General features: G+C 42.3%; 232 protein-coding genes, 3 tRNA genes and 2 CRISPR repeat arrays (2 of these 237 running past the window's edge). Of the genes, 149 read left to right on the top strand and 86 right to left on the bottom strand.

Annotation, left to right across the window (positions count from 1 at the left end; translation table 11 throughout):
- Positions 1-1,761: a CRISPR direct-repeat array (repeat unit 28 nt; unit sequence GTTCACTGCCGCATAGGCAGCTTAGAAA); it reaches 487 nt to the left of the window's first position.
- A gap of 68 nt (positions 1,762-1,829) precedes the next feature.
- From B9T20_RS02185 to B9T20_RS02145, 12 genes are all read right to left on the bottom strand, one after another.
- Positions 1,830-2,111 (bottom strand): AlpA family transcriptional regulator, encoded by a 282-nt coding sequence (locus tag B9T20_RS02185; protein WP_094489611.1) that lies wholly within the window; start codon positions 2,109-2,111, stop codon positions 1,830-1,832.
- A gap of 21 nt (positions 2,112-2,132) precedes the next feature.
- The gene (locus B9T20_RS02180; protein WP_094489610.1) at positions 2,133-2,582 is read right to left on the bottom strand and encodes a hypothetical protein; all 450 of its coding nucleotides are present in this window, start codon (positions 2,580-2,582) and stop codon (positions 2,133-2,135) included.
- 13 nt (positions 2,583-2,595) lie between these two features.
- Positions 2,596-3,084, bottom strand: coding sequence for a single-stranded DNA-binding protein (gene ssb / locus B9T20_RS02175; RefSeq protein WP_094489609.1), 489 nt, complete (start codon positions 3,082-3,084; stop codon positions 2,596-2,598).
- A gap of 143 nt (positions 3,085-3,227) precedes the next feature.
- Positions 3,228-3,920 (bottom strand): MBL fold metallo-hydrolase, encoded by a 693-nt coding sequence (locus B9T20_RS02170; protein WP_094489608.1) that lies wholly within the window; start codon positions 3,918-3,920, stop codon positions 3,228-3,230.
- Positions 3,910-4,740, bottom strand: a complete 831-nt coding sequence (locus tag B9T20_RS02165; protein WP_094489607.1) for a RecT family recombinase — start codon at positions 4,738-4,740, stop codon at positions 3,910-3,912. Before B9T20_RS02165 ends, B9T20_RS02170 begins: the two co-directional genes overlap by 11 nt.
- Positions 4,733-5,542, bottom strand: coding sequence for a DUF1351 domain-containing protein (locus B9T20_RS02160; protein ID WP_094489606.1), 810 nt, complete (start codon positions 5,540-5,542; stop codon positions 4,733-4,735). The genes B9T20_RS02165 and B9T20_RS02160 overlap by 8 nt, the downstream gene beginning before the upstream one ends.
- 2 nt (positions 5,543-5,544) lie before the next feature.
- Entirely contained in the window at positions 5,545-5,718 is a 174-nt protein-coding gene (locus B9T20_RS10125; protein ID WP_158520520.1) for a hypothetical protein, read from the bottom strand.
- Positions 5,719-5,720: 2 nt separating this feature from the next.
- Positions 5,721-5,873, bottom strand: coding sequence for a hypothetical protein (locus B9T20_RS10120; RefSeq protein ID WP_158520518.1), 153 nt, complete (start codon positions 5,871-5,873; stop codon positions 5,721-5,723).
- Between the two features lie 168 nt (positions 5,874-6,041).
- A complete protein-coding gene (locus B9T20_RS10115; protein WP_063454798.1) occupies positions 6,042-6,245 on the bottom strand; it encodes a hypothetical protein in 204 nt (67 codons plus the stop codon).
- Between the two features lie 216 nt (positions 6,246-6,461).
- Entirely contained in the window at positions 6,462-7,283 is an 822-nt protein-coding gene (locus B9T20_RS02150; RefSeq protein ID WP_094489605.1) for a hypothetical protein, read from the bottom strand.
- Entirely contained in the window at positions 7,243-7,437 is a 195-nt protein-coding gene (locus B9T20_RS10070) for a hypothetical protein (RefSeq protein WP_094537107.1), read from the bottom strand. The genes B9T20_RS02150 and B9T20_RS10070 overlap by 41 nt, the downstream gene beginning before the upstream one ends.
- Positions 7,438-7,517: 80 nt before the next feature.
- The gene (locus B9T20_RS02145) at positions 7,518-8,171 is read right to left on the bottom strand and encodes a LexA family transcriptional regulator (RefSeq protein ID WP_094489604.1); all 654 of its coding nucleotides are present in this window, start codon (positions 8,169-8,171) and stop codon (positions 7,518-7,520) included.
- 156 nt (positions 8,172-8,327) lie between these two features.
- On the opposite strand from B9T20_RS02145, the gene B9T20_RS02140 reads away from it, so the two are divergent.
- From B9T20_RS02140 to B9T20_RS01975, 36 genes are all read left to right on the top strand, one after another.
- Positions 8,328-8,555 (top strand): YdaS family helix-turn-helix protein, encoded by a 228-nt coding sequence (locus B9T20_RS02140; RefSeq protein WP_158520516.1) that lies wholly within the window; start codon positions 8,328-8,330, stop codon positions 8,553-8,555.
- 6 nt (positions 8,556-8,561) lie between these two features.
- On the top strand, positions 8,562-8,840 hold the full coding sequence (locus B9T20_RS02135) for a hypothetical protein (RefSeq protein ID WP_094489602.1): 279 nt from the start codon (positions 8,562-8,564) through the stop codon (positions 8,838-8,840).
- Positions 8,837-9,760 carry a hypothetical protein gene (locus tag B9T20_RS10170; protein ID WP_199415210.1) on the top strand — a complete coding sequence of 308 codons (924 nt, stop codon included), beginning with the start codon at positions 8,837-8,839 and terminating at the stop codon, positions 9,758-9,760. The genes B9T20_RS02135 and B9T20_RS10170 overlap by 4 nt, the downstream gene beginning before the upstream one ends.
- Positions 9,741-10,244: a hypothetical protein gene (locus B9T20_RS02125; protein ID WP_148138445.1), complete on the top strand. Its 504-nt coding sequence runs from the start codon at positions 9,741-9,743 to the stop codon at positions 10,242-10,244. The genes B9T20_RS10170 and B9T20_RS02125 overlap by 20 nt, the downstream gene beginning before the upstream one ends.
- A gap of 34 nt (positions 10,245-10,278) precedes the next feature.
- Positions 10,279-10,548, top strand: coding sequence for a hypothetical protein (locus B9T20_RS02120; protein ID WP_094489600.1), 270 nt, complete (start codon positions 10,279-10,281; stop codon positions 10,546-10,548).
- Positions 10,541-11,011, top strand: a complete 471-nt coding sequence (locus B9T20_RS02115) for a recombination protein NinB (RefSeq protein ID WP_094489599.1) — start codon at positions 10,541-10,543, stop codon at positions 11,009-11,011. The genes B9T20_RS02120 and B9T20_RS02115 overlap by 8 nt, the downstream gene beginning before the upstream one ends.
- Positions 11,012-11,027: 16 nt before the next feature.
- The gene (locus B9T20_RS02110; protein ID WP_094489598.1) at positions 11,028-11,324 is read left to right on the top strand and encodes a Ref family recombination enhancement nuclease; all 297 of its coding nucleotides are present in this window, start codon (positions 11,028-11,030) and stop codon (positions 11,322-11,324) included.
- The gene (locus tag B9T20_RS02105; RefSeq protein WP_094489597.1) at positions 11,321-11,752 is read left to right on the top strand and encodes a hypothetical protein; all 432 of its coding nucleotides are present in this window, start codon (positions 11,321-11,323) and stop codon (positions 11,750-11,752) included. The genes B9T20_RS02110 and B9T20_RS02105 overlap by 4 nt, the downstream gene beginning before the upstream one ends.
- Positions 11,753-12,229 carry a hypothetical protein gene (locus B9T20_RS02100; protein WP_094489596.1) on the top strand — a complete coding sequence of 159 codons (477 nt, stop codon included), beginning with the start codon at positions 11,753-11,755 and terminating at the stop codon, positions 12,227-12,229.
- A gap of 142 nt (positions 12,230-12,371) precedes the next feature.
- Positions 12,372-12,737, top strand: a complete 366-nt coding sequence (locus B9T20_RS02095) for a helix-turn-helix transcriptional regulator (RefSeq protein WP_094489595.1) — start codon at positions 12,372-12,374, stop codon at positions 12,735-12,737.
- A 2-nt stretch (positions 12,738-12,739) separates the two neighbouring features.
- Positions 12,740-13,255 (top strand): ImmA/IrrE family metallo-endopeptidase, encoded by a 516-nt coding sequence (locus B9T20_RS02090; RefSeq protein WP_094489594.1) that lies wholly within the window; start codon positions 12,740-12,742, stop codon positions 13,253-13,255.
- 508 nt (positions 13,256-13,763) lie between these two features.
- Positions 13,764-15,665 (top strand): site-specific DNA-methyltransferase, encoded by a 1,902-nt coding sequence (locus B9T20_RS02085; protein ID WP_094489593.1) that lies wholly within the window; start codon positions 13,764-13,766, stop codon positions 15,663-15,665.
- A gap of 2 nt (positions 15,666-15,667) precedes the next feature.
- Complete coding sequence (locus tag B9T20_RS02080; RefSeq protein WP_094489592.1) at positions 15,668-18,292, top strand: DEAD/DEAH box helicase family protein; 2,625 nt, start codon at positions 15,668-15,670, stop codon at positions 18,290-18,292.
- A gap of 404 nt (positions 18,293-18,696) precedes the next feature.
- Positions 18,697-18,773 (top strand) — tRNA-Ile (locus tag B9T20_RS02075).
- Between the two features lie 74 nt (positions 18,774-18,847).
- A complete protein-coding gene (locus tag B9T20_RS10165) occupies positions 18,848-19,021 on the top strand; it encodes a hypothetical protein (protein WP_199415209.1) in 174 nt (57 codons plus the stop codon).
- A gap of 73 nt (positions 19,022-19,094) precedes the next feature.
- The gene (locus B9T20_RS10110) at positions 19,095-19,253 is read left to right on the top strand and encodes a hypothetical protein (protein ID WP_158520514.1); all 159 of its coding nucleotides are present in this window, start codon (positions 19,095-19,097) and stop codon (positions 19,251-19,253) included.
- Between the two features lie 67 nt (positions 19,254-19,320).
- Positions 19,321-19,815, top strand: a complete 495-nt coding sequence (locus B9T20_RS02070) for a M15 family metallopeptidase (protein WP_094489591.1) — start codon at positions 19,321-19,323, stop codon at positions 19,813-19,815.
- Between the two features lie 460 nt (positions 19,816-20,275).
- Positions 20,276-20,407, top strand: a complete 132-nt coding sequence (locus B9T20_RS10305) for a Com family DNA-binding transcriptional regulator (RefSeq protein WP_094488350.1) — start codon at positions 20,276-20,278, stop codon at positions 20,405-20,407.
- A 54-nt stretch (positions 20,408-20,461) separates the two neighbouring features.
- Positions 20,462-21,253 carry a DNA adenine methylase gene (locus tag B9T20_RS02060; protein WP_094489590.1) on the top strand — a complete coding sequence of 264 codons (792 nt, stop codon included), beginning with the start codon at positions 20,462-20,464 and terminating at the stop codon, positions 21,251-21,253.
- Between the two features lie 66 nt (positions 21,254-21,319).
- Complete coding sequence (locus B9T20_RS02055) at positions 21,320-21,541, top strand: DUF2644 domain-containing protein (RefSeq protein WP_094489589.1); 222 nt, start codon at positions 21,320-21,322, stop codon at positions 21,539-21,541.
- A complete protein-coding gene (locus B9T20_RS02050; RefSeq protein WP_094489588.1) occupies positions 21,534-21,788 on the top strand; it encodes a hypothetical protein in 255 nt (84 codons plus the stop codon). Before B9T20_RS02055 ends, B9T20_RS02050 begins: the two co-directional genes overlap by 8 nt.
- Positions 21,789-21,939: 151 nt before the next feature.
- Positions 21,940-22,281 (top strand): hypothetical protein, encoded by a 342-nt coding sequence (locus B9T20_RS02045; protein WP_094489587.1) that lies wholly within the window; start codon positions 21,940-21,942, stop codon positions 22,279-22,281.
- 9 nt (positions 22,282-22,290) lie between these two features.
- The gene (locus tag B9T20_RS02040) at positions 22,291-22,764 is read left to right on the top strand and encodes a hypothetical protein (RefSeq protein ID WP_094489586.1); all 474 of its coding nucleotides are present in this window, start codon (positions 22,291-22,293) and stop codon (positions 22,762-22,764) included.
- Complete coding sequence (locus B9T20_RS02035) at positions 22,730-24,019, top strand: terminase large subunit domain-containing protein (RefSeq protein WP_094489585.1); 1,290 nt, start codon at positions 22,730-22,732, stop codon at positions 24,017-24,019. The genes B9T20_RS02040 and B9T20_RS02035 overlap by 35 nt, the downstream gene beginning before the upstream one ends.
- An 8-nt stretch (positions 24,020-24,027) precedes the next feature.
- Positions 24,028-25,380 (top strand): DUF4055 domain-containing protein, encoded by a 1,353-nt coding sequence (locus B9T20_RS02030; RefSeq protein ID WP_094489584.1) that lies wholly within the window; start codon positions 24,028-24,030, stop codon positions 25,378-25,380.
- Positions 25,381-25,385: 5 nt separating this feature from the next.
- Positions 25,386-26,390: a phage minor head protein gene (locus B9T20_RS02025; RefSeq protein ID WP_158520512.1), complete on the top strand. Its 1,005-nt coding sequence runs from the start codon at positions 25,386-25,388 to the stop codon at positions 26,388-26,390.
- An 85-nt stretch (positions 26,391-26,475) separates the two neighbouring features.
- Positions 26,476-27,234: a DUF6651 domain-containing protein gene (locus B9T20_RS02020; protein ID WP_094489582.1), complete on the top strand. Its 759-nt coding sequence runs from the start codon at positions 26,476-26,478 to the stop codon at positions 27,232-27,234.
- 9 nt (positions 27,235-27,243) lie between these two features.
- Positions 27,244-28,218, top strand: coding sequence for a major capsid protein (locus B9T20_RS02015; protein WP_094489581.1), 975 nt, complete (start codon positions 27,244-27,246; stop codon positions 28,216-28,218).
- 50 nt (positions 28,219-28,268) lie between these two features.
- Positions 28,269-28,655, top strand: coding sequence for a DnaT-like ssDNA-binding protein (locus tag B9T20_RS02010; RefSeq protein WP_094489580.1), 387 nt, complete (start codon positions 28,269-28,271; stop codon positions 28,653-28,655).
- The gene (locus tag B9T20_RS02005) at positions 28,652-29,002 is read left to right on the top strand and encodes a hypothetical protein (protein WP_094489579.1); all 351 of its coding nucleotides are present in this window, start codon (positions 28,652-28,654) and stop codon (positions 29,000-29,002) included. The genes B9T20_RS02010 and B9T20_RS02005 overlap by 4 nt, the downstream gene beginning before the upstream one ends.
- Before the next feature lie 201 nt (positions 29,003-29,203).
- Positions 29,204-29,539: an HK97 gp10 family phage protein gene (locus tag B9T20_RS10160; RefSeq protein WP_094489578.1), complete on the top strand. Its 336-nt coding sequence runs from the start codon at positions 29,204-29,206 to the stop codon at positions 29,537-29,539.
- Positions 29,526-29,918, top strand: coding sequence for a hypothetical protein (locus tag B9T20_RS01995; RefSeq protein WP_094489577.1), 393 nt, complete (start codon positions 29,526-29,528; stop codon positions 29,916-29,918). Before B9T20_RS10160 ends, B9T20_RS01995 begins: the two co-directional genes overlap by 14 nt.
- 8 nt (positions 29,919-29,926) lie before the next feature.
- The gene (locus tag B9T20_RS01990; protein WP_094489576.1) at positions 29,927-30,370 is read left to right on the top strand and encodes a phage tail tube protein; all 444 of its coding nucleotides are present in this window, start codon (positions 29,927-29,929) and stop codon (positions 30,368-30,370) included.
- A gap of 18 nt (positions 30,371-30,388) precedes the next feature.
- Positions 30,389-30,790, top strand: a complete 402-nt coding sequence (locus tag B9T20_RS01985; protein ID WP_094489575.1) for a hypothetical protein — start codon at positions 30,389-30,391, stop codon at positions 30,788-30,790.
- Positions 30,791-30,873: 83 nt separating this feature from the next.
- On the top strand, positions 30,874-31,122 hold the full coding sequence (locus B9T20_RS01980) for a hypothetical protein (RefSeq protein ID WP_094489574.1): 249 nt from the start codon (positions 30,874-30,876) through the stop codon (positions 31,120-31,122).
- Between the two features lie 204 nt (positions 31,123-31,326).
- The gene (locus tag B9T20_RS01975) at positions 31,327-34,257 is read left to right on the top strand and encodes a tape measure protein (RefSeq protein ID WP_158520510.1); all 2,931 of its coding nucleotides are present in this window, start codon (positions 31,327-31,329) and stop codon (positions 34,255-34,257) included.
- Positions 34,258-34,290: 33 nt separating this feature from the next.
- Here the strand turns inward: B9T20_RS01975 and B9T20_RS01970 are convergent, their stop codons facing one another.
- Positions 34,291-34,869: a hypothetical protein gene (locus B9T20_RS01970; protein WP_094489572.1), complete on the bottom strand. Its 579-nt coding sequence runs from the start codon at positions 34,867-34,869 to the stop codon at positions 34,291-34,293.
- A gap of 196 nt (positions 34,870-35,065) precedes the next feature.
- Here B9T20_RS01970 and yecR point away from each other — a divergent pair, with 196 nt between their 5' ends.
- The 18 genes from yecR (at position 35,066) to B9T20_RS01880 (ending at position 51,866) form a co-directional block, all read left to right on the top strand.
- Entirely contained in the window at positions 35,066-35,386 is a 321-nt protein-coding gene (gene yecR, locus B9T20_RS01965) for a YecR family lipoprotein (protein ID WP_158520508.1), read from the top strand.
- A 255-nt stretch (positions 35,387-35,641) separates the two neighbouring features.
- Positions 35,642-35,977 (top strand): phage tail protein, encoded by a 336-nt coding sequence (locus B9T20_RS01960; protein ID WP_094489570.1) that lies wholly within the window; start codon positions 35,642-35,644, stop codon positions 35,975-35,977.
- On the top strand, positions 35,974-36,690 hold the full coding sequence (locus B9T20_RS01955; RefSeq protein WP_094489569.1) for a phage minor tail protein L: 717 nt from the start codon (positions 35,974-35,976) through the stop codon (positions 36,688-36,690). The genes B9T20_RS01960 and B9T20_RS01955 overlap by 4 nt, the downstream gene beginning before the upstream one ends.
- A 161-nt stretch (positions 36,691-36,851) precedes the next feature.
- Positions 36,852-37,559: an NlpC/P60 family protein gene (locus B9T20_RS01950; protein ID WP_094489568.1), complete on the top strand. Its 708-nt coding sequence runs from the start codon at positions 36,852-36,854 to the stop codon at positions 37,557-37,559.
- Complete coding sequence (locus B9T20_RS01945) at positions 37,540-38,256, top strand: tail assembly protein (protein WP_094489567.1); 717 nt, start codon at positions 37,540-37,542, stop codon at positions 38,254-38,256. The genes B9T20_RS01950 and B9T20_RS01945 overlap by 20 nt, the downstream gene beginning before the upstream one ends.
- A gap of 2 nt (positions 38,257-38,258) precedes the next feature.
- Positions 38,259-41,576: a host specificity protein J gene (locus B9T20_RS01940; protein WP_094489566.1), complete on the top strand. Its 3,318-nt coding sequence runs from the start codon at positions 38,259-38,261 to the stop codon at positions 41,574-41,576.
- A 26-nt stretch (positions 41,577-41,602) separates the two neighbouring features.
- The gene (locus B9T20_RS01935; protein WP_094489565.1) at positions 41,603-41,866 is read left to right on the top strand and encodes a hypothetical protein; all 264 of its coding nucleotides are present in this window, start codon (positions 41,603-41,605) and stop codon (positions 41,864-41,866) included.
- Positions 41,866-42,543, top strand: coding sequence for a hypothetical protein (locus B9T20_RS01930; RefSeq protein WP_094489564.1), 678 nt, complete (start codon positions 41,866-41,868; stop codon positions 42,541-42,543). Before B9T20_RS01935 ends, B9T20_RS01930 begins: the two co-directional genes overlap by 1 nt.
- Positions 42,544-42,553: 10 nt before the next feature.
- Entirely contained in the window at positions 42,554-43,333 is a 780-nt protein-coding gene (locus B9T20_RS01925) for a carboxypeptidase-like regulatory domain-containing protein (RefSeq protein WP_094489563.1), read from the top strand.
- Positions 43,330-43,707: a hypothetical protein gene (locus B9T20_RS01920; protein ID WP_094489562.1), complete on the top strand. Its 378-nt coding sequence runs from the start codon at positions 43,330-43,332 to the stop codon at positions 43,705-43,707. Before B9T20_RS01925 ends, B9T20_RS01920 begins: the two co-directional genes overlap by 4 nt.
- Before the next feature lie 40 nt (positions 43,708-43,747).
- Positions 43,748-44,005, top strand: coding sequence for a hypothetical protein (locus B9T20_RS01915; RefSeq protein ID WP_094489561.1), 258 nt, complete (start codon positions 43,748-43,750; stop codon positions 44,003-44,005).
- 102 nt (positions 44,006-44,107) lie between these two features.
- Positions 44,108-45,013, top strand: a complete 906-nt coding sequence (locus B9T20_RS01910; RefSeq protein ID WP_148138872.1) for an endonuclease — start codon at positions 44,108-44,110, stop codon at positions 45,011-45,013.
- Positions 45,014-45,096: 83 nt separating this feature from the next.
- Positions 45,097-45,321: a hypothetical protein gene (locus tag B9T20_RS01905; protein WP_094489560.1), complete on the top strand. Its 225-nt coding sequence runs from the start codon at positions 45,097-45,099 to the stop codon at positions 45,319-45,321.
- Between the two features lie 15 nt (positions 45,322-45,336).
- Positions 45,337-46,335 carry a hypothetical protein gene (locus B9T20_RS01900; protein WP_094489559.1) on the top strand — a complete coding sequence of 333 codons (999 nt, stop codon included), beginning with the start codon at positions 45,337-45,339 and terminating at the stop codon, positions 46,333-46,335.
- Positions 46,336-46,354: 19 nt separating this feature from the next.
- Positions 46,355-46,795: a hypothetical protein gene (locus B9T20_RS01895; RefSeq protein WP_094489558.1), complete on the top strand. Its 441-nt coding sequence runs from the start codon at positions 46,355-46,357 to the stop codon at positions 46,793-46,795.
- A gap of 3 nt (positions 46,796-46,798) precedes the next feature.
- Positions 46,799-49,996, top strand: a complete 3,198-nt coding sequence (locus tag B9T20_RS01890) for a tetratricopeptide repeat protein (RefSeq protein WP_094489557.1) — start codon at positions 46,799-46,801, stop codon at positions 49,994-49,996.
- A 414-nt stretch (positions 49,997-50,410) separates the two neighbouring features.
- On the top strand, positions 50,411-51,139 hold the full coding sequence (locus B9T20_RS01885; RefSeq protein WP_094489802.1) for a CPBP family intramembrane glutamic endopeptidase: 729 nt from the start codon (positions 50,411-50,413) through the stop codon (positions 51,137-51,139).
- A gap of 250 nt (positions 51,140-51,389) precedes the next feature.
- The gene (locus B9T20_RS01880) at positions 51,390-51,866 is read left to right on the top strand and encodes a hypothetical protein (RefSeq protein ID WP_063454805.1); all 477 of its coding nucleotides are present in this window, start codon (positions 51,390-51,392) and stop codon (positions 51,864-51,866) included.
- A 64-nt stretch (positions 51,867-51,930) separates the two neighbouring features.
- On the opposite strand, the gene B9T20_RS01875 is transcribed toward B9T20_RS01880, so the two are convergent.
- A complete protein-coding gene (locus tag B9T20_RS01875; protein WP_063454804.1) occupies positions 51,931-52,749 on the bottom strand; it encodes a site-specific integrase in 819 nt (272 codons plus the stop codon).
- Entirely contained in the window at positions 52,746-53,135 is a 390-nt protein-coding gene (locus B9T20_RS01870) for an Arm DNA-binding domain-containing protein (protein WP_094489556.1), read from the bottom strand. Before B9T20_RS01870 ends, B9T20_RS01875 begins: the two co-directional genes overlap by 4 nt.
- Before the next feature lie 133 nt (positions 53,136-53,268).
- Positions 53,269-54,077: direct repeats of the CRISPR family, unit length 28 nt; unit sequence GTTCACTGCCGCACAGGCAGCTTAGAAA.
- Positions 54,078-54,207: 130 nt separating this feature from the next.
- Here B9T20_RS01870 and B9T20_RS01865 point away from each other — a divergent pair.
- Entirely contained in the window at positions 54,208-54,681 is a 474-nt protein-coding gene (locus tag B9T20_RS01865; protein ID WP_094489555.1) for a hypothetical protein, read from the top strand.
- Here B9T20_RS01865 and B9T20_RS01860 read toward each other — a convergent pair.
- From B9T20_RS01860 to B9T20_RS01845, 4 genes are all read right to left on the bottom strand, one after another.
- Positions 54,678-55,127, bottom strand: a complete 450-nt coding sequence (locus B9T20_RS01860; protein ID WP_018122272.1) for a YaiI/YqxD family protein — start codon at positions 55,125-55,127, stop codon at positions 54,678-54,680. The genes B9T20_RS01865 and B9T20_RS01860 overlap by 4 nt on opposite strands.
- 81 nt (positions 55,128-55,208) lie before the next feature.
- On the bottom strand, positions 55,209-59,105 hold the full coding sequence (locus B9T20_RS01855; protein WP_094489801.1) for an autotransporter outer membrane beta-barrel domain-containing protein: 3,897 nt from the start codon (positions 59,103-59,105) through the stop codon (positions 55,209-55,211).
- A 297-nt stretch (positions 59,106-59,402) separates the two neighbouring features.
- Positions 59,403-59,478 (bottom strand) — tRNA-Gly (locus B9T20_RS01850).
- 65 nt (positions 59,479-59,543) lie between these two features.
- Positions 59,544-59,619, bottom strand: a tRNA-Gly gene (locus B9T20_RS01845).
- A gap of 162 nt (positions 59,620-59,781) precedes the next feature.
- Here B9T20_RS01845 and proC point away from each other — a divergent pair.
- Genes proC through B9T20_RS01820 form a run of 5 tightly spaced genes read left to right on the top strand, consistent with a single transcriptional unit; the run spans position 59,782 to position 65,703 of the window.
- A complete protein-coding gene (proC, locus tag B9T20_RS01840; protein WP_094489554.1) occupies positions 59,782-60,618 on the top strand; it encodes a pyrroline-5-carboxylate reductase in 837 nt (278 codons plus the stop codon).
- Entirely contained in the window at positions 60,618-61,178 is a 561-nt protein-coding gene (locus tag B9T20_RS01835) for a YggT family protein (RefSeq protein WP_094489553.1), read from the top strand. Before proC ends, B9T20_RS01835 begins: the two co-directional genes overlap by 1 nt.
- Complete coding sequence (gene tadA / locus B9T20_RS01830; protein ID WP_094489552.1) at positions 61,179-61,673, top strand: tRNA adenosine(34) deaminase TadA; 495 nt, start codon at positions 61,179-61,181, stop codon at positions 61,671-61,673. It begins immediately after the preceding gene.
- Positions 61,673-62,797: a cell division protein ZapE gene (zapE, locus tag B9T20_RS01825; protein ID WP_094489551.1), complete on the top strand. Its 1,125-nt coding sequence runs from the start codon at positions 61,673-61,675 to the stop codon at positions 62,795-62,797. The genes tadA and zapE overlap by 1 nt, the downstream gene beginning before the upstream one ends.
- A gap of 11 nt (positions 62,798-62,808) precedes the next feature.
- Positions 62,809-65,703 carry an FAD-binding and (Fe-S)-binding domain-containing protein gene (locus B9T20_RS01820; RefSeq protein ID WP_094489550.1) on the top strand — a complete coding sequence of 965 codons (2,895 nt, stop codon included), beginning with the start codon at positions 62,809-62,811 and terminating at the stop codon, positions 65,701-65,703.
- A 72-nt stretch (positions 65,704-65,775) separates the two neighbouring features.
- On the opposite strand, the gene B9T20_RS01815 is transcribed toward B9T20_RS01820, so the two are convergent.
- Entirely contained in the window at positions 65,776-67,401 is a 1,626-nt protein-coding gene (locus tag B9T20_RS01815; RefSeq protein WP_094489549.1) for an FMN-binding glutamate synthase family protein, read from the bottom strand.
- A gap of 92 nt (positions 67,402-67,493) precedes the next feature.
- Between B9T20_RS01815 and B9T20_RS01810 the strand changes: the two genes are divergently transcribed.
- From B9T20_RS01810 to brnQ, 21 genes are all read left to right on the top strand, one after another.
- Positions 67,494-68,069 carry a hypothetical protein gene (locus B9T20_RS01810; protein ID WP_094489548.1) on the top strand — a complete coding sequence of 192 codons (576 nt, stop codon included), beginning with the start codon at positions 67,494-67,496 and terminating at the stop codon, positions 68,067-68,069.
- Positions 68,066-68,467: a regulatory protein RecX gene (locus tag B9T20_RS01805; protein WP_094489547.1), complete on the top strand. Its 402-nt coding sequence runs from the start codon at positions 68,066-68,068 to the stop codon at positions 68,465-68,467. The genes B9T20_RS01810 and B9T20_RS01805 overlap by 4 nt, the downstream gene beginning before the upstream one ends.
- A complete protein-coding gene (gene lpxK, locus B9T20_RS01800) occupies positions 68,467-69,477 on the top strand; it encodes a tetraacyldisaccharide 4'-kinase (RefSeq protein WP_094489546.1) in 1,011 nt (336 codons plus the stop codon). Before B9T20_RS01805 ends, lpxK begins: the two co-directional genes overlap by 1 nt.
- Positions 69,470-71,893: a ribonuclease R gene (gene rnr / locus B9T20_RS01795; RefSeq protein WP_094489545.1), complete on the top strand. Its 2,424-nt coding sequence runs from the start codon at positions 69,470-69,472 to the stop codon at positions 71,891-71,893. The genes lpxK and rnr overlap by 8 nt, the downstream gene beginning before the upstream one ends.
- A gap of 87 nt (positions 71,894-71,980) precedes the next feature.
- On the top strand, positions 71,981-72,700 hold the full coding sequence (pyrH, locus tag B9T20_RS01790) for a UMP kinase (RefSeq protein WP_094489544.1): 720 nt from the start codon (positions 71,981-71,983) through the stop codon (positions 72,698-72,700).
- Positions 72,701-72,749: 49 nt separating this feature from the next.
- Positions 72,750-73,295 carry a ribosome recycling factor gene (gene frr, locus B9T20_RS01785; RefSeq protein ID WP_094489543.1) on the top strand — a complete coding sequence of 182 codons (546 nt, stop codon included), beginning with the start codon at positions 72,750-72,752 and terminating at the stop codon, positions 73,293-73,295.
- A gap of 6 nt (positions 73,296-73,301) precedes the next feature.
- Positions 73,302-74,021, top strand: a complete 720-nt coding sequence (locus B9T20_RS01780; RefSeq protein ID WP_233491494.1) for an isoprenyl transferase — start codon at positions 73,302-73,304, stop codon at positions 74,019-74,021.
- 10 nt (positions 74,022-74,031) lie between these two features.
- Positions 74,032-74,871, top strand: coding sequence for a phosphatidate cytidylyltransferase (locus B9T20_RS01775; RefSeq protein WP_094489541.1), 840 nt, complete (start codon positions 74,032-74,034; stop codon positions 74,869-74,871).
- Positions 74,868-76,043: a 1-deoxy-D-xylulose-5-phosphate reductoisomerase gene (gene dxr / locus B9T20_RS01770; RefSeq protein ID WP_094489540.1), complete on the top strand. Its 1,176-nt coding sequence runs from the start codon at positions 74,868-74,870 to the stop codon at positions 76,041-76,043. The genes B9T20_RS01775 and dxr overlap by 4 nt, the downstream gene beginning before the upstream one ends.
- Before the next feature lie 3 nt (positions 76,044-76,046).
- On the top strand, positions 76,047-77,396 hold the full coding sequence (gene rseP, locus B9T20_RS01765; RefSeq protein WP_094489539.1) for an RIP metalloprotease RseP: 1,350 nt from the start codon (positions 76,047-76,049) through the stop codon (positions 77,394-77,396).
- An 89-nt stretch (positions 77,397-77,485) separates the two neighbouring features.
- A complete protein-coding gene (gene bamA, locus B9T20_RS01760; RefSeq protein ID WP_094489538.1) occupies positions 77,486-79,876 on the top strand; it encodes an outer membrane protein assembly factor BamA in 2,391 nt (796 codons plus the stop codon).
- Entirely contained in the window at positions 79,876-80,385 is a 510-nt protein-coding gene (locus B9T20_RS01755; protein ID WP_233491492.1) for an OmpH family outer membrane protein, read from the top strand. The genes bamA and B9T20_RS01755 overlap by 1 nt, the downstream gene beginning before the upstream one ends.
- Position 80,386: 1 nt before the next feature.
- Positions 80,387-81,421, top strand: a complete 1,035-nt coding sequence (gene lpxD, locus B9T20_RS01750; RefSeq protein WP_094489537.1) for a UDP-3-O-(3-hydroxymyristoyl)glucosamine N-acyltransferase — start codon at positions 80,387-80,389, stop codon at positions 81,419-81,421.
- A 29-nt stretch (positions 81,422-81,450) separates the two neighbouring features.
- A complete protein-coding gene (gene fabZ, locus B9T20_RS01745) occupies positions 81,451-81,891 on the top strand; it encodes a 3-hydroxyacyl-ACP dehydratase FabZ (RefSeq protein WP_018122254.1) in 441 nt (146 codons plus the stop codon).
- Positions 81,892-81,914: 23 nt separating this feature from the next.
- The gene (lpxA, locus tag B9T20_RS01740) at positions 81,915-82,703 is read left to right on the top strand and encodes an acyl-ACP--UDP-N-acetylglucosamine O-acyltransferase (protein ID WP_094489536.1); all 789 of its coding nucleotides are present in this window, start codon (positions 81,915-81,917) and stop codon (positions 82,701-82,703) included.
- A gap of 20 nt (positions 82,704-82,723) precedes the next feature.
- Positions 82,724-83,887: a lipid-A-disaccharide synthase gene (lpxB, locus tag B9T20_RS01735; protein ID WP_233491490.1), complete on the top strand. Its 1,164-nt coding sequence runs from the start codon at positions 82,724-82,726 to the stop codon at positions 83,885-83,887.
- Positions 83,887-84,534: a ribonuclease HII gene (gene rnhB / locus B9T20_RS01730; RefSeq protein ID WP_094489534.1), complete on the top strand. Its 648-nt coding sequence runs from the start codon at positions 83,887-83,889 to the stop codon at positions 84,532-84,534. The genes lpxB and rnhB overlap by 1 nt, the downstream gene beginning before the upstream one ends.
- Positions 84,535-84,562: 28 nt before the next feature.
- The gene (gene mlaD, locus B9T20_RS01725; protein ID WP_094489533.1) at positions 84,563-85,018 is read left to right on the top strand and encodes an outer membrane lipid asymmetry maintenance protein MlaD; all 456 of its coding nucleotides are present in this window, start codon (positions 84,563-84,565) and stop codon (positions 85,016-85,018) included.
- Positions 85,019-85,023: 5 nt separating this feature from the next.
- Entirely contained in the window at positions 85,024-85,770 is a 747-nt protein-coding gene (gene recO / locus B9T20_RS01720) for a DNA repair protein RecO (RefSeq protein WP_233491487.1), read from the top strand.
- The gene (locus B9T20_RS01715) at positions 85,767-86,783 is read left to right on the top strand and encodes a quinone-dependent dihydroorotate dehydrogenase (protein WP_094489531.1); all 1,017 of its coding nucleotides are present in this window, start codon (positions 85,767-85,769) and stop codon (positions 86,781-86,783) included. Before recO ends, B9T20_RS01715 begins: the two co-directional genes overlap by 4 nt.
- A gap of 157 nt (positions 86,784-86,940) precedes the next feature.
- Positions 86,941-88,383, top strand: coding sequence for a branched-chain amino acid transport system II carrier protein (gene brnQ, locus B9T20_RS01710; protein WP_094489530.1), 1,443 nt, complete (start codon positions 86,941-86,943; stop codon positions 88,381-88,383).
- 54 nt (positions 88,384-88,437) lie between these two features.
- On the opposite strand, the gene B9T20_RS01705 is transcribed toward brnQ, so the two are convergent.
- Positions 88,438-89,970 carry a B12-binding domain-containing radical SAM protein gene (locus B9T20_RS01705; protein WP_094489529.1) on the bottom strand — a complete coding sequence of 511 codons (1,533 nt, stop codon included), beginning with the start codon at positions 89,968-89,970 and terminating at the stop codon, positions 88,438-88,440.
- 1 nt (position 89,971) lies between these two features.
- Positions 89,972-90,772, bottom strand: a complete 801-nt coding sequence (gene dapB / locus B9T20_RS01700) for a 4-hydroxy-tetrahydrodipicolinate reductase (RefSeq protein ID WP_094489528.1) — start codon at positions 90,770-90,772, stop codon at positions 89,972-89,974.
- A 203-nt stretch (positions 90,773-90,975) separates the two neighbouring features.
- Here dapB and B9T20_RS01695 point away from each other — a divergent pair, with 203 nt between their 5' ends.
- From B9T20_RS01695 to purU, 4 genes are all read left to right on the top strand, one after another.
- The gene (locus tag B9T20_RS01695) at positions 90,976-91,665 is read left to right on the top strand and encodes an energy transducer TonB (RefSeq protein ID WP_094489527.1); all 690 of its coding nucleotides are present in this window, start codon (positions 90,976-90,978) and stop codon (positions 91,663-91,665) included.
- A gap of 22 nt (positions 91,666-91,687) precedes the next feature.
- Entirely contained in the window at positions 91,688-92,371 is a 684-nt protein-coding gene (locus B9T20_RS01690; RefSeq protein ID WP_094489526.1) for a MotA/TolQ/ExbB proton channel family protein, read from the top strand.
- Positions 92,371-92,793 (top strand): biopolymer transporter ExbD, encoded by a 423-nt coding sequence (locus B9T20_RS01685; RefSeq protein WP_094489525.1) that lies wholly within the window; start codon positions 92,371-92,373, stop codon positions 92,791-92,793. The genes B9T20_RS01690 and B9T20_RS01685 overlap by 1 nt, the downstream gene beginning before the upstream one ends.
- A gap of 151 nt (positions 92,794-92,944) precedes the next feature.
- On the top strand, positions 92,945-93,793 hold the full coding sequence (purU, locus tag B9T20_RS01680) for a formyltetrahydrofolate deformylase (RefSeq protein WP_094489524.1): 849 nt from the start codon (positions 92,945-92,947) through the stop codon (positions 93,791-93,793).
- Between the two features lie 55 nt (positions 93,794-93,848).
- On the opposite strand, the gene B9T20_RS01675 is transcribed toward purU, so the two are convergent.
- Positions 93,849-95,945 carry a BCCT family transporter gene (locus B9T20_RS01675; protein WP_094489523.1) on the bottom strand — a complete coding sequence of 699 codons (2,097 nt, stop codon included), beginning with the start codon at positions 95,943-95,945 and terminating at the stop codon, positions 93,849-93,851.
- A 181-nt stretch (positions 95,946-96,126) separates the two neighbouring features.
- Between B9T20_RS01675 and B9T20_RS01670 the strand changes: the two genes are divergently transcribed.
- The 6 genes from B9T20_RS01670 (at position 96,127) to B9T20_RS01645 (ending at position 100,313) form a co-directional block, all read left to right on the top strand.
- Positions 96,127-96,612 carry a hypothetical protein gene (locus B9T20_RS01670; RefSeq protein ID WP_233491484.1) on the top strand — a complete coding sequence of 162 codons (486 nt, stop codon included), beginning with the start codon at positions 96,127-96,129 and terminating at the stop codon, positions 96,610-96,612.
- The gene (gene yihA, locus B9T20_RS01665; RefSeq protein WP_094489521.1) at positions 96,605-97,216 is read left to right on the top strand and encodes a ribosome biogenesis GTP-binding protein YihA/YsxC; all 612 of its coding nucleotides are present in this window, start codon (positions 96,605-96,607) and stop codon (positions 97,214-97,216) included. The genes B9T20_RS01670 and yihA overlap by 8 nt, the downstream gene beginning before the upstream one ends.
- Positions 97,209-98,171, top strand: coding sequence for a glucokinase (locus B9T20_RS01660; protein ID WP_094489520.1), 963 nt, complete (start codon positions 97,209-97,211; stop codon positions 98,169-98,171). Before yihA ends, B9T20_RS01660 begins: the two co-directional genes overlap by 8 nt.
- Positions 98,164-99,030: a MurR/RpiR family transcriptional regulator gene (locus B9T20_RS01655; RefSeq protein ID WP_018122237.1), complete on the top strand. Its 867-nt coding sequence runs from the start codon at positions 98,164-98,166 to the stop codon at positions 99,028-99,030. Before B9T20_RS01660 ends, B9T20_RS01655 begins: the two co-directional genes overlap by 8 nt.
- Positions 99,023-99,769, top strand: coding sequence for a tRNA pseudouridine(38-40) synthase TruA (gene truA, locus B9T20_RS01650; RefSeq protein WP_094489519.1), 747 nt, complete (start codon positions 99,023-99,025; stop codon positions 99,767-99,769). The genes B9T20_RS01655 and truA overlap by 8 nt, the downstream gene beginning before the upstream one ends.
- A gap of 103 nt (positions 99,770-99,872) precedes the next feature.
- Entirely contained in the window at positions 99,873-100,313 is a 441-nt protein-coding gene (locus B9T20_RS01645) for a hypothetical protein (RefSeq protein ID WP_094489518.1), read from the top strand.
- 14 nt (positions 100,314-100,327) lie between these two features.
- Here B9T20_RS01645 and mnmA read toward each other — a convergent pair whose 3' ends face one another.
- Complete coding sequence (mnmA, locus tag B9T20_RS01640) at positions 100,328-101,425, bottom strand: tRNA 2-thiouridine(34) synthase MnmA (RefSeq protein ID WP_094489517.1); 1,098 nt, start codon at positions 101,423-101,425, stop codon at positions 100,328-100,330.
- A 5-nt stretch (positions 101,426-101,430) separates the two neighbouring features.
- Positions 101,431-101,793: a hypothetical protein gene (locus tag B9T20_RS01635; protein WP_008314464.1), complete on the bottom strand. Its 363-nt coding sequence runs from the start codon at positions 101,791-101,793 to the stop codon at positions 101,431-101,433.
- A gap of 105 nt (positions 101,794-101,898) precedes the next feature.
- On the opposite strand from B9T20_RS01635, the gene B9T20_RS01630 reads away from it, so the two are divergent.
- Positions 101,899-102,330 (top strand): PaaI family thioesterase, encoded by a 432-nt coding sequence (locus tag B9T20_RS01630; RefSeq protein WP_094489516.1) that lies wholly within the window; start codon positions 101,899-101,901, stop codon positions 102,328-102,330.
- Between the two features lie 45 nt (positions 102,331-102,375).
- Here the strand turns inward: B9T20_RS01630 and efeB are convergent, their stop codons facing one another.
- The 6 genes from efeB to B9T20_RS01600 all read right to left on the bottom strand — a co-directional run bounded on the left by efeB (position 102,376) and on the right by B9T20_RS01600 (position 107,719).
- The gene (gene efeB, locus B9T20_RS01625; protein ID WP_094489515.1) at positions 102,376-103,635 is read right to left on the bottom strand and encodes an iron uptake transporter deferrochelatase/peroxidase subunit; all 1,260 of its coding nucleotides are present in this window, start codon (positions 103,633-103,635) and stop codon (positions 102,376-102,378) included.
- Positions 103,635-104,531, bottom strand: coding sequence for an EfeM/EfeO family lipoprotein (locus B9T20_RS01620; RefSeq protein ID WP_094489514.1), 897 nt, complete (start codon positions 104,529-104,531; stop codon positions 103,635-103,637). The genes efeB and B9T20_RS01620 overlap by 1 nt, the downstream gene beginning before the upstream one ends.
- Positions 104,512-105,354, bottom strand: coding sequence for an FTR1 family protein (locus B9T20_RS01615; protein ID WP_094489513.1), 843 nt, complete (start codon positions 105,352-105,354; stop codon positions 104,512-104,514). Before B9T20_RS01615 ends, B9T20_RS01620 begins: the two co-directional genes overlap by 20 nt.
- A 12-nt stretch (positions 105,355-105,366) precedes the next feature.
- The gene (locus tag B9T20_RS01610) at positions 105,367-105,684 is read right to left on the bottom strand and encodes a cupredoxin domain-containing protein (RefSeq protein WP_369907430.1); all 318 of its coding nucleotides are present in this window, start codon (positions 105,682-105,684) and stop codon (positions 105,367-105,369) included.
- A gap of 72 nt (positions 105,685-105,756) precedes the next feature.
- Entirely contained in the window at positions 105,757-106,317 is a 561-nt protein-coding gene (locus B9T20_RS01605; protein WP_094489511.1) for an iron transporter, read from the bottom strand.
- Between the two features lie 139 nt (positions 106,318-106,456).
- The gene (locus tag B9T20_RS01600) at positions 106,457-107,719 is read right to left on the bottom strand and encodes a uracil-xanthine permease family protein (RefSeq protein WP_094489510.1); all 1,263 of its coding nucleotides are present in this window, start codon (positions 107,717-107,719) and stop codon (positions 106,457-106,459) included.
- A gap of 144 nt (positions 107,720-107,863) precedes the next feature.
- On the opposite strand from B9T20_RS01600, the gene B9T20_RS01595 reads away from it, so the two are divergent.
- The 6 genes from B9T20_RS01595 to B9T20_RS01570 all read left to right on the top strand — a co-directional run bounded on the left by B9T20_RS01595 (position 107,864) and on the right by B9T20_RS01570 (position 113,376).
- Positions 107,864-108,643: a phosphatase PAP2 family protein gene (locus tag B9T20_RS01595; protein WP_094489509.1), complete on the top strand. Its 780-nt coding sequence runs from the start codon at positions 107,864-107,866 to the stop codon at positions 108,641-108,643.
- A gap of 16 nt (positions 108,644-108,659) precedes the next feature.
- Complete coding sequence (yaaA, locus tag B9T20_RS01590) at positions 108,660-109,430, top strand: peroxide stress protein YaaA (RefSeq protein WP_199415214.1); 771 nt, start codon at positions 108,660-108,662, stop codon at positions 109,428-109,430.
- A gap of 3 nt (positions 109,431-109,433) precedes the next feature.
- On the top strand, positions 109,434-110,816 hold the full coding sequence (gene ppnN / locus B9T20_RS01585) for a nucleotide 5'-monophosphate nucleosidase PpnN (RefSeq protein WP_094489507.1): 1,383 nt from the start codon (positions 109,434-109,436) through the stop codon (positions 110,814-110,816).
- 81 nt (positions 110,817-110,897) lie between these two features.
- A complete protein-coding gene (locus tag B9T20_RS01580) occupies positions 110,898-112,187 on the top strand; it encodes a dicarboxylate/amino acid:cation symporter (RefSeq protein ID WP_094489506.1) in 1,290 nt (429 codons plus the stop codon).
- Positions 112,188-112,284: 97 nt separating this feature from the next.
- Positions 112,285-112,752 (top strand): glycine zipper 2TM domain-containing protein, encoded by a 468-nt coding sequence (locus B9T20_RS01575; protein WP_094489505.1) that lies wholly within the window; start codon positions 112,285-112,287, stop codon positions 112,750-112,752.
- Between the two features lie 69 nt (positions 112,753-112,821).
- Positions 112,822-113,376 carry a class I SAM-dependent methyltransferase gene (locus tag B9T20_RS01570; protein ID WP_094489504.1) on the top strand — a complete coding sequence of 185 codons (555 nt, stop codon included), beginning with the start codon at positions 112,822-112,824 and terminating at the stop codon, positions 113,374-113,376.
- Here B9T20_RS01570 and B9T20_RS01565 read toward each other — a convergent pair.
- The 8 genes from B9T20_RS01565 to clpP all read right to left on the bottom strand — a co-directional run bounded on the left by B9T20_RS01565 (position 113,349) and on the right by clpP (position 124,078).
- Positions 113,349-116,405, bottom strand: coding sequence for an efflux RND transporter permease subunit (locus tag B9T20_RS01565; protein ID WP_094489503.1), 3,057 nt, complete (start codon positions 116,403-116,405; stop codon positions 113,349-113,351). The genes B9T20_RS01570 and B9T20_RS01565 overlap by 28 nt on opposite strands.
- Positions 116,392-117,402, bottom strand: a complete 1,011-nt coding sequence (locus tag B9T20_RS01560) for an efflux RND transporter periplasmic adaptor subunit (RefSeq protein WP_094489502.1) — start codon at positions 117,400-117,402, stop codon at positions 116,392-116,394. The genes B9T20_RS01565 and B9T20_RS01560 overlap by 14 nt, the downstream gene beginning before the upstream one ends.
- Positions 117,403-117,553: 151 nt before the next feature.
- On the bottom strand, positions 117,554-118,867 hold the full coding sequence (locus B9T20_RS01555; RefSeq protein ID WP_094489501.1) for an NCS2 family permease: 1,314 nt from the start codon (positions 118,865-118,867) through the stop codon (positions 117,554-117,556).
- Positions 118,868-118,940: 73 nt separating this feature from the next.
- Entirely contained in the window at positions 118,941-119,921 is a 981-nt protein-coding gene (locus B9T20_RS01550; protein WP_094489500.1) for a TerC family protein, read from the bottom strand.
- 15 nt (positions 119,922-119,936) lie between these two features.
- Positions 119,937-121,499 carry a glutamate--cysteine ligase gene (gene gshA, locus B9T20_RS01545; RefSeq protein WP_094489499.1) on the bottom strand — a complete coding sequence of 521 codons (1,563 nt, stop codon included), beginning with the start codon at positions 121,497-121,499 and terminating at the stop codon, positions 119,937-119,939.
- Positions 121,500-121,510: 11 nt separating this feature from the next.
- The gene (gene rnt / locus B9T20_RS01540) at positions 121,511-122,155 is read right to left on the bottom strand and encodes a ribonuclease T (protein WP_008314498.1); all 645 of its coding nucleotides are present in this window, start codon (positions 122,153-122,155) and stop codon (positions 121,511-121,513) included.
- On the bottom strand, positions 122,152-123,450 hold the full coding sequence (clpX, locus tag B9T20_RS01535) for an ATP-dependent Clp protease ATP-binding subunit ClpX (protein WP_094489498.1): 1,299 nt from the start codon (positions 123,448-123,450) through the stop codon (positions 122,152-122,154). The genes rnt and clpX overlap by 4 nt, the downstream gene beginning before the upstream one ends.
- A gap of 19 nt (positions 123,451-123,469) precedes the next feature.
- Positions 123,470-124,078 carry an ATP-dependent Clp endopeptidase proteolytic subunit ClpP gene (gene clpP / locus B9T20_RS01530; RefSeq protein WP_094489497.1) on the bottom strand — a complete coding sequence of 203 codons (609 nt, stop codon included), beginning with the start codon at positions 124,076-124,078 and terminating at the stop codon, positions 123,470-123,472.
- A 184-nt stretch (positions 124,079-124,262) separates the two neighbouring features.
- On the opposite strand from clpP, the gene serC reads away from it, so the two are divergent.
- Positions 124,263-125,345, top strand: coding sequence for a 3-phosphoserine/phosphohydroxythreonine transaminase (gene serC / locus B9T20_RS01525; RefSeq protein WP_094489496.1), 1,083 nt, complete (start codon positions 124,263-124,265; stop codon positions 125,343-125,345).
- A gap of 40 nt (positions 125,346-125,385) precedes the next feature.
- Positions 125,386-127,515, top strand: coding sequence for a carboxy terminal-processing peptidase (locus B9T20_RS01520; protein WP_094489495.1), 2,130 nt, complete (start codon positions 125,386-125,388; stop codon positions 127,513-127,515).
- On the opposite strand, the gene B9T20_RS01515 is transcribed toward B9T20_RS01520, so the two are convergent.
- Together B9T20_RS01515 and B9T20_RS01510 are read right to left on the bottom strand one after the other, a co-directional pair.
- On the bottom strand, positions 127,516-128,403 hold the full coding sequence (locus tag B9T20_RS01515) for a LysR family transcriptional regulator (protein WP_094489494.1): 888 nt from the start codon (positions 128,401-128,403) through the stop codon (positions 127,516-127,518).
- 104 nt (positions 128,404-128,507) lie between these two features.
- Positions 128,508-130,013, bottom strand: a complete 1,506-nt coding sequence (locus B9T20_RS01510; RefSeq protein WP_094489493.1) for a carbon starvation protein A — start codon at positions 130,011-130,013, stop codon at positions 128,508-128,510.
- Between the two features lie 177 nt (positions 130,014-130,190).
- On the opposite strand from B9T20_RS01510, the gene B9T20_RS01505 reads away from it, so the two are divergent.
- The 3 genes from B9T20_RS01505 to smc all read left to right on the top strand — a co-directional run bounded on the left by B9T20_RS01505 (position 130,191) and on the right by smc (position 135,426).
- The gene (locus tag B9T20_RS01505) at positions 130,191-131,492 is read left to right on the top strand and encodes a serine dehydratase subunit alpha family protein (RefSeq protein WP_094489492.1); all 1,302 of its coding nucleotides are present in this window, start codon (positions 130,191-130,193) and stop codon (positions 131,490-131,492) included.
- Positions 131,493-131,524: 32 nt separating this feature from the next.
- Positions 131,525-131,863: a hypothetical protein gene (locus B9T20_RS01500; RefSeq protein WP_094489491.1), complete on the top strand. Its 339-nt coding sequence runs from the start codon at positions 131,525-131,527 to the stop codon at positions 131,861-131,863.
- A 140-nt stretch (positions 131,864-132,003) separates the two neighbouring features.
- Positions 132,004-135,426 carry a chromosome segregation protein SMC gene (gene smc / locus B9T20_RS01495; RefSeq protein WP_094489490.1) on the top strand — a complete coding sequence of 1,141 codons (3,423 nt, stop codon included), beginning with the start codon at positions 132,004-132,006 and terminating at the stop codon, positions 135,424-135,426.
- A gap of 1 nt (position 135,427) precedes the next feature.
- On the opposite strand, the gene B9T20_RS01490 is transcribed toward smc, so the two are convergent.
- Positions 135,428-135,859, bottom strand: coding sequence for a DNA polymerase III subunit chi (locus B9T20_RS01490; RefSeq protein ID WP_094489489.1), 432 nt, complete (start codon positions 135,857-135,859; stop codon positions 135,428-135,430).
- Between the two features lie 112 nt (positions 135,860-135,971).
- On the opposite strand from B9T20_RS01490, the gene tgt reads away from it, so the two are divergent.
- The 3 genes from tgt to lptG are packed head-to-tail and all read left to right on the top strand — an operon-like array spanning position 135,972 to position 139,208.
- Positions 135,972-137,084 carry a tRNA guanosine(34) transglycosylase Tgt gene (tgt, locus tag B9T20_RS01485; RefSeq protein ID WP_094489488.1) on the top strand — a complete coding sequence of 371 codons (1,113 nt, stop codon included), beginning with the start codon at positions 135,972-135,974 and terminating at the stop codon, positions 137,082-137,084.
- Positions 137,085-138,152 carry an LPS export ABC transporter permease LptF gene (lptF, locus tag B9T20_RS01480; RefSeq protein WP_094489487.1) on the top strand — a complete coding sequence of 356 codons (1,068 nt, stop codon included), beginning with the start codon at positions 137,085-137,087 and terminating at the stop codon, positions 138,150-138,152.
- Positions 138,153-139,208, top strand: coding sequence for an LPS export ABC transporter permease LptG (lptG, locus tag B9T20_RS01475; protein ID WP_094489486.1), 1,056 nt, complete (start codon positions 138,153-138,155; stop codon positions 139,206-139,208).
- Between the two features lie 59 nt (positions 139,209-139,267).
- Here the strand turns inward: lptG and B9T20_RS01470 are convergent, their stop codons facing one another.
- Positions 139,268-140,980 carry a hypothetical protein gene (locus B9T20_RS01470; RefSeq protein WP_094489485.1) on the bottom strand — a complete coding sequence of 571 codons (1,713 nt, stop codon included), beginning with the start codon at positions 140,978-140,980 and terminating at the stop codon, positions 139,268-139,270.
- 169 nt (positions 140,981-141,149) lie between these two features.
- On the opposite strand from B9T20_RS01470, the gene B9T20_RS01465 reads away from it, so the two are divergent.
- Positions 141,150-142,598 (top strand): aminoacyl-histidine dipeptidase, encoded by a 1,449-nt coding sequence (locus B9T20_RS01465; RefSeq protein WP_094489484.1) that lies wholly within the window; start codon positions 141,150-141,152, stop codon positions 142,596-142,598.
- 39 nt (positions 142,599-142,637) lie between these two features.
- Here the strand turns inward: B9T20_RS01465 and B9T20_RS01460 are convergent, their stop codons facing one another.
- The 6 genes from B9T20_RS01460 to B9T20_RS01435 are packed head-to-tail and all read right to left on the bottom strand — an operon-like array spanning position 142,638 to position 147,271.
- The gene (locus B9T20_RS01460) at positions 142,638-144,005 is read right to left on the bottom strand and encodes a GTPase/DUF3482 domain-containing protein (RefSeq protein WP_094489483.1); all 1,368 of its coding nucleotides are present in this window, start codon (positions 144,003-144,005) and stop codon (positions 142,638-142,640) included.
- Positions 143,992-145,056 carry a DUF2868 domain-containing protein gene (locus tag B9T20_RS01455; RefSeq protein ID WP_094489799.1) on the bottom strand — a complete coding sequence of 355 codons (1,065 nt, stop codon included), beginning with the start codon at positions 145,054-145,056 and terminating at the stop codon, positions 143,992-143,994. Before B9T20_RS01455 ends, B9T20_RS01460 begins: the two co-directional genes overlap by 14 nt.
- Positions 145,056-145,499 (bottom strand): NfeD family protein, encoded by a 444-nt coding sequence (locus B9T20_RS01450; RefSeq protein WP_094489482.1) that lies wholly within the window; start codon positions 145,497-145,499, stop codon positions 145,056-145,058. Before B9T20_RS01450 ends, B9T20_RS01455 begins: the two co-directional genes overlap by 1 nt.
- 8 nt (positions 145,500-145,507) lie before the next feature.
- A complete protein-coding gene (locus B9T20_RS01445) occupies positions 145,508-146,428 on the bottom strand; it encodes an SPFH domain-containing protein (protein WP_094489481.1) in 921 nt (306 codons plus the stop codon).
- Between the two features lie 26 nt (positions 146,429-146,454).
- Positions 146,455-146,790, bottom strand: a complete 336-nt coding sequence (gene erpA, locus B9T20_RS01440) for an iron-sulfur cluster insertion protein ErpA (RefSeq protein WP_094489480.1) — start codon at positions 146,788-146,790, stop codon at positions 146,455-146,457.
- A 46-nt stretch (positions 146,791-146,836) separates the two neighbouring features.
- A complete protein-coding gene (locus B9T20_RS01435) occupies positions 146,837-147,271 on the bottom strand; it encodes an NUDIX domain-containing protein (protein WP_094489479.1) in 435 nt (144 codons plus the stop codon).
- A 134-nt stretch (positions 147,272-147,405) separates the two neighbouring features.
- Here B9T20_RS01435 and B9T20_RS01430 point away from each other — a divergent pair, with 134 nt between their 5' ends.
- The 6 genes from B9T20_RS01430 (at position 147,406) to B9T20_RS01405 (ending at position 154,504) form a co-directional block, all read left to right on the top strand.
- Complete coding sequence (locus B9T20_RS01430) at positions 147,406-148,125, top strand: SDR family NAD(P)-dependent oxidoreductase (RefSeq protein WP_094489478.1); 720 nt, start codon at positions 147,406-147,408, stop codon at positions 148,123-148,125.
- Positions 148,126-148,233: 108 nt separating this feature from the next.
- Positions 148,234-149,466, top strand: a complete 1,233-nt coding sequence (locus B9T20_RS01425; protein WP_094489477.1) for an aspartate kinase — start codon at positions 148,234-148,236, stop codon at positions 149,464-149,466.
- Between the two features lie 68 nt (positions 149,467-149,534).
- Positions 149,535-150,830 (top strand): dicarboxylate/amino acid:cation symporter, encoded by a 1,296-nt coding sequence (locus B9T20_RS01420; RefSeq protein WP_094489476.1) that lies wholly within the window; start codon positions 149,535-149,537, stop codon positions 150,828-150,830.
- 19 nt (positions 150,831-150,849) lie between these two features.
- Positions 150,850-151,917 (top strand): chorismate synthase, encoded by a 1,068-nt coding sequence (aroC, locus tag B9T20_RS01415; protein WP_094489475.1) that lies wholly within the window; start codon positions 150,850-150,852, stop codon positions 151,915-151,917.
- A 9-nt stretch (positions 151,918-151,926) separates the two neighbouring features.
- Positions 151,927-152,931, top strand: a complete 1,005-nt coding sequence (gene hemB, locus B9T20_RS01410; protein ID WP_094489474.1) for a porphobilinogen synthase — start codon at positions 151,927-151,929, stop codon at positions 152,929-152,931.
- Between the two features lie 187 nt (positions 152,932-153,118).
- Entirely contained in the window at positions 153,119-154,504 is a 1,386-nt protein-coding gene (locus B9T20_RS01405; RefSeq protein WP_094489473.1) for a DASS family sodium-coupled anion symporter, read from the top strand.
- A gap of 64 nt (positions 154,505-154,568) precedes the next feature.
- Here B9T20_RS01405 and B9T20_RS01400 read toward each other — a convergent pair whose 3' ends face one another.
- The gene (locus tag B9T20_RS01400) at positions 154,569-157,967 is read right to left on the bottom strand and encodes an FAD-dependent oxidoreductase (RefSeq protein WP_094489472.1); all 3,399 of its coding nucleotides are present in this window, start codon (positions 157,965-157,967) and stop codon (positions 154,569-154,571) included.
- Positions 157,968-158,148: 181 nt separating this feature from the next.
- Here B9T20_RS01400 and fumC point away from each other — a divergent pair, with 181 nt between their 5' ends.
- The 3 genes from fumC to B9T20_RS01385 all read left to right on the top strand — a co-directional run bounded on the left by fumC (position 158,149) and on the right by B9T20_RS01385 (position 162,050).
- Entirely contained in the window at positions 158,149-159,543 is a 1,395-nt protein-coding gene (gene fumC, locus B9T20_RS01395; RefSeq protein ID WP_094489471.1) for a class II fumarate hydratase, read from the top strand.
- 125 nt (positions 159,544-159,668) lie between these two features.
- Positions 159,669-160,718, top strand: coding sequence for a 2,3-butanediol dehydrogenase (locus B9T20_RS01390; RefSeq protein WP_094489470.1), 1,050 nt, complete (start codon positions 159,669-159,671; stop codon positions 160,716-160,718).
- Positions 160,719-160,820: 102 nt separating this feature from the next.
- Positions 160,821-162,050, top strand: a complete 1,230-nt coding sequence (locus B9T20_RS01385) for a sugar transporter (RefSeq protein ID WP_094489469.1) — start codon at positions 160,821-160,823, stop codon at positions 162,048-162,050.
- A 1-nt stretch (position 162,051) separates the two neighbouring features.
- On the opposite strand, the gene yccS is transcribed toward B9T20_RS01385, so the two are convergent.
- Complete coding sequence (gene yccS, locus B9T20_RS01380) at positions 162,052-164,175, bottom strand: YccS family putative transporter (RefSeq protein WP_094489468.1); 2,124 nt, start codon at positions 164,173-164,175, stop codon at positions 162,052-162,054.
- Between the two features lie 112 nt (positions 164,176-164,287).
- On the opposite strand from yccS, the gene B9T20_RS01375 reads away from it, so the two are divergent.
- The gene (locus B9T20_RS01375; protein WP_233491478.1) at positions 164,288-165,430 is read left to right on the top strand and encodes a hypothetical protein; all 1,143 of its coding nucleotides are present in this window, start codon (positions 164,288-164,290) and stop codon (positions 165,428-165,430) included.
- Here B9T20_RS01375 and B9T20_RS01370 read toward each other — a convergent pair.
- A complete protein-coding gene (locus B9T20_RS01370) occupies positions 165,424-166,443 on the bottom strand; it encodes an FUSC family protein (RefSeq protein ID WP_094489466.1) in 1,020 nt (339 codons plus the stop codon). The genes B9T20_RS01375 and B9T20_RS01370 overlap by 7 nt on opposite strands.
- A 52-nt stretch (positions 166,444-166,495) precedes the next feature.
- Here B9T20_RS01370 and B9T20_RS01365 point away from each other — a divergent pair, with 52 nt between their 5' ends.
- Positions 166,496-168,367, top strand: a complete 1,872-nt coding sequence (locus B9T20_RS01365; protein WP_094489465.1) for a Na/Pi cotransporter family protein — start codon at positions 166,496-166,498, stop codon at positions 168,365-168,367.
- Positions 168,360-169,823, top strand: coding sequence for a hypothetical protein (locus tag B9T20_RS01360; protein WP_094489464.1), 1,464 nt, complete (start codon positions 168,360-168,362; stop codon positions 169,821-169,823). Before B9T20_RS01365 ends, B9T20_RS01360 begins: the two co-directional genes overlap by 8 nt.
- Here B9T20_RS01360 and B9T20_RS01355 read toward each other — a convergent pair whose 3' ends face one another.
- From B9T20_RS01355 to hemC, 8 genes are all read right to left on the bottom strand, one after another.
- Positions 169,824-170,939, bottom strand: coding sequence for a hypothetical protein (locus B9T20_RS01355; RefSeq protein WP_094489463.1), 1,116 nt, complete (start codon positions 170,937-170,939; stop codon positions 169,824-169,826).
- A 15-nt stretch (positions 170,940-170,954) separates the two neighbouring features.
- Complete coding sequence (locus tag B9T20_RS01350; RefSeq protein WP_094489462.1) at positions 170,955-172,055, bottom strand: toxic anion resistance protein; 1,101 nt, start codon at positions 172,053-172,055, stop codon at positions 170,955-170,957.
- A 9-nt stretch (positions 172,056-172,064) separates the two neighbouring features.
- Positions 172,065-172,466, bottom strand: coding sequence for a hypothetical protein (locus tag B9T20_RS01345; protein ID WP_094489461.1), 402 nt, complete (start codon positions 172,464-172,466; stop codon positions 172,065-172,067).
- An 8-nt stretch (positions 172,467-172,474) separates the two neighbouring features.
- Positions 172,475-174,379, bottom strand: a complete 1,905-nt coding sequence (locus B9T20_RS01340; RefSeq protein WP_094489460.1) for an ABC-F family ATP-binding cassette domain-containing protein — start codon at positions 174,377-174,379, stop codon at positions 172,475-172,477.
- 10 nt (positions 174,380-174,389) lie between these two features.
- Positions 174,390-175,217, bottom strand: coding sequence for a dihydropteroate synthase (folP, locus tag B9T20_RS01335; protein ID WP_094489459.1), 828 nt, complete (start codon positions 175,215-175,217; stop codon positions 174,390-174,392).
- 64 nt (positions 175,218-175,281) lie between these two features.
- The gene (locus B9T20_RS01330; protein WP_094489458.1) at positions 175,282-176,610 is read right to left on the bottom strand and encodes a heme biosynthesis HemY N-terminal domain-containing protein; all 1,329 of its coding nucleotides are present in this window, start codon (positions 176,608-176,610) and stop codon (positions 175,282-175,284) included.
- Positions 176,607-178,883: a uroporphyrinogen-III C-methyltransferase gene (locus B9T20_RS01325; protein ID WP_094489457.1), complete on the bottom strand. Its 2,277-nt coding sequence runs from the start codon at positions 178,881-178,883 to the stop codon at positions 176,607-176,609. The genes B9T20_RS01330 and B9T20_RS01325 overlap by 4 nt, the downstream gene beginning before the upstream one ends.
- Positions 178,867-179,808, bottom strand: a complete 942-nt coding sequence (gene hemC, locus B9T20_RS01320; RefSeq protein WP_094489456.1) for a hydroxymethylbilane synthase — start codon at positions 179,806-179,808, stop codon at positions 178,867-178,869. Before hemC ends, B9T20_RS01325 begins: the two co-directional genes overlap by 17 nt.
- A gap of 122 nt (positions 179,809-179,930) precedes the next feature.
- Between hemC and B9T20_RS10155 the strand changes: the two genes are divergently transcribed.
- The 9 genes from B9T20_RS10155 (at position 179,931) to B9T20_RS01280 (ending at position 188,192) form a co-directional block, all read left to right on the top strand.
- Positions 179,931-180,089 carry a hypothetical protein gene (locus B9T20_RS10155; RefSeq protein ID WP_199415208.1) on the top strand — a complete coding sequence of 53 codons (159 nt, stop codon included), beginning with the start codon at positions 179,931-179,933 and terminating at the stop codon, positions 180,087-180,089.
- A 23-nt stretch (positions 180,090-180,112) separates the two neighbouring features.
- Positions 180,113-180,790, top strand: coding sequence for a (d)CMP kinase (cmk, locus tag B9T20_RS01315; RefSeq protein ID WP_094489455.1), 678 nt, complete (start codon positions 180,113-180,115; stop codon positions 180,788-180,790).
- 119 nt (positions 180,791-180,909) lie between these two features.
- Positions 180,910-182,577, top strand: coding sequence for a 30S ribosomal protein S1 (gene rpsA / locus B9T20_RS01310; protein ID WP_199415213.1), 1,668 nt, complete (start codon positions 180,910-180,912; stop codon positions 182,575-182,577).
- 247 nt (positions 182,578-182,824) lie between these two features.
- A complete protein-coding gene (ihfB, locus tag B9T20_RS01305) occupies positions 182,825-183,127 on the top strand; it encodes an integration host factor subunit beta (RefSeq protein ID WP_008314552.1) in 303 nt (100 codons plus the stop codon).
- Between the two features lie 143 nt (positions 183,128-183,270).
- A complete protein-coding gene (locus B9T20_RS01300) occupies positions 183,271-183,531 on the top strand; it encodes an FmdB family zinc ribbon protein (RefSeq protein ID WP_094489453.1) in 261 nt (86 codons plus the stop codon).
- 33 nt (positions 183,532-183,564) lie between these two features.
- Entirely contained in the window at positions 183,565-185,361 is a 1,797-nt protein-coding gene (gene aspS, locus B9T20_RS01295) for an aspartate--tRNA ligase (protein WP_094489452.1), read from the top strand.
- Positions 185,362-185,512: 151 nt separating this feature from the next.
- Positions 185,513-186,475: a ferrochelatase gene (hemH, locus tag B9T20_RS01290; protein WP_094489451.1), complete on the top strand. Its 963-nt coding sequence runs from the start codon at positions 185,513-185,515 to the stop codon at positions 186,473-186,475.
- 23 nt (positions 186,476-186,498) lie between these two features.
- Positions 186,499-187,395, top strand: a complete 897-nt coding sequence (locus B9T20_RS01285) for a diaminopimelate dehydrogenase (RefSeq protein ID WP_094489450.1) — start codon at positions 186,499-186,501, stop codon at positions 187,393-187,395.
- Positions 187,395-188,192 (top strand): penicillin-insensitive murein endopeptidase, encoded by a 798-nt coding sequence (locus B9T20_RS01280; RefSeq protein WP_094489449.1) that lies wholly within the window; start codon positions 187,395-187,397, stop codon positions 188,190-188,192. The genes B9T20_RS01285 and B9T20_RS01280 overlap by 1 nt, the downstream gene beginning before the upstream one ends.
- Here B9T20_RS01280 and eda read toward each other — a convergent pair.
- Complete coding sequence (gene eda / locus B9T20_RS01275; RefSeq protein ID WP_094489448.1) at positions 188,178-188,822, bottom strand: bifunctional 4-hydroxy-2-oxoglutarate aldolase/2-dehydro-3-deoxy-phosphogluconate aldolase; 645 nt, start codon at positions 188,820-188,822, stop codon at positions 188,178-188,180. The two genes, B9T20_RS01280 and eda, sit on opposite strands and share 15 nt — an antisense overlap.
- A 391-nt stretch (positions 188,823-189,213) precedes the next feature.
- On the opposite strand from eda, the gene kdsB reads away from it, so the two are divergent.
- From kdsB to rplI, 5 genes are all read left to right on the top strand, one after another.
- Positions 189,214-189,984 carry a 3-deoxy-manno-octulosonate cytidylyltransferase gene (gene kdsB / locus B9T20_RS01270; RefSeq protein ID WP_094489447.1) on the top strand — a complete coding sequence of 257 codons (771 nt, stop codon included), beginning with the start codon at positions 189,214-189,216 and terminating at the stop codon, positions 189,982-189,984.
- 1 nt (position 189,985) lies between these two features.
- Positions 189,986-190,825: an archaetidylserine decarboxylase gene (gene asd, locus B9T20_RS01265; protein WP_094489446.1), complete on the top strand. Its 840-nt coding sequence runs from the start codon at positions 189,986-189,988 to the stop codon at positions 190,823-190,825.
- A 97-nt stretch (positions 190,826-190,922) separates the two neighbouring features.
- Positions 190,923-191,285, top strand: coding sequence for a 30S ribosomal protein S6 (gene rpsF / locus B9T20_RS01260; protein WP_008314572.1), 363 nt, complete (start codon positions 190,923-190,925; stop codon positions 191,283-191,285).
- A gap of 28 nt (positions 191,286-191,313) precedes the next feature.
- The gene (gene rpsR, locus B9T20_RS01255) at positions 191,314-191,538 is read left to right on the top strand and encodes a 30S ribosomal protein S18 (protein ID WP_008314575.1); all 225 of its coding nucleotides are present in this window, start codon (positions 191,314-191,316) and stop codon (positions 191,536-191,538) included.
- A 15-nt stretch (positions 191,539-191,553) separates the two neighbouring features.
- On the top strand, positions 191,554-192,000 hold the full coding sequence (gene rplI / locus B9T20_RS01250; protein ID WP_008314578.1) for a 50S ribosomal protein L9: 447 nt from the start codon (positions 191,554-191,556) through the stop codon (positions 191,998-192,000).
- Between the two features lie 54 nt (positions 192,001-192,054).
- Here rplI and pnuC read toward each other — a convergent pair whose 3' ends face one another.
- From pnuC to B9T20_RS01230, 4 genes are all read right to left on the bottom strand, one after another.
- A complete protein-coding gene (gene pnuC / locus B9T20_RS01245) occupies positions 192,055-192,741 on the bottom strand; it encodes a nicotinamide riboside transporter PnuC (protein WP_094489445.1) in 687 nt (228 codons plus the stop codon).
- Between the two features lie 9 nt (positions 192,742-192,750).
- Positions 192,751-193,983: a multifunctional transcriptional regulator/nicotinamide-nucleotide adenylyltransferase/ribosylnicotinamide kinase NadR gene (gene nadR, locus B9T20_RS01240; RefSeq protein WP_094489444.1), complete on the bottom strand. Its 1,233-nt coding sequence runs from the start codon at positions 193,981-193,983 to the stop codon at positions 192,751-192,753.
- Between the two features lie 61 nt (positions 193,984-194,044).
- Entirely contained in the window at positions 194,045-194,470 is a 426-nt protein-coding gene (locus tag B9T20_RS01235; protein ID WP_094489443.1) for an Rrf2 family transcriptional regulator, read from the bottom strand.
- A gap of 72 nt (positions 194,471-194,542) precedes the next feature.
- Positions 194,543-195,193 carry a ZapG family protein gene (locus B9T20_RS01230; protein ID WP_094489442.1) on the bottom strand — a complete coding sequence of 217 codons (651 nt, stop codon included), beginning with the start codon at positions 195,191-195,193 and terminating at the stop codon, positions 194,543-194,545.
- Positions 195,194-195,374: 181 nt separating this feature from the next.
- Here B9T20_RS01230 and trkA point away from each other — a divergent pair, with 181 nt between their 5' ends.
- Positions 195,375-196,763, top strand: coding sequence for a Trk system potassium transporter TrkA (trkA, locus tag B9T20_RS01225; RefSeq protein ID WP_094489441.1), 1,389 nt, complete (start codon positions 195,375-195,377; stop codon positions 196,761-196,763).
- Positions 196,764-196,780: 17 nt separating this feature from the next.
- On the top strand, positions 196,781-197,995 hold the full coding sequence (locus tag B9T20_RS01220; protein WP_094489440.1) for an argininosuccinate synthase: 1,215 nt from the start codon (positions 196,781-196,783) through the stop codon (positions 197,993-197,995).
- A 58-nt stretch (positions 197,996-198,053) separates the two neighbouring features.
- On the opposite strand, the gene cysE is transcribed toward B9T20_RS01220, so the two are convergent.
- From cysE to B9T20_RS01185, 7 genes are all read right to left on the bottom strand, one after another.
- Positions 198,054-198,824 (bottom strand): serine O-acetyltransferase, encoded by a 771-nt coding sequence (gene cysE / locus B9T20_RS01215; protein WP_094489439.1) that lies wholly within the window; start codon positions 198,822-198,824, stop codon positions 198,054-198,056.
- Positions 198,825-198,826: 2 nt separating this feature from the next.
- Entirely contained in the window at positions 198,827-199,591 is a 765-nt protein-coding gene (locus B9T20_RS01210) for an RNA methyltransferase (protein WP_094489438.1), read from the bottom strand.
- Between the two features lie 12 nt (positions 199,592-199,603).
- Positions 199,604-199,990 carry a fluoride efflux transporter CrcB gene (gene crcB, locus B9T20_RS01205; RefSeq protein ID WP_094489437.1) on the bottom strand — a complete coding sequence of 129 codons (387 nt, stop codon included), beginning with the start codon at positions 199,988-199,990 and terminating at the stop codon, positions 199,604-199,606.
- Positions 199,991-200,057: 67 nt separating this feature from the next.
- Entirely contained in the window at positions 200,058-200,729 is a 672-nt protein-coding gene (locus B9T20_RS01200) for an ATP-binding cassette domain-containing protein (protein ID WP_094489436.1), read from the bottom strand.
- A gap of 7 nt (positions 200,730-200,736) precedes the next feature.
- Entirely contained in the window at positions 200,737-201,405 is a 669-nt protein-coding gene (modB, locus tag B9T20_RS01195) for a molybdate ABC transporter permease subunit (RefSeq protein ID WP_094489435.1), read from the bottom strand.
- Positions 201,402-202,145 (bottom strand): molybdate ABC transporter substrate-binding protein, encoded by a 744-nt coding sequence (modA, locus tag B9T20_RS01190; RefSeq protein WP_094489434.1) that lies wholly within the window; start codon positions 202,143-202,145, stop codon positions 201,402-201,404. The genes modB and modA overlap by 4 nt, the downstream gene beginning before the upstream one ends.
- An 80-nt stretch (positions 202,146-202,225) precedes the next feature.
- Entirely contained in the window at positions 202,226-202,849 is a 624-nt protein-coding gene (locus B9T20_RS01185; protein WP_094489433.1) for a thiamine diphosphokinase, read from the bottom strand.
- Between the two features lie 86 nt (positions 202,850-202,935).
- On the opposite strand from B9T20_RS01185, the gene ppa reads away from it, so the two are divergent.
- Positions 202,936-203,472: an inorganic diphosphatase gene (ppa, locus tag B9T20_RS01180; RefSeq protein WP_094489432.1), complete on the top strand. Its 537-nt coding sequence runs from the start codon at positions 202,936-202,938 to the stop codon at positions 203,470-203,472.
- A gap of 64 nt (positions 203,473-203,536) precedes the next feature.
- Here the strand turns inward: ppa and B9T20_RS01175 are convergent, their stop codons facing one another.
- The 7 genes from B9T20_RS01175 to B9T20_RS01145 all read right to left on the bottom strand — a co-directional run bounded on the left by B9T20_RS01175 (position 203,537) and on the right by B9T20_RS01145 (position 209,128).
- Positions 203,537-204,004: a ClpXP protease specificity-enhancing factor gene (locus tag B9T20_RS01175; RefSeq protein ID WP_094489431.1), complete on the bottom strand. Its 468-nt coding sequence runs from the start codon at positions 204,002-204,004 to the stop codon at positions 203,537-203,539.
- A gap of 6 nt (positions 204,005-204,010) precedes the next feature.
- Complete coding sequence (locus tag B9T20_RS01170; protein ID WP_008314601.1) at positions 204,011-204,610, bottom strand: glutathione binding-like protein; 600 nt, start codon at positions 204,608-204,610, stop codon at positions 204,011-204,013.
- Between the two features lie 67 nt (positions 204,611-204,677).
- A complete protein-coding gene (locus B9T20_RS01165; RefSeq protein ID WP_094489430.1) occupies positions 204,678-205,505 on the bottom strand; it encodes a cytochrome c1 in 828 nt (275 codons plus the stop codon).
- Positions 205,502-206,776, bottom strand: a complete 1,275-nt coding sequence (locus B9T20_RS01160) for a cytochrome bc complex cytochrome b subunit (RefSeq protein ID WP_008314603.1) — start codon at positions 206,774-206,776, stop codon at positions 205,502-205,504. The genes B9T20_RS01165 and B9T20_RS01160 overlap by 4 nt, the downstream gene beginning before the upstream one ends.
- A complete protein-coding gene (gene petA / locus B9T20_RS01155) occupies positions 206,776-207,366 on the bottom strand; it encodes a ubiquinol-cytochrome c reductase iron-sulfur subunit (RefSeq protein WP_026165685.1) in 591 nt (196 codons plus the stop codon). The genes B9T20_RS01160 and petA overlap by 1 nt, the downstream gene beginning before the upstream one ends.
- A 42-nt stretch (positions 207,367-207,408) precedes the next feature.
- Positions 207,409-207,975, bottom strand: coding sequence for an elongation factor P (gene efp, locus B9T20_RS01150; protein WP_094489429.1), 567 nt, complete (start codon positions 207,973-207,975; stop codon positions 207,409-207,411).
- Between the two features lie 103 nt (positions 207,976-208,078).
- Complete coding sequence (locus B9T20_RS01145) at positions 208,079-209,128, bottom strand: class 1 fructose-bisphosphatase (protein ID WP_094489428.1); 1,050 nt, start codon at positions 209,126-209,128, stop codon at positions 208,079-208,081.
- Positions 209,129-209,305: 177 nt separating this feature from the next.
- Here B9T20_RS01145 and fur point away from each other — a divergent pair, with 177 nt between their 5' ends.
- The 8 genes from fur (at position 209,306) to B9T20_RS01105 (ending at position 219,064) form a co-directional block, all read left to right on the top strand.
- Complete coding sequence (gene fur, locus B9T20_RS01140; protein WP_008314607.1) at positions 209,306-209,716, top strand: ferric iron uptake transcriptional regulator; 411 nt, start codon at positions 209,306-209,308, stop codon at positions 209,714-209,716.
- A gap of 9 nt (positions 209,717-209,725) precedes the next feature.
- Positions 209,726-211,321, top strand: coding sequence for a glycosyltransferase family 39 protein (locus tag B9T20_RS01135; protein ID WP_094489427.1), 1,596 nt, complete (start codon positions 209,726-209,728; stop codon positions 211,319-211,321).
- Positions 211,321-213,912, top strand: coding sequence for a DUF349 domain-containing protein (locus tag B9T20_RS01130; protein ID WP_094489426.1), 2,592 nt, complete (start codon positions 211,321-211,323; stop codon positions 213,910-213,912). The genes B9T20_RS01135 and B9T20_RS01130 overlap by 1 nt, the downstream gene beginning before the upstream one ends.
- Positions 213,913-213,994: 82 nt before the next feature.
- A complete protein-coding gene (locus B9T20_RS01125) occupies positions 213,995-215,896 on the top strand; it encodes a SurA N-terminal domain-containing protein (protein WP_094489425.1) in 1,902 nt (633 codons plus the stop codon).
- A 1-nt stretch (position 215,897) separates the two neighbouring features.
- Positions 215,898-217,109 carry an SEL1-like repeat protein gene (locus B9T20_RS01120; RefSeq protein ID WP_094489424.1) on the top strand — a complete coding sequence of 404 codons (1,212 nt, stop codon included), beginning with the start codon at positions 215,898-215,900 and terminating at the stop codon, positions 217,107-217,109.
- Between the two features lie 5 nt (positions 217,110-217,114).
- On the top strand, positions 217,115-218,113 hold the full coding sequence (gene murB, locus B9T20_RS01115) for a UDP-N-acetylmuramate dehydrogenase (RefSeq protein ID WP_094489423.1): 999 nt from the start codon (positions 217,115-217,117) through the stop codon (positions 218,111-218,113).
- A gap of 54 nt (positions 218,114-218,167) precedes the next feature.
- Positions 218,168-218,773 (top strand): phospholipid-binding protein MlaC, encoded by a 606-nt coding sequence (locus B9T20_RS01110; RefSeq protein WP_008314613.1) that lies wholly within the window; start codon positions 218,168-218,170, stop codon positions 218,771-218,773.
- Between the two features lie 9 nt (positions 218,774-218,782).
- Complete coding sequence (locus tag B9T20_RS01105; protein ID WP_094489422.1) at positions 218,783-219,064, top strand: lipid asymmetry maintenance protein MlaB; 282 nt, start codon at positions 218,783-218,785, stop codon at positions 219,062-219,064.
- Between the two features lie 256 nt (positions 219,065-219,320).
- Here B9T20_RS01105 and B9T20_RS01100 read toward each other — a convergent pair whose 3' ends face one another.
- Positions 219,321-219,731, bottom strand: a complete 411-nt coding sequence (locus B9T20_RS01100; RefSeq protein ID WP_094489421.1) for a Spy/CpxP family protein refolding chaperone — start codon at positions 219,729-219,731, stop codon at positions 219,321-219,323.
- Positions 219,732-219,872: 141 nt separating this feature from the next.
- On the opposite strand from B9T20_RS01100, the gene B9T20_RS01095 reads away from it, so the two are divergent.
- Entirely contained in the window at positions 219,873-220,559 is a 687-nt protein-coding gene (locus B9T20_RS01095; RefSeq protein ID WP_008314617.1) for a response regulator, read from the top strand.
- An 11-nt stretch (positions 220,560-220,570) separates the two neighbouring features.
- Positions 220,571-221,899 (top strand): ATP-binding protein, encoded by a 1,329-nt coding sequence (locus tag B9T20_RS01090; protein WP_094489420.1) that lies wholly within the window; start codon positions 220,571-220,573, stop codon positions 221,897-221,899.
- Here the strand turns inward: B9T20_RS01090 and B9T20_RS01085 are convergent.
- The 5 genes from B9T20_RS01085 to rsmI are packed head-to-tail and all read right to left on the bottom strand — an operon-like array spanning position 221,865 to position 226,290.
- Complete coding sequence (locus tag B9T20_RS01085; protein ID WP_094489798.1) at positions 221,865-222,599, bottom strand: phosphodiester glycosidase family protein; 735 nt, start codon at positions 222,597-222,599, stop codon at positions 221,865-221,867. The genes B9T20_RS01090 and B9T20_RS01085 overlap by 35 nt on opposite strands.
- Positions 222,600-222,649: 50 nt before the next feature.
- A complete protein-coding gene (locus tag B9T20_RS01080; protein ID WP_094489419.1) occupies positions 222,650-223,429 on the bottom strand; it encodes an inositol monophosphatase family protein in 780 nt (259 codons plus the stop codon).
- Positions 223,430-223,450: 21 nt separating this feature from the next.
- Positions 223,451-224,191: a deoxyribose-phosphate aldolase gene (locus B9T20_RS01075; protein WP_094489418.1), complete on the bottom strand. Its 741-nt coding sequence runs from the start codon at positions 224,189-224,191 to the stop codon at positions 223,451-223,453.
- A complete protein-coding gene (locus B9T20_RS01070; protein WP_094489417.1) occupies positions 224,191-225,420 on the bottom strand; it encodes an MFS transporter in 1,230 nt (409 codons plus the stop codon). The genes B9T20_RS01075 and B9T20_RS01070 overlap by 1 nt, the downstream gene beginning before the upstream one ends.
- A gap of 30 nt (positions 225,421-225,450) precedes the next feature.
- Positions 225,451-226,290, bottom strand: a complete 840-nt coding sequence (gene rsmI, locus B9T20_RS01065) for a 16S rRNA (cytidine(1402)-2'-O)-methyltransferase (RefSeq protein WP_094489416.1) — start codon at positions 226,288-226,290, stop codon at positions 225,451-225,453.
- A gap of 54 nt (positions 226,291-226,344) precedes the next feature.
- On the opposite strand from rsmI, the gene B9T20_RS01060 reads away from it, so the two are divergent.
- Positions 226,345-226,695 carry a YraN family protein gene (locus tag B9T20_RS01060; RefSeq protein WP_094489415.1) on the top strand — a complete coding sequence of 117 codons (351 nt, stop codon included), beginning with the start codon at positions 226,345-226,347 and terminating at the stop codon, positions 226,693-226,695.
- A 1-nt stretch (position 226,696) separates the two neighbouring features.
- Here the strand turns inward: B9T20_RS01060 and B9T20_RS01055 are convergent, their stop codons facing one another.
- The gene (locus tag B9T20_RS01055) at positions 226,697-228,121 is read right to left on the bottom strand and encodes a sodium:proton antiporter (RefSeq protein WP_094489414.1); all 1,425 of its coding nucleotides are present in this window, start codon (positions 228,119-228,121) and stop codon (positions 226,697-226,699) included.
- A 372-nt stretch (positions 228,122-228,493) separates the two neighbouring features.
- On the opposite strand from B9T20_RS01055, the gene B9T20_RS01050 reads away from it, so the two are divergent.
- Complete coding sequence (locus tag B9T20_RS01050) at positions 228,494-229,714, top strand: hypothetical protein (RefSeq protein WP_233491474.1); 1,221 nt, start codon at positions 228,494-228,496, stop codon at positions 229,712-229,714.
- Between the two features lie 87 nt (positions 229,715-229,801).
- A protein-coding gene (gene lepA, locus B9T20_RS01045) for a translation elongation factor 4 (RefSeq protein ID WP_094489412.1) crosses the window boundary here: on the top strand, positions 229,802-230,686 show its start. It continues 906 nt past the right edge of the window; 885 of the gene's 1,791 nt are visible here — the first part of the coding sequence; it begins with the start codon at positions 229,802-229,804; its stop codon lies beyond the right edge, outside the window.

Raw genomic sequence — 230,686 nt, 5'->3', positions numbered from 1 at the left:
GCCGCATAGGCAGCTTAGAAAATGCATTAGCCTCTCTTTTTGTGTCAAAAGTTGTTCACTGCCGCATAGGCAGCTTAGAAATGCGTATAGCGTTCTGCCTTTAACGCAGTTGAGTTCACTGCCGCATAGGCAGCTTAGAAATGCTGACTGAATCACTCAAAAACGCTGGTAAAGTTCACTGCCGCATAGGCAGCTTAGAAAATCTTTGCGGACTAAAAATAATTGCCCATCAAGTTCACTGCCGCATAGGCAGCTTAGAAAGATTACGCCTGCCTTCAAGCCGCGCGTTACTTGTTCACTGCCGCATAGGCAGCTTAGAAACGTCTGCAATGAACTCATGACGTTGCTCTGAAGTTCACTGCCGCATAGGCAGCTTAGAAAGAGCATCTTCGAGAATTGAGGGAGGAATATGAGTTCACTGCCGCATAGGCAGCTTAGAAAATTGAATATCATACACCTAGTGAGATGCGCAAGTTCACTGCCGCATAGGCAGCTTAGAAAGCCGAGGTCAGAAACTTTAAAAACAATAAATCGTTCACTGCCGCATAGGCAGCTTAGAAAAACCGTCTTGAGCATACCAATCCGCCTCACCCGTTCACTGCCGCATAGGCAGCTTAGAAAGAATGCCAAAGTTGAGCGCACAGACGGGCAGCGTTCACTGCCGCATAGGCAGCTTAGAAAGTAGAAGGATGGGTAATGATGGAAGGAAAAAAGTTCACTGCCGCATAGGCAGCTTAGAAATGCTTGTACTCCGCTATGCGTATGACCCGAGCGTTCACTGCCGCATAGGCAGCTTAGAAAAATCAGCAATCCTTTGTTAATATCAAACTCTTGTTCACTGCCGCATAGGCAGCTTAGAAATGCGACTGCTTGCATCATCGCGCCTGTATCGAGTTCACTGCCGCATAGGCAGCTTAGAAAAATAAGAGAAACGCTAAGTAAAGCCCATGTCAGTTCACTGCCGCATAGGCAGCTTAGAAATATTACGCCAGTCGCGCGTAAAGTCGAATTAGGTTCACTGCCGCATAGGCAGCTTAGAAAACCCAATGCAGCCATTCCAAGCACAACGCTACGTTCACTGCCGCATAGGCAGCTTAGAAAGTTGGGTACTAAATAATGTTTGCATGTTCAAAGTTCACTGCCGCATAGGCAGCTTAGAAATCTTCGGCGTGTTGGATGGTTGCAGCGAATATGTTCACTGCCGCATAGGCAGCTTAGAAAACCTTTAAATATTCAATATGACGAATCGACGGGTTCACTGCCGCATAGGCAGCTTAGAAAACAAAAACGCGCGCCGTATCCATAGCGATTCGGTTCACTGCCGCATAGGCAGCTTAGAAATAAACCAAAATCCAATTGAACGCGAACTTGTGGTTCACTGCCGCATAGGCAGCTTAGAAAAATGGAATGATTCAGCTCAAAAATTTAGGTGTGTTCACTGCCGCATAGGCAGCTTAGAAATTTGGTGGCAATCGTTTCAACCAAACCCGTGGGTTCACTGCCGCATAGGCAGCTTAGAAAACCCAATGCAGCCATTCCAAGCACAACGCTACGTTCACTGCCGCATAGGCAGCTTAGAAAGCGTGCGCGCATGATAGAGCTGACAAATCGCTGTTCACTGCCGCATAGGCAGCTTAGAAAGAACTCATGAACAGCTAGTAATTCAGCATTTGGTTCACTGCCGCACAGGCAGCTTAGAAATGTTTTGACGCCGACATCTATTCCAATATTAAGTTCACTGCCGCACAGGAAGTTTTGGTATTAAATTAAGCTATTGATTTTTATCTAAAAAATAAGGGTATATTTTTAATATACCCTTATATGTACCTTTATTTCTGAGAATCAACCCATTTTTTTATATCAGACAATCTCCAGCGTGAAGATGTACCAAATTTTATTGGGGCAGGGAATCGCCCCTTTTGAATGGCTTCATAGATCCATTTCTTATTAAACCCTATGATATTTGATACATCTGAGATTCTTAAAAATCGGTCTGTCTCCAAAGGCTCATCTTCAGAATTTAATTGATAGATGATATTTTGTACCATTGCTTCAATGTTTTCAATTCTCTTTGAGGCATTTGGATCGAGTTGTACTTGAATCGTTGTCATATACTCTCCAATCAATAATTTTTAGGCAAACAGCTCAATTTGTGATTGTTTGAGCAATTTTTCTTGTTGTTCTTTAGCAGATATTTCTGCTAATCGTTTTGCTTGGTTACCACTTACAACATCAACAAGGTGAGCAAAGTTTACAGAGGTCAATGGGTAAATTTTAGCGTTCCACTTTTTCATTATTTCTTGTTTTAAATCTTCAGATAAAGAAAAATAAATACGTCGTGCAGCTCTCCAACGCTTAGCATGACGATCTCTTAATTTTTGATCGTATTCAATATGAGCTAAAATACGTCTTTTCTTTTCATCATCTAGAGAAAGAACATTTTTTGAGATCTCTAATACTGGTGCCAATAAAGGCATTTTTTTTAGATCTTTTTTAAAGTCACGTGTTGGTTTATTCAAAAAAGATCTTTCTTTGCCTGCTGTCCATTCATATTGATGTCTTAAACGTTTTTCAAAGATCATAACTACTCTAATCCTAAAATGGTATGTCATCATCAAACTGATCAAAGGCGTTATTCATAACATTTTGCATGTCATATTCATTTAAGCCGTTGGTGGATTGCGCATTGGAATATGTACGTGAATTGCTGTTATGTTGTTCGCTGCCATTACCGTTATTTTTACGGTCTAACATTTGTAATGTTCCCGTAATGTTCACAACGACTTCTGTGGTATAGCGGTCTTGGCCATTGTGGTCAGTCCATTTACGCGTTTGCAATTGTCCTTCGATGTATACCAAAGATCCTTTGCGTAAATATTGTTGTGCCACTTCCGCTAATCTGCCAAAAACGACAACTCTATGCCATTCAGTTCGTGTTTGCTGTTGATTGGTTTGTCGATCCTTCCAGCTCTCAGAGGTTGCAATTGTCATGTTTGCAACGGGATTGCCGTTTGGCATGTATTTGAGTTCTGGATCATTTCCTAAATGACCCAGGAGAATGACTTTATTGATACCTCTAGCCATTTGTGACCTCTTTGCTTAATTCGTGTAACTCATGTTCAACTCTTTTAATATCTTTAATCAGCGCTGCGTATGCTGGTGATCCGACCATGTGCATCATTTTGTTACGGCGTTGATAAAGTTTGTGTCGTAAGATCTCTAATTCTTTAATGGATTTCATTTTTAAGAGCCTCCTCTTCAATATTCACTTTGTTTCTGATCTGATTAAGCGCGTACATAACTTGATCCTTTGTGGATATGCCAATATGAATGGGTGTCATATTTTTGATGTCATTTTCTAAAATGAATTCAATAGCTTTCTGTACGCTTAAGTGTGTATTCATTGCTCTAGTCATGTGGGTAAACTCGCCATTCTGTCTAGCTGTTTCTATCAGCTGCAATGCTGCAATTTCACAATGATTGCACTCAATGCTTGCGCTGGTATAGTTTCGTGCCGTAATGCCTTCTAGTGTGACTGTGTCAGTAATGTGAAAATGCTTAATGCTTTTGTACATGATTCGATAACCAACATTCTCAACATCGTGATAAGCCATAACAGGACTAACCTTGTATTCCCCAATCTGATAAACCTTGCCGACTTCAATAGGCACAAAATTATCAATACCAATCGTTTGAAGTCTTTCGCACAAATAAGGCAGGGCATAGAACGTCACATCATGATTAGTTGAGAGCTTTCTAATAGTGCTATTGTTGAAATGATCGCCGTGACAGTGAGTCAATAGCACGTTTGGCTTTACATGGTCTTTGATTTTTGAATATGGCAATCCGCAATCGATCATGAGCTCCCCAAAGAGGAAGCAGTTGCCGCTGCTTCCCGTTTCAATCACTTTAAATGTCATTGAAATTAACCTCTTTGGCTTCTGACTCAACTACATTTTCAAAGGCATCATTTTGCGCTTTGATTTGCGGTAGGGTTGGTGGTGTACTACTGAAATCAACGTCTGTATCAGTATCCCCATAAGCACGCGCTGCTTCACTGCTACCAAAGTCTAACGAGATATTTTTCATTGCTTTTCTGATTGCAGTTTTTCGCCACATTTCATCTTCCCATCGGTTCCATGGTGAATTTGGGTATCCGGCAGACTTCGAAACGCTTTTGATCTTGTTGATTTCTTCAACGTTCACAAATTCGGTTTGTTGCACACCGCTTTTGTAAACGACTGTGCAATATGCCCCCTTTTTGGCACCACGATCCACATCAAATGGATCAAAGGTGTGTACAAAGTGACCCAACTCATTGAAGTGATATTCATCATTCTCATACACAACTCGCGCGAAAATCTCACGAATTGGATCAACGCTATATTTACGGGCTAATTTAATTTCACCTCTGTAATCCTTTAATATCGTTAGCTCAATCTGCTGATCAGCGCGTCCTCTGTTTTTAATGAAAGGAACGATGTAGCACTCGCGATTAAGCATATCCAAACCAAGCGCAATAAAGTTATAGACAATTTGAGCGATTCTGACAGGTTCAATTTTCGCAATCTCCAACAATGATGGATTGCGCTCTATGTGAACCAAGGCATTTATTTTTAATAACTCTGCGTTCACACCTTCAGGAAATACGGAAATACTTTTTTTAATCATTCCGCTTAAAACGCCTTTTAATCTCTCTTCACCTTGTACCTCTGGTGTGTTTTGCACTTGATTACTCATATCTAATACCTCTTTCTTCCATGAATTGTTTTAAATCTCTAATCTGTTGTTTTGTTGCAATGATTTTGAATGAAGTCTTATAAAGCTCAGTATCTGCAACGACTTCGGTAGCTTCTTTAGGTTCTTCAATTGCTGGTGGTGCTTCTTGCTGAATGACTTCCTTTTCTTTTTCAGCTGCCTCAATCTGATTTTCTCGCTCAATTGCAATGTTTACTGAAGAGATGGCAGCGTTTAAATCTAAGCTCATTTGATATTGAGCTAATACACGCTCTTTGTGCTGTAATGTCTTAATTGTCTCAATATCAGAGCTAATTTGATTGATGCGAGCGCCAATTTGCTCTTTGATTGATTTATCGCTTGCTGATCTGGTGATTTTCAATCCAAGTTGCTCAAAATTCACAAAATCAAATGGATTATTCTCAGAAAAGAACGCTTTTAAGCCATCGATTTTCTCGTTTAAAATGCCTGACTCAACTGTTGTGATCTTGCTCTTCAATTGGTCGTCAGCATTTTTGAAGTTAATAGTGATGAATGATTTATATTGCGCTTCAAAATCTTCATACGGCTTCAAAACAGTGTCTTTGATAAACTTGCGACGATCTTCAAAGTCTTTGAATTGATTATTTAATGCCGCCCTCATTGATTTCAAAACAGATAGATTAGCCTCTGTTGCTTCGATGCTATCAATGCCAATGCTAGCAATTTTTTCTTTAACTAATTCACCAATACATTCAAGTTTTGAGTACTCAATAATTGGCTTCTGCGCAATTGTGGGCAAGTTTTGACTTAATGCTTCATTCATAACTAATCCCCTAATAAAGCTTCTAAATCTTCGATAACATCGCCAAGGGTGTCAGCGATCGTTGTTAAATATGTTTTCGCACAGTTGTCAGTTGCTTGTTCTGCCATCTCTTTGTGCTCTTTTTGCGTAGTTTTATACGTTTCAATGATGTTTTTAATTGAGCCCTTATCAATCATGATTAGTACCCCAATGCCTTCAGAATTGAACGCTCAGTTCTAAAAACTTTGTAGAGCGTATCCGTTGATTGATAGACCTCTTTGCCATTAATAACTTTGTAGATATCAAATGTTGTTGTTTTACCGTCGTTTGTGATGTTTTTGATTTTGATCATGATATTTCCTTGATTACTCATAAAGTTTTTTACACTCTGAGCAAAGGCATCTTTCTATATAGCCTTCCTCGTCAATCTCGGCTCTGTACTCTGGTACATCTGCGCCACACTCAACGCATTGTGGGATGTCATAGTACGGGTCACCATAATTCGGATGTATTTCAAAATTCATTGCTTCACCTCACAATTTTTTGCGTATCCATTGCGAAACCACCAAATTCCATCTGAGAAACCAGTTACCATTTCTGGGGCAACATGCTTGCCATTGCAGATCAGTAGTTTTTTGCCTGTTTGGATGTCCTTTAATAGGGCATCATCAAAGGCAAAGTGAAAAGCTATGGCAGTAAGGGCTGGAATTATTAGGTACTTCATAATTCACCTCGTTGTTTCTTATTACAAGATAAATTATTACTTATGTAACATTGTGTGTCAATACTTATGTAACAATTTAATGTAATTATTTTGAGTTTTAGTGCGTTTATGTAACAAAAATAATTACTTATGAGGTAGGTTTTTTATAGAGTAATTGTTATTTTATGTATTTTGGGTAATAAAAAACCACCCGAAGGTGGTTGTGTTTCATATCTATTATTCAAGCATTCGCCATATGGCTATTGGCGTAATTCCGAATTCACTTTCCTTTCTTCCCATAAAAGTTCTTACAGCGACGCCCATTACATTGAGGGCGGATAACATGTCATTGTCATCATCAGGATAATCTCCAATGTCTTCATTATCATTATATGGTTTAGCATCAAGTATTCCGAGTACATTCCATTTGCCACGCAACGCAGCACCATGTTTAAGAGCATATCCGAAGGAATGGCCAATTAAATGCTGTTTTTCCAAAGCAGCCCACACAGTATTGCCATTTTCGTCTTTAATCTTAAAACTCATTAAAGGAGGCATTGTTTCGAGCATATTAACAATCATTTTACCTTCATCAGATAAATCTTTCTTTTTTGGCTTTATTCCCTTAGATATGTTGGTATTTTTTTCATGCATCTTCATGAGATTTTCCCATGAAGAGGCTAGCATTGACAGGTCATACATCTTGGCATTTCCTGAAATGTAGATGATTTGCCCATAATTAGTGTTTTCAATATCAAGGCTAATTAGATTTTTAGCGTTCATCATTTCAATAGTTCTAAATGGCAATGATTCCATGTGATCAAAAGTATGCGTTAAGCTGCCATTTTTTGTTGTTTTGCTTTCACTTGATAGGTCTGCGAAAGGATTCTTTCCCGTTCCAAATTTTTGAGTCTTATTGGTTGCTGTCGTTTCAGAAGTTGTAATGGCATTTAAAAGACCAAGATCGTCAAGTTGAGAGCAATATGATTTTAATTTGCCAAGATCAACATACATGAAATCATAAAGGGAGTCTTTTTCGTGCTGGTCGTTTTCTTGCATTTTCTATATCCTTTTCAACTTTTTTAAATTTTTTATCATGAGCTGCATTTTGTTCATCAATTTGAGAAATAAAACAGGACATAGCTGATTTTCCACTGAATTTAGAAGGAACTAAAGATTTAAAGAGCTTTGATAAGCTTTTATTTTCTTTCATTTTCAACCTCTTTAAATATCAATAGACAATGTGGCTATTATACTGACATATATCTCAATGTTCAAAATATAAGCAAATATTTACATGTCCACCCATTTGCCAATTACTACTCCACAAATCGTAGCATTCCCATTTACTTTAATGATTTTGTCAGGCCAGTTTGGATTTAGTGGCTGTAGATATTTTTCACCATTTTCAATAATTAATTGTTTGAAGGTCGCGGTAATATCATCATCTAAACGAACAACAACGCAAGATTTATTCTCTGCTGATTTTTCAGGATCAACAAAAATAATATCACCATCTTCAAAGCTAGGTTTGCCATTAGGATTATACATACTGATACCAGATACACGTAATGCGTATGTGTTTTTACTATGACCTACAGGACATGGCAACCAACGAATAGCATCATCTGGTAATAGTGATTCTATATTGCACCAACTTCCAGCAGCGACCCAAGATATAACAGGGATCATACCTTTTATATCTGGAGCCTCAGATAAGGAAGAGTCTAGTTTCGGTGTGGCTGTCACATCTTTGACATTTTCACCTTTGAGCCATTCAGCTGAGACATCTAGTGCATTGGCGATCTCAACTAAAAACTTAGAGCTTTCATTACGACCGTTTTCTAAGAATGTAATAGTCGACGTGGAAACCCCCGCCTTTTCTGCTAGGGCTTCTCTAGAATATCTTTTTGCTTTTCTAGCTTGGTATAAACGATCTTTTAACATAATAAATCTCCTTGTATTAATATGTAATTTAGTTACTTTTGTAACACAAGGCAATATACAAAAGTAACGAATAATATTACATAAGTATTGACAAAATTAATTACATAAGTAACAATTTTACTGTTTTAAATATGTGTGAGATTGCATATGAGCGACATGATAGATTTGATTATTAAAAAGGCTGGTGGAGCCACAGAGTTGGCTAAAAAACTAGACATTACTCGACCAGCAGTACTTCATTGGAAAGCTAGGGGATATAAAGTTCCACCTATAAAACACGCTTTCAAAATTGAAAATATTACAGGCATTCCAAAAGAAGAAATTTGGACTGATTATTTCAATTCAAAACCACAGAACATTACCAATGATGGTTTAGAGGGGTGATTTCTAATGGCTACGAATTTAGATTACATCTGGTTGCATCTATTCAACGGTAACAGATTAAGTGATCGCCAAGCAATGGTTCAATTTGCTTATGGCGCATTTCGTTCTCGCGTATCTGAAAAACGTTATGAATATCACATTCAAGACGAGTTTGTAACGATTCATCCACAGGGTTCTGTTGTTCGATACAAGGAATACTGGATCTGTCCGAAATTCTTGCGTACTAAGCAAGCTCAACGTATCAGAGAAGAGTTGATGAAAAAAACTCATGGGAGAAGATCATGAGACTAATTTCTTATATCAATAATCAAAAATGCCTTGAGTGGGGGTTAAATCTTCAACAAGGGGCACTTTTTGATTTATTAAATCAGTCATCCAGTTGGGCAGATCCCATTTACATTGATGGCAAAGTTTTTTATTGGGTGTCCAAAAATAAAATTTGTTCAGAGATTCCACTCGCATACTCGAAGAAAGATACCGTCTATAGAGCATTAAAAGTGTTAGTAGAGAAGGGCTTGATCTTGTATGTGAAGCATGAAGGGAAGGATTGTATTGTTTTAACTAGCAAGGGTAAAGAGTGGAATTCTGAATTGAATCCAACGCTCGGAAATAAATCCGAGTCTAGTGGAAATGATTCGGAAATAAATCCGAAAAACCTCGGAAATAAATCCGACACTCGGAAAAATATCCGAGAAAACTCGGAAATAAATCCGACATATAATAATACTAATATAAATACTAGTAGTAGTGGTAGTAGTAATAACCTACCAGAAAATGCTCATCAGCAAATCATCGACAAATGGAACGCTTCTGGCTTTGTTCAAATCAAAGCTATTGTTTCAGGCAGTCAACGCGAAAAGTTATTAAAAGCTCGCATTAAAGAATTTTCACTTGAGCAAGTTCTCGAGGCGATTGATATCGCCAATCAATCAGAATTTTTAAAAGGCGGTGGATCTAAGGGCTGGGTAATGGATTTCACTTGGTTTTTACGTCCAAATAATTTCATCAAAGTTTATGAAAACAAATATGCCAATCGTCCAGTAGCAGAAGGAGTTAATCATGCAACCCATTCAAGCAATCCAAACCGTAAATTGTCAGCCGTTGAACGAGTACGAATTGCAAATGAGAGAGCAAGAGCGCAAAGAGCAGCGCAGAATTCAGGCGCTCGAGCAAATCTGGGAGTTTATGAGCCAAATGTACGGTGAGCTTTGGACTAACTCATTTGGTGAGATTGCTAGCGAAAATATGGCATGGAAAGCAGGATTATCAGGTTTAACGGCTAAACAGGTGATGATGGGATTAGAAAAAGTGGCACAAAGTGGCAAAACATTTCCGCCAACGTTACCCGAGTTTTTAGCGTACTGCAAAGATGAACGTTTTGATTTTGATGTGATGTATCAAACGTGTGTTTATTGGTCATCGGAATCCGTATTGAAGCAATTGGGGCTCAAACGAAGTAGAGAAGCATTATTCATCATGAGCATGATTGGTGGTGAGATCCAAAGCGCTACACAAGCTAAGGCTGAAATGCTTGTGCGAAAAGGCATTGCTGCACTAGAGAAGCATTTGAATGCTGGTGGTCAATTGCCAGAATTTGCTGTTGAGATTGAACACAAGCCGTTGCCAAAGCAGGGCTTTAGCTTAACTGAATTTATGCGCATTGCAGAAAATACCCCAATAACGAATTAATAATTGATTTTGAAAAACGTATGTAGAGGCAAAAATGATAGAGGTAACAAGCTTACAGCAATTATCAGACATCAAAGATGCAATCATCATATTCACAAACGATTCTGATAGTTCGGATGTATTGAAAGATAAATTGGACGGTATAGATGGGGTCTTTAACGTCGATATAACGCACGAAATAGGCTCAAAATTAAAAGAAATCTATGGCGTTGGACATATCCCAAGCGCCGTGTTTTATAAGGATGAAAAAGCGTCAAATTTGTTTAATGGTATCGCAGCAATTATGAGGAGAGTACATGGCTAGATTTTACGTGAAAAACAATGCGATTTTGCAACGTGTGATTGCTTATATCCGCGATATTCAGTCTAAGGATGGTGTTCCTATGGTTAATATTTCAAATCGCAAAGAAGATCGCAGCCATGCGCAAAATCGCTTAATGCATAAGTGGTTTAAGGATATTCATAATATGACTCAAGCTGGCATTGAATATGAGGCAGGGCGTTGTAAATACGCATATTTCTTACCCATTATGGCCACTAGCGATAATGAAGATGCCGTTGAAACTTATGAATTGATCAAGGAAATAGAGAAATTGCGTGGGTATGAATACACGTGTAAAGCACTTGGTCAAAGTCTTTTACCTTCGAGTCGACTGTTAAGCACTAAAGAATTTGCCCAAGCTTTAACTGAGATGCAGCAAGGGGAATGGGAACATTGTTTAACTGATCCAAGCTTATACGGGTTGAATTTAAGAGATGGATTATAAGCGGTGAGGAAGATGGATGACTAAAGAAGAAAAAAGACATTTAGCAAAAGTCGCCGCTTTAGGTTGTATTGTCTGTCGTAATGAAGGTTTTGGAAGAACAGCAGCAGAAATTCATCATGTCAGAAACGGACAGGGAATGTCGCAAAGAGCCAGTAACTTTGAAGTGATTCCATTATGCCATGCTCACCATCGAACAGGTGGGCATGGCATTGCTTTTCATGCGGGCAAACAGGCTTTTGAGAGTAAATATGGTACTGAGCGTGAATTGTTAGCACAGATCAACCAACTGCTTAATCAGGATAACTCAAGATGAAAGTAATGATTGGAATTGATGTGGGTAAAAAAACAGGTTTTGCTTTATCACTGGGTGGCAAGTTATCAGAGGTTAAGTCATATAGGTTTTGGGATGCGGTGATGGCTGTAAAGAGCTTGTTTGAACGTTATAAGCAAGATAATCAAATTGACTTCAAAGTTTATGTGGAAGATCCAAGATTGCGTACATGGTTTGGTTCAGATGAGAAGAAAGTGCAAGCTGCTCGTATGGGTGTCGGCAGTGTTAAACGAGATGCTGAATTGTGGGAAGAATTTTTGCAACGTGAGCAAATTCCCTATGAATTGATCGCACCTAAATATAACCGCACAAAATTATCACACGAACAATTTATCAGATTGACAGGTTGGACTAATAGAACAAATGAACATGGCCGTGATGCCGCAATGCTAATTTATGGGAGACAATAAGTGATTGAGCATGGAGTGATTAAAAAAGGTGGAGAGGTTGTTGGGTATCGCACGCCAAAGAGTGAATTATTTATTGAACAGCAACGTCAAAAGGTTGAAGAAAGAAAATCTAATAGAGAAATGTTAAAGCTTGCTGATCATGCTTTGGAGGCATGGGCAAGGTGGCGATTAACGAGTATAGGCTATGGAAATTCTCCATTAGCTAGTCAGGATATGCCAAAAATGCCAGCAGGATCTATGCCGCCGATTGGGTGTAGAGAAGCGCCTGAAATTGTATTGGCTGTTATCAGGGCATTTGAGAAAATGAAGAGCACTCATATTGGTAAACGATATGTTTATGTATTGAGCGAATCATATTTAAAACGCCAGAGCAAAGAAAGTATGACATCAGTAATTATGCGTTTAAAGCTAGGAGTGAGTATAAGATATATTCGTCAAGGAAAAATATTTTTCATAAAACATCTAATTTTACAGTAAGTTGTGCTATGATTACTTTGTCAACACTGTTGAATATTTTTATTGCCGTGTTGACGATTTTGGTTTTCCTTGCTAGTATTACGATTACTCAAGGTAGAGGTTTTTAACCTAGAGACATTTTAATTCAAGGAGATTTTAAGTTATGAGTGGTGTTACAAGTTTTGGAAAATTGCTCCGAAAACTCAGAGTAGACCACGGATCGACATTAAGAAAGATGGCGGAAGATCTGGGTATTAGCTCAGGGTACTTGTCGGCAATCGAATTAGGAAAGCGTGCTGTTCCAAGTGATATGATCTATAAATTGCAAAATTGTTATGATCTCACTACTGAAGCATTAGAAGAAATGAGGCAATTAGTTGAGACAGAAGCAAAGTCTATACAGGTTAACTTAGAGGATGCTAATAACAAGCAGAAGGAAGTTTTTTTGGCGTTTGCGCGACAATTTGATGATTTAGATGAGTCAGCGTTAGACGATGTATTAAATGTATTAAAATCGCGGGGTAATTAAATATGCAAAGAGAGCTGTCTATCCGTGTCAGTCCAATGTCGGCGGCAAAGATTGGAGAGCTTGCGAAGAGTGTTAGAAAGGTGTTTAAAATAAATAAGCCCTTTGTAGATTTAGAAGACTTAATGGAAAAATTCATTTGTAATGATATGTTGGAAATTTGTCTGCCTGATGACATTCGTTTAAAGGGTAAGTATGCTTTAACTTACCCTGATCGCAACAAAATTTTATTAAGTGAATCTACCTATAACGCCGCATGCTTTGGAGATGGTAGAGCACGATTTACAGTGGCACATGAGATAGGGCATTTGGTGATGCATAAAGAACAGAGTGCTTTTGCAAGATCATCAGGGAATCACAAAATATATGAAGATGCTGAATGGCAAGCAGATACCTTTGCATCATCATTTTTAATGGATGTGGATTATTGTAATTCCGAAACTCAAATAGGGGAGGTAAGAGACATGTTCGGCGTAAGTTGGCAAGCAGCATCAATTTGGCACAAGAAGCATATAAAATAACCTGGTTCTTATGATTCGCACTCATAAGAACCATTATATAAGATGATGATACTAAGAGGCATCATCGGTCTTTCTAAATATTACGGGCTTAGTATTGTAATAGATACGAGTAGTTTAGACAAGACTTAAAATTTCTCTTAGAAAGGAGGTGTTTTATGTATGAGTTTAAAAGCTATCAATTCGAAACCAGCACCTAAGGGATACCGTTGGGTATGTTGTAGAACCAGAAAGGTACGCGGCAATTCAGGTAAAATCCTTGACGCTAGAGATTATGGATATCAAGCGTGGTGTTTCTTAGTTCGCTGTTAGTAATGTGATATATGATGATTTGAATGCCACAATATTTTATATATTGTGGCTGTGTTGTATGTTTCTCAGATATTGCAAGTTTCTGATAGATCAACACATGTATGAAAGCTTTATATAAGTTACTTTATAGTTTATAAACGCCAACATAGTTAGTATCATAATCGTCATTTTTACATGCATGTATAGCTCTAGGACGAAAATGGATACAGAATTAATTAAAGCACTCAATGGAGTTTTGAAGGAATTTCCTCAATTTTGGGATGGCGAAAAATTACATCGTTCAATGGTAGTAGATGCCATTAATCAAAAAGAGCCTAATCTTATTAAGGCATTAATTAGCAATAATAAAATTAAGTCGCTTTACAGTACAGAAATTGATGATGTTCTTTTGTTTGATTTTGAGAAACTCACAAGCCTTTTAAAATATAAAGAGTTTTGGAATGATAGCTTCACCAAATACCGAAATATGGTAGGTTTAACTAGTGAAGGCAAATACCTCAATTATAATAGCGATGTGGTTTTAGACTTTCCTTTTAAAGATTGCGTTCTTGAAGGTGGCATGACCAAAGAAGATCAAGGTAAAGATGAAATCTATTACAACGAAGTCATTGCCCGCGACGAGATTGATCGTCTTTTTGCTCCCAAAGTACTGACCAAGACAAAGCGCTATACCAAAGATGGCATTGAAGAGAATATTACCGATTTTAGTGATGAAGATAATCTCATTATTAAAGGTAATAATCTCATTGCACTTCATTCTTTAAAAGAACGCTATGCAGGTAAAGTAAAGCTTATCTACATTGATCCACCTTATAATACGGGTAATGATAGCTTTAAATATAACGATCGTTTTAATCGTTCTACGTGGCTGACTTTTATGAAAAATCGTCTTGAAGTTGCGAGAGATTTATTAAGCGATGATGGTAGTATTTGGATTACATTAGATGATATAGAAATAAGCTATTTAAAAGTGTTAGCAGACTCTATTTTTGGTGAATCATGTTTTCTAAATATGATTGCTTGGCAACATTCTGATAATAGCAATAATAATGCTTTAACTTTTTCAGAGGACTTTAATCATATTCTTGTTTATTCAAAAAAGGCTGATTGGAAGCCTATATTTTTAAATGATCTTGAAAAAAGAACACATTTTAAAAATCCTGATAATGACCCTAGAGGACCATGGTTTGATGGTAATCCAATTAATAACCCGGGACTAAGAACTAATTTACAATTTGATATTACAGCACCGAATGGGAACATTATTAAACATCCTGCAAATGGTTGGCGGTGGTCTAAAGCTACTATGGATGAGAAATTTGCAACTGGAGAATTACGATTTTCTGATGATCAAACTCGAGTAATTAGAAGAACATATTTGAATGACATGGAAGGGCTCCCACCCTCAAATTTATGGACTTGTTTAGAAAAAACAGGACATACTCGAAAAGCTAAATATGAGTTAAAAAAACTTTTTCCAGATATACCTGTTACGAGCTTGTTTTCTACACCTAAGCCTGAGCTACTGATTAATCATATAATTAATTTGGCCACTAATGATACTAATGATCTTGTACTGGATTTTTTTATAGGCAGTGGAACAACGGCAGCAGTCGCGCATAAAATGGGGCGTAGATATATTGGTATTGAACAGATGGATTATATCAATGAAATCACTGTACCAAGATTACAAAAAGTGATTGAAGGCGAACAGGGTGGTATTTCTAAAAATGTTGAGTGGCAAGGTGGCGGGAGTTTTGTGTATGTTGAAATGATGGAACTTAACTATCAATTCATTCATAAAATTGAAAATGCCAATGATTATGAAGCGCTAACGGCTATTTTTGAAGAGATGAAGAATAATGCTCATCTTAACTATCAGGCTGATTTAAATAAAGTATTAAAAGCATCTTATGAAATGGATGGAATGCCGAGATTGGTAGGCTTTGATGAGTTAGAGCTTCATGAACAAAAGAAATTACTCATTGAATTGCTCGATAAAAATCAATTGTATGTTAGCTATTCTGAAATTAAAGATAGAACATTGAATGTTTCAGAAACAGATCAAGCCTTTAATCATAGCTTTTATGAGAAGGATTAATCATGGCTAAGAAACCTATAAACAAAGAACTGCTTTTTAATCAGTTTAAGCAAGCTGATAATTTAGGGCTTTTTTCAGAAAACTATGAAGTCCCGAATTATATTAAGGATAATTTAAAAGATCAGTTGCGACCTTATCAAGATGAAGCATTGCGTTATTTGCACTATGCACAAAGCAATAAAGAAGCGGATGTACGCTATAAGCATTTGCTGTTTAATATGGCAACAGGTGCAGGCAAAACGATGGTGATGGCGGGTGCTATTCTCTATATGTTTAAAGAATACAGCTATCAGAACTTTATCTTTTTTGTTCATACGGACGCAATTATCCAAAAGACGAAAGAGAATTTATTAAATACTTTGTCATCCAAATACCTATTTAGCCAACATATAGAGATTGATGGTGAAAAGATCACCATTGAAGCGGTGGAAACTTTTCCAACGCTACCTAATAAAAATACGATCTATCTGAAGCTTTCAACCATTCATAAAATACATGATGAATTGAATAGTCCAAAAGAAAACAGCGTAACTTTTGATGAATTGAAAGAACAAAAATTAGTATTGCTAGGCGATGAAGCTCATCATTTTAATGCTGAAACCAAGGCGAAAGGTAAAGCTAAGAATACGGCAGAATATGAGGAACTAACGTGGGAAAAAACCATAGATTCTATTCTTGCGTTACAAGCCAAAAATCGCTTATTGGAATTTACGGCAACGATTAATTTAGATAACAAAGATATTTATCAGAAATACAAGGATAAGATTGTTTATCAATATGATTTGAAACAATTCATGATGGATGGTTATTCTAAAAAAGTCATGCTATTAGAAGCCAACCAAGAAGATAATGACAAAATGCTAGATGCTGTATTGCTAAGCCAATATCGTAAAATGGTGGCATTAGATCATGGTATTCATGGTTTTAAACCGATTATTTTATTTAAATCTAATCAGATTGCTGTGTCAAAGGCAAAACAAGATGATTTTATACAGATCATCGAATCTTTAACCCCCGAAATAGTTAAATCCCATCTAGCACAGAAAAAAACACAAGTAAGCTCATCTACTAGTATTTGGCATAAAGTTATAGAGCGTTATGCTCAAGATGATTTAATCACTATTATAGGGGCGATTAAGGATGACTTTAATGAAATGAATCTTTTAAATGTCAATAAAAGCGACTTATTAGAGGAATATCCTATTTTATTGAATACTTTAGAAGAAATTGATAACCCTATTCGAGCTATTTTTGCAGTTGCGAAAGTCAATGAGGGTTGGGATGTATTAAACCTTTATGACATTGTAAGAATTAGCGAAAAAGCATCTAATACTAAAACAAGTACTGATAGTGAAGCCCAATTAATTGGGCGTGGTGCGAGATATTATCCATTTAAATATCAAAATGATCAAAGTTATACACGCCGTTTTGATACTAGCATTAGTGATTTGGCAGTATTAGAGCAACTTCATTATCATACGATTAATGAACCCGCATATATTAAGACACTCCATAATTCACTAGATAATGCGGATATTATGGCGCATCTGGATGGATTGGGGAAAGTTGAACATGCCAGATTAAAAGAGGACTTTAAAAAATCTAATGTTTATCAACATGGGAAACTGTTCTATAACGAAGTGGTTGAAGTGGATAACAGTACTAGAACATGGGCGTCTTATTCACTAGAAACTCATTTCGAGGTAAGTTATAAAGCGGCACAGGAAATTTCTTTAGATCATATAGAAGATTATGTAGAGCAACGTACTCATATTGAAACATTAAAATTGGATCAAAGATATTATTTCAAAGCGTTGCAGAAGCTTAATTTTTTCACTTTTGAAAATTTGAAAATTTATTTTCCAATGCTTAGCAGTATTAAAGAGTTTATCACCAGTACAGATTATTTAGGGGATTTAGTCATTAATGTCACTTTACCATATAGTGTCACATTAGATGACCTAACGGCTAAAGAAAAATTGCAATTATTAGAAACTGTATTGGCACGAATTGCAGATAATATTCGTCGTAATTTCAATAGAGTGATGGGTACATACCGCTTTATAAGTAGGCCACTTAAAGATTTTATTTGTGATTACAGCACATACATAGATATGAATCCTGCAACATACGTGAATCAACGAATTGATGCACAACCAACTATTGGTAAGAAATGGTATGTATTTGATCAAGCTATTTTAAATCAGCTTGAACATAAATTAGTAAAATTGATGGGGCGTTTTATTGATAAGCTTAAAGATAAATATGAAGACATTTATCTTATACGCAATGATGAACAATCTACGGGCTTTAAATTAAGAGAATTTAATGGTGTTCGTGGCTTTATGCCAGATTTTATCTTAATCATGACTGGTAAAGCAGACAATGCATATTATCAAGTATTTTTAGAGCCCAAAGGCGATGATCGCTTATTAGATGATGCTTGGAAAGAAAGAATGCTAGAAACCATTAATAATCAGGATTTAATCATTTTAGATGAAAATGAAGATATTCGATTAGTAGGTATTAAATTCTTTGCTGATAGTAAGCGCCAAGATTTTATTAAAGACTTTGAAGATAAGCTTTATGATGGAAAACCTTTAGAGGAACAATCATTATTGTTGTAATTATACTTAACTTTATTAAGAAGCCTCTTCAATAGATATTGGAGAGGTTTTGTTAATATCTAGGTTTTATAACTTTTTGCAAATAGGCACTTTTATGTTAATATAACACTATGGTCAAAAATTGTATCTATCAGATTTTGATCGAAATAAATTCTTAGAAAGATCGCCGTGGCGGTCTTTTTTTATGCCTGAAATAAAGTATAAATATCAGAGACACATACGACTGCGACCATAGTAGTCCATGAATCTGAAAGAGCCAGCTGGCGGTGCTACTCAGAGCTCTAATACATGGCAAATAAACACCAGCAATATTGCATGAATTCCTCCGATAATACTTCAGGGCAATATCCTTGCATCAGGTGACGATGCGCAATTGCTTATCGTTGAGCATATCAACGAACATAGTGCCTTTAGCTCAGTTGGTTAGAGCGCTCGACTCATAATCGAGCGGCCGTTGGTTCGAGTCCAACAAGGCACACCAAATTTGCCCAGGATGCTTCTGCATTTATGTAAGCCCTGGCTATCTCTATTGATTACATTGTGGGGCGATTGATTATGAGAAAATGCAATACATGTAAAAAAGAGTTATTAGAATCATTCTTCAATGATCAATCAGGTGATGATTGTGTGTTATGCGCTTCAAAGCGAGTTGAAGTAGCTAAAGTTGAAAAACAGCCTTATGAAGAAGTTGAGGACAATAGCTGTGCAGGTGGCGCTTGTACTTTATGATTTGCTAATAATAAAAGTCACGGCTATATTGCTCCTGCCTACAATTTGATAGGCGTAAAATAAGGAGTTCATCATGTGTGATGAAGAAATTGGCGAAGCTCTACAGTGTGAGAAGTGTAATGGTACAAATATTGTAGATTTTGAAAGAACATGGGCAATAAAAGAAGAGTACACGGATTCTTTCACTTGCAGCGACTGCAAACATGTAACTTATATTGATAAAACATTATAAGTAGTTTTCATTTCAAATTGATTAATTTATATAAGCTCCTTAATTGGGGCTTTTTTGTGGGTGAAATATGGGGTTTAAGTTAGGGAAAAAATCAAAGAATAATTTAATCGGGGTTCATCCTGATTTAGTTGCAATTGTAGAACGAGCCATTGAGATCACTCAGCAAGATTTCACAGTCTTTGAAGGTGTTCGATCAATCACGAAACAAAAAGCCTATTATGCCAAAGGTACATCGACCACATTGCATGGTTCCCGTCATTTAATAGGCAAAGATGGCTATGCTCATGCTGTGGATTTAGTGCCGCTGATTCGTGGCCAACTTCGCTGGGATTGGGATGGATGCTATGCAATTGCGGAAGCTGTACGCCAAGCATCGATTGAATTAAAGATTCCTGTGCGTTGGGGTGGCGTTTGGGATAAGTTGCTTTCTGATATTCAGGGCATGACAACAAAGCAAGCGCAGCAGGCTTATGTTGATCAGCGCATTCGTAATGGCCAACGAGCATTTGCGGATGGTCCGCATTTTGAGTTACCATTGTCACCACAATATCCACAGTTTTAGATTAGCTGCCCTAAGTGTATAGCATCAGCATGAATAAATTTAAAATAGTATTTACCACTATTGGAATGATTATTGTATTGATATCAATCTTACATCAGTCTTATTGGATGTGTTCGATGGATCTTAATGACTACAATAAAAGATTTCCTATCACATGCAAGACACTGAGCCCATTTGGATTTCTGTTTGGTGCTCAGTAGTTGTTCGAATAGCCCCTTAATTGGGGCTTTTTTGTGGACTAAACAGTCAGCACAAAAAGTTATCTAGATACGCATTTAACATCAGAACAAATAATTTTAGATCAAGTGAATAAGGTGGGCAAAGCAGTAGAAGCCTGCTAAGACGGCACTGTAAGAAATGCGCCAACACTTCTTACAGTAGTCAACTGAGAGACCAGTTAACCCATTGCGCAAGCACGCAAGGCCGCCCCCTGCAGGGGCAGTAATTTTATCAGGTTAATATGGAAAGAAAAAAGAAAGTTTTAACAGAAGTGAGATGTGCAAATTGTAATAAGAAGTTATGTGATGCTGAATACAGCGTATTAAAAATAAAATGTCCTAGATGTAAATCTATGAATATTTTAAAGAAGTGAGTGCCTAGAGCGCCTAATGTTGAATGCCTCGAGCATCAAAACAATGAGGTGTTCATGAAGAAATATACAAAAGCTCCATTACCATTTTTAGGCCAAAAGAGAAATTGGCTGCGTTTGATTAACGAAATCAATTTTGATCATATGACTGTGATTGATCTATTCGGTGGCAGTGGCATATTGTCGCATGAGATCAAAAGAAATAACCCGAATGCCCGTGTGATTTGGAATGATTTTGATAACTATCAGGGGCGATTGAATCAAATTGAACAAACTGAAGCTTTGCGTCAAAAGATTGCCAAGGCGTGTAGCGTCTTTGAGAAAGGTACGAAATTAAGTGGGGCAGCCAAAGATGGCATACTCAAATTGATTAAAGAATCTGGTACAACAGATTTTATTACCGTGTCGAGTTGGCTTCTATTCTCAGGCAATTATTGCCACTCTTTTGATTCATTGGCCAACAAAACATGGTACATCAGCCCGCCTAAAAATCCGCTGAATGCCGAGGATTACTTATCCAATGTAGAACGTGTCAGGATGGATTATAAAGAGCTTTTGAGTTTATACCCTGGTCATGAAAATACGGTTTTTATTGCAGATCCGCCGTATATCATGACTAACCAAACGGGATATTCAGTCAAGAATGATGCAAGGTTTAAACTTGTTGATGCCATTCATTTATTCAAAGAATTGGGATCTAGAAAGGCGGTTCTATTTTCTAGTACTAAATCAGAGTCTGATGAGTTATTGGACTTAATGGGTATCAATGTGACAGAGCGCCATTCGTTGATTGTGAGCCCAATCCCTGATCGAAAATACGAAGATTTATGCTACAGAATTAATTTCTAAGATCAGTCATGCCGCGGTTAGATGCTGCTAATTGTGGCATGCGCCTGAGCTTATATGGAGATTTAGATGGAAATAAAGCAGTTATTCACAAATGACAATGGGCGATTGAGTACGACAAATACTATTCAGATGATGAGTGCGATTACGTTATGTGGTGGATTCTTTGCTGCAATGTTTTTTGATCTGAATGTGCCAAGTGAGCTTGCATTGATTATTGCCAGTATGGCGACTTTAACGGCTACATCAAAAGGCTTTGTTGCCATGAAAAGAGATAAAGATCATGCGTAAACTTAGATTGTATCTGCTGATCGCATGGGGCGTTTTAACCGCCTTTTTTTATGCCTTACTCAAAAGTAAGAACCAAAAGATCGAAAAACAAAAAGAGCAAATCAAGCAGCATAAAAGCAAACATGAGGAGCTGCAATTCATCAACGATCAAGAGAAGAAAACGAAAGATGATAAAAACAGTATCAATACTAGCAGTGAGTCTGATGTTGATAAGCTGCTCGAGCGCCACAAGGCATATAGAGATTGATTATGCGGCGATTAACTGTGCGGGATGGGAACGAGGGTCAATCAGTCGCAAAGATCAATTAACATTAGAAACAAAGAGATGGATTCTATCGCACATCATTAAATACGATAGAGATTGTAAACGTCCTACGGCATAGATAAGGAAGCCGATAATGGATAATAAAGTCAATTTTGAAACATGGTTACATAACAAAACAACTGTTGTTGCTGGCTTTCTAGGCAGTGCATTATTGAGCTTTGCAATTTGGGTATTTAGCCAAGTTTACGGGCAAAGTGTTAAACATCTTGAGAGCATTGATAATAAGTTTGACATGCTGACCAAAGATATTATTGCGATCAAGCTTCAAGACAGTGCGAACACAATCACAATCAATACACTTAAAAATGATGTACTTGATCTCAAGACCGTGAATAAAGAAGTGTTAGGGCGTTTGGGATCACTTGAAAAGTCTAGCGCACAGCACGAGCAACAACTAAGGCAGTTAAGTAAATAAGGATTAATTATGGCGGCTGAAAATAAAGTTGGTCGTCCAACTAAGTACAAGCATGAGTATTGTGAGCTCGCTTTTAATTATTGTTTGTTGGGTGCAACAGATGCAGATTTAGCACGCTTCTTTAATGTTGATGAATCAACCATCAACAGATGGAAACTTGAACATGAAGAATTTTGCGAGTCCATAAAAAAAGGGAAGATTGATGCGGATGCGTTGGTTGCCAAATCTCTTTTTCAAAGAGCTATTGGATATCAATATATCGAAACCAAGAATGAAATGTCTGAACAAGGCATGAAAAAGTCTGTAACGACTAAAGAAGCGATGCCAGATACTACGGCACAGATATTTTGGCTCAAGAATAGACAGCCCGATAAATGGCGAGATAAACCTGTGGCTGTAAGTGAAGAGTTAGATGCCACACCCGTTAAAATTGTTGTAAATGTTCAAGATGCAAGAAAGCAAGACGATAAGCCCGAAACTTAATGTGCCACAAGCCAAGTTTATTGCGTTAGATAAAAAGTTTAAAGCATTTGTCGCTGGCTTTGGTAGTGGTAAAACGTGGGTAGGTTGCGCGGGCATTGCAAAGCATATGTGGGAATACCCGAAAATTAATGCGGGTTATTTCGCGCCAACATTCCCTCAAATTAGAGACATCTTTTATCAAACGATGGAGGAAGTCGCATTTCATTGGGGTTTATCTGTAGATATTAAAACATCGGACAAGGAGGTTCATTTTTATAATGGGGCTACTTATCGCGGTGTTTGTATATGTCGATCAATGGATAATCCATCTTCAATTGTTGGATTTAAAATTGGCCATGCGATGGTTGATGAAATCGACATTTTGAAACAAGATAAAGCCACTTTAGCATGGCGTAAGATCATCGCACGTATGAGATATAAAGTGGAAGGTTTGCGCAATGGTATTGATGTCACAACGACACCTGAAGGCTTCAATTTTGTATATGAGCAATTTGTTAAGTCTGTGCGAGAGAATCCAAAGCTAGAGGCATTATATGGATTGGTGCAAGCCAGTACATATGACAATGAAAAGAATCTACCTGATGGATATATAGAATCGCTTTATGAGTCATATCCAAAGCAGCTAATCGAAGCTTATTTAAATGGCCGCTTTGTCAATCTAACGAGTGGCACGATTTATAGCAATTTTGACCGTAAATTAAATCATTCTGATGCAGAGTTAAAATCAGGTGAGCCATTGCATATTGGTATGGACTTTAACGTTTTACAAATGGCTGCGGTTGTATATGTGATACGTGATGGAAATCCAATAGCGATTGATGAATTAACAGAAGTTAGAGATACACCGACGATGGCGTATTTGCTTAAAGAGCGTTATCCCAATCGCGCCATTCGAATTTATCCTGATGCCAGTGGCCACAACACCAGTTCTAAAAATGCCAGTGACTCTGATCTAAGCATTTTAAAAGAAGCGGGTTTTACTTTAGTGGTTGATACGACGAACCCAAGGGTCAAAGACAGAATTATGGCGATGCAAGCAATGTTATTGAATGGTGAAGGTAAACGCCGCCTGTTAGTGAATACACATCGATGTCCAAAATTTACAGAAGGATTAGAACAGCAAGTCTATGACAAGTATGGAGAGCCTGATAAAAGCTCAGGTGTGGATCATGTGAATGATGCAGGTACATACCCAATCATCAAATTATTTCCTATTGTTAAACGTCAATTAAGACACTCTTCAATGCCATTCTAGAGGTAGTAATGAAAATAGATAGCATTTCCAATGAAATGAAAGAGTTTCATGAGAAAATTAAGCCGATTCAGGCTTTATTGGGCGGTACTGAAGCAATGAGAGCCGCTAAGCAAACATATTTGCCAAAGTTCAAGTCGGAAACAACACAAGATTATAATGCGAGATTAGCTGTCGCAACATTGACACCATATTTTGAAGATACGATTAAATCTATGGCAGGACGTGTCTTCTATCGGCAATTTGCATTAGATGATGTTCATGATGATGTGCGCGCATTTGTAGAAGATTTTAATGGCTCTGGCAAAAGTATGAGTGGCATCTTTGAATCAGTCTTTTTTGAGTCATTGGGATACTCTAGATCGTATGTAGTGATTGATTACACATTGACAGAACAAGCGAAAACACGTGAAGAAGAGAAGAATTTAAATGCGCGCCCATATGCGTTTAAAGTCAGTCCTGATCAAGTGTTAGATATTCGCAAATCTAATGGCGGTATTGTGTTATTTAAGTACATTCATGCTGTGATTGATGAAGAACAGACCAATGATTTTGAGATTAAGTATCAGGATGAAATTGTTCTCATGACACCAGCACGCACTAGATTTTATAGAAAGCTTTCTGGTAATGATTGGACATTGGTTAAAGATGTCGAGATCAGAGTGGGTAATAAAGCTTATGACCATGTATTTGTAGAAGAACTGAAACTTGCTAAGAAACCACCACTTTCTAACTTAGCAGAGTTGAATATTAAACATTGGCAATCACAATCAGAGCAAGACAATATTCTCAGTAAAGCAAGAATGCCCATTTTGAAAATGGTGGGTGTTGATCAGCCAACCTCCGAGGATGAACTCATTATTGCAGGCGCACTATTTTTACCATTAGGCGGCGATGCTAGTTACATTGAGCATTCAGGTGCGGCGATTAAAGCGGGGCAAGAAGCATTGAATAAGCTAGAGGAGCAAATGGCTGTTGCGGGTTCAAAATTGCTCATGCGAACCAAGATGGCATTGACTGATAGCCAAACTAAGAATGAAAGTAAAAAAGAGGTCAGTGAGTTGATGTTATATAGCTTAAAGCTCAATGATTTTATGAATCATGTCTTAGATAAATTTGGATTGTGGCTAGGTTTAGACGATGCAGGTTCGATAGATATCACTGATAACTTACAGAAAACGATTGAATCAGAAATATCTATTAGCGAGCTCATTCAATCTGTGAATCATGCAATTATCTCTAAGAAGTCAGTCTTTGAAGCAATGGTGGCGTGGAATGCCATTACAGATAATCGTACCTTTGAAGAAGAACAAGAACAGATTGCATTAGAACAAATTAGTGAAATCGCCGCTCCAATGGCTTAATGATTATGAAAGAGTTTAGTTATTCAGAGCTCACAATGATGCTGTGTGAGTTTAATATCAATATTTTTCGTTATGATGCTTATGTTCGTTCAGTCGTTTTTAAGCATTTAGATCAGGTTCAAAAAGATCTCATTACTCGTATGATGATTGATGATCTAGGATCTATCTCTAAGCGAGATATTCAACGATTAGTCAGAGATATTAAAACGATCATTACGGATGAATATGAACGTATTCTTGTGTATTTATCCGAAACGAATCAGCAATTTTATATTGCGTCTCATCATATTGAAGCGCAAATATACAATACATGGCTAGGTGCGAAAGTCTTTAGTTATTTGCCTAACTATAAATTAGATGCCATTCGATATGCGCCTTTGTTTGAAGGTAGAGATATCAAAGATTGGTGGATCAAACAGTCTGAAGACCTAAAATTCAAGGTGGAATCAATCATTAGAAATGGCAATGTATTGGCTGAAACACCACAAGCCATATCTAGACAGATTCGTGATCAAATCAATATTGTAAAACGCCATGCTGATTCGATTGTGAGAACTGCGAATGCGGCGATTGCTAATGATGCTTTAGAACGTCTCATTGACCACAATACAGATTTAATCTCTGCTAAGCAGCATATCAGTACATTAGATGGTAATACGAGCGATGTGTGTAAGGCGCGAGATCTAAAAAAATGGACAGTAGACAATCGCCCAATTGGCCATAAGATGCCATTTAGAAAGCCGCCATTGCATTTTAGATGTCGCTCTATTATTCGGCTTTTATTACAAGATCAGGTGGCATCGACAAGAGCTTCACAATTTGGGCAGGTGAATGAGCACATAGATTATTCATCATGGCTAAAGACTCAAACTCAAGAGTATCAAATATCAGTACTGGGGGAACAAAAAGCAAAATGGTTTAGAGAAGGGAAATTGACGATTGGAATGATGCTTGATCAGAATGATCGACCTTTAACGATCAAGCAATTAAAAAAGATATATAACTTATAGTTATACAAGCTCACGCAAGTGGGCTTTTTTATTGGATAAATTTTATTAACAGAGCGAGATGCTCCATTGATGCGAGAAGCAAATTATGTGGAAAACAGATGAAAACGGCAATTTAGTTGTAGTGGATGGTAATCCTGTGGTGATCACAGCAGATGGTAAGGAAGAGCCTTTCTCTTTGGAATCAAATAAGCAATACATCGAAAGTTTAAAAGCTGAAGCAATCAGTCATCGTCAAAAGGGTAATGGTTATAAAGAGCAGTTAAAAGCCTTCGAGGGTATTGATCCTAACAAAGCGCGTGAAGCCCTTGAGAAAGTGAAGGCATTTAGTGAAAAAGATCTCATTGATGTGGGGAAGGTTGAAGAAATCAAAGCAGAGATGAAGCGAGTACATGATGCTCAGTTGAATGAAGCGATTTCTAAAGCTGAACAGTATAAGCAACAGATGCAGTCATATATCATTGGACAAAAGTTTAGTGAGTCACAATTTATTGCTGACAAACTGAATATTCCATCAGATATGGCACGCGAATTCTTTGGTAAGCACTTTACCGTTGATGAACGCAACAACGTCATTGCATTACATGATCCTTCAAACCTTGACAGTATTGTGTATTCAGAAGCCAATGCGGGTGAACCAGCATCTTTTGATGAGGCATTAGCAAAGTTTATCAATGCGTATCAATACAAAGATAAGATCCTAAAAAGTAACGGTAATCAGGGCTCTAATACATCAAATACGGGTAAAGCTCCAAATGGTATTAAACGTTCAGATATGACGCCTTTAGAGCGAGCCAAATACATTCAAGAACACGGATCTGAAAATTATTTAAAACTTCAAAAATAGAGGTAGTTTATGGCAACAACAGTCAACAAAGATATGATTATCTATAATGAAACAGCACAGACCTCATTCTTAGAGCGACGTCAAGATAATATCGATGTCTTTAACAACTCTTCGAATGGTGCAATTATCTTAGAAAATGAGATCATTCAAGGTGATTTTTCACAGTCTGCTTTTTATACGGTGGGCGGTGAAATGAAGCATCGTGATGTGAACTCAACCGATAAAGTCACCGCCAATAAAATTGGAATGAGTGAGCAAGTGGGTGTGAAAGTGCCATATAAGTATGGTCCTTATGCCTCTACAGAAGAAGCATTTAAGCGCCGCGCTCGTAGTCCTGAAGAGTTCGCCTATCTCATTGGCCAAGATTTAGCGGATGCAACAAGTGCGGGGCATTTAGAATATGCTTTAGGTGCATTAACAGGGGCGATTCTCAGCAATTCTGATATGAATGTTAATGGCAATATTGCAGTTGATGGTCGTAAAGCATTAACGCGAGCAATGCGAACTTTTGGTGATAAATTTTCGCGTGTCGCTTTGTGGGTCATGAACTCAGATACCTACTTTGACATCATTGATGATGCTTTAACGAATCAAATTTACTCCGAAAGTGGGGTAGTGATTTACGGTGGTGTCCCTGGAACACTTGGTAAACCAGTTTTAGTCACGGACACGATTGATCCTAAATTGTCATTTGGTTTACAACGTGGTGCAGTACGAATTCGTGAGTCACAATTACCAAGTTTCCGCCTATATGACATTAATGATGAAGAGAATATGGCAATGGGTGCGCGTGCTGAAGGTGCATTTAATATTGATATTCTTGGTTATTCATACAATAAAACAAAAGGCGAAAATCCAAACCTTGAAAAACTCAAAGCAGCGCCAAGTTGGAAGAAATATGTGGCCAGCAATAAATTAACAGCGGGTGTACTCATTAATCTCAGTAAGGATGAAAAAAGTAAACCTGATGGTATCGGTGGTTAAGCATATTAACTAAGGCGGCGATTGTGCCGCCTTTTTCTTGAGAAGTAAAAATGGAATATGTCACAACACAGTATGCGGATGCTTATCACTCAAAACGTATGACAGCTGAACGATGGAATATGTATTCAGAAGATGAAAAAGCTAAGCGTTTAGTTTCAGCCATTGATTTTATCGAGGCAAATTTTCGTTTTCAGCATGAAATATGGAAACAAGTAGAAATACCCGAGCAACTCAAAAAAGCAATTTGTGAAGTTGCAGTATCCGATGAATTGATCATTGCACGATCACGAACACAAAACAGCATTAAAATTGATGTGATTCAAGTAGAGTACAAAATTGACTCATCCGCATATCAGATTGAATTTGATCGTATTAAAATTATGCTGAAAGGCTTATTGATGCCTGAACAACGTTTATTCATGAGAGTATCACGATGAATTATCAGGAAATTCAAAATATTGTTAATGAGTTATTACCCGAGTTTGGTATTGAATGTACAGCGACAATTAGAATTGCGGGTAAATATGATCCTAAGACAGGGCTGTCAGGCACTGAAAAGACCACGAATGGACAAGCAATCATCACAAATATTGATATGAGATATAGTGGGCAAAATAATTTGATAGAAGTTGGGGATCAGTGGTTATTAGCAACGGCATCGCTAGATCTACAAGTGGGATCAGTTGTTCATATTGATGGCAAAAAATATCAAGTGATTGCCCCTAATCCAATTAAGATGGCCAAACATACAATTTTATATAAAGCACATATCAGAAAAGTTTAAGCCCTATTTTCATAGGGCTTTATATTGTTCTGCCTCTCGGCAGTACTTGGGTTCAGTGTATAAGTTTTATGCCTATAGGCAATGGGATTATGCATATACCAACTTCAGTTGGTGAAAATATTCTACTAATCGTAAAAATAAAATCAAGATCACAATATTGATTCTAATCAATATGATACTTTTATTTCTTAGAGTGAAATCATGAGTATTAAAGATAAAATTGCTCAAAGAAAAAATGAGCTATTTTTGGAAATTAAGGGAAATATTAGAAACGCCGCATATACGGCATTTACAAAAATACAGACAAAAACGCCCGTTGATACAGGAGAAACTAGACGAGCATGGGCAATCGCAAAAGAATCAGATCAACATTATGTGATCACCAATCCTTTGCCGCATATTAATGTTCTTGAATATGGTTTATATCCTAATCCACCCAAAAAAGGCAGCGGTAAAACGATCAATGGCTATTCAACTCAAGCGCCTACGGGATTCGTGCGTATCTCATTAGAAGAGGTCAAAAATGAGTTTAGTTGATCTTAAACGTGAGCTTGAAACCTATGTGATGAATTTTGCTGAACGTCACAAAATGAATTGCAGTTTTGAAAACTCACATACGGAAAACAAGGGCGATTATTTAGAGTGTTTCTTTTTGCCTATATCGCCATTTATTTCGACGTTTGAACACGCATCTTATCAGTATATTTTTCAGGTTAATTTTTATGTTGATCAAGGAGTGGGTGCAGTTAATTTACATGTTCTTATAGAGGAGTTTCTTCAACCTTTTGAAGTTGGTTATTCAATCAATGATCACGCGATTGTATATAAACCAAACTCAATGTCACAAGGCATTAAAAGTGAGGGCAAATATATGATTGCTGTTTCAATCTATCTACAATTTTTTAAAGCTATTTAGGAGTATTTATGGCGACATTATCCGCTAAATCAAAAATTCAGATGAGTAAAACTAAGTGTGACAAATTGTCTGATAAAACTGAAGAAATTGAATTAATTAATATTGCATGTGATGCATCTTCTTTTTCTGTTGAAGTCGGTGAGTCTACGTCAATTGACTCAACAACATTAGACGATGATGCACCGCAATCTGAAGTCGCATTTCCTGGTGATTCTACAGCAAGTGCAACAATGTTTTATAGCTCTAAAGCCGATAGCGCATATACCGCGGTACGTGCGGCACATGAAAGTGCAGAGAAGCGATATTTTTGTTTAGTGTTTCCTGATGGTGGCAAAGAAGAATTTATTGCTAACGTCACGTCTCATAGTATTGCATTGCAGACTAAAGAGGCAATCAGCGCAAATGTATCATTTAAGATCAGTGGCAAAGTTAAGAAAACAAACGCAGGTTAATTATTGAGAGGATGACATATGAATTTGGCAGATTTTAGCAATCAAAAGTTAGACAAAGCAAAACCTTTTAACCTAGTATTTCCTGATGGCAGTGTTTCAGATGCGAAGATTTATATTAAATCACTTAAATCAAAAGATGTAATCCGCGAAACAGATGCGATTGCCAAAAGAGCAAATCAAGCCGTGGCAAAAGGTTTAGATTATGCGATTAAGTCTGACATTGAGATGTGTTGTGCAATTATTGAAACAATAGAAGGTTTCACCATTCAAGAGGCAGATAATGTATTTGGCTTTGAAACGGATGGTGATCGCATTGTGTCCACTAAAGAGAATATTAGATTATTGATGGAAAACTTCCATTTTGCACGCCAACAAGTGGCCGCTCAAGCTAATGATGATAGTTTTTTTTATCTGAATTAGAAGAAAGTGCGCGGGACTGTATTCGTTTTTATTTAAAGCCAGAGAAAAATTCTCGTAAAACACGTCACCAAATGTTGTTAGAAATGTCTGAAAACTTAGGAGAGTTAGAGGAGTTGAAGCAAGCGCCTTTAATCACTCAGTATTATCAGCACGTTTGGGATTGGTTTCTATCATTAAATCAAACACGGAATACGGTTATGGGAAGGACACCCATCAGTTATACAGAAATCGCCGCTTTTTCATCATTAATGTCAATTGAAATGGATAGAGATGATGTAGAGGCTTTAAGGCTCATTGATTCGATTTATCTAGATGAAATGCGCGATATTTAGAGTTTAAAAAATAGCCCTGCTTTTTGACAGGGCTAAAATTAAATTATGCAACTTCATGGCAATTTTCAAGGAGACTATTGCAATGAATATCTATATTTTAGTACAAAAAATTAATTTGTGAAGATGGATTATGCTTTAAAAGCATATGGTTGTATTAGAAAGCCCTTATTAATTTAGGGCTTTTTTATGGATGAGGAAAAGGTTATGGCTGATTTAGGAATGCTCATTGATATCAGAGCAAATGGCGCGGATCAGGCATCTCGTGATATTGATCGTGTGTCTAGATCTGCTGAACAACTCGAAAATAAAGCAAAAAGCTTAGGTTACTTTTTTGATCAGCAGGGGCGATTGAGAGAAGCCAATGGTCGATTTGCAAGATCAAATGATAGTGTGGCTAATTCATTGCGTAGAATGCGTCAAGATGCTGATACAGCCTCAACAGGTATCCGTAATATTGGGGCATCAGCATCACAATCCATTGTGCCAATGAATCTATTAAGCAAGGCATTGGCAGGTTTATTAACCGTACAAGCTGCAACACATGTACTGAGTTTGGCTGACACAATGACAAACCTAAATTCACAAATTAGATTTGTTACAGCCAGTCAACAAGAAGCAGAAGCTGTACAAAAACGCTTATTGGGCTTAGCAAATAGCACGCGTGCGAGCTTGGAAGCAACAGCAACGCTCTACACACGTACAGCAAGAGCAATGAAGGATTATGGTAAAACACAAACAGAAATTTTAAGATTTACAGAAGCTATCAATAATGCAATGCGTGTGGGTGGTGTTAGTGCGCAAGAGCAGGCAAGTGCCTTATTACAGTTATCACAAGCTTTAGGATCAGGTGTTTTACAGGGGGATGAGTTTAGATCGATTGCTGAAGCTGCCCCCATTCTTTTAGACATTTTAGCAAAAAATACAGGTGTTGCGCGTGGTGAACTGAAAAAACTGGGTTCTGAAGGTAAATTAACTGCTGAATTGCTATTTAATGCCATTTCTCAATCATATGATGAACTGAAAAAACAGGCAGCGGAAATGCCAGCCACAATTGAATCATCAATGACCGTTGTGCGTAATAATATTATGCAATTTAGCCAAGACATGTTGAATCAAACGGGTATCACACAGGGTATATCATCGACACTGTTATATGTTGCAAATAATTTGCATGTGGTTTTTGTCCCTGCTGTTTTGTTGGCTTCAGTCATGATTGGAAAAATGACAGGTGCGGTTATATCGTCAGGTGTTGCATTTGGGCAATCGTCTTTTGCCGCTGCTAAATATCAATTTTCTTTAATTAAAGCTGCGGGTGCTTCTAATACACTAGCGGCGGCATCTACAGCAGGAGCAATGGCTGTTAATGGTATGTCTCGAGCATTACAATTGGTTGGTGGCCCAGCCGGTTTAATTGGTATTGTTGCATCAGGTTTATTATTGTTTGCGACTAATTCAGATAAAGCTAAGAAAAGCGTGGGTGATTTAGAACTTGAACTTCAAGGGTTAGAAACACGTTTGAAATCAATGAATAAATCACAAAGAGAAGCTTTAGTCATTTCGTATACGGATAACCTAAAGAATTTGAAAAATGATCTTTGGCGTTTGAAAACCGATATTGCTCATGAAGAGCGTAAGCTCAAGACAATGCAAGGTGGCGGCTGGTTTGGCGGCAATGCTTCCAAATTTGATATTCAAGAGCAAAAGAAGAAGATTAAGAAAATGGAAGGTGCAGCTTCGGATTTGGCAGATGCGATCGTTAAGGTTTCAGAGGGTATTTTAAAAATTGAAAATTATTCTGAAGAATCAGCGAATGGAATGAATGAGCTGCAAAAATCGGGTATAGGCGTAGCTGAAACACTCAAAGAGATTGAAGAGAGATATCGCCAGCTTGGTATGACAGCATCACAAGTGACATTGGCTAATTTAGTCGATATGGGCGCATCTTTAGCTGATTTTGCAAGAGCAAAGGCAATGTTAGATGAAATTGATCAAAATAATGCATCTAAGCGTACTGTAAAACGTGGCGGAGGTACGGATCATTTTGGTGAAAAGCTAAAAGCGTTATCTGATGAATTAGCAAAAGTACAAGCTTTGAATGTAGAGATTGCTACTTTTGGACGTGAAAGCCTCTATACTTCAGCAAGAGAATTAACATTAGAGTTTGCTAATCAATCGAATGCGTTATCAAAGGTATCTGAAGCACAAAAGCAAATATTGATGAATCAGGCAATGACATTAGATAGCCAAAAGCAAATGAATGAAATTTTAAACTTTAGTCTTGATTATTCGAAACGCTTTGAGGATCTACAGTTTGAACTAGAGTTGATTGGTAAGACGAAGGAAGAAGTAGAGCGTTTAAAATTTGAACGAGAATTAGAGAATCGGGCTAAAGAAATTTCTATTGGCATGAGCCCACAAAATCTTGCGTATCTTGAGGCCGAAATTCAAAAAATTAGAGAGTTACGCGATGCATATGCGAATCGACAGTCGCATCATGATCATGATATTACTGGTGGCATTAAAGATAGTTTTACAAAAACAACCAACTCTATGAAAACAGTTAGAGAGCAATTTACATCAGCCACAGATTCTATGTTTAATGGTTTGACAGATGCCATTGCTGGGTATGCCTCTGGTGCTGAACAAAGTTTCTCTGATATGACGCGTTCAGTTTTGCAAAACATTTCGAAGATGTTAATTCAGATGGCTTTATTAAATGCTGTACAAATGGCTTTTGGTGGATTCTCTGAGGGTGGTGTTGTTGGTGGGCGAGTAAAAGAATATGCTAATGGTGGCTATACGGGCGCTGGTGGAAAATATCAGCCCGCGGGCATTGTTCACAAAGGTGAAGTAGTCTTTTCACAACGAGATGTTGCTCGATTTGGCGGGGTAGCAGCAGTTGAAAGAATGAGGCTACGAGGTTATGCCAATGGCGGTATTGTGGGTGGTCGAACTATGATTGGACACGCAAACGTACACCAGCCTCAACCGATCACAATTATTGTCAATGTTGCTGAAGATGGATCTACAGAAGTGATTGATAAAAGTGTAGGTAAAGCAATGGAAAAACACATTGAAGTGATTGTAAATAAAGTGATTGCTAGAGAGAAACGTATTGGTGGATCTTTGGCTTAGACATATGGCCTTATACATACGTATAAGGCTCGTCTAAAAAGATCTAAATTCTTTACGCGCAGTACTTTCTTCTGTTTCATTATTGATGTAATCAACGGATTTATATTCTAATCCTAGCACTGTTTTAATCGCTTCTTTGTCTTCAAAAAGTCCATATGATTTATATGAGATATCTATACTAGCTAAAATTGCATCAGGCTGCATTAATAAGGATGTATATTCTAGGCTTTTATATTGCCCACTAGTCATAATCGCTTCTAGGACACTATCACTGCCTTTAATAGTGCTAGGGTGCCATTTCTTTGCCAATGCTGTAACTAACTCTATAAAGTCTTGGGCGATATTTAGTTTTTGTTCTGCTTGTTTAGATATATCGAGTGTATAACGTTTTTTAAATGTAATTGCTCCAACTCTATCATTGACTAAAGTCACATGGGCAGTATCAAAGAATGCGACTTCTTTTGTAATGAATCCTGTTTCTGATTTTGTAAAATTTATATCTTGAAACTCCATAGGGCAATTAACTTTAATCCCTCCTATAGATACATAGTCCATATCACAGGCATGGGAAAGAGAAAATACAAGAGGAATTGCTAGTAATGACTTTTTCATGAACACCCCATTTTCTAGTTTCAATATTCTTTTAAAGTGTCTATTTAATGAAACTTTTAGGCACTAATTATCAGTATATATGATGTGATTACAGAGTGAAATTTTAAGTGTTGAGTTGGTTACAAAGAGTAGCTTGTAAATATCTTTAATGATAAGATTCTGATCCCTACAATAAAAAAAATTTATGAGGAGAACTATGAAAAAGATCTTATATATGATTGCTATTGCGACCGTAGTCGTCGGTTGTGCTACCGCAGTTAAAAAACAATGGGGCGTTGTGAGTGGCAGTAAAGCAGATGGCACAGTTAAACTTGCTTATGAATATACTGAGATGGAAAAGCCCATCGTGGATATGACACAAGCAGAAACGATTGCCACGAAACGTTGTGCAGCATGGGGATATAAAAAAGCAGAACCTTTTGATGCAGCAATGACTAGTTGTGTATATGGACCAGGTGCTTGGGGTGGATGTGCTCAATATAGAGTATCTATGGATTATCAATGTACTAATAAATAAAATGTATCGATTCATAAAGCCCCTTCATTGGGGTTTTTTAATGTCTAATAGATGAAAAAAAAGCGTTGAATCATTAAAACTCAACGCTGAAACACCTCAATTCTAATTAAAGAAAGGTGTGCCCAACAAAATTATATTTAAAATTTAATTGTATGTCTATCATTAGAAATCTATATAAAATGCAAGAAAATATTTTTTTAAAATAGAATTGAAAGATAACATTTATTTGAAATTTCTCTTATTTAGGTTATTGATATGGGTTATAGAGTATTTAGATGGTGTCCACGTATTGATGCGGTACAAGAAGTTGAACCATTGCTTAATATTATTCAATTCGGAGATGGCATAGAGCAGCGGCAGCTCAAGGGATTGAGGTTACACCGAACTATATTTCCTGACTTAAAGTTTGTTGCTAAGAAAGAAGAAATCAATGAGATCACTGATTTTTTGCTGCTACATATTACAAAGCCATTTTGGTTTTCCTTTCAAGGAAAACAGTATCTAGTGAGAAAAGATGGACCCTATAAGCTGGTTCATAAAAGTAAGGATATTTGTGAATTAACAGTAAGATTTGTTGAGGTCATGAAATGATTAGTGATTCAGTGAAAGCTCAACTAGATGAATTAGAACAACAAGCATGGATTGATTTATATGTACTAGATATTAGCCGTATTAATGATGCAGGTGGTTCTAATTATTTTTATTTCTGTAATGAATTGAATGAAAAGGGTGAGCAAGTTGTTTGGCGTGGTCAGAAATATTTAGCGATACCAATACAAATTGATGGCGTTGAAAGAAAAGGCAATGGACCAAGTAATAGACCGACGCTAAACATTGCCAATTTAAATGGATATATGACAGGGGCGATTCATCAATATGATGGATTGATTGGGGCAAAAATAACACGTTACCGAGTGCCGTCACAATTCTTAGATGCTGTAAACTTTCATGATGGCAATGATAAAGCGAATCCTGATGAGTATTTAGCTCAATCCTATATTGTCAATTCTGCAAAATATAACAGTCAATATGCTGAATTCACATTAGCTTTGCCGTCTGAAACAGATGGGGCGACGCTTCCTAAGCGCACAATTTATGCTTCGGTATGTCCGTTTTTATATCGAGGTGAGTATTGTGGATATGATGGCCATGCTATTGCTGATGAAAACGATCATGCTTTAGAACCACATGAAATGAATAAGGATAAATGCAGCAAGAGACTTAGTGGATGTATTGCGCGATTTGGCGTTAATGGTCAGCTGCCTTTTGGTGGATTTCCTGTTGCTGATAAATTTTCAAGCTAGATAAAAAAAGGCTCTGAATATATGTATAAACAGAACCTACAATCAATAAATCTACAGGAAAATATATGTAGAACTAAATTCTAGCATAAACGTTTTAATTTTTGTCAATTCCATTGAGCCCTTTATTGGGCTTTTATTTTGTCTTTTAGAAAAGGATTATTATGGAAAACAGTATCTTGTCTTATTGTGCTGATGCCAATGAAGAACGAGGTGGAATTGTTATTGATAATGAATTTATAGCAGTCAAAAACATTGCCAAAGATAAGGTGAATCATTTCGAATTTAATCTTGATAAATATAACTATGATCGTATAGATGCCATTGTTCATAGTCATATAGGTGACCATCCATTTTTATCAAGTTTAGATCGCTTATCTCAAATACAAACGCAAAAATCATGGTGGATCGTGGCCAATAACCAAATCCATAAATACAAATGCGTTGATTTATTACGCGGACGAGAATTTAAATATGGTCAATTCGATTGTGCCACATTAATTGAAGATGCCTATGCAATTTGTGGCATTAATCTTCATCACTATCAACGTAAAACCATGGAAGCTGATGAAGCGAATAACGTGATTATTAAGAGATTACCAAAGCTTGGTTTTTATCAAGTGTCAGACATTGTAACAGGTGATGTCATCGTGACTAGTATGGGCGGCAATCCTAATCATTTAGGATTAATTTTAGATGGTGAAAGGGTATTGCATCATGTAGAGGGGCAATACTCAAGAGTCGTCGCATATGGATCGGTATTCAGAAAAAGAACTCATTCTATTTGGCGGCATAAGGATTGGCAGCCACGCATGCTTGAAGCAATTCATTATGATTTAAAGGCAAGTGAGTATGAAGAAAATTACATTTAAATTCTATGGTGCATTAAGAAAGTATGGCAAAGAAATTAGCTTATATGGCAATACAGTCAATGAGTGTATGCGTTCTTTATGTATTCAATTAGATGGGTTTAAAAAACACGTTAAATATAAACAGTACGCATTAAAAATAGGGCGGCGATATGTTGGTCAAGATGAATATTTAACGGGTATCAATGCCAGTAAGCCGTTAATTATTAGAGTGATCCCAATTGTAAAAGGGTCGGGTCCATTGGCTCTCGTTGCTGGAGCTGCATTCGCTGCAATGGGTGTTATGGGCGTTGGTGGTGCAATGGTTGCTACAGTTTTATTGCAAATGGGCGTCGGATTGATGTTAGCAGGTGCAGCAGCTTTATTAACTAAACAGCCAAAATTCAATCAAGATTATAAAGGTGTAGAAGATTCAAAGTCTTCAGCGTTTAGCAATCTATCTAATATGGCGGGTCAAGGCAAACAGATCTTACGTGTATATGGTGAAATGTTGGTCGGTGGCTATGTCATTTCACAAGGTTTAGCAAGTCGACGTATTGAATCAAGTATAGATATTAATAATGTTCAAACAGCTAAATATTCTCGTCAAACAGTTGAGTTGATTGCAGCTCAAGATCCAAATGGTAAAACGTACAATATTGATAGAAATTGTGATTCTGTACGTAATGCTGCTATTAACATTAGGGTTCAGTGGAGTTAAATATGGGTGGTAAATCAGGAGGTGGTGCAAGATCACCACGCATTGAAAAAAATACATTACATTCTGCGCAAAAACTCAAAGTCATAGATTTAATCAGTAGCGGGGAAATCGCAGGTTTTATTAATGGTAATGATCATCCATTAAAGTCTGTTTATCTGAATGATACAGCTGTACAGAATATTGATGGATCTATGAACCATGCCGATGTTCAATTTGAATTTAACCGTGGAACGTTAGAACAAGATTATTTGCCTAGTGCCATGTCTGTAGATACTTCTTACACTGTGGGGGCTCAGGTTGAAAAGAAAAACCCTATTACGCGTACGGTAACTAATAAACAAGTAACCAGTGTGCGTGTAACGGTTGGTGTAGATGCTTTGATGCGTTCTACAACAGAAGGAGATCAGCTAGCAACGTCTGTTGATATGAGTATTCAAATCATTAAAAATGGTCAGGTACATGCCGCACAACACATGCATTTAAACGAGAAGGGCAATCAACCTTTTCGCGTTGATTATGTGTTCTCAGACTTGCCCATAGCCCCATTTGATATCAAATGTATTCGTTTAACTGCTGATTCTAAGGATGATATGTTGAGAAATAAGACGTATTTCTTTAGCTATGTGGAATCAATAGATGTCAAAGTAAGGATGCCAGGATCTGCCGTAGCATTTTTACAAATCGATTCTCAGCAATTTGGCAATAACAATCCGACGAGAACATATGGCATCAAAGGCTGTATTGTACAAGTTCCATCTAACTATGATCCTGTAACGCGTACTTATTCAGGATTGTGGGATCGATTGTTTAAACCAGCATATACGAACAATCCTGCATGGGTTTTGTACGATGTCCTAACAAATGATGAGTGTTTTGGTGAGAAGTTTACAGACTATCAAATAGATATTGATAAGTTATATGAGTTATCTAAGTATTGTGATGCGTTGGTAGATGACGGCAATGGTGGAAAAGAACCTCGTTTTGTCTGTAATGCCATTTTGTTTGGTGAGGATGCTAAAACAGTATTAGATAATTTATGTTCAGTTTTCCGTGGCACATATTCAGATGCTAATAACTATTTTACTGTGTATTTCGATAGTAAAAGTGATGTTATTGCAGTATATGAAAATTCTAGCGTAGTTGATGGAGAATTTAACTATTCATTTGTGCCTGCAACAGAGCTCTATAATCAAATTCAAGTACAGTACATTGATCAAGAGGACGGTTATCGTACAAAAATAGATGAAGTATCAGATGAGAAGAATATCGCTAGATATGGTCTTAGATCCACATCTATTACAGCTTTTGGATGTACGAAACGATCACAAGCACTACGTTGTGCAAAGTGGAATTTGATTACCTCTTTAACAGAAAATGAACATGTTCAGTTTAAGTTAGGTGCTGCGGGTATTCGACATGAGCAACACGATATTGTAGGGATAGCAGATAGTAATTATGCTGGGCAACAAGTTGGCGGTCGTATTGTGGATATTGCTAATGATGTGATCACTATTGATCGTGATATCAAAGGAGTGACATCTTTCTTGATTAATGTTGAAGGTAAGGTGAAAACCTTCAAGGTTAAACGAGCGATTAGTGCAACTCAATATAAACTTGATGCACCAGTGAATGCAGTTGAACATGTACAATTTGCGGCGATTGTTGGGAAATTACAGCCTAGATTATTTAGATGCATACACATTGAAGAAGATCGAGAGACGAATACATATACAGTAACGGCCATTAAACACAATCCACAAAAAGAAGCGATTGTTGATCGTGGTGCCTCATACATACAAGGTCATCATTCATCACTAAATACTATTCCGCATTTGAGTAATGGCATTGTAGAAAATGAGGGTAAAAGCCTTGTACTACGTTGGGATAGCATTGAAACATTAGGCGGGAAAGTTAAGTATATTATCCATCTGTATGATGGTAAAAAATTACTGCGTCGTCTTGAAACATTTGAAACGTTCACTAAACTCACAAATCTTCCTCAGGGCAACTATACAGCACGTATTCGAGCGCTTAATGAATATGGCCAATACAGTGCAGAATTATCTATTTCATTTAGCACCACTTATGAAATAACAGGTTTAAGATATTTGCCCATCGTTTTTGGCTTAAATCTATATTGGGAAGTGCCATCGCTTTTAACAACAGAAGCATATACAGAAATATGGTGGTCACAAAGTGAAGATAGAAGTAAAGCAACTTTAGCGGCCAAAATGCCATATCCACAGAATACTTATACAGTTAGTAATCTAGGGATTAAAGATGGCCGTTATTTCTGGTTTCGCTTAGTCGATTTAGATGGTAATCAAGGTGAATTTACGCGTGCGTTCTATGCTGAATCATCTAATGACTCAACGAGCATTATTGAGATGATTCGCGGGAAAGTAACGCTTAAAGAGTTATCTGATGATGTTGCAACACATATCATTGAAGATGCTTTAAAAGAAGCACGTCAAGACATGCAAACATTGATTGATCAATCAACAGTAATGAAAGCAATTCAGAAAAAGGCTGATCAAGCCTTGGCTGAAGCTAAGCTGTTAGAGTTTTCTAAAGCGACAGAGAGTCAGGCCATTCTTGCGGAAACTACGATTAATCGTTCTATCGTTGAGGCTAATCAGGCAGAAATTAATACTTTTAAAAAGACCACAACTGATCAGTTATCAGCACAGTCGCTGATCATTGAGAGTTTAAAATCAGAAGTTGATAATAGTATTAAGGCATCAATCGATGAGATTCAGAAAACTTCAACAACTCAATTAGAAGCGCAGGCTGAATCGATTAAAACGCTAAAGACAGAAATTGATCAAAATATAAATGCCTCAATTGAAAATGTGGAGCAAACAATAGCCTATGTAGATGGAAAAGTTAAATCGCAATATACTTTAAGAACAGTCGCTATGAGTGGCGGTAAAAAAGTGATTTCTGGCTTTACGAGTTTGAATGATGGGAAAACGTCAGAGTTTATTATACAAGCGAATAAATTTGCCATAGTAAATCCAACGAATGGGACATCTAAAATGCCATTTGTTTTATGGGAAAACAAGTTAGCCCTAGATGGTGACTTAATTGCAAGCGGAACAATTAAAGGTGAGTCACTGGTTGCAGGTGCAAAATTGAAAGCACCCGTGATAGAAGGAGGGACATTAAACATTAATAAAAAATTCATAGTATCTAGTGATGGAAATGTCACGATTAGTAGTAATCCAAATCAAAACGTTGGTTTAAGAATTACGAGTGATCATATTCTTGTATACGATGATAATGGTATTGAAAGAATTAGAATTGGAAAATTAAATTAATAAAATGATGAAGATTGGTGGATAACATGTTTGATATTCAAATAAAAAATAAAAGTGGCCAAGTCATTAATAAAATTGGTGATGTTGTTACTTTTAATAAAGCAATTGAACTTAAAAAAGGTCAAAGCATGGGTATAGATATTAGCGTTGAAAAGGGAGAGTTTGTCTTTACTTCAGTGAGAGACGTTGGCGCATCAGACTTTTGGAAGGAGCGAGTGTCCGTTAATGGTAGCCTTGTAACAATTACAGCTGTTTCCGATCATTTAACTGTAATGAAGGGGAGTTTCTAATGTATGGCGTTCAATTTAGTAGAGAAAATGGTTTAAGAACATTAAATGATGGTGGTGTGGTTTTTGAATATTATAAAGTGCCATTAAAATATACATGGGTTAGATATGGCACGAATGCTCCAGGTATGCATAAATCCGTGTTGACAGAGTATCATATCCCAAGGGCTATATTGAAAAATTCAGTGGTTGCAATTGAAGAGGGTAGTATCATTTCATGGAACCATAGAGATGCTAATACTAGCTTATTACGCATAGCAACTTTAGATATTTCTAAGCCTGCAAAAGCGCATCTTTTTAAACCATACGACGGCGATGCGAATAAAGATATGTATGGCGTTAATATTTATAATTCACAACAAAAATTAATTTACAACTCATCACTAAAGACAGCAAAAGTGATTGGATATATTAGTAAATTCAATCCGCAGCCTGTGTGGTATAGATCAATTAATCAGGTGACAAAATTAGCTTTTGTACAAGTCGGAAATGATTTATCTCGTAGGCATGTTGCAGGAGCTTTTGAGTATAGCAAAGCATCGGTTATAGAGTGTGTAGGGACTCATGTATCTGTTAGGCCCAATGTATTTTTAGCACCACCTGACAGAAGCGAGTCCAATAATTATTGGCGCTCTAATTATGATATTTTATGGTTTATCTTAGATATTAGTGATTTATGAGGTTTGAAGTATGCAAACGGGTATTCTTAAAATTACTAAAAATAATCAAAAGGGCTCACAAATTGTTGAGCCCTTAATTAATACGTTTCTTTATTTTTCGCAAGATGGCATCAGAAAGGTGACGACTAAAACTGATGCTCAAGGGCAATATTCTTTTGAGTTACCCATTGGATCTTATCAGGTTAGTATCAGTACTGGTGCTGATGGAAATGTTTTTCCATTACTAGGAGGGCGATTATTTGAGATGAAACAAGATAGTCCTACTAATACATTTGAAGAATGGCTTTATAATAAGCCCACTACTCTTAATAGCGATCTTTCAAATATCTTTCAAAACATTGAATCTAACTTACAATCTATGATTGAGGATGCTAGATCTAAGGGCCAGGCTATTTTGGCATCATGTAAAGAGATTGAAAGAAATATTAGTGCTAAGTTAGATATCGAGGCCAGTAATAATATTAATGCAGATTACACATTAGTTGATTTTGGCACGATGATGCGTAATGAACGTAAAGTTCTACCTAACCCATTTGGTGATAACGTCCCTGTTTTAACTGTAGTGGAAATCTACTCTGAGAAGCTTGATAAGTGGGGGAGAACCGGGGAAGGTGCGGGTGGTGGTTTCGTTACAGGCGGTATGATTTTAGGTGAAGGGATTTACGTTCAGACAGGTGCAGGTACTGTAGGTGTGAACAATCCCGCCGTATCCGGCGGTGTTTTTGTACCTGATAATCCTGGTATGGCTCCAGTGCGTATGCATGTATGGAAAATAGGGGGTTCTAAATGATTATTTATGTTAATAAGGCTGATATGAGGTCATATTCTTATACGCCTGATGTTGTATGGGAAACAATAGCAGTTGAAGTGCCAAATGGCTTTGTGGGCGGTGCTAAAACTTATGATCTTTCCACTAACACATGGGTTGATGATCCTGCAATACCATTGCCAACTAAAGAAGAATTAAAGGCATATGAAAAAGAACAAATGCTACATGATTTGCAGGTAAAACATCATGAATTACAAACGACAATGAATATGCATTTACTTTTAGACGAGCAGATTGAAGCTGCTGAGATTGCGAGACAACTCAAATCTGTAAAATTACAGATTAAAACATTACAATATGAAAACCCTTATGAGGTGTCTTATGGTTTTTATTAAAACTTAAAATTTTATATCCGATGTAGTCGTAGGAGAAATGATGAAAAAAATAGTTTTTTATATTTTATTCTTTTCTTTTATATGTTCAGGCATTGTAAATGCTAAGACACAATCAAATGGCTCTGAACAATCAACATGCTCAGATGGTTTATTTGTGATTATTGCTGGAAATAAACCATGTGCCGAAAACAATAGTTTTATTCGTAGAGGTAAACCAACATTTGATGAAGGAGAAGCGAGTGGGATCACATCTAAGCTTACACATGAATCTAGCCCATCAGGTATTAAATCAAATTAAGATAGGTGCGCTTCGCTTTAATTAGCGCACTTTTTTTATTGTCTAATTTTTTGGTATAGCATATAGGGACAGAATTCTGGATTTTATAGGTGGGGGAGGATAATGAAAAAACTATTTGCTTATATGCTAATGGTACTTGGATGGATTTCGGGCGCTAATGCCTATGTTACATCTGATGCTTCTGATCCAAATGTAAAATCTCTTTGTAGAGATGGTATGTATTCTACATCAGTGGGTAGAGGTACTTGCTCTGGACATGGTGGAGTTGCGGGGAGAGTTGATCCGATACAACAAATAGAACCATCTAATAATTTTGAGGTAAAAAGGGTCACTGATGTACAATTAGTATCTATTAAACCACCTGAAAATTTCCGCAAAGCTAAAGCGGCAGCAGTCAAAAGTATTTATTTTGATACATCAAAAGAACTATATTGCGATTGTCCTATTACATGGCAGGGAAACAAAGGTAGTGGGGTGATTGATATCGCAAGTTGTGGCTATAAAGTCAGAAAAAATGCTACGAGAGCAAATCGAGTAGAGTGGGAACATGTTTTACCTATTTCTATCGTAGGCAAACAGTATCAGTGTTGGAAAAATGGTGGTCGAAAAAACTGCCAAAAGGTTTCAGAAGAGTTTAATAAAGCCGAAGCAGATCTTCATAACTTTTTACCTGTGATTGGTGAAGTTAATGGTGATCGATCAGATTTTATGTATGGCATGTTAAATGAATCGCCCCATCAATATGGATCATGTCAAACCGTGATTGATTTTAAGGCTCGTAAAATGATGCCTAGAGAAGAAATACGTGGCATCGTAGCGCGTATTACTCTCTATATGTATGATCGCTATGGCATGAGATTGTCAAAGCAAGATCAGCAGCTATTTAATGCGTGGAATAAGATGTATCCAGTAACAGAATGGGAAAAAGAACGTAACCAAAGAACAGCATGTGTTATGGGATGGGGGAATAACTATATTTCCGATATTGATCTGAATAAATGTAAGTAACTTTAACTTTTTCAACTAATAGGCATCTGAAAGTGGTGAACATCTTTATGACTTAATCTTGAGAGTTGAATGGTTATCACCAAATGGATATAGAAGGTGAGGCTTATAAAGTTAAGTGTGTACATCTCATTAACTTGGCTAAAAACTCAGGATTGGATGCAAAGAAAAGTGAAGCAGTTATTGATACTATGATTGACGTTATTAAAAGCCGATTGGGCGAATTGTCAGGTGGTCAGTATGCTGCTTCAAAAGCTACTGCTGCGATGATTAAGGATAAGATTGGTGGGAATATTAGTTTATTAATTTAATTTGGGTGAAGAAATATGATTACAAAACAGGATAATCAAATGATAGGATTTGATTTTGGTATTAAACCCAACTTTATGGTTGTCGGAGATATTAAGTTTTCAGAATTATTCAAACAAGCCGAATGTCTGGGGTTGGCTTATGTATTTGAGCAAATAAATGATAATATTCGTCCTGTACAGATAGTATTTCAATTCAAGAATAAAGAGCCAGCTGATAAAGTTATGGCTACATTTATGGATTGGGTTTCTAGATCAAATGATGATGGAGATGCTGTTGACCTTACTTTTATAGAGAAGAAAGATGGTTCTTATGGATTTTCTATTGGTCCTGAGCTAAATAGATTAATAGAAAGAATAGTTCCTAGAGATTTGTTAAAAAAAATTAATCCATTAGTCTATGTGAATACGTATTTTAAGCATATGACAGTACAAAGTGATAATTATATTAATTTCAAAGAAAATATTAAAAATACTGAAGAGATTGTTATTCGATCTGTTGTTGGAGACCCGAATCTGGAAGGGAATTGGGGAAAAGATTTTTTTAAGAAGAAAGTATTTAGTTTTGTTAAAGAAGGTGAAATACCTCAGGATTCTAATGTAATAACTTATGGGATGAAAGATACCAAAGTAGACAAGAAAAAAATGCTTCCTAGATATTCTAAAGAACAAATATCTGAAAGAAGAATAAGTGAACTAAGAACACTGATGCCTATAACCTTTCATAAAATACAAAATTTATGGCTATCTAGCTTAGTAGATGAGTTAATTGGGACGTATGACGAAATATTGATTAAACAAGCAATTTGTAACTTAACAGTTGAAGAACGAATGAAAAAAGATTGTACTTCTGATAGCTCATTTTTAATCAGTGAAATTAATAGATTGCAATATTTGGTATCCACATATGAGTCATTTGTTAGTTACTATCCTGATGATGATTTTTATACTATAGAGAAAATTAAAGAGCAAATTAGCAACGACCAAAAAGTTTTAGAAGATTATTTGAAAAATTAATTTATAAGGAATTATTTATATGACAACAATTTTTGCAGCATTGTGTGGGGTAATATTAGCAGAATCTGGAAATGTCGTTACAGGTGTAATTGCTAGTGCAACCTATGATGGGTTAAAGAAGGCTATTGATTTGTCATCATTAGGTAAGAAAGTAAAAAGGTTTTTTAATTCAGATGAGGAGGCGAATAGATATATTGAAGATCTATGTACAAAACCATCTGTTAATCCTACAAAACCTTTTAGGGATATTGAGGATCATTATGAAGAACTAACAGGTAATAGCTATGATGATGAATTGTTTTTTACAATAAAAGACTGGGTTCAAGAGCATTCTCAACAGATAATAACTGCGTCCCAAATGACATTTACAAATACTAAAGGTTTTAATATTGGCCAGCAACATGCTGGCCAAGATATTATTAATGTTCAAGGTGATTTTTACAAATCAAAAAAGGACTAATTTGTGGTTGAAATTCAAAGTCAGCATGCTGAAAAAATTTATAATGTAAATGGAAATCTCTATCTTCAGGACTCTTCTGAGGTTCAAGAATTCTTAAGAATTGAGAAACAGAAAGAATTGGCAGAACGTAATTCATTAGATTATTTCAGAATGCTTGTATCTGATTTTGATGCTAAAAAGCTAATCACTAGAGAAAGCCTAGTAGAGGATATTAATAGGTTTTTAGAAGAAAGTGGTCAAGTGATTTTATATGGAGAACCAGGTATTGGTAAAAGTACATTGGCATATCAAATTTCTAATACTACAGATAAAGTTATTTATATCTCTTTAAAGAATAAATCATCTCTGAGTGTTTTATTGTATTTGATTAATAAAGTTAGAGGTATTAATAATGATAGTTTATTAGAAATCACAAATTTGGAGGAAGCACTTGAATGGATGCAAGTTTGTTTGCTTGAAATTCAGTCTAAAATTCATTTTATTATTGATGATTGTGACCAAAGTAAAGAGTTAGCAGAGAAATTGATGTGTTTTGAAAAAGGCCAAAATAGTTTCCTTTTTTTAGTAAGAAATAATAAGTTATTTGAGCATCTTCCAATTACTTCTTATGCTTGTAATTCTTTTACAAAAGATGAAATTAGGCAATATTTATTGAGTCACGATATTTTTATTGGTGAATTAGATTTAAATAATTTAATAAGTTCATCTCAAGGGAATCCATTATATCTCTTTTATTACTCTCATTTTAATAGAGATTCTATTCCGCCAGATTTGCAAGCATTTCAAAATGAAATTTGGAATAATTTGTCGGAGATTCAGCAAGAAAAATTAATATTTATTGCTATTTCATATTCTTATGTGAATATAAAAGAATTGATTCAAATCTCTGGTAGAACTCCAATACAGGTTGCAAAAGATCTTCAGGAAATTCATCAGTTGGTTAAAAACAATGATGGGCATTTAGAGATATTTCATCCTTCACTTGAAGAGTTCATTCATGAGAAGTTAGAAAAGAATGGAATTCTATCGGTCTATCAAAAGCAGTTAGGAGAATACTATTTATCAGAAAAAAAAATAATTCATGCTACTTATCTGTTAAGAAAGAACCAGCCTGAGAAAATTGAAAAATATGCCTTTGCAGTTGTTCCTTACTTAGTAGAGTCTGGAGATTTATTATTTGCATTAGAGCTTTTGGAAATTAAAAAAGAGTATGCTGAATCAAGTTTTGAAGAGGGATACTTATATTATTGTTTTTTTCATATTCACCATTTGCTAGGAAATAAAAATGAATCTACACAATTTGTAGATAAGGCACTAGATTTATTAAATCATGAGAACCACGAGCTATATGTATCAGCTCTAACATTCAAAGCAATTAATTATGTAGAAATAGGTTGTATTTCAGAGGCATTAAAAATAGTTGATCGTATTTTTGATGATTTAGATACATATTCTAAAGAGATAAAACCTCTTGTTCTGAGCAATATATCTAAAATATATACGGATCTTTCAGAATTTCGTAAAGGAGCAGAGACAGCTAAAAAGGCTTATGAATTATTTGTAGAACTGGGTGAACAACAAGGCATAATTATGAGTTGTTCAAACTTTGTTTCCTGTCTATCTCAAATAAAGGGGAAATTAGATTTAGCAGAAGAGTATGGATTAAAACTATTAGAGTATCTAGATAAATCACCAAATGTTTTGCTCGTTAGAACAGTAACATTAAGTACTTTAGCGCATATATATAGAGAGAAAGAAGATTTTGATAAAGCTAGAATGTTCAGTGAGCAAGCAATAGCATTCTGTCAGAAATATGGGTTAAGCGACAAGGTTGTACTTAATTTAATTAATTATGGAAATATAATTAGAGATTCTGGTGATAAAGAAAAAGCTATAAACATATATGAAGAAGCTCTTAGTAAAGCTTTAGAGGCTAATTTACTAAAAGAGGTTGGACGAATATATTGGATTCTATCGGCTGAGAAAAGATTGGAAGGTGATTATGCACTAAGCTTAGAATTTTCTGATAAATCATACAAAAAATGTCAGGAGTCAGAATTTCGTTATGGAATGGCAAAAGCTTTAGAACATAAAGCAGAAACCTTATTATTGTTAGGAAGATCAAAAGATTCTGCAGAAAGTTTTATTATGAGCGCAACTCATTACGCTGAGATAGATATGTTTGCACATGCATATCAAAAAATGATTTCAGAGGCTATTAAGATTTATCATACAGAAAATGATCAAGTTAAAGTAAAAGATCTTATAAATAATCAATTGATTTTTTGTGAGAGGATTAATTTAGATGTTTCATACTGCATGGAAATAATTATTTCTTATGCAGAGGAAGTATCCATCAGAGAATATACTGTTAATTTATTTACAAGATATCTTTCTCAAGAAGGCATTAGTGAGCAAAATGCAGTTGATGCGATATCTCAGTTAGTAAATTATTGCAATAGAGTAGAAAGCAAAGCAGGAAAAGAGTTTTTCTTAGAAATTGTACAGTTAATGATAAATAAAGTTGGCGGTATAAAGTATTCTTATAGTTTATTGGGGATTATAATCGAACAGTCCAGGGAGCTGTTAGGGCAAGATGAGCTTGATATTATTTATGAAGAATTATCTCAAAAATTGAGTTTCTTTTCGTATCGAACAATAGATGAAGCAGTGATACTCACCACAGTAATATCTGAAAAAATTAATTTACAAATAACAGTCTATGAAGATGAATTGATATGTCAAAAACTAGCGATTGCTTTGATTCTTTTTATTAATGAAATATCAGACTTTATTACGACTAAACTTATTTTTTCAAATATTTCTTGCCCAATACAATTTTTTTTATATTCTCCACAATTGCAAGAATATTGTAAGGAGCAGATTCCCATTTTATATATAGCACTTTCTTTTGAAAAGGTTTCATCTATTCATATGGAGAAGAAGGAGATTGGCACTCCAGATATAATACTAATTAACAATCAATATGAATTTGAAAAGAATATGGAAGGAAAGGAGTTTCTTTACCTTATTCATCAGTCTATTTATGGTTTACGAAAGCATTTTTGTTTAGAAAATGTGGAAATTACTGATGATGAAAATTTAAAGAGTTTATTGCTAAATTACTTAGCTGACTTTTTTGGCTTTGTATCACCAAATGTTAAAGATGAAAAATATGATATTAGAATTTCATTACCATAGTATTTTAAAGGGTCATTTTGTACCAAAAGAGATCCAACCACATAAAGTTTTATGTTTTAGGGTAATTTAGTATGTTTTTGATAAACAAAGAATAAAGCAATTATTGATCGTTTTGTGGCGGTGTAATACTCCATCCGCTTCCGCCAGATATAAACATCACTTATGCTGATTTAGCTAAAAGGGTAGGTGTTGACATAACTGCCTTCCGAGTTTAGAAAAAGGGGATGGATTAACATTAAGCGTGTTATTCAGCAACATAAAGAAGAAATTCAAGCATTGGCATATAAACTATTTGTTTATATATTGCAGCCAAATTAGATTCAATATCTTGAAATCTCTTATGGTTATCAGTTATAAGTCTAAGATTTATGGGTATGTATTTAGATGGTTGTAAACTCTAAGCGAATTGATTCAATGAATGGTTCTAAATACTTCACAAATGCATATTTGAATATTTGGGATATTTTAGTATTAACGGTTATTTTCTTTGGCCAAGCGATCATCCAATCCACTATCAGCTTTTTAGATCTATCTAATGTAGGTGATCAAACGGGGCTTGATTTATCTTTCATTCAATCCAATCACTATTGGGATATAGCACTTGAATTGATGAGTTTATCAATCGCAGGTATATATTTGCTAGTGCGGCGATTCGACTTTAAACAGCTAAATTTTCGTGTCAATTATTACACTGTGCCACTAGCAATTTTATTTGCCTGTGCTTCAGATATGGCGACATACTTTTATGATTGGGGCGTACATTTATGGAATGCTCCTGATCTATTGGCACAATCAGTAGAAAATGCCGCTAGTAGTGATGTATTACACAATCATATTACGCCCAATTTAATAGTGTTTTCTTTGCTTAATGGCTTTTATGAAGAGATCTTCTTTTTAGGCTTATTATTTTGTATTCCTCGTCAATATTTTGGCTGGATGTATCTTTATAGTTTGGTGATTCGTTTTAGTTTTCATACATATCAAGGCATAAATAGTGCAATCGCCATCACCCTTTTAGGTGTTGTATTTCTTCTCATACGTCGTAGAACAAATTTATTAGTGCCATTTATGTTGGCTCATGCATTTTTTGATGTCTTTGGTTTGGGAGCTATTTATACTCAAGTTGTATTACTTTTTCAGTAGATGATGAAGATTTTTTGAATCAAGTGAATAAAAAATGAACACCGTGCTTTAAGTATAATTTTTGATATAAATCAATTTTTTATTGTATGAAAAGTTTGCATATTTTGTGTTTATCTTAAATTTACAGAACATTTCTTAAATAGATGAAAGCTAGTAAAAAAATATTTTTGTATTAAAATACGCCCCAGCTACAAAATGGCTATCTTTTATACAGAATGTAATTATATTTATTTAAGAAGTGGATAGAATTATGATCGCTACAGGAATAAAAAATAATATAGAAAGCCTACAGATTTTTTCGGATCTGTTAGAGCCAGACATTAAAAAGATTTGTTTAATACATCAGTGTATACAGGGGGTTACGAAAGATTTAGTAGAGAAGTATTACAAGGAATATTGGAGTGAACGATTAACCAATAAAGCTGAAGATATTGAGCCCAATGATGTGAAATATATTTTTGAATCTTGGTTTAATGTTATTTTTGCTTGTTCTCAAAATGTTGAAGAAAAGCATAACGCAATTTTTTGGGCTATTGGGAATTTAGAAGGTGAACATAAATTAGCTCCAGTTGTTATACAGCGGGGGATAAATTTCTTACGGCATGAGGCTCAAGTGTTGGTAGTCTGTGATGATGAAAATTTACCATTAACATTAAAGCTAGAACTAGTTGTTTCAATATTTAAGGTTTTAGATTTAAGCGAACTAATTTTAAATGAGTGTTTATGATATATACAATAGGTAACTGGAACCCGTCATAGTGAAAACTATGGCGGGTTTATTCATTTATAGGCTACCTATCAATAATGATGATGTTTTCGTCCTCTAGGGCTTTTAAGTTACTTTCTGCATCAATACATTTATCAATGAAATCATTCCAGAATTGCAGGGCATCTCTTTTAAGATGTAGGTATTGGGCATTGTTATAGGTTTCTCTGATCTTATCGCTATCAGTATGAGCTAGAATGGACTCTATAATATCCTTATCAAATCTCTTTGTTTCATTGAGGATGGTTGATGCTAGATGCCTTAAACCATGAATAGAAGTCTCAATCTTATTCGTATTTAGTGCCATGATTGGCGTTGTAGATCGTAAATGTGATTGATGAGACGCAAAAACATATTCACTTTGATTTTTTTGTATATCTAAAATATTTTGAATTTGTGGGGTAATAGGGATGTGATGTGGTTCTCTGGTCTTCATAATTGATGCTGGAATACTAATGATATTTTTTTGAGTATCTATATAGCTCCATTTTAATTGCACAACGTTTTGGATGCGGCAGCATGTTCTTAGGGTAAATTCTGTGGCCATACGTGTTGTTAAAGATGCTTTAGAATGACTTATAAATTCTCGTAATTTATAAATATCTTTAGGATTTAAGGTTCGATGTTGTTGTTCAACATGCTGTTTAAAAGATTCTAAACTAATTAGAGCAACTGGATTATTATTACAGAGCCCTTTTCCTGCGGCATGTTTGAATGTTTTGCTGATGGCAGTTTTTGCACGTTTAATTTGGCTTGTAGATCCAGCAGCTTCAATAGCTTTCAATGCATTGACGATATGAAGGGGTTTAATATCTTTTACGCTTAAATGACCCAAATATTTCATACAATAGGTATACATGAGGTTATATTGTTGCTTGGCATTTTTTTTATAACGGATTGGCTCCAAATTTTATGGAATTCGTTATAGATATGCTCAAATGAATCATTGTTATTTGTGTTTTTAGGATTTATCTTCTCAATAACAACTAATTTTCTGAGTTCATTATGTTTTGTACGTGCTTCAGCTAAAGAGATGAGTGGATATTGTCCAATAATGAATGTATCTTCTTTACCTGTATCTGGGTTAACGTATCTATATTCAAAAATTTTTGTGCCTGATGGAGTAACTTTTAAGCATAGTCCATAGCCATCATATAGGCGATATAACTTGTTTTTAGGTTTTGCATTTGCAATTTGTGTATTGGTTAATGGTTTTGAAATTCTAGCCATTTTTATACCCTTTTGAATACCCTCTAAAATTAGTGATTTATACACATTGATAGAAATGTAAGGAAACAATGTTATATTAAGAATAACGGTATATCAATTGGTGAAAGTCGTTAGGAAACGAGCGGAAACGGGTATTAGCTCCCGCACAGGCAGCTTAGAAATCAGCAAAGATTTTACGGGCTATTTCGTCCTTGTTCACTGCCGCACAGGCAGCTTAGAAATAATCTCTAGGTAGTTTCGTTTAAATTTGGCGGTTCACTGCCGCACAGGCAGCTTAGAAAATCAAGCATGGTTGAGAATCGTAGACGCGTCTGTTCACTGCCGCACAGGCAGCTTAGAAATCGGCTGGTCTCTGCAAGGTGATTGCAGAGGGTGTTCACTGCCGCACAGGCAGCTTAGAAACAACGCATTGGCATTTCTGATTCGTCGTGCTTGTTCACTGCCGCACAGGCAGCTTAGAAAATTACGATTGGAACGCTGATTTATTACGCAAAGTTCACTGCCGCACAGGCAGCTTAGAAAGGCCTAAAATATCAATTTGACTTGCTGCAAGTGTTCACTGCCGCACAGGCAGCTTAGAAAGGCCTAAAATATCAATTTGACTTGCTGCAAGTGTTCACTGCCGCATAGGCAGCTTAGAAATGATGTTTGTCGATGCAGTGGACGGCTACCACGTTCACTGCCGCATAGGCAGCTTAGAAAAACCCACATTGCAATTGACGCCGTAGACTTCAGTTCACTGCCGCATAGGCAGCTTAGAAAGAGAAGCGCGACGGGCAGCACTATCTCATTCAGTTCACTGCCGCATAGGCAGCTTAGAAACTTCATTATCTTTGAGTATGCAGCGCCTATTTGTTCACTGCCGCATAGGCAGCTTAGAAAAAAGCACAACAAGACAAAGCTAACACATGATCGTTCACTGCCGCATAGGCAGCTTAGAAAAAATTGCAGAAAAATTGATAAATGTTATAGTTTGCACGATTAGATGAAAGATAAGCATAAAAATATAATGTGCTAATAATCGTCATAACGATATCAAATAACTTAACGTATGAATACTAAGGAGAATATTATGCATATGCATTTGAATAATGAAGATCTCGATGGCTTAATTGCTGAGATTACAGCATCACAAGAATGGACAAGAATGGCGACGCACACCATTGGTCAGCAATATGATAAATCTGCACTCAATGACATTACCAAAAGCGTTAAAATGATCATCGGTCATTTTTTAAAAAGTGTTGGTACCACGTTTGTGTGTGTTGAGAATTCATTCATTACGTCATTGCCCGTTTTTGTCGATGCCAATAGCAATACAGGCGGTAGCACACAATGGAACAATTCTGTGAACATTAAGATGTCCATCGATATGTACGATAATGGCGTGATGGACATCGGGGTAAATGCAGAAATTGAAAATAAAAATGAAATCTCAGACACATTTAAACATTATTGTGGTTATGTGCTTGGGCGTTTATTCAGTGGTCAGTTGTATAAACGCGGCTGGGTGAATAATGAATATTTTGGGACAAGTGGCAGTTAAGACTGTTGCATTTGTAGCCATTGATCAAGCGCGTTGGCAAATTGTTGACGCTCTTTTTGTGATAAAGGCGGTGGGCCTGAAGTTTGTACGCCGCTTGAGCGTAATTCATCCATAAAGTTGCGTAAACTTAAACGTGAACCAATCGTCTCTTTCGTTAAAGGTTCGCCACGTGGTGTGATCACCAAAGCACCTTTTGCAATGGCATCGGCGGCAAGTGGAATGTCTGCCGTGATGAGCAATTCACCAGCATTGATGCGTGCGACAATTTCATGGTCAGCCACATCAAAGCCTTGAGGCACCGTCAAAGAGCGGATGAACGGGGAAGCGGGCACGGATAAGTTTTGGTTCGCCACTAAATAGAGCATGGTTGAGGTGCGTTTAGCCGCACGGTATAAAATCTCTTTGATCACTTTTGGACACGCATCGGCATCCACCCAAATGGTCATGGTTTGATCCTTACAATGGAAAGCTCAGATGATAGAGAATAAAAAGCCCTTCGTAAAGAAGGGCTGTGTGTTTTCAGGAATTTAGAAATTATAACGTAAATCTAAACGCACTTTTGTATCACGGTAGTCTTGTCTCTTTTTACCTTGCGCATAAGAAACGCCACCCGTTAAACGAAGATCTTTATTCAATTGACTGGTAAAGCCCACTTCAATTTGATAAATATCGCGTGCATTCTGTTGGCTAATGGTGGTCATGCCATTGCCATTTTGTACATTCACTTTAAATGGTTTGGTATTGTGGAAATAGTTGAGCTCCATATATGGCGTTGTTGAGCCATTGAAGAGCGTTTTATCTCCATAAACACGCGCACCCACACGAATTTGTACATTACCACTATTACTGGTCACAATATTGCCATTTGCTTCTTCATGGCGATCTGACTTCACGCCCATATAAGTCAATTGCACTTGTGGTTGGAAGTAAGAGTTTTCAGAAATATTAAAGGCATAACCTGCTTCAATCGAGGCCAATAAACCTTTTGAATTATATTTCTCTGAGGAAGATTTCTCTCCTGTCACTTTGTTGCGTAAATAAGCATATTGTACCCATGCATCAACATAGCGATGTTCTGTTGGCGTGTATGAACCATAAACACCCACGGCAAAACCATTGCTATCCATATCTGCTTTGATGCCATGACGATGATTGCGGCTTGTCCCCGATGCATGACCATAAGCTGCCATTACACCAAATTGATACAATTCGTTTTCCACCAAATCTTTACCAATATGAATGGTGTAGTAATCCATTTTGGCAGAAATATCTTGCGTTAAACTTGAACGCATTTTATTAAAACCTGCTTGTGCATGAACCCAAACGCCATTTTCACCCGGTAAATAGAGACGATCATGGAATTTTAAGTTAAACATGTGGTTAGCGGTTGCATGTTGTGACAAATAAGCAACCGTTTCTGGGCTATAAATGGGCTCAGGTTTTGGTTGTGCATCATTAGGTTGCGTTGGGGCAACAGGCGTTTCATCCTGCTGAGGTTCATCTTCTTCAGGGGTGGGTGCAGGTGCTGCACAAGTATCCGCACTTGAACGAGTATCACAAGGATCAACCGGCTTACTTGGTTCTTCAGGCTGTGGATCAACTGGCTTGCTCGGCTCTTCAGGCTGCGGGTCAACCGGCTTACTTGGTTCTTCAGGTTTCTCGATTGGATTTGCAGGTTCTAATGGTGTCCATGGAATGGAAGGCTTAAACTCAGTGCTGCCCACTAAATACCAATCATTGCCACGTTTTTCCAATGCTGTAAAGTCAGTCACGCCAGAACGTACACGGCGGCTGGGGTCTAATTGGAAAGCGGTTGCTTCACTGGTGCCTTGGACATTGATGAGTAAAATTCCTTGATCTGTAAATTGACCTTCAATTTTTTGTACGATCACATTCGTATTGCCAGATGCATCACCTGTGATGATCAATAAATCTTTATGCGTTGTATCAAAAGGATTAACCTCAGCGCCATCAGTTGTCGTATTGCGCTTGATGTTATCTGCATTGACTGCGCCAAATACCAATGTACCGCCATTACCAATGTAATTGCCATTAAACGTCACTTTACCACGGTCAGCAGTGCCATTGTCGTTCGCGCCAGCAAGTTGAATGATGCCATTGTTGGTGACATGACCAAATTCGCTGTTAGCGTAAGCATGGATGCTGCCATCGTTCAACGTTTGTCCCAATTTTGCACCGGAAAGGGCAGTGATCGTACCTTTGTTATTAAAACGAGCACTCTCTTTGGTTAAATCAGCGGCGCCATTGAATTGTAACGTTGCGCCATCAGCGACATTCAATGTGCCTAAAAATTCATACTGCTGACCATCAATGATGAGGTTTCCGGCAGTCAAATCAAATTGTTTACCTTCAGCAATGCCAAGCGTGCCATCTACTTGTGAGCCTTTGGCATCACTTAAAGTGATGTTGCCATCAATCGTGGCTAATTTAGCGCCTTTGGTAACAGCGAGTTGTTCACCGATGTTGATGTCACCTTTTGTTGCGGTAAATTCTGCTTGATCCAGCACGTTCATAGTGCTTTTGACTGTAACATCGCCAGCTGTTTTATAAATGGCTGCATTGCGCATATTGACATTGTTGGCTGTTAAAGATGCAGCGGCATCAACATCAATGGCAGCGGCGGCATCATCTTTTAAAAAGTTGATTAATTGATCATAGGTGAGCTCATATTTTTCAGGCGATTTAAGGCCAGGTGCATTGAATTTACGATCATCATTTGAGCCATCAAAATAGCTGGCATCATAAATTTGGGCGTGATTTGTCAATGTGAAATCACCTGCAATGTCCAAAGTATTGCCTAAGAATGCGCTTTTTTCGTTTTTATTTGCATTGTCAACAATGAAATCATTCGCCTGAATGGTGCTGTTGATGATGACCAATTCTGCATCATTTGCGGACAATGAAATAGTGTCCTTTACATTGAGTGCACCATGGATCATGGAGAAACTTAAGTTGTCATTATCTTTTGCAGTAAAATTACCATGCACATTCACATCACTGTTGATGACATTGAAAATGTTATCACCACTTGCAAGGGTGAAATCGGCTTTATGATTTGTTGTGCCCACATTGAGTGTGCTTTTTTTTGCATAACCTTCAGAGCGCTGGGGGAAACTTGTATTGATTTTATATAAGTATTCACCGGTCTCAGGATCTGTACCAATGTATTCTTGTACAAAGCTTAAGCCATCATTGATGGTGATGCTTTGATTATGGAACTCAATGCCGTGATCTGCGCTGATCGTGCTGCCTGTGGAAACAGTGTTATAGCCTTTATCTTTAGATGAGTCAGATCCACCTTTCCAAGTCTCTTTGGTGATGTGAATGTTTGATTCATCATTGGCATGTAAACCTGCACCATGACCATTAAAGTTGGCTGCACCTTCTAATGTACCTTTTGAACGACTGGCAAATAAACGTGAACCATTGGTAAAGTTGGTCTCTTTTTGAAAGGTAAAACGACTGCTGCTGGCATTAAAGTCAGCGCCAGCCCCTGGTGTTGAACCAGAAAATTCAACATTGTTCGTCACCGTTAAATTAGCCTTGTCACGGATATAAAAAGCACCGCCGCCTTCATCATAAATCGGATCATGTGGACGCATGCCATTGTTATAAGCATGATTAATGTCATAGCCTAATGCATCACCATTTGAACCATTGTATGAGTTGTCACAGCTTGCTGGTGTATTGGTGCCTTCACAACGTGTGTTCTCAATGCGCTTGGCAGAATCATTATTTTTAAATGTTAAGTTCTTTAAGGTTTCCGTTGAGTTGTCAATGGTGACAAGGGTATAGCCTTCAACGATCATGTCATTGTTTTGACCTAACAGATTTGTAGAGGCAGTTTGATGATCCCCGATGTAGAGATTCACGCCTGGCGTCACATAAATGTCGCCTTTAAAATCATTTTCTGCACCATTGTTAGACACTAAATGGATGTCACGACCATAACGATCGCCTTTACTGAATGGGCTCAAATAACCATTATGATCATATTTAGGTTCACCTGAGTGATCTGCATATGGATCATAACTGGGATCTTTAGCGCCTAAAATGGGCTTATATTGAATGTCTGTCGCGCCAAAGTATACATTTTTATCGCCACTGATTTTTTCATCATAACGAACGCCACTGGCAGGTTTGTAATGTTCAGAAGGCACATCCTGGGTTTGGTTATTGTTTAAAATCACCAAATCACCTTTTTGAGGTGCAGGTTTAAAGCCTTCAAAACCATTGATGCCTTTAGTTTCTGCGAATGCATTTGCACCCATCAATGCCACAACGCCAGCAACAGCCGCCTTCACAGTGGTTGATTTAGATTTTTGGTGTGATTTGCCCAATTCGGAAGTCACCACCCATTGATTGAGTGCCATGCTCCACACAATTTTAAATACTTTATTCATACTGTAGTTTACATTTATCCAAATATTGTTAATTAATTTTAAGTTAAATCGGCTCCATAGCTAGATTAGTATAGAAATGTAAATAATGATCTGTGTCAAATCGTATTGAATTATCGTATTTTTTATATCTATATGAAAATAAACAAAATATAATTTTTTCTTGTATAATAAATGCGCAAAATAAATGTTTTTTACTCAAAACAATGATGATGAATGTAAAGAAATATAGATAAGGAAAGAATGGAATGAGAAATTTTAGGCAATAAAAAAGCCCTTCGTAAAGAAGGGCTTAAAAATTGGAGCGGGAAACGAGACTCGAACTCGCGACCCCAACCTTGGCAAGGTTGTGCTCTACCAACTGAGCTATTCCCGCAAAAAGCGTTGTGGATAATGATGATTTGGTCTTCATCACATCACCTTATTTCTAAGGATTTAATTTGGAGCGGGAAACGAGACTCGAACTCGCGACCCCAACCTTGGCAAGGTTGTGCTCTACCAACTGAGCTATTCCCGCAGAAGAGGTGTGCATTATACAACTTTTTCAGGCCTTGTCTGCTCAAAGATTGCGCAAAGTGTAATTTTTTTTGATTTATGCACCATTTTTGATTGCCAACTACCAACTTTACGCGCTCTCTTGTAAAATCAAACCCCACATTCATTTATTAGAGGACAAGGCATGAAAATAGGATTCATCGGTGGTGGCAATATGGCTGAAGGCATCATTGCAGGCTTAGTGAAGGGATTTTTGCCCGCATCCATTTTTGTGGCCGATCCGAGTGTTGATCGTCAAATGCATCTTTCATCGACATATGGCATCAACACATTTGAGCATTACCGCTATTTTTTATCAGAAGTGGATTACATTGTCCTTGCCATTAAACCCCAAGGCTTTGCAGCCTTATTGCCAGAGATGGCGGGGCACATTCAGCCGCATCAAGTGGTGATCTCAATTGCCGCCGGCGTCACAGTGTCGTCCATTACACAATTATTGCCGATCGATGAATTACCCATTGTGCGCGCGATGCCAAACATGGCAGCAAAGGTTGGCCATGGCGTGACGGGCTTATATGCCAATGCTTACATGACGGCTGATCGCATTAACTGTGTCACAGAGATGTTCGAAGGATGCGGCATGGCAACATGGGTGAAGGAAGAATCCTTAATCAACGCGGTGATTGCAGTTGCCGGTTCAAGCCCTGCATATTTTTTCTATTTTGCACAAATCATCGGGCAAGTGGGTGCACAAATGGGTTTAAATCCAGAAGAAGCCACGCACATGGCCATTGAAACGATGCTCGGCAGCGCCAAATTGGCCGCTCAAGGTGATGTCTCTTTACCTGATTTAATTCAAAGCATTTGTTCACCAAAAGGCACCACAGAGCAAGCGATGGCCGTCTTTAAAGACAATGATGCATTATTCAAGGTGGTGACCGCTGCCATGACGGCAACCGTTGCACGCAGTGAAGCACTTGCTCAAGCTTTAGAAACAACCATTAAAGGTGAGGAACACTGATGACAGGATTATTAGAATTTATCATTAAGTTGGTGTTTAACTGCATCAGCTTTTTGGTGTTGCTGCGTTTTTTATTGCAATGTGTGAAGGTCAACTTCTTTCACCCGATGATTCAAGTATTGGTGCGTGTCACCAACCCAATTGTATTGCCGGTTCGTAGAATCACGCCGGTTTTTAGCAGTTGGGATTGGTCTTGCATGCTGGTGGTTGTGTTGGCAGGCATCATTAAATATGTGCTCATCATGCTGTTGATGCGTCTTGCGCTCTCGCCTTTGATTGTGCTTGGGCTCATTTTAATTGAAATTCTTCAAGATATTTTAACCATCTACTTTTATGCCATCATTGGTGTGTCGCTGTGCAGCTGGTTTAGAGAATCGCCAAATGCCCGCATTGTGCTCGATGTGTTGGGCCGTTTAACGGCGCCGTTGATGCGTCTATTTAATTTCACATTGCGTTATCGCAACATCGATTTTAAGCCATTGGCGGTGTTATTGGCCATCATGTTGGTGCAATCTGGCTTATACATCGTTAAATCCTTTTTGCTCAATTGGGGTTTGTAGATGATGGCAGAAAAAATGCAGCCGCAGGATGAAGCATTCATGCGTGAAGCGTTGGTGGAAGCGGCAAAGGCCGCCGCCATTGGTGAGATTCCCATTGGCGCTGTGATTGTCAAAGATGGGCAAATCATCGCCCGCGGCTTTAATGAATCGATCACCACCAATGATCCAACGGCACATGCTGAAATCGTCGCCATTCGTAGAGCAGGGCAAGCTTTAAATAATTATCGGCTCATTGATTGTGAACTTTATGTGACATTAGAGCCTTGCATGATGTGCGCTGGTAGCTTTGTGCACAGTCGCTTAAAACGCATCATCTTTGGGGCAGGGGATTCTCGCCATGGTGCGCTTGGTACACAATTGAACGTCAATGCCTTTGCTTCTTTTAATCACCGCGTTATGATAACGCAAGCGGTTTTGGCCGAAGAGTGTCGCTCATTAATACAGTCGTTTTTCAAAGAGAGACGACAACAACAAAAAAGCAGTAGGAGGGAGTAATGTCAACCATCAAGGAAGCCTATCTTAAGGAGATAGAAACACGCGGCTATAATGTCGATCCGATTCAATTGCGCGTGGCCGAAGAGTACGATCGCTTAAAAGCGAAAATTGAGAACGATGCACCGGTTGTGGATCAACGCAAATTATCATTTTTCCAAAAACTCACCAAAAAAGTACCCGATCAAGCCAAGCAATATACAGATCCGCGCGGTATTTATATTTATGGGCGCGTAGGGCGCGGCAAAACATTTTTGATGGATCTGTTTTATCACAACATCAATGTGCCAAAAATTCGCAATCACTATTACCATTTCATGCAAGATGTGCACAATGAGCTCAGAAGCTTTCAAGGGGAGAGTGATCCATTAAAATTGGTGGCCAAGCGCTATGCTGAAAAATGTAAAGTGCTGTGCATTGATGAATTCCACGTGATTGACATCACCGATGCCATGATTTTGTATCGCTTATTAGAATCTTTATTGGATGAAGGTATTTTCTTCATCACAACCTCAAACCGTGAACCAGATGAATTGTACAAAAATGGTTTGCAGCGCGATAAATTCTTGCCAGCCATTGAGATCATTAAAAAACGTTTGGTGTCTGTGCCTTTAGACAGTGATAAAGATTATCGCATGCGCCATTTAGAATCGGCGGATGTGTGGTTCACAGGCTCTGTGGATGCACAGATTGCGCATTTTGAACAAGCCTTTGATGAGCTTGCCGGCCACAGTCAAGGGCCGATCACCCGCGATGTCAATGGTCATGCCTTTGAGATGCTTAAAGTAGGCAATGATGCCACATGGTTCACGTTTAAAGAGGCGTGTGCAAAGCCGCGTGCCTCACAAGATTTCATTCAATTGGCCGCTGATTACAACACCGTATTTTTAAGTGGCGTGCCGATTTTAAATCGGGATCGTCAAAATGAGGCGCGCCGATTTGTGATTATGATCGATGAGTTTTATGATCAAGGTGTTAAAATCATCATCGGCGCTGAGACGAATCTTGCAGAGCTTTATGAAACCAAAGGCACCAATGCTTTAGATTTTGAGTTTGATCGCACCGTCAGTCGCCTCATTGAAATGCAGTCAGAAACCTATTTACATCAACCGAAACGCCAGGCATAAGGGAGAAAAAGATGAGTCCTTCTATTTCTGAACAAACCATAGAGCAGTACATTCACGCGTTGCGTCAAACGCCATTTCAAGGGGAAATAGAAGTCAGCGAAGCATCGCGCTTGGTGCATTCGGTGGATAACTCCATTTATGAGGTCAAGCCCGCTGCTGTACTGTATCCCAAAAACAGTGAAGATGTGGCGATTGTGACCGCGCTGTTGGCAAAGCCTGAACACAAAGATGTGAACATCACGGCAAAAGGTGGCGGCACAGGCACCAATGGACAATCTCTGAATACGGGGATCATTTTAGATCTCTCTCGTCACATGAATCAGATCTTAAGTTTTGATGCTGAAAAGCATCAAGTGACGGTACAAACAGGCGTGGTGAAAGATCAGCTCAATGCCTTTTTAAAACCCCATGGTTTTTTCTTTGCCCCTGAATTATCCACATCAAACCGCGCAACGATCGGCGGGATGATCAATACAGATGCATCGGGGCAAGGGAGTTTCACGTATGGGAAAACGCGCCATCATGTGATTGCCTTAAAAGGCTTTTTGCCAAATGGTACGCCGATTGACACAACTCAAAATAACCCATTGAGTGAGACGGTCGCCAATCTCATTGCCCCAAATGTGGAGAGCATGAATGCGCATTTCCCTGAGCTCAATCGCTCTATGACAGGATATGATGCCAAACATTTTTATGAAGATGACACCCACAATTTAAAACATCTTTTGTGTGGCGCAGAAGGCACATTGGGCATTTTGACAGAAGCAACGCTCAATGTTTTGCCGATCCCAAAATATCGCACGCTCGTGATTTTAAGCTATGATGATTTCATCGCCGCTTTAAGACATTCCAGTTATTTGATGAATGCACCCGTAACGCCCACTTCCATTGAAGTGTTGGATGATCGCGTGGTGGAACGCGCCCAAAACGATTATGTTTGGGAGGTGAATCAGCACCATTTTAAAGGCGTGGATTTTGATCGTTTAAAAGCCATTTTATTGGTGGAATTTAACAGTGATGATGAAGCTGAATTGGCAGATTCTGTGGCAAAATTTGCAACCTATATGCAAGAGAGTCAATACGGTGCATTGCTCTCCTCGAATGTGATTCAAGGGGAAGCGGCGATCAAAGATGTGTATGGTTTAAGAAAACGCGCTGTTGGTTTACTTGGCAATATTAAAGGTGAGCGCAGAACCATGGCATTTGTGGAAGATTGCGCAGTGCCGCCAGAAGCATTGGCAGATTTCATCACAGAATTTAAAGCCGTGTTAGATGCACAAAACCTCATGTACGGTATGTTTGGTCATGTGGATGCTGGCGTATTGCATGTGCGCCCGGCGCTTGATTTAAAAACGCCGGAAGATCGCGCGATGATTCGCTTGGTGAGTGATCAAGTGTATGATTTGTGCGTAAAATATAAAGGCGTATTGTGGGGTGAACACGGTAAAGGGGTGCGTTCTGAATATTGCGAACCGTTCTTTGGGGATTTTTATCCCGTGATTCGCGCCATTAAATCTGCCTTTGACCCGCACAATCAGATGAATCCTGGGAAAATTGCTGCGCCGTTAGAGATGACGGATGCCACCCTTAAAAAAATTGACTCAACCCCAATGCGCGGTGAGTTTGATGCATTGATCACCGAAGAGATGTGGAATGAGTATCGTCGCATTAACTTCTGTAATGGTAATGGCGCTTGTTTTAACTATGATGTCCATTCGCCGATGTGCCCAAGTTATAAAGCAACGCGTGATCGTGTGCAATCGCCTAAAGGGCGCGCGATGCTCATTAAAGAGTGGGAGCGCCGTCGTTGTACCGATAAAAATACACCGGAATTTGAAGAAGAGATTTTCAAAGCTTTAGAAACTTGTTTAAGTTGCGGCTCTTGTACCTCTGAATGCCCGGTGATGATCAATATTCCCAATGCCCGCTCACAGTTTATGGAAGTGTATTATCAAACCCGTAAACGACCATTGGTGCACACGATTTTAGCGCAGTCTGAAGAGCGTGCGCCGATGTTGTATCAGATGCGAAACCTCACCAACCCGCTTTTTAAATTGCCGATGACCAAAAGCATCATGCAAAAAATCGGCTTGGTGGATGCCACAATGCCCCAAGACAATGGTGTGGCGGCATTGGTGAAATCAGGAAAAGTGACGCAATGGACCATTGCCGATGTTGAGCGCTTAACACCTGCACAATTCGACCTTAAGCACAGCGTGATCATCGTGCCAGATGCATTGACGGAATATTTTGATGGCCATGTGCTCAAAGATTGCATTGAAGTGTTGCATCAATTGGGGCTTAAAGTCTTTTTGGCGCCGTATCAGAATTCTGGTAAAGCGTATCATGTGCTCGGCATGCGAGATCAGTTTAAGCGTTCAGCACAGCAGCAATATAAGATGTTGATGCAATTGTCAAAATTGGGTGTGCCGATGGTGGGCATTGAGCCGCCGATCACTGTGATGTATCGCAAAGATTATAAGCAGCTCTTTGGTGCGGATACCAATGTGCGCCTTGTGCAAGAGTTTTTGGCAGAATACTTGGCAAATGTTGAATCCTTACCGAAAGCCACAGCAGCGACCTATTATTTGATGAGTCACTGTATGGAAAAAACCTCTGTGCCGAATGCGCCCACATTGTGGCAGCAAGTGTTTAAAGGTTTAGGCTTAACGGTCGAAGTGGTGGCCACAGGTTGCTGCGGTATGAGCGGCGCATTTGGCCATTTAAGCGCACAAGCTGCGTTGTCTGAGAAGATTTATGATCAATCTTGGCGCGTGAAGATCGATGGCATTGAGGCGAAAGATCACATCATGGCGACCGGTTTTTCATGTCGGACACAAGTTGAACGTTTCTCAGGCGTCAATGCATTGCATCCTGTGAGCGTATTGCGTCGTGCACTGGCGTAATTCAGCTTAAAATAAAAGCCTCGTTTGTCTATTCAAACGAGGCTTTTTTAATGGCGTTAAAAAGATAGAGTCTTAACAGCAGCCCACACATTTTTTAGTGGGAGCGAAGCTTTCAGCTTGTGCTTCATTCCACACAGTTGAGTAGTATTGGCTGGCAATTTCATCTTTGAGTAACGCGCCGGGTTCTAAGTAATAATAAGTGTTAGAGAAGAGGCGCACCTCATTGTCTGTGGTTCTCAATACCAAATGATGCGGTTCTAACTCATGAACATTGGAAATACCGGCAGAACTCAACATTTCAGCAAGCGCATGGAGTGTATTGCGATGATAGTTATACACGCGGTTTTTCTTATTGGTGACATCGAGGCCTTTTTGACGCATCAAATCTTGCGTGGCAATGCCTGTTGGGCAGTTGTTTGTATGGCAGCTCAATGATTGAATGCAACCTAAGGCAAACATAAAGCCACGTGCGGAGTTCACCCAGTCTGCGCCAATGGCGATGGTGCGGGCAATGTCAAAGGCGCTGATGATTTTACCGCTTGCACCAATCTTGATTTGATCACGTAAGTTCGCGCCCACCAATGTATTGTGTACAAACAGTAAGCCTTCACGCAGCGGTGAGCCAATGTGATCGGCAAATTCAATCGGGGCAGAGCCTGTGCCGCCTTCTTTCCCATCAACCACGATAAAATCAGGTAAAATGCCGGTTTTGAGCATCGCTTTAACAATGGCCGCAAACTCCCAAGCATGTCCAATGCACAATTTAAAGCCAACGGGTTTGCCATCGCTCAGTTCACGCAGTTGTTGAATGAATTCCAATAACTCAATGGGCGTTGAGAAAGCAGAGTGCGTGGCCGGTGAAATACAATCGCGATCCATCGGCACGCCGCGTGTTTCGGCGATCTCTTTGGTGATTTTATCTTTCGGTAAAACGCCGCCGTGGCCAGGTTTAGCGCCTTGGCTGATTTTGACTTCAATCATTTTCACTTGTGGCAAACGGGCTTTTTCACGGAATTTTTCAGGGTCAAAATGGCCATCTTCAGTGCGACAGCCAAAGTAACCGCTGCCCAATTCCCAAATCAAATCGCCACCATTTTCTAAGTGGTAAGGGCTGATGCTGCCTTCGCCGGTATCGTGGGCAAAGTTACCCAATTTTGCGCCGCCATTTAACGCCAGCACTGCATTGGCACTCAATGCACCAAAGCTCATGGCTGAGATGTTAAAGATCGAAGCGCTGTAAGGCTGTTTACACTCACTGCCACCAATGGTGACGCGAAAGCCATTTGGATCAGGCATTGGTACAGGCGCCATGGAATGGTTGATGAATTGAAAGCCTTTTTCATATACATTTTGAATCGTCCCAAAGGCGCGATTTGAGTTGTGATTTTTTGAACGGTTGTATACCAATTCACGCTGTCCGTGGGTAAATGGCACCGCTTCAGAGTCAGATTCAATGAAGTATTGACGAATCTCAGGACGAAAATGTTTAAGAAGATAACGCAAGTTGCCCAAAATCGGGTAGTTGCGGCGCACCGCATAAGTCTTTTGCGAGATGTCCAAAATGCCGATGAAAATCAGCACGAGGGCAACCCCAAAAACCACTTTACCCAGTGGGAAATGGAAGATGATAGAAACGAAGGCAACGACAATTGCAAGTATGAAGAGGGAATAGCGCCCAATGTATGCAACGGCGGTCATGATATCTCCTTTGATAAATGGTGATAATGGCTTAGAATGATGGGCGCTATCATACGCTAAATTGTTTTAAATTATAAGGATTTGTAGTTAAAATGTTGTCAAAGAGTAAAAAGGCGGCACCCGAGAATGAATGGGACTATCAATCCATTCCGAGCATTCCTTTTAGTAATCATAGATATAGTGCAGACAGAGCTGTGGCTAAGCTCATTTATTCAAATGATTTAAATGATCAGGATTTGAAAATACAATTGCGAAGAGCCCGTCAGTTGGCCTATGTTGAGCCGTGGTTTCAGGAGTTTTTACCCAAAAAATTAAAGGGGCGATTGTTTGTGGCCTCGTTAGGCAAACGTTTTTGGATCATCGGGGCGCTTGATCCATTGTCCATGAATCATTTTAAGCTTTATCATCAAAAAGAGGTGCGTCAAACCCTTGAGAATCACTTAAATACCATCTCCACAAAAGCTTGGAAATTGCCTGAGTTTTATGTGCAAGTGATGCCTAAAAAGAGCGGCATCGAAGAGATGACGCCCATCCGTGATGAGCCGGTGCCGCAATTGCCGGTGCGTTCAAACAAAACTTTATTAACCAAGCCAAGCATTCAAAATCGCTCCATTGAAGAAATTTTAGCGAGCATGATGAAAAATGCAGAGAAGTACACCAAACCATGACAGAACATGATGATCCTGTAAAAGTGCTGCGTTACTGGCAAGAACGCGCCTTAAATTTATTGATGCGCCGTGAACACAGCATTGTGGAGTTGACACAAAAACTCACCACCAAAGGCTGCCCTGAGGATGTATTGCCAAAGGTGCTCGCTTTTTGTCATGAGCACAATTACGTGAGCCTTGAGCGCTTTGCTGAGATGTTTGCTCGCAACCAAGCCAATTTGGGCTATGGCCCGCATCGCATCACCATGCAATTGAAGCAACATCAAGTGCCAAGCGACTTAATCAACATTGCATTAGAGGCTGCTGATTTTAAAGCAGCTAAAGCCATTGCACTTCGTAAAATTGGGGCAAAACCTGAACTGAAAGTGAAGGCGGCGCTCTATCGCCGAGGTTTTTAATGCAAGCGCCCAAATTTTGGCAACACAAAGGTTTATTGGCGCATCTTTTTTTACCGCTCTCTTGGTTGTATCAAACGGTGGCGCGCCGCGTGATGCATAAAAAATTGGCAGCTGTCAAACGCTTGCCCGTGCCAGTCATTGTGGTGGGAAATATCAATGTTGGCGGCACCGGAAAAACGCCTGTGACGATTGCTTTAATTGCAGCTTTGCAAAAAAAAGGGTATTGTGTCGGCTTGATTTCACGTGGCTATGGTCGAACGAGTGAAGGATGCATCGTTGCAGATGCCGCATCATCACCTCATATGATGGGTGATGAACCCTATTTGATCCGTGAAAAAACAGGTGTGGCGGTGGCGGTGTGTGCCGATCGTCATCAAGCAGGTCTTGCATTATTGACAGCCCATCCGAATGTCGATGTCATCATCAGTGATGATGGTTTACAGCATTATGCACTTGCCCGAGATTTTGAGATTGCCGTCATTGGCGAACAAGGTGTTGGTAATGGTTATGTGATGCCGGCAGGCCCGCTTCGTGAACCGGTCCATCGTTTAGCTTCGGTTTCAGCGATTGTCTCAAAAGTGCCATGTGATGACTTAACCCCCTATATTGATCGATGTTATGATCTAAAACAAACCTTAGGTTTGCCATATCCATTACATCAGCCCACAATAACAACAAACTGGTGCAATTTAACCCATGCAAGCGCGGTGGCTGGCATTGCGCACCCCGATAATTTCTTTCGTGCTTTAAAGGCTCAAGGTGTTCACATCACCCCGTATCCCTTCAATGATCATCATGCATTTTGTGCACAAGATTTTGCCATGATGCGTGATCCGATTGTGATGACGGAAAAAGATGCCGTTAAATGCACACACATTTTAAAAGATCGTGCGGTCTTTGTGGTGCCGTTAGAGACGACACTGCCGGAAGCGCTGATCACACACATCACACACTGTATTCAAAAAGAGGTTGACTCAGTCAGCCTTAAAGAAAGGAGACTCAATGTCTAAATTAACACAAGAACAACGCGCATATTTTGGCGATTACGTACAAAATGATGCGAATTTTAAACAAGAACAAGAAAAATACACCCATGCCATTCCCAGTCGTGCATTCATTCAAGCGTTATTGACTGCGGCAGAAAAGGTGACATTTGATGAAATCGCAGCACTCTTTAATTTAACCGAGAATTGGCAGTTAGAAGCCTTGAGCAATCGTTTGTTCATCATGCAGCGAGCAGGGCAGCTCCATTGTAATCATCGTCAAGAGTTTTTACCGGTGACGGGCACGACAACAGTCATTGGCACGTTTGAAGGCTCAGTGGAAGGCCATGGTTATGTCACAGTCAAAGGTGAAGATACCATTTATGTCTCACCCAAAGATTGCCGCAATGTGATGCATCACGATGAAGTGGAAGTGCAAGTCACAGGTATTTTTCGCTCTAAATCCATGCGTCAAGGTCGCGTGATTCGCGTCATTCAACGCCATTTACATGAGATCATAGCCCGCATCTCTTTATACGATGGTTCAGCCCTTGCCATTCCTGAAAACCGTAAGATCACCCAACACTTTTTGGTGTTAGAGGATCAATTAAAAGGTGCAAAAAATCATGACCTTGTGAAAATTGAAATTGATCAAAAAGGGCTTGATCAAGGTAATTTTGCTGCAAAAGTGACAGAAGTGTTTGGCCGTAAAATGACCAAAGACATCGCCATTATTCAAGCGATTATGGAGCATCAATTGCCCCATGAGTTTTCAAAAGCCACTGATGCGCTTTTACAAACGATCGCCGATGAGGTTAAAGAAGAAGATAAAGTGGGGCGTAAAGATTATCGCCATTTACCATTGGTCACCATCGATGGCATTACCGCTCGTGACTTTGATGATGCCGTTTATGCTGAAAAAGTGGCAGATGGTAACTTTAAATTGTATGTTGCGATCGCCGATGTTGCCCATTATGTGCGTTTAGGCAATGCCATTGACAGCGATGCCATTACGCGTGGGACTTCGGTTTACTTTCCGGATCGCGTGATTCCGATGTTGCCTGAAAAATTATCCAACGGTTTGTGTTCATTAAATCCGGATGTGGATCGTTTGTGCATGGTGTGTGAATTGTTGATCTCGCCAACCGGTGAGATGATCAGCTTTGAATTTTTTGAAGGCGTGATGCGCTCTCATGCACGTTTAACATATGAGTTGGTGGCAGAATTGATCGGGGAAGACAGCCCGATTCAAGATGACTATGCGCAAATCATGCCGCACATCTTAAATCTTTATCAATTGTATAAAGTGTTGCGTAAAGCGCGTGATCAACGTGGCTCCATTGACTTTGAAACCAAAGAAACTGAGATTCTCTATAATGATGAAGGCTTGATTGATAAGATCGAATTCCGTGTGCGCAACGAAGCCCACATGATCATTGAAGAGTGCATGATTGCGGCGAACATTGCGGCGGCGACTTTCTTAGAAGGCAATGAAATTCCGACCTTGTATCGTGTGCATGCTAAACCCCCTGAAGAGCGTTTGACAAAATTGCGCCGCTTTTTGGTGGAATACAATTTAGGCGTCGAAGGTGGCGATGCGCCTGAACCGCGTGATTTTGCCCGTACATTGGCTGAAGCGGCCGATTTGCCTGAGTTTGACATCATTCAAACCATGATGTTACGCTCGATGGCCCAGGCGGTGTATCAACCAGCCAATGAAGGTCACTTTGGTCTATCTTTGACCCATTATGCGCACTTTACCTCACCGATTCGCCGTTATCCCGATTTAATTGTGCATCGTGGCATTAAATATTTGATCCACAAAGCGCAAGGTGAAGGCGTGAAATATCCATACAATGAAAAAATCATGACAGGATTGGGTGAAAGCTTATCGGAAATGGAACGTCGTGCGGATGATGCAGTGGCAGATGTGGTCTCTTGGCTTAAATGTGAATACATGCAGCAGTTCATTGGCAAAGTGTTAAATGGTCGCATCTCTGGCGTGACGAAGTTTGGCGTGTTTGTGGAGCTTGCGGAAATCTTCATTGAAGGCTTGGTGCACATGTCTAAATTACCGGGTGATTACTTCCATTTTGATGATGTGCGTTATCGTTTAATCGGCGAGAAAACCGGCACAGTGCTCAAACTCAATGATGAAGTGGTGGTGCGCGTGTTAGATGCTAATCCTGAAACCAAATTCATTGATTTTGACTTGATCTCATTGCCAAAAAATCCAAAACTCACCAAAAAAGAGCGTGAAAAGATCTTTACAGAGATTGCGGCCGCAAAACAATCGGATCGCGCGAATCGCAAGCAATCGTCTAAGCCAAAACGTGAAGAGAAACGCAAAGGCGGTAAAAAGAAGGTCACCGCCGTTAAGGTTGCCAAGCCCGGTCAACTCAAAAAGCGCGGCACTCGCAGAAAAGCGAAGAAGTCGTCTTAATATTGAGTCATTGCTATTAATTCACAATGAAATGTTTTAAAATGCCGAGTTATTTTGTGTCATCAACTAGTGTAAGGATTAAGGATTATGAATAAGCCCCCTAAGTATAAACGTATTTTACTTAAGTTAAGCGGTGAAGCGTTAATGGGATCAGGGAATTATGGTATTGAACCTGAAACAATCGGTCGAATTGCAGACGAGATTCAATCGCTTAACTCAATCGGCGTCGAAGTGGGCGTGGTGATTGGTGGTGGCAACATTTTCCGCGGCGCAGGTTTAGCGAGCAAAGGGATGGATCGCGTGACGGGTGATCACATGGGCATGCTTGCCACAGTGATGAACTCATTGGCTTTACAAGATGCATTGGAAAAACGCAATGTATACGTGCGTGTGATGAGTGCAATTCGCATCAATGAAGTGTGTGAAGAGTACATTCGTCGCCGTGCGGTGCGTCACTTAGAGAAAAAACGTGTGACGATTTTTGCAGCCGGTACCGGCAATCCATTTTTCACCACGGATTCTGCCGCGGCCCTTCGTGCGATTGAAGTGAATGCTGACATCATGCTTAAAGCCACAAAAGTCGATGGCGTATATTCTGCTGATCCAAATAAAGATCCAGATGCTGTGCGTTATGACCAAGTGAGCTATAAAGAAGCATTGGCTAAAGATTTAGGCGTCATGGATGCCACAGCCCTTGTGATGTGCCGCGAGAATAAATTACCGATTCGCGTCTTTAATATCTTCAATCCAGGTGACTTAGTGCGCACTGTGTGCGGCGAAGACATCGGTACATTGGTGACAGAATAATTCAATCCATTTGAGTATTTAATCTATTGCGTCAATAAGGAAGCAAAATATGATCAATGACATTAAAAAAGATGCTGAGCATCGCATGAGTCTCTCCATTGAAAGCTTGAAAAATGCATTGCAAAAGTTAAGAACAGGCCGTGCACACACAAGCTTGTTAGACCACATTGAAGTGGAGTTTTACGGAACGCCAACGCCTTTGAGTCAAGCGGCGAATGTCAGTGTTTTAGATGCACGTACATTGGGCGTAACGCCTTGGGATAAAAACATGGTGGGCCCAATTGAAAAGGCCATCATCATGAGCGATTTAGGCTTAAACCCATCCACCACAGGAACTTTGATCCGCATTCCATTGCCACCATTAACAGAAGAGCGTCGTCGCGATATGGTTAAAGTGGTAAAAGGTGAAGGCGAGGGCGCAAAAGTGGCCATTCGTAACATCCGCCGTGATGCGAATCAAAAATTGAAAGATGCAGAAATCTCTGAAGATGACGTGCGTCGTGGTGAAGATGCCATCCAAAAATTAACGGATGCGATGATCTCTGAAGTCGATGCGGTATTGGCATCAAAAGAAAAAGAGTTGATGGAGATCTAATTGCACATGGCAGCATCAGAATCGAATGCTTGTCGTCACGTTGCCATCATCATGGATGGCAACGGTCGCTGGGCTAAAAAACGTTTTTTGCCGCGCACTATGGGGCACAATGCTGGCGTTAAGTCAGTGAAACGGGTTGTGAAGGCTGCCATTGAGCATCGCGTTGAAGCCCTAACGCTGTATGCGTTTTCAACGGAAAATTGGTCAAGGCCCGATGAAGAGGTGAGCTTTTTAGTCAAGCTCTTCATCAAAACCCTTGATCGAGAATTACAGTCATTGAATGAGGCAGGGGTGGCCATTCATTTCATTGGGGACACCCATAAATTCCCACTGTTGCTGCAACAAAAGTTGCATCAAGCGGTGGAGCTGACGCGCAACAATCAACAATTAGATTTGATCATTGCACTCAATTATGGCTCACGTGCGGAGATTGTTTCTGCATGTAAAGCGATTGCTCAAGATGTGCAAAATAAATTCATCAGCTTAGATGAAGTCGATGAGGTGATGGTCAGTCAGCGTTTAGCATTGCATGATTTTCCGCCAGTGGATTTATTGATTCGCACGAGCGGTGAGCAGCGTTTGAGTAATTTTTTGTTGTGGCAGCTAGCATATGCCGAATTTTATTTCACAGAGTGTCTGTGGCCTGATTTCAATGAGAATGAGTTTAACAAAGCACTGATGTCGTTTGCAGAGCGCGAACGCCGTTTTGGTGCGGTAACGAAATGAGAATAATGATATGAAAGAACGCGTTGTTACAGGAATCATCATGGCGCTGGTGGCTTTATTTGCCATTCGCTTTTTACCCTCTTGGTTGTTTCAATTGGCGTTGCTTGTCGTTGTGATCATTGGTGTGGTGGAATGGGCACGAATGCTGCATGAAGATGTGCGTTTGCCATATTTGCTCATCAATACATTGTTATTGGTCATTGCGTACATTTTTTTAGTGACGCATTCTCACGATTTATTATTAACCGTCAATGCGTTTGCCACTTATCTGTGGCTCACGGTGCCGGTGGTATTGTATTTACAAGTCAAATATCCGCGTGATTGGATTGTTTCCACACGCTTAACAGCCTTTTGTTCATCGTTGATGTTGATGGGCTTTTTTGTCTCCATTGGCATGCTCCATCAATTGCCGGGCGGTTATGGTTTTGGTTTGGTGCTGTATGTCATTGCTTTGGTGGCATTGGCTGACAGCGGCGCTTACTTTGTTGGGCGCAAAATGGGCGTCAATAAATTGGCCCCAAGCATTAGCCCAGGCAAAACGATTGAAGGGGCGCTCGGTGGTTTAATCTTTTCAACAGTGTTTGCCATTTTAGTGGCCATCTCATTGCCGGAGAGCTTTACGGGCGGCCAAAAATTTGGCTTTATCTTAATTTCTATGATTGCCGCGATGCTCTCTGTCAGCGGTGATTTATATGAGAGCTTAATTAAGCGCCATGCCGGTTATAAAGACAGCGGCAATCTCTTTCCGGGACATGGTGGGGTGCTCGATCGCATCGATGGCTTAATTGCCGGTGCGACCTTCTTTGCTTTTGGTTTTTATCTTTTTAATATGAATGTCAGCACATTATGAAACGCGTTTCCATCTTAGGGGCCACAGGCTCCATCGGCACTTCGACATTAACGGTCATTCGCAATAATCCTAAGTTGTATCAGGTGCACTCATTAGTGGCCGATCGCAGTGTTGTGAAAATGTTCGCCATTTGCCAAGAGTTTTCACCGCAATATGTGGTGATGGCCAATGAAGTTGCCGCAGCTGAGCTTGAAGCGTTGTTTGTACAGCATCAAATGCACATCACGGTATGGCGCGGTGAAGCGGCCATCAGCGATTTAGTGAAGATGGATGAGATTGATGTTGTGGTGGCTGCCATTGTGGGGGCAAAAGGCTTTTTGTCTTCCCTCTCTGCAGTTAAAGCAGGCAAAACCATTTTGCTTGCCAATAAAGAGAGCTTGGTGATGGGCGGTGCGCTCTTTATGGATGCGGTGAAAACCCATCGCGCAACGCTTTTACCCATTGACAGTGAGCACAATGCATTGTTTCAGTGTTTGCCGAAAAATTCACAAGGGCAGAGCACATTATCAGGCGTTGACCAATTGGTATTAACGGCATCGGGCGGCCCTTTTCGCACTTTCACTTTAGAGCAAATGGCATTGATCCGTAAGGAAGATGCACTCAAACATCCGCGTTGGGACATGGGTGCAAAAGTGACAATTGATTCATCGACATTGATGAACAAAGGACTTGAGTTCATTGAAGCGCATTTTTTGTTTGATATGGACCCAGATCGCATTGATGTGGTGATTCATCCGCAAAGCATCATTCATTCATTGGTGGCGTATCAAGATGGCTCATTGCTTGCGCAATTAGGTGAACCGGACATGACGATTCCCATTGCGCATGCACTTGGTTATCCGGATCGCATTTTTTCTGGTAAAAAACCTGTTGATATGACGCAAATGATGGATCTAACGTTTGAAAAACCGGACTTAGAACGTTTTGCTTGTCTTCGCATTGCCAAAGAGTGCTTGCGTAAAGGCAATACCCATTTAGTGGCGATGAATGCCATCAATGAGTTGTTGGTGGAAGCCTTCTTGGCAGATAAAATCAGCTATTTGGACATTCCAAGAAAACTCGAAGCCTTTTTAGATCAATTGACCGATGGGCCGCTCACGTCGTTTGACGAGATCATTGAATATGATCGCATCATTCGTGCGCGCACCAAACTTGCCTTAAAGGATGTGTAAGCGATGTTTGAATGGTTAGAAACCTTTTTCCGCTCTGTGGGTGGATTCATTATTTTGATGGGGCTTTTGGTCACCATTCATGAATTTGGTCATTTTTATGTGGCGCGTAAACTGGGTTTTGCTGTTTCAAAGTTCAGCATTGGCTTTGGGAAAAACATTTGGTCCCGTAAAGGTAAAGATGGCATTGAATATGCCATTGGCCTCATTCCGCTTGGGGGTTATGTCGCATTTGTGGATGATGAAGGGCACACAGAGTCCTTCAGTGAAGGGATGAAGTTTAAAGAAGCACCCATTTGGAAACGTGCTTTTGTGGTGGCCGCAGGGCCATTGGCCAACATTGTATTGGCCATTGCGCTGCTTTGGGGTTTATTCATGTATGGCGTGCCCGCGTATAAACCGTATGTTGAAGTGACGGCAGAGCAGCCCTTTGCACAAGCGGGGCTTGAAAGTGGCGATCTGATTCGCACCATCGATGGCGAACAAGTGGACAGCTTTACGGACATGATGCAAAAGCTCATTGAATATTTAGACGATGGCAAAGCAGAGATTGTCTATGAACGCAATGGCAAAGTACGTTATACCACGCTCGACATTGGTGAGTCGTTAAAATTAGATGCCAAAACAGATTTATACAAAGAGCTTGGCGTGAATCTATATTTCCCGGCCTTAAAACCGATTGTCTCGGATGTGGTTGCCGGCAGTGCAGCTGCAACGGCTGGTTTAAGCAAAGGCGATAACATTGTTGAAATTGCAGGACAAAAAACGCCTGAATGGCAAGATGTGTTAACGGTGGTTGCCGGTTTAAAAGCAGGACAAGCGGTGGATGTGATCATTGAGCGACATGGACAAACAGAGACCAAAACTTTGATGCCACAAGCTGATGCCGATGGTCGCGTGCGTTTAGGTGTGATGATTGATGCCTCTGTGTATAAAAATTTAGTGACCAAAGATCGCTTAGGCCCGATTGATGCTTTGAGTGCTGCTGTGCATAAAACAGTGAGCGATGGTTTGATGGTGTTTAAATTCTTAGGCCGCATGATCACCGGAGATTTTCACATCAATACAATGGCAGGGCCGGTGAGCATTGCCAATATTGCCGGTCAAGCACTGGCTTCAGGGCTTGTTTACTTTGTGCAGCTTGCGGCGCTCTTTAGCATTAACATTGGGCTGCTGAACTTATTGCCCATTCCAGTGCTAGATGGTGGGCGCTTGGTGGGCCTTGGCATTGAAAAAATCATGGGCAAACATCAATTCCCTGATAGTATTAAGGTCAAAGTTTTGCAATTAGGTGCACTTGCCATGTTTATTTTTATGGCGGTGGTCATCAGTTATGATGTGGCTAAGTGGTTTTAGCTGTCTATTAAATGAGTGGTAATTACGCCTCAAATTCTGTATATTGTCGCCTAGTTTACCTTCAGATTTTATAGTGTTAGAGAATAATAATGGTCCTCAAGAATTGTCAAAAATCGATACTCGCAACGGCTTTGTTATTAGCAATGCCTCTCGTTTATGCACAAAACTATTCTGTGCGAGATGTTCGCGTTGAAGGTCTGCAAAGACTCAATGCCGGTACAGTCTTTTCACAATTAGGTGGTGATACAGCGACACTTAAAAAAGGTAACATCCAAGATACAATTGGTCGCTTATATGCCACAGAACTCTTTGATGATGTGCGTGTTTATCAACAAAATGGTGTTTTGGTCATTAATGTTGTGGAACGCCCCGTCATTGACCGCGTCACAATCACTGGTAATAAAGATGTGGGTTCTAAGCAGTTTAAAGAGATGCTTAAAATGGCCGGTTTGTCTGAAGGGAAAACCTACAGCGCCTCTAAAATGGCATCGATCAAAAATGATTTGCTCAAAGCTTATGAAGAGCGTGGCAAATACACCACAAAAATTGATGTCAATGTCATTGAATTGCCCCGTAATCGTGTGAATGTTGAATTGGCGGTCTCTGAAGGTAAAACCGCTGAATTGGCAGAAATCTCATTTACTGGCAATGAAAACTACGGTGATGGCAAACTTAAAAAGCAAATGAAGACCAAAGAATCTGGTTTTATGACGCTGTTGACCAAGTCAGATCGTTATAGCCCGCGCATCGTGGGTGAAGATGTGGAATCCATTGAAAAGTTCTATCAAGAACGCGGCTTTATGAAAGCGGAAGTGAATTCGTCACTGGCATCTGTCTCACCGGATCAAGAGCGTCTGTTTGTGGATGTTGATGTGCATGAAGGCAATCGCTATCGCATTACAGATTTTGAAGTGGTGGGCAATACGCATGTGCCGTTAGAAGAATTGACCGCACTTGTAGACATTGATAAAGGCAAATATTACAAAAAATCTAAAGTCGATGCTGCCGTTAAAGCGATTCAAGATCGCCTTGGGGATGATGGTTATGCGCTTGCCCGCGTCAATGCCATTCCGGACATTGATGAAGAGAACAAAACCGTTAAAATGATTTTCTCTGTGGACAATGGTGAGAAAATCTATGTGCGCCGCGTGAACATTGAAGGCAATGAGCGCACACAAGACAATGTGTTCCGTCGTGAGATTCGTCAGATGGAAGGCGGACAATTCATGTCCAGTGACGTTGAGCGCTCTAAAGTGCGTTTACAGCGCTTGCCGTATGTTGAAGATGTGGATGTGGTGACGCGCCAAGTGGATTCAGATCTTGTGGATTTGACCTATAAAGTCAAAGAGCGTAGTGCAGGTAGCATCACGTTTGGTTTAAGCTATGGCATGGAATCTAAATTTGGTTTTAACATCAGCTTTGATCAGCCAAACTTTATGGGAACGGGCAATCAATTGTATGTTTCTGCAGAAACGGATGATGAAACGCAATCCTTTAACATCTCTTACACCAATCCATACTTTACGGACAGCGGTGTAAGTGCAGGTGTTTCAGCACACTATACCAAACAGAAAAATAAAAACGATTACACCGCTGACTATTTGATGGATGGTTATGGTTTAAGCTTTAACTTTGGCTATCCATTGACTGAGTTTACATCCGTGGGTGCAAGTGTGGGGTATGACCGTTTGAACATCAAAACCACTCGTGAAACGCCGATGGAAATCGTTAAAGATTTGACCGGCACTGAGTGTAAAGAGTACGGCAATACAGGGTATTGTGAAGGTTACAATGGCGGCACTTGGAATCGTGTGACGAAGCAGAAAAACTTAATTCGTTTCAGTACCGGTATCTCTCGCGATACGCGTGATCGCACTGTGTTTGCCACAGAAGGTTCACTCAACTCATTGACGCTGTCAGGTACATTACCAGGTTCCACGGATGAATTCTACAAAGTGGCCTTTAAACACAGCAGTTTTTATCCATTGTTTGATGGTGATGATGTGGTGTTGAACTTGCGTGGCGACATTGCCAAAGGTTATGGCTACGGCAAAACTTCCGGCTTACCATTTTATGAGCGTTATTACTCAGGTGGTTTAAGAACAGTGCGTGGTTATCGTTCAGGTACATTAGGCCCGCGTTATGTGAATGATCAAGCTGCTGGTGGTGATTTACAAATGAACGCCACGGCTGAACTCATCATGCGCGTGCCAGGCTTTGCAGAGAGCAACAACTTAAGATGGTCTGTGTTCTTTGATGCCGGTCAAGTGTATGGTTTAGGCGATAACTTACGTGAAAACGTGCACAATAACGACAAATACAAAAGCTTTAAAACATCAAGCTTGCGTTATTCAGCGGGTGTGAGTGTGGCATGGTTCTCTCCGATTGGTCCATTGGTGTTCTCATACGCTAAGCCAATTAAGTCAGAATCTTATGACCGCACACAAAAATTCCAGTTCTCCATTGGTATTCCTTTCTAATGAAACGCTGGATACTTAAAGCCATTTTGCTCATCTCATGCAATTTGGCTTTCAATGCTGCCACAGCGCAATCACTGAAAGTGGGCGTTGTGGACATGCCACGTTTAGTGGAAGAGTATTCGCAAATTAAAGGTGTACAAAAAAGCCTGCAAGATGAATTTGCACAAAAAGATGAAATGCTCAGAAACTTAAGCCTTGAGATGAAAAGTTCACAAGATTCGATTGTGACCTCCGCTTTAGATGATTCAGAGCGCAAAGAGAATGAGCGCAGCTTGCTCAATTTAGAGCGCGAATATGCACGTTTAGCTTCAGAGTTTCGTCAAGATTACAATCTGCGCCGCAATGAAGAGCTGTATAAAATGCATAAAGAGATCACCGACACCATTTTAGAATATGCTGAGGATAATCAGTATGATCTCATCATGGAATCGGGCATGATCTTTTCCGCCGATCGCTTACAAGTGACTGATGCCATCTTAAATAAATTAAGAGAAAAACTAGAGAAATAACATGTTATTGTCAGAAATTTATGCTGATGTGGCACGCCACATCAATGATTTGGAATTGAAAGGTGATCAAAATTGTCAGATCACCGGTTTAGCCACCATCCAAAATGCCAAACAGGGCGAGATCGCTTTTATCAATAACGTGAAATATCGTCAGTTTTTAGAAACGACTGCGGCATCTGTAGTGATTTTAGCACCGGATTTAGCCGAACATTATCAAGGCAATGCCTTGGTGACTAAAAATCCTTATTTAGCGTGGGCATATGTTTCCCATCTATTTGATACACGTAAAACAAATTTAGTGCGCACCATTCATCCAACTGCGGTGATTGATGAGACGGCAACAATCGGCGACAATGTCTACATTGGTGCCAATGTAGTGATTGAGGCCGGCGTAACGATTGGTGATGATTCGATCATCAAAGCAGGCAGCGTGATTGAAGAGAATGTGGTGCTGGGTCAGGGCTGCTTTTTATACCCAAATGTCACCATCTGTTATGGTTGTATTTTAGGGGATCGTGTGACGCTCCATTCAGGCGTTGTGATTGGGGCTGAAGGCTTTGGCTTTGCGCCGGGGCCCACAGGATATGTGAAGATTGCACAAGTGGGTCGCGTCATTTTATCGGATGATGTGGACATTGGTGCAAACAGCTGTATTGATCGCGGTGCAATTGAAGATACCGTGATTGGCAAAGGCACAAAGATCGATAACCATGTGCAATTAGGGCACAATGGCATCGTGGGTGAACACACCGTTATTTCAGGATTTACGGGCATTGCCGGCTCTGCGACGATCGGTAATCGCGTCGTCATTGGTGGTGGTGTGGGTATCAACGGGCACATCAAGTTGCATGACGGTGTCATGGTGACGGGGGATACAATGGTCACTCATTCGTTGATTGAGCCTGGCGTGTATTCATCCGGAATGCCTGTGACAGATAATCGTAGCTGGCGCAAAAATGTGGTTCAGTTACAAAACATTGATAAACTCTATCGCCGTGTGAAGGCTTTAGAGAAGAAAATAGACTTTGAAGAATAAGGAAAGGTGAGACAGTGTCTGATTCTAAAATGATTGACATCAACGAAATTATGAAGTTTTTACCCCATCGCTATCCATTTTTGATGATCGATCGCGTTTTGGATTATGTAGAAGGTGAAACATTGTTAGCGCGCAAAAACGTGACATACAATGAGCCTTACTTTACAGGTCACTTTCCTGTGAAACCGATCATGCCAGGCGTATTGATTTTAGAAGCCATTGCGCAGGCAACGGGCATTTTAGCGTATAAAACGGCAGGACAAGATGCCACGCCAAACTCCATTTACTATTTTGTTGGTATTGATAAGGCGCGTTTTAGAAAACCTGTTGAACCAGGTGATACCATGGAAATTGAAGTGAAATTCTTAAAAGCACGTCGTGGTATTTGGTCATTCTCTGGCGTTGCACGCGTTGATGGCACTGTGGTGTGTGAAGCAGAAGTCATGTGTATGCGTCAGGAGGCATTTTAACTCTGTTAAAGGAGGTATTCATCATGCCAGAAAATTTAATCCATCCTACCGCCATCATTCATGAAACGGCAACCATTGCGGACGATGTGAGCATTGGCCCATTTTGCATCGTGGGTGAAAACAGTCGCATTGGCAGAGGGACAAAACTCATCTCCCATGTGGTCATTGGTGCAAACACCATCATCGGGGAAGACAATACGTTTTATCAATTTGCTTCCATCGGTGAAGTGCCGCAGGATAAAAAGTTCAAAGCGGACGATTTTACAGAGTTGCACATTGGTGATCGCAATACGTTTCGTGAATATGTGTCGATCAATCGCGGTACGGTGCAAGATGCGAGTCTCACCAAAATTGGTGATGACAACTGGATCATGGCAACGTGCCACATTGCCCATGACTGCATCGTCGGTTCGCGCACCATTTTTGCCAATGGTGCATCATTAGCTGGCCACGTCACCATTGAAGATGATGTGATTTTAGGCGGCTATTCTATGGTGTATCAGCGTTGTCGTGTGGGCACCGGCGCCATCACAGGTTTCTCATCCGGGATTCATCGTGATGTGCCACCATTCATTACGGCAGCCGGTTACCGTGCAGAACCTGCGGGCATTAATTCAGAGGGTCTGCGCCGTCACAACTACTCAAGTGATGCCATTTTAGCCACAAAACGCGCGTATAAGATTTTGTATCGTCAAAACTTGATGCTACAAGATGCCATCGATGAGATCAAAGAACTTGCCAAAGAGTTCCCACATTTGCAACAAATGGTGGACTTTTTAGAAGTGCCCACTCAACGTGGCATTGTGCGTTAAATCAAAAGAAGGTTAAACCTGTGAAAGAGATATCATCCTCGCCCACTTTTATGATTGTTGCCGGTGAATTATCGGGTGATATTTTAGGTGCAGGTTTAATCCGAGCATTGAAAGTGGAGTTCCCTCACGCTGAATTTTTTGGTGTGGGCGGCCCATTAATGATTGCAGAAGGCTTAGAGAGCTTAGCGCCGATTGAAACATTATCGGTGATGGGGCTCTTTGAAGTCTTGGTGCATTTGCCAAAGTTGCTGCGTTTAAAAGCACAATTGGTCAAAGCTGCCGAAGATCGCATGCCGATTGCCTTCATTGGCATCGATGCCCCAGATTTTAATTTGAAAGTGGCAGCCTCTGTCAAACAGATAGGCATCACCACCTTTCATTACGTCTCCCCATCGATTTGGGTGTGGCGTGAAAAACGTGTCTTTACCATCAAAAAATCGGTGGATAAGGTTTTGTGTCTCTTTCCATTTGAAGTGGCACTGTATCAAAAACATAAAATGGATGCCGCGTGCGTCGGTCATCGCTTGGCCGATGAAATTCCGTTGCAACCTGATGTAGCCTATGCTCGTCAAACCCTCAATTTGCCTGAACATGGCAAAGTGCTGGCATTATTGCCTGGTAGCCGCGTCAGTGAAGTCTCCCGTTTATTAGACATTTTCATGCAAACGACCGTTTTATTGATGGATGAGCATCCTGAGTTAAAAGTCTTGATTCCGGCTGCAACCGATCATCTTTACGAGGTGATTGACAGCACGGTGGCTAAACTCAGTCCTGAAACACGATCGCACATGGTGGTGTTAAAAGGGGATTCTCGTTTAGCGATGCAAGCTTCTGACGTTGTTTTGCTGGCCTCAGGCACGGCAACCCTTGAAGCATTGCTGCTTAAAAAGCCGATGGTGGTGGCCTATAAGTTTTCATCATTGACAGCCTACATTGCTAAAAAAGTGGTGCGCACGCCATATTTCTCTTTGCCGAACATTTTATCGGGCCAACCTTTGGTGCCAGAAGTTTTCCAAGCCGATGTGACGCCAGAGCGCTTAAAGCCGCTAGTGGAAGAGGCTTTTGAGAAAGCCGATGCCCATGTGCTCGATGCTGAATTTTTAAAAGTGCATGAATCACTGCGTTTAAATGCGGATCGCGCGGCTGCAAAAGCCATCATTGATAAATTGGTCAATTCCATCTAATGAATACACAACTCTCTTTGTTTGCTGAAATCAGTGAAAATGATGATCAACCATTTTTAATTGCCGGTGTTGATGAAGCAGGACGCGGCCCTTTATGCGGCGATGTCTTTGCCGCTGCGGTGATTTTAGATGCGGATCATGGCATTGAAGGTTTGACGGATTCCAAAAAAATCTCTGAAAAAAAACGTTACCTCATCGCCAAAGAGATCAAAGAGAAGGCCAAAGCTTGGTGCATTGCATCGGCTTCAGTGGAGGAGATTGACACGCTCAATATTCTACAGGCCACATTATTGGCCATGCGCCGCGCTGTGGCTGGTTTGAATGTCACGCCAAATTTGGTGCGCGTTGATGGCAATCAAAATCCGAAGTTTCCAGCGTACATTGCTTGTGAAACGGTGATCAAAGGGGATTTGTTGCATGAAGAGATCAGCGCAGCGAGCATATTAGCGAAAACGGCGCGTGACCTTTCCATGATTGCCTTAGATGAAATCCACCCTGAATATGGTTTTAAACAACATAAAGGCTATGGCACAGCGATGCATTTAGCAGCGCTGGCAACACACGGCCCATTGCCAACGCATCGCAGAAGCTTTGCCCCAATACAAAAAGTGCTGGCATGCACAAAAGATAAAAACATAGTAGAATGAAGCAAATTTTATTAAGAGTGAGAGCAGTATGAATACACGAGCAGTGAATTTTTCAGTCGGCTTATTTATGATTCTAGGCGTTGTGGCTTTGGTTTGGCTCGCATTGAGCGCAAGCACAACCGATGGCCGTTTTGGTAAACAGATCTCGGTGTCTGCACATTTTGATAATGTGGGCTCTTTAAAAGTCAAAGCACCTGTGATGATCGGCGGTGTACGCGTTGGTCGCGTGTCTAACATTGCGCTGGATCCGGATGATTTTCGTGCCGTTGTCACCATGAAATTAGATGATCAATTTGAGATCCCTAATGACACTTCCGCCATGATCTACACCGCAGGTTTAGTGGGCGAGCAGTACATTGCATTAGATCCCGGCGGTTCACCCATTCCATTGGAAAATGACAGCCAAATTAAGATGACACAATCAGCCATTGTCATCGAGCGCTTAATTGGTCAGTTCCTCACCTCTATGGGGAATAAAGATTAATCGTGGTGATAGAAACGCTCGGCGTTGTCCTTAAAAAAAGTGCTTATCAAGAAGATCGGGTTTTGCTCGATCTTTTTACTGAGCAGTATGGCAAAATTAAAGTGCTGGCAAGACGAAGTCGCAAAGCTCGTTACAGCGATCAAATTTTTGAGCTTGGCCATTGGCAATTGAAGGCGGGCAAGGTGTTCTACTTTGCCGAGGATTATGACAGCGTACAGCATGCCTTCATTAAGGGGCTCAATGTGTGGTCCGGTTACTATTTAAATGAGTTGTTGATGCGTTTAATGAGCGCACATCATCCCGATGCTGCACTGTTTACCCATTATTGGCGTGCATTGGCTGCCTTAGAACATGCCGATGCTGAGCTGCAAGAGTGGATGCTGCGCGCCTTTGAGAAAGCCTTGTTAGAAACATTGGGTGCAATGCCTGATTTAACGACAGACAGCGATGGCGATGAGATCGAGGCCAATCTCAACTATTATGTGGGCATTGAAGCAGGGCTCAGCAAACATCCTTTTAAAATGTCAACGCCGGTGATGCCAGGGGCGCACATTCTCACTTTACAGATGATCGAGCAAACCCATCAATATGAGCGGCTTGATCGCCCATTTTTACAATATTATAAGCGCATGATGCGCTTTTTATTGCAGCCACTGCTTGGCAACACACCTTTGCAATCTCGACTGTGGCTACAATCCTTACATGCCAAACAACAATCAACCCCATTATCAGACACAAGGAGCTCCTTATGATGGATTTTGCGCGCCGCTTTTTATTAACATTACCGGCTGAAATGGCGCATGACATCGCCATTGCCACATTGCCACTTTTACCCATCGCCACAGAAATGACGCGCGACCCGGTCACCATCATGGGCTTAACGTTTCCCAATCGTTTAGGCTTAGCGGCAGGTTTAGATAAAAATGGGGCGGCATTGTCTGCATGGGCAAAAATGGGCTTTGGTTTTGTGGAAATTGGTACCGTCACACCGCGCCCACAACCGGGTAATCCAAAGCCGCGCATGTTTCGCATTCCAGAAAAACAAGCCATCATCAATCGCATGGGTTTTAATAATAAAGGGATCGATCATTTATTGAAAAACTTAGCAGAATATCGCTTAAATCATGGGGCAAATGGTCCATTGATCGGCGTGAACATTGGTAAAAATGCAGTCACGCCCATTGAGCGCGCCACCGATGATTATCTGATTTGTTTACAAAAAGCTTATGCGCTTGCCGATTACATCACCATCAATATTTCATCCCCGAACACTAAAAATTTACGTTCTCTTCAAGGTAAAGATCATCTGATGCAACTGCTCTCAACCCTTAAAGCAGAGCAGGGCAGATTGTTCAGTGAAACGAAAAAATATACGCCGCTTGTGGTCAAATTAGCGCCCGATATGAGTGAAGAAGAATTGCTTGAATCCATTGAAGTGATTAAAGAAGTGGCATTAGATGGCGTGATTGCCACCAACACAACGTTAAGCCGTGAAGCGGTTGAAGGTTGCATCAATGCCAATGAAGCGGGTGGTTTAAGCGGTGGGCCATTGACGGAGAAAGCCACAGAAGTTGTGAAAATTCTCACAACGCATCTGTCTGAATCGATTCCGGTGATTGCTGCAGGTGGCATCATGACGGGCGAAGATGCCCTTGATAAAATCAAATCGGGCGCAAAATTGGTGCAAATTTACTCAGGCTTTATTTATGGTGGTACGGGCTTGGTGGCGGATATTCAACAAAAATTGAGTGATTATCAGTCATAATTTGACTTTATGACGCCCGCCACTTGAGTACTCTAAATTTTCATGCTATCTATTGAAGGAACCCAAAAGGTTTCCCCCATTGCGTTTACTGTGCGTAAACAGTGTCTTTATCCAAGACGATCTTACAAAATATATTGATGAAAATTTAGAGAGTATTATGACGGTTCGAAAAATCACAGCCATTGGGTTTATGTTGTTCGCCATTTTCTTTGGCGCTGGTAACTTGATCTTCCCACCAAATGCAGGTTGGCTCAGTGGTGGCAACTTTTTTCCTGCAATTATCGGTTTTGTCATTACAGGCGTGGGTTTACCGCTGCTTGGCATCATCGCTGGTTCCTTTTCTGAAGAAGGTTTCATCACAGAAACAAAACGCATTGGCGTGATTTTCTCTGTGGTTTTCATGGTGGCCATTTATCTGACCATCGGTCCATTTTTTGCCATCCCAAGAACGGCAACGGTTTCTTATGAAATGGCGCTTGTGCCTTTTATCCGTAACGAAGGCGGTATGTTGCACGGCTTATTCTTAAGCATTGCTGAAGGTTTAAAATCCATGTTCTATGCAGCCGATGCATCGGTTGTGGCAGCAGATTTAGTGGGCAAAGTGGGCCTGTTTTTCTACTCTGTTTTCTTCTTCATTGTGGTGTTTTGGTTGAGCTTTAACCCAACAAAGATCGTAGATCGCGTGGGTCAAATCTTAACGCCAGCGTTATTGATCACTATGCTTGTGTTGATTGTATTGGCAATTTTCCAACTTAATACACCGATTGAAGCTGTAGATCCTTCATATCAAGCCGCACCGTTTGCCAAAGGCTTTGTGGAAGGGTACCAAACGATGGATACCATCGCAGCGGTGGCATTTTCCATCATTGTGTTAAAAGCAGTGCGTGCATATGGCATCACCAATCAAAAAGATTTGTTTAAATACTCATCATATGCCGCGGTGATTGCTGGTCTGGCATTGGGCTTAATCTATATTGCATTAGGCTGGGTGGGTAACCATTTCCCGATTGATGAAGCGCAATTTGCGTTACAACAACAAGATCGTGGGACATACATCTTAACGCAAGTATCGCGCATGACTTTAGGTTTACCAGGTCAATTCTTATTGGGCATCATCGTCGGTTTGGCATGTTTGACCACAGCCATTGGTTTAATCGTTTCCATCAGCAGCTATTTCCATAGCTTAATGCCAAGATTGTCTTATAAGCAATATGCGATCATCTTCACGTTGATCAGCTTTGGATTGGCGAATCAAGGGCTCAGCAGCATCATCAAAGGGGCAATTCCTGTTCTATTGATCGTTTATCCTTTGACCATCACATTGATTGTGTTGATCTTTATTGATAAATTATTGGTGCCATTAGATAAAGTTGAACTACGCATCACAACGTATGTGGTGTTGTTCATCAGCGTTTCTTCTGTATTCTTCCCAACAGCAGGCTTTGTGCAAATGTTGCCATTGCATGACATCTCGATGGGATGGGTTGTGCCTGGCGTGATTGCATTCTTAATTGCGGTGCACATCAATAACAATATTTTGTTAAAGCGTGCCGTGCGCAATCAAAATAGAGAGCATAAAATTGCAGAAATTGTTGAATAATTGATTGGATTATCAAAAAAGCTCAGATTACTCTGAGCTTTTTTTATGGCACATTTAAAGATGTTGCTGCTGGCGTTTAGGCGCGGCCGTTTTGTGTTGATGTTTGCTGAGTCGCTCTGCAAAGTCAGCAGGTTTATCCCCTAAATATTTTGGCCAACCTTGTAAGCCAATGCGCATAAAATCTTCACTCATTGCGGCTTGTACAGTAATGATGGGCACTTTTTTAACCTGTACCAAATAATTGAAGACTTCACCAAAGAGCTTATCTAAAGGAATGCTGTGCGTGCGTTTAAAGCATTTGACCAAGTAATCAGACATTTGCCATAAGGTTTCAAATGCCGCATCATCAAACAATAGAGGCAACGTGTGGTTAAATCGCCCGGAGTTGGCCACGAGATCCCAAAATTTCGCGGCATTTTTCATCTGATTCATGGTGTTAAAGTCCATGTCCTTATTGGCAAATACGCTGTAAGGCGCTTCAGGGCTGTAACGATAATCAAATGAATCTGTGTGGCGCGTAATGGGCGTGCCTTTTAAGCGCTTTAAGATGCCAAGTTGAATCTCTTGTGGCTCCCATGACCAAAGCTCATTAAAGCCTTTGGCAAATTGCTCTAAATCCTCAGCAGGCAAACCTGCAATCAAATCCACATGTAAATGCACCGATGTGTGTTTAGAGAGCCAAGAGATGTTCTCTTTGGCTTTGACTAAATTGGTGCGCCGCGAGATGAGTTGCTGCGTTTCTGTGTTTAAGGTTTGAATGCCAATTTCAAACTGTAAACTCCCTTCAGGGAATTTTAAAATGAGCGCTTTGATCTCATCGGGTAAAAAGTCTGGCACCAATTCAAAGTGTAAAAAGAGCGCATCTTCTGGATGTTTTGCCAATTTATCCAAAAAGAAATTTAAAATTCGCACTGTGAATTCACGTTTCAGGTTAAAGGTGCGATCGATGAATTTAAATTGGCGTAATCCACGTTGATACAAGCGATCCATTGCCGCGAGAAAATTCTCAAGTGGGAATGTCCACGCTGTTTTATCAAGGCTGGATAAACAAAACTCACACTTAAACGGGCAACCGCGAGAAGCTTCCACATAAATGGTGCGATGGGCAATGTCAAAGTCCGTATAGTAATCGTAAGGGAGCTTAATTTCTTCGAGCTTCGGCTGTTTGCCTTTGATGACTTTATCACTTGGTGCTTGACCGCTGAGAATGTCGCGGCACAACTCATACGCGCTGATGTCGCCCCAACCGGTGATCAGATAATCTGCAGCTTTAAAAATCGCCGTCTCTTCATATTCATGGGAGACTTCAGGCCCGCCAATGACAATGATGAGCTCCGGCATCAATGCTTTGAGTTCGCGCACCAATTTGGTGGTTTCATTGATGTTCCAGATATAGACGCCCAAAAGAATGATTTTCGGTGCTTTATCATATACAGTGGCTAAAATCTCTTCGGTGTCTTGCTGAATGGTGAATTCACAAATCTCAGCGCGCGCTCGTAAATCATCGTCTAAATTGGCCAATAAATAACGAGTGGCCAACGAAGCATGGGAGAATCGCGCATTGAGTGTACTGATTAAAATGTCCATATTAAAGGGCTAAGGTATCCTGCATTGAGTAAAGGCCATGGGGCTTTTGGTGTAACCAGCGAGCGGCATACACGGCGCCATCGGCAAAAAGGGAGCGATCTTTGGCTTTATGAGTGATTTCAATTTGTTCTTTGAGTGTGGCAAAAATCACGGTGTGATCCCCAACCACAGAGCCGCCGCGAAGTGTGGCAAAACCAATTTCACCTGCACCGCGTTCACGGTTCATATCATGGCGATCATACACTGCAACTTTATCAAAATCTTCATTCATGGCGTTGGCCACCACTTTACCCATTTGTAGCGCGGTGCCACTTGGGGCATCTTTTTTAAAGCGGTGATGCATCTCTAACACTTCGATGTCTGCTTGTTTGCCCAAGACTTTTGCCGCTTGCTCAAGAAGCGCATACACCAAATTGACGCCAAGGCTCATGTTTGGCGCTTGTAAAATGGCGGTCTCTTTGGCATAGATTGCCAATTGTGCCAAATCATCGTTGCTTAAACCAGTGGTGCCGATCACCACTGGAATGTGGGCGTTGGCAATCGGTTGAATGTTGATCATGGTGGCTTCAGGTAGCGTGAAATCTATGTAGACATCCACATCTTTTGTAGTGCTTGCCACATCATCCGTGATGCGCACATTTAAGGGTTCACTGTGCAGCAATGATCCTGCATCTTGTCCAATGTTTGGGCTGCCATGATGGGTAATCGCCGCGCCTAAGGTTAAGTCGTGCGCCTCTGTCACCAATTGTAAGATGTTCAACCCCATGCGTCCTTCAACGCCAATAATGCCAATTCTAATCATATTTTTATCCTATTAACGAAACGTTTTCATTATAGCCATAAAGGCAATAAAAGTAATGGGAGAGCAGCGAATTGCGAAGATAAATTGCGCCATCATTCATAAAAATCATCGGGCCGATTAAAAATAGTGATGAAAGTGTTTGACAAATGATTCTTAAATGATAATAATTCTCATACGTTAATCAACATTTTTTGATAATGGTTATGAATAAGCAAACTTTTCACACAACAGCAATGATGAATCTACTTTTGATTGCCGGGGTGGGTGCACTGCACACAGCCGCACTTGCCACGATGTTATCGCCCAAAAGTCTTGCGGTGCAAGCAAGTGTTGCGGGCACGATTGATCTTGAGATGGTGACATTTGGCGACCATATGGAGAGCATTGCTGAAGTTGAAGAGGTGATCGAAGAAACATTACAACATCCGCATGATGAAGAGATGGTTCAGATGATGGCGGTAAACACAGCAGTAAAAGCCGCGGATGTTGTAGTGCCCATTGAGGCACCAGTGGTGAAGGCAAAGCCTAAACCCACACCAAAGCCAAAAGCGGTTGAGCGCGTTGTCAAAACAGCGAGCAAACCGACTCAGGCACAAGTGACGCGCACACAAGGCGGTCGCCCGCTCGTTGCAGCGAGTCGCATTGAATTTTTGAAAAATCCTGAGCCAAAGCGCCCACGTGCTGCCCATCGTCAGGGCTTGCGTGGCAATAGCGTTGTCATCATTGAGCTCAATGCACAAGGCGTGCCCACAAAAGTGGTACTTGAGCGATCCTCCGGGCACAAAATGCTTGATGATGCGGCATTGACTGCGGCAAATGGCGTAAAAATTCGCCCGTATCGAGAAAATGGTCAAGCGATCGCCATCCGACATCGTATAGACTATGCTTTTTAAGTCAAATGGATAAAGGAATTGTATGGAAGTCGGAGCATTAGGATTCGCCCATTTCATTGGGCAGGCAGATGTCGTGAGTCAAACCTTGTTGGGCATTTTAATTGTAATGTCATTGGTCTCTTGGAGCATCATTGTCATCAAAGCCTTCAATGGCATGATTCGTCGCCATAAAGTTGCGGCATTTTTTAAACAGTTCAATACAGCAACGAGCATGAAGGATTTATCCCGTACGGCAAAGCATTTGTCTGGTTTAGATTATGCACAATTGACCGAAAAGGGCATTGAAGCGGTAGGATTTTATCATGACGATCAAGCGATGGTACTTGCTAAATCCACAACATTGACAGATTTCATCACCATTACGCTGCGCGCTGAGTTAGATGAGATTCAAATGCAAAAGGAAAATGGTTTATCCGCATTGGCCACGATTGCAGCAACGGCGCCCTTTGTGGGGCTTTTTGGAACGGTTTGGGGGATTTATCATGCCCTCATCACCATCGGCGCAACCGGTGCCGGTACGATTGACAAAGTGGCGGGACCTGTGGGGGAAGCGCTGATCATGACTGGCATCGGTTTGGCGGTCGCCATTCCTGCTGTGATGGCATACAACTGGCTCACCCGTCGCAATCGTGTGGCATTGGGTCGATTGGATACTTTTGCGTTTAAACTCATCAAATTATTAAGCGGACACGCGAAGGAGGCATGATGGCCATTGGTCGAATCAGACACGAAAGCACAGAAAATGCTGAAATCAATATGGTGCCGCTCATTGATGTGATGTTGGTGTTATTGGTGATTTTCATCATCACAGCACCGATGGTGACGCAATCGGTGGATATCTCTTTGCCAAAGGCATCGAACATTGAAGCACCTGTGCCACCACAAAAACCACAAACCATTGAAATCACCAAAACGGGCGAGATTTTACTCAATCAAAAACCGGTGACTTTAGAGACTTTACATGCGGCGCTTGAAGCGATTAAAGCAAAAGATGCCGACATTGAACCCATCATTGCCTTAAACATTGATGAAAGTGTGCCGTATGACACAGTGGCAAAAACATTAATTGAAATTAAACGAGCGAATCTCTCAAAAATTGGTTTTATGACAACCATTGATGCGCCTTGATGCGTTTAATTTCAATCACGAGCTCCCTGCACTTTGAAGATTCCTCGGAATCTTCTTTTTTTTTGCTGTTCAATTGCGGTAAATCTGATATTGTTTTAGGCGGCGAAAAGCCAAAGAGATGTGGAATTTTAATTATAAAGGAAAAGAGTCAATGAACGCATATCGTTTAACTATGTCATGCCCAGATGGAGTCGGGATTGTTGCTGGAATCAGTGGATTTATTGCAGAACACGGTGGGTGGATTGCCGAGGCAAATCATCACTCAGATTTTGGCAGCGGCTACTTTTTTATGCGTCATGTGATTCAAGCCGATTCATTGTCATGCAGTTTAGATGAATTTAAAGAGCGTTTTGCACCAATGGCCGAGAAATTTTCCATGAAATGGAAGATCTCCGAGACGGCGGTTAAAAAACGTGTGGTATTGATGGCGAGTAAAGATTCACATTGCTTAGTGGATCTTTTATCGCGCTGGCAAACCGGTGAGCTTGATTGTGACATCGTGGCGGTGATCTCTAATCACGATGATTTACGCAGTTTAGTGGAGTGGTACAATGTGCCTTATCATCATGTGCCTGTGAACCCATTGAATAAAAGTGAAAGTTTTACGAAAGTGGAGAATTTGATGGATGAGCTCAGAGCCGACACGATTGTGCTCGCGCGCTATATGCAGATCATTCCGCCAGATTTATGTGAGCGTTATCAGCATAAAATCATCAACATTCATCACAGCTTTTTGCCCTCGTTTGTGGGCGCGCGCCCGTATCATCAGGCAGCGCAACGTGGCGTGAAGTTAATTGGGGCAACGTGCCATTATGTGACGCAGGACTTAGATGCAGGTCCCATCATTGATCAAGATGTGACGCGCATCACGCATGCAGACAATGTGCAAGACATGATTCGCCTTGGGCGCGACATCGAGAAAATTGTGTTAGCGCGCGGTTTGCGTTATCACATTGAAGATCGTGTGCTTGTTCATGGCAATCATACGGTGGTTTTTTAACCATTGCTTGAATCAAAAAAAACCTCGGCATGCCGAGGTTTTTTTAATGCTCACATTAAGCTTGTGGCGGCGATTCCTCTTTGTCAGGTTTCGCTTCTTTATTGTCAGGCACATAATTGTGTTCTAACTGAAAGTTGTGAATGAATTGAAGATGATTGGTGTACTGATCGACAATGTCATTGCTTAAACTCTCTTTACTGTAACCCATGATGTCATAGCCTTGGGCACCATTGTCTAAATGGACTTCTGCACGGAAATATTTTTGATAATCCGGATCCACATCAGAGGCCTCAATGGAGGAAAAGTTTGGTTTTAAATAGTGACGCGCTTTAATGCGATACATAAAGTTGTCATTTTTACCGTGTTCCACTTCAAAGAGAATGTCATCATCGCCTTTACGAGTGATGGTGGTTTTGATGCCTTGTTTAGAGAGCTCAGCGGCAATCTCTTCAAAGGCCGGCTCCACAGTTTCATTGATAAAGCGAATCACATGATCGCGGCGTGGATAGAGCACAAGCCCACGCAAACGTTTTTGCCAACCACCAGAAACAAAGCTTGATTGGAAGTTGTTGATGGAGTTGGTGCGAATTTCGCGTTTACCATAATCGATGCGCAGCGCCTTAAAGAGCCCATAAAGCGAGAAGAGCAAAATCAAACTGAAGGGGAAAGCGGAGGCAATTGTTGCCGTTTGTAATGCTTCTAAACCATTGGCACTCATTAAAATGATGGCGATGATACCCGTGATCGATCCCCAATACACACGCTGCCAAAGGGGCGTTTGTGTTTTGTTTGAGGAGAGCATGTCCATCACGATGGCACCTGAGTCCGCACTGGTGATGAAGAAGATGAACACCATCACGATACTAAGGCCAGATAATAATGATGCCCATGGGAAGGATTCTAAGAAGACAAAAAGAGCCAATGATTTATCGGTATTGATGGCATCGACAATTTCGATCATGCCATCGTTGCGGATCATGTCGATGGCTGAGTTACCAAACACCGTCATCCAAAGGAGGGTAAAGCCCGCTGGCACCAATAAAACCCCGAGTAAAAATGAGCGAATGGTGCGCCCGCGTGAAATGCGCGCGATGAACATACCCACAAATGGTGACCAAGATAACCACCAACCCCAATAGAGGATTGTCCAGCCGCCGATCCAATCTTTCGGATCTTTCGGTTCATAGGCATACAGATTAAAGGTTTTATTGACCAAATCAGATAAATAGCTGCCGGTGTTTTGGATGTATGCCTGGAAAAGATCCACGGTGCGGCCACCTAAAAAGAGCACCAATAGCATTAAGGCAAGGGCCATATAAAGGTTGGTTTCAGAGAGGATTTTGATCCCTTTGTCCAAACCTAAGCTCACCGATAACGTCGCGCCGGCTGTGGCCACTACGATGATTAAGATTTTAATGCCACCAATGGACAATAAGCTTTCAGGATTGTTGCCATATTCAGAGAGCTTGTAATTGAGTAAATAATCCAATCCTGCATAAATTTGTTCCACACCAAAACCTAAGGATGTTGCCACACCAAAGGCTGTCCCAAGGACGGCAAAGATGTCGATGGCATCGCCAATGCGGCCATAAATGCGCTCGCCAATCAGTGGATAAAGGGCCGAGCGAAGGGCAAGGGGGAGTTTATGACGAAAGCAGAAATACGCCAAAATCAAGCCCACAATGGCATAAATGGCCCAAGCGTGTAAGCCCCAATGGAAGAAGGTTAAGCGTAAGGCTTCGGTGGCTGCAGCGACGGTTTCAGGATCGCCAACGGGCGGCGCAATGTAATGCATGACAGGTTCTGCGACGCCAAAGAACATTAAACCGATGCCCATGCCGGTGGAAAAGAGCATGGCAAACCAACTAAAGTTGGTGTAATTCGGGCGTGCATGATCCGGCCCTAAGCGGATGTCGCCATAGCGACTTAAAATGATGAAAATGGCAGCGCCTAAAATGATGGCCACTGACAAAATGTAATACCATTTGAGGTTATCGACAATCCATGTTTGAATGGAGTTAAAGAGCTGCTCAGTGTTGGGCACTAAAATTGTGACTGCGAGCAAGAGTAAAATGAGAAGATTCGCGCCTACAAAAACGGGGATGTTTAAGCTTTTGAAAAACTTATGTTGAGTCCATGAAGGTTCTGGCATAAATGATCCTTGTTTGTTTAGGTTGAAAAAGAGATACGTGACAAGGGACGTATGGGGAGATTATTAGATTGATAAACAATGATAAAACGAGCAAAAAACGTTGAAATCATTTATCATGCTTGCCTGATTTTAGGGTTATGGGTCTCCTTGCAAAAACGTGAGTATAACATAAACACCTTTTATGCCACAAAAGCTGATTTTTGAAACGGTGGCTTATTTTAACGATATCAACGGATTTTACTGGATTATGTCTAAATTCATGCGAAAAATAACAACTCTGCTGATGCTGGTTTTTAGCATCGCTCATGGGCAAGGGCAATTGACTATCAATGCCCTTGAAAAAATGCAAGGACCCTTTAGTTTTAAAGCACAAAATTTGATTGCACAATTGATGTCAATGCAGCAAGCGCAAATCGATGCGGGTGAACTCACAGCGTTTCAATCCCGCTGCATTACCAGCAATATGGTGGTGATGTTTGGTGATGCCAATGCAGAACGCTTTATCCATATTGCGAAAAAAGCTTATGAGCACGGCATGGAAACATTGTCGATGGATGACATCAATTTTATGCAGACGATCAACACGAAATACATGCCCGCTTTGACACTTGTCAGCGCGGAATGTAGCGAAACAGATTCACAGAATCAAGAAGAGGACCATGAGTAATTTAATTCAACGCTTTCATGCGACAACATTTTTAACAAGCGCCAATCAGCTCAATCAATTGCCAGAAAACGATGGTAGAGAAGTGGCCTTTGCAGGGCGCTCTAACGCCGGTAAATCGAGCGCTTTAAACGCATTGACTTCCCAAAATACATTGGCGCGCACCAGTAAAACGCCCGGGCGCACACAGCTGATTAACTATTTTGAAGTGGATGACAAAAGCTACTTGGTGGATTTGCCGGGCTATGGCTATGCAAAAGTGCCTGAGCGCATTCGTTTGCATTGGCGATCTGTCTTACAGGGCTATTTTGAAACCCGTAAAAATTTGGTGGGTTTGGTGATGTTGATGGATGTGCGTCATCCTTTAACGCCGCTTGATGTACAGATGCTGCAATGGTGCGAGGCGCAGAATTTACCCACCCATATTTTATTGACCAAAGCCGATAAATTAAAACGTGGCCCTGCAAAAACGGCGCTTTTTCAAGTGCAAGCAGCCTTAAAAGAATTCAAAATGCCTGTGACGGTGCAACTCTTTTCTGCAACTGATCACACCATTGGCTTACAAGATGCGTTAAAAGTTCTCAATGAGTGGTTACCCCGTGACTAAGATTCGCGCGTTAATTGCAGACATTGGCGCCACGCATGCGCGTGTTGCTTGGGTGGATCAAGCCCTGATGTATCATGATGTGGTGATCCATCGCTCCGCAGATTTTAATGCCCCTGATGAAGTGATCAATGCTTATTGCCAAGCCCATGGCTTTGAGCGACCGGCATTGATTCTGTTGGCCATTGCTGCACCTGTTGAGTTAGATGAGGTGAAATTTGTCAATAATCATTGGCAATTTAAGTTAAGTGATGTCAAAGCCCATTTAGCGCCTTCAACGGTTCATTTTTACAATGATGTAGAGATGCTTGGGGCAGCCTTACCCCATTTGCCTGAATCTGCATTGGTAAAAGTGGGCGGCGGTGAATTATCGCCGTATGCGCCAAAGCTTGCCATGAGTTTAGGCTCTGGCATTGGCACAAGTTTAGTGGTTCATCATCACAATTGGTTGGCTATTCCATCAGAAGGTGGGCACTCTGCCATGATGATGGAAGATCAAGAGATTGTAAATTTTTGGCAAATGTTAAGATGTAGTGGAAAAGATGAGATCATTGTGGAAGATTTCATTGCCGGTCGAAGAGGCATCCCACAGCTCATTGACTACATGACAAAACTTTTAAATGTAAAGCACAAAGATTCATCACCGATGGCGCTGGTTTCTGGATTAATTGATAAAAAAGATGCATTTGCTGTGCAACTTTTTAGTCGATATTGTGCTATGATTGGCGGTGTAGCGAAAAACTACACTTTAATTACGGGAGCTAAGTCCGTTTATCTTGCTGGTGGCATCATCCCACGGTTTTTAGAATTTTTTGTACAGTCCGACTTTCGCAGTGCCTTTGAGCACAGTGCGTCGGTTTTTCCGTTGTTGCAAAAAATTCCAACCTTTGTGGTGACCGATCCTTACCCTGCATTAACTGGACTGGTTCAAACCATTGCCTTTATGGAGGATGAATAGAGTGATCTCACACATCAGAAGCCATCGTGACAAACTAAGAAAATCAGAAAAACTCGTCGCCGATTGGATCATGAATCACCCGAACGACGCGGCCTCTTTCTCAATTGGTATGTTGGCAAAAACGGTGGGCGTTTCAGAACCCACAGTGATCCGCTTTTGTCGCGCCATTGGTTTTGACGGTTATCATGTGTTTAAACAAGAGTTGGCAGAATCTTTAAATGCTGGCGTACCATTCATACACAGCAATGTTTCTGAGTCTGACAACACCAAAGACATCGTCAATAAAGTGATTACGCAAGCCTCCGCGGCATTGCTTCGCACCAAAGAGTCTTTATCTGTGAAGGCAGTTGAGCAAGCGGTGAAAATTTTACTGCGCTCATCGAATGTATTGTGCATTGGGCATGGCGCATCAAACGTTGTGGCGCTCGACATTCAACAAAAATTGTTGCGCGTGGGCATTAATGTGTCAGTGTTCAGTGATCATCACGTTCATTCACTTGCCGCATCTTTGATGGGTAAAAAAGAAGTGTTGATTGCAGTTTCCCACACAGGACGCAGCCAAGATATTTTGGATTCTGTCTCATTTGCCAAAGCCAATGGTGCTTCAGTGATCTCGTTTACCACCAAAGATTCACCGTTGGCAGAAGCCTCTGACGTGGTGCTCGAATCCGGTGCCACCGAAGACACCACAGAATACATTCCGATGATCTCGCGCTTAGCGGATTTGGCCATTGTCGATGTCTTATTGGTGACATTGGCGCTTAAACGTGGCAACTCTTTCATTGATGAAATGAGCCGCTCAAAAGCGATCATTGAATCTAAACGCGTTCGCAATAGTCAGCAACAAAACAATGGATAAAGAGAACATCGCGCTGGTCATCTCTTATGATGGCACGCAATTTAGGGGTTGGCAGGCGCAAAAAAAGCCACCGGTTCGCACAGTTGAATCGGTGCTTGTGCCAGCGATTGAAAAGGTTGCCAATCATTCCATTGAGTTGATGTGTGCAGGGCGCACAGATGCTGGCGTGCATGCGCGCAATCAAGTGGTGAATTTCATTACAACGGCAAAGCGCAGTGATTATTCATGGATTCGTGGCATCAATACAAATCTTCCTGATGATTGCGCCATTACTGAAGTGCGCCGCATGCCGATGGATTTTCATGCCCGTTACAGTGCAAAAGGGCGCTATTATCAATATGTGATTGCCAATTTGCCATATCGTTCGGTGATGGATCGCTTTTACACAACCCACATCAACTATCCATTAGATGTTGATGCAATGCAGCAAGCGGCCAATGATCTGATTGGAGAGCATGATTTTAATGCATATCGCTCCAGTGAATGCCAAGCGCCCACTTCCATTCGGGAGATTTTTGACATTCGTTTGCGTCAACAAGGTTCGTATATTTACATTGATGTCCATGGCAATGCCTTTTTGCATCATATGGTGCGCAACATTGTGGGCGTTCTGTTAAAAGTGGGCAGTGGCAAAGCGCCTGTGACATATGCAAAATCTGTGCTTGAGAGTTTAGATCGTAAACAAGGTGGCATCACAGCGCCGGCTTCAGGGCTCTTTTTAGATCACATCGATTATTGATTCATATTAAGGTTAAATGGAATAAGTTTGACCTTATTTGGCTTAAATACTCAGAAAGTACTATACTTTGATCATCCATCAATAAGAATAGAAAGGACGATCTATGAATCAAAGCCTAACATTTAAAACGCCCGCACAAGGACAATTGGTGATGGCTGTGTACATCACCATCATTACTGTATTTGTGATTTTCATTGCGCGCGCATCGGAAGTGAATATTTCTTGGCTCATTTTTGTGGTGCTTGGCGTCTTTGCTTATGTGACATCTATGGCGCGGGTTTCCCTTGTGGGGGATGCCTTGGTGGTCAAATCACCTTTGGGTAAAGGGCGCGTGTATCCCTTAAGTTCAGGCGCCTTTGAGATGCAAAAAGTGACAGGATTAAAAGCGCACATCTCTTACTTTAAAAAAGAAGCGGACAGCATTACTTATACGCCAACGGGTTCTGATCGCAGCGTATTGGTGATGAATGGCTTGTATCACCCGGAAGATGTCAAAGCGATGTTTGCGGCGATTGAAGCACGACAAAAAAACCTCAAGTCGTAACTTGAGGTTTGAGATTAACGTTCGATGATCGCGCCACCTAGGCAGACATCGCCATGATAAAAGACGATCGATTGTCCCGGCGTCACTGCGCGCTGGGGGTCATCAAATGCCACAAATAATCGTCCATCGTCTAAAAATTCAATGCGGCAGGCTTCATCCTTTTGACGATAACGGATTTTCGCGGTGAGATTCTCATTGATGGCATTTAAATCTAAATTCGTGTTGATCCAATGAACATCACGCGCAGTTAAGCTCTCTTTATACAACGCCGGATGCTCACCTTGCGCCACAATCAAAGTATTGTCTTCAAGATTCTTTTCCACCACAAACCAAGGTTCGCCAGTTGAGTTTTTCACGCCGCCAATGTGTAAACCTTTACGTTGGCCGATGGTGTAAAAGGATAAACCTTGATGCTCGCCAATTACTTCGCCATCCACGGTGATCATTTTGCCAGGTTTTGAGGCAATGTATTGACCAATAAATTCGTTAAAATCGCGCTCACCAATAAAGCAGATGCCAGTGGAATCTTTTTTATCATATGTGATGAGTTTATGTTTCAACGCCAATTCACGCACCACAGGTTTTTCAAGCTCACCGACAGGGAAGAGGGCATTTTTGATCTGCGCTTGGCTCAACAAATGCAAAAAGTAGCTTTGATCTTTATTGTTGTCTAACCCTTTTAAGAGATAGGTTTGTCCATCGGCTCTGTGCGTTCTTGCATAATGGCCGGTGGCGATATAATCTGCGCCCATCTCATTGGCATAATCTAAAAAGGCTTTAAACTTAATCTCTTTATTGCACAAAACATCAGGATTCGGCGTTAAACCCAATTTTAATGTCTCTAAAAAATAGGCAAATACGCGCTCTTTGTAGTTTTTCACAAAGTTCACTTTATGCAGTGGAATGCCAAGGGTATCGCACACCGCTTGGGCATCTTTGACATCGTCTTCTGCAGAGCAATAACCGGTTTCAAAGTTATCTTCCCAGTTTTTCATGAAAACGCCATGCACGTCCGCGCCTTGCTCTTTTAATAACAGCGCTGCCACAGAAGAGTCGACGCCGCCTGACATGCCCACAATGACACGTTTACCTTTAATATCTTCTTGAATCATGATAATTACTCAGTTGCTCCATCTTCGCTACCTTCGCCAGAAGTGCCGCGAATTCTTTCATACGGAACATAAGTTGGCTTATTGTTTTTGCCAGTCCCATATTCCACTAAACATTGTCCATTGATCCAATCATATTTGGTGACTTTATTCATTGAATGGCCATTGTAAGCACAACGAATGTTATTGGTTAACGGCTTGATGCACACCAAAATGATCAACGCAAACACAAGGGCTTCTAATGCAAAGAAGATGCGCTTTTTGTGCCAAATGAAAAAGAAAACAGGAATCTCTTTGCGCTTGGCATATAGGATAAAGCCCGCCAAAACAACCGCTAACCCAATGAATTGGAATGAGAGAAAGAAGATCAAAAGATAACTCCTATAAATATGAATGAATAATTATCGCCAATTTTACCATTATTTGATTTAAAATGAGAAAATAACTCGTCAGAAGTTAATATAGGAGAATATGGTATGTTAAGCACAGAACAAATGAACGCACACACGCGTAACACATTGGTGGGGCACTTAGGCATTGATTTTACCGTCAGTGAAGATGGTTATGTGGAAGCCACGATGCCTGTCGATGAGCGCACCATTCAATCATACGGTTATTTGCACGGTGGCGCGACGATCGCATTGGCCGAAACCGTTGCAGGCGTTGGCACATTTAGCATTGCATTGCCAGATAAGAGTTGTGTGGGCATGCAGATCAGCGCAAGCCACATTTCATCGGCGCGCACCGGTGAAACCGTTGTGGCAAAAGGGCAGATTGTCCACCGTGGTAAAAGTACGCATGTGTGGGATGTGAATGTTTATGCCGTTGAAGACAACCGACTCATTTCCACCATTCGCGTGACCAATGCCATTGTGAAAAATCGCAATCCTGCAATTTTTGCAGAGTAATCATCAGGATAAAAAAGAGGCTTAAAGCCTCTTTTTTTTCATGCATTAGAGTTGATTTGCTGCCGCAAATAAACGTTGACCTAAATAATCATTCGGATTGTTCATGCCTGGCAACGCAAAAAAGTAACCGCCGCCAAAGGGCTCAATGTAGCGCTCTAAGGGTTCACCATTGAGGCGTTTTTGCGTTTTAATGAAGCCTTTATTGAGATCATTTTGATACGAGACAAAAATGAGCCCCATGTCCAACAAGCCACTTTGTGTTAAGCCAAGCGAATAACTGTAGCTTCTGCGGCGAAGGGGTGCGCTGTAACGATGTGGCACACGCGGCTCAGCTCGGCGCATGTGGGAATCAAACAATACGCGATCACCATGTGGATCTAGGGCAAATTGTGGGTCATCATGTTCATGCATCATGCCAATCGGTGCGCCTGAATGTTTGATGCGTCCAAAATCATTTTCTTGATCTTCAAGGGGCGTTCTGTCCCAAAATTCAAGGTTAAAACGGATGAGGCGAATGGCTTGATAGGAACCATTTAAGCACCATGCGGGCTCTTTGTTTTTCTCTGTCACCCACACAATTTCATTCATCAAAGCTTCATCACTGCTTGGTGCATTGCCTGTGCCATCTCTAAAGCCAAAGAGGTTGATGGGCGTTGAGCCCGTTTCAATGTCGCGTGCCGGTAAAAAGCCGTCCATTTTCCAAAGGGGCGCCATGTCATGATAATGATGCTTCATGATGTCCCTTAAGGCATAAATGAGGATCTCTTTGCTATTGGCACACAATTGCACCACTAAATCCCCGCCGCACCATTTTGGATCTAAGCGATCATTCGGGAAATTGCTCATCGGGATTAAATGCTTGGGCTTTAAGGGCGCTAAACCAAAGCGATCATCAAAGAGAGATGAGCCCACAGAAAGGGTGATGGTGAGTTGATCGGGCAATAATTGTCCGCCTAATAATCCAGATTCTTTGGGTGGAAATTGACGATCATCGTCATGATCTAGCGTTTGGGGCGCCGTTAAATAGGCAATGCGTTTGGAGAGTTTTTGAAATAATGCGTCCAACTCATCACGGGTTTTCACTAAAAGATTGAAGGCCATAAAAATGGACTCTTTCGGTTCTGGCGTGATGATGCCCGCTTGATGGATGCCAAAAGCGGGCACTGTGTCATAAAAGTGATCCGGAAAGGGGCGATTGTCTTTTGTTTGACGGGCAGTGTGTGCAATCGATGAGCTCATCAATAGCGCAGCACTACTTAATCCTAAGCCTTTTAATAAACGACGGCGAAAAGGTGAGTGAGACATTAAGGCATCTCCTTTGAATCAAATGAGTGATACACCTCGATGGCCAATAAACCACGCAATTGTGCCAATGTTTCGGCCAATTGTGAGGTCAAGCCATACAAATGTTGGCGATCCGTTTGCGTGAGTTGATCAAGGGGTAAATATGAGCCCGATTGATCATAGGGCGAGAGTTGCTGTCGAATGGCATGAATATTTTCTTCAACAGAGGCAACAAATGCATCATCTAAATGAGGTTTAAGAACAGTCAAAATGGCTTCAATGCCATCTAAATTGGCGTTGATTTCGCTTAAATCTGCGCCGCTATAATAATGATCCCGCCCTGACAATTTGTTCTCTAAAATGTGCTCTGCAAAATCTGGCGCTGATTGCACAAGCTTCGGTAAAAATAGCGTTTCAATCTCCGCACGTTTGACCAAATCACGCAGATATTTCAGTAAACGCTGATTTTCTCGAAGGGCATCATGCACATCATGCTTATGAAAGAGCGCATATTCAACCGCATGAAACCCTTTGAAATTTGGATCGTTTTCCTGTAATAAATAGGCGCTTGCCGGCGAGTTGATCATGCGATCCATATTACCAAACACCAAAACAATTGGGCGGATGGTTTCATAAGCATAATGAGCGCTGAGATATGCTTTTTGGGCACTTTTCAGATCATTGTGTTCAAGGGCAAGGGAGAGCGCTTTTAAGTCCGTGACCACTGTTTCAAGGCGCGCTCTGACAAACACCATATAATCATCAATCGCCGCTTGATAGATGACGGGCGTTGGAATGTCACCTAAAGCAATGATGATGGGCCCATCGCCCGATTGTAAAATGGCTTGACGACCCACTTTGGCATGGCTCACCGTCAATGTTGCCAATAAAGCCAGACTAATGAGCAGCGTGCGCACGGCGGCCTCTCCAGAAAAGTGCCAGCACAATCATCCAATACAAGGCAAATACGGTAAGGGATAAACCTGTGGGCGCTGCGCGATAGGCAAAAAATGAGGATAAGAAATTGCCAATGCCTTTGCCATCATCCAGAAAATGACTTGTGTCCCAAAATGTGGCTTCAAAGAAGCTTGGCAAATCAATGTCATATTCAAGCAGTAAGTTGGCCACTTCATCTGAGGCGCGCAACAATAAAGTCACCGCTAAAAAGAGCAGCATGATGCCGGTGATGGTGAAAAACCAACGCCATGACACGATTTTAGATGTCCAAATGAATAGGGCAAGGGTGATGCCAGCCACACCTAAACCAATGCCAACTTCTGCGGCAAAAGCACCGGTGGTTTCTGGCGTTAAGTTCATGATGATGGCGGATAAAAACACAACGATTTCACTGCCTTCACGGGCAATGGCAATGGCGATGATCAAAAGTGCGCCCCACCATGAATGCTGCTTGGCTTGCTGATCAATGTTGTGAATGAGGGCGCGGCTCATCTCTTTGCCATGTTTATTCATCCAATAAACCATCTGCACAATCAAAATGCAGGCAAGCACCTCCATAACAATCATAAAGAGCGTTTGATAGATCTCCTCAAGGTGGCTAAACACGCCATAAATGGCCAAGGCCAACAACACAGAGAGCAAGACGCCAAGAGCAACGCCGCCCCATAAAAATTTCATGCCATTTTTGGTGTCTGGATGGCGTTTGATCCAGCTGTAGATGATGCCAATGACCAATAAAGCTTCAAAGCTTTCGCGCCAAACAACAAATAATACGTTTCCCATCGGTGAACCTTTTTACTCTTTAACAACAATTTTGCCGCGTGGATGATCTAAATGAAAGTCATCAAAAAACTCATACTCACCCGGTTTGAGAGGGGCTATGACAACGACAGATTTTGCGCCGGGCGCCAAAACCTTCTCTTTACGCAGCTGTGTGCTTTCAAATTCCGCAGGCTGCGTGCCGGTGTTTTTCACCTCAATGCGAATTTTGGTTTTTTTCGGCACTTCCAACACCAAAGGAATCAAATCACCATCTTTCATTTCCAGTTCAACGGTGTATTTGTCTGCTTTGGCAAAGGCGGGCAGCATCAACATCAAGCTGCACACGAGCATTGTGATCCATTGTTTGATTGTCATGGTGAGATTCCTTAAGCGTTAAAAGAGCGCCAGAGCGCTCTTTGTGGATCAGTAACTGCCTTTACGGCCGGTGCCTGCATAGTCAAATTCCCATTCAACATCAAAGGGTTCAAACCACGGTGCAACGCCGGTTTCTTTGTCAATGTGGCGACCAAACATCACATCTTTATTGTAAGAAGGCGGAGAGATTTTAAAGTTCACTTTGTATTTACCAAAGCCATCTAATTTTAAGTTATCGCCATAATGTGGGCCATCGGATGCCACCATTGGCATAAATGTACCGCTTTGCGCTTTGCTGTCTTCTTTATCAACGCGCTCAATGGTGTAATCCACCACTAAGTAAGGAATCCAATCACCTTCGGCAAAACCATTTGGATTGTCTTCAACCGCGTGAATGTCCGCTTCTAAATGCACGTCGGATTCAGTGGCTGGCAAATGGTGCATGTGGTGATGACCTTCTTCTGTGTCCATGGTGATGGGTTGAAGATACACGCCTTGGATTTCCATACCATTTTCAATCACCGGTTGGCCAACAGGATACTCTTGGGCCAATGCAGCACTTGAGAGTAACAATGTGCTGACTAAACTCATCTTATAGAATGTTTTCATAGTCGTATTTCCTTGAGGATGGGCTGATAATAGCAATGATTATCATTTGCAAATGATGCTCGCGATTATACGCCTACTTTTTCAATAAAAAAAGCTCCCATATGGGAGCTGTTCTCATCTTATTGTTTTTTTTGGGCATTTAATCTTGAGCATCACCGGCTTTTGGGTGCGGCAAAATTAAGTTCAGCACAATGGCCAATACCGCGGCTAAGCCAACGCCTGCAAATGGGAAGCTGCCAATGTTGATGGTGTAACCACCAACGCCTGTGATTAATGTTGCGCTGATGATCACTAAATTGCGTGGAATCATAATGTCAACGCGTGCATCAATCAGAGTTTTTAAACCGATGCTGGCAATGGTACCAAAGAGCAAAATCATGATGCCGCCCATCACAGGTAATGGAATGGAGTTTAAAAAGGCATTGAATTTACCCATAAATGCCATGGCAATGGCAAAAATGGCCGCATAAGTCATGATCTTTGGATTATCATTTTTTGTGATCATCACAGCGCCTGTCACTTCACCATACGTGGTCACAGGTGGGCCACCAATTAAACCTGCCACACATACGCCTAAACCATCACCGGCTAAGGTTTTATCTAAACCAGGATCTTTGGTGTAATCTTTGCCGGTCACTTTGCCAATGGCCATGATGCCGCCAATGTGTTCAATGGCAGGCGCAATGGCAACAGGCAACATAAAGAGGGCAGCAAGCCAGTTCACTTCAGGGGCGTGAAATTCTGGCACGGCAAACCAGCTGGCATTCATTAAGTTCTCAAGGTGTAAAATGTTTTGCCCATCATTGATGCTGGCAGAAAAACCTGTGATATCAAACACAAATGTGATGAGGTAACCTGCAAAAATCCCGCCTAAAATGGGGATCAAGCGAAATAAGCCTTTACCAAAAATAGTGATCAATACCGTCACTGTAAAGGTCGCGATTGATAAAATGATGGCTAACGTGTCTTTCATGATGGGTGTGCCACCGCTGATGCCCATGGCCATTTGTGTGGCAGTGACGGCAACCGATAAACCAATGACCATGATCACAGGACCAATCACTACAGGTGGAATTAATGTATTGACCAAGCCAATGCCGCGCCAACGAATGATCAACGCAAAGACAAAGTACATAAAACCCGCTGCAAAGAGGCCAAACATGGTGGCACCCATGCCCCAAGTTTGTAGGGAGAAGATGATCGGTGCGATGAAGGCAAAGGATGAACCTAAAAAAATCGGCACCTTGCGTTTGGTGACGATTTGAAAGAGTAGGGTGCCAAGCCCTGCGCCTAATAGCGCCATTGAAGGGTTTAAACCGGTGAGTAATGGTACTAAAACCATGGCACCGAAGGCGACAAACAAGATCTGCACACCTGCAATGAAGTCTTTAATCGACTGCACAGTACGCTCCTTAATAAATCAATAGGGTGGGGGAAAGAAAAATCGCCGCACAGTATATCACTCAAATCCTTGCTCAGCGTATAAAAATCATTGCCATTGGTGCTATAATGACAGATTCATTCTCATCATTTAGGAAAGACGCACATGCTGGAGTTAAGCCGCAAAAAATTGACGATCATGACCCTTTTTACCCTGGGATTGCTCACCATTGCGGTGGGGGTGATGATCAGCGGTTGGCATTGGCAGATGAAGGATCATTATACCGATTGGGATCACCTTTTATTTTTAGTGACGCAATCTGGCACTGCAGTGACGTATGCCTTCATCACATGCGTTGTATTTGCCACCGTTTTATCTGTTCTTGCACGTGCGAAAATGTCTTGGATGTTGGTGTTTTTCACAGCCTTTATTTTACTGGTGGGTACGCAAGCTGTGAAAACTGGCTTAAAGTCTTTTTATAAAGAGCCGCGTCCTTATACGGCGTTTTTGGTGGACAACCATGTGGATTTAGAGAGTTTTTATGAATCCTCAAGAGCGGATCGTAAGATGATTGTGGAGGATGTGCTCCTTGGGCATGATGAGATGCCCAACTATCTTAAAAAGCACTGGGCAAAAGAGACCGGTTACTCTTTTCCATCTGGGCACGCGGCGTTTGCTGTGTGCTGGCTGATGCTCTTTATCCTCATTTTACCGATGACGCGCCTTTGTGATTACATTGCCGTTGGCATCATTGCCATTTGGAGTGCATTGATGATCATCAGCCGCTTAGTGCTTGGCATGCATTTTCCGATCGATGTTTTGGTCAGCATTCTTTATGTGCCCATCGTTTGTTTGCTTTATGCAAAAATATCCCACATTTCTAAATTACAACCCTATTATCAAGCGTTGTCTCATTTGCCTAAGCGCTTAATGCGACGCGCCTAACCAGGAGAACGGTATGTTGTTATTTTTATTGTCGCCCGCTAAAAAGTTGGATGAAGTGCGCCCTTCGCCAATGAAAGGCAGCAGTGAGCCACATTTCATTCACGAGAGTGAAGCATTGATGGATGTGTTGCGCCCCTTATCGCCGCCGGCGCTTGAATCTTTGATGAAAATCTCTGAGAAATTGGCGTTGTTGAATGCGGCGCGTTACAGTGAATTTACAACGCCGTTGACGGAAAACAATGCCAAGCCCGCCATTTTTCTTTTCAATGGCGATGCTTATGAATCGCTCAATGCTTATGGGCTGTCTACAAAACAATTGGAATATGTGCAAAATCATTTGATGATTCTCTCGGGCTTGTATGGCATCCTTAAACCCTTAGATTGGATTGCGCCGTATCGATTAGAGATGGGCACGGCTTTAGCCAATCCTCGAGGTAAAAATCTCTATGAATTTTGGGGATCGCGCATCACTGATTATTTAAATCAAATCATTGCAGAAAAAGGCATCACTGCAGTGATCAATTTGGCATCGAATGAATATTTTTCTGCCGTTGATCCAAAAGCCCTAGCCGCACCTGTGATTACGCCGGTTTTTAAAGATTATAAAAATGGGCAATATAAAACCATCAGCTTTAATGCAAAAAAAGCGCGCGGCGCCATGGTGCGTTATGCGGCTGAGCACAATGTGACGTCACCAGAAGCACTGCAAGCATTTGATCAATTCGGTTATGCCTTTAAAGGCCCTTCGCAAAACCATCCTTCAGAATGGTTATTTTATAAGGATTAAATCATGACAGAACACAATAATGTTTATCACATCTATCCGCCTAAAGGCTCTCTTGATTTACTCTCCCAAGTTGAAAGTGATTTGTTGCGTAAGCGCTCTGATGGTGAGCTCTATCAGCTTTTTAGAAACTGTTTGCTGGCGGTTTTAAACACCGGCAGCCAAACGGACAATGCCAACCAAATTTTCCAACAATATGAAAACTTTGATGCCAAAGTTGAACGCACCGAGCGCGGCATTAAGCTTGAATTGTACAATCCACCGCAATCGGTGTTTGTGGATGGGGAATTGACGCATCTGATTCGCACCAATCTTTTTTCAGTGCTCAGAGACATTTTGTACATGCGTGAAGTGGTCAACAGTTATGATCAGAAAAAATTCTTCAAATATGGCAATCAAAAGATCACCACAGACATCATTTTTATGACCCTTCGCAATGCCAAAGCCCTCAAAGCCTCCAATGATTCTAATGTCATGGTGTGTTGGGGCGGGCATTCCATCAATGATGTGGAATATCAATATGCTAGAGAAGTGGGGCATGAATTGGGCTTGCGCCATTTTGACATCTGTACAGGTTGTGGACCTGGCGCGATGGAAGCCCCAATGCGCGGCGCTGCAGTTGGACACACACAGCAAGGCCATGAAGCGAATCGTTACATTGGCATTACAGAGCCATCGATCATTGCAGCTGAGCCACCGAATCCTTTGGTCAATGAATTGATCATCATGCCGGACATTGAAAAGCGCATCGAGGCCTTCATTCGTTTAGGGCACGGTTTGATCATTTTCCCCGGCGGCGTTGGCACGGCAGAAGAGTTTTTATATGTGCTCAGCATTTTGATGATGAAAGAGAATCAAGATCAAGTGTTGCCCATCATTTTGACAGGGCCCATTGAGAGCCGCGCTTACTTTGACACTTTAGACCATTTCATTCATGAAAGTTTAGGCAGCGAAGCACAAAAGTATTATCAGATCATCATTGGCGATGCCACGTTGGTGGCGCAAAAGATGAAAGAGATGATGCCGCTTGTGCGTGAAAATCGTAAAGCCCGTGATGATGCTTACTGTTTCAATTGGTCATTGGCCATTGCCCCTGAATTACAAAAACCCTTTGATCCCACTCATGAAAACATGGCCAATTTAAATCTTCATAAAGATCAACCGAAAGAGAAATTGGCAGCGGCGCTTCGTCAGGCATTTTCTGGCATTGTGGCCGGAAATATTAAGGAAGTGGGCATTAAAGCGATTTCAGAACACGGTCCTTATGAGCTGCATGGTGCTCCGGAACTCATGGATTTAATTGATCAATTGCTCAATGACTTTGTGGACCAAGGGCGCATGAAATTGCCGGGCGAGCAGTATGAACCGTGTTATCGAGTCATAAAATAACTGAAAAAAAGTGACAGAGCGCCAAAAGCGCCGCCACCTTTGAACACACAATGTTGATAAAAAAGAACAAAGGCTGTAATCATGTGTAAATTTAGACGGTTTTTAACCACGGCATCTGGCAAAATATTGTTGGGTTTAGTGCTCGGCATCATCATTGGCGTGGGGCTTGTGAGCCTCAAGAACACCTCGCCACGATGGACAGAGTGCGTATTGCAGTCCGCCGGATATTTGCACATGTTAGGGCAGATCTTCATGAATTTGATGTACATGTGTGTGCCGTTTTTGATTTTTGGCTCTGTGGTGATGTCGGTTTCCTCTGTGCATTTAGAGGAGTTTAAGCGCTTAGGGATGAAAACATTGTGGTTGTTTTTAATGGCAACAGCGCTGTCGGCCACATTTGCGATCGTGATCAGCACCGTGTTGCCATTTCAGTTTGATGTTGAAGTGGTCAAAGCTGTGAAAGCATCGCACATAGCCTCATTAACCATTCAAGAGATTGTGTTGGGATTTTTCCCCAATAATGTGTTTACTGCTTTTACGCAGCCGTCGATTTTACAGATCATTGTTTTTTCGTGTTTGTTCGGTGCATGCATCAATCTATTGCGTGATGTGACGCCAAATGTGGCGGATCTTTTAAATGTCACCTTAGCATTTAGAAGCGTGGTGTTAAAAATGATCGCATTGATCATGAAGGTGGCACCGATTGCTGTGTTTGGCATTGTCTCTTCCACCATTGTGATTCATGGGCTTGGCACCTTAAAAACCCTTGGAATGGTGCTTGTGTACATCACCACATTAAATGTGCTCTTTTTTCTGCTCTATACGCTCTTTATTTGTGTGCGTTATCGTTTAAGCCCAGCCATTTTATTTAAAAAATCTGCCCGCGTGATGATCTTTGCGGGCAGCATCACGTCAACAGCATTGTCTTTGCCATTGGCAATGGACAGCAGCCGCCATTTGGGCGTCAGTAAACAAGTGACCAATTTTGTCTTACCCCTTGGCAATTCCCTCAATACCAATGGCGGGCCCATCACCAATATCATCATTGTGATTGCGGTGGCCCATTGCGCGAATTTGGAGATGACGTTGAGCTTTTATGTGATGCTTGGCATCTATGCAACGATTGCTTCTCTTGGCAATCCTGGCGTGCTTGGCGGTGCTTTGGTCTCTTTACTGATGCTCTTTGATTTGGTGGGCTTGCCGAAGGAAGCGGCGCTCATTTTCTTCAGTTTAGATTGTTTTTATGCCATCACGCGCGTCATCGTTAATGTGATGGGCAACATTTATGCGAGCATCATCATTGCCCATTCACAAGGTGAATTTGATCGAGAGGTCTTTGAATCTTCTCAAGAAATTGCCTGTACGCCGTAATCTTAAACATTTTTAATGGAATCAAACGCGCATTCTCACGGTTTATGCATTAAACTATAGCCATGATTGGATTTGAATGATAGTCAAAGGATACATTATGAACTTACGTCAAAAAGCATTGGTGTTAATGGTGGCTTCCGTCTTTGTGACAGGTTGTGCCTCATCATTATCAGGGGATAGCTATTCCCGTTCTGAAGCACGTCAAGCGCAAGCGGTACAAATTGGTACAGTGGTGAGCACGCGTCCTGTGAAAATTGAAGGCACAAAAACAGGATTGGGTGCCGTGACAGGTGGTGCATTGGGCGGCGTGGCAGCAAATTCTATTGGAGGCGGTCGCGGGAAGGCATTGGCAACAATTGCAGGTGCTGCAGTGGGTGTGTTAGCCGGTGCGGCTGCTGAAGAAGGTATGACCAAATCCCAAGGCGTTGAAATTTTAGTGACCTTAGATGGCACACACACCACGCGTGCCTATGTGCAAGCGGCGGATGGCACGCAATTTTATGCGGGTCAACGCGTATCCATCACCACAACGCGTGAAGGTACAAGCCGCGTTAACCCCATTTAATGGGCACTCATGTGATAAGCACGCCTTGCGTGCTTTTTTGTTGTAGATCATAAAATAAAGGACGGTCAAATGTCTGCGCGCTTTAAAAAGCATCTCAATTATATTAATAGTTTCATTCATTCCCCAAGAAGTGTGGGCACGTTGATGCCTTCTTCACCGGCATTGTGTGAAGCGATGGTGCATCAAGTCAATTGGCACATGCCTTCACTATTGGTGGCAGAGCTTGGGGCTGGCGATGGCGTTTTGACGCACCACATTTTGCGTGCAATGGGGCAAGATGCAGCTCTGTATGCTTATGAGATCAATTCGATTTTCTTTGAATCGTTGGATGAAATTCATGATCCGCGCCTAAAAATCTGTAAAGTTTCTGCTGAAACCCTAGATCAACCTTTTGACATTATCTTTTCATGCTTACCATTTTTATCTTTGCCGCTGCGCATTTCACTGCGTATTTTAAAGGTGACAGCACAAATTTTAGAAGAGACACAAGGCACCTTTATTCTGTTTCAATATACCAATCGCATGGAAAAACTGCTCTCCCGTTATTTTGATTGGGAGAAGCAATTTGTGGTAAAAAATTTCCCACCAGCATTTGTTTATGTGTGCCGTCCTAAGCGTCGATGATGACGACTGAACATTAAATATAAGCTTGGCACCACAAAGAGCGTCAGCAGAGTTCCAAGGGCCAAGCCACCCACAATCACCCAGCCGATGGTGGCGCGTGATTCAGCGCCTGCGCCATGTGCGAGGGCTAAAGGCAATGAACCGAGTACCATTGCACCGGTGGTCATTAAAATGGGTCGAAGGCGCAGTTTTGCTGATTCAATCATGGCCAAGCGGCGCTCAATTCCTTGATCTTGTAATTGATTGGCAAAGGCCACCAGTAAGATCCCATGTTTGGTGATGAGACCAACGAGCGTCACCAACCCAATTTGGCTGTAAATGTTGATGCCATTGCCCGTAAAATATAGCGCAAGCAGGGCGCCTAGTGCGGCTAAAGGCACAGATAATAAAATAATGAAAGGATCCACCCATGATTCAAATTGCGCCGCTAACACCAAATAAATGAAGACAATCGCCAAGAGAAACACAGTTGTCATGGTGTTGCCTGAGTGTTTAAACTCTCTGGCGCTACCGGTGTAATCCAATAATGCATCTGGCATGACATCATGAATGGCCGCTTCAACTGCAGCAATGCCTTCGCCTTGGGAGACATTTTCTGCCAAATCCGCAGAGATCGTCACCGCCCTTAATTTATTGAAGTGATTTAAATTTTGTGGTGCCACAGTTTCACGAATGGTGACGAAGTTTGATAAGGGAATCATTTGATTTTTGTTTGAGCGCACATAGATGTTTTTTAATTGATTTGGTGCATTGCGCTGTGTGGGCTCAACTTGCACCAAGACATCATATTGCTCGGATCCTTCTTTAAAACGCGTCACTTTGCGCCCGCCCAGTGCCGTTTCTAAGGCGCGCCCAACGGCATTGACATCGATCCCAAGGAGCGCTAATTTCTCGCGGTCCACATCCACTTCTAATTGCGGCGTATTGAGGCGAAGATTGTGATCAGGCGTCACCAAACGATTGTCTTGATTGAGTTTGGCCATGATTTTGGTCATGTGTTGATCAAGGGTTGCAAAGCTCTCTGTTGAACGCACGACAACTTCCACCGCTTTTGAGCGGCCATCTTGCCCCAAAGATTGCGGATTGCTTGCAAAGACCCGTAAACCTAAGGCAATATTGCGAAAGGATTGATTGAGGCGCTGGACAATGCTCATTTGTGACTCTGAGCGCGCATCCCAATCTTGCAGCATCACATTGCCAATGCCACCGGCCGCAACGCCGGATACAACAAAGATCACCGATTCAGGCAGCGTTGTTAATAGATGATCCTCAATGTCTGTTAAGTAGCGATCAATAAAATCCACCGTCGCGCCTTCAGGTGCAATGGCTGTGATGCGAATAAAACCACGATCTTCGATCGGTGCGAGCATTTTTGGTAAAATTTGATGAAGGCCATAGCTGCCAATTAAGGTGATCAACATAATGATTCCGATCAACAATCGCTTGGGTAACAGTCGAGTCAATAGGGCAGTATAACCGCGCGTGATGCCATCTAATCCCGATTCAATGAGGCGAAAGATGCGCCCTTTTTTCTCTGCGGATTTTTCCGGCAATAATCGTGCGCACATCATGGGGGACAATGTGAGTGCCGTAAAGCCTGAAATGATGACGGCAATGGACAGTGTGACGGCAAACTCTACAAATAATTGCCCGATGCGGCCTGCTGTGAAGGTCAATGGTAAAAAGACAGCCGCGAGCGTGATGGTCATAGCGATGATGGCCAACCCAATCTCTTTTGAGCCTTTAAAAGCGGCTGCTAATGGTGATAAGCCCGCTTCAATGTGGCGATGGATGTTTTCAAGCATCACAATGGCATCGTCCACCACAAGGCCGATGGCCAAGACAAAAGCGAGCATCGTTAAGGTGTTGATGGAGTAACCCAGCAAATACATGGCAAAAAGCGTACCAATTAAGGCAATCGGCACTGTGACCATTGGAATCAATGTGGCACGGGCACTTTGTAGAAAGAAGAAAATAATGATGCCCACAAAAATCAGTGCTTCAACAATGGTGGCATAGACCGATTGTAGGGATTTTTGGATGAAAATGGAGTTATCCGAGCTGATCTCAAGTGTGGTGTCATCGGGCAAGGATGCACGCAGCGCGGGCAAAATATTGCGGATGCTCTCTGAAATGGTCAGCGGATTGGCCGTCGATTGCTTGATGATGGCGATGCCAACGCCGCGCTTGCCATTCATGCGCGGGCGAGAAGTCTCCTCAACGCCGCCAAGCTCCACATTCGCCAAATCTTTCAGGCGCACAATGTGCTGATTGTGATTGTGCTCTGTGGTTTTGATGATGATGTTGCCAAACTCATCGACGGTGTTTAAATCTGTCTGTGCCACAATGGCCAACTCACGGGCATTGCTTTTGATGGTGCCTGCGGGAATTTCCACATTTTGTTTGCGAAGCGCTGATTCAATGTCGGCAATTTCAATGTCAAAAGCCGCCATTTTTTCGGTGTCCAACCAAATGCGCATGACAGGATCACGCGCGCCCCACAACTCAAGCATGGAGATGCCTTCTAGGAGCTCAACTTGCGGCTGAATGTTATTTTCAATGAGCTGCGTGAGTTCAATTGAAGAGAGTCGGTCACTGGTGAGGGTTAAAATCATCACGGGATCAGCATCGGAATCACTTTTATTGATGAGGGGTTCATCCACATCATCGGGCAATTGGCGTTTGGCGCGAGAGATGCGATCCCGCACATCATTGGCCGCTTCCTCGATGTTTTTATTTGGATTAAACGTGATGTTCACAAAGGACATCCCGCGGCGCGACATGGAGCTTAAGTAATCAATGCCATCGATGCTGGTTAAAGCATCTTCAATGGGTTTGGTGACTTGGGTTTCGATGATCTCAGGATTTGCGCCGCTGTACATGGTGCGCACGCTAATGACCGGTTGATCAATGTTCGGGTACTCGCGAATGCTCATGCGGCTTAAACCGACGATCCCAAGTAAAATGATCAGGATATTGAGAACGATCGCAAAAACAGGGCGGCGAATCGAAAGATCAGAAAGCTTCATGAATCACCGCCCCATCACGCAATTTTGCTTGACCAACTTTGACCACCACATCATCTTTTTGTAACCCATGCAAGACTTCAATGGCATAGCTTGAACGATCGCCTAAGATGACTTCTGTGAGTTTGGCAATCTTCTGCTCACCTTGTGGCACGACGGTATACACATATTGTTTGCCTTCTGCGGAAAATACAGCTTCTTCTGGCACCATGATGACTTGGTAACCTAAAGGAATTTCAAGGAAGATGCGCGAGAACATGCCGGGCAATAATGCATCATCTTGATTGTCATAGATCGCGCGCACCGTTAGGGAACGTCCGGCTTGCTCAATTTCAGGGCTTAAGGCGTAGATTTCTGCGGTGAAGGTCTTTTTCGGAAAATTGTCCACTGAAAATTGCAAAGGTTGATTGAGGCGCACAGTATGGGCTAAACGTTCCGGTAAGTTAAACTCAAGTTTGAGTTTTTCGGTGTTCACGATGGTGGTCAAATCGCTGCCGGCTTGGACATAGCTACCTGCAAAGTGGTTGATTAAGCCAATTTTGCCAGGAAAGGGCGCTTTAATTACCGTGCGATCAAGTGCCACTTCGGCCATCTCTAAATCAGCTTCTGCTTGTAAGGCGGCTGTTTTAGCGGCATCTAATTGTTGGGCGCTGGCGCTGCCTTTTGAGGCTTCTAAACGTTTCACATTCTGTTTGGCATTCATGAAATTTGCGGTGGCATTTTTATATTGTGCGGCGGCTTGGCGATCATCAAAGCGAAAGAGCACCGCTTGATCAGTGACATGTGCACCTTCCTTGACCGCCACATCCGTAATTTTGCCGGACATTTCTGGGCGAATGATGACGCGCTCATAGGGCAACAGCGTGCCAATGGCATTGATGTATTCAACCTTTGGGATGATTTGTGTTTGTGCCACTTCCACTAAAATGGGCCGAGGTTCACTTAAAGCCATCGGCAATGTCAAAACAGTCAGGGATAGCGCGGCAAGAAAACGAATCATGAATGACCTTAAAATTGAAATGAAGTGAATCCCTTAGTGTACGTCAAGTGTTGCAAAAGATTGCTGAAAATTGTCAAAAATATGTAAAGATGAAAAAATCCCATCTAGATTGGTCTAAATGGGATTATTTTTCATAAAATGAGATCACGATTTATGCAGCAGTTTCCATGCTGTATAAAATGAATTTTACTAAGAAGAGTGCTGCAATGATGTAAGTGGCAGGGTGTACTTGACGGAATTTACCGGTACACACTTTAAGCACCACGTAGCTGATGAATGCAAAGGCAAAACCGTTGGCAATTGAATAAGTAAATGCCATGGTAAATGCCATCAATGCCGCGGGAATGGCATCGGTTAAATCATCCCAGTTCACTTCTGTCAATTCACGAAGCATTAAACAGGCTAAATAGATCAAGGCAGGCGCTGTGGCATAGGCTGGCACCGCTGTTAATAATGGCGAGAAAAAGAGCGCCACTAAGAAAAGCACAGCAACGGTTGCACTTGTTAAACCTGTGCGTCCGCCGGCTTGTACGCCAGATGCGCTTTCTACATACGCGGTCACAGAGCTTGTGCCGAGCATACTGCCGGCTAAAATGGAGGTGCTGTCTGCAAAGAGTGCGCGTGAAAAACGTTTTTTGTTTTCAGGTGATGTGTCATCTAAAATTTTTGCACGTTTGGCCACGCCAATTAATACGCCGGTGGCATCAAAAAGTTCAACCAAGACAAGGGTTAAAATCACTTGTAGGAAGCCTGCTTCTAACACTTTAGAAAAATCGATTTGAAAGAAGGTTGGGGCGATGGAAGGCGGCATGGAGACAATGCCGGCAAAGTGCGTATTGCCTGTGAAAATGCTTAAAGCGGAGATCACTAAAATCCCGATCAAAATGGCACCTTTCACTTTTAACGCATCTAACACTGCGATCACTAAAAATCCCAGCACACAGAATAAAACGGTGGGATTAGAAAGCGAACCTAATTTAACCAATGTGGCAGGATCATCCACCACCACTTGGGCAGATTGTAAACCGATGAAGGCTAAGAAAAGGCCAATGCCCGCGGCAACAGATGCACGCAAAGAGGCCGGAATCCCTTCAATGATCCAGGAGCGCAGCCCTGTGGCTGTGAGGATTAAGAAGATGACACCGGAGACAAATACGCCACCCAATGCTTGTTGCCAGGTAAAGCCCATGTTTGCAACAATTGTAAACGCAAAGAAGGCGTTTAGGCCCATGCCGGGCGCCACAGCAATTGGATAGTTGGCTAAAAATGCCATGATGAAAGTACCGATGGCCGCGGCAACACAAGTGGCCACAAATACAGAGCCCATGTCCATACCGGTTTTAGATAAGATGATCGGATTGACAAAAATGATGTAGGACATTGCTAAGAATGTCGTCATCCCTCCTAAGACTTCGGTTTGAACATTGGTTTTATGCTCACGAAGTTTAAAGATTCGCTCTAACATGAAAAAGTCTCCTAAAATTGTGACAAATGCGAATTTAAAAAGCCCCGCTATGAATCATAGTGAGGCTCGTTGATTAAGATGCTTTAGGTTTGCGCTTCAGTGAGATGACGACAGAGCCCACTAAAATCAGTAGAACCACCGAGAGAGAAATCCACGTGGGGATGTGAATGTCTAAAGCAAGCAGTAACATTTTTCCACCAATGAAGATGAGAATGGTGGCTAAACCATATTGGAGGAAATGGAAACGATCGGCCATGTCTGCCAATAAAAAGTACATGGCGCGCAATCCTAAAATCGCAAATACGTTAGAAGTCATCACAATGAAGGGATCTTTGGTGATGGCAAAGATGGCAGGGACAGAATCCACTGCAAAAATAATGTCAGAAATGGTGATGACAATGAGCGCTAATAATAGCGGCGTGCCATAACGTAAACCATTTTCTATAGTGAAAAAATGTTCTGCATCTAATCGATCCGTGAAGCGGAACTTATTTTTCACAGTGCGAATGAGCCATTTGTCATTGAGGTTTTCTTCTTCATCGTGCTTTTTGAACATTGTAAAGCCTGTGTACACCAAAAATGCACCAAAGACATACAAAATCCACTCAAATTGAGAAATGAGGGCAGAACCCACAAGCACCATCAAAACGCGTAGGGCAATGGCGGCAAAGATGCCGTACACCAAAACGCGGCGCTGGAATTTTGCCGGAATTTTAAAGAAGCTGAAAATCAATAAAAAGACGAAAATATTGTCAATGGAGAGTGATTTTTCAAGCACGTAACCGGTGAGAAAATCCACCGCAGCTTCTGTGGCTTGGGTTTGTTGCTCAGCGGCTGTGAGCCCCGGGAAATCGCCATGGGCCAAATACCAATAGAGCCAGCCATTAAAGAGTAGGGCAACGGTGATCCAAATGAGCGTCCAGATGAGCGCCTCTTTTGTGCTCACTTTGTGATCGCCCGTTTGTTTCAATGCCAACATATCAACGGCGATCATGATTAAAACGGCAATGGCAAAAACGGTGTATAAAAACGGAGAACCAATGTCTAGATTCATGGTGGGAAAACGTCCTTAAATGGATTTAAAATAATTTGCTAAATACTCATCAAAATCGATTTGAGGTTCAGCCTCTAACACTTCTTGACGAGCGATGCTGTCTTGAGCGAGGGTTTTAAATCGTTCGCGTTGTGCCTCCGTTAGCTTGTGATCGGTTAAGTAATGACGTTTGTAATCCATCGCTTTATCAATGCAATATGCATTGTAGTTTAAATCGGTTGCTTGCAATGATTCGATGAGCTTTGCGGAGGGCGTTAATTGGCTGGATTGAATCATTTTTTTCAAAGGGGACAAAGTGGCCACATATGGCGCACCTAAAATTTCAGCCACAGGACGAATCCAATCTAAAGTAAAGCGCAGTAAATCTTTGAGTGGATAATCGTGGCCAGATAAATTGAGCATCAAATCATCTTGGCGGCCATTGGCAGCCACTTTGGCTAAATTCTTACGGTTTTCTTCGTACTCATCATAACTGAGCGGTAAAGCATCAGACAGTAAGCACGTGGTTAAAAAGGCTTGTAAAAAACGGATGGTTTCCACAGAAATGCCGGTCGCGACGCTTGGCATGATGTCCACTGTGCGCAGTTCCACATACTCAATGCCACGTGTTTTTAAGGCGCTCAGTAATGTTTCGCCATTTTTCAGCACCTGTTTTGGGCGAATGCTGGCATAGTATTCATTTTCGATCTGTAGAATGTGATTATTGATCTGAAAATATTGACCATCTTTTTTCGTGGGAATGTGGGAAACTTTATCGCATGGCGTTAAAACTGCGCGCTCAATGTCACGAATGTAATCGGTCAATGAGTTAAACGAAACCGTGAATTTACATTTGTTGTTGCTATAGCCAATGTCTGATAAACGAAGCGAGGTGGCATTTTTAAGATACACAGTCTCTTCATCAAAGGCTTCAAATGGGTGATGACTGCCTTCTTGTAAGAAGGTTTTGGGCATCACAGGAGATGCGCCAAAGAAATAGGGCACTAAAAACCCAAAACGTGACACTGAGCGCATTAAATGCAAATAGCGTTCTGATTTAAAATCTTGAAGAGATTGCGTATTGCCCAGCGCCGCTTGCCAATTGGCAAAAAACTCATCACTCAATGAGAAGTTAAAATGAATGCCTGCAATCGTTTGCATCATCTTGCCATAACGATGGGCAAGACCGGTGCGGTACAGCGTTTTCATTTTTGCAGCATTTGATGTGCCATATTGAGCAATCGGAATGTCATCAACATTGTTGATGGTTGGTGGCATGGAATCTGGCCACACCACTTCATGGTCTAAGCATTCGGCGGTGTAGGCTTGGATTTCATCGAGCGCTTGATAGAGATCTTCAGGGGAGTGATACACATTGGTGACAAACTCCAACAAATTTTCCGCAAAATCTGTGGTGATGTTGGGGTTTGTCAATGCTGAACCAAGGGCACGCGGATGCGGCGCTTGGCTCAACAGGCCTTGCTCATTGACACGCAAACCTTCTCGTTCTAAGCCCATCGTCACATGTTTGATGCCTTCGGCCTTAGCACCTAATGTTTTGAGATGGTCGTTTAAAGATTTGGAGAGCATTTTAAACATAATCGATCCTTTTATAGAACGGAATGTAAATCAAAGCCAATGTGTGTTTGCCACATGTTGACAATTTTACAGAATAATTCTGCCGTTTGCTGAGTATCGTAGAGGGCAGAGTGAGCATCGGCTGCATCCCATGTCATGCCGGCGGCAATGGCTGATTTTGCAAGCACCGTTTGCCCAAAGGCCAGTGCACTTAAACTTGCAGTATCTAACACAGAAAATGGGTGAAACGGTGAGCGTTTGATGTCACAGCGTTCAATGGCCGCATTTAAAAAGGCTAAGTCAAAATGCGCATTGTGGCCAATTAAAATGGCACGTGTACAACCTTGGCGACGAACCTCTTCGCGCACTGCTGTAAAAACGCGGGTGAGCGCCTCTTTTTCAGGAATCGCCATGCGAAACGGATTGTCTAACTTAATGCCGTTGATCTTCATGGATTCAGGATTGATGCCTAGATTCGGTGCCGGTTCAATGTGGGTGGAGACATGATGAGTGGTTTTCATCATGCCATTGTCATCGATGTCTAAAAATACGGCTGCAATTTCAAGCAACGCATCTTTTTTCGGGTTTAAACCGCCTGTTTCAACATCGACAACAACAGGTAAAAAGCCCCTAAAGCGCAATGACATTAAGGGCGGATGACTTAATTGATCACTCATGACGTTTGTTCAGCCTTTGAGCGCTTCGAGGTGCGCTTTGCAGGTTTTTTGGCTTCCGTAGCCGGTAGTGTGTATTCAATCATCGGTGGCACACGATCAATGATCTGTGGGCGGTCGATGATGACTTTTGCCACATTCTCTTCCGATGGGATTTCAAACATGGTGTCTAAAAGGGTCGATTCAATGATGCTGCGTAAGCCGCGCGCGCCTAATTTGCGGGCAATGGCCAATTCAGCGATCGCTTTTAAACCTTCCTCAGTAAACTCTAATGTCACATTGTCAGACGCAAAGAGATATTCAAATTGCTTAACAATGGCATTTTTAGGTTTCGTTAAGATATTGATTAAGGCAGCTTCATCCAACTCTTCTAACGTTGCCACAACTGGTAAACGGCCAATGAATTCAGGGATCAAACCAAATTTGATCAAATCTTCTGATTCCACTTGGGCAAAGAGTTCAGAGAGTGTGCGCTCTTCATCCGATTTTTTAAGCTCAGCGCTAAAACCGATGCCGCCTTTGTTTTGGCGCATGTTGATGATTTTATCTAAGCCGGCAAATGCACCGCCACAAATGAAGAGGATGTTGCGCGTATCGACATTGATGAGCTCAGCATTCGGATGCTTGCGGCCACCTTGTGGTGATACCGCAGCAACGGTGCCTTCGATGATTTTTAATAAGGCTTGTTGGACGCCTTCACCGGAAACATCACGGGTAATGGATGGATTGTCGCTGCGGCGGGTGATTTTATCGATCTCATCGATATAAATGATGCCCGTTTGTGCGCGTTCTACATCAAAGTTCGCATTTTGCAATAAGCGTTGGACGATGTTTTCCACATCTTCGCCCACGTAACCTGCTTCTGTTAGCGTTGTGGCATCGGCAATGGCAAAGGGCACATCTAACATTTTTGCCAACGTTTCTGCCAATAAAGTTTTACCAGAACCAGTGGGGCCAATCAGCAAAATATTACTTTTGGTGAGTTCAACATCCGAGCGCACTGTTTTAGACTCTAAACGTTTGTAGTGGTTATACACCGCAACGCTCAATGTTTTTTTCGCCAAATCTTGGCCAATCACATATTCGTTTAAAGCTTCAAAGAGTGCTTTGGGTTTGGGTAAAGGTTTTTTGGTGTGTTCTGCCACCATGTCATCCGTGATGAGATCGCCACAGAGCGCGATGCATTCATTACAGATGTAAACGTTCGGGCCAGCAATGAGTTTTTGCACTTCATCTTGTGACTTATCACAAAACGAACAGCGCAATATTTTGCCTTTTTTCTTTGGAGTATCAGTCATAAAATTGAGTCTTTATTAATTAACGGTGAGAGATGACAGAGTCGATGATGCCATATTTTTTTGCTTCTTCGGCGCTCATAAAGTTATCGCGGTCTGTGTCTTTCACAATTTTTTTCAAAGGTTGTTTGGTGTGTTGCGCCATGATGCGGTTTAAGCGATCTTTAATGAACAACATCTCTTTGGTGTGAATTTCGATGTCGCTGGCTTGACCTTGATAACCGCCAAGTGGCTGATGAATCATGATGCGTGAATTTGGCAAAGATAGACGTTTGCCTTCTGCGCCTGCGGTTAATAAAAAGGCGCCCATGCTGCATGCTTGGCCAATACACATGGTGGAAACATCCGGTTTAATGAACTGCATGGTGTCATAAATGGACATGCCTGCCGTCACAGAGCCACCGGGTGAGTTGATGTATAAATGGATGTCACGATCAGGGTTTTCTGCTTCTAAAAATAGCATTTGAGCCACAACTAGGTTGGCGCTATAGTCATCTACAGGTCCCACTAAAAAGATCACGCGATCTTTCAAAAGGCGAGAGTAAATATCAAATGCGCGCTCGCCACGAGCCGATTGTTCTACAACCATTGGCACTAAGTTTAGGTTGTGAATATCATTATTAAAAGACATTAGAATCCTCATGACCGAATTTAAAAATAAGCCACTAATTCTAGCAGAAAGCTTTCTAAAATCCTATGTCAAATATTGAAAAGGCAATTCTAGGCATAGATTTTAGCCACGAGGAAAGACTCCATTTTAGAAAAAATTTGGTATAGTGTAGCCTTGCTCATACATTTTAAATTATGGATTGAAAATGGAACGTAATTACAACTTTTGTGCAGGACCCTCTACTTTACCTGAGTCAGTATTAAAACAAGCCCAGGCAGAATTGTTAAATTGGCATGGATTAGGTGCATCGGTGATGGAAGTCTCCCACCGCAGCAAGGAGTTTGAGGCAGTGATGAGAAACTGCGAAAACAAAATGCGTGCGCTCCTGAACATTCCTGAAAATTATAAAGTATTGTTTTTGCAAGGTGGTGGCTTTGCGCAGTTCACCATGATTCCCATGAACATATTAGGGAATAAAACCCAAATCGATGCCATTGAAACGGGTGTTTGGTCAGGTAAAGCCATGAAGGCGATGGCAAAACATGCCAACATCAACCTTGTGGCGAGTACGAAAGAGACAAAATTCACCACGTTGCCCGATTTAAATGCGCTGAACTTTTCTAAAGACAGCGCATTTATTCATTATTGCGACAACGAAACCATCAATGGTGTTGAATTTAAGGCGCCTTTGACAAATGTCGATACGCCTGTCGTTGCCGACATGAGTTCTAACATTTTATCGCGCGCTTTTGACGTATCTCAGTTTGGTTTGATTTATGCTGGCGCACAAAAGAACATTGGCCCATCTGGCGTCACGATGGTGATTGTGCGTGACGATTTATTGGGTCAAGCGGATCCTAAAATTTCAGATGTGTTTAACTATGAAGTGCAAGCGAAAAACATGTCCATGATCAATACACCGCCCACATTCTCTTTGTACATGATTGATCTTGTTTTGACATGGTTGCAAGCACAAGGCGGCGTTGAGGCAATTGAGAAAATTAATGCTGAAAAAGCAGCGATGTTGTATGGTTTGATTGATCAAAGTGATTTTTATCACAATCCTGTGGCCATTGATGCACGTTCTCGCATGAATATTCCATTTACCATTGCAAATCCAGAATTAGATCCCATCTTCTTAGCGAAAGCAAAAGAACAGGGCTTGATCAATTTAGAAGGCCATCGCTCAGTCGGCGGGATGCGTGCGAGCATCTACAATGCATTGCCTTTAGAAGGTGTGCGTGCATTGTGTGAGTTCATGTCCGACTTTGAAAAACAGTATGGTTAAATCACACAACAAATACTTGGGTTGACAAAAAGATATGATGATGAAACGAACAAAATGGGGCATGATCCTGCCATTGGCCGCCGCATTGCTCTTTAGCTCTGTACAGGCGAGTGAATTACCTGTGATGCCATCGAGTGCCATCGAGCACAAGCAGTTGCCGCACATTCAGTCAAACAAGCGCTTTGAACGCATCAGTTCAGCGCATGCAGCGGCGATGGCGCAATTTCAATATGGTCAATTGCCCATTAATGATGCGCTCTCTGAACGCATCTATTCGTTGTATCTCAATTCCCTTGATCCACAACATGTCTACTTTTTGCAGTCGGACATTGATCAATTCAATCAGCACAAGTATTTGTTTGATGACTACTTAAGGAAAGCGCAATTGCACTTTCCTTTTGAAATGTACAACCGTTTGATCGAGCGCATCGATGAGCGCGAAACCGCCATTGAGCAATTGATCGACGGTGATTTTGATTTTGCCACCGATGAAGAGATTCTCATCAATCGTAAAGATGAGCCCTTTGCAAAATCAACCGATGAGCTCAATGCCATTTGGGTACAGCGCATTAAAAATGAATTATTAAATCTTATTGTCTCTGATGATGAGATTACCCTTGATGAGGCAAAAGCGAAGTTAAAAAAACGCTATGCATCGCGTCATGAGCGCTTGATGCAGGTGGATGCCGATGACATTTTTGAAATCTATATGAATGCCATCTCACTTGCCTTTGATCCACATTCAGGTTATTTATCCCATCGCACGATGGAAAACTTTAACATCAACATGAGCCTCTCTTTGCAAGGGATTGGCACAGTGCTTCGTCAAGATGATGATGGCATTTCCATCATGGAGATTGTTTCAGGTGGTCCTGCCGATTTAAGCAATCAATTGGTGGTGGGCGATCAGATCATTGGCGTGGCACAAGGCGATGATGGTGAGTTTTTAGACATTGTGGGCATGCGTTTAGATCATGTGGTGGATAAAATCCGCGGCCAAAAAGGCACGGTGATCCGCTTACAGGTGCTTGGCAATAAAGGCAAAGGCCCTGAAAAAATTGTGCGCATTGTGCGTGATAAAGTGAAATTAGAGCAGCAAGCGGCGAAATCAGATGTCAAAACCATCGAAAAAGATGGCAAAACACAAAAAATTGGCGTCATCACGTTGCCCACTTTCTACAGTGATTTTGAGGGCAGCAAAGAGGGCGAAAAAGAGTTCAGAAGCACCACGCGTGACATGAAGCGTTTAGTCAATGAATTGAAAGAAAAAGAGCATATCGATGGTTTAGTGATCGATCTTCGCGGCAATGGCGGCGGCTCTTTAGAGGAAGTGATCAATTTATCCGCGCTATTTATTCCCGAAAAGAAAACCGTGGTGCAGGTGAAAAATTACAATGGTGCCATTGAAACGCGCCACAGCGTCAATGAAAAGCCCATTTATGATGGCCCATTGATGGTGATCACCGATCGCTTGAGTGCATCGGCAAGTGAGATTTTTGCAGGCAGCATTCAGGATCAAGCGCGCGGTTTAATTGTGGGCAATACCACCTTTGGCAAGGGCACCGTGCAATCCTTATTGCCATTAGATGGCTGGTTGGCAAAGGCGGATAAACCGGGGCAAAGTAAGGTGACGATTGCAATGTTCTATCGTGCCAATGGTGAAAGCACGCAGGAAAAAGGCGTTGAGCCGGACATTGTGTTGCCGCAAATCTACAATCCACAAGACATTGGCGAGGCGAAAGAGAAATATGTGTTGCCATGGGATAAAATTCCGGCAGCCAAAGATCTCAAAGTGACCGAAACATTGACAGAGTTTGTGGCGCCATTACAAAAAGCCCATGATGAGCGCTTAATGAACGATGAGAAGTTAAAAATATTCCAAGCACAGCGCGATAAAATTCAAGCACTTTGGGATGTTAAAACGTTGTCCTTGAATTTAGATGAGCGCCGTGAAGAGCTGAAAACGCAAGAAAAAGAGTCTTTTGACAATGCCAATGAGATTCGTGCACTCTATCATCTTGAGCCCTTAACGTTAGAGCAATACAAAAATGAAGATGGCACGCACACAGAATTGTTAAAAGAGACAACGCCGGATGTGTTGCTTGATGAAAGCGTCAATATCATGAGTGATTACATTGATTTGATTCAGCAAAAAGCCGCGGCAAAATAATTAACGCGGTGCGGCTTTGGCCAATTCAATGAAACGGCGCACATGTGCATTGTGCTGATCTAATGCGCGATAGCCCACATGAATGTTTTTAAAGATTCCTCCTTCACCTAAACGAACGGGTCGAATGGGGAATTTTTTTTGATAGCGATCAATGAGCCATCTTGGCATGGTGGTGACGCCGCGCTGTGTGGCCACCATCTGTAAAATGATTTCTGTATCTTCAAGGGGCTTGTGCACTTTCGGAATGCAGGCCGCGGGCAGTAAAAATTGATTGAATACATCTAAACGTGCTTTTTCGACAGGATAAGTGAACAGAGTTTCGGTTAAAAGATCGGTGGGTTTGGCAAAGGGCGCATCGACAAGGGGATGATCTTGATGAACCACCAACACCAATTCATATTCAAAGACCGGCTCAAAAATAATGTTTGCCATGTTAAAGGGATCAGGCGTGATCAGTAGATCAATGTCATGATTAAAAATGGCCGCAAGCCCGCCAAATTTAAAGCGTTGCTTAACATCGATGTCTACGCCCGGATAGGCATGTAAAAAAGGATCAACAATGCTGAGCAACCATTGATAACACGGATGGCACTCCATGCCAATGTGCAGTGTGCCAAGCTCATGGCGCGCATAACCTTTGAGGTTGTGATCCACGCGTTCAAGCTGGGGCAATAAGCGGTTTGCTTGATCTTGTAAATATTGTCCGGCTTCTGTTAAGCGAAGCGTGCGCCCATCTTTAACCCAAAGCTCAGTGCCCACAAGGTGCTCAAGCTTTTTGATGGTGTGACTCAACGCCGATTGCGTTAAATTGAGTGATTTTGCCGCGCCCGTAAGCGAGCCTTCTCGATCAATGGCGCGAAAAATGGCTAAATGAATGCGTTCGATCATGTTTTATCCTAGCTGAATCTGCATCAAAACACGACTATATACCATTTTTGGGGCAATCGGCATGAAAAAACGGCGCCTGAGCGCCGTTTCAATGATGAATGAGTTTAGTTGCCTTTACAGCTAAAGACGTAACCACCTTCTTTCATGGTGCCATCCCAACCGGTTAAATCCTCTTCTAGATTTAAGCCCATCGGTTTTTGGCGTTTTGCTTGCCAGAAGAAGAGGGCAACGAGCATCACAGAGATCACACACGCGCCCATGATGGCGATTTGTGAGGGCAAGCCAAAGCCGATCGGTTGCTCAAGGATATAGGTTGTGGTGGCCATCAACATAAAGATGCCCGGTAACAAAGGCACCCAGAAATTGCGATTGCCTAGGTAAAGGTACATCGCACCCACAAAGAGGGCAATCACTGCAGTTGATTGGTTCGCCCATGAGAAATAGCGCCATAAGATGTTAAAGTCTAATTGCAATAAAATCGCTGAGATGACAAACATCGGCAAAGCAATCCATAAACGCTTAGAGATGCTTTTTTGCGATATTTTAAGGTAATCGGCAATGATCATGCGCGCACTTCTAAAGGCGGTGTCGCCAGATGTGACCGGTAAAATGATGACGCCCAAAATGGCTAAAGTACCGCCAATGCCGCCAAGCATGGTGATGGAAACTTTACTCACCACTAAAGCAGGACCGCCTTCTTTTAACACTGCTTGTAAACCTGCACCAAAGGGCGCATTGGGCTCATAGAACATCGCCATTGCAGCAGCTGCCCAAATCATTGCAATGATGCCTTCAGCAATCATCATGCCGTAGAAGATTTTACGGCCATCTTTTTCATTTTGCGTGGTGCGCGAAATGATGGGCGATTGTGTGGCATGAAAGCCGGACAATGCGCCACAAGAGATGGTTAAAAAGAGCAGTGGGAAAATGGCCAAGCCGCCTGGATGCATGTTGTCTAATGTGATTTCAGGAATGTTCGCCGCTTGGCCTGTCACCACCAAACCAATGCCAATGCCGATGGCGCTGATCACCAAAAGCGCACCAAAGAATGGATAAAAGCGGCCGATGATTTTATCAATGGGCAATAACGTTGCGAGTACATAGTAAGCAAAAATAACGCTCACAATCACGGCTAAGCCCACTTTGCCGCCCATTAAATCATACAATAATTGGCCGGGTGCTGAGACAAACACGGTGCCAACGAGCACCAATAATAATAGGGCAAATGCATTGACAATGTGGCGCATGGCTTTGCCTAAAAATTTTTCTGCCAACTCAGGTAAATGGGCACCGCGGTTACGAATGGAGATCATGCCTGTTAAGTAATCATGCACGCCGCCTGCAAAGATGCAGCCAAGTACAATCCAAATGAATGCCACAGGACCATACAATGCGCCTAAGATTGGGCCAAAGATTGGACCAACACCCGCGATGTTCAACAATTGAATGAGTGAATTTTTTGTGGTATTCATCGGAACGTAATCGACGCCATCGCTGCTGGTGTACGCAGGCGTGGGGCGATCCTTGGTGCCAAAGATCTTCTCGACATATTTGCCATACGTCAAATAGCCGATGACCAATAGAATGATGCTGCCTATAAATGTATACATATCCTCCCTCCATATTTAGTATATTTTTATGCACACTAGATCAATTTATAGCCTGAATTTCAGCCTTTGTATAGCCTTTGGTGAAAAAATTGTAGGGAAAGTGTAGTGTGAGAAAGTGGCTGAAAAATACGCGTAAAAATGGCATACTATCCCCTTAAGTGAAAGGAGGTACAGAAGATGCATCACAGAACTTGGCAACAATACATCAAAGCATTACACAGTGAAGTTAAACCTGCTTTAGGTTGCACTGAGCCGATCTCTCTGGCCTTCGCAGCGGCGAAAGCACGTGCACTGCTGGGTGATCAAGAAGAGATCATTAAAATTGACGCGCAAGTGTCACCGAATCTTTTGAAAAATGGCATGGGCGTGACTGTGCCTGGTACAGGCATGAAGGGGCTGGCGATTGCGGCAGCGGCTGGTGCTGTGTGCGGGGACAGTGATGCTGGCTTAGAGGTGCTGAAAAACATCAATCGAACGTGTGTTGCCGCTGCTAAAGCAATGCTCGATGCGGATAAAGTCAGCGTTCAAATGGCATTGACAAAAAAAGTGCTCTACAGCGAAGCGATTGTGCGCACAGAAAATCACAGCGCGCGCGTATGCATTGCCGATGGACACACCAATATTGTGCGCCTTGAAAAAGATGGTGAGGTGCTCTTTGAAGCGCCCGATACTGGCGATCAAGGCCCGAAAAAATCATTTGATTTTTCAGATGCATCGATTGCGGACATTTATGATTTTGTCATGCAGGTGCCCATTGAAGAGATTGCCTTTATGTTCGAGGCCGAAACCATGAACACGGCGCTTTCTGAAGAGGGATTGACGCACGATTATGGATTGCACATCGGTAAGACGATGATGAATCAATTAGATAAAGGATTCATTTCTAAAGATCTGATGACGGACATTATGATTCGCACAAGTGCGGGCTCTGATGCACGCATGGGCGGCGCCACTTTACCTGCCATGAGCAATTCAGGTTCAGGCAATCAGGGCATTTCTGCCACGATGCCAGTTGTTGTTGTGGCGGATTTTCTCAAGGCTTCAAAAGAGGATCGCATTCGTGCTCAAACGCTCTCTCATTTAGTGGCCATTTACATTCATAATACATTTCCGTCGTTGTCTGCCTTATGCGCCACGTCAACGGCCTCAATGGGTGCGGCAGCTGGCATGGCATGGCTACTTGGGGATCATAAATTAGAGGTGATCAATGATGCCATTTGCAGCATGATTGGTGATGTTTCCGGCATCATTTGTGATGGGGCAGCCAATAGCTGTGCGATGAAAGTCTCATCCACGGCCAATGCAGCCTTTAAAGCAGTGATGATGGCGCTTGATCATGTGCGCGTCACAGGCCAAGAAGGCATTGTGTCACCCACGGTGGAAGAGAGCATTCAAAACCTTGGGCACTTGGTGTGTGATGGTATGAAGCAGACGGATGAACAGATCATTAAAATCATGATCAATAAAGCAAAATGTTAATTTGATAACTCATTGATAAGAAGGAGCAAACCATGAACATAACAGATGCTAAGAAAATGTCGTTGGTGGTGTATGTGCTATTTTTAATCAGCATTGTGATGCCGCCTGTTGCTGTGATTGCTGTAGTGTTGGCCGTGATGAAGCGCAATGAAATGCGTGGCACGATTTATTATAATCATATGCTCTATTTGATTCGCACAAGCATTGCAAGCTTTGTTCTGTGGATTGCAGGACTCATTTTGGCATTGATTGTTGTGGGTTATGTGGTGCTGTTTTGTGTGTCGATTTGGTTCGCATTTCGTGTGATTTATGGTTTTGTGCAATTTAATCATGATCAAAATGTTGATCCTTATAAATGGTTTTTGGCCTAAAATCAGTTGTTAAAGCAAGCCTGGAGCCCATTGGGTTTCAGGTTTTTTTATTGTCTCTTTCCATGCAATCACATCTTGCATTCATCTTTCTAAGGCTAGATAATGTCCGCCTTTAATCATAAACATCGGGCATTTTTGTTGTGTATCTAAGTAAAGTTAAACTCTCTGGTTTTAAATCGTTTGTAGATCATACGGTGTTTGATTTAACACACCGCTTAAATGGCATTGTGGGCCCGAATGGTTGTGGGAAATCGAACATCATTGATGCCATTCGTTGGGTGATGGGGGAATCATCGGCAAAGCAGTTGCGCGGTGAGGCGATGACGGATGTGATTTTCAGTGGCGCAACGAGCCGTAAAGCGTCGAGTTTTGCGAGCATTGAATTGGTGTTTGACAATAGCGATGGCCGCATTGGCGGGCAATGGGCAGCCTTTGGTGAGATCAGCATTAAGCGCATTTTAGAACGCACCGGCCAAAGCACCTATTATTTAAATGGTGCAAAATGCCGCCGCAAAGACATTACGGACATTTTCTTAGGCACCGGATTAGGTGCGCGCTCATATGCCATCATTGAACAAGGGATGATTTCGCGCATTGTGGAATCAAAGCCCGATGAGTTGCGTTTGGTGTTTGAAGAAGCGGCCGGCGTTTCAAAATACAAAGAACAAAAACGTGAGACAGAAACCCGCATTGAACACACACGCCAGAATTTATTGCGTTTATTAGACGTGCGTGAAGAGCTCAGCACGCAGCTGGCTCATTTGGAAAAGCAGGCCAAAAAAGCGGAAACCTACCAAGTGTTAAAGCGCGAGGAGCGCTTATTGCAATACATTGCCTTAAAACAACAAAAGGCAGAGATCAGCGCCGAACAAGCAGAATTAACCGCGCGCTTAGAAGCCTTAGAGGCAGAATTTCATCAAGCGGTGAGTTTTTACAATGAACTCATTCTAAAACACAATGCAAACAAAGCGGCATTGACAGAAAAAAGTGGCGCATTATCGCTTGCCACAGAAACGTTCCATGCTGAGCAACGCGAGATTTTAACGCTTGAACATAAAATTGATGCCATCAAAACATTGCAAGCGCGCACGCATGAAGATCAAACGGCATTGAATGCTGCATTATTGCAAGTGGATGAAGAAATCACAGAACAACAAATGAGTCTAGAAACCTTAACGCAAACTGAAGGGGAAAGTTGTGATGCGTTGATGGTGATGAACGATTCATTGTTTGAACTCACAGAGCAGTTAGAGCATTTAAATGCCACGTTTGATGAGTTTTTGCAGGGCGCAAAAGCCATTCAAGAAGAGATGCGTCAATTAGAGCGCGAGGCAGATGTTGCCAAAAATAGCATCACCCATTTTGAAACCCAACAAATTCACGGTGAAGCGCGCATTGCAAAATTGCAATTAGAATTGTCTGCTTTAGAGGCAAAAGATGCACACAGTGATCAATTGATTGAGTTACAAGCAGCATTAGATGAAAAGAGCTCAGCGGTGGAGGCATTGCAACAAGCATTGATCGAAGCCGAGGCACAAGGACAAATGGCCAGCGATGCACGCCGTGATGTGGAAGATCGCATTCATCAAAGTGTGCGCACGCAATCAGAATATGAAGGGCGCCTCAGTGCATTGACCTTATTACAAAATGCGGTGTTGGCACAAAAAGAGGGGCAAGCGCCACTTTTTGAATCCTTAAAGATTGCACCTGAATGGCAAAAGGCTGCTGAGGTGGTTTTGGCCCGTTATTTAACACTATCCACGCTTGAAAACCCGGAAGGTTATGCATTGGCCACCACAGAGTGCACGTTTACAGAGCAGCATTTAGGGCATTACATTCAAAGTGATAAACAGTTAGGTGCATTATTGTCCCATGTGTATGTGGCGCGCAATGAGCTGGATTTGGCGCTGTTAAAAGCAGATTTAAAGCCGCATGAATGGATTGTGATGCCAAATGGTGATCTCTATGGCATCGATTGGTTCATTGCGCATGTGGATGGGGCGATTGATGGCGTTTTAGAGCGTGCTGAAGAGATGAATGAACTTGAGCGCCGCTTAGAGAACATCAACCAATCGATCTTGCAATTAGAGGCCGACAAACAGGTGCTGATTGAGCAAGCAACCACGGCACACAGTCACATTAAAGAGATCGCTAGTGCTTTAGAGGGCGAAAAAGCAGCGCAAGCGGCGCTTGAAAAATCATGGGCGCTTGTCAATAAAGAGCATATGCACGTGACAGAGAATCAAACGCGCATCATCTCTGAGCTCACTGCTTTGAAAGCCGCCCATGAGGCAGGCCAGCTTGAGATTGAGGAAAACCGCATCACGTTGGAAAGTTTATTGATGACGCTTGAAACAGCGCAGCTTAAAAAAGCCGATCATGAAGCGCAATTGGCCATGTATGAAGCCGAGCAAAAAGCCAAACAAGCTGAGGCTCAAGCAATGCAACAAGCGGTCAATGATGCCACGCGTCAATTGGACAATACGCGTTTTCAGTTACAAGAAACTGAGAAAAATTTAGCGCGTTTGGTGAAAACACAAAGCGAGTTGCAACATAAATTGCAGGAAAAACAGGCGCACCTTGCTGACAGTGATGAGCTCATGTTGCTGGAAGAGTCTTTATTGATTCATGCGGATAATTTAATGGCAATAGAGAGTGAAAAAGTTGAGCTTGCTGCTGAAGTTGCCGCGTTGCAAGCGGCGATTGAGCAAGAGGAAACACTCAAAGCTGCCCAAGAAAAACACATCGAAAGCCAAAAAGAGGTGATTCAATCCTTAATGGTGCGCGAAGCTGAATTTAAAGCCCATGAAGCACACATTGAGAAGGATTGGCAAGATTTATTGGAAACGGTGAGCATCGATGAGCAAAACGCCATGACCGATGAGGTGACAGCGCTTGAAGATGCAGATGTTGCACCAATGCTAAAATCAGTGCAGCAAAAATTGAGTCGCTTAGGTGCCGTGAATCTTGTGGCGATCGAAGAGTGTAAGCAATTGGCTGAGCGCAAACAGTATTTAGATGAACAAGATCAGGATCTCAATGCGGCATTGAGCGAGTTAGAAACGGCCATTCACAAGATTGATCAAGAGACGCGCGAGCGTTTTATGAGCACCTTTAATGCCGTCAATCAGGACTTTTCTAAACTCTTCCCGCGTTTATTTGGCGGCGGCGAGGCTTATTTAGAGCTCAAAGGGGAGGATGCTTTATCCAGTGGCGTGAACATCATTGCGCGTCCACCTGGGAAAAAACCGGGCACCATTCATTTGTTATCTGGTGGTGAAAAGGCATTGACGGCAGCCGCATTGGTCTTTGCCATCTTTAATTTAAATCCTGCGCCATTTTGTATTTTAGATGAAGTGGATGCGCCCCTTGATGAGGCGAATGTACGCCGTTTAGGGGCTTTACTCAAAGAGATGAGCGATCGCGTTCAGTTTATTTTCATCACCCACAATAAAACCACGATGTCTGTGGCAGAGTCACTCATTGGGGTGACCATGAGTGAGCCTGGTGTGTCGCGCTTAGTGTCTGTGGATTTGGCTGAAGCGGAAAAGATGGCCGAATGAGTTAAAGCTTAATGGTGGTGGGCTCAATGCCATGGCTGCGATAAACGCGAAAGCGTTCGCGGCCTTTGGCTAAGCACTCTGGCGCTTGGTACATCACTTCAATGATGCGCTCGTATTGTGCAAAATTTTCTGGCACTTGATCGGCCACTTGAATGAGCAGATCGTGACGCACACCTGCGGGTTCAAAGCTGGCTAAAATCACAGGATCAATCTCATCGATCTCATCATCACTGGCAGCCCAAACATGAGGCACAAAGCTTTCGCTGTCAAAAGACCAAAGATAATCATCCACAGCTTTTAACAGGTTCGCATCTTGACTGTAAATGAGCACTTGATGATCAGCCGCAAAGGCTTTGGCGGCCAATTTGGTGATCACTTTGACATAATCATTAAACTGATCGCTATTTAAAATATAGAAAGAAACATTCGGCATAAGGGTTAAAGTCCGCAAAAATAAAAGCATTGTATGAAGTTTTTCTGAAAAAATCAGGATTAAAGGTTAAAATTCACCGTTTATATTTCCCGTATTAGAGAAGACTGACTTCATGGAATTTTCATTATTGTCTACCGACGGCGGCGCCCGTCGTGGTCGATTAACATTCGAACGTGGCGTGATTGAAACGCCAATCTTTATGCCTGTGGGCACCATCGCAACCGTTAAAGGGTTGACGCCAAATAACTTATTAGAGGCCAATGCACAAATCATCTTAGGCAACACCTTCCATTTATGGTTGCGCCCGGGCTTAGATGTGATTAATGCTCATGGCGATTTGCATGATTTTATGCGTTGGGATAAGCCAATTTTAACTGATTCCGGCGGCTTTCAGGTTTTCTCATTGGCAGAGCTTCGTAAGATTACTGAAGAAGGTGTGACCTTCCGCTCACCGTTTGATGGTAAAAAATGTTTCCTTGATCCTGAAACATCGATGGAGATTCAGCGCCGTTTAGGTTCTGACATCGTGATGGCATTTGACGAATGCACGCCGTATCCTGCAGATTATGAAACTGCTCGTAAATCGATGGAAATGTCGATGCGTTGGGCAAAACGCTCAAAAGATGCATTTGAAGGCAATCCGAATGCATTGTTTGGCATCATTCAAGGCGGCATGCATGAAGATTTACGCACTCGTTCATTAGAGGCATTGCTTGAGATTGATTTCCACGGTTATGCGGTCGGCGGTTTAGCGGTGGGCGAACCGATGGATGAGCGCCATCGCATTTTAGAACATTTAACACCGCAAATGCGTGATGATAAACCTCGTTATTTGATGGGCGTTGGTAAACCTGAAGACTTAATTGAAGGCGTTGAGCGCGGCATTGACATGTTTGACTGCGTGATGCCAACGCGCAATGCACGCAATGGTCATCTCTTTACCCGTTATGGCGATGTGCGCATTCGTAACCAAAAATATCAATTTGACACCAATCCTGTGGATCCAAGCTGTACATGTTATACCTGTCAGAACTTCTCCCGCAGCTATTTGCGTCATTTAGACAAAACCAAAGAATTATTGGGCGCACATTTAAACAGCATCCATAACATTCATTACTATTTGCAATTGATGCAAGAGATTCGTGACAGCATTGAAGCGGGTAAATTCCAAGAATTTAAACGCCAATTCTATTCTGATCGTCAAACCATCGGTAAGGAAGCTTAAATGAAAATTCTCCGCCATTACATTTCAAGGGAAATCCTCTTGACGTTGAGTGCCACGCTGATTGTGTTGCTCGCCATCTTGTTGGTGCAGCGTTTAGCGCTGATGCTCAATGAGGTGATGAATGGCGGAATCTCTGCAAATGTGATCTTCTCCATGATCGGCATTCAGATTCTGCGCTTTGTGGCAGAGCTTGTGCCCTTGAGCTTTTTATTGGCATCGATTGTGGCGTTTGGGCGCTTGTATAAAGATTCCGAGATGACAGCGATGTTTGCCCTCGGCATGCCGCTGACGAATCTCTATCGCGTGCTGTTTCAGCTTGCGGTGCCTTTTAGCATCATTTTATTGCTGCTTAATTTTTGGGTGATCCCATATTTTTCACAAAAGCACTTTGCCATTCAGCAGCAAGCTAGGGAAGAGGCACAATTGACAGTGGTGAAGGCTGGGACGTTTAGAGAGCTTTCGCGTGGTAAAAACATTGTGTATGTGCGTGAGATCTCAGAAAATCAGCAAGAGATTAAAGATGTCTTCATCAAAACCTTAGAAGGCGAGGGTGCATACACCATTACGCTTGCGAAAACTGGTCATCAGATTGTGGATCGTGAAACGGGCGTACGCTTTTTGGTGTTAGATAACGGGAAGCGCTATAGCTTTTTGAAAAATGGCGGCATTGATGTGCTGGATTATGAACAAATTACCTTGCGGTTAGACAGCTCAACGCAGCCCGTTTTTCCGAAATTGGCCACTTATTCCACGCGCGAGATTGTGGACAATCTCAATCGCTCTGATTTTAACTCAGAGTTCAATCGCCGCTTTGCTTCCGCCATCAGTGTATTGATTTTAGCCATTATGATTCCTGCGCTCGCGCACTCTAATCCGCGTCAAGGGCGATTTGGGAAGTTGTTGTCCGCCATTTTTATCTATGTGGTCTATTTTAATTTGCTCAATGTGGCGCAAAACTGGGTGCGTAAAGGTGTGACGCCAAGTTGGCTTGGCATGTGGTGGGTGCATGGTGTGATGTTGATGGTGGCACTTGTGATTGCGTATCGATACAGCAAAAGGTTGGCATAAATGATTAAAGTGGATCGTTATATTCTCTGGACCACCTTGATGACGGTGATCGGAAGTCTGGTGCTTTTGTCCATCATTGAGACGTTTTTCACCTTCTTAAATGAATTGTCTGACGTTGGGCAGGCGGATTTTAGCCTCACCAATGTATTGCTCTATTTATTGTATGATTTACCGATGCGCGTCAATCGCATGATCCCGATGGGTTTGCTGCTCGGTGCGTTAATTGGTTTAGGGCAATTGGCCTCGACCAATGAACTCACCATCATGCGTGCCGCTGGCATGAGTAAATTTCGCATCTTGTATGGCGCCATCATCACGGTTGTGTTGATGAGTGTATTGTCTCTATTTTTGAGTGAAAAGGTGATTCCTCAAAGCTCTGTGACGGCAGAAATTTATCAAAACAATCAAAGTGGTAAAGACATTGTGCGCGATGGCTTTTGGGCCATTTCCAACCAAGAGATTTTAAATGTGGCGGCGCTTCACAATGATGAACTCAAAGAGATCACCATGTTTGACATCGAAGGGCAAACCATCAAAAATGTGGTGCATGCGCCAAGCGCAACGCTAAACCGCAAAGATTGGATCATGAATGATGTGACCACAACCACCATCGGCACAGAGCGCATCACGCGCCATTTAGAACATGCTGTGACGTTTCCAAACCTCATTGATCAGCGCATTTTAGAAGCATTGTCCGCAAAGCCTGAGAACTTATCGATTCGTAACTTAAATCGTTTCATTCGTTATTTAGATGGCAATGGGCTCGACAGTTCTGAATATCGCTTGGCCTTTTGGACGAAGGTATTTAGCCCACTGATGAACTTTGTGATGTTGATTGTGGTGGCACCTTTGGTGTTCTCTCAAAATCGCCAAGGCGGTTTAGGGGTGCGCATTTTCTTGGGGATCATGATTGGTTTAATCATCTATTTGGCCTCAAGAATTCTCAGTCATTCCATTTTAATTTTTGGTTATCCGCCAATCATTGGCGCGATTTTACCAATCGTCATTGCACTGATCATTGCCTTTTTACTCTTTAAGTTTGTGGCTTCAAGATAATTTTTCAGCACCTAAGAAAAAGCCGAGTTTCCTCGGCTTTTTTAATGCATCAATGTTATCTATTGAGACGGTTGACGCTCATCGATGCTGAATGTACGAATGGTTTTGAGTGACCAATTGTTCTCTTGTGCCGTTTTCACTGCGCAGCGCTGTGCTAAGCGAATGATCGAACCACGATAATCGGTGGCAAAAGAGCCCATGCCAAAGGCAATGAGGAACACAGCATTGTTTTGATCATCAATGCGGTTAAAGTCAATCGTTAAGGATTTAATGGCTTTATACGCATCAGGATTTTCTGCTTGAATGCGTGCACGCAATGACTCTTCTAATCGAGTGATTACAGTGTCTAGATCACCTTTGATGGAGGCATAATTTAAGCTCAATTCTGTGGAGATATAATAACCATAAGACACATTGAGCACTTTATCCTTAATGAAATCTTTAGAAGGATAGATGATCTCTGTGCCGCTTGAGGTTAAGTAGACATATTCTGGCGTTTGGCGCATCACTTTGTATTGCGTGCCATTTAAATAGACCACATCGCCAACAACGGTTGGGAACCAGGTTTCATCCATTTTGACTGGGCGAGAGATCATGTTGTTAAGGTGATCAATCGTCAAGCGCACGGTGCCATTTTCCAACAATGGATTGGTTAAATAGACTGTGTAAAGGTTGATGCGGCTGATTTTCCAAGGCAGATCATTATAAATCACGCGCTCACCTTCACGGGCTTGCCCAATGTTTAAGAAGATGCGTGTTTTGGTGAAGTACTTTGGAATGGAGTTACGCGAGGTGACTAAGAAAGCGAGGATGATCAAGATCGCGATCCCAAAGAGCACCATGTCCCCAGATGAGTAAAGGATCATCAAAGTCACTAAAACTGCCACCAATGTGGTGATGATTTGATACAACAAAATGAACACGCGCCATTGGATGGAGATGTTGTTTTTCTCACGTTTTTCAATGAAGACCAAAAAGCGGTTAAAGAGATAAATCAAGCCCGACAATGTGGCAATGGTGATGAGCAGCAATAAACCGCGGCCCGTCATAAAGGACCAAGCGCCTTTGTATAAACGTGTGGTAAAGCCTTCTTTGGTGGTCAATTCATCTAATTTAATCACCACAAGTTTGCGTTCACGTTCTAACTCTTTGTGCAGATTCTGCCAACCGGTTTCGATGTCTTTGAGGTTCTTTTGTGCCATCTCTGGCAATTCAGCAAGATTGATCTGACCAAATGTGGCCAAGCCTTTATCAAGCATGGCTAAGCGTTCATCAATCTCTTTTTGCTCTAAACGCAGCACATCGCGTTTGCGTGGCGCATCAGTGATTTTTTTCATTTCCGCAAAAACGGGTTGCGCAATCTGCACCAGCTCTTTTTGCCAATCGTAATCATCCACCTGTTGGATGGCTTGTTTTGCTGGCGTATCAAAGCGAGAAGTGTCGATCCCACCTAAAGCGATTTTTTCAAAGAGCGCCGTGTACTCTTTGAGCTGCGTATTGGTGCGAGCTAAGCTCTCTTCAAGCTCTTGTTTATGTGCATCATCGCGTTCTGTTTTGATCTCTTTGGTGAGTGCCGTTTTCTTATCTTGAAGCTCCTTCATGTCATTGACAATGGTGGCCAATTGATCTGTGATGCTGTCACTCGGTGCGGCTTGTGCATTTGGGGTGTTTTGTGTCGTGTCAGCCTCCACTGCGTACGAAGGCCACATGATCATGCTCAGCGCAAGCATAATCCATAACAGGTGATGCCGAAGTTTCATAGCTAAAGACATAAGCTTCTCCATAATAGTGTGAATCAAATGTAAATCAATGTTGAGTGTATCATTGTATCATTAATCGCAACTGATTGATTGAGTGATCCATTTAGGCTCTGCCTTGAGAAAGGTGGCATTATTCATTATGATTGAGGCTCAATGTATACAATAGAGATAAAGGACTTCTATGTCAGACATTTTAAAATTATCGCCCGCATTGGTTTGGAAACATTTTTATGAGATGAACCAAATCCCGCGTCCATCTAAAAAAGAAGATCGCATTCAAGCGCATTTTAAAGCAGAAGCTGAAAAACGTGGTTTAGAAGTTCTACAAGATGCCATTGGCAATTTAATCATCCGTAAACCCGCAACGCCAGGTTATGAAAATGCACCGCCAGTGATCATTCAAGGCCATACAGATATGGTGTGTCAAAAAAATGATGGCACAGAGCATGATTTTGACAATGATCCCATTGACATGTACATCGAAGGTGATTGGGTACGTGCACGTGGCACAACGCTTGGGGCAGACAATGGTGTGGGCGTTGCCATGGGGATGGCAATTTTAGATGATCCTGAGGCTGAGCATGGTCCGCTTGAAATCTTCTTAACGGTGGATGAAGAGGCCGGCATGGGCGGCGTTCGTGCATTGCAGCCTAATTGGTTACAAGGCAAATACCTCATCAATCTAGACAGTGAAAAAATCGGTAAATGTGTGGTGGGCTGCGCAGGCGGCGTGGACATCACTTACAGTGCACCATTAGATTATGATGACGCCACATATGGCCACTTTATGAAAGTGACCTTAAAAGGTTTACGCGGTGGGCATTCTGGTGCGGACATTCATAAAGGGCGCGAAAGCGCAAATAATCTCTTAGCAGAGTGTTTAAGCGCATTGTCCCACGCCATGCCCATTCGCTTGGTCTCCTTTGTGGGCGGTACACTGCGTAATGCCTTGACGCGTGAAGCCACGGCGATTTTTGCGTATGATGAAACCCATACAGATCATTTAGTGCAGCATTTAACAGAGTGGCAAACCCACTTAACACAGCGTTTACATGCCATTGATGAAGGCGTGACATTGTTACACGAAAAAGCAGCAGCGGCGCCTTCTTTATCCTCACAAGATTCTCATCATGTGTTGTCGTTTTTAACTTTATTGCCACAAGGCGTGTTAAAGCGTTCAGCGCAATTACCTGTTGTGGAAACAAGTTGCAACATTGGCACTGTCTCCATTGAAGAGAAAACGGGTTTAAATGTGGGTTTATTAGGACGCTTTTTAACGCCTGAAGGGGCAGAGCATCTTAAAATTAAAACCCGTAATTTGGGCGAATTGGCTGGCTATTTCTGGCAAGCGAAAAATGAGTATCCAGCTTGGACACCAAATTTAGACTCAAAACCGCTCCATTTGGTGCAAAAGATTTATGAAGAAAAACATGGCCAACCCATTCGTGTGGAAGTGATTCATGCAGGCTTAGAAACCGGTTTAATTGGCCGCGTTTATCCGGAAATTGAGATGGTGAGCTTTGGCCCAACCATCACAGGTGCACATTCACCCGATGAACAAGTCTTCATTCCGGATGTGGCAGAAGTGTATGAATTGACCAAATCATTGTTAAAAGCCTTGAAAGATTAAGTGAATCTTTAGGCATTGAAGAAAAAAGCTGATGAATCATCAGCTTTTTTTATGCTCCATAAAACAGTCTTGAATCTCTGTGACAATTTTTTTCAAGAGTTTATCTTTTTTACCATCGCGTTTTTGATGCAATTCGCTGTAAGCACGCACATATTCTGTGGCTTTCATAAAATCATGAATGCGTGCAGGCGTTGATTGCTGCATGTCGATGACAATTGGATCAAGCTCCGCATGGGAGCGATCATTGAGGCGCTCGATGATGTATAAAAGATTCAGCATCAATTTGACGGCCGTTGGTTGATCAATGAAAAAGTATTCAATGTCTTGAAATTTGTCCCAAAGGCGTTCGCCATAATTCCAAATGGAGTTAAACACGCCACCCACCACAGCGCCGGTGGCTGAAGCAATGCCAAGGGTGGTAAAACCGCTGATTAAATCAACGCTCGCCATGATGCCAGCGCCAGCTGCGGCGCCTTTAGTAAATTGAATGGAAAATTGGCCAAGTTCTTCCGCAGAGAGTAAATCTTGCGTGGTGGCACTCGCTTCCGTGGTCAGCATGATGTGCTGAATGTCATTTCTGCTGAATTGATAGAGCTCAAGGAGCTGATCGATGAAGATCGATTCTAAGACTTTGGTTTCAGTTGTGATGCGCTCATTGATCTCATCTAAATCGATTTTTTGGGTATTGGCTTTGATTTTAATGGTCATCAGATCAAAATAGAATTCAGCCAATAGCATCAAGGCACGGGCTTTGCGTGATTGATCCAATGCATTTTGCACCTGAATGAAGGATTGGATGTTGTGATAACGATCCGGAAACATGATGGCAATTTGCTCGTACAAACGCTGTTTTTTCGGCAGTAAAATCGTATCAAATTCCAAATAATGATGCAGCCCATTGGCTTTGAGTTCATTTTTCCAATCCTCAATGTAGCGTGCATTTTGCGTAAAATTCAAAATGGGCAGCAAAGGAATGTGCGTTTTCAGGAGCAGCATGATCTCATAGTGATAGCGCGGCAAAAAGGGTTGGCGCACATCGATCACATAAAAGGCCATGTCGCTTTTGAGCATCTGTTTGAGGACTTTAAACTCTTGGTCAAAATCCGCTTGGTATTGAGGATCATCCATGAGTTTAAGCAGGGCATCTTTCTCTTCAACGCGCGAAGCATTGAGGGATTTTTGCGGCATCAATTCCAAAATGCCCATGGCATCTTCAAGCCCCGGCGTATCCACAAAGTGAAAGGCAAAATCAGGGGTTTCTAGGGTGATTTTTGTCACATCAATGGTGGTGGCGGGTGCATTTTTCACCTCACCAAAGTGGCGCTGCTTTGTGAGCGCGCGCACTAAAGAAGTTTTACCGGTATTGGTGTGTCCTACGATGGCAATCGTAATGTCATTTGATTTCATAATCAGCTGCCTCGCCGTCAACAATGATGGAGGATAAATGGTGTTGCCACATTTGTGTTTGATGGGGATCATCCGTCAAGACATGAATGGTGGCTTTTTCAGCTTGATTCATCAGGCGAATCAAGCGGCGCAAAATCCCACGATCTGGCATTAAATTACCATCAATCATGATTTCAATCCACTGAGCGGGCTCAACTTTGCGTGCACTTTCAAATTGCTGAAAGGCTTCGATGTCATTTAAGCGCACAACATTGTCCGGCAACGGGACTTGCTCTGTGATGTCTAGCGCCACGCGATAATGACCATCACCAATAACGGGTGCTTTAGGCGCTCGGATCACCAAAGGTTTTTCTTTTGCGGCATCTTCAATCACCGCATTACTGACGGCAACCGTCGCGAATTTTTGATGGCGCAATGCGCGGATCACATAATAGATGAAGACAATGAGGCGCGGCACAATGCCATATATTAAAATCATCACAATGATCCATTTTGCCCACATCGAGCGCGCTTCATCGGCAAGTTTACCACTTTGAAAGCTTGCCTGAATGATGGCATCATCAAACTCAATGAGCCCAAGCTTATTTGGCAACCAATTGAGATAATGGACGAGGTGATTTGTGGTGCTTTGGCTCTCTGTAAAGGTATTGCCTAAGTAAAAATCAAAATGCTGAAAGGTGAACTTAAAAAAGAGCACGAGCAACGTCGTGATCAAAATGGTGAGCCACGTTGCATTTGAGATGAGTTGAGCAATATAGCGCACGGGTAATGGCGTGCTGAGATTTGGCGCATGATTTTGCTTAAAGAGAAGGTTTTTCAGTTGTAAAAAGAGCTCTGAAAACAGCGAATGGGCTGTGATGAGTGAAAAAATTAAAAACAACGTGGAAGGCAGTAGCATCACCAAAACAAAGTAAAGGGGATGAATTGGGGAAGCGATCAATGAGCTTGAGCCAAATAATGTGCTTAAAATGGTCAGCACGATCCACAGCACAAAGAGAATGCGCCAATGGCGCATTACGGTGTGTAAATGAGGTTCGATGTGCGTTTTCATCATTCGTCCGCAATCTGATAAGTCAAAGTGTTATTTTCAATGCCGGTGATGCGAATGCGGGCATTTTCTGCAGCAATGGGGCCACGGATCAACCAAACTGTGTCGCCAATTGGCAATTTGCCTTGGCCATCACACCCTTTGGTAAGGGTAAAGGTTTGACCAATTAACTCAGCGCCGCGCACTTGATTGAGATGTGCTGTGACGGTGGTTTTGGAATCTGGCACATGTTTACGCATCAGATACAGCACTGCTAAGACAGAGAGCACAGAGATCACGGCAAATAAAATGAGTTCAGTGTTCATTGCCATCGGAATGATGAGGGTAATGATGCCCACAATTAAAGCGCTGACGCCAAACCACATCAGGAAAATGCCGGGCAAAATCATCTCTAAAATGATGAGCAAAAGCCCCATGGTGAACCAATTGACTAAGATCGTTGCCACAATTGCTCCTAAGATTTGGTTTGTGTGGCAGATTTGACAAGCTCTGCAATGCCGCCTAAAGAACCCACAATGCTGCTCGATTCCATTGGCATCATGATGATTTTACTGTTGTCGCTGTCGGCAATTTTCCCAAAGGCTTCTACATATTTTTGCGCCACAAAGTAGTTGATGGCTTGTGTGTCGCCTTCTTGAATCGCTTTAGAGACAATGGCTGTGGCACGTGCTTCGGCTTGTGCTAAGCGTTCGCGGGCTTCAGCTTCCATAAAGGCGGCCATTTTTTTGGCTTCTGCATCTAAAATGACGCTTTGTTTTTCACCTTCTGCTTTGAGGATTTCTGCTTGGCGCATGCCTTCTGCTTCTAAAATGGCCGCACGTTTTTCACGTTCTGCCTTCATTTGTCTTGCCATGGCATCCACCAAATCACGCGGTGGGGCAATGTCTTTAATTTCAATGCGTGTCACTTTAACGCCCCAAGGCGCTGTGGCATGATCCACCACATCGAGTAAACGCGCGTTGATTTCATCGCGTTTAGAGAGTAATTCATCTAAATCCATCGAGCCCATCACTGTGCGAATGTTTGTCATGATGAGGTTAATGATGGAGAGTGTTAAGTTATTGACCTGATAAGCCGCTTGGGCAGCATCATTGATCTGAAAGAAAACGACGCCATCGACGCGCACCATGGCATTGTCGCGCGTGATGACCTCTTGTGACGGGACATCCATGACTTGCTCCATCATATTGATGCGTTTACCGATGCGATCAAACACAGGCACAATTAAGTTAATGCCTGGGTGAAGCGTGTGGGAATAACGCCCAAAACGTTCTACAGTAGCTTGTTGGCCTTGAGGAATGATCTTCACCCCAAGATACAACACAACAACCGCCGCGATGATGATCAGTAAAATCAATGAGGATAAGCCTGTCATGAATGCTCCTTAGTTATGATTGTTCATTATGCACTGAATGAGTTTCCGCAGCCGCATGTGGTGGTGGCATTTGGATTGCGAATCACAAATTGTTCACCTTGTAGGTTTTGGACATAATCAATGTCTGCGCCCACTAAATATTGGTAGCTCAATGGATCGATCAATAAAGTCACGCCTTGATTGATCACTTCCACGTCACCGGCTTCCACTTCTTCAGCAAAGGTAAAACCGTACTGAAAACCAGAGCAACCGCCCCCTTGGATGTAAACACGCAACATTAAGTTGGGGTTTTCTTCATCGGCGATCAAAGATTTCACTTTGAGGGCTGCGGCATCTGTAAAATTAATTCCTGTATCTGACATAACGACCTCCTGTAAATTTCACCATTATATGAGAAAACGCCACTGATTACACCTGTTTCCCACGAATATGTTCTTGCCAGAGCGGTAAGATGCGCTCTGCCACGAGCGGGGCAAAATTCAGGGCAGGATAATCGGTGGCATTGAGCCAAACAATCTCTTCAATTTCTGCTTGTGGGGCAATGGTGATGCCTGCTGGCAAAGTGATGCGAAAAAGATTGGATTCAATGCGGTAACCAGGTTCATTGGCTGCTTTGGCATCATAGGTTTGTATGAAATGCGCATCCGTAGGTGCGATGGTTAAATCAATCTCCTCTTGTAATTCACGCAGTAAGGCATCAAGCGGCGATTCTGTGCCATCAATTTTGCCCCCAGGCAGCATGAATTTTTCAGTGTTGCGTTTACGCACAAGGAGCAAACGGTCATTGTGATCAATCACCATGGCAGCGGCGATGTAAAAATAGTTGGGTTTGCGATCGGTCATGATTGTCTTGAAAGTCGAAGTAAAGGAGCCATCATCATGCGATCATTCATGGCGAACTGCAAGATGCAATGATGGTCAATCATTTGTCAGTTGCCGTGCGATTGGCTATAGTCAATCTTTTTAGGGAGATCAATATGAGCGAATTATACATTGTGACCGGCGCTTCTAAAGGCATTGGTGATGCTTTGGCCACACAATTAGAGCGAGAAGGGCACACAGTGTTGCGTTTAGCGCGCACCAATCCAAGGGCTTTACCCAATTTAATCACAGTGGATTTAACAGATTTAGCAGCGGGCGTTGATGTGATGACGCAATGGTTATCCCCAAAGCTAGTGGATGCAACGCACGTCACCCTCATCAATAATGCCGGCACAGTAGAGCCCATTGGTGTGGTGGGTAAAATGGATGCCACACAAATCAGTCATGCCTTGTTGCTCAATGTTGGGGCAGTGATGGCTTTGACGAATGCTTTTGTGGCATTGACGGAATCATTCAGTGGTGAAAAATGTGTGATGAACGTCTCCTCTGGCGCTGCTCATAAAGCGTATGAAGGTTGGGCGGCTTATTGCGCCACAAAAGCTGCAGTGGATCATTTTACGCGCGTGCTGTTTATAGAGCAGCAAACTAAAGACAATCCTGTCAAAGTTGTGTCGATTGCCCCAGGCGTGATTGATACAGACATGCAAGCGGTGATCCGCAGCAGTACGCCTGAACTGTTTCCAAACCTCAAACGCTTTATCGATTATAAAACAGACGCTAAATTAAGCACGCCCACAGAGACTGCAAAAGTTTTGATTAGCCATCTGCGCTCTGAAAAAATGGGCGCTGCGGCAACTGCAGATGTACGAGATTAAAAAGTATTTGAATTTGTCTAATGTAATTGCTATGTTGCTAAAGCTCTGCATTTTGTGTCAAACGCAGTGCATCAGTCATTTTTCAAAATTAATTAGAGTAGAGATCTTATGAGTTTATTAGTGCAAAAATTTGGTGGGTCATCCGTCGCAAACCTTGATAGAATTCGAAATGTTGCTAATAAAATCAAAAAGTTCAAAATGCAGGGGGATGATCTCATAATCGTTTTATCGGCCATGTCCGGTGAGACAGATCGCTTACTCAATTTAGCTAAGGACATTGATCAGTTTCCTAATCAACGCGAGATGGATGTGTTGCTCTCCACCGGTGAGCAAGTGACCGTTGCTTTATTGAGCATGATGTTAAATTCAATGGGCATCAAAGCAAAATCTTATACAGGCGCGCAAGTGGGCATCATTACCAATGAAGTGCACACAAAAGCGAAAATTGAGCGTGTACAAGAAGACAAAGTGCGTAAAGATCTCGAGGACGGCTATGTGGTTGTTGTGGCCGGTTTCCAAGGTGTGACCGCAGGCGGTGAAATTACAACATTAGGCCGTGGCGGTTCAGACACCACAGCCGTTGCATTAGCTGCACAATTTAAGGCCGATGAGTGCCAAATTTATACGGATGTCGATGGCGTTTATACAACCGATCCTAGAATCGAAAAAAAAGCACGAAAATTAGACACCATCACATTTGAAGAGATGCTTGAGCTTGCAAGCTTAGGCTCTAAAGTTTTACAAATTCGCTCAGTAGAATTAGCGGGCAAATACAATGTTCCTCTGCGTGTATTATCATCTTTGATGGATGAACCAGGGGAAGGCACTTTAATTACGTTTGAAGAAAAGGAACATTACGTGGAATCTGAAATCATTACTGGCATTGCATTAAACCGTGACGAAACACAAATTACTGTGCTTGGGGTACCGGATCGTCCGGGCATTGCCTTCAATATCTTAGATGCTGTGGGCAAAGAAAACATCGATGTGGACATGATTGTTCAAAACATCAGCCAAGATGAAACCACAGATTTCACATTTACTGTCAATGCGCCTGATTATGATCGCGCATTGCTCATCACGCAAAATGTTGCCAATGAAATGGGTGCAAAAGAGGTGTTAGGCCGCACAGACATTGCAAAATTGTCTGTTGTTGGTGTTGGCATGCGCACAAACAGTGGCGTGGCCAGTCGTATGTTCCATGCATTGGCAAAAGAGAAGATCAACATTCACATGATCTCAACCTCTGAGATCAAAGTGTCTGTGATCATTGAAAGTAAATATGCAGAGCTTGCCGTGCGTGTGTTGCATGAAGAGTTCTCTTTGCATTTGAGTCACTAAGAATGATGTAATCTTTAAAAGCACACTTTGATGAGGATTAAAGTGTGCTTTTTTTCAATGGGTGGCGTATGTTTTCGTTGAAACATTATCTTGGCTCTTTCACCATTTTATTGGGCATTGTAATTGGTGGCGCAGTGGGTGCGTTGCTCGGGCAGCAGGGCATTCAATGGTCAATGTTTGGTGACGTGTGGCACATTTCTTCGCGCTCATTTGCACCAATTGGGCAGATTTTTTTAAATATGATGTTTGTCACCATCGTGCCGCTTGTGTTTTTTAGCATCACCTCCGCCATCACGAAAACGGCGCAAACAGTACGCCTGAAGCGCATTTTATGGGCAGGCTTGTGGGTCTTTTTAGTGACGGCATTTGTCATCGCCATCATCAGTTATTTTGGTTTTGTGTGGTATCAACCACTCGCGGGCTATGATCTCAACGCTTTATTGGCAAGTCATGGACAAACCATTAACATCACTGAGATTCCGATCTCTGAGATGCTCATTAAAACCCTCTCGGCAGGTGATTTTCTGGAGTTGTTTCGCCGCAATAATCTATTGGCATTGATCATTTTCTCCTTATTATTGGGCAGCGCTGTGATGATGAGTGGAGAAAAGGGGCAACCTCTGGTGCGCTTTTTTGAATCTGGCATGTCGGTGATGCTCAATTTGGTCAAAATCATTATGTATGCGGCACCCATTGGCTTAGGCTGTTATTTTGCAGATATTGTGGGCGATCTTGGTCCTCAGATCGTGGGTGCATATGCGAATGTCTTGGTGCTGTATCTTATTTTAACGTTGGTGGCATTTTTTGGCTTAAATACGCTGTATGCATGGTTAGCGGCGGGGCGATTGGGTGTTTGCGTGTTTTGGAAAAATGCCTTAACGCCTGCCTTGACTGCTGTTGCGACGACTTCAAGCGCCGCGTGCATTCCGGTAAATTTAATGGCTGTACAAAAGATGCAAGTGCCAAGCGACATAGCGGACACCATTATTCCTCTTGGGGCAAACACCCATAAGGATGGCTCTGTGATGGGCGGCGTGTTTAAAATCCTCTTTTTACTCACGCTTGTGGGCATTCCCTTTCAATCATTTGGCATGTTTGTGGCAGTGATTTTAGTGGCAATGGTGGTGGGCATTGTCATTGGCGCGATTCCAAGTGGCGGGCTGACGGCAGAAGTGTTCATCTGTACGATTTTTGGTGTGCCGGTTGAATATGTGGGATTGATTTTGGTGATCAGCATCATCATCGACATTCCTGCAACACTACTGAATTCAACGGGCAATAATGTGTGTGCAATGCTGATCACACGAATTGTGGAAGGTAAGCATTGGTTAGCGCATAAAAGTAGCGCTATAATGTCTAAATAAATTAAATGATAAGGTTGATATGTCAGGCAATAGTATTGGTAAATTATTCACAGTGACCACGGCTGGGGAAAGCCATGGCGCAGGGTTGGTGGCCATCGTTGATGGTTGTCCACCAAACATCCCCTTAACAGAGGCGGATTTACAGGTGGATTTAGATCGCCGTAAACCCGGTACATCACGTCACACCACGCAACGCAGGGAAGATGATGTGGTGGAAATCATCTCTGGGGTGTTTGAAGGGAAAACAACAGGCACCGCGATTGCATTGTTGATTCGAAACACAGATCAGCGCTCAAAAGATTATGGCAACATTGCCGAGCAATTTCGCCCAGGTCATGCCGATTATACGTATTATCATAAATATGGCATCCGTGATTATCGCGGTGGCGGTCGCTCAAGCGCGCGTGAAACAGCAGTGCGTGTCGCGGCAGGTGCCATTGCTAAAAAAGTTTTGGCGGCACAATTTGGCGTGAAAATTTATGGCTATTTGTCACAATTAGGGCCAAATCGTCCTTCAAGCTTTGATGCCACCGTGATCGAAAACAATCCATTCTTTTGGCCTTGTGAAGCGGACATTCCAACATTAGAAAGCTATATGGATAACCTTCGTAAATCTGGCAATTCTGTGGGTGCAGCGGTGACTGTGATTGCAGAAGGTGTGCCCGTTGGATTGGGCGAACCTGTGTTTGATCGCTTAGATGCAGAGTTAGCCCATTCACTGATGAGCATCAATGCCGTGAAAGGCGTAGAAATTGGCGATGGCTTTGATTGCATCGAAGCCCTTGGCACAGAATTTAGAGATGAAATGACCAGCACCGGTGGCTTTTTAAGCAATCATGCGGGTGGGATTTTAGGTGGGATTTCATCGGGGCAGCCCATTGTGGCACGCATTGCCTTAAAACCTACATCGAGTTTACGTTTAGAAGGGCGCAGCATTAACCAACACGGTGAGGATGTCACTGTGGTGACCAAAGGTCGCCATGATCCTTGCGTTGGCATTCGTGCAACGCCCATCGCAGAAGCCATGATGGCCATGACGCTCCTTGATGCAGCGCTGCGCCACCGTGGGCAAAATCAGAAAATTTAGGAGATAAACATGACAACGGCTCATCCATTGTATCGTCCACGTCGTTTACGCAGAAGCACTGCGATTCGTCAAATGGTGCAGGAGAACTTTTTTTCACTCAATGATTTGATTCATCCAATCTTCATTGAAGAGGGGCTAACGGAAGCTGTTCAATTGAAGACATTACCGGGTGTGTATCGTTATCCTGAGACGGATTTAACCAAAGAAGTCAAAGAATTGGCAGCCCTTGGCATTAAATACATCATGCCATTTGGGATCTCTCATCATAAAGATGCCATCGGCAGTGATACATGGAGCGATGAAGGTTTATTGGTGCGCATGATCCGCACAATCCGTGAAGCAGCGCCTGAAATGGTGATCATTCCGGACATCTGTTTTTGTGAATACACCGATCATGGTCACTGTGGCGTTTTGTGTGAACATGGCCATGTGAAAAATGATGAAACCATTGAAAATCTTGCACGCCAAGCGGTGGCTGCGGCGAAGGCTGGGGCAGACATGCTTGCGCCTTCTGCGATGATGGATGGTCAAATTGCTGCGATGCGTGAAGCATTAGATGCTGCAGGTTATGAGCACGTGGGCATTTTAGCCCATGCCATTAAATTCTCCTCAGCATTTTATGGTCCGTTTAGAGAAGCTGTGAACTCTGAATTGTCCGGTAACCGCAATGAATATCAAGCTGATTACGCCAATGGCCGTACAGCAATGATTGAAGCGGAACTTGATGAAGCAGAAGGTGCGGACATTTTAATGGTCAAACCTGGCACGCCGTATTTAGATTTAGTGGCACGTCTTCGTCAGCAAACGAATTTACCTGTGGCAGTGTATCAAGTGGGCGGTGAATATGCGGCGATTAAATTTGCATCAATGGCAGGCGCATTAGATGAAAAAGCCATCGTTAAAGAAACCATGATCGGTTTTAAACGCGCGGGTGCGGATGTGATCGTCAGCTACTACACCAAACAGATCGCGCAGTGGTTGCGTGATGGTGAAATTGACAGCTTGAGCCGTTAATTTTTATAAAATGTAGTAAGAAAATAGTGTGAAAAACCCTTTGAGTGCTTTGTTCTCAAAGGGTTTTTTATGGTGAGTCAAATCATGAAGGTTTTATTTATCGATTTAATATTGTAATGTAGTCGATTGTATTACTATAATGCTCGTTTTTTCGAGCAATGACTAGACTGGAAGATTGGAGGAAAGCATGTCGGATTCACAGGTGACTGAGCCATCGGTTTCATCACCAAAAGTTTTGAAAGGCGTTATCATTACCGCCATTGCAGCTGTATTATCATTCGTTTTATATGAGATTTTACCTTACGATACCAATGCCAATAAAGGCTTAGCCATTTTACTCTTTGTGGCCATTTTGTGGTTTACAGAAGCCATTCATATCTCGATCACCGCATTACTCATTCCCATTTTAGGCGTGGCAACAGGCTTGCCGGGCTTAGATACTAAAAAAGCGTTGAGTACGTTTGCAGATCCCATCATCTTTTTATTCTTCGGCGGCTTTGCGTTAGCAACGGCATTGCATGTCCAAAAAATTGATAAGAAAATCGCTTTTTGGTTGATCTCCATGTCCGGCTCACATTTAGGGGTGGCAACGCTCTCAATTTTTGGTGTGACAGCATTTTTATCCATGTGGATCAGTAACACCGCAACCGCCGCGATGATGTTGCCGCTTGCCCTTGGCATTATGAGTCAATTGGATCAAAAACAAGATCGCAATACGTTTGTGTTCATATTGCTTGGGATTGCGTATTCTGCGAGTATCGGTGGTTTAGGCACGATGGTGGGTTCACCACCAAATGCCATTGCCTCCAAAGCGCTTGATTTAGACTTTGCTGAGTGGATGAAATATGGTTTGCCCATGGCGATAGTTTTATTGCCATTGATGTTATTGGCGATGTACATCGTATTGCGCCCACGTTTGAACCGTAAAATCGTGGTGGAAACGGTGGAAATTCCGTGGACAATCTCCCGTGTCATCACTTTAGCGATCTTCATCATCACGGCAATTGCTTGGATTTGTGGCGGTTGGATTGGCTCAACTTTTGGCATCAGTAGCCCAGATACGTGGATTGCCATTGCGGCAGCAGTGGCTGTGGTGCTCTTTGGCTCTGCAAATTGGAAGCAAGTGTCTGAAAATACAGATTGGGGCGTTTTATTCCTATTTGGTGGTGGTTTAACACTGAGCGCGATGCTTAAAGATTCGGGTGCTTCTTTAGTACTTGGCCAACAAGTGGCAACCACTTTTATCCACGCCCATCCATTCATTGTGATCGTGGTGGTGACAGTGTTCATCATTGCATTGACAGAGTTTACAAGTAATACAGCCTCTGCGGCGCTTTTGGTACCTGTATTTGCGAGCATTGCAGCGCAAATGGGTTTACCCAAAGAAGTCTTGGTCTTGGTGATCGGTATTGGTGCATCGTGTGCCTTTATGTTGCCAGTTGCAACGCCGCCGAATGCCATTGTGTTTGGCACAGGTTTGATCAAACAAAAAGAGATGGTGAGCGTTGGTTTTATCCTCAACATCTTCTGTGTGGTGTTGATCAGCTTATGGGCATATTTCTTTTTGCTCTAAGTAACGTAATATTAATAAAAAAGGGAGCTTTGGCTCCCTTTTTTGTCTTCAATCAATGATGAAATTAATCAATTTTCTTTAAGATGTTGTCAAACCATGCCACGTTCAATACATCTAATAAACGGTTTTGGCTGGTGCGTGCGGTTAAGTTATCAAGATCAATCTCTTTAACGTTTTGATCTTGCCCAGCGCAAGTGAACACAGCTTTGGTGCGTTTTTTCGTGATGGGGTCGATTTGCCATTGTAAACATTGACCACACACACCTTTCATCATGCACTGCATCGGGCTGCCAACCGTGCCCATCACTTCAACATCTGCTTTGAAGATTGGCGTTAAGCGTCCACCTTCTGACAACTCTTTTTGTAAGCCTTTGAGTAAGCTTGTAGAACCTAACGCAAGCATGCGATCAATGCTGGATAAATCCACCACGCCATCTTTATCTAACTCATGCAAAAGCTCGATCATGTCTGTGGCGATGACAGAAGAGTCCTGAGCACGGCGCGCAGTGACTTTCTCACCTTTTTGCACACACCAAACGATTTGATCGGTGCTAGCTTCTAACTCATCCATTTTATCCATTTCAGAGGCTTGGCCAAGGGTTGCAATGTAGGTGATTTTATTGCCTGCTTCACGCAATACCGGCGCTAAGTCAAGCATGATAGCAGTGCCCCAGCGACCAGCCATGATGAGGATATTTTTGTTGCTTGGAATGTCTGTCGGTGCGCCTGTTGGACCGGCTAACACCAAACGGTCACCTTTTTTCAAGCGTGACACCAAACGCGGCGCAACGCCCCATTGGAACACCATCAAACGAATGGCATCATCTTTTGAGCCGGTGCCCGATGCGGTAAAGAGTGGAATTTGTAAACGCGTATCATCCACAATTTGGCCATCGACTTCATACGTTTGTAGACGGAAGAATTGCCCCGGTTTAAAGTTACGCGCCACAAAAGGTGCTTTAACCCAAACTTCAGCAACAGCAGGATTGTCCAATTTCACGGATTCAATGGTGACGGTTAAACCTTCTGTCATCACGCGGCTGAGCTCTGCATTATCCACATGGTTGGCGGGCAATGCCTTCATCGCTTCAATCACTTGATCTGCAGTGCGTTTTGCACTGGTGATGGCTTTAACCACGTTGCCATTAAATGTTGGGTGCGTATCCCCAATGTATGAAACGCGATGGTCTTTATGGTTAAAAGAGGTGAACGGTGCAAAATCATCTTTCACAGTTTTGCTACGATCATAAGCCACTTTATTGCCCAAAATATCATAACCTTGGAAATGGTGCTGATCTTCCACTTCTAAGGTGCCATGTTCTGTGGCGTAAATGGTATTTGGTGATGTTCCTGCGGCCACTAACACTGTACGTGCAGGTAGGGTGACAGCTTCGCCATTTTTGCTAAAGGAGATGCTTTCAATGTGACCATATTTGTCTAAATTCACGCCCGTTGGGTTTAAAGATTCGCCATAGAAAATTCCTTCTTCAAAGGCTTTGGTGATCTCTTCGTGGTTTAAGGTATAAGCTGGAGATTCTTGCATTGTGCGGCGATACGCCAACAACACGCCGCCCCATTTGTGTAAAAGTGGCGTAAAGTTAGGTGCTTCACCGGCAGCGGCTGCGCGCTCACGTTCGGCTTTCACTTCACGGCCATGGGTTAAGAATTCATCTAAAATGTCATGATCTTCAGGTGTGAAGAGTTTCGCACGCACAGCGTCCTCACCCAATGTTTCCACGCGGTGTAAGACTTTTTCCACTTGCTTGATGTAGTAAGCTTGCATCTCTGTGGCGGCATCGACAGCGGTTAAACCGCCACCAATGACCACGGCAGGCATGCGCACTTGTAATGTGGAGAGGGAGGTTTCTTTCGCTGCACCTGTCAATTGCATCGCCATTAAAAAGTCAGACGCTTGACGCATGCCGCGCGCTAATGAGTTTTCAATGTTCAATACACGCGGTAAACCGGCGCCCACCGCCATGGAAACGTGATCAAAGCCCATTTTAAAGGCATCTTCTAACATCAATGTGCCACCTAAACGGACGCCGCCGAAGATCTGTACATTGTTACGGCGTGCAAGCACTAAATAGATGAGGCGAAGGAAGTTTTTATCCCAACGCACGGTGATGCCGTATTCGGCCACACCACCAAAGCCATATAAAATACGGTTGGCTAAATCTTCTTCTAAAGATGACCAATGTTCTACTGGGCCATTGAGGAGTGCTTCAGGCAATGGCTCAATTTTTAAGCCATCGACAGCCACCACATGGCAACCGGCTTGGGAAAGATAATGGGTCATGGTAAAGCCGGCAGGGCCAAGGCCTGAAACCAAAACTTTACGATTTGCGCTATCTGTAGGGAGATAATCGGTTTGTTTTAATGGATTCCATCGTGTGAAAATGTCATAAATCTCAACGCCCCATGGTAAATTCAACACACTTGTCAACACATTGGTTTCAATTTGTGGAATGTTAACCGGTTCAGTTTTTTGATAGATACAGGCCTTCATACAGTCATTACAAATGCGATGGCCGGTGGCAGGTACCATAGGGTTTTCGATCATGATCATGGCAAGGGCGCCCACAACGTGGCCGGACTTACGAAGTGTGATCATCTCGGAGATTTTTTCATCCAGTGGACAACCGGTTTGTGTATTGCCAAAGGCATCTTTTTTTAAGCCGAGCTCAGGTTGTGCCTTTTTAACCGGAAAGCCTTTACTACAAAAGTCACCATCATGATCATGGCAATATTTACAGTAATCGGTTTCGCCCGCGATGTCATGGTCACACATGCGGCTGTCGGTGAGGTGAAAACCATCACGGCGGCGATCTTTGCCATCCCCTTTTTTAACAGGAATCCCTTTAAATGTGATCTCTGTGCTGTTGACTAAAGCTTGTGGGTCAACGCGCTCTGGGAATTTAAAGGAGACCCAATGTTGCGTCAATGCTTTGCCTTCATCGGTATTGAGCGCAAGTGTTGCCCATTCGATGATGGTTTTCTCTTCGTTCGATTCAGCCTCAAGCGCCATGGCATATTTTGCGAGGGCAAATTCAAAGTTCTCAGCCGTGGCACCACTTTTTGCCATCACTTGTTCAGTTAAGGCATCAAAACTTTCGGTGATCTCTTGCTTGTAACGTTTTGCGCCGCGTTGTACATAGCGATTTTTAAACTCGAGGACAATGGCTTCATCGGCCGCTTGTTCAAAGTAAAAATTGGTGTGATCTTCAATTTTTAATGTCTCGCTGATGAAGCGGTTGAGGTGACGAGCAATCTCTAATTGCAGCTCAGAGGTTTCAACTGCAGTGAGCGTGAGCGCATTTTTACGCCAAGCGGTGATTGTACTATTTAATTCTGGTGATAAGCTTTTTAAAAAAAGCGCATCGAGCGACACTAAGCCTTCTTTCGTTTTGAGGGCATCAAAAGAGAGCGCGTAAGGTCTCCAAAGGTCGTTAAAATCAGTCATTTCGGCATCCTAATTTAATTTACATAAGTCTTGCACAGATAGAATAAGGCAGTATTGTATCTAAAAATTTAATTAGATGTTGAGATGTAAGTCATCATTGCCGATTTTCGTGGGGTTGCTTATTTATAAAATCGCGCTACATTAAAGTTCCTAATCCATTCACATCAATTTGGAGGAAACCATGGATCAACCGTTTCGCATAGAAAAAGATACAATGGGTGATGTTAAAGTGCCCGCAGATCAGCTTTGGGGCGCTCAAACACAGCGTTCTTTAGAGAACTTTAAAATCTCCACCGAAAAAATGCCCAAAGATTTAATCACCGCAATGGCGATTGTTAAACGCTCAGCAGCGTTGGTGAATCATCAAGCGGGTTTATTGGATGATCGCAAAACGCAGTTCATTGTTGAAGCGTGTGATGAAATCATTAAAGGTGAGCATTTAGACGAGTTTCCATTATCCATCTGGCAAACGGGTTCTGGCACACAAACGAACATGAATCTTAACGAAGTGATCGCCAATCGCGCCAGCGAATTGATGGGTGGTGAGCGCGGGGAAGCGCGCCTTGTGCATCCAAATGATGATGTGAATAAATCCCAAAGCTCGAATGATACCTTCCCAACAGCAATGCACATTGCGGCAGTGGTGGCCATTCATCAACATTTATTGCCAGAACTTGCAGCGCTTAGAAATGTGCTCGCAAAAAAAGCCAATGATTTTAAAATGATCGTTAAAATTGGCCGCACGCATTTACAAGATGCCACGCCATTAACGCTCGGGCAAGAGATTTCCGGCTGGGTTGAGATGTTGCACAACGCAGAAAAACACATTAAATCCGCTTTGCCGCATTTATCTGAATTGGCGTTAGGCGGTACAGCGGTGGGCACAGGTCTAAATACGCCGCCCCATTATTCTGAGAATGTGGCGCGTGTGATCTCTGAATTTACCGAGCTTGATTTTGTGACATCACCCAATAAATTTGAGGCACTGGCCACCACGGATGCCTTAGTCTATGCCCACGGTACATTGAAGGGGTTGGCCGCGTCATTGATGAAAATTGCCAATGATGTGCGCTGGTTATCTTCGGGGCCTCGCTGCGGCATTGGTGAGATTCGCATTCCGGAAAATGAGCCGGGCAGCTCCATCATGCCAGGGAAAGTGAATCCCACTCAAAGCGAAGCGATGACGATGCTGTGCGCCCAAGTGATGGGCAATGATGTGGCGATTAACATTGGCGGTATGAATGGGAATTTTGAGCTCAATGTGTTTCGCCCGATGATCATTCATAACTTCTTGCAATCGGTGCGTTTGTTGTCCGATGGGATGAACAGCTTTAACATTCATTGCGCCGCTGGCATTGAGCCAAATTTAGAGCGCATTGACCATTTATTGCATAACTCGTTAATGTTGGTGACGGCGCTCAATCCACACATTGGCTATGATAAAGCAGCCAAAATTGCGAAAAATGCGTATCAGAAAAACTTAACCCTCAAAGCATCAGCATTAGAATTAGGCTATCTCACAGAGGCGGAGTTTGATGCGTGGGTGATCCCTGAGAAAATGGTGGGGAACATTTAATCATCATGATTTTGGATGTCATGTGAATTGACAAATATCAGCCGAAAGTGATCCTTTCGGCTTTTATTTTTTGGATCTGATAAGCTGATAGCTCACTGAATAATAAAGATAAATAGGAGATCACTATGAAAGCAGCAGTTTGGCATGGCCGCGAAGACATTCGCATCGAAGAGAAAGCATTGGCGCCCTTAAAAGATCATGAAGTGACCATTCGCGTGGCGTGGGCAGGCATTTGTGGCAGTGATCTGCATGAGTTTGAGGAAGGGCCTGTCTTTATTCCCACCAAAACGCGTGATGGTTTAACGGGCGGTTTAGCGCCTTTGACGATGGGTCATGAATTTTCGGGTGTTGTGCAAGCGGTTGGCAAAAATGTGACTCAATATCAAGTGGGTGACCGTGTGTCTGTCAATCCAACGATTACCCATGGCAAACGCAGCGAGTATGATGACATTTACGATGGCTTTAGCTTCATTGGTTTACATTGTGATGGCGGTTTTGCGGATTATGTGAATGTGCCTGAATCTGCGGTGTATCATCTGCCGGATCATCTTTCTTTAGAAACGGCTGCGTTGATTGAACCCACAGCAGTGGCTGTGCAAGCGGTCAAAGAGGGCGGTTTACGCTTTGGCGATACAGTGGCGGTGTTTGGTGCAGGCCCCATCGGTTTGGTGACGATTGCCGCAGCTAAAGCAGGTGGTGCGACCAAAGTGATCGCCCTTGATCTTTCTGATTCCCGTTTAGAGATGGCCAAAGCCATGGGCGCAACCCACATCATCAATTCAGGGAAAGAGGATGCGGTGGCCGCCGTGCGTAAGATTGTGCCACGTGGCGTTGATGTGGCCTTTGAAGTGGCGGGTGTTGAGAAAACGGTTGAACAATCCATCAATGTCACGCGCCCACGTGGCACAATGGTGATCATCTCTATTTTTGCTGCCCCCATCAGTTGGCATCCGATGCAGCTCATCAATACCGGCGTAAAAGTGACATCATCGATTGCCTATTCACCGTCAAGCTTTCAAGAGACGATTGATCTGATGGCATCTGGGCAATTGGATGTAACGCCGATTGTGACGAAGAAAATTGCCTTTGATGAGATTGTCAAAGAGGGATTTGAAACATTGGTGTCCGATAAAACCCAAGCCAAAATTTTGGTGACCCTCAGCGGCGAACAATAATTTGATTTTTCAATGATTGAGTCAAATCCCCTGTGTGCCATAGGCAAACCGGGGATTTTTTGTTAGGGTGGACAGCATTGATCATAACAACAAGGAGCGAAGATGTTAGAAGCGCCCATCACAGAAAATCAACACACCAATCGCGCATGGCTTGGCGTCATGAGTTTAGCCTTTGCAGCGTTTGTGTTTAACACCACAGAATTCATTCCCATTGCACTGTTAACAGACATTGGCCAGGACTTTAATATGTCCATCGGGCATGTGGGCATCATCATCACCATTTATGCATGGGTGGTGGCGCTGACATCCTTGCCACTCTTATTGATGGTGGGTGCGATGGAGCGTAAGCGCTTGTTGCTCTATATCTTCCTTGTATTTGTGTTGAGTCATGTCATCTGTTTTATGGCGGAGTCTTTCACAGTATTGGTCATCGGGCGCATTGGGGTGGCGATTTCGCATGCGCTGTTTTGGTCCATTACAGCGGCGCTTGCGGTGCGGGTTGCGCCCATTGGCCGTAAATCTCAAGCCCTTGGGATTTTAGCCACCGGCACTGCTTTGGCAACGGTGCTTGGCATTCCCATTGGTCGCGTTGTGGGGCAAATGGTGGGTTGGCGCTTTACGTTTTTAGGCATTGGCGGACTTGCGTTGATCACGCTGGTGATTTTGCTGCGCGTTTTGCCCAAATTACCAAGCGAAAATGCCGGCTCCTTAAAAAGTTTACCCATTTTATTTAAGCGCCCCGCATTGGTGGGGATTTTTGCACTGACGGCGATTTTTGTCACCGCACATTTTACGGTCTATAGCTACATTGAACCTTTTGCTGAACAGGTGGCTAAAATTGAACCGAGTTACACCACCTTTTTACTCTTGATTTTTGGCGTTGCGGGCATTGCCGGCAGTTACATTTTTGGGCGTTATAATGGCCGTTATCCTTTGGCATTTTTGCCTGTGTCCATCATTGTGCTCACAGTATGCATTTTGATTTTATTGCCCGTGGCATCTTCGAGCGCATTGCTTTTTGTGTTGTCCTTTATTTGGGGGATTGCGAGCATTTGTGTGGGGCTTGCCCTTCAGGTTAAAGTGTTGGATTTAGCCGCTGATGCAACGGATGTGGCCATGTCCATTTATTCTGGCATCTTTAACATTGGCATCGGTGGCGGCGCATTGGTGGGCAACATCGTCATTGCAAAACTTGGGCTTGATTCATTGGGCTTTGTGGGTGCTGGCATCAGCCTTGTGGCCTTTGGTTTAGCGATGTGGCTATTTATGCATTATAAAGCGCAATTTATGATCAGTGCGGCAACACCGAGGGACGATGTTGCCATTCACTGAATTATGCCGATTGAATCACATGATCGGCCGTTTTGATCATCTCCGGTAGGATTTGTAACATCAATTGCAATTGCTGCAGAATTTGATAATCAATCGCGCTGAGCGTTTCAGGGGCTTGCAATAAAGCCTCGAGCGCTTGGCAATGATTGTGGTAATCATCGGCATTGAGTTGATGGCGGTGCAAGGCTTTGACCATCAAATCACAGGTTTGATCAAACTGTTTTTGCACCGTCACGGATAAACTTGATGCTCGGTGCACCCCTAATGTTGAAATATAACTGATCAACGTATGATTGAGGGTTAAAAACTGGAACGCTTGATCAATGAGTTGATGATTGACTTTAGGCTCATTGGACATGATGCTGATGAGGGCAGAAAGATCGGCAGAATCATCATGGGCATCGCGGCGGGCAGAGCGGTACGCCACATCATCTAAACGCCCCACAGAATATTGACGATGGGTTTGATTTAAATATGCGGCATTGTCATTGAGCGCTGCTTGCACAAGGTTTGGCAATGTTCGATAGCGCCAATCTGGCCATAAAAAACTTACCGCAAGCCAGGAAATACTGCATCCAATCAATGTGGCAATGATGCGTGAATAAGCCACTTCTAATGAGCTTTCTCCGGTGAGGCTAAAGCTAAAGAAGACCAAAAGCGTGATGAACACAGTGGCAAAGGCATAGCGTGAATTGCGAAAGAGGAAAAACAGCCACGCACAGACGATGATGGCAAATAGGCGCGTGGTTAACGTGTCAAAGAGTGCCACAAAAAAGACACCCAGCAAAATCCCCGTAACAGTGCCCGCAACGCGTAAAAAGACGCGCTTTTGTGTGGTGGCATAGTTCGGCTGACAGATAAAGAGGCTGGTCATCAATATCCAATAGCCATGAGGCAAATGGGTGGCTTGCACGATTAAATAACCAATGGCAAACACCAGGCTGATGCGCACAGAGTGACGAAATAGGGCAGATTTAACCGTGAGATTTTCCCGAATGCGCAGCCAAGCTTCTTTGATTGTGGTGACCTCATTTTCCACCAAATGATTGTGCACATTATCATGGGAAATGTAATTGACTTGGTTGATCTGTTTAAACTGTTGATCGATCTCATAGAGATTTTTGTGGATGTTCGTCAGTGCCACAATGATCGATTGCGGCGCTTTGCATTGGTGAATGGCGTCGGCAAGGGCAGAAAAATAGCGTTCAAAGAGTGGATTGTGCTCATAAGGTTTACGGTATTTAATGCTGATGGCCACTTTTTCACAGGCCGCAGCTTGCAGTGACATGATCCTTGCTATGCGAAAGAGCACATCGCTGTTTTTTAAGTGATTGCTTAAAATCTGATAATTCATATGGGATGAAGCGGCGCGCTCGTGGATGTCTTGCGCCACAAAATAGTAATTGAGCATAATGCGCACTCTTCGGTGGCCTTGATCACCGCGTAAACGGTTAAAGAGCGAGAATTTACTGCGATTCATCGATTGAATCAATGCTTGATTGCGCGCCGTGAGCTCTTTGGTTTGTAGGACAAACCCATCGGTTTCATCCGGGTCAAACAGTTGCGATTTGGCATTTAAAAAGTCACGCAAACTTAAAAAAGAGTTGTGTAGATATTCATGCGTGGTGCGAATCGGCTGTACAATCGATTCAATCCATGCAATGAGTCCGTACCATAAAGCGCCTGCGAGCATCAATAAAGAGAGCACAAGCGGCGTGTGATAAAGCCCAATGCCGAGCATGGTGTAGGTTGAAATCAGGAGCGTCCCAAAAGAGATCACTGCAAAACGTTGTCCCCAAGCCCCAATGATGGTGAAGCAAAAGCCCGCCAGCACAAGCCCGATGATGAATAAATAAGGGTGAGGAAAGAGCAGCTCCACAGAAAATGTGGCGATGGTAAAGCAGATTAAGACAATGGCAAGGTTGGTGATGCGCTGTTTTGGGCTTGTGTCAATGTCCGTAATGGCCGATGCAATGACGCCAAGGGTTAAGGGAATGACGGCACGAATGTCGCCAAAAAGTGTGGGGACAATCGTACTGCCAAGCACGGCAATGATGATGCGAATGCTGAACAATAGATTGCTGTGGTAAAAGATTTTACGCACATGTTCAAAAGGTATATTCATAGAAATTCATCTCCCAGATGTTTCATGGCACCATTTTACGCGAATTTTGTACTAAATTGATGATTGATCATCGGTATAATGATCAATTGATTAAATGTTAGGAGGTTGTGTGGTGCGTCGTTGGTGTTGTGTGGTGATGTTAGGGATGAGTTTAGGGCAGTTGAGTGTGGCGCAATTAGATCATAAGGGATTGAATCTGTTGAGTAAAGCAGAAGGCGCCTTAAGTGAAACATTAACATTGCCTGAGCATCAATGGTTTGGGCGTGATCAAGCTTCTGCAAATGCAGACATTGATGACTATTTAGGGGATTTGATTGTCCGCTTAGAATTGCCAAATTTGGTTAAATTGCGGGAAAATTATTTCAAAGTGGAAAAGCAGATGGTGAAAGAGCGCGCTGTGATTCGTGATTTGCGCGAAAAACGCTTATTTGCAGTGGCAGAAGATTCAAGCACATTGATGAAATATACGCCCACCGATACTTTAAAAGGTTGGACAGCCTCCACGCGCGGCGATTATGATCGTTTGATTGAAATCCATGAGCAAAACCTAACGCAATATGAAGAGAGTTTGGTGATGCTTCGCGAAAATATGAGCGATGCACTTCGTGAAATTGGCGTTAATCTCACGCCGGAGCAATTGGAGTTTTTATACACCACTGTGACCGGTGAAGAAACCGTGCGCGCCATTGTGCTCTTTAACAGTGCGATCAGCGTTTCTGAGCAATTGCAAACGTTGATGGAAACGAATGCGCAAGATTTTGATGCCGTAAAGCGTTACTATGGCATGGCAACCATTTTGCACCGTATGGTGGTGAAGATTCAAACGGATTTCATTGATAAACTTGAAAATAATTACATGGTGCAACTTAAAGCTTATCGCACAGAGGCAGAGCGCAGTTTAGCAGAGGCAAAGCGCCTCCTTAAAGGTGCAGACAGCGCTCAGAAAAAGGTGCTACAAAAAAACATTAAGGCCAATCAATTGGCAATGAAGGCCATTGACCGTTATATGGATTATTTAAAGGTGCAAGCGCTCAATGCCAAAACCATTTTAAAAGCGGCCAAAGCGCGAGAAGCGATTGCACTCAATACATATTCCACCGTTAAAGTGTCGCTTGATGTGTTGTCTTTGATGCAAGAGAGCCAACGGGATTTTAAAGCCTTTTCCACCATGCAGGTGCCGAGCATTGTGCCTTTTGACAATCCTGAGTTGCGTAAAGAGTTCATGAACATCACGCAAAAGCTCAATGATCAATGATGATCATTCGGATCGCCTTGTTCACGCATCACTTTGAGTAAAATCCCTGCGATGATCGCCACAATCCCACCGATCATCGTTTCGGTGATGCGGTCAATCAGTAATGTATATGTGGGATTGTGCCAAAAGCCTGCCAACTCTACGAGCGTTAAGCTGTAGCATGTGGTGCCAAAAGCGACAATAAAGGTGTCTTTGCCAAAGCACATTGGGAGAATGAAGGCAAAAATAAAGAGTAGAATCAACACCAATGTTGCCATGTCATTGTGTAAATTGGTGTGATGCGCCACTTGGAAAATGGCATACAGTAAAATCACCGCCGCTAAACTGCCTAAAAATCTCAGCAGGGTTGTGTGCACTACATTGTCCGCTTTTGGTGTCAACACCATGATGAACATTAAAGTTGCCCAATAGATTTTATCCAACATCAAATAATGGGGAATGAGTAAACAAGCGAACATCCCAAAGCTATAGATCACCGCACGTGGAATGAGATTGGTTTGTAGTTTAAACAGATGATGGGTGAAAATGCCTTGTTTAAAGGCTTTGAGATCATATTGCTTACGCATCAATAGATGGCACACCACAAGTGCTGTGAGGGTGCCGATCAATGAGCCAAGGGGCAAGCCCTTGGTCACATGCGGCATTGTCGTGCCAATGGTGGATAAGATGATGATAAAACGCATTGCACGGTCGCACACAGGATCGCGGCCAAAGAAGTAGTAGTAACAATAGGCAATCACCAACAGATAGAGATAAAAGCCCCATGAAAGGTGTAACCATCGCCCCACATAGGTGCTTGAGATGATGAGCGTCATCCAAAAGAGGATGTACCAAAAGTTACTGCGATCTTCGTTTGCAGTATAAAGGGAATATGTACAGAGCACCGCAAATGAGGTCCATGCGATGCCACCTTGAATGCCCACAAAAGGGTAGACAATCAATGCACTGATGAACATGCTGCCAATGAAGACAAAGCTGTCACGGCAGTAAAAGTTTTGGGATATGAATTTCATAGCAGGTGTCAATCTTCAATATAAACGATACAATGGAGGACTCACTATTATAATGCCAATTAAAACTATGGATAAAAATCAAATTCGTCATGTGATCTTTTTGATCATTGCTGCTGTCTTGATCTACTCCTTTCAGGGTCATCCAAGTTGGGTAGAGTTGTGTTCAGGCTTAGCCTTCTTTTTATTCGGCATGCAATGCATGACCGATGGCTTACAGCAACTGGCCGGTGGTAAATTGGAAAAGCTCCTGGCAAAAAGCACCGCAAAGCGTTGGAAAGGGTTGCTCTTTGGTGCCGGTTCCACCATCGTTCTACAGTCTACCACGGTGGTTTCGCTCTTGATCATTGCTTTTATTAATGCATCCCTCATCACGCTTGCCGGTGGCTTTACCATTATGCTTGGGGCATACATCGGTTCAAGCAGCGGCGTTTGGTTATTGGCGCTGGCAGGACAAAGTGTCAGTTTAGCTGTGTTGACCTATCCATTGTTGATTTTGGGGGTTTTGGCATCATTTAATGGTGATAAAAGTAAAGCGCTCGGGCGCGTTGTGATCGGCATTGCATTCATCTTTTTGGCCATCACTCACATGAAAACAGGGTTTTCAGATGTCACCACGGAATTTGATTTTGCCTCGTTTGACATCGTAGGATTTTGGCGATTTTTCATCTTATTAACGGTGGGATTTTTGGCCACAATGGTGCTGCAATCGAGCCATGCAACCATTATGTTGATTCTAACGGCGCTTGATTTATCACAAATCACGTTGAATGATTCATTCATCCTAACAATTGGTGCACTCCTTGGCAGTACAGTTTCAACGTCGATCATTGGTTTTTTAGGTGGAAGCCGAGATGGTAAGCGCTTAGCATTGGCGCATTTGGTCTTTCATTTGGTGATTGCAGTCGTGATTTTATTGTTGTTAAGTCCGATTCGTCAAATGATTGATGCCATTGGCCATGGGTTAATGTTGAATGATTTGATGCAGCTTGCCCTTTTTCATACGCTTTTTAATGTCGTGGGTGTTGCGATTTTTTGGGGCGTGCAGTCAAGATTATTGGAGGCATTAAAGCGCATCATCAAAGATGAAGAAAAACCACCGGTCTTGGTGGAGCCGCAAGAGCTCATTCATCAAGAAGAAGTGACATCCAAATATCTGTTGGAAGCATCATTGTCGGTACCCGCGGCGGCGATGGGCGCCGTGTTTCAAGAGATCCGCCACTTAGGGGAAGTGAGTGCAGAGGTGATCTGCTTATCATTGAACATCTCTCTTGAAGATGTGACCGATGGGGAAGTGAATGAAGCAGCCTTTGCAGACAGTCATGATCGCACAGCGGTGGATGCCAATTTGCTGTATAATCATTATGTTAAGGGATTGTATGGCAACATTCTCATTTACATGAGCCGCATCCATTTTACCGATGCTAAAGAGATGGAATATTACCAATCGTACCTACTCAATTGTCAAATGGTGGTGCTGTCTATGGTGGATTCTGTCAAATCAAGCCGCCATCTGCAAAAGAACTTCAACCGTTATCTTGCGGCAAAAGAGGGCATCATGCAGACTTTTTACCAAGACCTTAAACTTTACTTACTCACCAATTTAAAAGCGATGTATGAACTGAGCAAAACCTTTGATGAGGATCTGTGTGATCCCGTTAAAAGGGCGCATCTGCTTGAGGAGATTCAGGCGCAATTAGAAAAAGGCAAACAGTTTGAACGCGTCTTTCGCCATGAGATTTTCATTGCCGGGCGTGATCAAAAAGTCAATGCCTTTAATACAGGTTCTGTGATGAATGATTTAAGTTATTGTCGCCGTCTTGTGAAAAGTCTATTTGACATCATGTTATTAACGCTTGAGAGCCAAACATATCCCTTTGCCAATGATGATGTTGAACACCCAGATAAGGAAATCGTAGATGATTAAAGAATCTTTAAAGATTCATGGACATAAACAATTTGAAATTAAACAGCGGGTCTCGTTTGACCACGCAAAAACCAAAGACATTAAGTATCATGTGGAGACTTATTTCTTTTTACCCGCGGCATTACAGATCAATCCGCAATCATATTCCGCCGAAGAGTTTCGCCGCTCTTTTAAAAATTATGTGCGCTTAAGCCCCGCAACCCACAAGCTCAAAAGTTTTTATAAAATCGATGGCGTGATTGAAGCCTTAAAGGCGGATTTAGAAGCCTGGCAAACAGAAACGGTGGATTTATCGGATTATGAAAATGCCTTAAAGCGCATCGCTTTGACTTATAAACGCAGCCTTCGTCTCTCTGTGAAGGGCTTATTAAAAGGGCCGAATCAAAAGAGTGAAGCGGGCACACAGCAGCTGCTCGCTGACATTGAAGCAAGCATTGCCGCGTATCGTTCATTGCAACCTTTGTGTGCGGCGATTGAAGACAAAATTGTCTCAAAAGCCTTTGCATATTGTGATGAATACATCTCATGGGTCACCACATTTTATCTGCGTAAACTCATCACTGAACGCAATATGCCGCTGCGCCGTGCCATCAGTGATGTTTGGCGCGAAGAGATCATGTATCGGGAGGAGAATTATCCTGAAAGCATCGCAACGCCCGGCGAAAGCAACGAAAAGGTGCTCTATCGTTGGAGCACGCTGCGCCGTTACATCAATCGTTATCTCTTTTTAGACATCAGCCATCGCAAAGGTGCCCCGTTTATTTGGCACACCATTTATGCGATGATCGCGGCGGTGTCGATGCTTTTTACCTTTGCCATCATGTTCAATTGGCGAAGCGGCCGTTATGACACTTTGAGTTTTAAAGTGCTGCTCATTATGGTGGTGGCGTATATTTTCCGCGATCGTTTTAAGGACATCGGCAAAAAGAAGCTGCAAAAAATCTTTCAGCGTTGGCTGCCGGATCGTAAATTACTCATCTATAAGCAAGGCATTAAAAAGCCCATTGGGATTTGTCGTGAATCGTTTCGGTTCATTTCCCATTCAGCATTGCCCGAAGATGTGCGCATCATGCATCAAAAAACGTATGAGGAGATTTTACTCAACAATGAGCGCGAAGAGGATGTGTTGTATTATAAAAAAACGGTGCACCTCATCAATCAACCGGATTTATTTGAAAAAACCCGCTTTCCGATTGCGGACATCACGCGCTTTAATGTGACGGATTTTTTGCGTTACATCGATGTGGCATTTGAAGAGCTCCCTTTTTTAGAGGAAGATGAAACCCCGGTGCTTGGAGAGAAGAGCTATCATGTCTATATGATTCGGCGCATTCGCATTCAAGGGGATCAAGAAGGGCAAGAAAATCATGCCACTGAACTGGTGCGCATTGTGCTTAATGTCCATGGCATTAAGCGGTTAGAAGTGCTCCAACCGCTCGATTTTACTAAAAAATAATCACTCTTTGATCTCAAAGCCTTGGGCGCGAATGAGTTTATCCATAACGTTGAGATCCACTTTAAGATCATCGACATCATTGTCTGCCAGCTGCTTTTTAATCTGCACAAAGGCTTGCTGAATGCCGCGCAGTGATTGCAACGTTTTCGCATCAATGTCCATCTCAATGCTTTGTGTGTCATGCAAGGATTTGATGGTGCTGTAGCGCACAAGGGATTGATGGATCAAGGGCAAATAGCGATTTAAAAATTGTCCACCTGCGATTACATCGCGCGGATCGCGCTGCATGATTTTTAAAATGTCCACAGATTCTGTGCCAATGGATTCCACCACGATGGCCAAATCATAGGGCAATTGCGTTGTGTGTTCTTCAATGAGGCGAAGAATCTCAATGTGGCGGGCAAAAACAGCATAGGAGCGCGCCTCTTTTGCGGCGTTTTCTTTGGCAAGTTGTGCGGCCATTTGTCGCTCAATGTTCTCTAAATAACTGCGCTTTTCATCCTCTTTCATCAGGGCAAGATTGGCCAAATGCTTCACTGCTTTAGGCTTTAAGAAGCCTGTAACAATGGCAAGGGCAATGATGCCATAAATCCATATTGGCATGGCGCTCAAGATGGATGCGGGCATCTGAATGCTCGCAAAAGCCAGCGCTAACAAAGAGAGCGGAATGGTGAACCAAAAGCCCGTATTGCGCGTCTCTTTATCCAATAGATCAATAATGGTGGTGGTCAAACCGCCAAACAATAGTGCCACCGGCCACAATCCACCCACAACCGTTGCAGCAGCCACAATGAGGCCAAGCAAAGTTGCGGTATGATTTTTATGAAGGGGAAAGAGGCTGATGATCCCTAAATAGTTGCATAAAAACGTGGCGCCATAAAAGGGATCAATGCTGCTTGGGATGAAGAGTTTGAGCACTTGGGCTGTGATGCCACCTAAAAATGCTTTGCTGTGAAAGAGCATGCGTTTGACGGTGGTTTTCGCACCCTTAACCAACGCTTGACTGAAATCAATCTCTTCTTGGCGCAAAATGGGACCATCTTGCGTCTCCACAGATGTGACTTTAAAGATGTGTGTTTTGCGTTGAAATGGCAGATCTGACTCTTGATAACTCATCATCCCTCCGAGTAATTATTGGTATTTATCCACCACAGATGTGATGCGTTCGCGCAAATTGTCTTCCATTTGTGACAATTCAATCTCTACAGCTTTGCGTTTTTCACGGGCTTCTGTGGCGATCTTCATGGTCTCTTCAATGGTATTGACTAAGCGATTTTGTACATCTCTGATGGTTTCAATGTCCACGATGGAGCGTTCCACTTCTGTGGCTGTGGCAATGCTGTTTTGTTGAAGCATTTCGGCATTTTTACGCAGCAAATCATTGGTGGTGTCCGCCACATCTTTTTGTAGCTTGGCTGCTTTTTCTTGCTCTTGAAGGGAGAGCGACAACACAATTTGGCTTTTCCAAACCGGCAAAGTGGAGAAAATGCTGCCTTGAATTTTTTCTGCCAACTGTTGATTGTTGTTTTGAATGATGCGAATTTGTGGCGCAGTTTGCATGGCAATGGTTTTGGAGAGATTTAAATCATGTAAGCGGCGCTCAAAGCGATTGATGTTTTCCATCAAATCTTTCACTTTTTGGGCATCTAACAGATCTTTTGACTCATTGGCCGTAGCTTCAAGGGCAGGAAGCTCATGGGTGCGGACATTTTCAAGATGATGCTGGCCAGCTTTGATGAAAAGATCCAAATCACGATAGTAATCTAAATTTTTGGCATACAATAATTCTAACTGCTCATTATCGCGCAGCAATTGCACCATAGAGTTGTCTAAATGGCTTGCGATGGCATCGACTTGTTCTGTTAAATTGGTGTGATCAATTTTAACTTTTTCAGCCTTACGAAAGAGCCCGCCAATCACAGGAATGTTCGCTAAAAAACCGCTGGCTTGCTCTTCTTTGGTAAAAGGATCATATTCACGGATTTTTAATACCAAATTAGAGAGTTGATTGCCCACTTCGCCGGCATCTTTTGTTTTCACGCGGTTGAGTAACGTGTCAGAAAAACGGGCAATCTCTGCCATCGGCTTTGAACCATACGCTAAAAATTGCGTGGGATCATTGATGTTAATGGTTTCGCTGATGGCGGTGATCTCTGCTTGATTCGGTGCCAATTCGTTGAGGATTTTCTCTTCTGAGACAATGATCGCTTGATCGTTTTTAGTTTCGTTCATTGTGGTTCCTTATTTTTGATTCAGTTGTTTAAATTGAGCACGGCGCACTTTGATGGTCAAATAAGCACCGATGAAAAACAGCAGCAAACCGATGGGTAATACAATGTAAAAAGCCCATTGTTTTACCGGGGAAACATACTCTAATTTACCATAATCGCCCATCGGATAGCGAACCAAAAGTGTACTGTCCACCGGATGCGTTGTGGTATCCATCGATTCTGTGAGCTGATAGGTGATCTTTTCTGTGGGCGATGCTGCAAAGCGTACCCACGGATGATCGCCCTCATAGCGCACAATGGTGGCATCTGTGTAGATGAGCTCTTTGTCTAAATAGACAAAATAGCCGGCGCTTAACACTAAGGCTGCGCCCACTAAGCGCAATAAACGGGCAATGAAAGCTTGATTGAACATGGCATCTCCTATGCGTTGAGTTGATTGGTGATGGTTTCAATTTCATCACTGGCCATCAGCCAAGCCTCTTCGGCAGCGGATAATTCAGCGGCATACTGATCTTTTTGTGCGCTCAAGGCTTGGATGTCATCATGGCTTTTGGTTAAGTATGTATCACTGTCGCCTAAAATGTCATCTAACTGGGCAATTTTTTCCTCAATTTTTGCCATTTGTGTTTCAAATTTTGGCATGTCACGCTCTAATTTCTTTAGGCGAGCATTGAGGTTTTTGCGCTCATTGAAATCTAATTTCGCTTCAGTGGATTCTGTGGATGTCCCCGCAGCACTTTTCTCATCATTGCTGCGTTCAGTGACCACTTGTGTACGATAGCTCTCTAAATCGCCATCATATAAGCTCACACGATGATTGCGCACCACGGCAAATTGATCACAACACATCTCTAAAAGAGATGCATCATGGGAAACGATTACAACGCCGCCTTCAAAGGCTTGCAGCGCCATGGCTATGGCTTCGCGCATCTCTAAATCAAGGTGGTTTGTCGGTTCATCGAGCAGCAATAAATTGGGCTTTTGATAGACAATCATCGCTAAAGCTAAACGCGCCTTTTCGCCGCCAGAGAAGCGCTCGATGCTTTCTAAGGCTTTATCGCCATGGAAATCAAATTGCCCAAGGAAATTACGAATTTCTTGCGTGCTGATTAAAGGATCAAGCATTTGAATGTGCCACATTGGCGATTCTGTTACCGTCAAATATTCTAATTGATGCTGGGCAAAGTAACCGATGTTTAAAAACTCAGAAGCTGTATAGTCGCCATTTTCAATGCTCAATTGACCGGCAATCGCTTTAATCAAGGTGGATTTACCTTCACCATTTTTACCGAGTAAACCAAGGCGTGTATCGGGCGTTAATGTGAGGTTCACATTGTTTAAAATGGGTTTGCCCACTTCATAACCGATGGCAACATTGTCCATGGTTAGCAGCGGATCCGGTAAACGATCCGGCTTTAAAAATGAAAAGGTGAATTCATTGGTGGCGACAACCGGCGCAATGTCTGCCAATTTTGCCAAGGCTTTGACGCGGCTTTGCGCCTGTTTTGCCTTGGTGGCTTTTGCGCCAAAGCGGCGAATGAAGTTCTCTAAATGGGCTTTGGTCTTCTCATTTTTCTCATACATGGTTTGCTGCAAGATCAATTTCTCTGCGCGCATGCGTTGGAAATCTGCATAGTTGCCTTTGTAGAGATTTGCCTTTTGCTGCTCAAGGTGCAAAATGTAATTACAAGTGTGATCTAAAAACTCTTTATCATGGGAGATGATGATCAAAATGCCTTGATAACCTTTGAGCCAATTTTCTAACCAAACCACAGTTTCAAAATCCAAATGGTTTGTGGGTTCATCGAGAAGCAAAATGTCAGAGCGGCACATCAAGGCTTTCGCGATGTTCAAGCGCATACGCCAACCGCCAGAGAAATGGGCAATCGGTTGATGAAGATCTTCAGGATCAAATCCCAATCCCGTCATTAAAGCGGCCGCGCGGCTGTCTGCTCGGTAACCATCGATGCGTTCAAGTTCTTGATGAATGTGGCTGATGGCGATCCCATCATTGGCAGCCAATGCTTTGTGTTCAGCTTGACGCAGTTCAATGAGTTCAGCATCACCAGAGAGCACATAATCAAACGCCGTTTGATCAATGTTGCGAATCTCTTGCTCCACATGCGCCATTTGCAAATGCGGCTGAATGTGCACATTGCCTTTATCTGCTTCATAGTGTCCTAAAATTAGGTTAAAGAGGGAAGTTTTGCCGGTCCCATTTTTGCCGACTAAGCCCACATGCATTTTATTGTGAATCTGCATGGAGAAATCTTCGATCAGCACTTTGGTGCCAACACGTAAGGTAATTTGGTTAAAATCTATCATTTTTTATCAATCAGTTAGAGAGTTGTTGCCAAAGGGCGAAGGCTTCTTGTGTGGCTTTGACATCATGAACGCGTAAAATTTTCGCGCCTTTTGTCAAACACCAAAGTGCAGCACTCACATTGCCAATAATGCGTGCTTTAGCATCATGGACGCCCGTTAAATGGCCAATGAGGCGTTTGCGTGATAAGCCAATGAGCATCGGAAATGGCAGGGCAGTTAACTGTTCCAATTTTTGTAACAGCTCAATTTGCTCCGCTGTGGTTTTACCAAAGCCAAAGCCGGGATCAAAGATCAGGCGGCTTTGCTCTATGCCATGAGCAGCCAATGTTGTAGCGCGCTCATGGCAAAAGTCGATGATGCTTTGCGTGATGTCCGTATGCTCGGTTTCTGTATGCATGGCATCGATGGGTTGATCTAAATGCATCACTACCAAATCCACATCCGCATGTGCCACCGCAGCAATGGCCGATGCATCGCGAAAACCATTGATGTCATTGATGATGTCGACACCTAAATCCACCATGGCCGCCATCGTTTCTGGATGATAGGTATCAATGGAGATCAGGGCAGGGAGTTTGCCCACAAGGGCAGAAACCACAGGCATTAAGCGGGCAATTTCTTCATCACTGCTGATTGGCAATGCTTTGGGGTTGGAGGATTCTGCACCGATGTCAATGATGACCGCACCTTCAGCAGCGAGTTGATGGGCGCGCATAATGGCATCTTCTGCAGCAAAATAATCGCCACCATCAGAAAAGGAGTTCGGCGTGGCATTGACAATCCCCATAATGATGGGTTCGGGGGCATGTAATAATTCAGAGAGACTCGCGTGAGTCATTGTCATCTCCTAAAAAAAGACAACCTTCTATGAATCATAGAAGGTTGCATGGATGAATCAGTGTTTATTTAGATTCAGTCACTTGTGCTTCTGTGACATCACCCGTGACCTTCTCAGGCAGTGAGGTTACATCTTGTGGCGAGATCAGCTCACCTTCCACTTGCAGTAATTCAGCAGAAGGTTTGGCATAGGACAATCGTCCCGCTTCACGGAAGGCTAAGGCAGATTTTTCAAACTCACCTTGCTCCAATAAAATTTCAGCCAATAAGTGATGCACTTCAGGGATTTGATCATCAATGGCCAATGCTTGTTGAAGTGCCGTTAAGGCCTCTTCTAATTGCTTGGTTTGATAATACAATCTTGCCACAGCAAGGGCAGCATAAGCGCTGTCAGGATGCTGCGTCGCAAACTGCTTGGCATGTTTGATGTAGATTTTAAAATCCCCTGTGTATAAATGACCATATGCCGTGATGACCAAATCATTCCACTCTTTTTTCAACGAGTAACGCAGCGCTTCTTCCGCTTCATTGACATTGCCGGCATACAAAAGTTTTTCAGCATAATTGACCACAACGCTTGGCGTTACTTTAATGTTGTTTGGAATCACTTCCCACAACGCTTTGAGTTTATTGCCATTGTGTTCAGCGCCAATGTGATCAATCAAAGCCACATACAGCTCAGGCTCGATGGCTAAGCGCTCATCTTTGGGCAATGATTTATGAAGCGCCGGCATGATTTGATAAAGTTGATCATATAAGCCTTGTTTTTCATATGCTTTGGCCAATGCCACCAAAATGCGGTGATGATCACCTTTTTCTTGGCGAATGCGCTCAAGGACAGTTTGCGCTTTTTCAGGCGCATCCCATTCATTGAGAAGCTCACCCATCATGATGCCCGCATGTAAACGATTGTGTGTATCACTCAATGTTTCAACGGCACGCAAATATTGATCACGTTGTTCTGTTTTGCCTTGCATTTGTGCTGCGCGCGCTGCACCAATGTAACAAAAACTTGGATTGGGGCTGCTTTTAGCGGCAGATAAATGGAGTGCTTCGGCTAAATCAGGCTTATTCTCAAGCATGGCCAATTCGGCGCGGGACATTTTGCGGCTCGCGCTTTTTTCGCTTCTTAGATCTGCACTGCGTTTTAAAAAGCTTGGCAAACCAATCACTCTGAACAAAAAGCGCAATAACACATAACCCACCACAAAAAAGATGAGGCCACTGAAGAAGAAGCCTGAAAGGGTCATCATCAATGAGAAATCTTTTTGGGTAAATAGGTTTTTACCGGTGATGATCACCATGCCTGGATCTTTTTCCACCAAGAGAAATAAGAAAATGGCCAGGGCAAAGGGGATTAAAAACCAGCCCAATGCTTTGAAAAAACGCATCATAATCCTTCTCCTCTATAGTTCAACATAGAGGCATCGAAGGATTTTAAAATCGGATCGATGTTGAGATTGTCGTGGGCAACATTCACATTCAACAACTCATTGAGCGCCGCTAACACTTGATGATAAGTTTCATCATTCGGGCTAAAGTAGTTGGTGAGCAATGTGCGTGCAGCCTTCAAAGATTCTTGATACGTCACGGCTTGATGCTGTAATAACGCTAAGCGTGCAGTGGTCAATTGCATTTGCATGTTTTGCTTTAATAATACTTCATCAGTGATGGACATTAACTCAGGCGCCGCTGTGCGTTCTTGGGTCACAATGAACACAGGTTTGATTTTATCCACAGCTTTGGAATACCAAGGTTTGGCATTCGGATCATCATTGGCGGCCTCTTTATCCACTTCTGATTTAAAGCTGTTTTTAAGCTCACCTAAAATGTCGTCAGATTTGGTGTCAATGCCAGGGACAGCATCAATCAAATGTTGAATGCGCGTGGCATATTCAGCACGATTGATGGTTGGGATCTCTTGTAATTTGACGATCTCACTTTGAATGAGATTATTGGTTTCGCTGAATTTGGCATTGGCAGTTGCCATCAAACGCTCACTGGCCTCTTTAAGAATGTTCACAGCTGCTGTGGTGTCTTCTTCAAAGGTGAGTTTAAAGTTGGCTAAATTCAGTAAATATTGTGCTTGGCTTAAGTTTAAAAGGTCAATGTCTGTTTTGGCAGATAAATGCTCTTCTAATGTGTTTAATGCAGCGATTTTGCTGTTGATTTCCACAAGCTGAGACGTCAAACGGTTTTGCGTTTTTACAGCATCCGACTGCGCATCATTGGCCATTTTACCAATGTGCGTGATGGATTGATCTAAATTGCTAACCACCGATTCAAATTGTTGGATATGATCTTTCAATTGATTGTAGCGATTGCTCGCTGTGCCGCTGTCCGCTTGTAGATTGCTAATGGCTGAATCTAACGTGCCAACGCGCTGCTGCAAGGCTAAGAGATTTTGTTGCTGTTGCTTTTGGGCATCGCTTAAATCTGTAAAATTAGAGGATTGACCGCGTTCAGTGGCCACAGTTTTTTGAAGATTGGTCAAAGCATTGGACAAATTTTCAAGTTCTGTTTTTTGTTGCACAATTGTACGATTGAGTTCTTGTGTACGTGTGCTTTCATCTGAGACCTGTAAAAATGCAAACGCACCAACGCCAATGCCAACAACGCCAAGCGCGAGGGCTAATAAGGACAAAGATTTGCCTGATTGTGGGGCAGGGGCAGGTTGTGTGACGTGTTGAGGCTTGACTTCTGGTTGTTCTTCTTTGACAGCATCGACAGTGTTCGCCACATTGAGCTCAGGCTCTGGCAATTGTGTGGTCTCTTTATCATTCGGTTCAGTCATGGATGAATCCTCAGGGGTTGAATCAAAAGTGGATAAAAGCAAGTGTGGGGCAGCCTCAACCAAGGCTTGCCACATGTCTTGACTCACAGCGGATGGCGCTGTGATGATGTGAATGTAACCAAGCGTTCTGACATAATCGGCAAGGCGCTCGCTTGCCACAATCAATGGGCGATCTGTTCTGTGAGCGTCCACTGAAAATGCCGCGTCATGGTAAGCGGCGAAGGCTTCTTGGCTCGAGACTAAAATCGTTACCGGATGGTGTTTTGCGTAATCCATCACGGCGGTGAGATCAATCTGCGTCGGACGATCACGGCGGTAGACATCCACATATTGTGCGATGGCGCCCATCGCTGTCATGGCATCGGCCAATAAGCGGCGGCCACCTTCGCCACTATAAATGGTGATGGTTTTGCCCGTTAAATCCAAAGTGCTGAGCTTTTCTAGAAGCTTTTCAGAAGTGTATGGCGCATCTCCTTGAATGATCGGAGCATCAGTCAAGGCTTCTAAACGCTTAGTTGTGCCAGCACCGATGGAAATGCATGGCGTTTTTAATGAAAAATCCAAGCCAAAACGCACGGCATAATCCACAGCATTTGGGCTTGTAAAGGCCCAATAATCACTGGATTGTGCAGCTTGTGTACAGCCTTCTGTGGCGGCATCTGTATTTTGGGGCTCTAAAATGACAAGGCAAGGCACATTGAGTGCATGACCATGATGATCATTGATTTGATTCACTAAAAATTCAGATTGATCCGCCGGGCGCGTGATGACAACGCCCAACTGTTTTAAATCAACAGATGGAACGTTGACTTCAGGCGCTAAAACCGGCGCTGCATTTTTTTTGAGTGCGGCTTTTTTATTTTTTTTCGCCATAAATACTCCTTAAAAACTCATCGGCGCCTTTACTGAGCAGCTCTTGGGCTAAGCGATGCCCTAAATTCTGTGCATCTAAAGGATCGCCCACCATTTCTGCATAGATGATTTCATTGGTGTCAATGTTGCCCACTAAACCACGAATCCATAGCCCTTTTTCTGTGAGCTCTGCATAGCCTGCAATCGGTGCTTGGCAACCGCCATTTAAAGTGGCATTAAAGGCGCGCTCTGCAGCCACACAGACAGCAGTATCATCATCATTTAATAGGGAGATGATTTGGCGCACTTCATCGTTGTTGCGATTGCATTCGATGCCAATGGCACCTTGGCCAACGGCGGGTAAGGAAATGTCTTGAGAGATCTCTTCACTGATGCGATGGTCAAACCCTAAACGTTTAAGGCCAGCGGTGGCTAAAATGATGGCATCAAATTCGCCGGCATCTAATTTCGCTAAACGTGTATTGACATTGCCGCGCAAATCTTTGAGTTGTAAATCTGGGCGCAGCGCCATCAATTGCACACGACGACGCAATGAGCATGAACCCACCACAGCATTTTGTGGCAATGTTTTGATGGTGTAATTGTGATTGCTCACCAAAGCATCACGAGGATCTTCGCGCTTCATCACAACCGGGACAATCAAGTCTTCAGGCAGCTCTTTTGCCATCGGTACGTCTTTCATGGAGTGAACAGCAATGTCTGCTCGGCCATCTAATAACGCAACTTCCAATTCTTTGATGAATAAACCTTTGCCGCCAATTTTACTGAGCGGAGAGGATAACAGTTGATCCCCTTTGGTGGTCATGCCGAGTAATTGAACATCCATCTCTGGGAAAAATTCTAGGATTTTACTTTTCACATGTTCAGCCTGCCATAGTGCGAGCGGACTTTCTCGAGTTGCAATTGTTAGGGTTTTTAAAGACATCTCACATTCTCTTCATATAAAAATGGTATAACGGACATAGAATACAATAATTGGAGCAAAACTTATAGCCTTAGTTATATAATGGCGCTTTAGGTATGATCAAGCGAATGTAAGGAGGCAACATGAAAAAATGGTTACTCACTTTAGCCGTTGTGATGACTGCAATTTTAGCATCGGGCTGCGCATCTGGCGTTGCACCGAAAAGTGATGTGAATGTCACAGGTGGCAGCGGTGCACAAATGTATGGCAGCATCCGCATGGGCGGCGCTTATCAATTATGATTGACAATACACAAAGGACAAGCATGACAGTTCCCATCATCACCATCGATGGCCCGGGCGGCGTCGGCAAAGGCACGCTCGCATTAACACTTTCCCAAAAACTCGGTTGGCACTTATTAGATTCAGGTGCCATTTATCGCGCATATGCCATTTTTGCGATGGATCATCAGATTGATTTAGACGATGAAGATGCATTGGTGGCCATGAAAGATCAATTTTCCATGCGCGCTAATCCAACGGAGAAAGGCGTTGAGATCTTCGTTAACGATGAGAATGTCACAGAGCGTTTACGCATGGAAACCACCGGCAGCAGTGCATCCATCATTGCAAAGCATCTTAAAGTGCGTGATGCGCTGTTTCATTATCAAAGGGATTGTGCCGTCATGCCAGGGCTCATCGCCGATGGGCGCGATATGGGAACCGTAGTTTTTAAAGATGCGCCCCTTAAAATATTTTTAACGGCAACGGCAGAAGTTCGCGCCGATCGTCGATATAAACAGTTGATCAGCGTGAATGAATCTGTTAATATTGCGCAGATTTTGAGCGAGATTAAAGCGCGAGATGAACGTGATCAAAACCGATCAGCCTCTCCACTTGTGCCTGCTCAGGATGCTGTGATCATTGACACATCAGATTGTACGCAAGAAGAGGTGTTTGATCAGGTTTGGCAGTTGGCAAAAGATCGTCAATTGGTGGGCTAGCATCAGTCGGGTGGTGATAAGGAATTATTACCTTTTTTATTTTTTAAATTTTAACCGGTCAATTTGAATATTTTTAGATTTGAAAGATATTTAGAGCGATCATCTACAGAGTACATATTATTATGCTAAGTTTTGCTGAGTTATTTGAACAATCCATTCAAGAAAAACCAGAAGTTGGTTCTATCATTGAAGTTACCGTTGTTGCGATTAGTAAAGAATTCGTAATCGTTGATGCGGGTCTTAAAAGTGAAGGCCGTATCCCTGCTGAACAATTCCAAAACGAAAATGGTGATTTAGAAGTACAAGTTGGCGATAAAGTTGACGTTATTCTTGAGTCTGTTGACGATGGTATGGGTGAAACTCGCTTATCTCGTGAAAAAGCTAAGAAAGCAGAAATTTGGGCTCGCCTTGAAAAATCTCTTGAAGCTGACGAAATCATCAAAGGTGTTATTTCTGGCAAAGTTAAAGGTGGCTTTACTGTTGACATCGGTGAGATCAAAGCATTCTTACCAGGTTCTTTAGTAGATGTTCGCCCAGTTCGCGATGCTTCTTACTTAGAAGGCAAAGAATTAGAACTTAAATTAATTAAATTAGATCCTAAACGCAACAACATCGTTGTATCTCGTAAAGCAGTGGTTGAGAAAGAATACTCAGCAGAACGCGAAGAGTTATTAGCGAACTTGAAAGAAGGCGATAAGATCAAAGGCGTTGTTAAGAACTTAACTGATTACGGTGCGTTCTTAGACTTAGGCGGTATCGATGGTTTGTTACACATCACAGATATGGCTTGGAAACGTGTTCGTCATCCTTCTGAAATCGTTGAAATCGGTCAAGAAATCGAAGTTGTATTGTTGAAATTCGACCGCGAACGTAACCGTGTTTCTTTAGGCTTGAAACAATTAGGTAACGATCCATGGCACGAATTATCAGTACGTTTCCCAGCTGGCGCGAAAGCAAAAGGTGCGGTGAGCAACATTACTGATTACGGTTGTTTCGTTGAAATCGAAGATGGTATCGAAGGTTTGGTTCACGTTTCAGAAATGGATTGGACAAACAAAAACGTTAACCCAGCTAAAGTTGTAACAATCGGCGAAGAAGTTGAAGTTGTAATTTTAGAAATCGACGAAGAACGTCGTCGTATCTCTTTAGGTATGAAACAAGTGACACCTAACCCATGGATCGAATTTGCTGATAAATACAGCAAAAATGATCGTGTGAAAGGTCAAATCAAATCCATCACTGATTTCGGTATCTTCATCGGTTTAGATGGCGGTATTGATGGTTTGGTTCACTTGTCTGACATCTCTTGGAACGAATCTGGCGAAGAAGCTGTTCGTAACTTCAAGCGTGGTGACGAAGTAGAAGCAGTGGTATTGGCTGTAGATGCAGAACGTGAGCGTATCTCTTTAGGCATCAAACAATTAGACCAAGACCCATTCTCTAACTTCTTAGCAGATCATGATAAAGGCAGCATCGTAACTGGTACTGTAATTGCTGTAGATGCTAAAGCTGCAACGATTGATTTAGGCGAAGGCGTTGAAGGTTCTTTACGCGCTGCTGACGTTTCTAACGAGAAAATCGAAGACGTTCGCAACGTATACAATGTTGGCGATAAAGTGGAAGCTAAATTCGTAAACGTTGATAAGAAAAACCGCACAATCGTTTTATCTGTTAAAGCAAAAGATCAAGCTGAAGATGCACGCGCAATCGCTGATTACTCTGCAAGCAAGAGCTCAGTGGGCGGTACTTTAGGTGATTTGTTGAAAGAGCAAATGAAACAACAGTAATCTAAAGCAATTTAGGTGAATGAATAAAAGCCATTACGAAATGTAATGGCTTTTTTTACTGATGTGGGACGCATTGGTAGTGCGATTGAGTGATTGAGCAGGATTGGTTTGAATAAAACAGTAACTTTATGATAAAGTTGTGCCTTATTTCAGATTAAGTGGTGCCCAATCACTGAATCATGAGGGGATTTTAGAAGAATTGTGTACTAGAATAGTACTGTCAGTGTGTATAAAGAGGTTTATAGGAATGACTAAGTCTGAATTAATTGAAAAACTAAGCGCTAAATACCCACGTATTCCAGCGGCGGAAATTGAAAAAGGTGTGAAACTCATTTTAGAGCACATGAGTGACACATTGGTTTCAAATAACCGCATTGAAATCCGCGGTTTTGGTAGTTTTTCTTTGCGTTATCGTGAGCCAAAAATTGGCCGCAACCCTAAGACTGGGGATGCTGTTGAGTTGAGCGGTAAATATGCCACTCACTTTAAGCCTGGTAAGCTCTTAAGAGAACAGGTGAACGATAGCCGCAACAAATTTAAAATTCACTAAAATCAAGTCCCTTCTCACGAAGGGATTTTTTTATGGTATAACGTCTATTCGTTCGTTTGAGTCTGATAATTTCACTGAAAGAAGTAAAAAAATTCAGTATAATTATCGGATTTTGTTATGTTGTGAGTTTGTTTGAGGAAAACATGCCAATTTATCAATATAAATGTGACAATTGTGGTCACGAGTTTGAAGCATTACAGAAAATTTCTGCAGATCCATTGGTTGAATGTCCAGAGTGCAAGGCGCCGCGCTTAGCAAAACAAGTGACAGCGCCAAACTTTCGTTTGAAAGGTTCAGGTTGGTATGAAACGGATTTTAAATCCAGTAACCAAAAGAATTTGGCCAGCCAAGATTCTGGCAGCTCTGCTCATCAATGTGGTTCTAGCTGTTCTCACAAACATTAATTTAATTCAAAACGTTTAAAGGTAAACTTAATTATGATGCGTTCTCATTATGCGGGCTTGGTTTCAGAAGCTCTATTAGATCAAACTGTCACGTTGACTGGCTGGGTTCATCGCCGTCGTGACCATGGTGGTGTTATTTTCATCGATTTACGTGACCGTGAAGGCATTGTGCAAATCGTAATCGACCCAGAAGTGACGCCCGCTGATCAGTTCAAAGAAGCAGAACGCATTCGTAATGAGTTTGTGATTCAGGTGGTGGGCAAAGTGCGCATGCGCCCTGAAGATATGTTCAATGACAAATTGGTGTCCGGTAAAATTGAAGTGATCGCAACAGCATTGACCATTTTAAACAAAGCCGATGCATTGCCATTCCAAGTGGATGATGAAAATACTTCTGAAGAGGTGCGTTTAAAATATCGCTATTTAGATTTACGCGGTAAAAAAATGCAATATAACTTAATGCTTCGTTCTAAAGTAACGCGCGCAGTGCGTGATTATTTGGATGATGCGGGCTTTTTAGACATCGAAACCCCATTTTTAACCAAAGCCACGCCAGAAGGTGCGCGTGACTATTTGGTGCCATCACGTACATATCCTGGTGAGTTCTTTGCATTGCCACAAAGCCCACAACTCTTTAAACAAATTTTAATGATGAGTGGTTTTGACCGTTATTATCAAATCGTGCGTTGTTTCCGTGATGAAGACTTGCGTGCGGATCGTCAGCCTGAATTCACACAAATTGATATTGAAACCTCTTTCTTAGAGGAAAAAGACATCATGGCGATGGCAGAAGACATGATTCGTAAAGTGTTCAAAAAAGCCATCAATGTTGATTTAGCAGAATCATTCCCAGTGATGACATATGCAGATGCCATGTACAAATATGGTTCAGATAAGCCGGATTTACGCATTCCGTTAGAATTCATTGATGTGACAGACATCATGAAATCCACTGAATTTAAAGTGTTTAAAGACGCTGCAAACATGGCAAAAGGCCGCGTGGTTGCGTTAAATGTCCCAAATTCAGCGGATAAATTGTCCCGTAAAGACATCGATGAATTGACGAAATATGTGGGCCGTTATGGCGCACGTGGTTTAGCGTACATCAAAGTGAACAATGTGGCGGAAGGCCGTGAAGGTTTGCAATCACCGATCACTAAATTCTTAGATGACGCAACAATTGAAGCGTTATTAAAAGCAGCCGATGCCAAAGACAATGACATCATCTTCTTTGGTGCGGACAAAGCAAAAGTGGTGAATGATGCCATTGGTGCGCTTCGCATTAAATTGGGTGAAGATTTGAACTTGATGACTTGTGAATGGGCGCCAATGTGGGTGATCGATTTCCCAATGTTTGAATACGATGAAGATGAAAAACGTTATGTGGCGGTTCACCATCCATTCACAACGCCAAAAGATGGCATTGAATCATTGAAAAATGATCCTGAAAATGCAGTGGCCAAAGCGTATGACATGGTGTTAAACGGCACTGAGCTAGGCGGTGGTTCTGTGCGTATTTATCAGCCTGAAGTTCAATATCAAGTATTTGATTTATTGGGTATTTCTAAAGAAGAAGCCGAAGAGAAATTCTCCTTCTTATTAGATGCATTAAAATATGGTGCGCCGCCACATGCAGGTTTAGCGTTTGGTTTAGATCGTTTGATCATGCTCATGACGCACGCTAAATCCATCCGTGAAGTGATTGCCTTCCCGAAAACACAAACAGCATCCTGCTTGATGACAGATGCACCGTCAATGGCTAATCCTAAGCAATTAAAAGAGTTATCCATTGAAGTGAAATTGCCTGAAGTGAAAAAAGAAGAGGCATAATCTTTAGATTGATCCACAAAAAAGCCATCGTTGATGGCTTTTTTTATGAGCGCAATAGATAAAATTAACTGCGATTGTGGGTGAGAATGTTTCACATTCAGCAGAATTCATGCATAATGGTGCACTTTATTGATTAGATAGGAACCAAGACATGGAAGGCCGTAAAATAGGTGTTTTGCTGGTGAATCTTGGCACACCGAAATCACCGACAGCAAAAGATGTTCGTCCATATTTGCGCGAATTTTTAAGTGATCCGCGCGTGATTGAAGTGCCTAAATTTATTTGGTTCTTCATTTTAAATGGCTTTATTTTAACCACTCGCCCAAAGGATTCGGCAGAAAAATATGCCACCGTTTGGACGGAACGGGGTTCTCCGCTTTTATACATCACACAAGATCAAGCCACCGCCCTTGAAAAAGTCTTGCCAGAGAATTATGACGTTGTCGTGGCGATGCGTTATGGTGAGCCATCGATTGAGCAGGGCTTAGATCAATTGATTGCTAAGAAAGTCGATAAAATCATCATTTTGCCGTTGTATCCGCAATATTGTGCGGCCACAACAGCCACAGTGTTTGATGCGGTTGCCGATACATTAAAAGCGCGCCGTTATTTCCCAGAAATTCAGATGCTCAGCGATTATTATGATCATCCTGTGTACATTGATGCGTGCCGCGCAAAAATTGAGGAAGGCTTAGGCGATACAGCAATTGATGAGCTTGTGTTATCCTATCACGGTATGCCAAAATCAACCTATGAGAAAGGTGATCCATATTATGATCAATGTATGGCCACCACAAAACTCATTGAAAAGGCGTTGAATCGTCCTGACTTGAAAATCACCACGGTGTTTCAATCAAAATTTGGTAATGTGGAGTGGTTAAAACCTTATTCCTTTGAATATTTGCCAAGTTTACCCGCTCAAGGCGTGAAACGAGTTGCCGTGTTTTGCCCAGGCTTCAGTGCGGACTGCCTAGAAACCATTGAAGAAATGGGCGTTGAAAACAGAGACTACTTTATGGAGAAAGGGGGTGAATATTATCAGTTCATTCCATGCCTCAATACAGAAGCTCTGCACATTGAGATGATGAAGCAATTGATTGTGGATTCTCATTAATCTTCCATCAGGAGTAAACATAGATGAAAAAAATTAATGCTATTGTTGTAGGTTCCGGTAACGTGGGTTTAAAAGTTATCGATGTCTTATTACAAACGAAAGATTTTAATTTAGTGGGCGCGATTCGCCGTAGTGGTGAGCCAATTGCTCAATACCCTAATGTTGTGGTTAAAACATCTGTGGATCAGTTCAGTGAGAAGATTGATGTGGCATTTTTAGCCATTCCAACACGTCAAGTGCCAGAACAAGCCAAAGCCTATTTAGCCAAAGGCATTCATACGGTCGATAGCTATGACATTCATTCCAGTATTTTAGAAGTGCGCAGTGAATTGAATGAAGTGGCGCGTGCGAACAATGCTGTGGCCATCGTTTCTTCAGGCTGGGATCCCGGTACAGACTCCATCGTGCGTGCAATGTTAATGGCCATGGCACCCAATGGCATGACATACACCAACTTTGGCCCAGGCATGAGCATGGGGCACACGGTGGCAGTCAAAGCCATTGAAGGCGTGAAAGATGCCTTATCCATGACAATGCCAACGGGCGCAGGTGTGCATCGCCGCATGGTGTATGTAGAATTATCGGAAGGTGCAACCCCTGAAATCGTTGAAAATCTCATTAAAACAGATCCTTATTTCATTCATGATGAAACACATGTTAAATTTGTGGATGATGTGAATTTGTTAAAAGATGTGGGTCACGGTGTGGAATTGACGCGTAAAGGTGCTTCAGGCACATCGGGCAATCAGAACTTTATGTTCAAAATGTCCATCGACAATCCTGCATTGACAGCGCAAGTGATGGTGTCAAGTGGTCGTGCTGCAATGCGTCAAGAGAAAGGCGCATACACGTTGATTGAAATTCCAATGGTGGATTTCTTAGAAGGTGAGCGCGAAGATTGGATTAAGGCACTCGTATAATGAAAGCATGGATGGCGGTTTGTATGCTCTCGCTTGCATTATATGGGCAAGGGCATGCCAATGAAACCGTCATTCATGGCAGTTACGCCAACGGCTGTTTTGCCGGTGGCGTCACCATTCCCATTCGCGGCATCGGTTATGAACAAGTGCGCCCAAGTCGCGCACGCAATTATGGCGATGCCGCTTTATTATCTTTGATTCAATACTTAGGGCAATTTGCCAACACCCAAAATGCAACAGTGATTTTAGGGGACATGTCACAAGCGCATGGCGGGCGCATGCCTTATGGCCATGCCAGTCATCAAATTGGATTGGATGTGGACATTTGGTTTGAGCGCGTTGGTGCATCTGGCTTAAAACCCAATGAAAAAGAGTCGTTAGAAACGCCTTCATTGGTCAATGCCAAAACGGGTCAAGTGGTCAATTGGCATCCTTATTATCGTGATTTATTGCATCAAGCGGCATTGTATCCACAAACAGAGCGGATTTTTGTCAATCCCGTCATCAAAGCCCATTTATGCGCCACTGAGAAAGATCCCTCATGGTTATATAAAATCCGACCGTGGTTTGGGCACGATTCCCATTTTCATGTGCGTTTAAAATGTCCGAATAATCAACCTTATTGTGTGCCACAAGCGTCTGTTACCAAAACTTCCGGATGTGATGCCGATTTAAACAACTGGATCAAAGATCAGCAAGAGATTGCCCTTGGCCGTAAAAAACCAATGAGCAATAAAAAAGCACCGCAGAAACCTGCGATGCCAAAAGCGTGCGAGACAATTTTACTTCGTCGGTGATGCATCCAGTAACTCTTTGACCAAACGCACACGACGGGCAATTTCTGTCCAATTACCATCATTGATTAAGCGTTTTTCCACCATCCAGCTCATGCCGCAAGCAATGACGCGATCAATCGCCAAATAATCTCTAAAATTACTGTCGTTGATACCGCCTGTTGGGATCAACTGAATCTCTTGATAAGGTGCTAAAATCGCTTTAATCATCTCAATGCCGCCTGAGGCTTCAGCAGGGAAGAACTTCATGGTCGTCACGCCATAATTGAGTGCCATTTCAATGGCCGTAGGACTATTGACGCCCGGAACAATCATGACACCTAAATCTTGTGCCGTTTGAATGGTGCGCGGATTACAGCCTGGGCTGACTAAAAAGTCAGCATCAGATGTATAGGCCAATTTTGCTTGCTCAGGATTAATGATGGTGCCGGCGGCAACGGTTAAATCAGGATAATGATCTTTAATGGCCTTTAAAATGTCGGAGGCATTTTTTGAGCGAAAGGTCACCTCAAGGATCGGCAATGCTTCTTTGATTAAAATGTCAGCCAATTTTAAGCCATCTGAGATGCTGTCGATCACAGCCACAGGAATGACAGAATTGTTCGGTAAAAGATCAGAGCGTTTTTTCATCATATTTCATCTCTTATTATGGGTTCGGTTAAACTTTCGATGTGAGATCGAAAGGGTTTTTAATTGGGGATATTGTCCACATAAACTGTGGATAAACCTGTGGATAACTTTAATTTATGGCCCGCAGGGCGCATGGTTGAATCAGGTCAAGTATATGACTATAAAATGATCAAAACGAGAATTTAGGGCGGTATTTATATATAGACGGTCGTTTTGTGGGTTTGACTTGACTTCCATGTATTGTGCATGACTTCTAGCGTATAGAGCATTTAAGAATAAGTCAATAGCATTTTTGCATAAAGAATGTGCGAAATATTCGAAAAGGGATGAGGGGTTTTTTTTAAGGGCGCCTCTGCTAGAATAGGCGCTTTATTACCGAATTGGGTTTGATGTTATGAATGATTTTGTCATTGTGATTCCGGCGCGTTTAAAATCGACGCGTTTGCCGAATAAAATGATGCTCTTGATAGGCGAGCAGCCAGTGATTGAGCACACATGGCGCCAAGCCATGTCTGTGAAGGCTAAAAAAGTGATTGTGGCGACGGATGATCCCACGATTTATGATCACATGCGCAGCATCGGAGCGGAAGTTGTGATGACATCGAGTGATCATCCAACAGGGACGGATCGCTTAGCAGAAGTGGCGAACATCTGCGGTTTTCAAGATGAAGAAATCATTGTGAACTGGCAGGGGGACGAACCCTTTTTACCTTATGAATACATTCAAAAAGTGGCAACAAAATTGGCCTGTCACGAACATGCTGCCATGAGCACATTGGCCACATCGATTGCCACATGGGAAGATTTTTTAAACCCGAATGTGGTGAAAGTGGTGCACAATCATGTGGACGGCGCTTTATACTTTTCGCGTGCGCCCATTCCATATCCAAGAGGCGTTGAGCAAGGCGAAGGAGCATTGCCAAACAATTTAACGCCTGAGCGCCACATTGGTGTGTATGCTTATCGAGCCTTTTTCTTAAAAGCTTATCCCAATTTACAGCCCTCACATTTAGAGCAAGCCGAATCCTTAGAGCAGCTGCGAGCTTTATCAAATGGTTATCAAATTGTGGTGGAAAAAATGAACACAGTACCGCCTGTTGGCATTGATACAGAGGCCGAATTAACCGCAGCACGCGCATGGTATGCCAAAGAGAAGGGGCAATAAGATGTCGATTCAATATTTTTTACCGCAACGCTTAAGCTCATGGTGCATGCGTAAATTGACACGCATTCAAACGCCTTGGTTTAAAAATTTGTTCATTAAGGTTTTCTCAAAGCTCTATGACATCAATTGGCAAGAGAGCGCTGTGAAAAAACCTGAAGATTTTAAAACCTTCAATGAGTTTTTCACCCGTCCATTAGAAAATGGCGCGCGCCCCATTCATGATGCGCCTTTAGTGTCACCTGCCGATGGTAAAATTGCAGCGTGTGGCAATTTAGAAGATACCCAATTTATTCGTGCTAAAGGCCATGATTTTACAGTGGAGAGTTTAATTGCAGATCCCGAGCTTGCACAAATCTTCAAAGATGGCAGTTTTGCAACGGTGTATTTATCTCCAAGGGATTATCATCGCGTGCATATGCCAGCGACAGGCAAATTACTGCGCACCATTCACATTCCGGGCAAGCTTTACAGTGTGTCATTGAAAACAGCCGGACAAATTCCCACATTGTTTGCAGAAAATGAGCGTTATGTCTCTGTGTTTGATACGGAATATGGCAAGATGATTGTCATTTTAGTGGGTGCGATCAATGTTTCAAGCATGGAAACTGTGTGGGCAGGGGAGATCACACCGCCTTATGGTAAAGTGTTGGCGTATCAACATTATGAAGATGGCATGACGTTAGAAAAAGGTGCAGAAATGGGGCGCTTTAATATGGGTTCGACGGCGATTGTGCTCCTTGAAAAGAATGATCGCGTTGCCTTAAATCCTGAGTTAAAAGAGGCAGCGCCGGTGCAAATGGGCGGGGCGCTTTATAATCTTTGCAATTTGTCTCAAGATTGATTATAATTTAGCGCTTGTATTTTTAACAAAATACATTCCTTGTCTTACAGGTATTCTGAAGACTTTATTGTTAATAAATCCATAAGGAATTATGAATATGCGTCATTATGAAGTTGTATTCCTTGTTCATCCAGATCAAAGCGAACAAGTACCAGCGATGATTGAACGTTATCGTTCAGTTGTAACGAACGAAGGTGGCCAAATCCACCGTTTAGAAGATTGGGGTCGTCGTCAATTGGCTTACCCAATTCAAAAATTACATAAAGCTCATTATGTGTTAATGAACATTGAATGTAACGAATTGGCTCTTGAAGAATTACAAGGCATTTTCCGTTTCAATGATGCGATTTTACGTCACATGGTTATTCAAAAAGAAGAAGCTGTGACTGAGCCATCTGTATTAGTTAAGCCTCAGCGCGAAGACCGTTCTAACGAAGAGTCTGCTGAAGCGGGTGAATAATCCCATCATTCAATAAAGGAATTTAAATATGTCACGTTATTTTCGTCGTAAAAGATTCTGCCGTTTCACAGCAGAAAACGTAAAAGAAATTGATTATAAAGATATCAATACCTTAAAAAATTATATCACTGAAACTGGGAAAATCATCCCAAGTCGTGTTACTGGAACGCAAGCTCGTTATCAGCGTCAATTAGCAACTGCGATCAAACGCGCTCGCTACATTGCATTGCTTCCATATACTGATCAGCATTAATTTTAAGGAGCAATCATGCAAGTTATTTTATTAGAAAAAATCGGCAAGTTAGGTCAACTTGGTGATACTGTTGAAGTAAAATCTGGTTATGCTCGTAACTACTTATTACCATTAGGTAAAGCTACAGAAGCAACACCTGCGAATTTACAAAAATTAGAAGAGCGTCGTGCAGAATTAGAAGCTAAACAAGCAGCTATTTTGGCAGATGCAACTGAACGCGGCGAAAAATTAAGCGGTATCGTGATCACTATGTCTGTGAAAGCAGGTACAGAAGGCCGTTTATTCGGTGCTGTGACTAGCCAAGACATCGCTGAAGCGGTAACCAACGCTGGCGTTAAATTAGACAAACGTGAAGTTCGCATCGCTGACGGTTCTATCCGTAGCATCGGTGAACACGCTGTTGTATTAGCATTGCACCCAGATGTTGTTGTAGACATCCAAGTGAACGTAGTGGCTGAATAATTTCAACCCCTCAATGCATTAAAAAAACCCGCTGATTGCGGGTTTTTTGTTGCCTTACTGTTTGTGTGCAAAGGATCGCCATTCGATTAAACCATAGACAGCATTAAAAAGATAAATGCAATATTGTGCACCAATGACAGGATTAGGCTCAGGGCCAAAAAAGTTTAACCCCACCACAAACACATTCATGATGATCCAAAGGTACCAGTTAAAGTCATAACGCATCACCAGTAGCGTTTGTGCGGGTACCGCTAAACCAAAAATGATGCCATTGACGATGAGTTGCCCGAGGGTATTGTCCACGCCCATCACTTTTGTGATCCAGATGCTCAAACCAAAAATGGCAAAAAAGGCGGAAATGACATAAAACATTTGCATCCATGTTAGGCTGCGGGTGATCACTTTATCATCTTGATCATGATGTTTGCGCCAATTGAAAATGCCATACACATGTGTACTGAAGTTATACAGATGGGGCAATCCGGCACCAATGTTACCGCCCAAAAAATTGCCCATGCTCTCGCCAAAGGTGGCCAACAAGCCAAAATAGTTGCCCAGCTGACTTCTGCGCGTGAATAAAATGACGCAAATTAAGCCTGTGATCGCGCCAAAAAATGAGATGGCATAACGAAGATTGAGGGCTTTAAACGGTTCTGTGTATAAAAATGCGCCAATCACCAAAATGAAACAGACAAACGGATAGGCCTTGTGTCGACCGATGGTTAAAATGAGCGAACGCATGTCTCCTCCTTACAGTGAGTTTTTCAATAATCCATCCACTAAATCAATGCATTGTAAATAGCGCTCATCGTATTGATCTGAGGTGATCTCGACATAGGGCACATTATTTTCCGCAAGTAATGACTTGAGTAAGCACTGAAACTCTTTGCGCACATGATTTGAGCCTAAATGGCGTAGGCCATCGGCCACCCATGGCGTATTATTTTCCAATAAAATCACTAAATCAAAACGATAGGTGTCGATCATCGCTTGTACAAATGGATTCGATTTACCTTCATACTTCATACAAAAGGCTTGTGTGGTGATGAAGTCTGTGTCAATAAAGGCGATCTTATTGGCATGTTTGACGGCAAAATCGATGTATTGCGCATGACCTAAGGCAATTTTGTCATAGTCCGAAAACTGTAAGGCACGTTCATCGCCACCTAAATGTTTAAACACATATTCACGTCCATATTCCCAAGCGCTGGTGGTGTTGAACATATTGGCCAATTTATTGACCATCGTGCTTTTACCGCTGGACTCACCGCCTAAAATGGCAATGGTTTTGACAAAAAATGGGCGAACTTCTGTAGGAATGTATTCCCAATGATGCAAGGGCGAGCGGCGAATGTCTTCGCTGCAAATGTTCATAAAGGTGCGCTCAGGATCAATGATTTTAGTCGGCAATCCTAAATGCTTTTGGTAAAAATCTACATCATGGGTTTCACTGCTGTAGATGATATTAGGATCAATATTATGAGATTGCAAAAACTCATCCACTTTATGGGCCCATTTGATCTGATCTTCCATCGATTGCGTGAGGTTCTCTTCATCAATGTAATGGATGTGGATGTTTTTTTGGTATTTAAAGGTTTGCAATAACCAGCGTAATCGATCTTTTAAAGAGGGTTGACGGCTCATGGCGCTGTCTTTAAATGTTTGTAAATCCCGCGCTTCGTTGTAGCGTAAAATAATATGCAGTTCATCTAATTGACTGATGGCGCGCTGAATGAGGTAAACGTGTCCTGTATGCAGCGGATAAAATGCCCCAAAAATCAAACCCACCGTTTTATCTTCCGTTTGTGGATTGATGTTGAGGTATTGATAGAGCGCATTGAGCTTTGTGGCGCTTGGGTTTTGCACTTTATTATTGAGTAACTGGCTTAAATAACCCTTGGTCATGTCGCAGTGGTCTGCCACATTTTGTAGGGTTAAACCTTTATCTTTGATGACTTTTTTCACATAGGCCATATTGATCATAGCGCTGTCTCCTTAAACAATTATTATTAATTATACATATTTTGTTTAATATATAAAACCTTTATTCGCCGCGCACCAAGTGGATGAGGGCAGGATTGCTGATGATGTCCGCTAAGCAGTAGCCATCGAGCACTTGTAAAAAGCTTTTAAGGGCATCTTGCATGATGCGTTTAATGCGACATTGTGGCATCACTTGGCATTGATTGGTGCTCGAAAAGCACTCAATGAGGGAAAACTCTTCAAAATCCCGCACCAATTGACCAAGGTTAATGTTCAGAGGATTCTGTCCTAATTTTAAGCCGCCTTGATTGCCGCGGATGCTGGTTAAATAACCATGTTTATTGAGTTTGGCAATCACTTTAGTTAAGTGGCTTCGGGATATGGTGTAGTAGTTGGCAATCTCACTGATGTTGACGAGTCGATCTGGGTAGCTCGCCACATAAATCATAGTTTTAAAGGCGTAATCCGTTTGTTGTGTGAGTTGCATGGTTGTGTTCAGTCAATGGGGATAAAAAAATGATCCAGCGCAATGCGCTGGATCCTATGAATGATCAATGGGTTATTTTACCGCATCTTTCACTTTGTCTTTGGCTTCTGTTGCTTTTTCAACCACAGCATCTTTAGCATCCGAGATTTTCTCTTTTGCTGCTTGTGTGGCATCTACTGCGGCATCTTTAACATCGGATGCCTTGTCTTGTACATCATCGGCCACGTTTGCGGCTTTTTCTTTGGCATCTTTTTGAGCCTCGTCGATTTTTTCTTGTGCTTGCTCGATTTTCTCTTGAGCAGCCTTTTTAACATCTTCAGACTTTTCTTGAGCGGCAGCCATTTCCTCTTTTGCTGTTTGGCGAGCATGTTCAACTGTTTCTTTGACTTTTTGGCCAGCATCTTTTGCTTTATGGCCAATTTCATCGACTTTTGCATCGGCATCGATCACCAAACCTTTAAATTTTTCTTTTAAAGTGGAGATCTCATTTTTACTCATGTGTTGATATAAATCTTTTAAATCAGTGCCTAAACGGTGCAATAAATTTTCACTTTCAGTGAAATGTTCCGTTTGGGTTTTCAATTTTTCTTTGACAACCTCAAGTTCGGCTTTGAGTTTATCCATCACTTCATTGTTTGCAGACACGCCAGAGCGGGCCACGAAATAGCCGATCACAACACCGGCAATGCCACCTAAAATGAAAAACATCACTTCTGCACCCATGTTAACTCCTTATATCATTTAAATTATTAAAAAATATCAAGCAAATTCATTATACTATTCATTGATCATTCATTGTACTGAATTTTACGCCATTTAGGGCTTATTTTAATTAGCTGTTGAAAACTCCCTATGAACTCCATACAATGATCTGCTTTGTTTTTATAATTGTTTGTGTCTTTCCATGAAAATACTGATTTTAGGTGCAGGACAGGTCGGTTCTAACGCTGCCAATATTCTTTCGCAAGAGGCGAAACATGAGGTGACGATTGTCGATGTTGACTCGAACATTTTAGCGAATCTGCAAGATCGCTATGACATTCGCACAGTGGTGGGCAATGCATCGTTGCCACACGTGCTAGATGAAGCCGGTGCAAAAGAGGCGGACATTGTCATTGCCGTGACATCGAGCGATGAGGTAAATATGATCGCTTGTCAATTGTCACACACGCTCTTTAATGTGCGTTTGAAAATTGCCCGCATTCGCTCTCAATCTTACATTGAATATGCAGACATCTTTGGCCATGAATTAGAAAAAGCGTTCAACATAGACGTGATCATCAGCCCAGAGATTTTGGTCAAAGAGCGTTTAAAAAACATCATCAATTTGCCAGGCGCCCAGCAAGTGCTGCGCTTTGATCGTGGACGTGTTTTGATTGTGGCCGCTCAAGCAGAAGAGGGCGGACGTTTGGTGGGATTACCCATTAAAGATTTGCCATCGCATTTGCCGGACATTGATGTGCGCATTGTGGCCATTTTCCGTAAAGATGAGCCATTAGAGATTACCGGAGAAAGCGTCATTGAAGTGGGCGATGAAGTTTATTATTTGTGCCCACAAAAACATGCGCGCTTGGTGATGGCAGAGATTCGCCCATCCACAAAAATTGCCAAAAAAGTGATGATCGCAGGTGGCGGTAATATTGGTTATCGTCTAGCAAGCGCTTTAGAGGATGATCTGCGCGTTAAAATCATTGAAATTGATAAGGCAAATGCAGCGCGCTTAACATCGCACTTAAAAAATGCCCTTGTGTTAAATGGTGATTGTACCGATGAGGGATTGTTGTACGATGAGAACATTGATCAAATCGATGTCTATTGTGCGGTCACGGAAGATGAGCAAACGAACATTTTATCCAGCATGTTGGCCAAGCGTTTAGGGGCTAAACGCGTCATTACATTGATCAATCGCAGTGCCTTTGTGGATTTGGTGGAAAATGAGTCAAATATTGACATCGCTTTCTCTCCGCAACAAGTGACTTTAGGTGTATTATTGACCTATATTCGTAAGGGCGATGTGATTCAGTTGTATTCACTTGGCACCGGTGATTTAGAAGCGTTTGAAATTGTTGCACACGGTACGCCAGATACCTCTCGAATCATTGGTAAAGTGGTTGAAGAGATCGATTGGCCGGACGGCATTACGCTTGCGGGCATCATTCGTAATCAGCAGGTGATCGTCTCCCATAAGAATTCCATCATTGAAGAAAATGACCACATGATCTTTTTCATTTCAAATAAGCAAAGTATTCCAGAATTGGAATCGCTGTGCCAAATTAAAGGCAGTCATGATTAATACACAAGGAGAGTTTAATGAGTAAAGTGAACAAAGTTGTTCTCGCCTATTCAGGCGGTTTAGATACATCTGTCATCTTAAAATGGTTACAAGATGAGTACAATTGTGAAGTGGTCACCTTCACGGCAGATTTAGGTCAAGGCGAAGAAGTTGAGCCTGCACGTGCTAAAGCACAAGCATTGGGCGTTAAAGAGATCTACATTGATGATTTACGTGAAGAGTTTGCACGTGATTTTATCTTCCCAATGTTCCGCGCGAACACCATTTATGAAGGTGAATATTTATTAGGGACGTCCATTGCGCGTCCATTGATCGCTAAGCGTTTAATTGAGATCGCCAATGAAACCAATGCTGATGCCATCTCTCATGGCGCAACGGGTAAAGGGAACGATCAAGTGCGTTTTGAATTGGGCGCTTATGCATTAAAACCAGATGTTAAAGTGATCGCACCTTGGCGTGAATGGGATTTAATGTCTCGTGAAAAATTACTCAACTACGCTGAAAAAAATAACATTCAAATCGATCGTGGCGGTAAAAAATCGCCATATTCAATGGATGCGAACTTATTGCACATCTCTTATGAAGGTTTGGCCTTAGAAAACCCATGGAATGAACCTGAAGTGGATATGTGGCGCTGGACAGTTTCCCCTGAAGAAGCACCCAATGAGCCTACATACATCGAATTGACCTTTGAAAAAGGCGACGTTGTAGCGATTGATGGCGTTGAGAAATCACCGGCATCTGTGATGGCAGAATTGAACAAAATCGCAGGCGCGAACGGCATTGGCCGCGTGGACATCGTTGAAAACCGCTATGTGGGCATGAAAGCTCGTGGTTGCTATGAAACGCCAGCAGGGACTGTGATTTTAAAAGCACATCGTGCGATTGAATCCATCACATTAGACCGTGAAGCGGCACACTTGAAAGATGAATTGATGCCACGTTACGCATCTTTAATCTATAACGGTTACTGGTGGAGCCCTGAGCGTGAAATGTTACAAGCGGCGATTGATAAGTCCCAAGAACACGTCTCTGGTGTTGTGCGCTTAAAACTCTACAAAGGTAATGTAATCGTTGTGGGTCGTAAATCTGAAGAATCTTTATTTGATGAAAACATCGCAACATTTGAAGATGATGCAGGCGCTTATGATCAAAAAGACGCAGCTGGCTTTATTAAATTAAATGCCCTTCGTTTACGCACAGCTGCAAAACGTGCGCATAAAAATAAATAATGTTTAAGCATTGATTGAAAAAGGACTGCTTGGCAGTCCTTTTTTTATGGCTAAATGGTTATTGCGTAGAATCTTTAGGTTCTTGATTTTGCGTAAAGGCTTCTAAATTCTCAAGCTCTTGATCATCTAATTTAGGCACTTTAGTGCAAATGTGGATGTCTTGGGCCGCAAGCTCTTTACAGATGTTTTTTAAACTTTGATCCAATGATTGAATGTGATCAAGGAGTAAATTAATGGCAGTGGCTTCAGGATCAGGCGTGATGGCATCAACGCCATAAGCCGTAAAGAGTTTGCTGGCAATCTCTGTTGAGAGCGTATTTTGTTTCACAATGCGCGCAGGAATACCAACCGCGGTGGTATTTTCTGGGATGGGTTTGGTCACCACAGAGTTAGAACCCACTTTGGCATTGTCCCCAAGGGTAATGGGGCCCAAAATTTTGGCGCCTGCACCAATGATCACATTATTGCCAAGGGTTGGGTGGCGTTTACCTTCATTGAGGCTCGTGCCGCCTAATGTCACACCATGATAGAGGGTACAATCATTGCCAATCTCTGTGGTTTCCCCAATCACAACACCCATGCCATGGTCGATGAAAAAGCGGCGACCAATTTTTGCGCCCGGATGGATCTCAATGCCGGTTAAAAAACGCGTCACCGTTGATAACCAACGCGCCAATAATTTACAGTGATGATGCCATAAAAAATGGGAGATGCGATGGCCCCAAACGGCCCATAAACCGGGATATGCAAGCAACACTTCTAAAGTATTGCGCGCAGCAGGATCTTTATAGTGAATGGTTTGAATGTCTTCTTTCATGTGTTTGAACATGGTTAGCCCTCAATTTTGCGGTTAATGGCGGTGAGAATGCCGCGCAATAAATGGATTTCAGGTTCAGTTAAATCACGTTTTTGAAAAAGGTTGCGAACTTTTTTCATGATGTTTTTTGGCTCATTGGGATCTAAAAATTCCGTTTGGCATAACACATCTTCTAAATGTTGATAAAAGCCTTCACGCATGTCGCCGGTGGCTAAAGGATCAAGATCAAAGTGCTCAGTGATCATCGGAATCTCTAACGCTGTTTTATGGGCTTTATGGAGCTCATAACACACCACTTGAATGGCGGAGGCAATGTTGAGTGAATTGTAACGATTTTCAGTGGGAATCGTCATCATGCGTTGGCAAAGTTCGATCTCTTCATTGGTGAGGCCTGTGCGTTCTGTGCCAAAGACAAAGGCAATCTGTTGATCATCCGCCACTTGAATGTCACGCACAGCTTCAATGGCCGCTTCTTCAACGGTATAAAGCTTTGATGAAATGTATCGTGGGCGCGCAGTGGTGGCATAAGCCACATGGCAATCTTTTAATGCCTCTTCTAAGGTGGGCACAACCACAGCTTGTTCTAATACATCCACCGCGCCACTTGCCAATGCTGTGGCTTCTTGGCTTGGGAAGTGTTTAGGATCCACTAAAGTTAAATGGTATAAACCCATCACGCGCATCGCTCGGGCAGCGGCGCCAATGTTGCCGGAGTGAGAGGTGCGCACCATAACAATGCGAATGCGATTTAATAGGGTATCGGGAAAAGGTTTTTTCATGATGATTGCTTTTTAAGAGAGGGATTTGCCCACATAGAGTCCCGCAAAGACGCAGCCTAAGCTTAAAATGAGGCTGCTTGCACTGTAAAGGAGGGCCGTGCCAAATTTACCTGCTTCGATGAGCTGCCAATTTTCGAGGGAGAATGTGGAAAAGGTGGTGTAACCACCGCATAATCCTGTGATGAAGAAATATTTGAGTAAAGAGGACTCAGTCTCTTTTGCTGTGAGAATCGCCATCAATACACCAATCAACAATGCCCCTAAAAGATTGATGCTAAAGGTTGCCATCGGGAATGGATGTGGCCAAATACGCACAATGGCAACGCCGCTCAAATGCCGTAAAATCGCACCTAAACCGCCGCCAATGCCGATGAGTGTAATGATGATGAGTTGATTCATGCCTAAGATAAAATGGTGATCAATGCGCTATTGTATGAGTTATGGGCGCACTTTAAAAGCACCGTGTTTAAGATGTCTTCAAAATCTGGCCATTTTCAATTTCAATGACAGCATCGCCAAAGGTTCTGGCATCTTCATGATCGTGGGTGATGAGAATCATGGGAATTTGTAGATCGGCTTGAATGTCGCTGAGCTCTTTACGCATGATGCCGCGTAGATCAGTATCTAGTGCTGAAAAAGGCTCATCTAATAAGATGGCCATCGGATTGACAATCAAAGCGCGGGCAAGGGCGACGCGCTGTTTTTGTCCACCTGAGATTTCATCGGGGTATTGAAATTGAATGCCCTTTAAATGAAAGAGTTCAAGCCAATATTGTACCTCTGGCGGCACATGATGTTTGCGGCCATTGACAATGGATTTGTGCAGTGCAAAGCCGATGTTTTGTGCCACATTTAAATGTGGGAATAGGGCATAACTCTGAAAGAGATAGGCCAATTTGCGTTCTTGGGGTTTGAGGTTGATTTGCTGATTGGCATCAAATAAAACACGATTTTGTAACGCAATGTGACCGGCATCGGGCGTGATGAGCCCTGCGATGGTTTTTAATAAAACGCTTTTGCCAGAGCCTGATGCGCCCACAATCACCAAACGCTCTGCATCGGTTTGATAGTCAACATCAAGCACAAAGGTGCGTTTATAGGCCGTTAATGTTTTATGGATGGAGAGATCAATGTTCATGGTGCCCCTACAAGCGTGGTTTGCGCGGGTTGAGGAAGGTTGCCGTCATTAAAATACAGACACACACAATCGATGTGATGAGCACTAAATAATTTGCCGTATCATAATCAAATGAATTATAGGCACGATAAATGGCAATTGATAGGGTTTGAGTTTTTTGTGTGGCACCGGCCACCATTAAGGTTGCGCCAAATTCGCCCAATGCGCGGGCAAAAGCTAAGAGGACGCCAGAGAGAACGCCTCGCCAAGCCAATGGTAAGGTGACGCGAAAAAAGATGGCAATTTTAGAGACGCCAAGCATGCTTGCCGCTTGTTCATATTCACGGTTGACATCTTCAAAGGCTGCGCGGGCTGGCTTTAAAATCAATGGGAATGCCACAATTGTTGCTGCGATGACCGCCGCTTGCCATGTGAAAATCAAGCGAATGCCAAATGATGAATACAACCATTGGCCAAACATGCTTTTCTGGCCAATGACTGTTAAGAGGTAATAGCCGAGTACTGTCGGAGGTAAAACCATCGGTAGGGTAAGGATGGTGTCGAGTAGATTTTTACCCCAAAAGTTTGCTCGTGCTAGGAAGTATCCAATTAAAATGCCTAATAGGGAGCCGATCAAAGTGGCAAAACCTGCCACTTTAAGCGTTAGGATTAAAATTGGATAAATGGAATCGATCATTCAGGTTTTGTGAATCCGTAATCCTCTAAAATCTTTTGGCTTTCATCATTGAAAATGTAGTGATAGAAGCGGTCACTGCCTTTTTTACTCTCGGCGGTTAAGGCAATCGGGTAAGTGATCGGTTTTTCTGTGGGCACTGTGAAGGCAACGCGCACCTCTTTTTTAAGAACGGCGGCATCGGTGCCATACACAAAGCCTGTGTCTGTTTCATTTTGTGCCACATACGCAAGGGATTGACGCACGCTTTCGGTTTCAATGAATTTAGGCTCAAGGGTTTGCCATAATTTTGCAGCTTCTAAAACGCCTTTGGTATAACGGCCAACCGGTACGCTTGCAGGATTCGCTAAGGCAATTTTGGTGACATCTGCTTTGGTTAAATCTTCTAAATTTTTAGGATCTAATTTGCTGTCTGTACTGACAATTACCACCAATGTATTTTGGACAAAGGTTTTGCGTGTATCGGCTTTGATTAATTTTTTCTCAATGGCTTTGTCCATAGTCACTTGGTCTGCTGAGGCAAAGATGTCCACAGGCGCGCCATTTTCCATTTGTTGTAGCAACGCGCCAGAGCCTGCAAAGTTGAGCATCACTTTATCTTCAGGATGGGCTTTTTCGTAGTTTTTAGCGATGTCGGTAAAGGCATTTGTTAAGCTCGCGGCCGCAGACACCATGATCTCTTCAGCAGAAGCTAAAGTGAATAATGAGGCGATTAACGTTGTGGCAATTAAATGTTTTTTCATGCGTATTACTCCACAGTTAGGAATCTAAACAGCTCGTAATATACATTGTTACATATCGAAATTCAATCTCATCGCGGCGATTAAGAGAGAATGATCCAACCAATGCCATCTTTTTGGGTGTAATGTAAGGTTGATTCTGTGATCTGATTGCTGAGGGAACGGCCAAATCCTGCCGGTAATGTGGCATCGGTTAACGGCCATTTAACGCCGCGTGTGGTCACCGATTGCAGCGTTGTGATGGGCACGATGCTCAAGCGATGATAGTGTTCTTGCGTAATGGCAAGCGCACAAGCATGATTGAGGGAATAGAGTTTGGTCTTGCCATCTGTATGGATAAACTTAAGGGATGGATGTGCGCATGGCAACATGAATAAACCCATTTGATGGTCGATGAGCCCGCCAATGCCGCCAATTAAAATGCATTCTGTGATGTTCATCGATTCGGCCTTTGAAAGGGCAAGCTCTGTGTCTAAATAATCTTTATCTGTGGGATGCGTCTCTTTATTTAAATGAAGATAACGTTGATGATCATCATGTTTGCATGAATCAAAATCGCCCACCCATAAATTTGGCGTGACATTGAGCCCTTTGACATGTTCAATGCCACCGTCGACGGCAATGATGTAATCATTTTGATTCAATGAGAGGTTCAGTTGTGAGTAATGGACGGGGCCAGGAAGCAAAAGAATCAAACGAGCGTACATTTTGTGCCTTTAGGTGCATGGAAGTCGAGGATATAAACGGGTATAATAACGCGTTTTAGATGTTCATCACACAATAGAGGTCAAAAATGAGCTTTAATTCCATTCCAGCTGCAAAAGATTTAAACAAAATCACTGAAGATTTTAACTGTATCATCGAAATCCCTGCGGAATCTGATCCTGTGAAATATGAGATCGAAGATGATTTAGTTTGGGTTGATCGTTTTGTGGGCACTAACATGCGTTATCCTGCAAACTACGGTTACATTCCACAAACATTATGTGATGATGGCGATGCATTAGATGTATTGGTGGTGACCCCCTTTCCATTGATTCACGGTTGTGTTGTGCGTGCACGTCCTTTAGGCGTATTGAACATGACAGATGAATCTGGCGGCGATGCAAAATTAGTGGCAGTGCCTGTGTCTAAATTGTGCCCAATGTACGACAACATTCAATCCATCGATGATTTACCTGAATTATTGGTCAAACAAATCGAATTCTTCTTCCAAAACTACAAAGGTTTAGAAAAAGGTAAATGGGTTAAATTAGATGGTTTTGGCACAAAAGAAGATGCTGAAAAAGAGATCTTAAAATCTTTAGAATTGTTCAACAGCAAAAAATAATGACTGTTTCAATTTAAGATGAAGAAAAAGCCTGTGAAAACAGGCTTTTTTATTGGTTTGAACATCACTCAACAATGGTGAGGGATGGTTTTTTAGTGGCTTTTTTACGAGTTTCTTTTTTAGCCGGTGATTTTTTGGCAGGTTTATCATTGTCATCATTGGCAATGACAGCAAAGGGCGAGGATTTTTCTGCATCTGCAGGAAACGGATCATCCAATAAAGGTTCAGGTGGAAATTCAATGCCATGACCATTTTCACGGGCATAAATGGCAATGATGGCACCAATGGGTACATTGATGTCCATTGGTACACCACCAAACCGTGCAGAAAATGAGATCCATTCATTGCCAAGCACGAGATTTGGTGTGGCAGAAGGCTCGATGTTTAAAATGATTTTACCTTCTGTCACATAATCCTCAGGGACTTCAACATAAGGCAATGTGGCATCCACGGCAATGTAGGGTGTGACATCATTGTCCACAATCCAATCATAAAATGCGCGGATGATATAAGGCTTATTTGAAGTCATCATGGTGAATTACCCCTTTGATTTGTAATGATGAATCACACTCTCGCGCGCGAGAATGTTGCTATTGTATTCGATGATCGCCGGCGCTTTTTCTGGAATGGCAATGTCAAAGGCTTGCAAATGCCAGAAGAACGGTGCGAGCGATGCATCTATGATACTAAAATCATTGCTCTGAAAATAGATGAAACCCTCAAATAATGGGTTGTAGCGCAATAATAGATCATGAATGGCTTTCATGGATTTCTTATCAGCTTCGCCTTTTTTAAGGACTTTTTCAAGCAAAGGATACCATTCATTTAAGACGCGCTTTAGAATCAAGCGAAACTTACCGCGATTGATGGGATCATGGGGCAATAAAGGTGGATGAGGAAAGCGTTCGTCTAAAAACTCTAAGACGATGCCAGGATAATAGAGGGTGACTTCTTTTGTTTCTAAAGTTGGGAGAATTAATTGTGGGTTAATATCTAATAACTCTTCGGGCGGATTGCTGATGTCAACATAGACAGAATCGCTGAGTATATTTTTTTCTAATAATGTAATCGCGATACGATCCGCATCTAATGAAGGATTTTCTTGATAAAGCGTAAAGCCTGAACGACGTGTAGACATTTTATTCCTTTACCTCAAACAAAATAAAAACAATGGGCTATCCAAAGGATAGCCCACTTTATACTGCTTATTTTACATCTTTCCAGTATTCTCTATTCATGAAATAGGCACAAGCTGTAAAGATCACTAAGAAGAGAATGACCCATGGCCCGTATTGAGCACGCTTGATTTGCGCAGGCTCTGCAACATAGGACAAGAAGTTCACAATGTCACGAGTCGCCGCACGATACTCTTCAGGCGTCATTTTTCCGGGTGTGATGACTTCAGTATCAATCACCACAGTTTCAGGTTTACATTCGTTCTCATCGGCAACTTTACAACCTTCTGGTAGGCGCTCTTCAAAAACGGCTTTGGTTTCGCCTTGAAGCTCTGCCAACACATGTGGCATACCCACGCTTGGGAAGGCAATGTTGTTCACGCCAATGGGGCGGGTATCATCTAAATAGAATGAATTCAAATAGTGATAAATGTAGTCCGCACCATTTTTACGTGGCTCAACCGAACCATTCGGATCACCTGTACGTGCACGCACGATGGTGGATAAATCCGGTGGCGCTTTACCAAACCATAAGTTCGAATCATTACGGTTCATGGATGATTTCATTAAATCACCCACTTTCGTTGGCTGATACTCATTTTCACGGGTAGAGAAGCTGCCTGTGTGAATGAGTTTATCTTTAACTGCATTGTCATCGGCCATACCAATGTCGCGACCTGTCACGTTATAACGTTGAAACTCTAATGAGTGACAACCATGGCAGTATTGCATGAAGAGCTCAGCACCATTTTGTAAAGATACTTGATCTGTTACATCAATCTCAACTGGTGGTAAAGTCGTTGCAGAAGCTGCTGACATCAATGAGATTGACATTAATAAAATTTTTAATTTTTTCATTTCATTGTCACCCTTGTTGGTACTGGTTTTGTTTTATCAAGCTTGCTCCAAATTGGCATCAATAAGAAGAAAGCGAAATAATAAACCGTACAAAGTCTTGCAACCAATGTTCTACCTGCAGTTGCTTCTACAACACCTAAGTAACCCAATACTAAGAAGCAGATCACAAAGAGTGTTAAAAGAATTTTAGTCAATGGTCCTTTATAACGGATGGATTTCACAGGGCTTCTGTCTAACCAAGGTAAGACGAAAAGTACTGCAATCGCGCCGCCCATGCCAATGACACCCCAGATTTGCGTACCAAACCATGATGGGATCGCACGTAAGATGGAGTAAAATGGCGTGAAGTACCAAACGGGTGCAATGTGTGATGGTGTTGCCAATGGGTTTGCTGGATCAAAGTTTGGTTTTTCTAAGAAATAACCACCCATTTCTGGTGCATAGAACACGATCAAAGCAAAGATGATTAAGAAGATGCCCACTGCAAATGTGTCATGCACAGAGTAGTAAGGATGGAATGGGATGCCGTCTAAAGGCTTGCCATTTTCATCTAAATGATCTTTGATTTCAATGCCATCAGGGTTGTTTGAACCCACATGGTGAAGCGCTAAGATGTGACCAATCACTAAGAAAACCAACACAAGTGGTAAAGCAATCACGTGAAGGGCAAAGAAGCGAGATACAGTGGCCGCTGAAATTACGAAGTCACCGCGAATGAACTCAAGTAAAGTGTCGCCCACATAAGGGATTGCACCAAATAATGAGATGATTACTTGCGCGCCCCAGAAGGACATTTGACCGTAGGGTAATACGTAACCAATGAAGGCTTCAGCCATCAAGAGTAAATAAATGAGCATACCGAAGATCCACACAAGTTCGCGTGGTTTACGGAAAGAGCCGTACATTAAACCGCGGAACATGTGGATGTAGACCACTACGAAGAACATCGATGCGCCCACTTCATGCATGTAGCGTATCAACCACATCCAATCCACGTCACGCATGATGGCAGTTTCGACGGAAGCAAAGGCAATCGGCATGCCTGTTTCGCTTAAAGTGGCATCGGGAATGTAATGCATGACAAGCCAAATACCTGTGATGATTTGGTTCACTAAAACCACCATCGACAACACACCGAACACATACAAGAAGTTGAAGTTTTTCGGTGCGTAATATTCGGTCATGTGTTTGCGAGTGGCTTCGACAACCGGTAAACGGTTATCGATCCAGCCAACAATGCCGCGCTGTGAACTGTTTTCTTTAAATGCCATTATGCGCTCTCCTTATCTTTACCAATCAAGAGGCGGTTGCCTTCTAAGAATTGGTAGTTAGGTACGATGAGGTTCGTGGGCGCAGGTACGTTTTTATACACGCGACCCGCTAAGTCAAATTTCGAACCGTGACATGGGCAGAAGAAGCCACCGACCCAATTTTCAGCCGGTACAACATTCGGGCGGTAGGTTGGGGAACAACCTAAGTGAGTACAAATACCAACCAACACCAAGACCTCTTTTTTCTCAGAGCGCCATGCATTTTTTGCATAACTTGGTTGTTGATCCATATTAGACTCAGGGTCCACCAATTCGCTGGCTGGAATTTTCTCTAACAAAGAGAGCATTTCAGGAGTTCTGTTTAAGATCCAAACAGGTTTCCCTTGCCATTCAACGCGCAGTAATTCACCTGGCTTTAATTTAGATAGGTCCACTTCAACAGGCGCACCAGCGTTTTTTGCTTTTTCGCTAGGCATCCACGAAGCAATGAAAGGGTAGGCTAAGAACATAGCTCCTGCACCGCCTACGGCTGACGTTGCTAGCGTCAGAACACGTCGTCTTTTGAGATCGACATTGTTATTATCACTCATCACATTCTCCGATTTACTTATAATATATTGACAAAGAAAAGATTATTTTACGCGAGAGACGTATTCGCCTGTACGTGTATCAATCTTAACAATTTCATCAATTTGGATGAAAAGTGGTACACGCACAACAGCGCCTGTTTCTAACGTGGCAGGTTTACCGCCTGTGCCCGCTGTATCACCTTTTAAACCTGGGTCAGTTTCGACAATTTTCAATTCAACAAAATTTGGTGGTGTGATGGAAATTGGTACGCCATTCCAAAGAGTCACCACACAAAGATCTTGTTCTTTTAACCATTTTTTAACATCGCTTACAGCAGCGGCAGATGCGCTCACTTGTTCAAAAGACTCAGGATTCATGAAGTGCCAAAATTCGCCATCTTCATACAAATATTGCATGTCCATGTCCATCACGTCAGCTGCTTCAACAGTGTCACCAGATTTGAAAGTTTTTTCAATCACGCGACCTGTTTTGAGGTTTTTTAAACGCACACGGTTAAATGCTTGACCTTTACCAGGCTTTACCATTTCATTTTCGATAATGCTACAAGGGTCATTATCAAGCATGATCTTTAAACCGCCTTTAAATTCGTTTGTGCTATAAGTTGCCATAAATATCTATTCTCATTCCAAGTTGTTTATAAAAACTTTGTCATTATACGATAAAAATACTCACAAAATCTTGCTAAAAGTTAACTATTTGTTAGGCAAATCGTTACTTATAGAGTTTGCATTCGTGTGTAAATTTAAGGTTATGTTCTGCTGCAAAGGCTTTGTGATAGTCTAAAATGTCTGTCACTTCCTCTTTTGAGCCGATGATCACAGGAATGCGTTGATGCAATTTGGACGGTTTAATGTCTAAAATTCGCTCATAACCTGTGGTGGCAATGCCGCCTGCTTGTTCCACTAAAAATGAAATGGGGTTCGCTTCATACATTAAGCGTAAACGACCGCCTTTTGCGCGAATGCCTTCATCAATGGGGTAAGCAAACATGCCGCCGCGCATTAAAATGCGATGCACGTCCATCACCATAGCACCGACCCAGCGCATTGTATAGCGTTTGCCTTTTTTACCATCTACACCCGCTTCGCGATCTTGTACGTATTGCAACATGGGTTTTTCCCATTTAACGCGATTGGCATGATTGATGGAGTATTCAGCAGAGGTTGCCGGAATTTGAATGTCTTTATGGGTTAAAATGAATTCACCAATGTCAGGATCTAATGTGAAGGCATGTGTACCGTGGCCAATTGAGATCACAATCATGGTGGCAGGGCCATACAAACAGTAACCTGCACACACTTGTTTGACGCCTTCTTGTAGGAAATCTTCTTCTGTGGGATGTTCTTTATCAGAACGCATAATGGAGAAAATGGTGCCAATTGGGCCATCAACATCAATGTTGCTTGAGCCATCTAAAGGATCAAATACGAGTAAATATTTACCACGAGGTTTATCTTCAGGAATTGGGAATACTTCTTCCATCTCTTCACTGGCCATTGCAGAGATGTGACCGCGCCAAATGTTATTTTTAATGAATAAGTCATTGGCGATGATGTCTAATTTCTTTTGTTGTTCGCCTTGACAGTTATCAGTTTCTGCATTGCCTAAGACATCCACCAGTGCACCTTTGCGCACAGCAGCTGAGATGGTTTTACAGGCTAGGGCAATATCATTCATCAGTAGAGTGAAAGAGCCAGTGGCTTCAGGATAGAGACGCTGCTCTTCGATCAAGTATTGAGACAGCGGGGTGCCAAGCTGCATTATATAAACTCCAAGTAATCAAAAAATGCGCACATAGTACTCGTTTTCGACAATAAATAAAAGTCTAATTGATCATGCTTTTGATATGATCGCGAGAAAATCATGCATGAATGAAATAAATTAATATTTGGTGTTATAATTAATCATTGTTGATAATTTTATGGATAGGCGGAATATATGGGTTCAGAAGAATTAAAAAATGCTGGTTTAAAAGTTACCCTACCAAGGCTTAAAATTTTAAACATTTTAGTGTCAGCATCCTCAGAAGATCATTTAAGTGCAGAAGAGATCTACCAACGTTTGAATGAATCGGGCGAAGAGGTGGGTTTAGCCACTGTGTATCGCGTATTAACGCAATTTGAACAAGCTGGTTTAGTGCAACGCCATTTCTTTGATGGTGGTCAATCTGTATTTGAACTAGACAATGGCGATCAACACAGTCACATCGTGTGTGTTAAATGTGGTTATGTTGATGAATTCCACAAAGAAGAGTTTCGCGTCAAGAGCGAAGAGATCGCAAAAAACTTTGGCTATTTATTCCAAGAAGCAAAAGTGACGATCTACGGCATTTGTAAAAGATGTCAGTAAAGTCCTTGTATGCTGCAGACGCCTAAAATCACACGCAAACAAGCGTTCAATTGGATTGGCATTTGGCTCGCCTTAGTGATTACCGCATGGTTTTGTCGGCCACTATTGCCTTATCAAGAGTTGGGCACCGCAGCAGTCACTTGGGAAATGTGGGTATCGGGTCAATACTGGATACCCACTTTAAATGGGCAAGTGGTGGAGGAATCTTACCTGCTTGTCCATTGGCTTGAATTGCTTATTTGGCGGATTTTTGGCGTCAGTGAGTTCTCCATTCGATTTTTGGCGGCGATTTTTAGTTTAGGTACGCTGTTTTTAACGGCACTGGCCGGTAAACAACTCTGGCCACAATTGCCAAAAGTGCGGGCAAATGCACCGCTCATTTTAATTGGCAGTTTGATGTGGTCCGTTTTTGCCACCGCTCACATTGAGCAGATTTTCGTGGCCTTTTTTCTCCTCCTTTACATTAATTTTTTAATCAGAGCTTGGCAATATTCAGCCATTTGGTGGTTTGGTGTTGCCTTTGCTTTGTTGCTCGGTTTTTTTGTCACCGGCATCGCTTTTTTAATTTATGCGCTGCCTGTGTTATTGGTGATGCCCCTTTGGTTAAAGCAATATGGCAAAGGTGCGCTGTATGGCGCATGTGCTGTCATTAGTGCATTTGTGCTTTTTTGGGCGTGGGGCTATTTTGTCAAGCACCATTATCCATTTTTATCATTAAGCAATATCATGGGTTTGCCCCGATTGCTTGCCCAAATCAATGATCCAATGCCTTTTGGCATGACGTTTTTGTCTTTGGTGATCATGCTTTTTCCTTGGGTGTTTTGGTTGCCGCTTTATCGCTCATTTGCTCTGGTGAATAAACAAGAGGCGGCGTTTAAATTTTGCGTGGCATGGTTGTGCTCATCGCTCTTTGTGGTGCTGATCACCATGAAAACCTCTATTGTGCCATTGATCCCGCTGTATCCTGCGTTTTGCTTATTGGTGGCGCGCGCTTATCAAGGCACAATCAATCGCCGTAAAGATGTGGCGCTCGTCGCTGCTGTGATCGCCATGATGGGGCTCATTTTAATGAGCTTTCCTTATGCGCGTAAATTTGTGTCAGATACGCATGCCATTGAATGGCTGTCTACCATTTCGCCCATTTGGGGCATTGGTTTACTGATTTTTAGTGTGATGCTGCTCATTTTTGCTAAAGAGACGCGTTTGATGACGCTCGCTTTAACAAGTGTGGCATTAACATTGGCCTTTAATTTTGGCGTGATTCGAAACGCCCGCGATTTTTACGATGTGCTGCCGGCATCTGAGCGCATCAGTTGGTATCAAAACAATGGTTATGTGGTGGCCAATAATGGTCGCTATATGGGGCAATATCACTTTTTAGGGCGCTTAGCTGAGCCTTTAGTGGTGATTGATCATGATATTGAGTTTGAGCGCTTTAAATCGTTTGCGCCAAACGGCCGCATCATTGTGTACTTAGATAAAATGACACCGACGACCATGCAAATGGCGGAATATTACCAACCGTTTCGCAATCGCTATTTGGCAATTTTTTCGGTGGCGGATATTGATAATTTAAATCTACTGACTAGAAAAGAGAGCGATTGATGGCGATGTTGAGTTTTTTTAAACCAAAATGGCAGCATAAAAATCCAAAAGTAAGGCAGCACGCATTAAAAACAGAAGCCTTAGCCGAAAGCATCATCTTATCGATGGCGCAATCGGATCCATCCCATGATGTGCGCATTTGTGCATTTACCAAAATTGAAGGATTCGGTGAGCTCTATGCGCTCTTTTTACAAGAACCGAATGAAGCGGCGCAATCTGCATTATTAAAAGAGATTGTTCGCCGTTTCACGCTCGATCGTGGGGCAGAAAGCATTCATGACTTTATGAAAAAGACCGTACGGCGTGATTTCCCTGTGGCGCGTTTATTGATGGCGTGCGAGGATGCGGCATTAAAACCAACACTCATGCAATATGTGGTGGCCAAAGAGGCCGTTGATCAGCTCCTTGATGCCAATTATGCCATCAGCGGCGCTGAAATTGAGGCAATTGATGACATTGCGCCATTAAAACAGTGGTTACAACAGAGTTTAGGTAAGGAAAAACAGCGCACGCTTGCCCTTAAACAGCGCATTCAGGAATTAGAAGCGGCAAAAATGCGCGAAATTAAGCAGGCTGAGTTATTGCACGCTTATCAAGCCTTGGCAGAATCTGAGCCATTAGCGGCCCTCAATCAATTGAGTGATTTAGATGCTGCATGGCAATCCTTGTCTCTTGGTGATGAACACCAAAAATGGCGTTCGGCCTATTTAGCGCGCCATCAAGCGCTGAATCAAGCGCGCAGAGCACGTTTGGCCGCGTGGAAAAAAATCGAAACAGAAAGCATGGCGTGTGATGAGATTGATCATTTAAAACAGTTCATCAAAGAGATTGATGAATTGCTAGATGATCAGCTTTCTGCCAAAGAACGCGTGGAGATCGGGCAGCTCAAAACCAATCTAGACAATAAAATCACTGAGCTCGATGCATTGAAGCATCAAGCTGAGATGGCAGCTTCGCCCATTGTTCAAACGCCGCCAAAAGTCAAACAAGTGACAGAAGTAGCGGTGGATTGGCACTATATGGACAATGCATTGGCGGCATTGACGCAATTGATCAGCAGCGGTGAATGGCAAGCAGCTGCACATTTAGAAACAAGTTTATTGGCAACATTGCAAGATGTGCCAAATTCAAGTCGTGTTGCTAAATATCGCACGGAGTTAAAGCGTTTAACCGAATCGATGCATGCGCAATTAGATGTGGTGCGTTGGCGTACGCATCAAGCATTGTCTACTTTATGTGATGAGGCCGAAGCATTGCGAGGCAGTGATGCCAGCGATTTAGGTGCGCGCCTAAAAGGATTACGCAGCGAATGGCAAACGGCACAAGTGGGCATTACGCATGTCCCAAGAAGCTTGCATCAACGATTTGAAAAAGCCTGTCATGCCATTCATCAAAAAGTGGTGGCAATGCGCGACAAAGATCAAGCAGCGCGTGCCATTTATCTGACAGAAGCACAAGGATTATTGAGTGCTTTGCAATCATGGATGGATGACATTGATTGGCAATCCCCGAATTGGGATCAATTGATCATGATGCGCCAACAGTTTTTGAAAGAGTGGAATCGTTATTTAAATCAATATTCCACAGATGGCGTATTAAGTTACGGTGCGCCACTCTTTTTGCATCGTGATAAGCAGCAGTTAGAAACACAAATGCGCAACATCATTGCGCCTTTAGAGCAGGCCATTGATCAAGAGCGCACTGCTGAAAAAGCACGTAGAGAAGGGATGATCACTGAGTTAAATGCATTATTGTCTCAAGGTGATATTGTAAAAGCGGTGGCGCAGGCTAAAGCCTTTAATCGTGACTTTGCGCCCACTGTGCGCGCCACGAATCAAGAAGAGAATCAACTTTGGAAGATGATGCGTTTGGTTAATGATCAGATCTTTGCTGCCCGTGATACACAAATGAGCACCGAAGCACGGATGCAGCAGCGCAATGTGGCCAAAAAACGCGAGATTTTAGCGCGTTTAGATGCCATCATTGCGCAAATGGATACAGGTGATGATCCATCCATGGATCTCTCTGAGATTCAAGAGGATTGGCAGCGAGTTGGCCGCGTGCCAAAAGCAGATCATCCATCCTTAGAGCGTGCATTTAAAACAGCACTATCGGCGATTGAGCAGGCACAAAAAGCGCGTAGGGCTGCTCAGCATGCAGAAAAACGCGCATCTTTGTTTAAAATGGCAGCGGACATCGGTGCCTTAGAAGAAGCAGCATTGTCAGGATTGCCCTTTGAGATTGAACCTGTGCGCAATGTTCAGCATCCCATCTTAAAAAAACGCGTGCAAACGTTGTTGAATATTTTGGCAGGTCAACGCGCGGCATTTTTGCGTTTAGAAGGATTGTATGCTGAGCGTGATCAAGTGGCAATGCGTTTGGTGTTGCTGCGTGAACTCATGCTGGACATTCCAGTCAGGGAAGAAGAGCGTGAAGCACGTTTAGCCTTACAAATGGCCATTTTGTCTGATGCCCTCAATCAAGATCGCACGCTGAAAAATACCGAAAAGCAATTAGAACGCTTAGATGATGAATGGCTCACTTTGGTGGTGGGCGAGGTTGATACTGATCTCGCGGACCGTTTCCGATAAATGAGTTTGATTCAAACCTGAGGTTTGATAGAATTGCGAAGTTTAAATGATCCATCGATGATATTTTAGGAAAATAACCATTATGATGCAGTATATTCGCGAACGAGCGACGAGTAAATTTGCTAAGTTTTTATTTCTAGGGATTGGCATCTCATTTTTGGGCTTTGGTGGCTCAAGCATGATGGGCAGCCTTGGCGATCCTGCCGTTGCGAAAGTAAATGGTGAGAAAATTTCCACAAGTGTCTTAACGCAAGCTTATATGAATTATTTGCGTGAGCAAGGTGGTGTCACACCAGAAGGCACTGCAGCATTGATGGTGAAGAGAAATGTCCTCAATGGCCTCATTCAAGAACAAGTGATGCAGCAAGCCACTGAGAAAATGGGCATCATGGCATCTAATGAAGCTGTGCGCGATGCCATTCATAAAATGCCATTTTTACAAGAAAATGGTCAATTCAGTAAACAGTTGTATCAATACTATTTGCAGCAACAAGGTTTAACGGCCGAGCAATGGGAGAACTTATTGCGCCGTGACATGACCACGCAGTTGTTAATTCAGGCCATTTCCAATTCTGTCATTGTGCCAGAAGAGAGCGTCGAAGCCTTTGCAAAAATTGATCGTGAAAAACGCGACTTATCTGTGATCTCTGTGCCGTTAGACCGTTTTGTCAAAGATGCCATTGTGACCGATGAAATGTTGGCAGCGTATTATGAAAGCCATAAGCAGGCATTTTTAACCGAGCCTCGCGTTAAAATTGCTTATGTGTCCTTGCCTGAGTTGGCAACGGCAGAGGTCAGCGTGACTACAGAAGAGGTGGCTGCGAAAAAAGCTGAGATTTTAGAAAAGCAAAAAGCCACAGAGAGCCGCAATTCTGATCAATTGATCATTCAGTTCAGCACGGAAGATGAAAAACAAAAAGCATTATCCGCTTTGACAAGCATCAGCGATGCATTAAAAGCCGGCAATCTCTCTTTTGAGGATGCCAAAGCGGACATTGAGAAAAATCCTGAGGGTTTGTACTATCAAACGGGCAATTTACGCAGTAATAGTACGCAAGGCATTGAAAAAGCGTTGTTTGCATTAACGATGGATGCGCCTTATTCAGCACCGATTGTGACAGACAATGCAGTGCACGTGGTGCGTTTATTGGCGATCGATGGCGATGATGCTTTAAGTGATGCTGCATTGACTGCAAAAGCCACCGCAGAAGTGAAGCAGGCCAAAGAAGCGGCCATGAAAGCGGAATATGAACAGCGCTTTCAAGAAGTGGCAGAAAAAAATGCAGAGAGCTTAGATTTATTGGCTCAAGAATTCAATACAACGCCGGTGCAAACCGATTGGTTGAGTTTGACGGAAAAAACAGGTGCCTTACAGGATCAAGCAACTTTTGAGATGATCAGCCAAGAGATGCAATTGCTGGGCGGTAAAAATTCAGAAGCCTATCAAGCAGACAATGGCGAAATTCGCATTGTGCGCGTTGAAGCCTATGAGGCTGCGCGCCCTTTAACATTTGATGAAGCACAACCTCAAATTAAAGCGGCGCTTGTGCGCTCTGAAGCTGAGAAAAAAGCCCGCGCGTTAATCGATGCCATCAACATTGAGTTGGCAGAAGGTAAAGCATTGGCGGATGTGGCAGCAAAGCATGATCTAACCGTGAAAAACTATACAGATTTATCGGCAGTGGACATCAATGATGCTGCAAACAATGATCCTGAAATGGCCGCTGTCCTTGAGCAAGGCTTTTCTGTGGCTAAAACTCAGCCAGCTGCATTTGTGGCTTTGAGCATCAATGATCATGTCGATGGCGTGATTGTCAATGGTATTGAGCCTGGTAAATTGTCTGATTATACGCAAGAGGAATTGACATTGATTCGCCAATATTTACGTTCTGATATGGCCAATGCCGAAACCCTTTTATTCATGCAGGGCTTGTATGATCAAAGCAAGATCGAAGTGTATCAAGTCCCATTTTTGACAGAGTAATATGCGAAATAGCACTTTATTGATTGGGGCGTATGCGGGGATTGCAGGTTTTTTCCTCTATATGACGCTGCACAATGATGGCAATGATCAAGATTATTTGTCTGACATCGTTTTGACAAAGGCCAGTGATGCGCCTTTGCAAACGATGCCGATGGAAAATCATTTGATGATCGATGAGGTTGATGTCCTTGATGTCAGCTTAAGTGATGATGAATGGATCGATGAAGCCGAAGTGATGCTTGCAAGCAATGATCCCTCTGAAATCGCAAGGGGACTTGGGATTTTAAATCGCTTAGCTAAAGACAATCAACCAAGGGCCAATGAGTTGTTGGCTGTGATGTATGATCAAGGCATTCGCTTGCCAAAAGATGAACAAAAAGCGTTTGATCATTATGAGCGTGCAGCGCTTCATGGTTCAGAAAATGCCAATATTTATTTATTTAACCACTATTTAGATCATCCAAATCCTTCAGATCCACATTATCAAAAAGCCCGTGATTGGTTTTATAAAGCGACGGAGTTTCAGCGCAATCCCATTGCTGATTATGGTTTAGCGTATATGTATGAAGTTGGTTTAGGCGCGCCAGTGGATTTAGAGAAGGCGTTGAAATATTATCAAAATGCTGCTGATGAGAATTTTCCATTGGCTTATGAACGCTTAGGTGATTTATATCTGCAAACGGATCGCCATCGCCTCAGTGAAGCGTTATTGCTGTTTCAGCGCGCTGCGAACGAGGACATGCCAAGCGCTCAATATAAGTTGGGTTATATGTATGAAGAGGGGTTGGGCACGAAGCAAGATTATGAAACGGCGCAATTTTGGTATCAAAAGGCGGCCAATAATCAATTTCCACTTGCGGAAGTGGCATTGGGGCGATTGTATGAGCACGGCTTTGGGGTTGAAAAAGACAATCGCCGCGCTTATGATTACTACCGATCCGCCGCAGAAGCGGGGAACATTGAAGCACAAAATTGCGTGGCGCGTGCCTTTGAGCGCGGCATCGGTGTGGATAAAGATTTAGAGCGCGCCATTTATTGGTATGGTGAAGCGGCGCAAAAAGATGACAGTAACGCACAATATAATTTAGGGCGCATTTTTGAAGAGTATCCTGAGGTGAGAAATTTAGATGAAGCTAAAGCTTGGTATCAAAAAGCGACCAAAGCAAATGTGACGGAAGCACAAAGGGCGCTTGAGCGTCTTTCAACAAAGTAGATGGTATGATCGAGCATAATTTTAATTTAGTCAATGTGAATACGTTTGGCATTGCAGCTCAAGCGGCTCATTATTATCGCATTGATGCGCTAGATGATTTAGCAGAATTGAGCGACTTAAAAGCGCCCCTCTTTTATTTAGGCGGTGGCAGTAATGTATTGTTCACCGAAGATTATTCAGGCACGGTGGTGCATAACTGTATGCGTGGCATTGAGATCCTCGAAGAGGATGCAGATTCTGTTTTGATTAAAGCATATGCTGGCGAGCCGTGGCATGCTTTTGTGGCGCATACTTTGTCGAAAGGTTGGCATGGTTTAGAATGTTTGGCCTATATTCCTGGGCAAGTGGGTGCAACGCCTGTGCAAAACATTGGTGCATACGGCATTGAGGCATGTCAATTCATTGAGCGTGTGCATGTGTATCATCCGATGACGAAAACATTTGAGTCATATAGTAATGATGAATGTGCCTTTGCATACCGAGACAGTATTTTTAAATCCACCTTAAAAGATCGTTTGATTGTGAGTGTGGATTTTCGATTGTCTAAATCGCCGCATCAGTACGAGCGATTTTATCCTGCATTACAGGCGCATTTGATGGATAAGGGGATTGATGCACCCACATCGATGGATATCTTTCATGCTGTGATTGAAGTGCGTCGTTCAAAATTGCCTGAAGTGAGTGAGCTTGGCAGTGCGGGTAGCTTTTTTAAAAATCCAGTGGTTCATGCTTCAAAGGCTGCGGCGTTGAAAGCTTTATATCCTGATTTGGTGGTTTATCCTCATGGTGAGCAATGTAAATTATCCGCAGGTCAACTCATCGATCGCTTAGGATTTAAAGGGCAATATGTGGATAATGTGGGCATGTATGAAAAGCAAGCCCTCATTTTAGTGAATTTAGGTGGGGCAACAGGGCAAGCGCTCTATGACCACAGTTTAAAAGTGATGAAGGCCGTTGAGGCGGCATTTGATATTTGTTTAGAGCCTGAAGTGATCATTCTATAATGGTAGAATGGCAAATGGGACACAACAGTTTTTATTAACCATAGGAAGAAGTGTATGAAACTTGTAAAATTATTGAAGTCTGTGGCACTGATGGTGGTGGTTTCGATGTGTTCAATGGTGTATGCAGCTGATACGCCAGAGCAAACCATTGAAAAAGCCTCTGCACAATTGATCAATGCCTTAAAAAAAGAGGAAACTGCCTTAAAGCAGAATCCAAAGCGTTTGTATGGTTTTATTGAAAAAATGGCGGTGCCATATTTTGATTTTAACACCATGTCACAATGGGTGATGGGGCGCGCATGGCGTGATGCTACACCTGCTCAGCGTGATCGCTTTATGAATGAATTTAAAAAATTGTTGATCAATGCTTACGGTAGCGCATTGCTTGAATACACGGATGATAAAGTCAATGTATTCCCATTGCCACCAAATGCGAAGAATAAAAATGAAGTGACAGTGCGTTCAGAAATCACATCATCAAGCCATAAACCTGTAGCCGTGAACTATTCAATGATCAAATCTGGCGGTAAATGGTTGGTGTATGATGTTTCCATTGAAGGCGTGAGCATTGTGACAAGTTATCGTACTGAGATCCGTGAATTGGTGAATGCCAAAGGCATTGATGGTATGATTGAAACCTTAGCGCAAAAAAATAAATAGGATTGAACGATGAGTGAGTGCTGTCAGGCAACCGGACAAGGTGTGTATCAGTTGGTGGGTGATTTTAATAAATTCACCATTCCTGAGTATGATCGTGTGATTCGAGCTGCATTTAAAAAAGAGGCGCCCACTGCGTTGTCTTTAAATACTGTCAGCAGCTGCGACAGTGCATTTGTGGCATTGTTGATCAGCTATAAGCATGATTATCCTGATTTGGCTCTAGATGCGGTGCCTGATCAGCTGACAAAGTTGCTGGCGCTCTATCACGTGGCCGAGTGGTTTGTTCATTAGTGCCATGTGTTCGTTACAAACGTAAAAAAAGGGATCATTTGATCCCTTTTTTTATGGGCAGAATTACAGGATGGTTACATGATTCAAAAGATGAGAATCTATTTCCCCGGTAAATTTTGAGACTCCTATTTAGATTGAGGATGCTATCCTAAATTTATTGTAATAATTTTGTAGTTATTTTTAATGGGCAAAAAAAGATCCCATCGCAAGGATGGGATAAGGAGAGTGTGAGAGAATAGAGGTAAATCAAGGGAAACTAAGGGTGATGACGATGTCCTTTATGTCCTTTATCATCTTGATGCATGCGTGGACCTTTGCCATCGTGGGCTTTTAAATATTCAGCCCGTTGCTCTGGCGTTAAGACTTGGTAAACCGCATGCTTGTGTTGCAATTTTTGTACAGCGCGATCATCACGATGTTTTTGCTGCATTTTGCGTGCTTGATCAGCATTGAATGTTGGATTTTCTAAGAGATTTTTCATCTCCGCTTGATGTGCATTACGAGTGGCTTCGCGCTCTTTTTGCATGGATTCATGCAATGATTGCATTTGTGCACTTTGTTCTTTGGTCAACTGTAAGCGATTCATGTCGTGGTCACGATCTGGTTTTGCCATCGCGGCGCTTGAAAGAGCGACAACACCCATCACGACCAATGCCAATTTTTTCATATGTCTTTCCTCATCTATGTGTTTGTGGATTAAGTATAGATTAATCCTTTGCTTGTAAAAGGCAGTCTAGAGAATGTAAAGCGGCGTAAATGTTTTTAGACAGTTGTAGAGAAGCCGCTATAATGGCGCAAGGAGGTAGTCATGGAACATATTTTATTGGTGGATGATGATTTACAACTGCAAGCATTGATTTCAGAGCTGTTGACCTTTGAAGGGTTTGCGGTGGATGTGTGTAATAATGGGGAAGAGTGTTTGGCTTACATGGCACACACAACGCCAGATGTCTTGATTTTAGATGTGATGATGCCCAAAAAAAATGGTTGGGACACATTAAAAGAGGTGAGAAGCACCCATCCTTTATTGCCTGTGTTGATGTTGTCAGCGAAAGGCGACAGCATTGATCGCGTGCTTGGCCTTGAACTTGGGGCAGATGATTACATTGGCAAACCCTTTGATGATCGCGAATTGATTGCGCGCATCCGCGCTTTGTTGCGTCGTGCGAATGCAGAAGAAGCACCGCAGGATCACAATGTGATTAAAGTGGATCAATTAGAGCTCAATCAAGCGCAGTTTCAGGCAAGCTTTGCTGGTAAACCGATTGATTTGACCTATACTGAATTTTCTTTACTGCTGTATATGGTGAAAAACCGCGGCAAAGCCATCAGTCGTGATGAATTGAGTCGTGAAATTTTAGGTAAGCGCCATCAAGCATTTGATCGCGTCATTGACATGCATGTGAGCAATTTACGTAAAAAAATTCCGGATCGTGACAATGGTATGCCATGGTTTAAGACCATTCATGGTTTAGGGTATATGTTCATCGAATAAAGGGGCAAGGCGTGCGTAAATTTTTCTCTCTATTGAGTGTGCGGATCTTTTTTGTTTTTTTGATCTATTGCATTGCGGTGGTGTCCATTGCCATCATCATTCCAACGCTGGATCAAAGGCGCATTCGTGAAGTGCCAAGTGCCGAGCGAGAGAAAATTCAACAGCGCCTTGATCGTCAGTTGCAGATGCGTCATGCGAAAAATGCAGGGCGCTTCATTGCCATTCCAAAAACCAATGATCCTGAGTATTTGGCCTATTCTATTAGCAGTGTGGATAATCCTGAATATCGAGAGTTCATTACGGCCGTAACCGATGAAGATGTGCCGCATCAACAAGTGATCAACTCGCAAATGATCATGGGGCCATTTGAAGTGGAAGGGGCGCGTTATCAGTTTTATATGCTGTTTCCAAAATTGCCGCAATCGTACTATGTGAGTTTGATGTTTAAATCGCCCTCATTGTTACTATTGTTGATGCTCTTTGCCAGTTTACCTTTTATCTTTTTACTCACCTATTCACTCTATCGCCCAATTAAGCGCTTAAAGCAAGCGGCAGATCGCGTGGCAAGGGGCGATTGGGAGGTGGATCCTGCCCTTGAAAAAGGGACGGTGGAATTCAGTTATCTTGGGCAAAGTTTTAATCAAATGGTCGAAGAGCTGCAAAAGGCAGAAGCAGAGAAAAATCGCCTATTTGGGAACATGTCCCATGAGCTTAGAACGCCTTTGACACGCATTCGCTTGACCAATGGCATGTTGCGTCGGAAAACGGATGCATCGTTAGCGCCAGACATTGATCGCATTGAGCAAAATCTGATTTTAATTGAAGATCGTATTCAGGCGATGCTCTCTTTATCTCGTGAACTGATTTTGCGCCGCGAGCAACATGAATCTGTGACATTGTCAGCAGCACTGATTGAGTTATTGGCAGAAGCGGCATTTGAGGCAGATGCCAATGGTAAAACTTTGTATTATGAAGAAGTGCCGGAGATGCATCTGCTGCTGAATGTGGAGAATTTCCAAAGTGGCATTGAGAATATTTTACGCAATGCCATTCATTATGCCAAAACGCGCATTGATGTGACTTTTAATGTGGCGGCGGATCAATTGATCATCAGTGTCCATGATGATGGCCCAGGCGTGCAGCCAAAAGATTTAGGGCGATTGTTTGAGGCATTTTATCGTGCAGAAAATGAAGCGGTGCCCGATTCAAATGGTGCCGGTTTAGGTTTAGCCATTGCAGGGCAAATGGTCAAGCATCATCATGGCACCATTGAGGCAAAAAATCATGAAGATGGTGGATTGATGATTACTTTGACATTTCCTTTGTCATCGGGCTCGTAACCGCCCAAATGCCAACGTATGGGCGCACATTCCAAAAGGGTGCGCCATAAATTTTCCCAAGATAAGAGAGTTGTGACAACGTACCATCGAGATAAAGAGCATTTTGACAGCCCAATTCTTCTTGAAAAAATTTAGCAAAGTAATAAAAATTGATGGGGTTTTGTGTGACTGCAAAGTAAGTATTGTTATTTTTGACACACACGCCACTGCGATATTTTAAGCTGTCGGAGGACGCAAAAAATTTTGGATGCAACTGACCATTGACCACAAGCATTGGGCCAGATTGCGTGGCATATAAAGGCGCATAACGTTTTTGATTGCGAAGAAAATTCTCAGTTTCTAGAACATGGCGCGAACCATCTTGGTTGACAAAAAAAACGCCATTTGGAATCAATGAAAAATTCCCAATGGCATTGGTGCGTGTGATCTGATTTAAGCCCTTTAAGAGTTCGCCTTTTTCCATATGCCAGCCGAGCGGCGATTGATCTTGCCCAAAAATGCCAGAGTTAATGGCAAAGAGAAGCTGTTTTTTCTCTTTTTGTAACGTTTTATTGAGCGTTGAAAAAGATTGATAAGGCTGCTCGGTGGCGGGATTTTTCCAAAAAAGCTGTAATGAATCATGTTCGGAAACCTCAACAACTGCAAACTCAACATTGTGATACTTTTGCATCAACAACGATAAACTGTGTGCTTCTGGCATGAAGCACAGGGTGAGTAATGGGGCAAGTAATTGAGATTTCCGGATCTTCATTAACGTTTGGCTTGATGGATGGATTGTAATAAAGGTTTTAACAATTTAGGTGTGGCAAAAGCTGCATTTTCAGCGCTGATGTCCACTTCATTGCCATTAAAGTCAGTGGCTAAAGCGCCGCCTTCTTGTGCAATCAAGACAGCCGCTAAATGATCACAAGGATCAAAGGCATTTAACCAAGCTGCTGAGGCTTTCCCTTCAATCATCTCGCAGATGCTCAATGCTTCATCGCCTAACACTCTAACACCTAAAGAGAGATGATGTAAATGCGCAGTCATCATGACATTTTCTTTACGCAATGAACGCGCATCTGTGAGTAAAAGGGCATCGCTGATGCGGCCGCTGTGGCGAGGTAAACGGATGCGAATGTCATTTAAAGTCGCGCCTTCATTTTTCACAGCCATGTAGGTTTTTTGTGACATTGGTGCATAAACGTAACCGGCCATTAATTTGTCATCGACCATGTAGGCTACAGAAACTGCAAAGTCAGCATTGCCACCTAAGAAGTTTTGTTTACCAACGATGCCGCTGACATACCAATACGATTTATTGTGGGCAGGGCCGTGCACACCTGTGAGTTTTGTTTCTACCGTGTGGTCTGGGTATGCATATAAAATTTCTTTGGCAATCTCGGTTTCAATTTGTGCGTAAAAGATGTCAAAACGTTCGGTCTCTTCGCGTTGTGCTTGGCTTAATTTAGCGGTTTGTTCAAAAATTTGGTTGATTAAACGGCTAACTTTAGAAACACTTTTTTGTGCGATGGTTAATTGTGGATTCATAAAACTCTCAGATTAAAAATATTAAATAGCATGGTCTTGAGCCAGTAGCTCTGAAATGGAGCTGACTAAATTTGGACCACTCAAACGGAAATGAGAAGCATCAACCCATGATGTGCCTAAGCGGCTGATGACTTCTTCTAAGTATTGTGAAGCTTCGGTAAAATTGTTGTTGGTTGTCACGATGTGAATGCCCGTTTCAGGATTCATGTCTTCAATCACAGTCAGCATCATTTGTACCATGGTGAGGGTGATTTGTTGACGATTGCGACCTGAAGCGGTTTTGACGACATTCATGCCACTTCTGACAGCCAATTCTGTGGCTTTTCGAATCCATTTGGCATCTTGTAAGATGCCGGCTTCAATGGTGAGCTTTAATGGTGTATCACCTGCAGTTTCCCGCATGGTGTTCAAAAATTTCAAACATAATCCCGCTTGGCGATTGACCAAGGCTTGATAGGGAAAGACCAAATCAATCTCATCGGTGCCGGCATCCAAGGCTTGCTTCATCTCTTGGGTGGCATTGTATGTATTAAAAGGTCCATAGGGATAATTGATGATGGTGGCAATGGTTGGCACAGCATCGCCAAATGCTTCACGAAGGGGTGCAACGTGTTGTGCAAAGGTTGTGATTGAGGCGATGGCGCCGATGCTTTTGACCTCTTCGGCCACTTTGTTTGCATCTAGGTTTAAAAATAGATAGGGCATATCAATCAGCCCGATCATTTTTTGTGCCACTTTAATTTTTAAGGTTTCTGCTTCCATTATGCGTCTGCTTTCTTTTGAGGTTTCACAGGATTTTGCATGGGCCATGCGATGGCGAACCAAACAGCTGCTAAAAGAAATGCCAAGTAAAAGACATATTGTACGCCAAAATAACCGCTGATTGTAGCGCCAAGCATCCCGCCGATGGAGGTGCCTAAAAATTGTGAGGAGGAAAAAACGCCCATAATGGTGCCGCGATAGTTCTGATCGGCAGCACGCGACATGATGGAAGGCTGCATCGCTTCCATGACGTTAAATCCAAAGAAGAATAACAATAATCCCCAGAAAAAGAGGGCATGGCTGCCATCTTCAGAAACAATTAAGCCTAAATATGCCAATGCTAAAAATAAAATGGCAAATAGAAATAAGACACGGTGACGATAAAAACGCTCTGCTAAACCTACGCAAGCAAACATGATGATGCATGAGATGAAAAAGGTGCTCACATAATAGAGCGTGGCAGAACCGCCAGAGATTTCCAATTTACCAAGAAGGCTTGGCATGGCGGCGAACGTCATCGTTAATAAGAGATGCAGCATGAAAGCGCCAAAGTATAAACGCACCACATTGCCATTACTAAAAGCGATGCGGGTGAGCTCAGATAAGCTTTCGCGTTTTGTTTTCATCGCTTCAGTGGGCATCGGTGCATCGGGAATGAATTTGATGGTGGCGTAAATGCCAAGGGCACCCATGAGCGCACACACACCAAAAATTCCATAGCCTTTGGCCACCATATAGATGATGGGAGCAAGGGAGATCGCCACACCAAACGTTAAACCAATGCTGACACCGATCATGGCCATGACTTTTGAGCGAATGTATTCACGGGTTAAATCCGTGGCCAAAGCCAGTACAACAGCCGACACTGCGCCGGCGCCTTGAATGATGCGCCCTAAAATGGCCACATAAACGTGGCTGGCAAACATTAAGATGATGCTGCCCACAATAAATAACCCAAGACCAGCGATTAATGCTGGTTTTCTGCCCATTTTATCGGAAACAACGCCAAAGATCGGTTGCAGTAAGATCTGCGTCAATGCGTAACTTGCAAACACAAGGCCCGTTAAAAATGGGGTCGAGCCCGTTAAGCTTTGGCTGTATAGAGTCAGCACAGGCAAGATGATGAAAATGCCCAACATCCGAATGGAAAAAAGCCCTGCGAGTTTGAGGCTAAGACCGAGTTCGCCCGGTAATAATTTTGTGCTGGTATTGACAGTTGCGTCTGACATTACTTTTCAACTCCTTAATTTGCAGAGGGATTATACGTTATTTTGGATCGCCAGTGCAGCTTGATACACATGATTTTTCGATAATTTTGTCACTTTTGTGGCAATGCTCACCGCTTGTTTTAAGGGCAATTCATCCAATAAAATGGTCAAAAGTTCCGTTAAATCGATGCTTTCTGGCTCGCTGGCGTCAACTGTTGCCCCTTCGATCACCACAACATATTCGCCACGTTGTTCATCTGAATGGGTTGTATAGTATTCATGCAGATTGTTCAGGCGATCTGAGAGATAGCTTTCATAACGTTTGGTCATTTCACGGCCAATGAAGGCATAGCGATCTTCGCCAAACACTGCCATGGCATCTTCAAGCATTTGCAAAATGCGGTGGCTTGATTCATAAAAGACCAAAGTGCGGGAATCTTTACGCACCTCATTCATGCGCGCTTTGCGGCCTGCGGATTTTGCAGGTAAGAAACCTTCAAAGCTAAAGCGATCCGTAGCAATGCCAGAAACGGATAATGCGGTGATCAATGCGCTGACGCCGGGAATGGGAATCACAGTTTGCATCGCTTCACGAAGGGCACGCACCACTTTAAAGCCCGGATCAGAGATGAGCGGCGTGCCCGCATCTGAAATGATGGCGCAATTTTGTCCATCATTTAATAAATTTAAGATCTCATCTATGCGGTCAGTTTCGTTGTGATCATGCAGGGAGCGCATCGGCGTTTGGATGTTAAAGAGCTGCATCAGTTTAGCGGAGTGTCGAGTGTCTTCGGCAAAAATGACATCAACGCTTTTTAAAGTTTCGATGGCGCGCGGTGACCAATCATCAATATTTCCAATTGGTGTTGCAACAACGTAGCAAATTGACATAGAGTTCTCTGATTCTTGAATTTAAGGGTTACGATTATACAAGGAAATGATGCAATGAGCGAACCACAATTGACAGGTGATTGGGGCGAAGCATATGCCCGGGCACATTTAGAAGCCCATGGACTTCAATTTGTGATGAAAAATTATCGCTGCAAAATGGGCGAGATTGATCTTATTATGCAAACTGGCGGCGTTTTGGTCTTTGTGGAAGTGCGCGTGAGAAATACACACTTACATGGTGATTCTTTAGAGAGCATTACGCATGGTAAACAGCAAAAAGTTAGAAAAACGGCTGAGCGTTATTTACAACAAGTGAATCATCAAGGGGATGCACGCATTGATGTGGTGGGGATTGATACCTCATTCTCCCCACCGCGCATCACTTGGATTGCCAATGCATTTTAATTTACATTAAGAAAATAACATTGAGCAAAATGTAAATGGGTAAGAGTGTGCCAATGGCGATCAGCATATAACTGAAGAAGCTTGGCATGCGAATGCCTTGTTGTTCTGCAATGCTTTTGATCATAAAGTTTGGGGCATTGGCGATGTAGGTTAAAGGTCCTGTAAACACTGTTGCCATTGAAATGGTGAGCAATGTTGTTGGAATCACATTCATTAAGTAAGCGGCGCCTTGGGCATGATCACCGATGGCCATTTTAAAGAACACCAAATAGGTTGGGGCATTGTCTAAGAAAGCGGACAATGTGGCGGTGATCCAAAAGTAGGTCACATTGTTAGGTGCGCCGATTTCATCATGTGCAAAGCGCATTAAAAATGCTGTGACAGGGTGATCGGGCGATTGAAGGATCAGAATCACCGGTGTAATGGTGAGAAAAATGCCTAAAAAGAGTTTAGCCACTTCTAAAATGGGTTCCCAATTGAATTGATTATCAATACGCAGCTGTTTTGGCGTGAATTTAAAAGAGAGATAAATCACAAGTAAAAAGAGCACATCACGGAAGACATTTTCAAGGGCAATGGTGGAATGGAACACTTCTAATTGAATGTTTGGATTCCAAAATCCGGAGATGATGATGCCAGCAAGCACCGCGGCGATTAATATAAAATTAAATTTCCCATTAATCACAAAATGATTATCTTTTAATTTTTGTGGTTTGATCTCTTCAAGGGCAAAGAGTTTGGTATCAATAAGGTAAAAGAGCATCAATAACATGCTTGATGTGATCATAACGGGTAAGAGCATGTATTGCAGTGTCCAAAAGAAACTCACGCCTTCTAAAAATCCTAAAAAGAGTGGCGGATCCCCAAGGGGCGTTAAGCCGCCGCCAATGTTGGCCACTAAGAAGATAAAGAAGATCACCACATGCACTTTATGGCGGCGATGTTGGTTTGCTTGCAGTATTGGACGAATGAGTAACATTGAGGCGCCTGTTGTACCCATGATGGACGCAAGTAAAGTACCGATCAGTAAAATCATCACATTTAAAGCAGGGCTTGGAGCAAAGTGACCGGTGATCTGAATGCCACTTGAAACCACATATAAGGTTAATAGCAATAAAATAAAGGGAATGTATTCGGAGATGAGTGTGTCCACCAACACAGCTCCACCGACGCCCCAACCAAAATTAAGGATCAAAGGAATGAAAAAAATGATGCTCCAACCTAAGGTGATTTTCCCATAATGATTGAGCCAAAGCTTAGGGGCGATTAAGGGTAAGAGCGCCACAGATGCAATCAATCCCATAAAAGGCAACGTATAGAGCATCGATAAATGATTGCCATCAAATGCGTGGCTTTGTACATTATTCGCAAAGCTTGTGGAAAAAAATGTGGAGAAGACAACCAAAGCAACAAAAAAAATACGCATTGAAACCCTCAAAAAAAGATCATGAGTGTGGAAGGTAAATTGTGTGGTGTGATGGTATTTGCAGCAAATGGGCGAACGCCCTTTAGATTACTTGCGCATAATATGACATTTATCTATATTCTACATGATATGGCATTATTTTTTTTAAAAAATTATATAATGTATGGCACTTCCTATTTTTTGAGTATTATTTGATCTAATTTAAATGCTCACTGCCCATTTTATTTTATATACTTCAGTTTTTAAGTGATGACACGAGTGGTTTTCATTTAAGAACTTTTTTTAATTGTCTTAATTCATTAGAGTGTAAAAGGTTTTATGAAATACAAAGTCGTTTTTCGAGGAAAGGTTGATCGCACGGTTGATCAAAAGATGATCCTTGAAAATTTGTCTGATCTTTTTGATCAAACGACCGAAGAGGTTTATCAGAGGTTTTTTGCAAAAGGGGGTCAATCGATTGTGTTGATCACCGGTTTGTCTGAAGGTGATGCCATTGAATATCAAACAGCATTGGCAGATGCGGGTTTAATTGCAGACATTGATTTAGATGTCGATGACCTAATGCCTGAGTTATCAATGCCGGAGGTTACGCGAACACAAACCATTGCGCCTAACGCTAAACCTGCGGCGACTGATCATTCGCCGACTCATACTGAGCGAAAATTAGCCGCAAAAGATTATTTGAAAGCACCTGAAGAATTGACATTGATGCGCCACACGGATGATGTTTCTGAGTTAGAAAGCAATCGTGTTGAGAAGATGAAGCGCATTGCCAAAACCCGTGCAAATCCCAATCATAATATTGAGATTGATGATCGTGACATTGCTCCAACGCCGCCTTTATTGCATAGTGGTGTGCGCATTGGGCGTTTATATTTTCTGTACCGAATCACTTTGGCATTTGCCATTTTATTTGGTTGCCTCAATATTTTGCCGCTTTATCTATATGATGCGTTAGGCAGTGCAAGTTTCATCATCTCTTTTTTCTTCATTTTTTTTGCAATTACATTTATGTTGATGATTGTCAGTCAGCGTTTTTGTGACATTGATAATTTATCGATTGGTAAAATGGCATTTGTGACGATTTTGATCTTCACCTTAATCTTCAGTCTGTTTGTGCAAAACTATTATGTGCTTAAAGATGCTCAAGTGCAGTTTGCTGAGCTCTTTGTTAGAGAACACAGCATGAGCGAGCAATATTTTGCTTTAAAGGCAGAGTTGAAAGATTATTTAGCCCAAACGAGCCAACGTCATTTTTTACAGCAGATTGATGCCATCATCAAATGGGTGGTGTATGCTGCTATGATCATCGGGGCGATTTTGCTCTTCTCAATGCCTGGGATTGAAGGGAACAATCAATTTGGTGCACCGCCGCCTTCGCCAAATTTAATGAGCTTATTGTTGTTTGTGGTGTCGCTCTTTGCCTTCTTGTATTGTGTGGCGTATCCATTTAGCAGTAAAGCACATAAATATCAGCATCGCTTATATCAAACGGAGCTGTATGAGTATTTAGGTGTACTTAAGCCTTTGCCAAATGAGTTCAATCGCGCCTACAAAGCATACCTTGAGAAAAACTCAACAAAAGCTCAGTAATTCCATTATAATTGTAAGCTGTTATTTGAATTTAGGAGAGGAATCATATAGAGTTCTCTCCTCTTTACTTTGGTAGACATTAACTGCATGAAGAACATTAGAAACTTTTCCATTATTGCCCATATTGATCATGGTAAATCCACGATCGCCGATCGTTTTATCCAAATTTGTGATGGTTTGAGTGAACGAGAAATGGAGGCTCAAGTATTAGACTCCATGGACATTGAGCGTGAACGTGGCATTACGATTAAAGCACACTCTGTGTCGTTGGACTATAAAGCTAAAAATGGGGAAGTTTACCATTTGAACTTCATCGATACGCCAGGACACGTTGACTTCTCTTATGAAGTGTCTCGCTCACTTTTTGCTTGTGAAGGAGCGCTTTTGGTGGTGGATGCCGCGCAAGGCGTTGAAGCACAATCTGTGGCCAACTGTTATACGGCGATTGATCATGGTTTAGAAGTGGTGCCTGTTTTAAATAAGATTGACTTACCAGCAGCTGATCCGATGAAGGTGGCTGCTGAGATTGAAGACATCATTGGCATTGAAGCAATGGATGCTGTGACGTGCTCCGCTAAAACTGGTATGGGCGTTGAAGATGTGCTTGAAACATTGGTGCAAAAAATCCCTGCGCCAAAAGGTGATCCGAATGCGCCATTAAAAGCATTGATCATTGATTCATGGTTTGACCCATATGTGGGCGTCATCTCTTTGGTGCGCATCTTTGAAGGAACACTTCGTGTGCGTGATAAAATGCAAGTGATGAGCACAAAGCGTAGCTATCAAGTGAGTCATGTGGGTGTGTTTACACCAAAACGTTTAGATAAAACAGAATTATCTGCCGGTCAAGTGGGCTTTGTGATCGCTGGGATTAAAGAGATTGATGGCGTGCCAGTGGGCGATACATTAACCTTGGAAAACAATCCAGCCACAGAAGCTGTGCCAGGCTTCCAAAAAGTGCAATCCCGCGTA

This window comes from Wohlfahrtiimonas sp. G9077 (assembly GCF_002252155.1).
Taxonomy (GTDB): domain Bacteria; phylum Pseudomonadota; class Gammaproteobacteria; order Cardiobacteriales; family Wohlfahrtiimonadaceae; genus Wohlfahrtiimonas.
Note: the sequence above shows the minus strand (reverse complement) of the source record. Positions and strands in the feature narration are given on the sequence as shown.

What these genes read in the sequence shown, in the direction of transcription:
- B9T20_RS02185 (WP_094489611.1), bottom strand. Translation starts at nt 2,111, where the DNA reads ATGACAACGATTCAAGTACAACTCGATCCAAATGCCTCAAAGAGAATT.
- B9T20_RS01280 (WP_094489449.1), top strand. Translation starts at nt 187,395, where the DNA reads ATGAAAGCATGGATGGCGGTTTGTATGCTCTCGCTTGCATTATATGGG.
- serC (WP_094489496.1), top strand. Translation starts at nt 124,263, where the DNA reads ATGGAACGTAATTACAACTTTTGTGCAGGACCCTCTACTTTACCTGAG.
- B9T20_RS02025 (WP_158520512.1), top strand. Translation starts at nt 25,386, where the DNA reads ATGAAAGAGTTTAGTTATTCAGAGCTCACAATGATGCTGTGTGAGTTT.
- B9T20_RS01355 (WP_094489463.1), bottom strand. Translation starts at nt 170,939, where the DNA reads ATGAGTTATCAAGAGTCAGATCTGCCATTTCAACGCAAAACACACATC.
- rpsR (WP_008314575.1), top strand. Translation starts at nt 191,314, where the DNA reads ATGTCACGTTATTTTCGTCGTAAAAGATTCTGCCGTTTCACAGCAGAA.
- B9T20_RS02020 (WP_094489582.1), top strand. Translation starts at nt 26,476, where the DNA reads ATGTGGAAAACAGATGAAAACGGCAATTTAGTTGTAGTGGATGGTAAT.
- tadA (WP_094489552.1), top strand. Translation starts at nt 61,179, where the DNA reads ATGATGGCAGAAAAAATGCAGCCGCAGGATGAAGCATTCATGCGTGAA.
- B9T20_RS01075 (WP_094489418.1), bottom strand. Translation starts at nt 224,191, where the DNA reads ATGGAAGCAGAAACCTTAAAAATTAAAGTGGCACAAAAAATGATCGGG.
- B9T20_RS02135 (WP_094489602.1), top strand. Translation starts at nt 8,562, where the DNA reads ATGGCTACGAATTTAGATTACATCTGGTTGCATCTATTCAACGGTAAC.
- B9T20_RS02165 (WP_094489607.1), bottom strand. Translation starts at nt 4,740, where the DNA reads ATGAGTAATCAAGTGCAAAACACACCAGAGGTACAAGGTGAAGAGAGA.
- yecR (WP_158520508.1), top strand. Translation starts at nt 35,066, where the DNA reads ATGAAAAAGATCTTATATATGATTGCTATTGCGACCGTAGTCGTCGGT.
- murB (WP_094489423.1), top strand. Translation starts at nt 217,115, where the DNA reads ATGATCGAGCATAATTTTAATTTAGTCAATGTGAATACGTTTGGCATT.
- B9T20_RS02090 (WP_094489594.1), top strand. Translation starts at nt 12,740, where the DNA reads ATGCAAAGAGAGCTGTCTATCCGTGTCAGTCCAATGTCGGCGGCAAAG.
- B9T20_RS01985 (WP_094489575.1), top strand. Translation starts at nt 30,389, where the DNA reads ATGAATTTGGCAGATTTTAGCAATCAAAAGTTAGACAAAGCAAAACCT.
- B9T20_RS01365 (WP_094489465.1), top strand. Translation starts at nt 166,496, where the DNA reads ATGCCAATTAAAACTATGGATAAAAATCAAATTCGTCATGTGATCTTT.
- B9T20_RS02145 (WP_094489604.1), bottom strand. Translation starts at nt 8,171, where the DNA reads ATGTTAAAAGATCGTTTATACCAAGCTAGAAAAGCAAAAAGATATTCT.
- lpxD (WP_094489537.1), top strand. Translation starts at nt 80,387, where the DNA reads ATGTTATTGTCAGAAATTTATGCTGATGTGGCACGCCACATCAATGAT.
- B9T20_RS02010 (WP_094489580.1), top strand. Translation starts at nt 28,269, where the DNA reads ATGGAATATGTCACAACACAGTATGCGGATGCTTATCACTCAAAACGT.
- B9T20_RS01565 (WP_094489503.1), bottom strand. Translation starts at nt 116,405, where the DNA reads ATGAAGCTTTCTGATCTTTCGATTCGCCGCCCTGTTTTTGCGATCGTT.
- B9T20_RS01120 (WP_094489424.1), top strand. Translation starts at nt 215,898, where the DNA reads ATGCGAAATAGCACTTTATTGATTGGGGCGTATGCGGGGATTGCAGGT.
- B9T20_RS01470 (WP_094489485.1), bottom strand. Translation starts at nt 140,980, where the DNA reads ATGTCTTTAGCTATGAAACTTCGGCATCACCTGTTATGGATTATGCTT.
- B9T20_RS01685 (WP_094489525.1), top strand. Translation starts at nt 92,371, where the DNA reads ATGGCCATTGGTCGAATCAGACACGAAAGCACAGAAAATGCTGAAATC.
- B9T20_RS02070 (WP_094489591.1), top strand. Translation starts at nt 19,321, where the DNA reads ATGGGGTTTAAGTTAGGGAAAAAATCAAAGAATAATTTAATCGGGGTT.
- B9T20_RS02150 (WP_094489605.1), bottom strand. Translation starts at nt 7,283, where the DNA reads ATGCAAGAAAACGACCAGCACGAAAAAGACTCCCTTTATGATTTCATG.
- hemH (WP_094489451.1), top strand. Translation starts at nt 185,513, where the DNA reads ATGGAAGGCCGTAAAATAGGTGTTTTGCTGGTGAATCTTGGCACACCG.
- B9T20_RS01385 (WP_094489469.1), top strand. Translation starts at nt 160,821, where the DNA reads ATGTTAGAAGCGCCCATCACAGAAAATCAACACACCAATCGCGCATGG.
- B9T20_RS01125 (WP_094489425.1), top strand. Translation starts at nt 213,995, where the DNA reads ATGATGCAGTATATTCGCGAACGAGCGACGAGTAAATTTGCTAAGTTT.
- B9T20_RS01055 (WP_094489414.1), bottom strand. Translation starts at nt 228,121, where the DNA reads ATGCGTATTTTTTTTGTTGCTTTGGTTGTCTTCTCCACATTTTTTTCC.
- fabZ (WP_018122254.1), top strand. Translation starts at nt 81,451, where the DNA reads ATGATTGACATCAACGAAATTATGAAGTTTTTACCCCATCGCTATCCA.
- B9T20_RS01515 (WP_094489494.1), bottom strand. Translation starts at nt 128,403, where the DNA reads ATGATCGAACGCATTCATTTAGCCATTTTTCGCGCCATTGATCGAGAA.
- B9T20_RS10070 (WP_094537107.1), bottom strand. Translation starts at nt 7,437, where the DNA reads ATGAAAGAAAATAAAAGCTTATCAAAGCTCTTTAAATCTTTAGTTCCT.
- B9T20_RS01705 (WP_094489529.1), bottom strand. Translation starts at nt 89,970, where the DNA reads ATGGACATTTTAATCAGTACACTCAATGCGCGATTCTCCCATGCTTCG.
- B9T20_RS01865 (WP_094489555.1), top strand. Translation starts at nt 54,208, where the DNA reads ATGCATATGCATTTGAATAATGAAGATCTCGATGGCTTAATTGCTGAG.
- B9T20_RS10155 (WP_199415208.1), top strand. Translation starts at nt 179,931, where the DNA reads ATGAAAAAATGGTTACTCACTTTAGCCGTTGTGATGACTGCAATTTTA.
- B9T20_RS01885 (WP_094489802.1), top strand. Translation starts at nt 50,411, where the DNA reads ATGAATGGTTCTAAATACTTCACAAATGCATATTTGAATATTTGGGAT.
- B9T20_RS01690 (WP_094489526.1), top strand. Translation starts at nt 91,688, where the DNA reads ATGGAAGTCGGAGCATTAGGATTCGCCCATTTCATTGGGCAGGCAGAT.
- B9T20_RS01905 (WP_094489560.1), top strand. Translation starts at nt 45,097, where the DNA reads ATGGATATAGAAGGTGAGGCTTATAAAGTTAAGTGTGTACATCTCATT.
- B9T20_RS02085 (WP_094489593.1), top strand. Translation starts at nt 13,764, where the DNA reads ATGGATACAGAATTAATTAAAGCACTCAATGGAGTTTTGAAGGAATTT.
- kdsB (WP_094489447.1), top strand. Translation starts at nt 189,214, where the DNA reads ATGAATGATTTTGTCATTGTGATTCCGGCGCGTTTAAAATCGACGCGT.
- B9T20_RS01340 (WP_094489460.1), bottom strand. Translation starts at nt 174,379, where the DNA reads ATGATAGATTTTAACCAAATTACCTTACGTGTTGGCACCAAAGTGCTG.
- B9T20_RS01940 (WP_094489566.1), top strand. Translation starts at nt 38,259, where the DNA reads ATGGGTGGTAAATCAGGAGGTGGTGCAAGATCACCACGCATTGAAAAA.
- B9T20_RS10305 (WP_094488350.1), top strand. Translation starts at nt 20,276, where the DNA reads ATGGAAAGAAAAAAGAAAGTTTTAACAGAAGTGAGATGTGCAAATTGT.
- B9T20_RS01950 (WP_094489568.1), top strand. Translation starts at nt 36,852, where the DNA reads ATGGAAAACAGTATCTTGTCTTATTGTGCTGATGCCAATGAAGAACGA.
- B9T20_RS01675 (WP_094489523.1), bottom strand. Translation starts at nt 95,945, where the DNA reads ATGCCAGAACCTTCATGGACTCAACATAAGTTTTTCAAAAGCTTAAAC.
- B9T20_RS01430 (WP_094489478.1), top strand. Translation starts at nt 147,406, where the DNA reads ATGAGCGAATTATACATTGTGACCGGCGCTTCTAAAGGCATTGGTGAT.
- B9T20_RS01930 (WP_094489564.1), top strand. Translation starts at nt 41,866, where the DNA reads ATGTATGGCGTTCAATTTAGTAGAGAAAATGGTTTAAGAACATTAAAT.
- B9T20_RS02115 (WP_094489599.1), top strand. Translation starts at nt 10,541, where the DNA reads ATGGCTAGATTTTACGTGAAAAACAATGCGATTTTGCAACGTGTGATT.
- B9T20_RS01100 (WP_094489421.1), bottom strand. Translation starts at nt 219,731, where the DNA reads ATGAAAAAATTGGCATTGGTCGTGATGGGTGTTGTCGCTCTTTCAAGC.
- rseP (WP_094489539.1), top strand. Translation starts at nt 76,047, where the DNA reads ATGTTTGAATGGTTAGAAACCTTTTTCCGCTCTGTGGGTGGATTCATT.
- crcB (WP_094489437.1), bottom strand. Translation starts at nt 199,990, where the DNA reads ATGAATCAACTCATCATCATTACACTCATCGGCATTGGCGGCGGTTTA.
- B9T20_RS02125 (WP_148138445.1), top strand. Translation starts at nt 9,741, where the DNA reads ATGAGCCAAATGTACGGTGAGCTTTGGACTAACTCATTTGGTGAGATT.
- truA (WP_094489519.1), top strand. Translation starts at nt 99,023, where the DNA reads ATGGATAAAGAGAACATCGCGCTGGTCATCTCTTATGATGGCACGCAA.
- B9T20_RS01185 (WP_094489433.1), bottom strand. Translation starts at nt 202,849, where the DNA reads ATGTACGCTCGTTTGATTCTTTTGCTTCCTGGCCCCGTCCATTACTCA.
- B9T20_RS01835 (WP_094489553.1), top strand. Translation starts at nt 60,618, where the DNA reads ATGACAGGATTATTAGAATTTATCATTAAGTTGGTGTTTAACTGCATC.
- B9T20_RS02170 (WP_094489608.1), bottom strand. Translation starts at nt 3,920, where the DNA reads ATGACATTTAAAGTGATTGAAACGGGAAGCAGCGGCAACTGCTTCCTC.
- B9T20_RS01945 (WP_094489567.1), top strand. Translation starts at nt 37,540, where the DNA reads ATGAAGAAAATTACATTTAAATTCTATGGTGCATTAAGAAAGTATGGC.
- B9T20_RS01095 (WP_008314617.1), top strand. Translation starts at nt 219,873, where the DNA reads ATGGAACATATTTTATTGGTGGATGATGATTTACAACTGCAAGCATTG.
- rsmI (WP_094489416.1), bottom strand. Translation starts at nt 226,290, where the DNA reads ATGTCAATTTGCTACGTTGTTGCAACACCAATTGGAAATATTGATGAT.
- B9T20_RS01145 (WP_094489428.1), bottom strand. Translation starts at nt 209,128, where the DNA reads ATGCAGCTTGGCACCCCGCTGTCTCAATACTTGATCGAAGAGCAGCGT.
- cysE (WP_094489439.1), bottom strand. Translation starts at nt 198,824, where the DNA reads ATGTTCAAACACATGAAAGAAGACATTCAAACCATTCACTATAAAGAT.
- B9T20_RS01920 (WP_094489562.1), top strand. Translation starts at nt 43,330, where the DNA reads ATGATTATTTATGTTAATAAGGCTGATATGAGGTCATATTCTTATACG.
- B9T20_RS01970 (WP_094489572.1), bottom strand. Translation starts at nt 34,869, where the DNA reads ATGAAAAAGTCATTACTAGCAATTCCTCTTGTATTTTCTCTTTCCCAT.
- modA (WP_094489434.1), bottom strand. Translation starts at nt 202,145, where the DNA reads ATGAAAAAACATTTAATTGCCACAACGTTAATCGCCTCATTATTCACT.
- purU (WP_094489524.1), top strand. Translation starts at nt 92,945, where the DNA reads ATGAACGCATATCGTTTAACTATGTCATGCCCAGATGGAGTCGGGATT.
- B9T20_RS01460 (WP_094489483.1), bottom strand. Translation starts at nt 144,005, where the DNA reads ATGAAATCAAATGACATTACGATTGCCATCGTAGGACACACCAATACC.
- yihA (WP_094489521.1), top strand. Translation starts at nt 96,605, where the DNA reads ATGAGTAATTTAATTCAACGCTTTCATGCGACAACATTTTTAACAAGC.
- B9T20_RS01435 (WP_094489479.1), bottom strand. Translation starts at nt 147,271, where the DNA reads ATGACCGATCGCAAACCCAACTATTTTTACATCGCCGCTGCCATGGTG.
- rnt (WP_008314498.1), bottom strand. Translation starts at nt 122,155, where the DNA reads ATGAGTGATCAATTAAGTCATCCGCCCTTAATGTCATTGCGCTTTAGG.
- B9T20_RS02120 (WP_094489600.1), top strand. Translation starts at nt 10,279, where the DNA reads ATGATAGAGGTAACAAGCTTACAGCAATTATCAGACATCAAAGATGCA.
- aroC (WP_094489475.1), top strand. Translation starts at nt 150,850, where the DNA reads ATGTCAGGCAATAGTATTGGTAAATTATTCACAGTGACCACGGCTGGG.
- ppa (WP_094489432.1), top strand. Translation starts at nt 202,936, where the DNA reads ATGAGCTTTAATTCCATTCCAGCTGCAAAAGATTTAAACAAAATCACT.
- ihfB (WP_008314552.1), top strand. Translation starts at nt 182,825, where the DNA reads ATGACTAAGTCTGAATTAATTGAAAAACTAAGCGCTAAATACCCACGT.
- B9T20_RS01350 (WP_094489462.1), bottom strand. Translation starts at nt 172,055, where the DNA reads ATGAACGAAACTAAAAACGATCAAGCGATCATTGTCTCAGAAGAGAAA.
- B9T20_RS01390 (WP_094489470.1), top strand. Translation starts at nt 159,669, where the DNA reads ATGAAAGCAGCAGTTTGGCATGGCCGCGAAGACATTCGCATCGAAGAG.
- B9T20_RS02040 (WP_094489586.1), top strand. Translation starts at nt 22,291, where the DNA reads ATGGCGGCTGAAAATAAAGTTGGTCGTCCAACTAAGTACAAGCATGAG.
- proC (WP_094489554.1), top strand. Translation starts at nt 59,782, where the DNA reads ATGAAAATAGGATTCATCGGTGGTGGCAATATGGCTGAAGGCATCATT.
- B9T20_RS01810 (WP_094489548.1), top strand. Translation starts at nt 67,494, where the DNA reads ATGTTGTCAAAGAGTAAAAAGGCGGCACCCGAGAATGAATGGGACTAT.
- B9T20_RS01110 (WP_008314613.1), top strand. Translation starts at nt 218,168, where the DNA reads ATGAAACTTGTAAAATTATTGAAGTCTGTGGCACTGATGGTGGTGGTT.
- B9T20_RS02055 (WP_094489589.1), top strand. Translation starts at nt 21,320, where the DNA reads ATGGAAATAAAGCAGTTATTCACAAATGACAATGGGCGATTGAGTACG.
- fur (WP_008314607.1), top strand. Translation starts at nt 209,306, where the DNA reads ATGGGTTCAGAAGAATTAAAAAATGCTGGTTTAAAAGTTACCCTACCA.
- B9T20_RS01165 (WP_094489430.1), bottom strand. Translation starts at nt 205,505, where the DNA reads ATGAAAAAATTAAAAATTTTATTAATGTCAATCTCATTGATGTCAGCA.
- B9T20_RS01400 (WP_094489472.1), bottom strand. Translation starts at nt 157,967, where the DNA reads ATGACTGATTTTAACGACCTTTGGAGACCTTACGCGCTCTCTTTTGAT.
- B9T20_RS02030 (WP_094489584.1), top strand. Translation starts at nt 24,028, where the DNA reads ATGAAAATAGATAGCATTTCCAATGAAATGAAAGAGTTTCATGAGAAA.
- B9T20_RS01695 (WP_094489527.1), top strand. Translation starts at nt 90,976, where the DNA reads ATGAATAAGCAAACTTTTCACACAACAGCAATGATGAATCTACTTTTG.
- B9T20_RS10170 (WP_199415210.1), top strand. Translation starts at nt 8,837, where the DNA reads ATGAGACTAATTTCTTATATCAATAATCAAAAATGCCTTGAGTGGGGG.
- efeB (WP_094489515.1), bottom strand. Translation starts at nt 103,635, where the DNA reads ATGTCTCACTCACCTTTTCGCCGTCGTTTATTAAAAGGCTTAGGATTA.
- aspS (WP_094489452.1), top strand. Translation starts at nt 183,565, where the DNA reads ATGATGCGTTCTCATTATGCGGGCTTGGTTTCAGAAGCTCTATTAGAT.
- folP (WP_094489459.1), bottom strand. Translation starts at nt 175,217, where the DNA reads ATGACTCACGCGAGTCTCTCTGAATTATTACATGCCCCCGAACCCATC.
- B9T20_RS02160 (WP_094489606.1), bottom strand. Translation starts at nt 5,542, where the DNA reads ATGAATGAAGCATTAAGTCAAAACTTGCCCACAATTGCGCAGAAGCCA.
- B9T20_RS01175 (WP_094489431.1), bottom strand. Translation starts at nt 204,004, where the DNA reads ATGATGACTTCAAATAAGCCTTATATCATCCGCGCATTTTATGATTGG.
- B9T20_RS01345 (WP_094489461.1), bottom strand. Translation starts at nt 172,466, where the DNA reads ATGTTCAATCAAGCTTTCATTGCCCGTTTATTGCGCTTAGTGGGCGCA.
- asd (WP_094489446.1), top strand. Translation starts at nt 189,986, where the DNA reads ATGTCGATTCAATATTTTTTACCGCAACGCTTAAGCTCATGGTGCATG.
- B9T20_RS01325 (WP_094489457.1), bottom strand. Translation starts at nt 178,883, where the DNA reads ATGGCGAAAAAAAATAAAAAAGCCGCACTCAAAAAAAATGCAGCGCCG.
- B9T20_RS01900 (WP_094489559.1), top strand. Translation starts at nt 45,337, where the DNA reads ATGATTACAAAACAGGATAATCAAATGATAGGATTTGATTTTGGTATT.
- B9T20_RS01330 (WP_094489458.1), bottom strand. Translation starts at nt 176,610, where the DNA reads ATGATGCGTTTTTTCAAAGCATTGGGCTGGTTTTTAATCCCCTTTGCC.
- ppnN (WP_094489507.1), top strand. Translation starts at nt 109,434, where the DNA reads ATGACAGAACACAATAATGTTTATCACATCTATCCGCCTAAAGGCTCT.
- B9T20_RS01615 (WP_094489513.1), bottom strand. Translation starts at nt 105,354, where the DNA reads ATGGGAAACGTATTATTTGTTGTTTGGCGCGAAAGCTTTGAAGCTTTA.
- B9T20_RS02045 (WP_094489587.1), top strand. Translation starts at nt 21,940, where the DNA reads ATGGATAATAAAGTCAATTTTGAAACATGGTTACATAACAAAACAACT.
- B9T20_RS01300 (WP_094489453.1), top strand. Translation starts at nt 183,271, where the DNA reads ATGCCAATTTATCAATATAAATGTGACAATTGTGGTCACGAGTTTGAA.
- B9T20_RS01870 (WP_094489556.1), bottom strand. Translation starts at nt 53,135, where the DNA reads ATGGCTAGAATTTCAAAACCATTAACCAATACACAAATTGCAAATGCA.
- B9T20_RS01655 (WP_018122237.1), top strand. Translation starts at nt 98,164, where the DNA reads ATGAATAGAGTGATCTCACACATCAGAAGCCATCGTGACAAACTAAGA.
- B9T20_RS02140 (WP_158520516.1), top strand. Translation starts at nt 8,328, where the DNA reads ATGATAGATTTGATTATTAAAAAGGCTGGTGGAGCCACAGAGTTGGCT.
- B9T20_RS01500 (WP_094489491.1), top strand. Translation starts at nt 131,525, where the DNA reads ATGAACATAACAGATGCTAAGAAAATGTCGTTGGTGGTGTATGTGCTA.
- rnr (WP_094489545.1), top strand. Translation starts at nt 69,470, where the DNA reads ATGTCTAAATTAACACAAGAACAACGCGCATATTTTGGCGATTACGTA.
- B9T20_RS01610 (WP_369907430.1), bottom strand. Translation starts at nt 105,684, where the DNA reads ATGCTCGTGTGCAGCTTGATGTTGATGCTGCCCGCCTTTGCCAAAGCA.
- B9T20_RS01715 (WP_094489531.1), top strand. Translation starts at nt 85,767, where the DNA reads ATGATGGATTTTGCGCGCCGCTTTTTATTAACATTACCGGCTGAAATG.
- dxr (WP_094489540.1), top strand. Translation starts at nt 74,868, where the DNA reads ATGAAACGCGTTTCCATCTTAGGGGCCACAGGCTCCATCGGCACTTCG.
- frr (WP_094489543.1), top strand. Translation starts at nt 72,750, where the DNA reads ATGATCAATGACATTAAAAAAGATGCTGAGCATCGCATGAGTCTCTCC.
- B9T20_RS01160 (WP_008314603.1), bottom strand. Translation starts at nt 206,776, where the DNA reads ATGGCATTTAAAGAAAACAGTTCACAGCGCGGCATTGTTGGCTGGATC.
- B9T20_RS01805 (WP_094489547.1), top strand. Translation starts at nt 68,066, where the DNA reads ATGACAGAACATGATGATCCTGTAAAAGTGCTGCGTTACTGGCAAGAA.
- B9T20_RS02095 (WP_094489595.1), top strand. Translation starts at nt 12,372, where the DNA reads ATGAGTGGTGTTACAAGTTTTGGAAAATTGCTCCGAAAACTCAGAGTA.
- B9T20_RS01070 (WP_094489417.1), bottom strand. Translation starts at nt 225,420, where the DNA reads ATGTCAGACGCAACTGTCAATACCAGCACAAAATTATTACCGGGCGAA.
- dapB (WP_094489528.1), bottom strand. Translation starts at nt 90,772, where the DNA reads ATGATTAGAATTGGCATTATTGGCGTTGAAGGACGCATGGGGTTGAAC.
- B9T20_RS01550 (WP_094489500.1), bottom strand. Translation starts at nt 119,921, where the DNA reads ATGAATCTAGACATTGGTTCTCCGTTTTTATACACCGTTTTTGCCATT.
- B9T20_RS01630 (WP_094489516.1), top strand. Translation starts at nt 101,899, where the DNA reads ATGTTAAGCACAGAACAAATGAACGCACACACGCGTAACACATTGGTG.
- B9T20_RS01990 (WP_094489576.1), top strand. Translation starts at nt 29,927, where the DNA reads ATGGCGACATTATCCGCTAAATCAAAAATTCAGATGAGTAAAACTAAG.
- B9T20_RS01880 (WP_063454805.1), top strand. Translation starts at nt 51,390, where the DNA reads ATGATCGCTACAGGAATAAAAAATAATATAGAAAGCCTACAGATTTTT.
- B9T20_RS01050 (WP_233491474.1), top strand. Translation starts at nt 228,494, where the DNA reads ATGATCCTTGAAAATTTGTCTGATCTTTTTGATCAAACGACCGAAGAG.
- rpsF (WP_008314572.1), top strand. Translation starts at nt 190,923, where the DNA reads ATGCGTCATTATGAAGTTGTATTCCTTGTTCATCCAGATCAAAGCGAA.
- B9T20_RS01370 (WP_094489466.1), bottom strand. Translation starts at nt 166,443, where the DNA reads ATGAAATTCATATCCCAAAACTTTTACTGCCGTGACAGCTTTGTCTTC.
- B9T20_RS01425 (WP_094489477.1), top strand. Translation starts at nt 148,234, where the DNA reads ATGAGTTTATTAGTGCAAAAATTTGGTGGGTCATCCGTCGCAAACCTT.
- B9T20_RS01910 (WP_148138872.1), top strand. Translation starts at nt 44,108, where the DNA reads ATGAAAAAACTATTTGCTTATATGCTAATGGTACTTGGATGGATTTCG.
- B9T20_RS02180 (WP_094489610.1), bottom strand. Translation starts at nt 2,582, where the DNA reads ATGATCTTTGAAAAACGTTTAAGACATCAATATGAATGGACAGCAGGC.
- B9T20_RS10165 (WP_199415209.1), top strand. Translation starts at nt 18,848, where the DNA reads ATGAGAAAATGCAATACATGTAAAAAAGAGTTATTAGAATCATTCTTC.
- B9T20_RS01895 (WP_094489558.1), top strand. Translation starts at nt 46,355, where the DNA reads ATGACAACAATTTTTGCAGCATTGTGTGGGGTAATATTAGCAGAATCT.
- B9T20_RS01780 (WP_233491494.1), top strand. Translation starts at nt 73,302, where the DNA reads ATGGCAGCATCAGAATCGAATGCTTGTCGTCACGTTGCCATCATCATG.
- B9T20_RS01955 (WP_094489569.1), top strand. Translation starts at nt 35,974, where the DNA reads ATGATTAGTGATTCAGTGAAAGCTCAACTAGATGAATTAGAACAACAA.
- B9T20_RS10110 (WP_158520514.1), top strand. Translation starts at nt 19,095, where the DNA reads ATGTGTGATGAAGAAATTGGCGAAGCTCTACAGTGTGAGAAGTGTAAT.
- B9T20_RS01570 (WP_094489504.1), top strand. Translation starts at nt 112,822, where the DNA reads ATGTCTGCGCGCTTTAAAAAGCATCTCAATTATATTAATAGTTTCATT.
- B9T20_RS01455 (WP_094489799.1), bottom strand. Translation starts at nt 145,056, where the DNA reads ATGAAAACGCACATCGAACCTCATTTACACACCGTAATGCGCCATTGG.
- B9T20_RS01510 (WP_094489493.1), bottom strand. Translation starts at nt 130,013, where the DNA reads ATGTATACATTTATAGGCAGCATCATTCTATTGGTCATCGGCTATTTG.
- B9T20_RS01080 (WP_094489419.1), bottom strand. Translation starts at nt 223,429, where the DNA reads ATGAATCCACAATTAACCATCGCACAAAAAAGTGTTTCTAAAGTTAGC.
- B9T20_RS01135 (WP_094489427.1), top strand. Translation starts at nt 209,726, where the DNA reads ATGCTGCAGACGCCTAAAATCACACGCAAACAAGCGTTCAATTGGATT.
- bamA (WP_094489538.1), top strand. Translation starts at nt 77,486, where the DNA reads ATGGTCCTCAAGAATTGTCAAAAATCGATACTCGCAACGGCTTTGTTA.
- B9T20_RS01975 (WP_158520510.1), top strand. Translation starts at nt 31,327, where the DNA reads ATGGCTGATTTAGGAATGCTCATTGATATCAGAGCAAATGGCGCGGAT.
- clpP (WP_094489497.1), bottom strand. Translation starts at nt 124,078, where the DNA reads ATGTCTTTTAATAATGATATTCACAACCTAAACTTAGTGCCAATGGTT.
- B9T20_RS01670 (WP_233491484.1), top strand. Translation starts at nt 96,127, where the DNA reads ATGCCACAAAAGCTGATTTTTGAAACGGTGGCTTATTTTAACGATATC.
- erpA (WP_094489480.1), bottom strand. Translation starts at nt 146,790, where the DNA reads ATGTCAGATACAGGAATTAATTTTACAGATGCCGCAGCCCTCAAAGTG.
- gshA (WP_094489499.1), bottom strand. Translation starts at nt 121,499, where the DNA reads ATGTTTAAAATGCTCTCCAAATCTTTAAACGACCATCTCAAAACATTA.
- yccS (WP_094489468.1), bottom strand. Translation starts at nt 164,175, where the DNA reads ATGAATATACCTTTTGAACATGTGCGTAAAATCTTTTACCACAGCAAT.
- B9T20_RS01960 (WP_094489570.1), top strand. Translation starts at nt 35,642, where the DNA reads ATGGGTTATAGAGTATTTAGATGGTGTCCACGTATTGATGCGGTACAA.
- B9T20_RS01235 (WP_094489443.1), bottom strand. Translation starts at nt 194,470, where the DNA reads ATGCAACTCACACAACAAACGGATTACGCCTTTAAAACTATGATTTAT.
- B9T20_RS01130 (WP_094489426.1), top strand. Translation starts at nt 211,321, where the DNA reads ATGGCGATGTTGAGTTTTTTTAAACCAAAATGGCAGCATAAAAATCCA.
- B9T20_RS01560 (WP_094489502.1), bottom strand. Translation starts at nt 117,402, where the DNA reads ATGATTCGTTTTCTTGCCGCGCTATCCCTGACTGTTTTGACATTGCCG.
- B9T20_RS01210 (WP_094489438.1), bottom strand. Translation starts at nt 199,591, where the DNA reads ATGAAAAAACCTTTTCCCGATACCCTATTAAATCGCATTCGCATTGTT.
- B9T20_RS10115 (WP_063454798.1), bottom strand. Translation starts at nt 6,245, where the DNA reads ATGAAGTACCTAATAATTCCAGCCCTTACTGCCATAGCTTTTCACTTT.
- B9T20_RS01405 (WP_094489473.1), top strand. Translation starts at nt 153,119, where the DNA reads ATGTCGGATTCACAGGTGACTGAGCCATCGGTTTCATCACCAAAAGTT.
- pyrH (WP_094489544.1), top strand. Translation starts at nt 71,981, where the DNA reads ATGAATAAGCCCCCTAAGTATAAACGTATTTTACTTAAGTTAAGCGGT.
- B9T20_RS01420 (WP_094489476.1), top strand. Translation starts at nt 149,535, where the DNA reads ATGTTTTCGTTGAAACATTATCTTGGCTCTTTCACCATTTTATTGGGC.
- B9T20_RS01925 (WP_094489563.1), top strand. Translation starts at nt 42,554, where the DNA reads ATGCAAACGGGTATTCTTAAAATTACTAAAAATAATCAAAAGGGCTCA.
- B9T20_RS01995 (WP_094489577.1), top strand. Translation starts at nt 29,526, where the DNA reads ATGAGTTTAGTTGATCTTAAACGTGAGCTTGAAACCTATGTGATGAAT.
- fumC (WP_094489471.1), top strand. Translation starts at nt 158,149, where the DNA reads ATGGATCAACCGTTTCGCATAGAAAAAGATACAATGGGTGATGTTAAA.
- rnhB (WP_094489534.1), top strand. Translation starts at nt 83,887, where the DNA reads ATGAATACACAACTCTCTTTGTTTGCTGAAATCAGTGAAAATGATGAT.
- B9T20_RS10125 (WP_158520520.1), bottom strand. Translation starts at nt 5,718, where the DNA reads ATGATTGATAAGGGCTCAATTAAAAACATCATTGAAACGTATAAAACT.
- B9T20_RS01815 (WP_094489549.1), bottom strand. Translation starts at nt 67,401, where the DNA reads ATGACCGCCGTTGCATACATTGGGCGCTATTCCCTCTTCATACTTGCA.
- B9T20_RS01915 (WP_094489561.1), top strand. Translation starts at nt 43,748, where the DNA reads ATGAAAAAAATAGTTTTTTATATTTTATTCTTTTCTTTTATATGTTCA.
- B9T20_RS01775 (WP_094489541.1), top strand. Translation starts at nt 74,032, where the DNA reads ATGAAAGAACGCGTTGTTACAGGAATCATCATGGCGCTGGTGGCTTTA.
- lpxK (WP_094489546.1), top strand. Translation starts at nt 68,467, where the DNA reads ATGCAAGCGCCCAAATTTTGGCAACACAAAGGTTTATTGGCGCATCTT.
- petA (WP_026165685.1), bottom strand. Translation starts at nt 207,366, where the DNA reads ATGAGTGATAATAACAATGTCGATCTCAAAAGACGACGTGTTCTGACG.
- mnmA (WP_094489517.1), bottom strand. Translation starts at nt 101,425, where the DNA reads ATGATTCAAGAAGATATTAAAGGTAAACGTGTCATTGTGGGCATGTCA.
- B9T20_RS01200 (WP_094489436.1), bottom strand. Translation starts at nt 200,729, where the DNA reads ATGAACATTGATCTCTCCATCCATAAAACATTAACGGCCTATAAACGC.
- modB (WP_094489435.1), bottom strand. Translation starts at nt 201,405, where the DNA reads ATGATCGATTCCATTTATCCAATTTTAATCCTAACGCTTAAAGTGGCA.
- zapE (WP_094489551.1), top strand. Translation starts at nt 61,673, where the DNA reads ATGTCAACCATCAAGGAAGCCTATCTTAAGGAGATAGAAACACGCGGC.
- lptG (WP_094489486.1), top strand. Translation starts at nt 138,153, where the DNA reads ATGATTAAAGTGGATCGTTATATTCTCTGGACCACCTTGATGACGGTG.
- rplI (WP_008314578.1), top strand. Translation starts at nt 191,554, where the DNA reads ATGCAAGTTATTTTATTAGAAAAAATCGGCAAGTTAGGTCAACTTGGT.
- B9T20_RS01220 (WP_094489440.1), top strand. Translation starts at nt 196,781, where the DNA reads ATGAGTAAAGTGAACAAAGTTGTTCTCGCCTATTCAGGCGGTTTAGAT.
- tgt (WP_094489488.1), top strand. Translation starts at nt 135,972, where the DNA reads ATGGAATTTTCATTATTGTCTACCGACGGCGGCGCCCGTCGTGGTCGA.
- B9T20_RS02035 (WP_094489585.1), top strand. Translation starts at nt 22,730, where the DNA reads ATGCAAGAAAGCAAGACGATAAGCCCGAAACTTAATGTGCCACAAGCC.
- B9T20_RS01575 (WP_094489505.1), top strand. Translation starts at nt 112,285, where the DNA reads ATGAACTTACGTCAAAAAGCATTGGTGTTAATGGTGGCTTCCGTCTTT.
- brnQ (WP_094489530.1), top strand. Translation starts at nt 86,941, where the DNA reads ATGACGGTTCGAAAAATCACAGCCATTGGGTTTATGTTGTTCGCCATT.
- B9T20_RS10160 (WP_094489578.1), top strand. Translation starts at nt 29,204, where the DNA reads ATGAGTATTAAAGATAAAATTGCTCAAAGAAAAAATGAGCTATTTTTG.
- B9T20_RS01360 (WP_094489464.1), top strand. Translation starts at nt 168,360, where the DNA reads ATGATTAAAGAATCTTTAAAGATTCATGGACATAAACAATTTGAAATT.
- B9T20_RS01645 (WP_094489518.1), top strand. Translation starts at nt 99,873, where the DNA reads ATGAATCAAAGCCTAACATTTAAAACGCCCGCACAAGGACAATTGGTG.
- B9T20_RS01860 (WP_018122272.1), bottom strand. Translation starts at nt 55,127, where the DNA reads ATGACCATTTGGGTGGATGCCGATGCGTGTCCAAAAGTGATCAAAGAG.
- B9T20_RS02110 (WP_094489598.1), top strand. Translation starts at nt 11,028, where the DNA reads ATGACTAAAGAAGAAAAAAGACATTTAGCAAAAGTCGCCGCTTTAGGT.
- B9T20_RS01595 (WP_094489509.1), top strand. Translation starts at nt 107,864, where the DNA reads ATGCTGGAGTTAAGCCGCAAAAAATTGACGATCATGACCCTTTTTACC.
- B9T20_RS01605 (WP_094489511.1), bottom strand. Translation starts at nt 106,317, where the DNA reads ATGAAAACATTCTATAAGATGAGTTTAGTCAGCACATTGTTACTCTCA.
- clpX (WP_094489498.1), bottom strand. Translation starts at nt 123,450, where the DNA reads ATGACTGATACTCCAAAGAAAAAAGGCAAAATATTGCGCTGTTCGTTT.
- B9T20_RS01285 (WP_094489450.1), top strand. Translation starts at nt 186,499, where the DNA reads ATGAAAAAAATTAATGCTATTGTTGTAGGTTCCGGTAACGTGGGTTTA.
- hemC (WP_094489456.1), bottom strand. Translation starts at nt 179,808, where the DNA reads ATGTCTTTAAAAACCCTAACAATTGCAACTCGAGAAAGTCCGCTCGCA.
- B9T20_RS01060 (WP_094489415.1), top strand. Translation starts at nt 226,345, where the DNA reads ATGAGCGAACCACAATTGACAGGTGATTGGGGCGAAGCATATGCCCGG.
- pnuC (WP_094489445.1), bottom strand. Translation starts at nt 192,741, where the DNA reads ATGCGTTCGCTCATTTTAACCATCGGTCGACACAAGGCCTATCCGTTT.
- B9T20_RS01580 (WP_094489506.1), top strand. Translation starts at nt 110,898, where the DNA reads ATGTGTAAATTTAGACGGTTTTTAACCACGGCATCTGGCAAAATATTG.
- lpxA (WP_094489536.1), top strand. Translation starts at nt 81,915, where the DNA reads ATGCCAGAAAATTTAATCCATCCTACCGCCATCATTCATGAAACGGCA.
- B9T20_RS01755 (WP_233491492.1), top strand. Translation starts at nt 79,876, where the DNA reads ATGAAACGCTGGATACTTAAAGCCATTTTGCTCATCTCATGCAATTTG.
- cmk (WP_094489455.1), top strand. Translation starts at nt 180,113, where the DNA reads ATGACAGTTCCCATCATCACCATCGATGGCCCGGGCGGCGTCGGCAAA.
- B9T20_RS02080 (WP_094489592.1), top strand. Translation starts at nt 15,668, where the DNA reads ATGGCTAAGAAACCTATAAACAAAGAACTGCTTTTTAATCAGTTTAAG.
- B9T20_RS01875 (WP_063454804.1), bottom strand. Translation starts at nt 52,749, where the DNA reads ATGAAATATTTGGGTCATTTAAGCGTAAAAGATATTAAACCCCTTCAT.
- B9T20_RS10120 (WP_158520518.1), bottom strand. Translation starts at nt 5,873, where the DNA reads ATGATCAAAATCAAAAACATCACAAACGACGGTAAAACAACAACATTT.
- B9T20_RS01980 (WP_094489574.1), top strand. Translation starts at nt 30,874, where the DNA reads ATGTCTGAAAACTTAGGAGAGTTAGAGGAGTTGAAGCAAGCGCCTTTA.
- B9T20_RS01520 (WP_094489495.1), top strand. Translation starts at nt 125,386, where the DNA reads ATGAAACGAACAAAATGGGGCATGATCCTGCCATTGGCCGCCGCATTG.
- efp (WP_094489429.1), bottom strand. Translation starts at nt 207,975, where the DNA reads ATGGCAACTTATAGCACAAACGAATTTAAAGGCGGTTTAAAGATCATG.
- B9T20_RS01505 (WP_094489492.1), top strand. Translation starts at nt 130,191, where the DNA reads ATGCATCACAGAACTTGGCAACAATACATCAAAGCATTACACAGTGAA.
- mlaD (WP_094489533.1), top strand. Translation starts at nt 84,563, where the DNA reads ATGAATACACGAGCAGTGAATTTTTCAGTCGGCTTATTTATGATTCTA.
- trkA (WP_094489441.1), top strand. Translation starts at nt 195,375, where the DNA reads ATGAAAATACTGATTTTAGGTGCAGGACAGGTCGGTTCTAACGCTGCC.
- B9T20_RS01105 (WP_094489422.1), top strand. Translation starts at nt 218,783, where the DNA reads ATGAGTGAGTGCTGTCAGGCAACCGGACAAGGTGTGTATCAGTTGGTG.
- eda (WP_094489448.1), bottom strand. Translation starts at nt 188,822, where the DNA reads ATGATGAAAAAACGCTCTGATCTTTTACCGAACAATTCTGTCATTCCT.
- B9T20_RS02015 (WP_094489581.1), top strand. Translation starts at nt 27,244, where the DNA reads ATGGCAACAACAGTCAACAAAGATATGATTATCTATAATGAAACAGCA.
- ssb (WP_094489609.1), bottom strand. Translation starts at nt 3,084, where the DNA reads ATGGCTAGAGGTATCAATAAAGTCATTCTCCTGGGTCATTTAGGAAAT.
- B9T20_RS01855 (WP_094489801.1), bottom strand. Translation starts at nt 59,105, where the DNA reads ATGAATAAAGTATTTAAAATTGTGTGGAGCATGGCACTCAATCAATGG.
- B9T20_RS01465 (WP_094489484.1), top strand. Translation starts at nt 141,150, where the DNA reads ATGTCAGACATTTTAAAATTATCGCCCGCATTGGTTTGGAAACATTTT.
- B9T20_RS01490 (WP_094489489.1), bottom strand. Translation starts at nt 135,859, where the DNA reads ATGCCGAATGTTTCTTTCTATATTTTAAATAGCGATCAGTTTAATGAT.
- B9T20_RS01170 (WP_008314601.1), bottom strand. Translation starts at nt 204,610, where the DNA reads ATGTCTACACGTCGTTCAGGCTTTACGCTTTATCAAGAAAATCCTTCA.
- B9T20_RS01085 (WP_094489798.1), bottom strand. Translation starts at nt 222,599, where the DNA reads ATGCCAGAAGCACACAGTTTATCGTTGTTGATGCAAAAGTATCACAAT.
- B9T20_RS01445 (WP_094489481.1), bottom strand. Translation starts at nt 146,428, where the DNA reads ATGACAGGCTTATCCTCATTGATTTTACTGATCATCATCGCGGCGGTT.
- lptF (WP_094489487.1), top strand. Translation starts at nt 137,085, where the DNA reads ATGAAAATTCTCCGCCATTACATTTCAAGGGAAATCCTCTTGACGTTG.
- nadR (WP_094489444.1), bottom strand. Translation starts at nt 193,983, where the DNA reads ATGATCAATATGGCCTATGTGAAAAAAGTCATCAAAGATAAAGGTTTA.
- B9T20_RS02005 (WP_094489579.1), top strand. Translation starts at nt 28,652, where the DNA reads ATGAATTATCAGGAAATTCAAAATATTGTTAATGAGTTATTACCCGAG.
- B9T20_RS01820 (WP_094489550.1), top strand. Translation starts at nt 62,809, where the DNA reads ATGAGTCCTTCTATTTCTGAACAAACCATAGAGCAGTACATTCACGCG.
- B9T20_RS01555 (WP_094489501.1), bottom strand. Translation starts at nt 118,867, where the DNA reads ATGTTAGAGCGAATCTTTAAACTTCGTGAGCATAAAACCAATGTTCAA.
- B9T20_RS02060 (WP_094489590.1), top strand. Translation starts at nt 20,462, where the DNA reads ATGAAGAAATATACAAAAGCTCCATTACCATTTTTAGGCCAAAAGAGA.
- hemB (WP_094489474.1), top strand. Translation starts at nt 151,927, where the DNA reads ATGACAACGGCTCATCCATTGTATCGTCCACGTCGTTTACGCAGAAGC.
- B9T20_RS01935 (WP_094489565.1), top strand. Translation starts at nt 41,603, where the DNA reads ATGTTTGATATTCAAATAAAAAATAAAAGTGGCCAAGTCATTAATAAA.
- B9T20_RS02050 (WP_094489588.1), top strand. Translation starts at nt 21,534, where the DNA reads ATGCGTAAACTTAGATTGTATCTGCTGATCGCATGGGGCGTTTTAACC.
- B9T20_RS01230 (WP_094489442.1), bottom strand. Translation starts at nt 195,193, where the DNA reads ATGGGTGCAGAAGTGATGTTTTTCATTTTAGGTGGCATTGCCGGTGTT.
- B9T20_RS02105 (WP_094489597.1), top strand. Translation starts at nt 11,321, where the DNA reads ATGAAAGTAATGATTGGAATTGATGTGGGTAAAAAAACAGGTTTTGCT.